The organism is Marinobacter sp. LM1, from assembly GCF_042763285.1.
Lineage (GTDB): Bacteria > Pseudomonadota > Gammaproteobacteria > Pseudomonadales > Oleiphilaceae > Marinobacter > Marinobacter nauticus.
In genome coordinates this window covers 517,347-748,032 of record NZ_CP114373.1, presented here as the reverse complement: position 1 = coordinate 748,032, position 230,686 = coordinate 517,347, and the positions used below count along the sequence as shown (strand labels likewise).

At 56.1% G+C, this 230,686-nt stretch carries 200 protein-coding genes, 9 tRNA genes, 3 rRNA genes and 13 pseudogenes (2 of these 225 only partly in view); 103 read left to right on the top strand and 122 right to left on the bottom strand.

The genetic code is table 11. The annotated features are described in order from the left end of the window. The 31 genes from tuf (OZ656_RS03440) to tyrS all read right to left on the bottom strand — a co-directional run. Positions 1-988, bottom strand: partial view of an elongation factor Tu gene (gene tuf / locus OZ656_RS03440; RefSeq protein WP_011784245.1) — the 5' portion only. The gene continues 209 nt to the left of window position 1, outside the view; 988 of the gene's 1,197 nt are visible here — the first part of the coding sequence; its start codon is at positions 986-988; its stop codon lies off the left edge, out of view. Positions 989-1,022: 34 nt separating this feature from the next. Then, complete coding sequence (gene fusA / locus OZ656_RS03435; RefSeq protein ID WP_023011585.1) at positions 1,023-3,128, bottom strand: elongation factor G; 2,106 nt, start codon at positions 3,126-3,128, stop codon at positions 1,023-1,025. A gap of 18 nt (positions 3,129-3,146) precedes the next feature. Then, the gene (rpsG, locus tag OZ656_RS03430) at positions 3,147-3,617 is read right to left on the bottom strand and encodes a 30S ribosomal protein S7 (protein ID WP_011784243.1); all 471 of its coding nucleotides are present in this window, start codon (positions 3,615-3,617) and stop codon (positions 3,147-3,149) included. Between the two features lie 115 nt (positions 3,618-3,732). Next, positions 3,733-4,107 carry a 30S ribosomal protein S12 gene (rpsL, locus tag OZ656_RS03425; protein ID WP_008174844.1) on the bottom strand — a complete coding sequence of 125 codons (375 nt, stop codon included), beginning with the start codon at positions 4,105-4,107 and terminating at the stop codon, positions 3,733-3,735. 167 nt (positions 4,108-4,274) lie between these two features. Continuing rightward, positions 4,275-8,489 (bottom strand): DNA-directed RNA polymerase subunit beta', encoded by a 4,215-nt coding sequence (rpoC, locus tag OZ656_RS03420; protein ID WP_011784242.1) that lies wholly within the window; start codon positions 8,487-8,489, stop codon positions 4,275-4,277. Between the two features lie 76 nt (positions 8,490-8,565). Further along, the gene (gene rpoB, locus OZ656_RS03415; RefSeq protein WP_011784241.1) at positions 8,566-12,642 is read right to left on the bottom strand and encodes a DNA-directed RNA polymerase subunit beta; all 4,077 of its coding nucleotides are present in this window, start codon (positions 12,640-12,642) and stop codon (positions 8,566-8,568) included. Positions 12,643-12,884: 242 nt separating this feature from the next. Next, on the bottom strand, positions 12,885-13,259 hold the full coding sequence (gene rplL, locus OZ656_RS03410; protein WP_011784240.1) for a 50S ribosomal protein L7/L12: 375 nt from the start codon (positions 13,257-13,259) through the stop codon (positions 12,885-12,887). Between the two features lie 40 nt (positions 13,260-13,299). After that, complete coding sequence (gene rplJ / locus OZ656_RS03405) at positions 13,300-13,830, bottom strand: 50S ribosomal protein L10 (RefSeq protein WP_014420483.1); 531 nt, start codon at positions 13,828-13,830, stop codon at positions 13,300-13,302. Between the two features lie 219 nt (positions 13,831-14,049). Next, on the bottom strand, positions 14,050-14,748 hold the full coding sequence (gene rplA, locus OZ656_RS03400; protein WP_014420482.1) for a 50S ribosomal protein L1: 699 nt from the start codon (positions 14,746-14,748) through the stop codon (positions 14,050-14,052). Position 14,749: 1 nt separating this feature from the next. Beyond that, a complete protein-coding gene (gene rplK / locus OZ656_RS03395; protein WP_014420481.1) occupies positions 14,750-15,181 on the bottom strand; it encodes a 50S ribosomal protein L11 in 432 nt (143 codons plus the stop codon). Between the two features lie 117 nt (positions 15,182-15,298). Beyond that, the gene (nusG, locus tag OZ656_RS03390; protein WP_011784236.1) at positions 15,299-15,832 is read right to left on the bottom strand and encodes a transcription termination/antitermination protein NusG; all 534 of its coding nucleotides are present in this window, start codon (positions 15,830-15,832) and stop codon (positions 15,299-15,301) included. Positions 15,833-15,844: 12 nt separating this feature from the next. After that, the gene (secE, locus tag OZ656_RS03385; protein WP_011784235.1) at positions 15,845-16,213 is read right to left on the bottom strand and encodes a preprotein translocase subunit SecE; all 369 of its coding nucleotides are present in this window, start codon (positions 16,211-16,213) and stop codon (positions 15,845-15,847) included. Between the two features lie 33 nt (positions 16,214-16,246). Beyond that, positions 16,247-16,322, bottom strand: a tRNA-Trp gene (locus OZ656_RS03380). A gap of 44 nt (positions 16,323-16,366) precedes the next feature. Then, positions 16,367-17,563, bottom strand: coding sequence for an elongation factor Tu (gene tuf, locus OZ656_RS03375; RefSeq protein WP_379944955.1), 1,197 nt, complete (start codon positions 17,561-17,563; stop codon positions 16,367-16,369). Between the two features lie 52 nt (positions 17,564-17,615). Continuing rightward, a tRNA-Thr gene (locus OZ656_RS03370) sits at positions 17,616-17,691 on the bottom strand. A gap of 13 nt (positions 17,692-17,704) precedes the next feature. Continuing rightward, positions 17,705-17,779 (bottom strand) — tRNA-Gly (locus OZ656_RS03365). Positions 17,780-17,789: 10 nt separating this feature from the next. Next, positions 17,790-17,873: transfer RNA gene (locus OZ656_RS03360), tRNA-Tyr, on the bottom strand. A 40-nt stretch (positions 17,874-17,913) separates the two neighbouring features. Beyond that, positions 17,914-17,989 (bottom strand) — tRNA-Thr (locus OZ656_RS03355). A gap of 31 nt (positions 17,990-18,020) precedes the next feature. After that, positions 18,021-18,665, bottom strand: a complete 645-nt coding sequence (locus OZ656_RS03350) for a hypothetical protein (RefSeq protein ID WP_379944954.1) — start codon at positions 18,663-18,665, stop codon at positions 18,021-18,023. Further along, complete coding sequence (locus OZ656_RS03345) at positions 18,665-19,393, bottom strand: type III pantothenate kinase (protein WP_379944953.1); 729 nt, start codon at positions 19,391-19,393, stop codon at positions 18,665-18,667. Before OZ656_RS03345 ends, OZ656_RS03350 begins: the two co-directional genes overlap by 1 nt. Further along, complete coding sequence (locus tag OZ656_RS03340) at positions 19,390-20,349, bottom strand: biotin--[acetyl-CoA-carboxylase] ligase (RefSeq protein ID WP_183580380.1); 960 nt, start codon at positions 20,347-20,349, stop codon at positions 19,390-19,392. Before OZ656_RS03340 ends, OZ656_RS03345 begins: the two co-directional genes overlap by 4 nt. A 104-nt stretch (positions 20,350-20,453) precedes the next feature. Then, positions 20,454-22,847, bottom strand: a complete 2,394-nt coding sequence (locus tag OZ656_RS03335; protein WP_278350391.1) for a DUF6160 family protein — start codon at positions 22,845-22,847, stop codon at positions 20,454-20,456. Between the two features lie 12 nt (positions 22,848-22,859). Continuing rightward, positions 22,860-23,417, bottom strand: a complete 558-nt coding sequence (locus OZ656_RS03330) for a hypothetical protein (RefSeq protein WP_286715935.1) — start codon at positions 23,415-23,417, stop codon at positions 22,860-22,862. After that, on the bottom strand, positions 23,414-24,373 hold the full coding sequence (locus OZ656_RS03325; protein WP_014420475.1) for a hypothetical protein: 960 nt from the start codon (positions 24,371-24,373) through the stop codon (positions 23,414-23,416). Before OZ656_RS03325 ends, OZ656_RS03330 begins: the two co-directional genes overlap by 4 nt. Positions 24,374-24,480: 107 nt before the next feature. Beyond that, complete coding sequence (locus OZ656_RS03320) at positions 24,481-25,683, bottom strand: DUF6160 family protein (RefSeq protein WP_226538183.1); 1,203 nt, start codon at positions 25,681-25,683, stop codon at positions 24,481-24,483. A 419-nt stretch (positions 25,684-26,102) separates the two neighbouring features. Further along, a 5S ribosomal RNA gene (gene rrf / locus OZ656_RS03315) occupies positions 26,103-26,217 on the bottom strand. A gap of 83 nt (positions 26,218-26,300) precedes the next feature. Next, positions 26,301-29,192, bottom strand: a 23S ribosomal RNA gene (locus OZ656_RS03310). Between the two features lie 311 nt (positions 29,193-29,503). Continuing rightward, positions 29,504-29,579: transfer RNA gene (locus tag OZ656_RS03305), tRNA-Ala, on the bottom strand. A 123-nt stretch (positions 29,580-29,702) separates the two neighbouring features. Then, positions 29,703-29,779: transfer RNA gene (locus OZ656_RS03300), tRNA-Ile, on the bottom strand. Between the two features lie 89 nt (positions 29,780-29,868). Then, positions 29,869-31,409 (bottom strand): 16S ribosomal RNA (locus tag OZ656_RS03295). Together the 16S, 23S and 5S rRNA genes with 2 tRNA genes alongside form the textbook arrangement of a ribosomal RNA operon. 477 nt (positions 31,410-31,886) lie before the next feature. After that, the gene (tyrS, locus tag OZ656_RS03290; protein ID WP_286714523.1) at positions 31,887-33,089 is read right to left on the bottom strand and encodes a tyrosine--tRNA ligase; all 1,203 of its coding nucleotides are present in this window, start codon (positions 33,087-33,089) and stop codon (positions 31,887-31,889) included. Positions 33,090-33,393: 304 nt separating this feature from the next. On the opposite strand from tyrS, the gene OZ656_RS03285 reads away from it, so the two are divergent. Together OZ656_RS03285 and OZ656_RS03280 are read left to right on the top strand one after the other, a co-directional pair. Beyond that, the gene (locus tag OZ656_RS03285; protein ID WP_286714524.1) at positions 33,394-34,773 is read left to right on the top strand and encodes an OapA family protein; all 1,380 of its coding nucleotides are present in this window, start codon (positions 33,394-33,396) and stop codon (positions 34,771-34,773) included. Between the two features lie 2 nt (positions 34,774-34,775). After that, positions 34,776-35,876: an anhydro-N-acetylmuramic acid kinase gene (locus tag OZ656_RS03280; protein WP_153740762.1), complete on the top strand. Its 1,101-nt coding sequence runs from the start codon at positions 34,776-34,778 to the stop codon at positions 35,874-35,876. A gap of 1 nt (position 35,877) precedes the next feature. Here OZ656_RS03280 and erpA read toward each other — a convergent pair whose 3' ends face one another. The 4 genes from erpA to argC form a co-directional block, all read right to left on the bottom strand. Continuing rightward, positions 35,878-36,210 (bottom strand): iron-sulfur cluster insertion protein ErpA, encoded by a 333-nt coding sequence (erpA, locus tag OZ656_RS03275; RefSeq protein ID WP_011784224.1) that lies wholly within the window; start codon positions 36,208-36,210, stop codon positions 35,878-35,880. Between the two features lie 83 nt (positions 36,211-36,293). Further along, positions 36,294-36,740, bottom strand: a complete 447-nt coding sequence (locus tag OZ656_RS03270; RefSeq protein ID WP_153740764.1) for a polymer-forming cytoskeletal protein — start codon at positions 36,738-36,740, stop codon at positions 36,294-36,296. Position 36,741: 1 nt separating this feature from the next. Beyond that, a complete protein-coding gene (locus OZ656_RS03265; RefSeq protein ID WP_286714525.1) occupies positions 36,742-37,482 on the bottom strand; it encodes a DUF6776 family protein in 741 nt (246 codons plus the stop codon). Positions 37,483-37,491: 9 nt separating this feature from the next. Then, positions 37,492-38,529, bottom strand: coding sequence for an N-acetyl-gamma-glutamyl-phosphate reductase (gene argC / locus OZ656_RS03260; protein WP_379944952.1), 1,038 nt, complete (start codon positions 38,527-38,529; stop codon positions 37,492-37,494). Between the two features lie 154 nt (positions 38,530-38,683). On the opposite strand from argC, the gene OZ656_RS03255 reads away from it, so the two are divergent. Genes OZ656_RS03255 through hemL form a run of 5 tightly spaced genes read left to right on the top strand, consistent with a single transcriptional unit; the run spans position 38,684 to position 43,637 of the window. After that, positions 38,684-40,459: a chloride channel protein gene (locus tag OZ656_RS03255; protein ID WP_379944951.1), complete on the top strand. Its 1,776-nt coding sequence runs from the start codon at positions 38,684-38,686 to the stop codon at positions 40,457-40,459. A 3-nt stretch (positions 40,460-40,462) separates the two neighbouring features. Next, a complete protein-coding gene (gene hemJ, locus OZ656_RS03250; protein ID WP_379944950.1) occupies positions 40,463-40,885 on the top strand; it encodes a protoporphyrinogen oxidase HemJ in 423 nt (140 codons plus the stop codon). Between the two features lie 41 nt (positions 40,886-40,926). Next, positions 40,927-41,688 (top strand): hydroxymethylpyrimidine/phosphomethylpyrimidine kinase, encoded by a 762-nt coding sequence (locus OZ656_RS03245; RefSeq protein ID WP_379944949.1) that lies wholly within the window; start codon positions 40,927-40,929, stop codon positions 41,686-41,688. Then, positions 41,676-42,344 carry a thiamine phosphate synthase gene (gene thiE / locus OZ656_RS03240; RefSeq protein WP_379944948.1) on the top strand — a complete coding sequence of 223 codons (669 nt, stop codon included), beginning with the start codon at positions 41,676-41,678 and terminating at the stop codon, positions 42,342-42,344. The genes OZ656_RS03245 and thiE overlap by 13 nt, the downstream gene beginning before the upstream one ends. Before the next feature lie 12 nt (positions 42,345-42,356). Next, positions 42,357-43,637, top strand: a complete 1,281-nt coding sequence (gene hemL / locus OZ656_RS03235) for a glutamate-1-semialdehyde 2,1-aminomutase (RefSeq protein WP_379944947.1) — start codon at positions 42,357-42,359, stop codon at positions 43,635-43,637. 47 nt (positions 43,638-43,684) lie between these two features. Here the strand turns inward: hemL and OZ656_RS03230 are convergent, their stop codons facing one another. From OZ656_RS03230 to OZ656_RS03210, 5 genes and pseudogenes are all read right to left on the bottom strand, one after another. After that, positions 43,685-44,956: a tetratricopeptide repeat protein gene (locus tag OZ656_RS03230; RefSeq protein WP_278350732.1), complete on the bottom strand. Its 1,272-nt coding sequence runs from the start codon at positions 44,954-44,956 to the stop codon at positions 43,685-43,687. A 114-nt stretch (positions 44,957-45,070) separates the two neighbouring features. Next, on the bottom strand, positions 45,071-45,466 hold the full coding sequence (locus tag OZ656_RS03225) for a hypothetical protein (protein ID WP_014420462.1): 396 nt from the start codon (positions 45,464-45,466) through the stop codon (positions 45,071-45,073). Further along, a complete protein-coding gene (locus OZ656_RS03220; RefSeq protein WP_379945198.1) occupies positions 45,463-46,011 on the bottom strand; it encodes an anti-sigma factor in 549 nt (182 codons plus the stop codon). Before OZ656_RS03220 ends, OZ656_RS03225 begins: the two co-directional genes overlap by 4 nt. A gap of 75 nt (positions 46,012-46,086) precedes the next feature. Next, positions 46,087-46,149: pseudogene (locus OZ656_RS03215) on the bottom strand (hypothetical protein); the annotation flags it as partial. A 10-nt stretch (positions 46,150-46,159) separates the two neighbouring features. Further along, a complete protein-coding gene (locus tag OZ656_RS03210; RefSeq protein WP_379945197.1) occupies positions 46,160-46,675 on the bottom strand; it encodes an RNA polymerase sigma factor in 516 nt (171 codons plus the stop codon). A gap of 268 nt (positions 46,676-46,943) precedes the next feature. On the opposite strand from OZ656_RS03210, the gene OZ656_RS03205 reads away from it, so the two are divergent. Then, positions 46,944-47,888, top strand: a complete 945-nt coding sequence (locus OZ656_RS03205; protein WP_278350733.1) for a DUF4382 domain-containing protein — start codon at positions 46,944-46,946, stop codon at positions 47,886-47,888. Between the two features lie 60 nt (positions 47,889-47,948). Here OZ656_RS03205 and OZ656_RS03200 read toward each other — a convergent pair whose 3' ends face one another. Both OZ656_RS03200 and mrcB read right to left on the bottom strand, forming a co-directional pair. Further along, positions 47,949-48,530 (bottom strand): tetratricopeptide repeat protein, encoded by a 582-nt coding sequence (locus tag OZ656_RS03200; RefSeq protein WP_014420459.1) that lies wholly within the window; start codon positions 48,528-48,530, stop codon positions 47,949-47,951. Continuing rightward, a complete protein-coding gene (gene mrcB, locus OZ656_RS03195; protein WP_113880569.1) occupies positions 48,527-50,845 on the bottom strand; it encodes a penicillin-binding protein 1B in 2,319 nt (772 codons plus the stop codon). The genes OZ656_RS03200 and mrcB overlap by 4 nt, the downstream gene beginning before the upstream one ends. A gap of 130 nt (positions 50,846-50,975) precedes the next feature. Here mrcB and OZ656_RS03190 point away from each other — a divergent pair, with 130 nt between their 5' ends. The 3 genes from OZ656_RS03190 to OZ656_RS03180 all read left to right on the top strand — a co-directional run bounded on the left by OZ656_RS03190 (position 50,976) and on the right by OZ656_RS03180 (position 53,372). Then, on the top strand, positions 50,976-52,556 hold the full coding sequence (locus OZ656_RS03190; protein WP_379944945.1) for an AAA family ATPase: 1,581 nt from the start codon (positions 50,976-50,978) through the stop codon (positions 52,554-52,556). A gap of 79 nt (positions 52,557-52,635) precedes the next feature. Further along, positions 52,636-53,004, top strand: a complete 369-nt coding sequence (locus tag OZ656_RS03185; RefSeq protein ID WP_011784207.1) for a pentapeptide repeat-containing protein — start codon at positions 52,636-52,638, stop codon at positions 53,002-53,004. Beyond that, positions 53,001-53,372 (top strand): Rieske 2Fe-2S domain-containing protein, encoded by a 372-nt coding sequence (locus OZ656_RS03180; protein WP_199453105.1) that lies wholly within the window; start codon positions 53,001-53,003, stop codon positions 53,370-53,372. The genes OZ656_RS03185 and OZ656_RS03180 overlap by 4 nt, the downstream gene beginning before the upstream one ends. Here OZ656_RS03180 and sfsA read toward each other — a convergent pair. Continuing rightward, on the bottom strand, positions 53,356-54,087 hold the full coding sequence (gene sfsA / locus OZ656_RS03175) for a DNA/RNA nuclease SfsA (protein WP_113880572.1): 732 nt from the start codon (positions 54,085-54,087) through the stop codon (positions 53,356-53,358). The two genes, OZ656_RS03180 and sfsA, sit on opposite strands and share 17 nt — an antisense overlap. 172 nt (positions 54,088-54,259) lie before the next feature. On the opposite strand from sfsA, the gene dksA reads away from it, so the two are divergent. The 11 genes from dksA to pgi all read left to right on the top strand — a co-directional run bounded on the left by dksA (position 54,260) and on the right by pgi (position 66,257). Further along, positions 54,260-54,700, top strand: a complete 441-nt coding sequence (dksA, locus tag OZ656_RS03170) for an RNA polymerase-binding protein DksA (RefSeq protein ID WP_011784204.1) — start codon at positions 54,260-54,262, stop codon at positions 54,698-54,700. A 47-nt stretch (positions 54,701-54,747) separates the two neighbouring features. Continuing rightward, positions 54,748-55,665, top strand: coding sequence for a tRNA glutamyl-Q(34) synthetase GluQRS (gluQRS, locus tag OZ656_RS03165; protein WP_379944944.1), 918 nt, complete (start codon positions 54,748-54,750; stop codon positions 55,663-55,665). Positions 55,666-55,669: 4 nt separating this feature from the next. Further along, positions 55,670-55,846 (top strand): hypothetical protein, encoded by a 177-nt coding sequence (locus OZ656_RS03160; protein WP_011784202.1) that lies wholly within the window; start codon positions 55,670-55,672, stop codon positions 55,844-55,846. Further along, on the top strand, positions 55,836-58,799 hold the full coding sequence (locus tag OZ656_RS03155) for an ATP-binding protein (protein WP_379944943.1): 2,964 nt from the start codon (positions 55,836-55,838) through the stop codon (positions 58,797-58,799). Before OZ656_RS03160 ends, OZ656_RS03155 begins: the two co-directional genes overlap by 11 nt. Before the next feature lie 7 nt (positions 58,800-58,806). After that, positions 58,807-60,201, top strand: coding sequence for a sigma-54 dependent transcriptional regulator (locus tag OZ656_RS03150; RefSeq protein WP_121208295.1), 1,395 nt, complete (start codon positions 58,807-58,809; stop codon positions 60,199-60,201). A gap of 328 nt (positions 60,202-60,529) precedes the next feature. Continuing rightward, positions 60,530-60,817: a hypothetical protein gene (locus OZ656_RS03145; RefSeq protein WP_141068050.1), complete on the top strand. Its 288-nt coding sequence runs from the start codon at positions 60,530-60,532 to the stop codon at positions 60,815-60,817. A gap of 93 nt (positions 60,818-60,910) precedes the next feature. Further along, a complete protein-coding gene (pcnB, locus tag OZ656_RS03140; protein ID WP_014420451.1) occupies positions 60,911-62,278 on the top strand; it encodes a polynucleotide adenylyltransferase PcnB in 1,368 nt (455 codons plus the stop codon). After that, on the top strand, positions 62,275-62,772 hold the full coding sequence (gene folK / locus OZ656_RS03135; RefSeq protein WP_278350740.1) for a 2-amino-4-hydroxy-6-hydroxymethyldihydropteridine diphosphokinase: 498 nt from the start codon (positions 62,275-62,277) through the stop codon (positions 62,770-62,772). Before pcnB ends, folK (OZ656_RS03135) begins: the two co-directional genes overlap by 4 nt. Positions 62,773-62,909: 137 nt before the next feature. Further along, positions 62,910-63,704, top strand: a complete 795-nt coding sequence (panB, locus tag OZ656_RS03130; protein WP_278350741.1) for a 3-methyl-2-oxobutanoate hydroxymethyltransferase — start codon at positions 62,910-62,912, stop codon at positions 63,702-63,704. Next, complete coding sequence (panC, locus tag OZ656_RS03125; RefSeq protein WP_278350742.1) at positions 63,701-64,549, top strand: pantoate--beta-alanine ligase; 849 nt, start codon at positions 63,701-63,703, stop codon at positions 64,547-64,549. The genes panB and panC overlap by 4 nt, the downstream gene beginning before the upstream one ends. A gap of 46 nt (positions 64,550-64,595) precedes the next feature. Next, positions 64,596-66,257, top strand: a complete 1,662-nt coding sequence (gene pgi / locus OZ656_RS03120) for a glucose-6-phosphate isomerase (protein ID WP_278350743.1) — start codon at positions 64,596-64,598, stop codon at positions 66,255-66,257. On the opposite strand, the gene folK (OZ656_RS03115) is transcribed toward pgi, so the two are convergent. Together folK (OZ656_RS03115) and folB are read right to left on the bottom strand one after the other, a co-directional pair. Next, positions 66,231-66,755, bottom strand: a complete 525-nt coding sequence (gene folK / locus OZ656_RS03115) for a 2-amino-4-hydroxy-6-hydroxymethyldihydropteridine diphosphokinase (protein WP_011784194.1) — start codon at positions 66,753-66,755, stop codon at positions 66,231-66,233. The two genes, pgi and folK (OZ656_RS03115), sit on opposite strands and share 27 nt — an antisense overlap. Beyond that, positions 66,752-67,123 carry a dihydroneopterin aldolase gene (gene folB / locus OZ656_RS03110; RefSeq protein ID WP_121208290.1) on the bottom strand — a complete coding sequence of 124 codons (372 nt, stop codon included), beginning with the start codon at positions 67,121-67,123 and terminating at the stop codon, positions 66,752-66,754. The genes folK (OZ656_RS03115) and folB overlap by 4 nt, the downstream gene beginning before the upstream one ends. A gap of 141 nt (positions 67,124-67,264) precedes the next feature. Here folB and plsY point away from each other — a divergent pair, with 141 nt between their 5' ends. Beyond that, a complete protein-coding gene (gene plsY, locus OZ656_RS03105; RefSeq protein ID WP_014420447.1) occupies positions 67,265-67,858 on the top strand; it encodes a glycerol-3-phosphate 1-O-acyltransferase PlsY in 594 nt (197 codons plus the stop codon). 12 nt (positions 67,859-67,870) lie between these two features. On the opposite strand, the gene tsaD is transcribed toward plsY, so the two are convergent. Continuing rightward, positions 67,871-68,926, bottom strand: a complete 1,056-nt coding sequence (tsaD, locus tag OZ656_RS03100; RefSeq protein WP_278350744.1) for a tRNA (adenosine(37)-N6)-threonylcarbamoyltransferase complex transferase subunit TsaD — start codon at positions 68,924-68,926, stop codon at positions 67,871-67,873. Between the two features lie 233 nt (positions 68,927-69,159). Between tsaD and rpsU the strand changes: the two genes are divergently transcribed. The 9 genes from rpsU (at position 69,160) to OZ656_RS03055 (ending at position 82,044) form a co-directional block, all read left to right on the top strand. Continuing rightward, positions 69,160-69,375 (top strand): 30S ribosomal protein S21, encoded by a 216-nt coding sequence (rpsU, locus tag OZ656_RS03095; RefSeq protein WP_007153483.1) that lies wholly within the window; start codon positions 69,160-69,162, stop codon positions 69,373-69,375. 154 nt (positions 69,376-69,529) lie between these two features. After that, on the top strand, positions 69,530-71,281 hold the full coding sequence (gene dnaG, locus OZ656_RS03090; protein WP_278350745.1) for a DNA primase: 1,752 nt from the start codon (positions 69,530-69,532) through the stop codon (positions 71,279-71,281). Positions 71,282-71,399: 118 nt separating this feature from the next. Continuing rightward, positions 71,400-73,247, top strand: a complete 1,848-nt coding sequence (gene rpoD, locus OZ656_RS03085; protein WP_379944940.1) for an RNA polymerase sigma factor RpoD — start codon at positions 71,400-71,402, stop codon at positions 73,245-73,247. Between the two features lie 60 nt (positions 73,248-73,307). After that, positions 73,308-73,384 (top strand) — tRNA-Ile (locus OZ656_RS03080). 210 nt (positions 73,385-73,594) lie between these two features. After that, a complete protein-coding gene (locus OZ656_RS03075; protein WP_153740778.1) occupies positions 73,595-74,149 on the top strand; it encodes a PEP-CTERM sorting domain-containing protein in 555 nt (184 codons plus the stop codon). Positions 74,150-74,448: 299 nt separating this feature from the next. Next, positions 74,449-75,786 (top strand): alkane uptake protein AupA, encoded by a 1,338-nt coding sequence (gene aupA, locus OZ656_RS03070; protein WP_278350748.1) that lies wholly within the window; start codon positions 74,449-74,451, stop codon positions 75,784-75,786. Between the two features lie 11 nt (positions 75,787-75,797). After that, positions 75,798-79,094, top strand: a complete 3,297-nt coding sequence (locus OZ656_RS03065) for an Ig-like domain-containing protein (protein WP_278350749.1) — start codon at positions 75,798-75,800, stop codon at positions 79,092-79,094. A 164-nt stretch (positions 79,095-79,258) separates the two neighbouring features. After that, positions 79,259-81,553, top strand: a complete 2,295-nt coding sequence (locus OZ656_RS03060) for a molybdopterin-dependent oxidoreductase (RefSeq protein ID WP_278350750.1) — start codon at positions 79,259-79,261, stop codon at positions 81,551-81,553. 32 nt (positions 81,554-81,585) lie between these two features. After that, entirely contained in the window at positions 81,586-82,044 is a 459-nt protein-coding gene (locus tag OZ656_RS03055) for a DUF2489 domain-containing protein (protein WP_011784175.1), read from the top strand. 276 nt (positions 82,045-82,320) lie between these two features. On the opposite strand, the gene OZ656_RS03050 is transcribed toward OZ656_RS03055, so the two are convergent. The 3 genes from OZ656_RS03050 to OZ656_RS03040 form a co-directional block, all read right to left on the bottom strand. Next, positions 82,321-83,691 (bottom strand): aminoacyl-tRNA deacylase and HDOD domain-containing protein, encoded by a 1,371-nt coding sequence (locus tag OZ656_RS03050; RefSeq protein ID WP_199453085.1) that lies wholly within the window; start codon positions 83,689-83,691, stop codon positions 82,321-82,323. 116 nt (positions 83,692-83,807) lie between these two features. Further along, positions 83,808-85,883 carry an ATP-dependent DNA helicase RecG gene (gene recG, locus OZ656_RS03045; RefSeq protein WP_199453083.1) on the bottom strand — a complete coding sequence of 692 codons (2,076 nt, stop codon included), beginning with the start codon at positions 85,881-85,883 and terminating at the stop codon, positions 83,808-83,810. Between the two features lie 7 nt (positions 85,884-85,890). After that, on the bottom strand, positions 85,891-86,850 hold the full coding sequence (locus OZ656_RS03040; RefSeq protein ID WP_011784172.1) for a hydrogen peroxide-inducible genes activator: 960 nt from the start codon (positions 86,848-86,850) through the stop codon (positions 85,891-85,893). A gap of 76 nt (positions 86,851-86,926) precedes the next feature. On the opposite strand from OZ656_RS03040, the gene OZ656_RS03035 reads away from it, so the two are divergent. Beyond that, entirely contained in the window at positions 86,927-87,793 is an 867-nt protein-coding gene (locus tag OZ656_RS03035) for an NAD-dependent epimerase/dehydratase family protein (protein WP_199453082.1), read from the top strand. 3 nt (positions 87,794-87,796) lie between these two features. Here the strand turns inward: OZ656_RS03035 and OZ656_RS03030 are convergent, their stop codons facing one another. From OZ656_RS03030 to gmk, 4 genes are all read right to left on the bottom strand, one after another. Then, positions 87,797-88,183 carry a RidA family protein gene (locus tag OZ656_RS03030; protein ID WP_011784170.1) on the bottom strand — a complete coding sequence of 129 codons (387 nt, stop codon included), beginning with the start codon at positions 88,181-88,183 and terminating at the stop codon, positions 87,797-87,799. A gap of 74 nt (positions 88,184-88,257) precedes the next feature. Continuing rightward, positions 88,258-90,456 carry a bifunctional (p)ppGpp synthetase/guanosine-3',5'-bis(diphosphate) 3'-pyrophosphohydrolase gene (locus tag OZ656_RS03025; protein ID WP_014420405.1) on the bottom strand — a complete coding sequence of 733 codons (2,199 nt, stop codon included), beginning with the start codon at positions 90,454-90,456 and terminating at the stop codon, positions 88,258-88,260. 121 nt (positions 90,457-90,577) lie between these two features. Next, positions 90,578-90,790: a DNA-directed RNA polymerase subunit omega gene (rpoZ, locus tag OZ656_RS03020; RefSeq protein WP_011784168.1), complete on the bottom strand. Its 213-nt coding sequence runs from the start codon at positions 90,788-90,790 to the stop codon at positions 90,578-90,580. An 88-nt stretch (positions 90,791-90,878) separates the two neighbouring features. Next, positions 90,879-91,511, bottom strand: a complete 633-nt coding sequence (gene gmk / locus OZ656_RS03015) for a guanylate kinase (protein ID WP_199453080.1) — start codon at positions 91,509-91,511, stop codon at positions 90,879-90,881. Positions 91,512-91,657: 146 nt separating this feature from the next. On the opposite strand from gmk, the gene OZ656_RS03010 reads away from it, so the two are divergent. Continuing rightward, on the top strand, positions 91,658-92,536 hold the full coding sequence (locus tag OZ656_RS03010; protein WP_199453078.1) for a universal stress protein: 879 nt from the start codon (positions 91,658-91,660) through the stop codon (positions 92,534-92,536). 44 nt (positions 92,537-92,580) lie between these two features. Here OZ656_RS03010 and OZ656_RS03005 read toward each other — a convergent pair whose 3' ends face one another. After that, on the bottom strand, positions 92,581-93,450 hold the full coding sequence (locus OZ656_RS03005) for a YicC/YloC family endoribonuclease (RefSeq protein WP_014420402.1): 870 nt from the start codon (positions 93,448-93,450) through the stop codon (positions 92,581-92,583). Positions 93,451-93,632: 182 nt separating this feature from the next. Here OZ656_RS03005 and rph point away from each other — a divergent pair, with 182 nt between their 5' ends. Further along, positions 93,633-94,349 (top strand): ribonuclease PH, encoded by a 717-nt coding sequence (gene rph / locus OZ656_RS03000; protein WP_278350751.1) that lies wholly within the window; start codon positions 93,633-93,635, stop codon positions 94,347-94,349. A 158-nt stretch (positions 94,350-94,507) separates the two neighbouring features. On the opposite strand, the gene OZ656_RS02995 is transcribed toward rph, so the two are convergent. Continuing rightward, positions 94,508-95,314, bottom strand: a complete 807-nt coding sequence (locus OZ656_RS02995) for an exodeoxyribonuclease III (RefSeq protein WP_226609999.1) — start codon at positions 95,312-95,314, stop codon at positions 94,508-94,510. An 81-nt stretch (positions 95,315-95,395) separates the two neighbouring features. On the opposite strand from OZ656_RS02995, the gene pyrE reads away from it, so the two are divergent. Both pyrE and OZ656_RS02985 read left to right on the top strand, forming a co-directional pair. Continuing rightward, entirely contained in the window at positions 95,396-96,034 is a 639-nt protein-coding gene (gene pyrE / locus OZ656_RS02990; RefSeq protein ID WP_011784091.1) for an orotate phosphoribosyltransferase, read from the top strand. A gap of 3 nt (positions 96,035-96,037) precedes the next feature. Next, positions 96,038-96,685 (top strand): DUF4124 domain-containing protein, encoded by a 648-nt coding sequence (locus tag OZ656_RS02985; RefSeq protein WP_023008361.1) that lies wholly within the window; start codon positions 96,038-96,040, stop codon positions 96,683-96,685. A gap of 65 nt (positions 96,686-96,750) precedes the next feature. Here OZ656_RS02985 and OZ656_RS02980 read toward each other — a convergent pair whose 3' ends face one another. Further along, entirely contained in the window at positions 96,751-97,170 is a 420-nt protein-coding gene (locus tag OZ656_RS02980) for a hypothetical protein (RefSeq protein ID WP_011784089.1), read from the bottom strand. A 263-nt stretch (positions 97,171-97,433) separates the two neighbouring features. Here OZ656_RS02980 and OZ656_RS02975 point away from each other — a divergent pair, with 263 nt between their 5' ends. Beyond that, positions 97,434-97,931 carry a fibronectin type III domain-containing protein gene (locus OZ656_RS02975; RefSeq protein WP_226538210.1) on the top strand — a complete coding sequence of 166 codons (498 nt, stop codon included), beginning with the start codon at positions 97,434-97,436 and terminating at the stop codon, positions 97,929-97,931. Between the two features lie 13 nt (positions 97,932-97,944). Here OZ656_RS02975 and OZ656_RS02970 read toward each other — a convergent pair whose 3' ends face one another. Next, positions 97,945-98,283, bottom strand: a complete 339-nt coding sequence (locus tag OZ656_RS02970; RefSeq protein ID WP_278350752.1) for a DUF2782 domain-containing protein — start codon at positions 98,281-98,283, stop codon at positions 97,945-97,947. A gap of 85 nt (positions 98,284-98,368) precedes the next feature. On the opposite strand from OZ656_RS02970, the gene polA reads away from it, so the two are divergent. Both polA and OZ656_RS02960 read left to right on the top strand, forming a co-directional pair. After that, positions 98,369-101,095, top strand: coding sequence for a DNA polymerase I (gene polA, locus OZ656_RS02965; protein ID WP_278350753.1), 2,727 nt, complete (start codon positions 98,369-98,371; stop codon positions 101,093-101,095). 199 nt (positions 101,096-101,294) lie between these two features. Beyond that, complete coding sequence (locus OZ656_RS02960; RefSeq protein ID WP_278350754.1) at positions 101,295-101,663, top strand: hypothetical protein; 369 nt, start codon at positions 101,295-101,297, stop codon at positions 101,661-101,663. Between the two features lie 37 nt (positions 101,664-101,700). On the opposite strand, the gene OZ656_RS02955 is transcribed toward OZ656_RS02960, so the two are convergent. The 3 genes from OZ656_RS02955 to OZ656_RS02945 all read right to left on the bottom strand — a co-directional run bounded on the left by OZ656_RS02955 (position 101,701) and on the right by OZ656_RS02945 (position 105,461). After that, positions 101,701-103,137: an OmpP1/FadL family transporter gene (locus OZ656_RS02955; protein WP_023011731.1), complete on the bottom strand. Its 1,437-nt coding sequence runs from the start codon at positions 103,135-103,137 to the stop codon at positions 101,701-101,703. Positions 103,138-103,283: 146 nt separating this feature from the next. Further along, on the bottom strand, positions 103,284-104,405 hold the full coding sequence (locus OZ656_RS02950) for a PilT/PilU family type 4a pilus ATPase (RefSeq protein ID WP_011784083.1): 1,122 nt from the start codon (positions 104,403-104,405) through the stop codon (positions 103,284-103,286). 21 nt (positions 104,406-104,426) lie between these two features. Continuing rightward, complete coding sequence (locus tag OZ656_RS02945; protein WP_011784082.1) at positions 104,427-105,461, bottom strand: type IV pilus twitching motility protein PilT; 1,035 nt, start codon at positions 105,459-105,461, stop codon at positions 104,427-104,429. Positions 105,462-105,513: 52 nt separating this feature from the next. On the opposite strand from OZ656_RS02945, the gene OZ656_RS02940 reads away from it, so the two are divergent. The 10 genes from OZ656_RS02940 (at position 105,514) to OZ656_RS02895 (ending at position 114,632) form a co-directional block, all read left to right on the top strand. Further along, positions 105,514-106,227, top strand: coding sequence for a YggS family pyridoxal phosphate-dependent enzyme (locus OZ656_RS02940; protein ID WP_278350755.1), 714 nt, complete (start codon positions 105,514-105,516; stop codon positions 106,225-106,227). A gap of 62 nt (positions 106,228-106,289) precedes the next feature. Then, the gene (gene proC / locus OZ656_RS02935; protein ID WP_113879490.1) at positions 106,290-107,123 is read left to right on the top strand and encodes a pyrroline-5-carboxylate reductase; all 834 of its coding nucleotides are present in this window, start codon (positions 106,290-106,292) and stop codon (positions 107,121-107,123) included. A 22-nt stretch (positions 107,124-107,145) separates the two neighbouring features. Then, the gene (locus tag OZ656_RS02930) at positions 107,146-107,730 is read left to right on the top strand and encodes a YggT family protein (protein WP_011784079.1); all 585 of its coding nucleotides are present in this window, start codon (positions 107,146-107,148) and stop codon (positions 107,728-107,730) included. A 261-nt stretch (positions 107,731-107,991) separates the two neighbouring features. Beyond that, the gene (locus OZ656_RS02925) at positions 107,992-109,956 is read left to right on the top strand and encodes a dynamin family protein (protein WP_278350756.1); all 1,965 of its coding nucleotides are present in this window, start codon (positions 107,992-107,994) and stop codon (positions 109,954-109,956) included. 171 nt (positions 109,957-110,127) lie between these two features. Further along, a complete protein-coding gene (locus OZ656_RS02920; RefSeq protein ID WP_121208266.1) occupies positions 110,128-111,276 on the top strand; it encodes a homoserine O-acetyltransferase in 1,149 nt (382 codons plus the stop codon). Then, positions 111,273-111,875 carry a methionine biosynthesis protein MetW gene (gene metW, locus OZ656_RS02915; RefSeq protein ID WP_011784076.1) on the top strand — a complete coding sequence of 201 codons (603 nt, stop codon included), beginning with the start codon at positions 111,273-111,275 and terminating at the stop codon, positions 111,873-111,875. The genes OZ656_RS02920 and metW overlap by 4 nt, the downstream gene beginning before the upstream one ends. Next, a complete protein-coding gene (locus OZ656_RS02910; RefSeq protein ID WP_011784075.1) occupies positions 111,872-112,324 on the top strand; it encodes a DUF4426 domain-containing protein in 453 nt (150 codons plus the stop codon). Before metW ends, OZ656_RS02910 begins: the two co-directional genes overlap by 4 nt. A 4-nt stretch (positions 112,325-112,328) precedes the next feature. Continuing rightward, the gene (gene rdgB, locus OZ656_RS02905; RefSeq protein ID WP_011784074.1) at positions 112,329-112,928 is read left to right on the top strand and encodes an RdgB/HAM1 family non-canonical purine NTP pyrophosphatase; all 600 of its coding nucleotides are present in this window, start codon (positions 112,329-112,331) and stop codon (positions 112,926-112,928) included. 4 nt (positions 112,929-112,932) lie between these two features. After that, the gene (hemW, locus tag OZ656_RS02900; RefSeq protein ID WP_278350757.1) at positions 112,933-114,081 is read left to right on the top strand and encodes a radical SAM family heme chaperone HemW; all 1,149 of its coding nucleotides are present in this window, start codon (positions 112,933-112,935) and stop codon (positions 114,079-114,081) included. Then, positions 114,081-114,632: a hypothetical protein gene (locus OZ656_RS02895; RefSeq protein ID WP_014420389.1), complete on the top strand. Its 552-nt coding sequence runs from the start codon at positions 114,081-114,083 to the stop codon at positions 114,630-114,632. Before hemW ends, OZ656_RS02895 begins: the two co-directional genes overlap by 1 nt. Before the next feature lie 2 nt (positions 114,633-114,634). Here OZ656_RS02895 and trmB read toward each other — a convergent pair whose 3' ends face one another. Both trmB and OZ656_RS02885 read right to left on the bottom strand, forming a co-directional pair. Further along, positions 114,635-115,351: a tRNA (guanosine(46)-N7)-methyltransferase TrmB gene (gene trmB / locus OZ656_RS02890; protein ID WP_014420388.1), complete on the bottom strand. Its 717-nt coding sequence runs from the start codon at positions 115,349-115,351 to the stop codon at positions 114,635-114,637. Positions 115,352-115,422: 71 nt separating this feature from the next. Continuing rightward, a pseudogene (locus OZ656_RS02885) lies at positions 115,423-116,106 on the bottom strand (ATP-binding protein); the annotation flags it as partial. A gap of 197 nt (positions 116,107-116,303) precedes the next feature. Between OZ656_RS02885 and OZ656_RS02880 the strand changes: the two are divergent. The 8 genes and pseudogenes from OZ656_RS02880 to OZ656_RS02845 all read left to right on the top strand — a co-directional run bounded on the left by OZ656_RS02880 (position 116,304) and on the right by OZ656_RS02845 (position 126,389). Then, positions 116,304-116,915, top strand: a complete 612-nt coding sequence (locus OZ656_RS02880) for a TnsA endonuclease N-terminal domain-containing protein (RefSeq protein WP_278350758.1) — start codon at positions 116,304-116,306, stop codon at positions 116,913-116,915. Then, positions 116,908-118,842 (top strand): Mu transposase C-terminal domain-containing protein, encoded by a 1,935-nt coding sequence (locus OZ656_RS02875; RefSeq protein WP_278350759.1) that lies wholly within the window; start codon positions 116,908-116,910, stop codon positions 118,840-118,842. Before OZ656_RS02880 ends, OZ656_RS02875 begins: the two co-directional genes overlap by 8 nt. Further along, on the top strand, positions 118,839-119,735 hold the full coding sequence (locus OZ656_RS02870) for a TniB family NTP-binding protein (RefSeq protein WP_094625215.1): 897 nt from the start codon (positions 118,839-118,841) through the stop codon (positions 119,733-119,735). The genes OZ656_RS02875 and OZ656_RS02870 overlap by 4 nt, the downstream gene beginning before the upstream one ends. Further along, positions 119,693-120,823: a TniQ family protein gene (locus OZ656_RS02865; RefSeq protein ID WP_278350760.1), complete on the top strand. Its 1,131-nt coding sequence runs from the start codon at positions 119,693-119,695 to the stop codon at positions 120,821-120,823. Before OZ656_RS02870 ends, OZ656_RS02865 begins: the two co-directional genes overlap by 43 nt. Before the next feature lie 587 nt (positions 120,824-121,410). After that, positions 121,411-122,265, top strand: coding sequence for a hypothetical protein (locus OZ656_RS02860; RefSeq protein ID WP_278350761.1), 855 nt, complete (start codon positions 121,411-121,413; stop codon positions 122,263-122,265). A 223-nt stretch (positions 122,266-122,488) separates the two neighbouring features. Further along, a complete protein-coding gene (locus OZ656_RS02855) occupies positions 122,489-125,503 on the top strand; it encodes a Tn3 family transposase (RefSeq protein WP_008169784.1) in 3,015 nt (1,004 codons plus the stop codon). 73 nt (positions 125,504-125,576) lie between these two features. After that, positions 125,577-125,888: pseudogene (locus OZ656_RS02850) on the top strand (transposase domain-containing protein); the annotation flags it as partial. 6 nt (positions 125,889-125,894) lie between these two features. Beyond that, positions 125,895-126,389, top strand: coding sequence for a zinc-binding dehydrogenase (locus OZ656_RS02845; RefSeq protein ID WP_379944936.1), 495 nt, complete (start codon positions 125,895-125,897; stop codon positions 126,387-126,389). Positions 126,390-126,582: 193 nt separating this feature from the next. On the opposite strand, the gene OZ656_RS02840 is transcribed toward OZ656_RS02845, so the two are convergent. The 6 genes and pseudogenes from OZ656_RS02840 to OZ656_RS02815 all read right to left on the bottom strand — a co-directional run. Then, entirely contained in the window at positions 126,583-127,890 is a 1,308-nt protein-coding gene (locus OZ656_RS02840) for a TRAP transporter large permease (RefSeq protein WP_379944935.1), read from the bottom strand. Between the two features lie 11 nt (positions 127,891-127,901). Continuing rightward, the gene (locus tag OZ656_RS02835; protein WP_379944934.1) at positions 127,902-128,438 is read right to left on the bottom strand and encodes a TRAP transporter small permease; all 537 of its coding nucleotides are present in this window, start codon (positions 128,436-128,438) and stop codon (positions 127,902-127,904) included. 39 nt (positions 128,439-128,477) lie between these two features. Beyond that, the gene (locus OZ656_RS02830; protein ID WP_379944933.1) at positions 128,478-129,596 is read right to left on the bottom strand and encodes a C4-dicarboxylate TRAP transporter substrate-binding protein; all 1,119 of its coding nucleotides are present in this window, start codon (positions 129,594-129,596) and stop codon (positions 128,478-128,480) included. Between the two features lie 99 nt (positions 129,597-129,695). Next, positions 129,696-131,315 carry a gamma-glutamyltransferase gene (gene ggt, locus OZ656_RS02825; protein WP_379944932.1) on the bottom strand — a complete coding sequence of 540 codons (1,620 nt, stop codon included), beginning with the start codon at positions 131,313-131,315 and terminating at the stop codon, positions 129,696-129,698. Positions 131,316-131,394: 79 nt separating this feature from the next. Continuing rightward, complete coding sequence (locus tag OZ656_RS02820) at positions 131,395-132,003, bottom strand: IclR family transcriptional regulator (protein WP_379945196.1); 609 nt, start codon at positions 132,001-132,003, stop codon at positions 131,395-131,397. 18 nt (positions 132,004-132,021) lie between these two features. Continuing rightward, positions 132,022-132,135, bottom strand: a pseudogene (locus OZ656_RS02815) (hypothetical protein); the annotation flags it as partial. A 418-nt stretch (positions 132,136-132,553) separates the two neighbouring features. Between OZ656_RS02815 and OZ656_RS02810 the strand changes: the two are divergent. From OZ656_RS02810 to OZ656_RS02790, 5 genes and pseudogenes are all read left to right on the top strand, one after another. Beyond that, positions 132,554-133,248 (top strand): annotated as a pseudogene (locus OZ656_RS02810) (IS3 family transposase); the annotation flags it as partial. A 660-nt stretch (positions 133,249-133,908) separates the two neighbouring features. Continuing rightward, the gene (gene ltrA, locus OZ656_RS02805) at positions 133,909-135,417 is read left to right on the top strand and encodes a group II intron reverse transcriptase/maturase (RefSeq protein WP_379944931.1); all 1,509 of its coding nucleotides are present in this window, start codon (positions 133,909-133,911) and stop codon (positions 135,415-135,417) included. After that, positions 135,341-136,666 carry an IS1182 family transposase gene (locus tag OZ656_RS02800; protein ID WP_053112091.1) on the top strand — a complete coding sequence of 442 codons (1,326 nt, stop codon included), beginning with the start codon at positions 135,341-135,343 and terminating at the stop codon, positions 136,664-136,666. Before ltrA ends, OZ656_RS02800 begins: the two co-directional genes overlap by 77 nt. Before the next feature lie 194 nt (positions 136,667-136,860). Then, a pseudogene (locus OZ656_RS02795) lies at positions 136,861-137,019 on the top strand (group II intron reverse transcriptase/maturase); the annotation flags it as partial. An 80-nt stretch (positions 137,020-137,099) separates the two neighbouring features. After that, positions 137,100-137,506, top strand: a pseudogene (locus OZ656_RS02790) (IS3 family transposase); the annotation flags it as partial. Between the two features lie 482 nt (positions 137,507-137,988). On the opposite strand, the gene OZ656_RS02785 reads toward OZ656_RS02790, so the two are convergent. Further along, positions 137,989-139,047 (bottom strand): toprim domain-containing protein, encoded by a 1,059-nt coding sequence (locus tag OZ656_RS02785; RefSeq protein WP_379944930.1) that lies wholly within the window; start codon positions 139,045-139,047, stop codon positions 137,989-137,991. Between the two features lie 116 nt (positions 139,048-139,163). Here OZ656_RS02785 and OZ656_RS02780 point away from each other — a divergent pair, with 116 nt between their 5' ends. Then, positions 139,164-142,178 (top strand): Tn3 family transposase, encoded by a 3,015-nt coding sequence (locus tag OZ656_RS02780; protein ID WP_008169784.1) that lies wholly within the window; start codon positions 139,164-139,166, stop codon positions 142,176-142,178. Positions 142,179-142,244: 66 nt separating this feature from the next. On the opposite strand, the gene OZ656_RS02775 is transcribed toward OZ656_RS02780, so the two are convergent. The 3 genes from OZ656_RS02775 to OZ656_RS02765 form a co-directional block, all read right to left on the bottom strand. Continuing rightward, positions 142,245-142,628 carry a hypothetical protein gene (locus OZ656_RS02775; protein WP_379944929.1) on the bottom strand — a complete coding sequence of 128 codons (384 nt, stop codon included), beginning with the start codon at positions 142,626-142,628 and terminating at the stop codon, positions 142,245-142,247. Between the two features lie 534 nt (positions 142,629-143,162). Then, positions 143,163-144,419, bottom strand: a complete 1,257-nt coding sequence (locus tag OZ656_RS02770; RefSeq protein ID WP_379944928.1) for a three-Cys-motif partner protein TcmP — start codon at positions 144,417-144,419, stop codon at positions 143,163-143,165. Positions 144,420-144,466: 47 nt separating this feature from the next. Then, the gene (locus OZ656_RS02765; protein WP_379944927.1) at positions 144,467-145,216 is read right to left on the bottom strand and encodes a DUF5131 family protein; all 750 of its coding nucleotides are present in this window, start codon (positions 145,214-145,216) and stop codon (positions 144,467-144,469) included. Positions 145,217-145,319: 103 nt separating this feature from the next. On the opposite strand from OZ656_RS02765, the gene OZ656_RS02760 reads away from it, so the two are divergent. Further along, entirely contained in the window at positions 145,320-145,640 is a 321-nt protein-coding gene (locus OZ656_RS02760; protein WP_379944926.1) for a hypothetical protein, read from the top strand. Positions 145,641-145,734: 94 nt separating this feature from the next. Continuing rightward, a complete protein-coding gene (locus tag OZ656_RS02755) occupies positions 145,735-146,817 on the top strand; it encodes an IS630 family transposase (RefSeq protein ID WP_379944925.1) in 1,083 nt (360 codons plus the stop codon). Between the two features lie 25 nt (positions 146,818-146,842). Here OZ656_RS02755 and OZ656_RS02750 read toward each other — a convergent pair whose 3' ends face one another. From OZ656_RS02750 to OZ656_RS02720, 7 genes are all read right to left on the bottom strand, one after another. Further along, entirely contained in the window at positions 146,843-147,943 is a 1,101-nt protein-coding gene (locus OZ656_RS02750; RefSeq protein ID WP_379944924.1) for a three-Cys-motif partner protein TcmP, read from the bottom strand. Positions 147,944-148,188: 245 nt separating this feature from the next. Next, positions 148,189-148,662: a nucleotidyltransferase family protein gene (locus OZ656_RS02745; protein ID WP_379944923.1), complete on the bottom strand. Its 474-nt coding sequence runs from the start codon at positions 148,660-148,662 to the stop codon at positions 148,189-148,191. After that, a complete protein-coding gene (locus tag OZ656_RS02740; RefSeq protein WP_379944922.1) occupies positions 148,659-148,898 on the bottom strand; it encodes a hypothetical protein in 240 nt (79 codons plus the stop codon). Before OZ656_RS02740 ends, OZ656_RS02745 begins: the two co-directional genes overlap by 4 nt. An 18-nt stretch (positions 148,899-148,916) precedes the next feature. Further along, complete coding sequence (locus tag OZ656_RS02735; protein WP_379944921.1) at positions 148,917-149,549, bottom strand: metallophosphatase domain-containing protein; 633 nt, start codon at positions 149,547-149,549, stop codon at positions 148,917-148,919. Continuing rightward, entirely contained in the window at positions 149,546-150,136 is a 591-nt protein-coding gene (locus tag OZ656_RS02730; RefSeq protein ID WP_379944920.1) for an exonuclease domain-containing protein, read from the bottom strand. The genes OZ656_RS02735 and OZ656_RS02730 overlap by 4 nt, the downstream gene beginning before the upstream one ends. Continuing rightward, positions 150,126-150,374, bottom strand: a complete 249-nt coding sequence (locus tag OZ656_RS02725) for a hypothetical protein (RefSeq protein WP_379944919.1) — start codon at positions 150,372-150,374, stop codon at positions 150,126-150,128. Before OZ656_RS02725 ends, OZ656_RS02730 begins: the two co-directional genes overlap by 11 nt. After that, complete coding sequence (locus OZ656_RS02720; RefSeq protein ID WP_379944918.1) at positions 150,371-151,081, bottom strand: metallophosphoesterase; 711 nt, start codon at positions 151,079-151,081, stop codon at positions 150,371-150,373. The genes OZ656_RS02725 and OZ656_RS02720 overlap by 4 nt, the downstream gene beginning before the upstream one ends. A gap of 337 nt (positions 151,082-151,418) precedes the next feature. Between OZ656_RS02720 and OZ656_RS02715 the strand changes: the two genes are divergently transcribed. From OZ656_RS02715 to OZ656_RS02700, 4 genes are all read left to right on the top strand, one after another. After that, complete coding sequence (locus tag OZ656_RS02715) at positions 151,419-151,709, top strand: hypothetical protein (protein WP_379944917.1); 291 nt, start codon at positions 151,419-151,421, stop codon at positions 151,707-151,709. A 323-nt stretch (positions 151,710-152,032) separates the two neighbouring features. Next, positions 152,033-153,496, top strand: coding sequence for a VPA1262 family N-terminal domain-containing protein (locus OZ656_RS02710; protein ID WP_379944916.1), 1,464 nt, complete (start codon positions 152,033-152,035; stop codon positions 153,494-153,496). Beyond that, the gene (locus tag OZ656_RS02705) at positions 153,493-154,113 is read left to right on the top strand and encodes a hypothetical protein (protein WP_278350212.1); all 621 of its coding nucleotides are present in this window, start codon (positions 153,493-153,495) and stop codon (positions 154,111-154,113) included. Before OZ656_RS02710 ends, OZ656_RS02705 begins: the two co-directional genes overlap by 4 nt. Then, positions 154,110-156,101, top strand: coding sequence for a hypothetical protein (locus OZ656_RS02700; protein WP_278350211.1), 1,992 nt, complete (start codon positions 154,110-154,112; stop codon positions 156,099-156,101). Before OZ656_RS02705 ends, OZ656_RS02700 begins: the two co-directional genes overlap by 4 nt. Before the next feature lie 451 nt (positions 156,102-156,552). Here the strand turns inward: OZ656_RS02700 and OZ656_RS02695 are convergent, their stop codons facing one another. Further along, positions 156,553-156,867, bottom strand: a complete 315-nt coding sequence (locus OZ656_RS02695; RefSeq protein WP_092033719.1) for an antitoxin Xre/MbcA/ParS toxin-binding domain-containing protein — start codon at positions 156,865-156,867, stop codon at positions 156,553-156,555. A gap of 143 nt (positions 156,868-157,010) precedes the next feature. Then, a pseudogene (locus tag OZ656_RS02690) lies at positions 157,011-157,217 on the bottom strand (IS256 family transposase); the annotation flags it as partial. Between the two features lie 155 nt (positions 157,218-157,372). Here OZ656_RS02690 and OZ656_RS02685 point away from each other — a divergent pair. From OZ656_RS02685 to OZ656_RS02640, 10 genes are all read left to right on the top strand, one after another. Then, positions 157,373-158,059 (top strand): hypothetical protein, encoded by a 687-nt coding sequence (locus OZ656_RS02685; RefSeq protein ID WP_278350210.1) that lies wholly within the window; start codon positions 157,373-157,375, stop codon positions 158,057-158,059. Positions 158,060-158,134: 75 nt separating this feature from the next. Next, positions 158,135-158,371, top strand: coding sequence for a hypothetical protein (locus OZ656_RS02680; protein ID WP_278350209.1), 237 nt, complete (start codon positions 158,135-158,137; stop codon positions 158,369-158,371). A 10-nt stretch (positions 158,372-158,381) separates the two neighbouring features. Further along, positions 158,382-158,942 (top strand): hypothetical protein, encoded by a 561-nt coding sequence (locus OZ656_RS02675; protein WP_278350208.1) that lies wholly within the window; start codon positions 158,382-158,384, stop codon positions 158,940-158,942. 51 nt (positions 158,943-158,993) lie between these two features. Continuing rightward, complete coding sequence (locus tag OZ656_RS02670) at positions 158,994-159,818, top strand: phage protease (RefSeq protein ID WP_278350207.1); 825 nt, start codon at positions 158,994-158,996, stop codon at positions 159,816-159,818. Between the two features lie 100 nt (positions 159,819-159,918). Further along, a complete protein-coding gene (locus tag OZ656_RS02665) occupies positions 159,919-160,614 on the top strand; it encodes a nucleoid-associated protein (protein ID WP_379944915.1) in 696 nt (231 codons plus the stop codon). A gap of 210 nt (positions 160,615-160,824) precedes the next feature. After that, positions 160,825-162,369 carry an IS21 family transposase gene (gene istA, locus OZ656_RS02660; protein ID WP_011784509.1) on the top strand — a complete coding sequence of 515 codons (1,545 nt, stop codon included), beginning with the start codon at positions 160,825-160,827 and terminating at the stop codon, positions 162,367-162,369. Positions 162,370-162,383: 14 nt separating this feature from the next. Continuing rightward, the gene (gene istB / locus OZ656_RS02655; protein WP_011784510.1) at positions 162,384-163,139 is read left to right on the top strand and encodes an IS21-like element helper ATPase IstB; all 756 of its coding nucleotides are present in this window, start codon (positions 162,384-162,386) and stop codon (positions 163,137-163,139) included. A gap of 39 nt (positions 163,140-163,178) precedes the next feature. Next, positions 163,179-163,607 carry a nucleoid-associated protein gene (locus OZ656_RS02650; protein WP_379944914.1) on the top strand — a complete coding sequence of 143 codons (429 nt, stop codon included), beginning with the start codon at positions 163,179-163,181 and terminating at the stop codon, positions 163,605-163,607. Next, positions 163,594-164,772 (top strand): hypothetical protein, encoded by a 1,179-nt coding sequence (locus tag OZ656_RS02645; protein ID WP_278350205.1) that lies wholly within the window; start codon positions 163,594-163,596, stop codon positions 164,770-164,772. Before OZ656_RS02650 ends, OZ656_RS02645 begins: the two co-directional genes overlap by 14 nt. Before the next feature lie 61 nt (positions 164,773-164,833). Further along, on the top strand, positions 164,834-165,439 hold the full coding sequence (locus tag OZ656_RS02640; protein WP_278350204.1) for a hypothetical protein: 606 nt from the start codon (positions 164,834-164,836) through the stop codon (positions 165,437-165,439). 13 nt (positions 165,440-165,452) lie between these two features. Here the strand turns inward: OZ656_RS02640 and OZ656_RS02635 are convergent. Beyond that, a tRNA-OTHER gene (locus OZ656_RS02635) sits at positions 165,453-165,536 on the bottom strand. Positions 165,537-165,738: 202 nt separating this feature from the next. Between OZ656_RS02635 and OZ656_RS02630 the strand changes: the two genes are divergently transcribed. The 3 genes from OZ656_RS02630 (at position 165,739) to OZ656_RS02620 (ending at position 167,490) form a co-directional block, all read left to right on the top strand. Continuing rightward, positions 165,739-166,086: an aldo/keto reductase gene (locus OZ656_RS02630; RefSeq protein WP_278350203.1), complete on the top strand. Its 348-nt coding sequence runs from the start codon at positions 165,739-165,741 to the stop codon at positions 166,084-166,086. Positions 166,087-166,159: 73 nt separating this feature from the next. Continuing rightward, a complete protein-coding gene (locus tag OZ656_RS02625) occupies positions 166,160-166,807 on the top strand; it encodes a 2'-5' RNA ligase family protein (protein ID WP_278350202.1) in 648 nt (215 codons plus the stop codon). A gap of 29 nt (positions 166,808-166,836) precedes the next feature. Continuing rightward, positions 166,837-167,490: a TetR/AcrR family transcriptional regulator gene (locus OZ656_RS02620; RefSeq protein ID WP_278350201.1), complete on the top strand. Its 654-nt coding sequence runs from the start codon at positions 166,837-166,839 to the stop codon at positions 167,488-167,490. A 29-nt stretch (positions 167,491-167,519) separates the two neighbouring features. Here the strand turns inward: OZ656_RS02620 and OZ656_RS02615 are convergent, their stop codons facing one another. The 7 genes and pseudogenes from OZ656_RS02615 to eat all read right to left on the bottom strand — a co-directional run. Beyond that, positions 167,520-168,107, bottom strand: coding sequence for a peroxidase-related enzyme (locus OZ656_RS02615; protein ID WP_217334786.1), 588 nt, complete (start codon positions 168,105-168,107; stop codon positions 167,520-167,522). Positions 168,108-168,245: 138 nt separating this feature from the next. Beyond that, positions 168,246-169,232, bottom strand: coding sequence for an MDR family oxidoreductase (locus OZ656_RS02610; RefSeq protein WP_278350200.1), 987 nt, complete (start codon positions 169,230-169,232; stop codon positions 168,246-168,248). A gap of 182 nt (positions 169,233-169,414) precedes the next feature. Continuing rightward, on the bottom strand, positions 169,415-170,215 hold the full coding sequence (eutC, locus tag OZ656_RS02605) for an ethanolamine ammonia-lyase subunit EutC (RefSeq protein WP_278350216.1): 801 nt from the start codon (positions 170,213-170,215) through the stop codon (positions 169,415-169,417). A 27-nt stretch (positions 170,216-170,242) separates the two neighbouring features. Continuing rightward, the gene (locus tag OZ656_RS02600; RefSeq protein WP_278350199.1) at positions 170,243-171,628 is read right to left on the bottom strand and encodes an ethanolamine ammonia-lyase subunit EutB; all 1,386 of its coding nucleotides are present in this window, start codon (positions 171,626-171,628) and stop codon (positions 170,243-170,245) included. A gap of 5 nt (positions 171,629-171,633) precedes the next feature. Further along, positions 171,634-172,968 (bottom strand): aspartate aminotransferase family protein, encoded by a 1,335-nt coding sequence (locus tag OZ656_RS02595; RefSeq protein WP_278350198.1) that lies wholly within the window; start codon positions 172,966-172,968, stop codon positions 171,634-171,636. A 17-nt stretch (positions 172,969-172,985) separates the two neighbouring features. Continuing rightward, a complete protein-coding gene (locus OZ656_RS02590) occupies positions 172,986-173,972 on the bottom strand; it encodes a phosphotransferase enzyme family protein (protein WP_278350197.1) in 987 nt (328 codons plus the stop codon). Between the two features lie 138 nt (positions 173,973-174,110). Next, positions 174,111-175,502: pseudogene (gene eat, locus OZ656_RS02585) on the bottom strand (ethanolamine permease); the annotation flags it as partial. A gap of 232 nt (positions 175,503-175,734) precedes the next feature. Here eat and OZ656_RS02580 point away from each other — a divergent pair. Further along, positions 175,735-176,679, top strand: coding sequence for a helix-turn-helix domain-containing protein (locus OZ656_RS02580; RefSeq protein ID WP_278350195.1), 945 nt, complete (start codon positions 175,735-175,737; stop codon positions 176,677-176,679). A 35-nt stretch (positions 176,680-176,714) separates the two neighbouring features. Here the strand turns inward: OZ656_RS02580 and OZ656_RS02575 are convergent, their stop codons facing one another. The 3 genes from OZ656_RS02575 to OZ656_RS02565 all read right to left on the bottom strand — a co-directional run bounded on the left by OZ656_RS02575 (position 176,715) and on the right by OZ656_RS02565 (position 180,992). Beyond that, on the bottom strand, positions 176,715-176,882 hold the full coding sequence (locus OZ656_RS02575) for a hypothetical protein (protein WP_278350194.1): 168 nt from the start codon (positions 176,880-176,882) through the stop codon (positions 176,715-176,717). An 87-nt stretch (positions 176,883-176,969) separates the two neighbouring features. Next, entirely contained in the window at positions 176,970-178,304 is a 1,335-nt protein-coding gene (locus OZ656_RS02570; RefSeq protein WP_278350193.1) for an ammonium transporter, read from the bottom strand. A gap of 366 nt (positions 178,305-178,670) precedes the next feature. After that, the gene (locus OZ656_RS02565) at positions 178,671-180,992 is read right to left on the bottom strand and encodes a DUF1989 domain-containing protein (RefSeq protein ID WP_278350192.1); all 2,322 of its coding nucleotides are present in this window, start codon (positions 180,990-180,992) and stop codon (positions 178,671-178,673) included. A 260-nt stretch (positions 180,993-181,252) separates the two neighbouring features. On the opposite strand from OZ656_RS02565, the gene OZ656_RS02560 reads away from it, so the two are divergent. From OZ656_RS02560 to OZ656_RS02540, 5 genes are all read left to right on the top strand, one after another. Next, positions 181,253-182,389 carry a sensor histidine kinase gene (locus OZ656_RS02560; protein ID WP_278350191.1) on the top strand — a complete coding sequence of 379 codons (1,137 nt, stop codon included), beginning with the start codon at positions 181,253-181,255 and terminating at the stop codon, positions 182,387-182,389. Further along, on the top strand, positions 182,386-183,084 hold the full coding sequence (locus OZ656_RS02555; RefSeq protein WP_091827161.1) for a response regulator transcription factor: 699 nt from the start codon (positions 182,386-182,388) through the stop codon (positions 183,082-183,084). Before OZ656_RS02560 ends, OZ656_RS02555 begins: the two co-directional genes overlap by 4 nt. Next, entirely contained in the window at positions 183,078-183,920 is an 843-nt protein-coding gene (locus OZ656_RS02550; RefSeq protein ID WP_278350190.1) for a PAS domain-containing protein, read from the top strand. Before OZ656_RS02555 ends, OZ656_RS02550 begins: the two co-directional genes overlap by 7 nt. A gap of 68 nt (positions 183,921-183,988) precedes the next feature. Beyond that, positions 183,989-185,362: an NAD(P)-binding domain-containing protein gene (locus OZ656_RS02545; protein WP_278350189.1), complete on the top strand. Its 1,374-nt coding sequence runs from the start codon at positions 183,989-183,991 to the stop codon at positions 185,360-185,362. 48 nt (positions 185,363-185,410) lie between these two features. Next, on the top strand, positions 185,411-185,767 hold the full coding sequence (locus tag OZ656_RS02540) for a cupin domain-containing protein (RefSeq protein ID WP_278350188.1): 357 nt from the start codon (positions 185,411-185,413) through the stop codon (positions 185,765-185,767). A 103-nt stretch (positions 185,768-185,870) separates the two neighbouring features. On the opposite strand, the gene OZ656_RS02535 is transcribed toward OZ656_RS02540, so the two are convergent. From OZ656_RS02535 to OZ656_RS02510, 6 genes are all read right to left on the bottom strand, one after another. Next, a complete protein-coding gene (locus tag OZ656_RS02535) occupies positions 185,871-186,125 on the bottom strand; it encodes a Txe/YoeB family addiction module toxin (protein ID WP_278350187.1) in 255 nt (84 codons plus the stop codon). Then, positions 186,122-186,373 carry a type II toxin-antitoxin system prevent-host-death family antitoxin gene (locus OZ656_RS02530; RefSeq protein ID WP_278350186.1) on the bottom strand — a complete coding sequence of 84 codons (252 nt, stop codon included), beginning with the start codon at positions 186,371-186,373 and terminating at the stop codon, positions 186,122-186,124. The genes OZ656_RS02535 and OZ656_RS02530 overlap by 4 nt, the downstream gene beginning before the upstream one ends. 388 nt (positions 186,374-186,761) lie before the next feature. Continuing rightward, positions 186,762-187,088 (bottom strand): multidrug efflux SMR transporter, encoded by a 327-nt coding sequence (locus OZ656_RS02525; RefSeq protein ID WP_278350185.1) that lies wholly within the window; start codon positions 187,086-187,088, stop codon positions 186,762-186,764. Between the two features lie 13 nt (positions 187,089-187,101). Further along, complete coding sequence (locus OZ656_RS02520; protein WP_091827684.1) at positions 187,102-188,121, bottom strand: DUF3445 domain-containing protein; 1,020 nt, start codon at positions 188,119-188,121, stop codon at positions 187,102-187,104. Positions 188,122-188,132: 11 nt separating this feature from the next. Then, complete coding sequence (locus tag OZ656_RS02515) at positions 188,133-189,083, bottom strand: PDR/VanB family oxidoreductase (protein ID WP_278350184.1); 951 nt, start codon at positions 189,081-189,083, stop codon at positions 188,133-188,135. Then, a complete protein-coding gene (locus OZ656_RS02510) occupies positions 189,083-189,628 on the bottom strand; it encodes a dimethylamine monooxygenase subunit DmmA family protein (RefSeq protein ID WP_278350183.1) in 546 nt (181 codons plus the stop codon). The genes OZ656_RS02515 and OZ656_RS02510 overlap by 1 nt, the downstream gene beginning before the upstream one ends. A 414-nt stretch (positions 189,629-190,042) precedes the next feature. Here OZ656_RS02510 and OZ656_RS02505 point away from each other — a divergent pair, with 414 nt between their 5' ends. Continuing rightward, a complete protein-coding gene (locus tag OZ656_RS02505) occupies positions 190,043-191,182 on the top strand; it encodes an aminomethyltransferase family protein (RefSeq protein WP_091827687.1) in 1,140 nt (379 codons plus the stop codon). A gap of 78 nt (positions 191,183-191,260) precedes the next feature. On the opposite strand, the gene OZ656_RS02500 is transcribed toward OZ656_RS02505, so the two are convergent. Together OZ656_RS02500 and OZ656_RS02495 are read right to left on the bottom strand one after the other, a co-directional pair. Continuing rightward, positions 191,261-191,491, bottom strand: coding sequence for a TetR/AcrR family transcriptional regulator C-terminal domain-containing protein (locus OZ656_RS02500; RefSeq protein WP_278350182.1), 231 nt, complete (start codon positions 191,489-191,491; stop codon positions 191,261-191,263). Beyond that, entirely contained in the window at positions 191,488-191,778 is a 291-nt protein-coding gene (locus OZ656_RS02495) for a TetR/AcrR family transcriptional regulator (RefSeq protein WP_278350215.1), read from the bottom strand. The genes OZ656_RS02500 and OZ656_RS02495 overlap by 4 nt, the downstream gene beginning before the upstream one ends. On the opposite strand from OZ656_RS02495, the gene OZ656_RS02490 reads away from it, so the two are divergent. Further along, positions 191,662-192,606 carry an efflux RND transporter permease subunit gene (locus tag OZ656_RS02490; protein ID WP_278350214.1) on the top strand — a complete coding sequence of 315 codons (945 nt, stop codon included), beginning with the start codon at positions 191,662-191,664 and terminating at the stop codon, positions 192,604-192,606. The genes OZ656_RS02495 and OZ656_RS02490 overlap by 117 nt on opposite strands. Before the next feature lie 65 nt (positions 192,607-192,671). Here OZ656_RS02490 and OZ656_RS02485 read toward each other — a convergent pair whose 3' ends face one another. From OZ656_RS02485 to purU, 11 genes are all read right to left on the bottom strand, one after another. Continuing rightward, positions 192,672-194,021: an ammonium transporter gene (locus tag OZ656_RS02485; protein WP_278350181.1), complete on the bottom strand. Its 1,350-nt coding sequence runs from the start codon at positions 194,019-194,021 to the stop codon at positions 192,672-192,674. Positions 194,022-194,319: 298 nt separating this feature from the next. Further along, the gene (gene folD / locus OZ656_RS02480; RefSeq protein WP_278350180.1) at positions 194,320-195,177 is read right to left on the bottom strand and encodes a bifunctional methylenetetrahydrofolate dehydrogenase/methenyltetrahydrofolate cyclohydrolase FolD; all 858 of its coding nucleotides are present in this window, start codon (positions 195,175-195,177) and stop codon (positions 194,320-194,322) included. Positions 195,178-195,291: 114 nt separating this feature from the next. Beyond that, positions 195,292-196,620 carry an FMN-binding glutamate synthase family protein gene (locus tag OZ656_RS02475; RefSeq protein ID WP_278350179.1) on the bottom strand — a complete coding sequence of 443 codons (1,329 nt, stop codon included), beginning with the start codon at positions 196,618-196,620 and terminating at the stop codon, positions 195,292-195,294. A 76-nt stretch (positions 196,621-196,696) separates the two neighbouring features. Further along, positions 196,697-197,380: a GXGXG domain-containing protein gene (locus OZ656_RS02470; RefSeq protein WP_278350178.1), complete on the bottom strand. Its 684-nt coding sequence runs from the start codon at positions 197,378-197,380 to the stop codon at positions 196,697-196,699. Between the two features lie 24 nt (positions 197,381-197,404). Beyond that, positions 197,405-198,304 (bottom strand): glutamine amidotransferase family protein, encoded by a 900-nt coding sequence (locus OZ656_RS02465; RefSeq protein ID WP_278350177.1) that lies wholly within the window; start codon positions 198,302-198,304, stop codon positions 197,405-197,407. Positions 198,305-198,331: 27 nt separating this feature from the next. Continuing rightward, positions 198,332-199,666, bottom strand: a complete 1,335-nt coding sequence (gene glnT / locus OZ656_RS02460) for a type III glutamate--ammonia ligase (RefSeq protein WP_278350176.1) — start codon at positions 199,664-199,666, stop codon at positions 198,332-198,334. Then, positions 199,663-200,148, bottom strand: coding sequence for a hypothetical protein (locus tag OZ656_RS02455; protein WP_278350175.1), 486 nt, complete (start codon positions 200,146-200,148; stop codon positions 199,663-199,665). Before OZ656_RS02455 ends, glnT begins: the two co-directional genes overlap by 4 nt. Further along, the gene (locus OZ656_RS02450; RefSeq protein WP_278350174.1) at positions 200,148-203,057 is read right to left on the bottom strand and encodes a 2Fe-2S iron-sulfur cluster-binding protein; all 2,910 of its coding nucleotides are present in this window, start codon (positions 203,055-203,057) and stop codon (positions 200,148-200,150) included. The genes OZ656_RS02455 and OZ656_RS02450 overlap by 1 nt, the downstream gene beginning before the upstream one ends. Further along, positions 203,041-203,307 carry a sarcosine oxidase subunit delta gene (locus tag OZ656_RS02445; RefSeq protein WP_278350173.1) on the bottom strand — a complete coding sequence of 89 codons (267 nt, stop codon included), beginning with the start codon at positions 203,305-203,307 and terminating at the stop codon, positions 203,041-203,043. The genes OZ656_RS02450 and OZ656_RS02445 overlap by 17 nt, the downstream gene beginning before the upstream one ends. A 10-nt stretch (positions 203,308-203,317) precedes the next feature. Continuing rightward, positions 203,318-204,559 (bottom strand): FAD-dependent oxidoreductase, encoded by a 1,242-nt coding sequence (locus OZ656_RS02440; RefSeq protein WP_278350172.1) that lies wholly within the window; start codon positions 204,557-204,559, stop codon positions 203,318-203,320. A 9-nt stretch (positions 204,560-204,568) separates the two neighbouring features. Beyond that, positions 204,569-205,441, bottom strand: coding sequence for a formyltetrahydrofolate deformylase (gene purU, locus OZ656_RS02435; RefSeq protein WP_278350171.1), 873 nt, complete (start codon positions 205,439-205,441; stop codon positions 204,569-204,571). A 249-nt stretch (positions 205,442-205,690) separates the two neighbouring features. Between purU and OZ656_RS02430 the strand changes: the two genes are divergently transcribed. Further along, positions 205,691-206,290, top strand: coding sequence for an XRE family transcriptional regulator (locus tag OZ656_RS02430; RefSeq protein WP_278350170.1), 600 nt, complete (start codon positions 205,691-205,693; stop codon positions 206,288-206,290). A 23-nt stretch (positions 206,291-206,313) separates the two neighbouring features. Here OZ656_RS02430 and OZ656_RS02425 read toward each other — a convergent pair. After that, positions 206,314-206,847 (bottom strand): annotated as a pseudogene (locus OZ656_RS02425) (slipin family protein); the annotation flags it as partial. 116 nt (positions 206,848-206,963) lie between these two features. Between OZ656_RS02425 and OZ656_RS02420 the strand changes: the two are divergent. The 6 genes from OZ656_RS02420 to OZ656_RS02395 all read left to right on the top strand — a co-directional run bounded on the left by OZ656_RS02420 (position 206,964) and on the right by OZ656_RS02395 (position 212,168). Further along, positions 206,964-207,194: a hypothetical protein gene (locus OZ656_RS02420; protein ID WP_278350169.1), complete on the top strand. Its 231-nt coding sequence runs from the start codon at positions 206,964-206,966 to the stop codon at positions 207,192-207,194. A gap of 33 nt (positions 207,195-207,227) precedes the next feature. Next, entirely contained in the window at positions 207,228-208,430 is a 1,203-nt protein-coding gene (locus OZ656_RS02415; RefSeq protein WP_278350168.1) for an IS21 family transposase, read from the top strand. Next, positions 208,427-209,182, top strand: a complete 756-nt coding sequence (gene istB, locus OZ656_RS02410) for an IS21-like element helper ATPase IstB (RefSeq protein WP_213480218.1) — start codon at positions 208,427-208,429, stop codon at positions 209,180-209,182. Before OZ656_RS02415 ends, istB (OZ656_RS02410) begins: the two co-directional genes overlap by 4 nt. Positions 209,183-209,290: 108 nt before the next feature. After that, positions 209,291-210,178: a tyrosine-type recombinase/integrase gene (locus tag OZ656_RS02405; RefSeq protein WP_278350167.1), complete on the top strand. Its 888-nt coding sequence runs from the start codon at positions 209,291-209,293 to the stop codon at positions 210,176-210,178. Beyond that, positions 210,175-211,146 (top strand): tyrosine-type recombinase/integrase, encoded by a 972-nt coding sequence (locus tag OZ656_RS02400; protein WP_278350166.1) that lies wholly within the window; start codon positions 210,175-210,177, stop codon positions 211,144-211,146. Before OZ656_RS02405 ends, OZ656_RS02400 begins: the two co-directional genes overlap by 4 nt. Beyond that, positions 211,143-212,168, top strand: a complete 1,026-nt coding sequence (locus OZ656_RS02395) for a tyrosine-type recombinase/integrase (protein WP_278350165.1) — start codon at positions 211,143-211,145, stop codon at positions 212,166-212,168. The genes OZ656_RS02400 and OZ656_RS02395 overlap by 4 nt, the downstream gene beginning before the upstream one ends. A gap of 88 nt (positions 212,169-212,256) precedes the next feature. Here OZ656_RS02395 and istB (OZ656_RS02390) read toward each other — a convergent pair. Beyond that, positions 212,257-212,757, bottom strand: a pseudogene (gene istB, locus OZ656_RS02390) (IS21-like element ISSpu5 family helper ATPase IstB); the annotation flags it as partial. Continuing rightward, positions 212,751-213,668 (bottom strand): annotated as a pseudogene (gene istA, locus OZ656_RS02385) (IS21-like element ISSpu5 family transposase); the annotation flags it as partial. The pseudogenes istB (OZ656_RS02390) and istA (OZ656_RS02385), both read right to left, overlap by 7 nt. A 141-nt stretch (positions 213,669-213,809) precedes the next feature. On the opposite strand from istA (OZ656_RS02385), the gene OZ656_RS02380 reads away from it, so the two are divergent. The 4 genes from OZ656_RS02380 to OZ656_RS02365 all read left to right on the top strand — a co-directional run bounded on the left by OZ656_RS02380 (position 213,810) and on the right by OZ656_RS02365 (position 218,658). Beyond that, on the top strand, positions 213,810-215,072 hold the full coding sequence (locus tag OZ656_RS02380; protein ID WP_278350164.1) for a tyrosine-type recombinase/integrase: 1,263 nt from the start codon (positions 213,810-213,812) through the stop codon (positions 215,070-215,072). A gap of 90 nt (positions 215,073-215,162) precedes the next feature. Continuing rightward, positions 215,163-216,488, top strand: coding sequence for an IS1182 family transposase (locus OZ656_RS02375; RefSeq protein ID WP_075196030.1), 1,326 nt, complete (start codon positions 215,163-215,165; stop codon positions 216,486-216,488). Positions 216,489-216,703: 215 nt separating this feature from the next. After that, complete coding sequence (locus OZ656_RS02370) at positions 216,704-217,645, top strand: tyrosine-type recombinase/integrase (protein WP_379944913.1); 942 nt, start codon at positions 216,704-216,706, stop codon at positions 217,643-217,645. Continuing rightward, positions 217,642-218,658, top strand: coding sequence for a tyrosine-type recombinase/integrase (locus OZ656_RS02365; RefSeq protein ID WP_058092803.1), 1,017 nt, complete (start codon positions 217,642-217,644; stop codon positions 218,656-218,658). The genes OZ656_RS02370 and OZ656_RS02365 overlap by 4 nt, the downstream gene beginning before the upstream one ends. A 111-nt stretch (positions 218,659-218,769) precedes the next feature. Here OZ656_RS02365 and istA (OZ656_RS02360) read toward each other — a convergent pair. From istA (OZ656_RS02360) to OZ656_RS02330, 7 genes and pseudogenes are all read right to left on the bottom strand, one after another. Further along, a pseudogene (gene istA, locus OZ656_RS02360) lies at positions 218,770-219,408 on the bottom strand (IS21-like element ISSpu5 family transposase); the annotation flags it as partial. Between the two features lie 425 nt (positions 219,409-219,833). Further along, positions 219,834-222,011: an AAA family ATPase gene (locus tag OZ656_RS02355; protein WP_278350496.1), complete on the bottom strand. Its 2,178-nt coding sequence runs from the start codon at positions 222,009-222,011 to the stop codon at positions 219,834-219,836. Further along, complete coding sequence (locus OZ656_RS02350) at positions 222,004-222,444, bottom strand: VPA1267 family protein (protein ID WP_278350495.1); 441 nt, start codon at positions 222,442-222,444, stop codon at positions 222,004-222,006. Before OZ656_RS02350 ends, OZ656_RS02355 begins: the two co-directional genes overlap by 8 nt. Next, positions 222,437-223,072 carry a gamma-mobile-trio protein GmtX gene (gene gmtX, locus OZ656_RS02345; protein WP_379944912.1) on the bottom strand — a complete coding sequence of 212 codons (636 nt, stop codon included), beginning with the start codon at positions 223,070-223,072 and terminating at the stop codon, positions 222,437-222,439. The genes OZ656_RS02350 and gmtX overlap by 8 nt, the downstream gene beginning before the upstream one ends. Beyond that, a complete protein-coding gene (locus OZ656_RS02340) occupies positions 223,065-226,535 on the bottom strand; it encodes a VPA1269 family protein (protein ID WP_278350089.1) in 3,471 nt (1,156 codons plus the stop codon). The genes gmtX and OZ656_RS02340 overlap by 8 nt, the downstream gene beginning before the upstream one ends. Beyond that, the gene (gene gmtY / locus OZ656_RS02335) at positions 226,525-227,904 is read right to left on the bottom strand and encodes a gamma-mobile-trio recombinase GmtY (RefSeq protein ID WP_379944911.1); all 1,380 of its coding nucleotides are present in this window, start codon (positions 227,902-227,904) and stop codon (positions 226,525-226,527) included. Before gmtY ends, OZ656_RS02340 begins: the two co-directional genes overlap by 11 nt. 104 nt (positions 227,905-228,008) lie before the next feature. Then, positions 228,009-228,608: an HNH endonuclease family protein gene (locus OZ656_RS02330; RefSeq protein WP_278350087.1), complete on the bottom strand. Its 600-nt coding sequence runs from the start codon at positions 228,606-228,608 to the stop codon at positions 228,009-228,011. Positions 228,609-228,863: 255 nt separating this feature from the next. Here OZ656_RS02330 and OZ656_RS02325 point away from each other — a divergent pair, with 255 nt between their 5' ends. Next, positions 228,864-229,454, top strand: coding sequence for a hypothetical protein (locus OZ656_RS02325; RefSeq protein WP_278350086.1), 591 nt, complete (start codon positions 228,864-228,866; stop codon positions 229,452-229,454). Positions 229,455-229,842: 388 nt separating this feature from the next. Here OZ656_RS02325 and OZ656_RS02320 read toward each other — a convergent pair whose 3' ends face one another. After that, positions 229,843-230,686, bottom strand: partial view of a hypothetical protein gene (locus tag OZ656_RS02320; protein WP_278350085.1) — the end only. It continues 986 nt past the right edge of the window; the window shows 844 of its 1,830 coding nt (coding positions 987-1,830); its start codon lies off the right edge, out of view; the stop codon is at positions 229,843-229,845.

Below are 230,686 nucleotides of genomic sequence, written 5' to 3'. Positions count from 1 at the left end.
CCTTGAAGAACGGAGTATGACGACCACCTTCTTCTTTGGACAGTACGTACACTTCACACTCGAACTTGGTGTGCGGCTTGATGGAGCCCGGTACACACAGAACCTGACCACGCTCAACGTCGTCACGCTTGGTACCACGCAGCAGAACACCAACGTTCTCGCCGGCACGACCTTCGTCCAGCAGCTTGCGGAACATCTCAACACCGGTACAGGTGGTCTTGGTGGTGTCGCGGATACCCACGATTTCCACTTCGTCACCAACCTTGATGATGCCACGCTCAACACGACCAGTTACTACGGTACCACGACCGGAGATGGAGAATACGTCCTCGATCGGCATCAGGAACGGCTGATCGATCGCACGCTCCGGCTCAGGGATGTAGTCGTCCAGGGCTTCTACCAGCTTCTTCACAGCGGTAGTACCCATTTCGTTGTCGTCTTTGCCTTCCAGCGCCATCAGGGCAGAACCGGTGATGATCGGAGTGTCGTCACCCGGGAAGTCGTACTGGCTCAGCAGGTCACGAACTTCCATCTCAACCAGCTCCAGCAGCTCCTCGTCGTCTACCATGTCGGCCTTGTTCAGGAACACGACAATGAAAGGAACGCCAACCTGACGGGACAGCAGGATGTGCTCACGAGTCTGCGGCATGGGGCCGTCAGCTGCGGAGCAAACCAGGATCGCGCCGTCCATCTGTGCCGCACCAGTGATCATGTTCTTCACATAGTCAGCGTGGCCCGGGCAGTCTACGTGGGCGTAGTGACGGGTCGGAGAATCGTACTCTACGTGAGAGGTCGCGATGGTAATACCACGCGCACGCTCTTCCGGTGCGTTATCGATCTGATCGAAAGCACGGCTCTCGCCAGTACCCCAAACTTCGTGACACACACGAGTCAGGGCGGCTGTCAGAGTGGTCTTACCATGGTCAACGTGACCGATGGTGCCCACGTTTACGTGCGGCTTGTTACGCTCAAACTTTGCTTTGGACACGGTTACACCTCTTCCTGTTTCTTAAGTCCTGGGATCAACCCTTTTTAATGATCGCTTCGGCAATGTTCGAAGGAGCTTCCGCATAGCGGGAGAACTCCATCGCATAAGACGCCCGGCCCTGTGTTGCAGAACGCAGGTCGGTGGCGTAACCGAACATCTCCGACAACGGAACTTCTGCACGGATGACCTTGCCCGCAGGGCTCTCATCCATACCCTGCACGAGGCCGCGACGACGGTTCAGGTCGCCAACAACGTCACCCATGTAGTCTTCAGGGGTAACAACCTCTACCTTCATGATCGGCTCAAGAAGGGCAGGATTTGCTTCGAGGGCGCCTTTCTTCATCGCCATGGAACCAGCGATCTTGAACGCCATTTCGTTGGAGTCGACGTCGTGGTAGGAACCATCGTACAGCGTCGCCTTGATACCCAGCAGCGGATAGCCGGCCAGACAGCCGTTCTGCATCTGCTCCTCGATACCCTGCTGAACCGCCGGAATGTATTCCTTGGGAACCACACCACCAACGATCTCGTTCACAAAGATAAAGTTTTCGCCATCTTCATCATCCAGAGGCAGCGGCTCCAACTTCACTTTTACGTGACCGTACTGGCCGCGACCACCAGACTGACGAACGAATTTACCTTCAACGTCAACCGGCTTACGGATGCACTCACGATAAGCCACCTGAGGCTTACCGATGTTGGCCTCAACCTTGAACTCGCGACGCATACGGTCAACGATGATGTCCAGGTGAAGCTCACCCATACCAGAGATGATGGTCTGACCGGACTCTTCGTCGGTGCGAACACGGAACGAAGGATCCTCCTGAGCCAGTTTGCCCAGCGCCACACCCATCTTCTCCTGGTCAGCTTTGGACTTCGGCTCAACAGCTACGGAGATAACCGGCTCAGGGAACTCCATGCGCTCCAGAACAATCTTGTTGTTCTCGTCACACAGGGTGTCACCGGTGGTCACGTTCTTCAGGCCAATGGCAGCGGCGATGTCGCCCGCCAGAACTTCCTTGATCTCTTCACGGTCGTTGGCGTGCATCTGAACCATACGGCCCACACGCTCTTTCTTGCCTTTAACCGAGTTGAACACAGCATTACCGGATTCCAGCTTACCGGAGTAAACCCGGAAGAAGGTCAGCGTGCCCACGAACGGGTCGGTGGCGATCTTGAACGCCAGAGCAGCGAACGGCGCATCGTCGTCAACCGGACGAGTCTCTTCTGTACCTTCGTCGTCAACCTCACCGCGGATGGCTTTAACCTCATCCGGAGCCGGCAGGAATTCGATAACGGCATCAAGTACCGCCTGCACACCCTTGTTCTTGAACGCGGAACCACAGGTCGCCAGAACGATTTCGTTGGCGATGGTACGATCGCGCAGACCCTTCTTGATCTCTTCGTAGGTCAGCTCTTCGCCTTCCAGATACTTATCCATATACTCTTCGTTGGCTTCGGCAGCAGCTTCAATCATCTGCTCGCGAGCCTTCTCGGCTTCCGCCTTCATGGATTCCGGAATGTCGCGAAGCTCGTAGGTCATGCCCTGGTCAGCTTCGTTCCAGTAGATGGCCTTCATGCGCAGCAGGTCAACGATGCCTTCGAAATCGTCTTCCGCGCCAATCGGCAGCTGGATGGGCACAGTGGTCGCGCCCAGACGGTTACGGATCTGCTCAACAACGCGCATAAAGTTAGCGCCGGCACGGTCCATCTTGTTGACGAACACCATGCGCGGAACTTCATACTTGTTGGCCTGACGCCATACAGTCTCAGACTGCGGCTCAACACCAGAGGAACCACAGAACACAACCACGGCACCATCGAGAACCCGCAGAGAACGCTCTACTTCGATAGTGAAGTCAACGTGCCCCGGTGTGTCGATAATGTTGATGCGGTGCTCGGGGTATTGCTTGTCCATACCCTGCCAGAAGGTTGTAACAGCGGCAGACGTGATGGTGATACCACGCTCCTGCTCCTGCTCCATCCAGTCTGTAGTGGAAGCGCCGTCATGGGTTTCACCCATTTTGTGACTACGACCGGTGTAGTAAAGAATACGCTCGGTTGTAGTGGTCTTGCCCGCATCCACGTGCGCACAGATACCAATGTTTCTGTAACGTTTGATAGGAGTCTTGCGTGCCACGATATAAACCTCGGCTTGTTAGAAACGGAAGTGAGAGAATGCTTTGTTGGCTTCTGCCATACGATGCACGTCTTCGCGCTTCTTCACCGCGGCACCTTTGCTGTCTGCCGCGTCAAGAATTTCGCCGGCCAGACGTTGCGCCATGGACTTCTCACCACGCTTCCGTGAGTATTCGACGAGCCAGCGCATAGCCAGCGCGTTCTGACGGGAAGGCCGTACTTCTACAGGCACCTGGTAAGTAGCACCACCCACGCGACGGGATTTTACTTCCACCATCGGCTGGATGTTCTCCAGGGCCTTTTCGAACATTTCGATCGGCTCTTCCTTGGATTTCTCGGCAACAATATCGAGCGCGCCATAAACAATGCGCTCTGCAACAGACTTCTTACCGCTTTCCATCACGTGGTTGATGAACTTGGCAAGACGTGCACTGCCGAATTTCGGATCGGGAATGATTTCCCGCTTAGCTGCAACTCTTCTTCTAGGCATCGATAAGCCCTTATATATCTAAAAGGTCTTCAGGAACCCCTGAGATAGCCATCTGCTACTCAGCCTTACTCTTACCGTTCTGACAAGCAACGATAAAAGACACCCGCTCGGGACATCAGGACTTGGGTCGTTTTGCACCGTACTTGGAGCGGCCCTGCTTACGGTTCTGTACACCCTGGGTGTCCAAAGTACCGCGAACAGTGTGATAGCGCACACCCGGAAGGTCTTTTACTCGACCGCCACGGATCAGCACAACACTGTGCTCCTGAAGGTTGTGACCTTCACCACCAATGTATGAGGAAACCTCGTAGCCGTTAGTCAGACGAACACGGCACACTTTACGCAGTGCTGAGTTCGGCTTCTTCGGCGTAGTGGTGTATACACGAGTGCACACACCACGGCGCTGAGGGCAAGCCTGGAGCGCGGGAACGTCGCTCTTGGCTACCTTGCGCTTACGAGGCTTACGCACCAACTGATTAATCGTTGCCATGTAAGCAAACTCCAAAAAAAACCATACCAATGAAACTTACCCCCAATGCAGGGGGTAAAATTTAAGGGACGCAAGTTTAAGCTTGCGCCCCGAGTCAGTCAAGATGACTGATCTCTTTTTAACCACCCTGAAGGTAGGTATCTACCCCGAGGGTGGCGCGCGTGAACTCAGCTTTCGCGGTTAAGTTCGGCGCTCAGAGCTTCTTCGACATCGGCCGCAGTCACGCCCTGCTCTTCCAGGTCACGCTTGCGACGGCGCTCGTTGTGATAGGCAAGACCCGTACCCGCCGGTATCAGACGTCCTACCACCACGTTTTCCTTCAGGCCGCGCAGGTAGTCCCGTTTGCCAGTCACCGCACCCTCGGTCAGAACCCGGGTGGTTTCCTGGAACGAGGCCGCAGAGATGAAGGACTCGGTCGCCAGCGATGCCTTGGTGATACCAAGCAGCAGACGCTCGAAGCGTGCAGGCTCTTTGTCTGCCGCATTCGCCTTCTCGTTCTCTTCCATCACCTGGGTAATTTCTACCTGGTCGCCCGACAGCAGCGTGGTATCACCCGGATCGGTGATTTCGACCTTGCGCAGCATCTGGCGAACGATAACCTCGATATGTTTATCGTTGATGACAACGCCCTGCAGACGGTAAACGTCCTGGATTTCGTTGGTGATGTACTTGGCCAGCTCGACCACACCCAGCAGACGCAGGATGTCGTGCGGGTTCGACGGACCATCCGAGATCACCTCACCCTTTTCAACGGTTTCACCTTCGAACACGTTGAGCTGGCGATGCTTCGGAATCAGAACCTCATAGGCATCGTCATCCTTCGGCGTGATCACCAGGCGCTTCTTGCCTTTGGTCTCTTTACCGAAGGAAACCACGCCACTGATCTCCGCGAGGATCGCGGACTCTTTCGGACGACGGGCCTCGAACAGGTCGGCAACCCGAGGCAGACCACCGGTGATGTCCCGGGTCTTCGAGCTTTCCTGCGGAATACGGGCGACCACATCACCCAGCTCGATCTTGGCGCCATTCGCCATGGTTACCAGAGCGTTAGCCGGCAGGAAGAAGATCGCGGTACCGCCCCCGGGCAGCTCCACTTCCTCTCCCGAGTCGTCGACCAGCTGAATGGCCGGACGAATGTCCTTACCCGCAGCCGGACGCTCTTTCGGGTCAATCACTTCCATGGTGGACAGACCGGTCAGCTCGTCAGCCTGGGTACGGACAGTAATGCCCTCTTCCATGTTGACGAACTTGGCGGTGCCCTTCGCTTCCGCGATGATCGGGTGCGTGTGCGGATCCCACTTGGCAACCACAACACCGGCTTCTACCTGATCACCGTTCTTCACAGACAGCACGGCACCGTACGGCAGCTTGTACCACTCGCGCTCACGACCCTGCTCGTCGGCAATGGCCAGCGCGGAGGAACGGGATACCACCACCAGCGAACCATCGGTCTTCTCGATCGACTTCAGGTTGTGCAGGCGTACCGTACCACCATGCTTCACCTGGATATTGTCTACCGCAGACGCCCGGCTCGCGGCACCACCAATGTGGAAGGTACGCATGGTCAGCTGGGTACCCGGCTCACCGATGGACTGGGCAGCGATAACACCTACCGCTTCGCCCACATTCACCTGGTGGCCACGGGCCAGATCACGGCCGTAACACTTGGAACAGATGCCGTGACGGGTCTCACAGGTAATCGCAGAGCGTACCCAGATTTCGTCTACACCCGCGCGCTCAACCATTTCGACGGTCTTCTCGTCGAGCAGTGTGCCCGCAGGAACAACGGCGTTGTCCTTGTCAGTCGGCGTAAACACATCGCGAGCCGTCACACGACCCAGAACCCGGTCGCCCAGCGGCACAACCACGTCGCCACCTTCGATGTGCGGCGTCATCAGCAGGCCTTCATCGGTACCACAGTCTTCCTCGGTCACAACCAGATCCTGAGACACGTCAACCAGACGGCGGGTCAGGTAACCGGAGTTCGCGGTCTTCAGTGCGGTATCCGCCAGACCTTTACGAGCACCGTGAGTCGAGATGAAGTACTGGAGTACGTTCAGACCTTCACGGAAGTTAGCCGTAATCGGCGTTTCGATGATGGAACCATCCGGCTTTGCCATCAGACCACGCATACCGGACAGCTGACGGATCTGGGCGGCGGAACCCCGCGCACCGGAATCGGCCATCATGTAGACGGAGTTGAAGGACTCCTGCATCAGGTCTTCACCGTCTTCGCCCTTCACTGGCTGGCCATCAGGGCCAATAACCTGCTCTTTGGACAGACGCTCCATCATTGCCTTGGACACTTTGTCGTTGGCACGGGACCAGATGTCGATCACCTTGTTGTACTTCTCACCCTGGGTCAGAAGACCGGATGCGTACTGGTTTTCGATGTCTTTTACTTCGTCGGAGGCCGCATCCACCAGCTCGTACTTCTCCGGCGGGATCTCGAAATCGTTAAAGCCGATCGAGATACCGGAACGGGTTGCGTAGTGGTAACCCATGTACATCAACTGGTCAGCGAAGATGACCGTGTCTTTCAGACCAGCATCCCGGTAACAGGTGTTGATCAGGTTGGAAATCGCCTTCTTCACCATCGGCTTGTTGACGATCTCGAACGGCAGGCCGTCCGGCACGATATCGTAAAGCAGAGCGCGACCAACGGTGGTATCGACAATGCGGAAGCTCTCGGTACGATTACCGTCTTCGTCAACCGCAACTTCCTTGACCCGGACCTTAACCTTCGCCTGCAGGTCAACCTGACCGGCACCGTAAGCGCGATGGGCTTCCTTGACGTCAGCAAAGACCATACCTTCACCCAGAGCGGCGTGGCGCTCACGGGTCATGTAGTACAGCCCCAGTACCACGTCCTGAGACGGTACGATGATGGGCTCGCCGTTGGCGGGCGACAACACGTTGTTGGTAGACATCATCAACGCGCGGGCTTCAAGCTGGGCTTCCAGAGTCAGCGGTACGTGTACCGCCATCTGGTCACCATCGAAGTCAGCGTTGTAGGCCGCACACACCAGCGGGTGCAGCTGAATGGCCTTACCTTCGATCAGAACCGGCTCGAACGCCTGGATGCCCAGACGGTGCAGGGTCGGCGCACGGTTCAGCAGGATCGGATGCTCACGGATGACCTCATCCAGGATATCCCAGACCACACCTTCCTCACGCTCGACCATCTTCTTGGCGGCCTTGATCGTGGTCGCCAGTCCGCGGTGCTCAAGCTTTGAGAAAATGAACGGTTTGAACAGCTCCAGAGCCATTTTCTTCGGCAGACCGCACTGATGCAGGCGCAGGTACGGACCTACCACGATCACCGAACGGCCGGAGTAGTCAACACGCTTACCCAGCAGGTTCTGACGGAAACGACCCTGCTTACCCTTGATCATGTCAGCCAGGGACTTCAGGGGGCGCTTGTTGGTGCCGGTGATGGCACGGCCACGACGGCCATTGTCCAGCAGGGCATCCACAGCTTCCTGCAGCATCCGCTTCTCGTTACGCACGATGATGTCCGGAGCATTCAGCTCCAAAAGGCGCTTGAGACGGTTGTTCCGGTTGATCACCCGACGGTACAGGTCGTTCAGGTCGGAAGTGGCAAAACGGCCACCATCCAGGGGAACCAAGGGGCGCAGGTCCGGCGGAAGAACCGGCAGCACGGTCATGACCATGTCGCCCGGCTTGTTACCGGAATACAGGAACGCTTCCAGAATTTTCAGGCGCTTGCTGAATTTCTTGATCTTGGTCTCGGAGTTGGTCTGCGGAATTTCTTCGCGCAGCGCGTCAACTTCGGCCTGCAGATCGATGTCTTCCAGCAATTGCTTGACGGCTTCCGCACCCATGCGGGCGTCGAACTCGTCACCAAACTCTTCCAGGGCTTCGTAATACTGCTCATCGTTCAGCAGCTGGCCCTTCTCCAGAGTGGTCATGCCCGGATCGATAACAATAAAGCTCTCGAAGTACAGAACCCGCTCGATATCACGCAGGGTCATGTCCAGCATCAGGCCGATGCGGGACGGCAGCGACTTCAGGAACCAGATATGGGCGACCGGGCTGGCCAGCTCAATATGGCCCATGCGCTCACGACGAACGCTCGCCAGAGCAACCTCGACACCACACTTTTCACAAATGACACCGCGGTGCTTGAGGCGCTTGTATTTTCCGCACAGACACTCGTAGTCCTTGATCGGGCCGAAGATCTTGGCACAGAAAAGACCGTCACGCTCCGGCTTGAAGGTACGGTAGTTAATGGTCTCAGGCTTTTTTACTTCGCCAAAAGACCAGGAACGAATCATGTCAGGCGACGCCAGGCCAATGCGGATGGCGTCGAATTCCTTGCTCTGATTCTGGCTCTTGAGAAGATTCAGCAAATCTTTCATCAGTTAAAGCTCCGGATGGCGTTAATCTCGGGCGGGCACACGGAGTGCCCGCTCACGCTGCCAAAAACAATTCGGCTCACTCGGATTCCAGCTCGATGTCGATACCCAACGAGCGGATTTCCTTGACAAGAACGTTGAAGGATTCGGGCATGCCCGGCTCCATGCGATGATCGCCATCAACAATGTTCTTGTACATCTTGGTCCGACCGTTTACGTCGTCAGACTTGACGGTGAGCATTTCCTGCAGGGTATAGGCGGCACCGTATGCCTCCAGAGCCCAGACTTCCATCTCACCGAAGCGCTGACCACCGAACTGAGCCTTACCACCCAGCGGCTGCTGGGTAACCAGGCTGTAAGAGCCGGTAGAACGAGCGTGCATCTTGTCGTCGATCAGGTGGTTCAGCTTGAGAATGTACATATAGCCAACAGTCACCGGACGATCAAACGCATCGCCGGTACGGCCGTCATAGAGCTTGGTCTGACCGGTGGTATCCAGGCCAGCCAACTCAAGCATTCTCTTCACCTCAGCTTCCTTGGCACCATCGAAGACCGGTGTTGCCATGGGAACGCCACCACGCAGGTTGTTGCACAGCTCGAAAATCTCTTTATCAGTCAGACTGTCAAGGTCAACCTTGAACACTTCGTCCGAGTGATTGTAGATCTCGTCCAGCAACTTGCGAAGCTCAGCCACCTTACGCTGCTCATCCAGCATGCGGCTGATCCGCTCACCCAGACCTTTCGCCGCAGCACCAAGATGAGTTTCAAGGACCTGACCAACGTTCATCCGCGACGGTACACCGAGCGGGTTCAGAACGATATCGACGGTATTGCCAAACTCGTCGTAGGGCATGTCTTCAATCGGCATAACCGCAGAGATAACACCCTTGTTACCGTGACGGCCAGCCATCTTGTCGCCCGGCTGAATACGACGCTTGATTGCCAGGTAAACCTTAACAATCTTGAGTACGCCAGGAGCCAGATCGTCGCCCTGCTGAAGCTTGCCCTTCTTGTCGTCAAAGCGAGCTTCGTGCTCTTTCTTGCGATCCTCGAGGCCCTGCTCGGATTTCTCCAGCAACTCGTTCAAAGCTTCGTCTTTCATGCGCAGCTTGAACCAGTCGGCTCGCGGCAGTTCCGCCAGGTAGGCTTCTTCCAGCTTCGCACCCTTTTTCAGGCCCGGACCACTGATCACTTCCTGACCTTTCAGAGCGGCCATCAGACGCTCGAACGTTGCACCTTCAACAATGCGGTACTCGTCTTTCAGGTCCTTACGGTACTTGTCCAGCTGCTCTTTCTCGATCGAAAGCGCACGGGCATCTTTCTCGATACCGTCACGGGTGAAGACCTGAACGTCAATGACCGTACCACGGGTACCGGTCGGCACACGCTGAGACGTGTCCTTAACGTCAGACGCTTTTTCACCAAAGATGGCACGCAGCAGCTTTTCTTCCGGGGTCAGCTGGGTTTCGCCTTTCGGCGTTACCTTACCAACCAGAATGTCGCCGGGGCCCACTTCAGCGCCGATGTAGACAATCCCAGACTCATCCAGCTTGGACAGTGCGCTTTCACCCACGTTCGGAATATCTGCGGTGATTTCTTCGCTGCCCAGCTTGGTATCACGAGCCACACAGGTCAGTTCCTGAATGTGGATGGTGGTCAGACGATCTTCCTGAACCACTTTCTCGGAGATGAGAATGGAGTCCTCAAAGTTGTAACCGTTCCAGGGCATGAACGCGATGCGCATGTTCTGACCCAGAGCCAGCTCACCCAGATCCACAGAAGGACCATCCGCCAACACATCGCCACGGGCAATCACGTCACCCTGACGCACGATAGAACGCTGGTTGATACAGGTGTTCTGGTTGGAGCGGGTGTACTTGGTGAGGTTATAGATATCCACACCTGCATCACCGGCTTCGGTTTCTTCGTTGTTGACGCGAACCACGATACGGGCCGCATCCACGCTTTCGATCACACCACCGCGACGCGCGGTTACACACACGCCAGAGTCCTGAGCCACCGTGCGCTCAACACCGGTACCCACCAAAGGCACCTGCGACTTCAGGGTCGGCACCGCCTGACGCTGCATGTTCGCACCCATCAGGGCCCGGTTGGCATCGTCGTGCTCCAGGAACGGGATCAGAGACGCCGCGACCGATACAACCTGGCGCGGAGATACGTCCATGAAGTTAACCGCTTCCGGAGGCGCTACAGTAAATTCGTTCTGGTGACGCACCGTAACCAGCTCGTCAGTCAGACGCTTGCCTTCATCGGTAGCGGCGCTGGCCTGGGCGATCACGTAGTTGCTCTCTTCAATCGCAGAGAGGTAAACCACCTCGTCGGTCACCACACCATCAACCACCTTCCGGTACGGACTCTCAAGGAAGCCGTAGGAATTGGACCGGGCGTAGGTTGCCAGCGAGTTGATCAGACCGATGTTCGGGCCTTCCGGAGTTTCGATCGGGCACACGCGGCCGTAGTGGGTCGGATGTACGTCACGGACTTCGAAGCCAGCGCGTTCACGGGTCAGACCACCTGGGCCCAACGCGGAAATACGACGCTTGTGGGTAACCTCGGACAACGGGTTGTTCTGATCCATGAACTGGGACAGCTGACTGGAGCCAAAGAACTCTTTCACAGCGGCCGCAACCGGCTTGGCGTTGATCAGGTCCTGCGGCATCAGGCCTTCGCTTTCGGCGAGACTCAGACGCTCACGAACCGCACGCTCAACACGCACCAGACCAACACGGAACTGGTTTTCGGCCATTTCACCCACGCAACGCACACGACGGTTGCCCAGGTTATCAATGTCATCCACCTGGCCCTGGCCGTTACGAATGGCAATCAGAGTCTTCAGTACGTCGATGATATCGTCGTGCGTCAGCGTACCTTCGCCGGTGCTTTCTTCCCGGCCCAGGCGACGATTCAGTTTCATCCGGCCAACGGCGGACAGATCGTAACGCTCTTCGGAGAAGAACAGGTTGTTAAACAGATTCTCCGCAGATTCCTTGGTAGGCGGTTCGCCCGGGCGCATCATGCGGTAGATTTCCACCAACGCTTCGAGCGGGGTGCGGGTCGGGTCGATACGCAGGGTATCCGACATGAACGGACCGCAATCCAGGTCGTTGGTGTACAGGGTTTCGATGTCTTTAACACCGGCATCGAGGATCTTGGTAACCACTTCCTCGGTCAGTTCGGTGTTGCATTCCACCAGCACTTCGCCGGTAGACTGATCGATCATGTCCTTGGCCAGGACACGACCGTAGAGATACTCGGTCGGTACTTCCAGCTCGGTGATACCGGCTTTTTCCAGCTGCTTGATGTGACGGGCAGTGATCCGGCGGCCTTCTTCAACAATCACGTTGCCGTCATTGTCTTTGATGTCGAAGGTTGCGATATCGCCACGCAGACGGCTTGGTACCAGCTCCAGCTTGCACACTTCCGCGCCCAGGCTGAACTTACTGGTTTCGAAGAACATCTCGAGCATTTGCTCGGAGGTGTAGCCCAGGCCACGCAACAGAATGGAGGCCGGCAGCTTACGACGGCGGTCGATACGAACGAACACGGCGTCCTTCGGATCGAACTCGAAGTCCAGCCAGGAGCCACGGTAAGGAATCACCCGGGCTGAGTACAACAGCTTGCCGGAGGAATGGGTCTTACCCTTGTCGTGATCGAAGAACACACCAGGTGAACGGTGGAGCTGGGAAACAATAACGCGCTCGGTACCGTTAACAACAAAGGTACCGTTCTCGGTCATCAGGGGCATTTCGCCCATGTAGACTTCTTGCTCTTTGATGTCCTTGATCGCCTTGTTGGACGATTCCTTATCATAAATGATCAGGCGGACCTTCACCCGTAGCGGCGCGGCGTAAGTTACGCCCCTGAGCTGACATTCCTTGACGTCAAAGACTGGCTCGCCGATTCGGTAGCTCACATACTCGAGCGCGGCGTTGCCAGAATAACTGACGATCGGGAATACGGATTTGAATGCTGCATGAAGACCAGTTTCCCGGCGGTCTTCAGGCGCAGTTTCCATTTGGAGGTAGTCCCGGAACGAATCCAGCTGAATAGACAGCAAATAGGGGACTTCCATCACGGAAGGCAATTTACTAAAGTCTTTGCGAATCCGCTTTTTCTCAGTGTAGGAGTAAGTCATCTGCATTCCCCAGCTTTAGACCTGATACCTGGTATCAAGAAGCAATCAAATGTTCTGCTTCGGGGCCGAGTTGCTCGGCTTATCGCGCCGTCTTGAACAAGACTCTGGCTGTAGGTTATAGATCTGACATCAACCTGCAATTGCACACCAGACTCTATAGCATATACAACAGAAAAAGGCCGGTGGCACGAAGCCACCAGCCCGTCCATGCTTAACGCACGGTGTCGATCAACAGCCGACTCTTACTTGAGCTCAACAGAAGCGCCTGCTTCCTCAAGCTTCTTCTTGGCTTCTTCAGCCTCGTCCTTGCTTGCGCCTTCCTTAACAGTAGAAGGTGCGCCGTCAACCATTTCCTTGGCTTCTTTCAGACCCAGGCCAGTCAGTTCACGAACGGCCTTGATAACGTTTACTTTCTTCTCGCCAGCGCCGGTCAGAACTACGTCGAACTCGGTCTTCTCTTCGGCGGCTTCGCCAGCAGCGGCAGCAGCCGGAGCGGCAGCAACAGCGGCAGCAGCAGAAACGTTAAACTTCTCTTCCATTGCTTCTACGAGCTCAACAACTTCCATTACGCTCATTTCAGCAATTGCATTCAAAATATCGTCTTTAGACAGAGCCATGACTTTCTCCCAAAAATGTAAAAAATGGTGTTCAACAGAATCAAGCAGCGTCTTGCTTCTGATCCCGGACTGCAGCTACAACACGTGTGATCCTGCCCGGAATATCGTTCAGGGTACGTGCAAGCTTGGTAACTGGTGCCTGTGTAACAATGGCCAGCTTGGTCAACGCTTCGTGCAGCGTCGGCAGCGTAGCCAGGCGATCAATCTGTTCTGCACCCATCAGCTCACCGCCGACAGCCAGACCCTTGATTTCGAACGCCTCTTTCTCTTTGGCAAAATCCTTCAGCAGGCGCGCAGCGGCACCCGGATCTTCCATTGAGAAAGCCAGAATGGTCGGACCAACCAGCGCCGGATCAATGCACTCGAACTCGGTACCACGAATCGCGATCTTTGCCAGGTTGTTACGAACAACCTTCAGACGCACGTTTTCGGCACGAGCCTTGGCACGCAGCGCCGTCATGTCACCAGAGGTGACACCACGGTAGTCAGCCAAAACCACAGACAGAGCAGTACCAGCAGTCTCGTTGACTTCAGCGACGATCGCTTTCTTGTCTTCGAGTCTAATTGCCACTGGTTTTCTCCTCGATTTCGCCGGCTTATGCCAGCAAACCCATCTATGTCCCTCGCGGGACGCCTAACGGTGTTTGGGTTCAGAGAGAACGTCGTCACACCGTCTGCGCAGGCGTTGCTTTAACCCTTGAGGCGCCCTTCAAGAGGGCGCTGCGGGGGCCTGCGGTCTTTGACAGCCTTGGCTTCCGCCCAGACTACAAAGTAACTACCGTTCAGAGCCTCAGATGCTCAGAGTGCCCTGATCGATAGTCAGGCCAGGACCCATCGTGGAAGAGATGGTGATCTTCTTCAGATACACACCCTTCGACGATGCAGGCTTGGCCTTTTTCAGATCTGCCACCAGAGCTTCAAGGTTTTCCTTGATGTTCTGGGCAGAGAATTCAACGTTACCCAGCGGAGCGTGGATAATGCCGTTTTTATCAGTACGGTAGCGAACCTGACCGGCTTTGGCGTTCTTGACCGCAGTCTCAACGTCTGCAGTTACAGTGCCCACCTTCGGGTTCGGCATCAGGCCGCGGGGACCAAGGATCTGGCCCAGCTGACCAACAACACGCATGGCATCCGGAGTGGCAATAACCACGTCGAAATCCATGTTGCCTTTTTTGACTTCGTCAGCCAGATCGTCCATACCGACCACGTCTGCACCGGCAGCAGTGGCTTTCTCGGCATTGGCACCCTGAGTGAACACAGCTACACGTACAGTCTTGCCAGTACCGTGCGGCAGAACAGTGCTGCTACGTACGACCTGGTCAGATTTACGCGCATCAACACCAAGGTTAACGGCCACGTCTACAGACTCTTTGAACTTGACGTTCTGGCCCAGCTCGGCCAACAGTGCTACCGCCTCATCAACGGTGTAGGCACGGGTAGAGTCTACTTTTTCACGAATCAGCTTCTGACGCTTGCTCAGCTTTGCCATCTTACAGACCCTCCACGTTCAGGCCCATGCTGCGGGCAGTTCCGGCAATGGTACGAACCGCTGCTTCCATGTCGGCAGCAGTCAGATCCGGCTCTTTGGTCTTGGCAATTTCTTCCAGCTGAGCACGGGTTACCGTACCCACTTTGTCCGTGTTCGGACGACCGGAACCGCTCTTGATGCCAGCCGCTTTTTTCAGCAGCACCGGCGCCGGCGGGGTCTTGGTAACAAAGGTAAAGCTGCGATCACTGTATACGGTGATGACAGTCGGAATCGGCAAGCCCGGCTCCATGCCTTGAGTCTTGGCATTGAAGGCCTTACAGAATTCCATGATGTTTACGCCGCGCTGACCCAGGGCCGGACCAACGGGGGGACTCGGGTTGGCCTGACCGGCAGCAACCTGAAGCTTGATATAGGCTTCAATTTTCTTTGCCATGATAGTTCTCCTGTGGGTTCTGACGCCTCTCGGCTCCCCGTTTATATAACTGCCTTCAGCAGACACAAAAAGCCCGCGTCGCCGTGGCGCGCGAGCTCTCAGGTTTTCAGGCTACGCTCAGTCTTTCTCGACCTGACCAAACTCCAGCTCTACCGGAGTTGAACGGCCAAAGATCAGGACCGCAACCTTAACTCGACTCTTCTCGTAGTCGACTTCCTCAACAACGCCATTGAAGTCTGCAAACGGACCTTCAACAACGCGTACAATCTCACCCGGCTCGAACAAGGTCTTTGGCTTGGGCTTGTCAGCACCGCTTTCTACACGACGCAGGATTGCCTCAGCCTCGCGTTCGGTAATGGGTGCCGGCTTGTCCTTGGTACCACCAATGAAACCGAGTACCCGAGGAGTATTCTTCACAAGATGCCATGAGGCATCATCCATTTCCATCTGGACCAATACGTACCCGGGATAGAACTTGCGCTCGCTCTTGCGCTTCTTGCCATCGCGCATTTCGACGACTTCCTCGGTCGGAACCAGGATCTCGCCAAACTTGTCTTCCATGCCTTCGAGCGCCACACGCTCCTTCAGAGTGCGCATTACGTGCTTTTCAAAGCCAGAATACGCATGAACGACGTACCAGCGTTTAGCCATTGCCCACTCCCGTTAGCCGATGAAGCCGGCGACCAGCCAGCTGATCAGCGAATCCATACCCCACAAGATCAGAGCCACAACCAGAACAAACACCACAACAATAATCGTGGTCTGAACCAGCTCAGGCCTGGTGGGCCAGACGACTTTCCGGATCTCTACGCGTGCTTCCTTCAACAGGGTGGCAAAACGACGGCCACGCTCGGTCTGCAGCGCAACAAATGCAGCAACAAGACCCAGCCCAACAAGAGCCAGAACCCGATACAGCACAGACTCGGCACTGAAATACTGATTACCAACCACACCAACGGCAATCAGAACAAAAACAACCAGCCATTTCAGAGCATCGAAACGGCTGGTCGACTGAACGGCTTTTGACTCCATAGGAATCAGCTTATGTATCCGGATGTTGAAAAATGGCAGGCCAGGAGGGAATCGAACCCCCAACCTGCGGTTTTGGAGACCGCTGCTCTGCCAATTGAGCTACTGGCCTGCACCGAAACAACTCAGCGCAACAACAAACGAGTAACCCGAAGGTTACTCGATGATCTTGGCGACCACGCCGGCACCAACGGTACGACCACCTTCGCGAATCGCGAAGCGCAGGCCATCTTCCATGGCGATCGGAGCGATCAGGGTGACGGTCATTTTCACGTTGTCACCCGGCATTACCATTTCTACGCCTTCCGGCAGTTCGCAAGAACCGGTCACGTCAGTGGTCCGGAAGTAGAACTGCGGACGGTAGCCCTTGAAGAACGGAGTATGACGACCACCTTCTTCTTTGGACAGTACGTACACTTCACACTCGAACTTGGTGTGCGGCTTGATGGAGCCCGGTACACACAGAACCTGACCACGCTCAACGTCGTCACGCTTGGTACCACGCAGCAGAACACCTACGTTCTCACCGGCACGACCTTCGTCCAGCAGCTTGCGGAACATCTCAACACCAGTACAGGTGGTCTTGGTGGTGTCGCGGATACCCACGATTTCCACTTCGTCACCTACCTTGATGATGCCACGCTCTACACGGCCGGTTACTACGGTACCACGACCGGAGATGGAGAATACGTCCTCGATCGGCATCAGGAACGGCTGATCGATCGCACGCTCCGGCTCAGGGATGTAGGCGTCCAGGGCTTCTACCAGCTTCTTGACAGCGGTAGTACCCATCTCGTTGTCGTCTTTGCCTTCCAGCGCCATCAGGGCAGAACCGGTGATGATCGGAGTGTCGTCACCCGGGAAGTCGTACTGGCTCAGCAGGTCACGAACTTCCATCTCAACCAGCTCCAGCAGCTCCTCGTCGTCTACCATGTCGGCCTTGTTCAGGAACACGACAATGAAAGGAACGCCAACCTGACGGGACAGCAGGATGTGCTCACGAGTCTGCGGCATGGGGCCGTCAGCTGCGGAGCAAACCAGGATCGCGCCGTCCATCTGTGCCGCACCAGTGATCATGTTCTTCACATAGTCAGCGTGGCCCGGGCAATCTACGTGGGCGTAGTGACGGGTCGGAGAATCGTACTCTACGTGAGAGGTCGCGATGGTAATACCACGCGCACGCTCTTCCGGTGCGTTATCGATCTGATCGAAAGCACGGCTCTCGCCAGTACCCCAAACTTCGTGACACACACGAGTCAGGGCGGCTGTCAGAGTGGTCTTACCATGGTCAACGTGACCGATGGTGCCCACGTTTACGTGCGGCTTGTTACGCTCAAACTTTGCTTTAGACATTTCGACCAATCTCCCTAATCAACCAGGATCGCAACGTTGACCGGATAAAAAATGGAGCTCATGACCGGAATTGAACCGGTGACCTCATCCTTACCAAGGATGTGCTCTACCGACTGAGCTACATGAGCATTGAAACCAAATTGGAGCGGGCAGCGGGAATCGAACCCGCGTCATCAGCTTGGAAGGCTGAGGTAATAGCCACTATACGATGCCCGCGAGCAATTAGTGGTGGAGGGGGCAGGATTCGAACCTGCGAAGCTTTCGCGTCAGATTTACAGTCTGATCCCTTTGGCCACTCGGGAACCCCTCCCGAACAAATCCGCAAAAGCGAACCTGCTTAAAACTTAAAGTGGAGCTGGCGGACGGAATCGAACCCCCGACCTGCTGATTACAAGTCAGCTGCTCTACCAACTGAGCTACGCCAGCTCACATTCGCCTGTTCAGCGAGGGCGGTATACTACGGATTTTTTTCCGGCCTTGCAACACCTTCACAAGCATTGCTTTCAACGAAATCGAACTCGTAACCGGTTTCCGCTTCAACCGCTTGAACCCATTCACTTTCTGCCATGGATTCAACCTCAAAAACGAGCGCGTATCCTAAACGATTTCGAGGGAACTTGGCCAGCACTACATTCAGATTTGCCTGTTTTTTTTCTGCCAGTACCGCTTGCGCGGCCTCGAGCGACTCAAACAGCCCCAGGGATATGGCGTTACGGTATTCTCCCCGGGAAACAATGTAGGATTCCACACCCTGAAGATAGAGCTCACGGAACTGGGCTCGCGCGGCTTCCGGCGGCTGCGGCGGGATCAATACCCAATGCAATGGCGGCAACTCCTGCTCAACCTCAACAATGCCGGCTTTATGTTTGAGACCGGCCGCCACATTCTCGGCGTCATCCCTCGCATCAAACATTCCGAGCGTTATCCGTAGACAACTCTCTTCCCGGGAGAGGCTCTCCATGGTCTCGGAAGCCACTTTCAGACTGGAGACACGTGGCAGGGTTCCAGATGAAACGCCGACATAACGGGATGGCTCGATCCAGGCCGGCACAAACCAAACGGCCAGATTGAGAGCTGCCAACAGAAACGCCAGCCACTTCATCACAGAACGCCCGCGCTGGCGATTCGCTCAAGACCGTCAAGCACCATACCCTCAACTACGTTTGCCTCAAGACCAAGGGCCTGCAAACGCCGGGCATCGCCACCGGTCAGATAGATCGCAGAGAGTCCAAAGGCTTTTGCATCGCGATGAATCCCCTGGACAAGGGCCTCGGTGAGCCAGGCCAGACCGTGGTTGACGCATTCGCCGGTCGATTGTCCCGGGCGGGTGTCGAGTTGCTCACTCTGCTCAAATCCAATTCGTGCCGCATCCACTTTCAGACTACGGCGCATCATCTGGAGCCCAGGAAGAATGTAGCCACCGAGGTGTCGCCCGCCGGCATTCACATAGTCCACGGTGACGGCGCTACCAGCATCGACAACGGCGAAAGAAGCCTTACACCTGACCCAGCCTGCCAGCATGGCATGCCATCGATCAGCCCCCATGCGCGACACATCCCCATAGGAATTGGACAGGCCATCGCGCGTCGACTCAGCCCAGCAATATTCAACAGGCACCTTGGACCGGGCAAGCAACAGTTCATGAAGTTGCGCGCGGGCGCTTTCCGAGGCCACCGTCGACACCAGAATTCTTTCGATGTCAGACCAGTAGCCTGAAAGTCCTGTCAGGGGCTCAGCATCTGCCATGACCGCTGCCCCTTCAAGAGGGCCGCCTGTTCCAGTCAGTCGCCATTTCAGGCGGGTATTACCAGCGTCAATCAACAGAATCATTCAGACACCCGCAAACTGATATCGCCCGCCCGCACCGGTATTTCGCCCTCTGCTGTTTTCAGGAGGTAGTTTCCGGTTTCGTCGATACCGCCTCCCAGGCCCTTTAATTCACCGTCACGGGTGACGAGGGGCAGGCCGCTAAAGATGTCACGGCGCTGCCAGCGCTCCCGGAATTGCCGGAAGCCACCAGCCTCAAATTCCGTCACTGCTGCCAGAATGTGAGTAATCATCCCGGCAGCGAGTTGGTTGCGGACCCAGGCCTGGTCTGGCCAACGCTTGTCCAGGCTCGTCCAGGGCTGATCAACGTCTTCAGCTTGAGTCATATGCACGTTGATACCGATTCCTGCGATCACCTGAACACAACCTTCCTGGAGTTCGCCCTGGATTTCTACCAGGATCCCACCAAATTTCTGGCCCTGGGCAAACAGGTCATTGGGCCACTTGAGCCCTACCTCACCGCCCCCTACCTGCTCAATGGCATTGGCGACGGCAACGCCCAGGGCCAGACTGAGGCCATCCAGGGCCGAGAACCCACCTTTTATCGACAACCCAAGGCTCAGGTAGAGGTTCTGGCCCTTGGGGCTGGCCCAGTTCCGACCTCTTCGACCACGGCCGGACGTCTGACAGTCAGATAACACCACCGGGAGTGGCGCCGACGTCAGTAGGCGCGCAACCTCGGCGTTTGTGGAATCCACTTCATCCAGAACAGTGAGCTGTATCCGCTCTCGAACCGAAGCATTGAGTTGACCAAGAATGATGTCACGGTCAAGCAGGTCCAGTGCGGACACCAGCTGGTAACCCTGCCCGCGAATGGTCCGTATGTCAGTTCCGTCGGCGATAGCCTTGCGGATATGCTTCCACACCGCCGTCCGGGAAACGCCCAGCTTCTGGGCCAGCGATTCACCGGAATGGATTTCACGATCACTGAGCAGGGACAGCAATGCATTGGATTTCATCAATGAGCTTCCAGACGGGGAATAAACAAGCCCGGATTAAACAACAGGAGGGGATTGAAAAGCAAAGGGGCAGCACTGGCCTTACCCCTTTACCGGTCGCGACGTTAGGGGATAGGTGTCGCGGTCAGGTTTGCGCGAATATTCACGTTCTGCAGCACGGCGCCGAACACGGCGGTCTGGGCGCCACCCACAGGATGAACCAGATCGATATTATTTATGGTCAGTTCCTTGAAACGGGTTTCCGCCTTGACCGCGAATCCCAGTGGACGGTTCAGGCGATCAGCCTCCGAAGGAGAGGACACATACCGATAACCCTGGGGGGCCGAGGCATCCATAATCTTTTCATCTCCACGGGCGCCATTCACCCCCAGCGAGTCCGCTCCATTTTCTTTCTTCACGACTCGGGTCTGGTAAACGTCAACGGATAGATCGGTTTGAATACCGTAGGTATTGTCGTCGACGCCATCACCATCGAAATCACCACCGTCACTCGTGTAAATATTGTCCAGAACCAGGCGAGTTCCGGAACCATTCACGGCCCGCCCCTGGCCATCGACGGTCCGATTGGTTTCCCACAACAGCGAATTCCGCTTCTCGCTGCTCTGAGCACGGGCGAGGATGTTCTTCATCTCGATCGTGACACCTTCCTCTCCCCGCATTTCCCACTCACCGCCCGATGCCGAACAGGCCGAGGCCGAAGCACCAGCGCCACCCACACAGACGTTGCCGGCACCACCAGGCTTGATCAACGTCGTGCTCCCCTGTTCAAAACGCTGGATCTTCAAACGCCCAAGGCTCTCTCCATCGACACCATTACCGATCCGGACATTGCCGATATCCATGGTGCTCCAGGACTCTTCCGTTGCCAGCGCCAATCCTTCATCGGTAACATCCAGAGTCATGTTACGAACATGACCATCATAGGTCATATCGGTCAGCCAGAGACCTTTCTGGGGCTGCTCACCGTTACCTTCGTCATAAGGAGCGGCAATCACTGCAGCACGACCGTCACGAATGTGAATATCCGAATTAATTGTCAGGCCCTCACCGGACGCGCCACCGGCTCCGAGCGTCATGTGACCGTCCAGCGTAAAATCGTAGGCGGGATAGATGCCGAGCGCCAACAACAATTCTGTGCCACCCTGCAATGGCGCATCATCACTGCCAACGCGCATCCCATTAATACGGTAACCGGCCTCAAGCCCCTCAAAGCCAATTCTCAAACCGTCATAGAATCGGGTTCCACCCTGAACACCGTCACGGGTAACGTTCACGGTGATATCGCCCTGCCCCCAGGACTGAAGGCCGCTGATAATCACCCTGTTGCCGTCCTCGGTATAGCTCAGATCAGAAAGCCTTAGGCTCCACTGGGCAGCCAGCCTCAGGCCCTGGGCACCGGCATCGACATGGCCTCCGCCCTGCAGGTAGAGCGCATTGGTGTAGTTGCGACCACCAAATACCTGGTCTTCCAACAGAAAGCTCAGGTTGAAGGCCCCAAAGCTCTTACCAGCACCGCCAATCTCAATGGCTCCGACCTCAAACTCGCCTTCCATTCGCCCAAGCGTTAAACCCACTGCCGGTCGGCCGCGCCAATCCTCACCCACATCCAGACGAAGGTCCTGAATTCGGTAGGAACCAGTGATGTCTCTCAGGGCGAGTGCATGGCCATCATCGTGATAGAGGAAAGACGCGCTATGTATGGTTGTCTCGTTATCAAACCGCAATCCCTCCCCTGCGCGGCCTCCTGCGGATATACCGGTCGTTGAGGACAGTTCGTACTGGCCAGAGAGACCGCCATAGCTGGGCAGCAGGTCACCGTTACCATTGGTGCTACGGCCATAAATCGCAGGATCGCTGGAATATCGAATAGCACCGACCTGCCAACTACCATTTACTCTTGGAGCCGTCAGTTCCAGGGTCTGGCCCACCCGCTCCAGAGTTACTCCCAAGGCCTCAACGGACATCGTAATATCGTCCAGAAACACCGAATTACCGTTGGTTCTATAGCCCAGACGGCCTCCCGTCATGGTGTACGCGGAATCAAATTCATAGCCGGTTCCACCTGCGGTCTGCTGGCGCAGGCTCAAGGTGCCTTGAAGGCTATGATCAAAGAAAATCCCGCCCATACTGACACCGGGCGCGCCGGCCAGCCGGATGTCCGAGAATTCGACCCGCCGGTCTTCTACCAGGTATTCGAGATTCAGCGCAGAATCACTGCCGATATCGATCCTGGTCCGATGAAATGCGCCCTGGCCCGGCACTTCCGAGGAACCCACCCGCATGCCTTCCAGATGGACGCCTTTGTTATCGTCGTAATAGGAAAGCTTGTCTGCGGTCATGGTCAGGTCAGTTTCGATGGTAATCCCGCTCTGGCCTCGTATCTCAGACAGCGCCCGGTCATCAAGGCTCTGGAGATCTGCAGCGGTTATCATCGAATAGCTGCCCAGGCCCAGGACGACCGTACTCAGGGGCAGGATTCCGGAAAGCTTACGAGTCATGATGCCTCCTGGCTAAGGGGTTCCATCCGGAAAAACCAGAAGGTTACCCTGCATGATCACGTCCCCCTGCATTTCCACCGCAAAGATGTCGGTTTGCTGAAAGCCGGGGTCAGTTGGTCGTGGCGTGCTACTGGAAGCGATTCTGAACTGTACGTCAGAAAACCGGACAACATTTGGCAAGCCCAGCTCAATCACATCACGGTCAAAGAGTGCACCATCCCCCCCAAAGCCGGAATCGATCGAACGCACCCTCAGGGTCAGACCCTCAAAGGCGAACATCCCTCGAATTTCATCCAGTACCATCCATCCGCCATCCTGCTTCAGCCGATAGGCAAAGCGAGCACCGCATTTCTTATCTGCCTCATCACACCGGCCAAAGTAATTGTTCTGAACCGGACCTCCCATTTCGTTGATGCTGATGTCGCCAGACAGATAGATCCCCCCCTGGCCGGAGACATCAGCCAGGGCGTCGTCCCCGAGCGGCGACATCTCGGAATACGCCAAGGCGGGAAGCAGGGCCGCAAAGAGCAGGCAAAACCGGGTAGCTGAACAACAAGTCAGACGGATCATGGCGCCAAGTCCTTGGTTCTGATTTCCAGGTGCTGAATGAGCATTCCTTCGATGCGGGCGGAGCCAAAATCCCGGTCACCAACACCAAAGTTGCCAATCCGGAGATTGCTCCGGTATTCCGGATTGGTGTAATAGGCTTCATAGAAGTCCCAGGTTGCGGTATCGCTGCCATCCCGAAGCCCGTTTGCGGCAATCTGCCCGGGTGCCGGCGCAGCGATAGCATCTACCTCCAGCACGAAATTGCCCGTACCGTCGACATCAAAAAACACTGGCTGGAGCTCGTTACCGATCGCCAGTTGAAGGACAAAATCGGACATGGTGATGCGGGAGCCACACTCGCTGCCATCCTGAGTACAGGCGTTGATGGTTAGCTCCGGAGAGTAGAAGTTCAGCTTGAACTGGCCGGCCATTTGCTGGCGCGCGTCATCACCCCAGAGACGCAGGTAGCTGCCGTCAATCACGGCACTTTTCGCATGTATATTCAGGTTGGCAGAGCGGTCGTTGCCCACCGCGACATTCATCTGCATTCCCATATCGGCTCGCTCGCCGATCCAGGATTCAGTTGCGGGGCGGCTTGAACAGGTACCGCTTCCGGCAGCCGCTGAGCCACCCAGGCAATCGTAACCCTCGGCCGCACTGAGCATCGCGGGCGCGGCGATTTCCAACACCGATTTATCTCTGACCCCGATCGTGTTGCCGTCCACCACGTCAATTCGCCAGGGATGCAGCAAACGCCCCAGGTTGACCGGGGTCAGATTCTGACCATAGGCGGAATCAGCGCCCGCGATGTACAAGTGATTCACGGTGATATCCACGTCCTGCCCGTCCGTGCTTTTGATGCCCGTGATTCGGAATATACGGGCCTGGTTGCCATTGGCATCCGGCGCGTCGGTTCCATGGGAGAAGGTAAAGTTATCGAGAACCAGGCCTATGCCGGCGCCATCGATCTCGGACATCTCGGACTCATTAAGAGTCACCATCTCAGCCTGGAGGGGCAAAGACCACAAGAGCGCTAACGACAACATTGAAGTGCAGGGGAAGTTGCAGAACCCGAATCCTCTCATCAGAACAGCCCCCGACCACGGTCTATGTACTCAGTCCGATAACGGTCCGTGCCGTACAACGCCTCATTCAGGTTTACCTCGGTGGCGCCATTGGGGATATTGAAGAATGCGCCGGACGTCGCCCGAATAAAGTCCTCTACCGTGATGTCGGTTTTCTTGACGTCCTTCAGCCAATCCAGATCTTTGGTCTGAAACGAAATAAACGCACCATCGGCGGGACCGGTAATTCGCCGCTCACCATTGACCTCCTCAACCTGGCCAATCGGGAAACTGTTGTAAATATCCAGATCAAAGCAGGAGTCTATGCCCAGCACCATGCAATCCTGGGCATAGACATAGATGTCACCAGCACCACAGCTGAAGAAGGAACAATCCGGCACCTCAATCTCCGAACTGGATCCCCAGCCAATCAGGTTCTTCAGCGACCAGCGGGTGAATCCGGCGGCACCTTCAAGAACGAACTTTTCCCCGTTCGGAATACCGATATACTCCGCACGAATGGGATCAAGCTCGCCAATGCGCGGATCACCTTCCTCGCCATAGACCAGCTGCGCCTTGGTGGCGAGTGGACTGCCGGATTCGAGCAAAGGGGTGAGCAGAACAATCAACTGATCGAAGAAATTGCCGGTGGAGTTAGCCTCCCGCAATCCTTCACCCCGATCGATGATGTCGACATTGACGTTACCCGTCAGCGTTTCGATCTTGCCGGAGAGAATGCCCATGGACTCGCCAAAGCCAAGGCGAACACCTACCACCTCATTGGTGGTTTCATCAAAGGCAAACTCGAAGAACGGGCTATCGATCATGAACGGAACAATCTCATTCTCGCCATAGGCTGAGCCATCGGGGCGATATTGTCGCGGAGAATCAGGGTTCTTGCTGTAGTAGGCCTGGTTATTGATGTACCCGAGCGCAAAATCGCGGATCAGTACATCGGAAGAACCCTGCTTCTCACCCGCTCGCTCATATCGCCCCATCTCGAGAACATCAACATTGGTCTGAATTTCGATATCCATACCGAGATTGACACGGGTATAGGAGGTATTTTCGTTGGGATCGGGATGGTACTGGCGGTCTATGGAGACAAAGGCCTGACCTGTCACCTCGGACAGCTCGGTATCAGAAATGGGCTGCAAATCTGCATGGGCAGCCGAAGACAGCACCATGGACAGCGCGAGGAATAGTCTTTTACGTGTACTCATAGCCATACCTGCCCGCCGTTTTTTGTTATTGACGGCAATGATCGAATGACTGATGAGTGTCTCTGAAGCTGGCTTTTTAGTCTTTTTTTCTGCCAGTCTTGAGGGAATGCTAACGCTATTTACCGAGCGTAACTGTGCGCCTGATCACAGGGTCATATCTGCTCGCTTTCCTGCAGGCAATAAAAAACCCCCGGCAGCGAAGCTGTCGGGGGTTTTAGGTATTAGGCGCCTGACGATGACCTACATTGCTCAGGCCTGTCGGCCTTCGGCCCTTTGGGCCCGCCGTCGCTGCGCTCCCGCGTCCTGCGCTTGCCGTTGGCAAGCTTGTCACATGGGGGCCTTTGTAGTGCAGAGGAGAGCCTCGATCCAAAATAAAAAAGCCCCGGCAGCAATTGCTGTCGGGGCTGTTTTATTTAGGAGCCTGACGATGACCTACTCTCACATGGGCAACGCCACACTACCATCGGCGCAGGTCTGTTTCACTTCTGAGTTCGGGATGGGATCAGGTGGTTCCAGACCGCTATGGTCGTCAGGCAAAACGGTTGATCACTGGGGGACGAGAAGGAACTGAGTGATGTTGATTTCGTTGCGTCATCCGCAATTGTCTTGGGTGTTATATAGTCAAGCCGCACGAGCAATTAGTATCGGTTAGCTCAACGCCTCGCAGCGCTTACACACCCGACCTATCAACGTCCTGGTCTTGAACGGCTCTTCAGGAGGCTCGAGGCCTCGGGGAGATCTCATCTTGGAAGGGGCTTCCCGCTTAGATGCTTTCAGCGGTTATCCTGTCCGAACATAGCTACCGGGCAATGCCACTGGCGTGACAACCCGAACACCAGAGGTTCGTCCACTCCGGTCCTCTCGTACTAGGAGCAGCTTTCCTCAAATCTCCAACGTCCACGGCAGATAGGGACCGAACTGTCTCACGACGTTCTAAACCCAGCTCGCGTACCACTTTAAATGGCGAACAGCCATACCCTTGGGACCGGCTTCAGCCCCAGGATGTGATGAGCCGACATCGAGGTGCCAAACACCGCCGTCGATGTGAACTCTTGGGCGGTATCAGCCTGTTATCCCCGGAGTACCTTTTATCCGTTGAGCGATGGCCCTTCCATACAGAACCACCGGATCACTATGACCTACTTTCGTACCTGCTCGACGTGTCTGTCTCGCAGTCAAGCGGGCTTGTGCCATTACACTAACCGCACGATGTCCGACCGTGCTTAGCCCACCTTTGTGCTCCTCCGTTACGCTTTGGGAGGAGACCGCCCCAGTCAAACTACCCACCACACAGTGTCCTCAACCCCGATAAGGGGCCAGAGTTAGAACCTCAAACATGCCAGGCTGGTATTTCAAGGTTGGCTCCACCGGAACTGGCGTCCCGGTTTCAAAGCCTCCCAGCTATCCTACACAAGCATGCTCAAAGTTCACTGTGAAGCTATAGTAAAGGTTCACGGGGTCTTTCCGTCTAGCCGCGGATACACCGCATCTTCACGGCGATTTCAATTTCACTGAGTCTCGGGTAGAGACAGCGCCCCCATCGTTACGCCATTCGTGCAGGTCGGAACTTACCCGACAAGGAATTTCGCTACCTTAGGACCGTTATAGTTACGGCCGCCGTTTACCGGGGCTTCGATCAAGAGCTTCGCACGAATGCTAACCCCATCAATTAACCTTCCGGCACCGGGCAGGCGTCACACCCTATACGTCCACTTTCGTGTTTGCAGAGTGCTGTGTTTTTAATAAACAGTCGCAGGGGCCTGGTATCTTCGACCGGCTTCCGCTCCACCCGCAGGGGCTTCACGTACACACCGGCGTGCCTTCTCCCGAAGTTACGGCACCATTTTGCCTAGTTCCTTTACCCGAGTTCTCTCAAGCGCCTTGGTATTCTCTACCTGACCACCTGTGTCGGTTTGGGGTACGGTCTCGAATAGCCTGAAGCTTAGAAGATTTTCCTGGAAGCAGGGCATCAATGACTTCGCGCCCTTGGGCACTCGTCGTCGCGTCTCGGGATTGTGGACCCGGATTTGCCTAAGTCCACTCCCTACATGCTTAAACCGGGGCAACCGTCGCCCGGCTCACCTAGCCTTCTCCGTCTCTCCATCGCAGCTATCCAAGGTACGGGAATATTAACCCGTTTCCCATCGACTACACCTTTCGGTCTCGCCTTAGGGGCCGACTCACCCTGCGCCGATTAGCGTTGCGCAGGAACCCTTGGTCTTCCGGCGTGCGGGTTTTTCACCCGCATTGTCGTTACTCATGTCAGCATTCGCACTTCTGATACCTCCAGCATGCTTCTCAACACACCTTCGCAGGCTTACAGAACGCTCCCCTACCCCGCATACAATGTATGCAGCCGCAGCTTCGGTGACCAGTTTGAGCCCCGTTACATCTTCCGCGCAGGCCGACTCGACTAGTGAGCTATTACGCTTTCTTTAAAGGGTGGCTGCTTCTAAGCCAACCTCCTAGCTGTCTGAGCCTTCCCACATCGTTTCCCACTTAACTGGTACTTGGGGACCTTAGCTGGCGGTCTGGGTTGTTTCCCTCTTCACGACGGACGTTAGCACCCGCCGTGTGTCTCCCGGATAGTACTCACAGGTATTCGGAGTTTGCATGGGGTTGGTAAGTCGAGATGACCCCCTAGCCCAAACAGTGCTCTACCCCCTGTGGTATTCGTCCGAGGCGCTACCTAAATAGCTTTCGGGGAGAACCAGCTATCTCCGGGCTTGATTAGCCTTTCACTCCGATCCACAAGTCATCCCCTGGCTTTTCAACGACAGTGGGTTCGGTCCTCCAGTGCCTGTTACGGCACCTTCAACCTGCTCATGGATAGATCGCCCGGTTTCGGGTCTATGCCCAGCGACTAATTCGCCCTATTCAGACTCGGTTTCCCTACGGCTCCCCTAAACGGTTAACCTCGCCACTGAACATAAGTCGCTGACCCATTATACAAAAGGTACGCCGTCACAGAACAAGTCTGCTCCGACTGCTTGTACGCATACGGTTTCAGGGTCTATTTCACTCCCCTCACAGGGGTTCTTTTCGCCTTTCCCTCACGGTACTGGTTCACTATCGGTCAGTCAGGAGTATTTAGCCTTGGAGGATGGTCCCCCCATGTTCAGTCAACGTTTCTCGTGCGCCGACCTACTCGATTTCACTGAACTCAGGTTTCGGATACGGGGCTATCACCCACTATGGCGGCACTTTCCAGAGCCTTCTCCTACCAGTTGTTCAGCTTAAGGGCTGGTCCCCGTTCGCTCGCCGCTACTTAGGGAATCTCGGTTGATTTCTTTTCCTCAGGGTACTTAGATGTTTCAGTTCCCCTGGTTCGCCTCTTACACCTATGGATTCAGTGTAAGATACCAACCCGAAGGTTGGTGGGTTTCCCCATTCAGAGATGTCCGGATCACAGCTCGTTTGCCAGCTCCCCGAACCTTATCGCAGGCTTCCACGTCTTTCATCGCCTCTGACTGCCAAGGCATCCACCGTATGCGCTTAGTTGCTTGACTATATAACCCCAAGACAACTGATCACGAATTCACACCCATCACCAGGCAAGCCTGATTCAGAGGTTTCTTCGAGACAGCCACTTGAAGCAATAGAACAACCACTTCAACGACAACACCGGATAACGCTTGAAATCGCTATCACTTTGAACATTTTCTCTCGGAGATAATGAGAGAAAAATATTCGTGTTCTATCTCGTCCAATTTGTTAAAGAGCAAATCTGACCCAGTGATCAGAAAAAAGGGCTTCGAACTTTCATCAAGTTGAAACACTTGTTTCTGCACACTGCTAACCGAAGTTAGTCAGTAAAGTTTGGTGGAGCCGAGGAGGATCGAACTCCTGACCTCCTGCGTGCAAGGCAGGCGCTCTCCCAGCTGAGCTACGGCCCCTTTTCGAAACCACTCACCGAGTTGACTCTCGCCTTACTCGGAAAATCGTTCAGATCTAGGCGCGTCAAGGCGAAGCATACAATCAGTATGTGAGCCTTGGCGCAACGACGAGCTGAGCGATTTTGGTGGGTCTGGGTGGACTTGAACCACCGACCTCACCCTTATCAGGGGTGCGCTCTAACCACCTGAGCTACAGACCCAAAACACGGGCCTGCAACGACCCATCTGCTCTCTTTATTAGCCAACCAAGTAATTCGTGTGGACTCTGACCGAAGCATTCGGCTTCGTTTAAGGAGGTGATCCAGCCGCAGGTTCCCCTACGGCTACCTTGTTACGACTTCACCCCAGTCATGAACCACACCGTGGTAATCGTCCTCCCGAAGGTTAGACTAACTACTTCTGGTGCAATCCACTCCCATGGTGTGACGGGCGGTGTGTACAAGGCCCGGGAACGTATTCACCGCGACATTCTGATTCGCGATTACTAGCGATTCCGACTTCACGGAGTCGAGTTGCAGACTCCGATCCGGACTACGACGCGTTTTAAGGGATTGGCTCACTCTCGCGAGTTGGCAGCCCTCTGTACGCGCCATTGTAGCACGTGTGTAGCCCTGGCCGTAAGGGCCATGATGACCTGACGTCATCCCCACCTTCCTCCGGTTTGTCACCGGCAGTCTCCCTGGAGTTCTCAGCATTACCTGCTAGCAACCAGGGATAGGGGTTGCGCTCGTTACGGGACTTAACCCAACATCTCACGACACGAGCTGACGACGGCCATGCAGCACCTGTCTCAGAGTTCCCGAAGGCACCAATCCATCTCTGGAAAGCTCTCTGGATGTCAAGGCCAGGTAAGGTTCTTCGCGTTGCGTCGAATTAAACCACATGCTCCACCGCTTGTGCGGGCCCCCGTCAATTCATTTGAGTTTTAACCTTGCGGCCGTACTCCCCAGGCGGTCAACTTAGTGCGTTAGCTGCGCCACTAAGACTTCAAGAGTCCCAACGGCTAGTTGACATCGTTTACGGCGTGGACTACCAGGGTATCTAATCCTGTTTGCTCCCCACGCTTTCGCACCTCAGTGTCAGTGTTGGTCCAGGTAGCCGCCTTCGCCACTGGTGTTCCTTCCTATATCTACGCATTTCACCGCTACACAGGAAATTCCACTACCCTCTACCACACTCTAGTCTGACAGTTCGAAATGCCGTTCCCAGGTTAAGCCCGGGGCTTTCACATCTCGCTTACCAAACCACCTACGCGCGCTTTACGCCCAGTAATTCCGATTAACGCTTGCACCCTCCGTATTACCGCGGCTGCTGGCACGGAGTTAGCCGGTGCTTCTTCTGTAGGTAACGTCAAGCCTCATGGGTATTAACCATAAGGTTTTCCTCCCTACTGAAAGTGCTTTACAACCCGAAAGCCTTCTTCACACACGCGGCATGGCTGGATCAGGGTTGCCCCCATTGTCCAATATTCCCCACTGCTGCCTCCCGTAGGAGTTCGGGCCGTGTCTCAGTCCCGATGTGGCTGATCATCCTCTCAGACCAGCTACGGATCGTCGCCTTGGTAGGCCTTTACCCCACCAACTAGCTAATCCGACTTAGGCTCATCCAATAGCGCAAGGTCCGAAGATCCCCTGCTTTCTCCCGTAGGACGTATGCGGTATTAATCCGGGTTTCCCCGGGCTATCCCCCACTACTGGGCAGATTCCTAAGCATTACTCACCCGTCCGCCGCTCGTCAGCGGGAAGCAAGCTTCCCCTGTTACCGCTCGACTTGCATGTGTTAAGCCTGCCGCCAGCGTTCAATCTGAGCCATGATCAAACTCTTCAGTTTAAATCATACAAGAACCCGAAAGTTCTTAATTCTTGCTCAAGACAAAACTCAATTTCGACGAGTCACTGTCCTGATATTTCGTGTCCGAAATACCTCGGCCAGCGCCCACACGAATTACTTGGTTAACTTTTTAAAGAGCGTTTGAGCTGTTGCTCAATCAAGGCCGCGCATTCTACATCGTTCCGCCGCCTTGTCAACCGTTTATTTTTCGCCGTTTTCGCTACCGAAAACCGCCGAAAAACTCTCCGGCTTACTGCCTGTTTCGAGGTGCGCATTCTACACTGAACCGCCTTCCTGTCAACCGCTTTCTGAAGTTTTTCTGAAACATTTTCTTCAGCGCTTTCAAGCAGTTATCGCTCGGGTTTCGGCTCTTTTCAGTGGCCTGCCCCTCAAGCGAGATGCGCATTCTACAGACCTCAGCCGAGGAGTCAACGGCCAATCTGAAAAAATTTCAGATTGGCCAAAACGCCACGATAATCACTCGACAATGACCACCCGGGCAATCTTCTTTTTACCCGCCTGGATGACGCACTCTTCCCCTGCTACGAACATGCGCTGACCTTCAAACTGCTGGCCATCCACATAAACCGCTCCACGCCCAAGCACGTCCCGCGCCGCAGCACCGTTCTTTACCAGACCCGCGAGACGCAAAACAGCAGGCATCGGAATCTCTCCCTGCCCTTCCAGCGAAACTTCCACGACCGGCACGTTGTCCGGAATCTCACCGAGAGCAACCCGATTACCCGCCGACTTGTGAGCCGTCTTTGCGGCCTCCTCATCATGGAAGCGAGTAATCAACTCTTCAGCGAGCACCTTCTTATAGTCCTGAGGGTTTTCGCCGCCGGCAACCGCGGCCTTGAATTGCTCGATCTCAGCCATCGGCCGAAAGCTGAGCAACTCGAAGTAGCGCCACAGCAAGTCATCAGGCATGGAAAGCAGCTTGGTATACATCTCCCCCGGGGAATCGCTGACCCCCACATAGTTACCGAGAGACTTCGACATCTTCTGGACGCCATCCAGACCTTCAAGAATGGGGACCGTCAGAATGGCCTGCGGTTTCTGACCGTAATGCTTCTGAAGAATCCGCCCCATCAGGAGATTAAATTTCTGATCAGTACCACCCAGCTCAATGTCAGCTTCCAGCGCCACCGAGTCGTAACCCTGCACCAGAGGATAGAGGAATTCATGAATGGCGATTGGCTGCTCGGAGCGATAGCGTTTGGTAAAATCATCGCGCTCAAGCATACGGGCAACCGTATATTGCCCGGCCAGGCGAATCATATCCGCCGCCGTCATCTTGCTCATCCACTCGGAGTTGAAGACAACCCGGGTTTTTTCCCGATCCAGAATCTTGAACACCTGCTCTTTATAGGTAATCGCATTTTCGCGCACCTGATCTTCAGTAAGCGGAGGCCGGGTAGCACTCTTTCCTGTGGGGTCACCGATCATTCCGGTAAAGTCACCAATCAGGAAAATAACTTCGTGCCCAAGATCCTGGAACTGGCGCAGTTTATTAATAAGAACCGTGTGGCCGAGGTGCAGATCTGGCGCGGTTGGGTCGAAGCCGGCCTTCACTCGCAGCGGCCGACCTTCTTTAAGCTTTGCAACCAGGTCTTCCTCTGGAATCAGCTCGTCAATGCCCCGTTTGATAATCGCCAGCGCTTCATCTATTGATGCCATGAACCCCTCACCCCGTCTGTGACAATAAAGCGGGTGCCGGTTACAGAGGTCTACAAAAGAAATCTGTGAGTTACCGGCACCCTTGGTACAGTAGAAATGCTCAGAAAACGACCAATCAGAGCATGAAAAGCCCGGGATTATAGCAGCGGCGGCGCAGTTTGTACGACCAGCACAGCCGCTGGACTGTAATGTTGGACACTGTCGCAATTCTGTTATATGCGGTACTCTGTTGGTCTATACTTGACCTGGCGCTTTAATAAGCCGGTACAAATTACTGGATTACCGATTAAAACGGGTGAGCCACGTGCTGAAAACATTCCCCAAAACACACATTACCCTGGCGGCAGCCGCCACGGTAATCGTCTCTGCTGCTGTCCTGATGAGCCCAAGCGCAGACGTTGAAGCCAAGCGGATGAGCTACACTGTCGACCTGGAACAGGGCCTGGTTTCCGGCGCCTCCTCACAGGAAGCCAGCACCCAAGCCCCCGCTCCGGAGGCTCAGACAACAAGCGAAACATCTGAAAGCCAGAGCCAACCAATGGCAGCTCAGGCAGACGTTGCACCCGAGCCTGATATTCATTGGCAGGAATTCACTATCAAATCTGGCGATACACTCTCCACGTTGTTCCGGAAAGCCGGATTCAATGACGGCCTGATGCTTTCGGTGATTCACGGTGACGGCGAGGCCGACAAGCTCCAACGCCTTTATGCCGGCGAGGATATCCGGTTCGGCGTGAATTCCGAGGGCGAACTGGTTGCGATTGAACTCCAACGCTCGTTGTTGGAGTCCCTTAAAATCGCGCGCACGGAAGACGGCTTTCTTGGTGAGACCGTCGTTCGCGAACCCGAAGCCAGACCGGCATTCGCCGCAGGCGTTATTGACGGGTCTTTATATCTCGCAGCCAGGGACGCCGGCCTGAATGATCGCCTGACCATGGAACTGGCCGGCATTTTCGGCTGGGACATCGACTTTGTATACGATGTCAGAAAAGGCGACAGCTTCGAAGTGGTTTACGAAGAGCTTTATATTGATGGCGAAAAGTTTGATACCGGCCGGATTCTCTCTGCCCGCTTTATCAACCGGGGAGAAGATAACCTTGCGCTGTTATATACCGATGCGAACGGAGAAAGTGACTACTATTCACCCGACGGCAAGAGCATGCGCAAGGCCTTCCTGAGAGTGCCGATCAACGCCCGGGTTTCCTCGCCCTTTAACCTGCAACGTCGCCATCCGGTTCTTGATGTGGTTCGTCCACACGAAGGTACCGATTATGCCGCACCTCCGGGCACCCCAATCAAGGCCGCCGGCAGCGGCCGGGTGAAGTTCGCCGGTTGGAAAGGCGGCTACGGCCGAACTGTAGTGCTGCAGCATGGCGACAACATTACAACACTCTATGCTCATATGAGCCGTCTGGGCAAAGGCATCAAGAATGGTACCCGGGTCAAGCAGGGCGAAACCATTGGCTATGTCGGTTCATCCGGCATGGTGACTGGCCCCCACCTGCATTACGAATTCCGGATCAACGGTGCGCCGAGAAACTCCAGAACGGTCAAACTCCCCGACGCCAAGCCGGTACCGGACAGCGAGATGGCCAGGTTCCAGAAGTTCACTGAACAGCGCCTGGCACAGTTCAACGTGTTCCGCGAAAGCAATCAGCAGCTGGCGCTGGCCTCGGATAACTGAGCATGGACTACTGGCTAGGCCTGATGTCAGGCACCAGCATGGACGCAGTTGATGCGGTGCTGGTGTCTTTCGACACGGACACCCTGGCCGTCCACGAAACCTTCTCTCTACCCTATACCGACGCGCTGCGCCAGCGATTACTGCTGGCAACGCGCAACCAGGCAGACCCCGATGAGCTGGGTGAACTGGACTCCCTGGTTGGCCAGCATTTTGCGGAAGCCGGTGCCCAACTGATTAAAAAGTCCGGCGTTGATCCTCAAAAGATCCGGGCCGCAGGCAGCCATGGCCAGACCATTCGCCACCAACCAACCGGAAACGCCCCCTTTTCCCTTCAGATTGGCAACGCCGCGTGGCTATCCGAACGCCTGGGAATCACCACAGTTGCCGATTTCCGAAGTCGGGACATCGCCGCCGGCGGACAGGGCGCTCCCCTGGTACCCGCTTTTCATCGCTGGCTCTTTGCCTCACCCACCCAGGATCGATGCATTCTGAATCTCGGTGGCATTGCCAATATCACCTGGCTGCCCGCCGGATCGAGAAAGCCGGTCGTCGGCTTCGATACCGGCCCGGCCAATGCCCTGCTGGACGCCTGGTGCCTGGACCAGACCGGTCGGCATTTTGATGAAGACGGCCACATGGCCAGTGAGGGTGCTACCCATTCCGAGCTGCTTGCCAGCATGCTGTCAGACGCCTACTTCAGCAAACCAGCCCCGAAAAGTACGGGCAAAGAGCGCTTCAATATCGACTGGGTGCGCACGCATCTTCAGCGTTTCGACGAGATCCCCGCCGAGGATGTGCAGAGAACCCTGCTGCAACTGACTGTGACAACCATTCTCCAGCAGTTACCACAGGAAAATGCAGACATGGCCGTTTACGCCTGTGGTGGCGGCACCTTCAATCGATTACTGATGAGAGAACTCAAGGTGGGGCTTGGCTCCGCCGCACTGCACACCACGGCGGATCTTGGTCTTGACCCTCAATGGGTGGAGCCGGTGGCGTTCGCCTGGCTGGCTCGACAGAGCATCCTTCAGTTGCCGGGTAACGTGCCCGAAGTCACCGGCGCTTCGGGCGAGAGAATACTGGGCGCAATTTATCCGCCCTGATTCAGATGGAAAATGAGCTGCCGCAACCGCAGGTCGAACTCGCATTGGGGTTCTGAACGACAAATTGTGAACCCTGCAGCCCTTCCTGATAGTCAATAGTCGCGCCCACCAGATACTGATAGCTCATTGAATCGACCAGTAGCTTGACGCCGTCCCGTTCGATGACGGTGTCATCCTCTTCCTGACTTTCATCAAATGAAAAGCCGTACTGGAATCCGGAGCAGCCGCCGCCTGTCACAAACACGCGCAACTTGAGATCGGGATTTTCTTCTTCCTCAATCAACTCACGCACCTTCGCGACGGCGTTGTCGGTGAAAAACAACGGCGTGGCCATCTGTTGCTGAACTACACTCAAAGTCTGCCTCCGGCATGGTATTGCTGTCGGGAAATTATGGTATTCCTGACTAAAACAATCAACTATTCGGACTTATCCTCATCTTCAGTTGAGACTGAACCGTCTGCCTGCCTATGTTCATGAGTCAGCAAGCCACTGGTCTCGTCCTTGCGAACCAGGTTACCGTTGACCGAGGCGCCCATCGCCATCTCAATCAGCTGGTAATAGACATTGCCGGTGACTACCGCTTTTTCTGCCAGCTCGAGGTGGGCAGAGGCATGCACATCACCCTTTACCTTGCCATTGATGATGATGTGGGGGGCCACCACGTCGCCAACGATTTCTCCCACCTCTGACAAACGTACCACCGCATCGGAGCCTTCTTCGGCCACAACCCGACCCTTGATGGTACCGTCCACGTGAAGGCCACCGGAGAAATGAACGTCGCCCTCAACGGTCGTCTTGCCGGAAATCAGGGTATCAAAATGGCCGGGGGAACGGCGGGGTTTCTGCTTTTTCTTGCCAAGCATCTCAGTTCTCCGTTAAATCTTTCCAATCAAAGGTTCGTTCAGCCTGGGATGCCTTGCGGCCCTCCGCCTGGGCGACGACCTGAATCTCATAGGGCTCAAAGCTCTCAGGAAGGCGCAGGCTGCCCTCCACATCCTGGAAGTAGCGGAACCGGAATTTCACGCCCAGATCATCAATCTCATCCGACAGATCCCTCAGCGCAATCACCTCTTTCTCGCCATCCAGACGACCGATAACATTCACGGCCACCAGGCCCGAAATATAGCTCTTGTTGTTGCCAACCTGAGTCAGCACCATTTTGAAATCGAAAGCGCCAGACTCCCGGGCCGGGTTCAGTGTAAAACTGTCCACCTGCAGACCCTTGCTGGTTTCCGAAGGCGCCATGATATTGCGGTAGAAGGTAAGGTCCGCCTCCAGCTCCGAGATGCGGGTCTCCAGGCCGACAATCGTGTTTCGCGCCTCCCGCAGTGCCTGCTCGTCGATGGCGCGCCCACGTTCGAGGTTCACCAAGCCCTGGCGTGCCTCCCGGTATTGCTCCCGCAGGTTCTCCACCTCCTCCACCAGTTGCTCAGCAGACGCTTCCGCCGAGCTGAAACGGAAACCGCCCTGGGCGAGCCCGGCGGCATATCCGGCCACAGCCGCAATGACGGTGAATGCCAGCAGAATCAGGCTGCGACGTAACCGGTAACCCGGCCGGTGGCGGATAACAACGTATTCATCCGCCGGTTTTCGAGGATCACTCACGGCCCGTCCTCACGGCAGCAGAGCCGGAGCGTTCAGGCCCATGGTTTCATCCAGACTGAACATGATATTCATATTCTGAACGGCCTGGCCGGCGGCGCCCTTCACCAGATTGTCGATCACCGATGACACAATCACGATGTTGCTGTCTTCCTGGCGGTGTAATGCCATCCGGCAATGATTGGCACCACGAACACTGCGAGTCTCCGGATGACTGCCGAACGGCATGACATCAACGAACGGCTCATTTTTATAACGCGCCTCATACAGTGCCTGAAGGCGGTCAAAATCCTGAGGATTATCGAGCTCGGCATAGAGCGTGGCTTCAATACCGCGAATCATCGGTATCAGATGCGGCACAAAGGTAACACCAACGCCTTTCCCTGCAGCGGCCATTAGGCCCTGGCGAATTTCCGGCAAATGCCGATGCCCGGAAGCGCCGTAGGCCTTGAAACTCTCGCCTATCTCACCGTGAAGCATGCCAATCTTGCCCTGCCGGCCGGCACCGCTGGCGCCAGACTTGGCATCGGCTATCAGCCTTGCGGGATTGACCAGGCCCTGTTCCAGCAACGGCAGGAATCCCAGCTGCACGGCTGTCGGATAACACCCTGGATTCGCAACCAACTGAGCGTCACGAATGGCTTCGCGGGCCACCTCGGGCAAGCCGTAAACCGCTTTTTCAGCCCAGTCGGCACTCTCGTGGGGCATGCCATACCAGTTTGCCCAAATATCAAGATCCTTCAGGCGGAAATCCGCCGACAGGTCGACTACGCGAACACCTGAGGCCATCAATTCCGGAACCATGCGCATGGCAACGCCGTGCGGCGTGGCAAAAAACACCAGATCACAGCTCGCCAGCACCGATGCGTCGGGCTCGGAGAATTCAAGCTCATAATGGCCTCGCAGGTTGGGATACATATCGGCCACGGGCATGCCCGCTTCCGATCGCGATGTGATGCAGATAACCTCTGCTTCCGGGTGGACAGCCAGAATTCTCAGCAGCTCTACACCCGTGTATCCGGTTCCGCCGACGATGCCTACTTTAATCACTCTTATCTCCAACGTGGTCTGGACAGAATTGGGAAGTCAGGGCACGTAGTCTAACATGATAAACCAAGGACTTATTGCAGCCTGCGGGCCCGCCGTTACAATGTTGTCAGAAATCTGCTGATGATCCCGACACTCCAACCGGAACACCCCGCCAATGCGTAGCATCAGGCAACAGATTACCGAGAATCTGATCCCCGTATTCCGGCGGAAGCTCTCCGGCGTTGATGCCTTACCGCAATTGGCGGTTCTTGGCCTGCTGTCCGGCATTGTGACCGGCGGCGTGATCCTGCTTTTCCGACTCGCTATTGAATGGCCACTGGAGCATTTCCTGCCGGGCCAGGGTTCAGAGAGTTTCGAAGAGCTGGATCTGCTCACCCGAGGTCTTCTGCCACTGGCCGGAGCTCTGGGGCTGGGGCTGCTGTTGCACAAACTCGCCCTGCACGATCGCAAAGTCGGCATCGTTCATATCATGGAGCGGCTGAACTACCATCAGGGCTACATCTCCTTCCGCAGTGCCATGGTTCAGTTTGTTTCCGGCGTTACCACGGTGATCACCGGGCAATCCGCCGGCCGGGAGGGACCCGCCGTACATCTGGGCGCGGCCTTCTCCAGCCTGCTCGGGCAATGGATGCGGCTGCCCAACAACAGCATTCGTACGCTGGTCGCCTGCGGTTGTGCCGCTGCCATTTCCGCCTCCTTCAACACCCCCATCTCCGGCGTGATTTTCGCCATGGAAGTGGTGATGATGGAATACACCATTGCCGGCTTCACTCCGATCATCCTGGCCGCGGTCAGCGCTGCCATCGTCACCCAGGCGGTTTATGGCACCGAACCGGCGTTCAGTGTCCCGGCTCTGACCATGAATTCACTGCTGGAGATCCCCTGGATTCTCGCCATTGCCGTTATAATCGGCATCGCAGCGGCCGGATTTATCCAACTGGTAGACAGTATGGGCCGTTACCATCACCGCCCGGTGTTGCTACGAATTGCCGTGGCCGGCCTGTTGATGGTGCCCTTCGCCCTGGTCATCCCGGAAACCATGGGCATCGGCTACGATACGGTGAGCGAAACCATTCACGGTGAACTCGGATTCTGGTTACTGATAGGCGCGGGCAGCGCCAAGCTGATCATCACCGGATTGTCCATTGGACTGGGTATGCCCAGCGGTGTTATCGGCCCCACCATCTTCATGGGCGCCACCCTGGGCGGCGCCATGGGCCTGATCGGCGCCCAGATGTTCCCGGACATTGCCTCATCGGTGGGGTTTTACGCCATGCTGGGTATGGGGGCGATGATGGGCGCCGTGCTGCAGGCGCCACTGGCGGCTTTGATGGCGCTGATGGAGCTCACCCGGAACCCGAACATCATACTGCCAGGCATGCTGATGATTACTACCGCCAGCCTGGTAACCAGCGAAGCCTTCGGCAAGAAATCGCTATTCCTGACCATCCTCAAGAGCCAGGGCCTGAGCTACCAGAATTCCCCCGTTATCCAGGCACTGAGGCGGGTTTCGGTTGGCGCCATCATGGAACGGAATATTCTTCGAACCGAGCGCGCGCTCACGCTTGAAGAAGCCAAGAAAGCCCTGAAATCGGAACCGAAATGGCTTCTGGTGGAAGGCAGCAATGGCCCCACCGCCCTGCTGCCAGCCGTCGATCTGGCCCGCTTTCTTGAGGACGCCGAGAAGCAGGCCGCCGAGGAAGGCACCGAATTACCGGAATCCATTGATTTGATGGAAATCCCCGCCAACCGGCGGGATGTGGCACCGGTACAGTACCAGGCAACGCTGGAAGAAGCCCTGCATCAATTCGACAGCACCCAGGCTGAGGCACTATACGTACAACGCCATGTGGCCCCCATGATTCAACGGGTTTATGGTGTTGTGCTGCAAACGGATATCGAAAGCTACTACCAATATCGACGGAGTTAACGAATGCTTTGGGTGAAAGCCTTCCACATTATTTCCCTGGTGTGCTGGTTCGCCGGCATTTTCTATCTGCCCAGACTGTTCGTGTATCATGCCGCCTGCGAGGATAAACCAGGCAAGGAGCGGTTCAAGGTGATGGAACGCAAGCTTTACCGTGGCATCACTACGCCTTCCATGGTCGCCACCGTTGTCTTTGGTGTCTGGATGCTCAGCTACAATTGGTCCGGCTATTTCAGCCAGGGGTGGCTGCATGCCAAGCTGACCCTGGTGGCTTTGCTGATCATCTACCACTTCTACTGTGGTCACCTTGTCAAAGTGTTCCGGGATGACCAGAACACCCGTAGCCACGTGTTCTACCGCTGGTTTAATGAGCTGCCGGTGTTTGTCCTGCTCGCTGTCGTGATTCTTGCTGTTGTTAAACCATTCTGAGGAGATCGGCCATCAAAAGCTTCACCCGCCCCCACGTACTGGTGCTCTCCGGGCTGGATCCGTCTGGTGGCGCCGGCATACAGGCAGACATACAGGCCATCACATCCATCGGCGCCCATCCGCTGCCCGTGCTCACCTGCCTGACTGTACAGGACACCCGCAACGTATATGGTGCCGAGCCCGTCAGCCCGGACCTGATCAAACAGCAACTGGAGTGCCTTGCCCAGGATACGCCCATTCACGCCATCAAAACCGGGGCGCTCGGAAATGCCGAAGTGGTGGAGGTACTGGTGGAGTTTGTACAGAAGCATTCGGGCGTGCCTTTGATCGTCGACCCGGTGATCAAGGCAGCTGGCGGTGGCGATCTGGCTGATGATGCGCTTGTCACAGCCATGAAAGACAAACTGTTTGCCAGGGCTGAAATGATTACGCCCAACGGCATTGAACTGGCTCAGCTCGGCGGCAGCGACGATCCGGCAGAGGCCGCCCGCAACCTTTTGCAGACGGGTTGTGAGTCCGTGCTTGCCACCGGCGGCCACGGCACCGGCATCCACATCATCAACACACTGTATAACCACGCCCCGAAGCCCATGGAATGGGAGGTGGAACGGGTTGGCAGCAATGAATATCACGGCACCGGCTGCACGCTGGCAGCGGCCATTGCCGCCGGCCGGGCCATGGGACTGTCACCAAGAGCCGCGATTTCCCAGGCGCAGAATTACGTGCATCGGGCGCTGTTGCATGCACTGACGGTTGGCCAGGGCCAGCGGGTTCCCGACCGGGGTATTCTGTGGGAACGGTAAAGTCTCAGCTTCGACCCGGTCTTTACGCCATCACCGATAACCGGCTGACGCCTGCCGACATCCTGATTGCTTCGGTAGAGGCGGCTCTGGCCGGAGGCGCGCGGCTGGTTCAGTATCGGGACAAGGGATCGACAGCCTCTGAACGGCTGGTTCAGGCCAGGAACCTCAACAGCCTGTGCCAGGGGTTCGACGTTCCGTTACTGATTAATGACGACCCGGAACTTGCCGTCAGAGTCGGCGCCGCTGGGGTTCATCTGGGTCAGGATGATTGCTCACTGGTCGACGCCAGGCGCTTGCTCGGGGAGCATGCCATTATCGGCATCACCTGCCATCACAGCCTGAATCTGGCCCAGACAGCCGTTGACGGCGGTGCGGATTACCTGGCCTTCGGCCGCTTTTACGATTCGGCTACCAAGCCAGGTGCGCCCCCGGCCTCGCCGGACGTTTTAACCGAGGCAAAAGCCCTTGGGTTACCCATTACAGCCATAGGCGGAATCACCGGCAACAATGCGGAGCCCCTGATCCGTGCCGGGGCAGACCTGGTTGCCGTAGTGGGCGGCCTGTTCGGCGGCCAACCCTCAGACATTGAAGCCCGGGCCAAGGCATTTAACCGTCTGTTCGCCCGGCATCATCCACTTTTTTCACTTTCCGAATAACAGGAGACAACCGTGAATCATTCCGAAACCCTCTTTGAACAGGCCCAGAAATACATTCCCGGCGGCGTGAACTCCCCGGTACGGGCATTCCGTGGTGTTGGCGGTACTCCGGTCTTTTTCAAACACGCCGAGGACGCCTATCTCTATGACGAGGATGACCGGCGGTACATCGATTTTATTGGTTCCTGGGGCCCGATGATCCTGGGCCATTCCGACCCCCGCATCAAAGCGGCGCTGCACGCACAGGTCGATCTGGGTGTGGGTTACGGGGCCCCGACCGCCATTGAAACCGAGATGGCGAAAAAGGTGTGCGAACTGGTGCCCTCCATCGAACTGGTGCGCATGGTCAACTCCGGCACCGAGGCCACCATGAGTGCCATCCGTCTGGCCCGCGGCTACACCGGCCGCGACAAGATCGTGAAATTCGAAGGTTGCTACCACGGCCACGTAGATTCCCTGCTGGTCAAAGCCGGTTCCGGCGCCCTGACCCTGGGTGTACCCAACTCACCGGGAATTCCGGCCAGCCTGGCGGAGCACACCCTGACCCTGACCTACAACGACATTGACGAGGTTCGTGAAACCTTCAGTCAGATGGGCGACCAGATTGCCGCCATTATCGTTGAGCCTGTGGCCGGCAACATGAACTGCATCCCGCCCGTGCCCGGCTTCCTGGAAGCGCTGCGGGAAGTGTGTGATGAGCACGGCACCGTGCTGATTTTCGATGAGGTAATGACCGGATTCCGGGTGTCGCTCGGCGGCGCCCAGGGGTTCTATGGGGTGAAGCCCGACCTGACGGCTCTGGGCAAGGTGATTGGCGGCGGCCTGCCCGTCGGTGCATTCGGCGGCAAACGCGAAATCATGGAGCATATCTCGCCGCTGGGCCCGGTTTATCAGGCCGGCACCCTGAGCGGTAACCCGCTGGCAATGACCGCCGGGCTGACCACGCTGAATGCCATTTCCGAGCCCGGGTTCCACGATCGCCTGACGGAAAAAACCAATCGGGTGAAGGATGGCTTCAAGGCGGCAGCGGATGAAGCCGGCATCCCACTGGCGGTTCAGTCCGCGGGTGCCATGTTCGGTTTCTTCTTTACTGCCGAACCATCCATCACGCGCTTTGACCAGGTGATGGCCTGTGACGTGGAACGCTTCAAGGCATTCTTCCAGGGCATGCTGAAGGAAGGCGTTTACCTGGCGCCCTCAGCATTCGAGGCAGGCTTTACTACCGCAGCGTTGTCAGATGAGGATATTGAATTCACTCTGGCAGCTGCGCGCAAGGTCATGAAAACGTTGTGAGGCACCATTGCCCCCGGGTATCGATCCGGGGGCGAACCTCCGCTGGGCTAGAATACGCCCTCAAGGGAGAGCAACAGCGTATGCCGACGATAATCGTATTCGTTGAGCTCACTCTGCTGATGACGGAAAAACCATTGCGGCCTTAATAACCAGCGCGCAGTGAGATCATACTCAGCCATCAGCCCTACTCCGGTCAGAACGTCTTCCCGCCTGCGCTCCACCAACATCCCCGACTCAACCCAGCGATGCGGCTTGCCATAGCGACTATGGCGAACCGATAGCTCACCCGCCAGGGCCAACCCCGGCGACAGCTGATAATTCGCTTCCAGAATGAGCTCGTGCCTTGTGGGCGATACGCTGACAAACCGTTCGGGTACGTCCAGATCTTCCCGGTTGTTCAGTTCCAGGCGGTACTCGCCTGCCAGGTCCAGATCACCCAACGGATAACCCAGCCCTGCATTCAACTGGTACCACCGGCCATCGTAGGCCTGGTAGCCGTCACCACCATCCACCTGCTCCAGGGCAAACGCCAAGTCACACCTCAGATCTTCGGCAGGTAAACACTCGGCAGACCGGGCCAGCAACTCAGCCCCCCAGCGGGTTTCCAGACTGTCTCCGTCAAGCCACGAACGCGACACCACGGGCCGAACCCCAACCGCCCAAGGCCCCCAGGAACGCATGACACCGAAGCGCGCCTGTAACAACTGCTGATCGTAATCGCCGTCCTCGACATAGTGTCGGGCAAACGCGATCAGGTCCATCGAGAGCCAACGATCGGCATCCATTGCATAATCAAAGGAACCGGCGGCAACAACTTCGCCAAGCGCACTTCCCCGATTACTGGCGGAGTCTTCGGGAGTTGCCGAGAGATTGCTGTCGTAACCTGCGCCGAGGGACAAATAGCCGTAGGCATCCACTCGGCGCTCGCCCTGAAGAAGTGCCAGGCCGTCGAGTTTTGCCAACTGCTGCTCGGCAAGACGCTGGACAGATTCCGGTGGTGATGCCGCAAGGCTTTCCTCAAACCATTTACGGGCTTCCCCTGGCCGATCATCAGCAAGGGCGACCAGGCCCAGGTTGTACGTGGCCAAGGCGCGATCGTCACCGTCCAGTAAACGGGAAAACCACTGCCGGGCCGCCGGATAATCCTCCAGCCGATAACAGACCACGCCCAGATTATAATGCAGTGAGGGAGACTGAACGCCCAGCTCTGCAGCCAACTGGAAACTTTCCCGGGCCTGACCAAGGTTGCCTTGCTGAAACTGGACCACGCCTTGGGCCAGAGCTTCGCTTGCCCCATCAGAGAAAGCGGATTGGGCCAACAGGGGCTGACCGAGAAGAAACAAAAAGATGAAGAGGAGACGCAAGAACAACCCCGGGTTCAGTCAATAAATAGAAAACCGTTGACGGAAACCGAGGTTACCACAAGCTTTGAGTTACGGCTTCGAGGATTGAGGCGGGAGTTCCGGCTTTTTGCCAGGATCAATATCGGGGCGCTTGTCGGAACCAGGCCGCTCCGGCCGATTTTCACGAACGTCGCGGGCACGCTCTGACATGGACTGACCAAAATCCCGCCCTTTTTCACGGGCCTGCTCGCGAATTTGCTGGCCCGGCGGCTCACCATCGCCACGTCCAAGCCCGGAGGAACGACGCTCCAGTGCCGGTAGCTCCGGCAACCGAATTTCACGGGCAACCGATTCCGTTACGTCCTCATTCTCACCAACCAGCCGCATGGTGACGTCAAGATCGTCCCGGCCAAACGCCGGCGCGGACATCAGGGCAAGTATAAGGCCAGCGGTTGCGAAGCCAAGGGATCCGTTATAACCACTCATGTTGCAGGCTCCTTAACATCCACAGGGGCATGCCGGCTCGCCCCCGGGTAATCGGGTATGGTGGCCCGAAAAACTTTCTGCCGGCCTTCAGCATCCAGCTCGGCAACAAGCTCGCCGTCCCCGGGGAACATAATCCGCAGGGGTAATGCCAGCACATTGTCACCCTGTTCCAGGCTCACCTGCCAGCGCACCTGATGCTGCCCGGGCAAGCCTGCGATTTCCACATGAGGCGGCAGATTCAAGGTAAGGGTAACGTCATCCAGGGGCTCTCCCGACGTGAATGCAAGGCGTACGGTTCTCTCCAACGGCGCGACAACGGGGGTGTCCACCACCTCCGCCACAGCGACAGCCTCATGACCAGCCTCATCAGGCTGCCACAATCCGAACTGCCCGATGAACAACCCCAATGCCAGTGCTACCGCCACCGCACCACCCCACGCCATGTGTACACGCCGGCCCGAACCGGAAGACAACTCCCCAAACACCCGCGATTCAAAATCCGGGGCCGGCGGAGGCACATCAAACTGCGCCGCCATCCGGGACATCAACACTTCTTCCCTATCACAACGACGCCGGCACCGCGGGCAACGTTGCAAATGCTCACGCACCACTCCTGCCTCATTCTCGGGGAGTGTCGCCCTGACATAATCAGGTAATTGTGATCGAATGCTTGGACAGGACATGGTCATCACCTCACTCCTCAACACGCCGGTTGTCGCTTTCCGGTTCCAAACGCTGTTGCAGGTGTTTTCTCAACGTGGCGCGGCTGCGATGTAATCGCGACTTCACGGTACCAACCGCAACACCCAGTACCTCGGCCACATCCTCCTGTCGCCAGCCGTCAACATCATGCAGAAGCAGCAAGGTTCTCTGATCTGGCGAAAGCCGGTCCATAGCCTCGTCCAGCATGAAGCCGAGGCGCGACTGATCGAAGACAAGTTCTGGCGTGGCATCATCAGATTCCAGCGCATCGAACCAATCCGCCTGGTGGTCCGCCTCCATGAGTTCACTGGCTGCCCGGTCGGCACGGCGCCCCCTGCGGCGAATCGAATCCACAAACTGACGATAAAGCACACGGTTCAGCCAGGGTCGAAGCTGTTCCACCGTCTCCAGTTCGGATAATCGGGGATACAGTTTGACGACCACATCCTGCACCAGATCCTCAGCGTCCTGACGGGTTCCGGTCAAACGGTAGGCAAACGCATACATCCCCTCGAGGTGGGGCTGAACCAACCGATGGAAACGTTTCTGTGCGGACGGGCGGAAAGGGAAAATTGCCAAAGACCAACTGCCTGATCGAAATTCTGGAAGAGGGCAGTCTATCTTACGCCCGCCCTGTGTGCACTCCAGGCGATAATGACGGATTTATGGCCGAATGTTAATGCAACAACCGGAACCTTTTTCAAACCCTCTGCGTTGGGTTCTGACTGGCACCCAACGACCAGGCCAGAACTGGACCAAAAAACCGGAGGGTTTTATGAAGCAACTGAGCAGAGTATTTGTCGTTTCTGCGCTAACCAGCGCACTGGTGGCATGCGGTGGTAGCGGCGGTTCCTCATCATCGGGTGAGACCGGCTCGGTCTCCGTTGGACTGACCGACGCCCCGACCATGGAGCTGTCCAGCGTCAACATCGCGTTCAATGCCATCCGGCTCAAGCCGGCCGACGGTGACTGGCTGGAATTCAGCCTCGATGAAACCGGTGTGGTTGACCTGCTCACACTGCAAGGCGGTGTAACCGAGCCACTGATCACCAACGAGGAAGTGCCGGCCGGGGTCTATAACGAAATCCGGCTGATTATCGACACCGACAACTCCTACGTGACCAAAGAAAGCGATGGCGACAGCCAGTTCACCCTTGCCGTTCCCTCAGGTGAGCAGAGCGGACTGAAGCTGAAAGGCGACTTCGTGGTGGCGGCTGATTCCAGCAACAACTTCACCATCGATTTCGATGTGCGGAAATCCATTGTAAATCCACCCGGAAATGCCCTGGCTGATTACATGCTCAAGCCTGTGCTTCGGCTGGTAAACAATCTTGAGGTCGGTGAAATAGAAGGCACGGTTGATTACACAAATATTGTGCAAACCCGAGGTACTGCCGATACAAATGGTGAATTAACCGACTGTAGCCCCAATTACGAAGGTGCCGTTTACGTATACGAAGGCGCTGATGTCGAACCGATTGACCTGAACGTCACTCGCGATGGCACCAACCCGTTGATGGTGGTTCCGGTCACCGCTCAGGAATCTGGATCTCTCTATGAGTGGACCGCAGCATTCCTGACCGAAGGCCAGTACACCATCGCCTACAGCTGCCAGCTGGACAACAACGAGACCGATGAAGCTCTGGAGTTTGATGGGCAACAGAACGTCTCCGTTGTTGCCGGTGAAACAACCGTGGCAGACCCCATACCACAGCCCTGATTTTGCTGTGGCGTTCAGAGGCCAGGGACGGTCTCTGAACATTCATTCCGTCAACCCGAGTTACAACGCAGCAGCCCTGGCCTCAGCCTGATCGGCCCCCGCCACGTTACCGCGAGCCCGGCGGATATCCGCCAGTAGCAACCAGCCTGAACGCTGCATGCGTTCATCGTTGCCCGCCAACGAGAGTCCCTTCAGAGTAAACTGCTCCGCCGCCCCCAGATTGTCCCCGGCAACGTAAGCCTCGGCCAACTTGAAATAGACTTCGGAAGATCTTGGCGCAATGCGCTGGGCACGTTCCAGTCGGGCGATGGCGCCGGCGGAATCACCCTGCCGAAGGCGCTGATCAGCATCACGCACCAACGTGAGCGCGGCGGCCGGCAACTGGTCACCGGATTCGCTGTAGCTGGGCGCCCGGGTGCTCGGCGAGTCCGGCTCAGTGACCGTCGGTTGCTCACTCTTGCGCCATACCTGTTCGTCCTGTTCATCAGGAATATTGGTGCGTGGTGGTTCCGGCGCCGAACGGCGGTCATCGCCCCCCACGGGCACATAGATGGAGCCGCCACCCGGCCCCGTGGCGCAACCACCGGCCAGGCCGACAAACAGGGCCAGACAGGCTGACCGTATAATCACTTGTTTATTCATTGAAACAATCCTTCAAACCAACCTCGAATTTGCCGGCCAAGACTGCCGTTGCAGCCTGTGTGCTGTTCCGGCTCGCTGCCGGCGATAAACGGAATCAGCCGGGCATTGTCGCAGTTTTCGCCGGTCAGCGCCTGTTCGCCCGGGTTCACCCAGTGATACTGAACGCCATCGGGCATCACCGGTGAGAAACCGTGCTGGGGAATCTGCGCCATGGTGGCAGACCAGACCGGCAAGGCGCCGGAAGCCCCGGTCAACGCGGTCGGGCCGTTATCATCACGGCCGACCCAGGCGACCGCCAGCAGGTCGCCGCTGAAACCGGCGAACCAGGAATCACGGCCATCGTCAGTAGTACCGGTCTTGCCCGCCAGTGTCAGGGAATCCGGTAACCGGTAGTAGGCTGACCGGCCCGTGCCTTCCTGCATCGTTTCCTGCATAACATACTGCACCAGATGCACCGCGGCAGGATCGGCCACCTGATCCACTTTCAGGCTATACCGGGACAAAGGCTCATTCGCGGCATCGGTGACTTCCCGAATGGTACGCAGGGGCGTATTGAAACCGGAGGTTGCCAGACCCTGATACAGCTGCGCGACATCCACCGGCGACAGGGAAATGGAACCCAGAAGCATCGACGGATAATCCGAAATAGGCGTGGTCACCCCAAAGGCCCTCAGCGTCTCCTGCACCGCCGGTATGCCCACATCCAGCCCTACACGCACGGCCGGCAGGTTGTACGAACGGGACAGAGCTTCATGCAAGGGCACCAGGCCACGCTCCTTGCCATCATAGTTCTGCGGCTGCCAGCGCCGACCATCGTCAAACTCGAGGGTGAAGGCCTTATCCTGAACCGGCGAAATCAAGGTGTAGCGCTCCGGCTGAGACAGCGCCGTCAGGTAGATAAAAGGCTTCACCAGCGAACCGATAGGCCTCCGGGCGTCAACTGCCCGGTTAAAACCGGCAAAGCGGGGGTCTTTGCCCCCCACCAGCGCCAACACCTCGCCGGTATCCTTGGCGGTGACAACCACCGCCGCTTCCAGCGCCTCGGCCACCTCACCCGACGCCAGGCGAGGCAAGGTATCGGTTGCCGCCTTCTCAGCGGCCTGCTGAACTTCCGGATTCAGGGTGGTGAATATTCTCAGGCCCTCGCTCTGCAGGTCTTCCTCCCGGTAGTCCCGCGCCAGGTGTCGGCGTACCAGGTCGATATAGGCCGGGTAGCGATTATCGGTATAGGACGGTTTTGCGCTGAGGCCGAGAGGCCTTGCACTCGCCTCCCTGGCCTCTTGCCCGGAAATAACCCCGGCCTCAGCCATCTCGTCCAGCACCAGGTTACGCCGCGCCCTGGCCCGTTCCGGGTGCCGGCGCGGATTGTAATAACTGGGGCCTTTGACCATGCCAATCAGCAGGGCAATCTGGTGGACATCAATATCCTTCAGCGACTCGCCGAAGAAAAACTGGCTGGCCAGGCCAACACCATGAATGCTGCGAGTGCCTGCCTGGCCCAGATAAACTTCATTCAGGTAGGTTTCGAGGATGTCGTCCTTGTCATAATGCAACTCCAGCAATACCGACATCAGGGCTTCGTTGCCCTTGCGCAGAAGGGTTTGCTCCCGGGTCAGGAAAAAGTTCTTCACCAGTTGCTGGGTCAGTGTACTGCCGCCCTGAACTATTCGACCGGCCTTGATGTTCGCCACCATCGCCCGCGCAATGGAGAGTGGCGCGATGCCGAAATGCTCGTAGAACTGTCGGTCCTCCACAGCCATCAGACCGGCAATCATGGACTCGGGCACCTCATCCAGCTCCACCAGAATCCGATCCTCCCGATGGGACGGGTATATTCCGCCAATCTGAGCCGGCTCCAGCCGAACAATCGGAGAGCTGTCACCCTCCATCACGGAAAACGAATCTACCCGATCACCACGAACCACCAGTGACAGACGCCGTCTGGGCTCCTTGCCATCCGGGAAAGAAAAACCCCGGGTGCTGATGACAAAACGGTCGCCATTTCGCTGCCAGGTTCCGGGCCGACGACCGTCGCCCGAGCGATAGCCTGCAAGCTCCAGTTCACGGACCAGCGCGGCGGCGCTGATACCGGCACCGTCGTAGAGTTCCAGGGGCCGGGCGTACACCCGGGAGGGTACTTCAAAGCGACGTCCTTCGAAGCGGGAGGTCACTACGGCATCGAGATAGACCATCCATCCCGCCAGCAGCACAAGACACAGGGCAGCTGCGCGAAACAGAAAGCGCCAGAGACCGGAGCGTTTGCGGCGAGGACTGGATTCGGTTTTTTTCTTGCGGGGAGGCGTTTTTTTACTCATGGCGGGATTATATCGAAGGGGGCACCGCTATCGGCAGGTCTGGTGTGTGTTATTTCTGTAATCTGCCCGTTATAGTGGAGCCCTCCAAAAAACGAAAAATCAACAACTTCAAGGATTCCAGGAGCACAACGTGAGCGCCAACGGCCCGGATACACTGATCAAGGCACTGCAGAACCCGGAACTCTACGATCATCCGGTCAATGAATTCCGCGTGATTGAGACCCATATCTCACAGGTTCTGCTTACCGGTGACTTTGCCTACAAGATCAAGAAACCCATGGATTTCGGGTTCCTGGATTTTTCCACCCTGGAACGCCGCAAACGCTTCTGCGAGGAAGAGCTGCGACTGAACAGTCGCCTGGCGGCCGAACTCTATCTGGAGGTGGTGCCTATTACCGGCACCCCGGAACAACCTCGGCTGGGCGGTGACGGCACCCCTTTCGAGTACGCCATTCGCATGCGCCAGTTCGATCAGAGCCAGCTGTTTGATGTGCGCCAGGAACGCGACGACCTGCCTGCAGAACTGCTCACCAATCTTGCCCGCCAGGTTGCAGACTTTCACAAAAGCCTGCCGCCGGTCGCCGACGATAAGCCACTGGGCACCCCGGAGGCGGTGTATGCCGCCATGCAGGAAAACTTCGACCAGATCCGCCCCATGCTGGATGATGCCGGGTTACTGGCGCAGCTGGACAACCTGGAAGACTGGACCCGCACCACCTTCGAACGCTGCCGGGACTTAATCGCCCACAGACGGGAAAACGGGCTGGTACGAGAGTGCCATGGCGACCTGCACCTGGCCAACATTACCGTGTTCAATGATCAGGTGACGGTGTTTGACTGCATCGAGTTCAACGAGCCGTTCCGCTGGATTGACGTGATGAATGATCTGGCTTTCCTGCTTATGGACCTGGAATCCCACCAGGAACCGGCGCTGGCGAACCGGGTGTTGAACACCTATCTGGAATACCGCGGTGATTTTGAAGGCCTGGCCTTGCTCCCCCTGTACAAGGCGTACCGCGCCATGGTGCGGGCCAAAATCGCCCTGTTCACCCTGGGCAACCCGAACCTGAGCGAGGCCGAGAAAACCGACCTGATGCAGCGTTACCGGAGCTACGCCCAACTGGCGGAGGATTACGGCGCCATACCGAATCATTACCTGCTGGCCACCACCGGCCTTTCCGCCAGCGGCAAGACCTGCGTCAGTGCCGCCATGGCGGAGGAACTCGGGCTGATTCGCCTGCGCTCTGACGTAGAGCGCAAACGCCTGCACGGCCTGGGGCCTCTGGACGACAGCAAGTCGGGCCTGGGTACCGATCTTTACAGCCCGGAAGCAACCGAAAAAACCTACGCGCACCTGGCGGAGCTGGCCGGAGAGCTGCTGGCTTCAGGGCTATCTGTCATTGTCGATGCGGCCTGTCTGAAAGAGAAGGAGCGGGCTCAATTTGCCGATGTGGCCGAAAATCAGGGGGTGCCCTTCGCTCTACTGCATTGCGAGGCGCCGGAAGCTCTGCGCCGGGAGTGGGTGCGCAAACGCAAAGGTGATGCCTCGGAGGCAACGGAAGAGTTGCTGGATGCTCAGCAAAGCTGGTTTGAGCCGCTGACCACTGAGGAGAAAACCCACACGGTGCACCTGCACACCGAGGATGAGCACGTTGCCGAGGCGGTTGCTGATCGCATCCGCCAGCATCTGGGCATGGCCGGCCCGGCCTGATCCGAGCTGCCCTGCCATTTTGGCAGGGCGCACTATACTGACACTAAAAACAAACCCTGCTGTCCGTGCGAGGTGCAAGATGGACGATATTCAGGAAAGCGATCTCCAGCATATAGACCACCCCCTGTACGACCTGCTCCGTAGCGAGGATATGGACGCCTTTAATGCCGAGAAAGCCAAACTGAGCGAGCTTCCGAGCTTCGCCCATGGCGATTTCCGCGGGCTGGACCTGCGCGGCATGGACGCAAAGGGCCTGGATTTCCGCCATGGCTACTTCCGCGGCGCCGACCTCCGCGGCATTGATTTCTCGAAATCGAGAATGGAAGGTGCCAGCATTGCCAGCGCCAAGATTTCCGGCTGCTATTTCCCGCACCGCCTGGAAGCCGATGAAATTGTGATGTCACTCAACCACGGCACCCGCATGCGTTACGCCATCCTGCCAAAATGAGTGCTCACTTAGCCAACTGGCAAACCGTCGCGCCGGCGAGCGAGCTTGTTCCCGGCCAGTTCCTGGAATTTCGCCTGAAAGAGAAAGCGAAAGAACCGGCCGGCATGCCCCTCACCGGTTTCGCCTTTCTGGATGGCACCACTCCCCGGGCCTACCTTAACGTTTGCCCTCATCTGGGTATTGAACTGAACTGGATGCCGGGCCGATTCATGGACAGCGACAATCTGTTTATCCAGTGCTCCACTCACGGCGCCCTGTTCAAGCCCGGTACTGGTGAATGCATTGCGGGCCCCTGCCAGGGCGATGCGCTCTCCGCCCTGGACATTCGCCTGCACGATGGTGAGGTGCAGGTCAGGGTTCCAGACTGACCGGCACCTCCTCAACCAGCTCCAGGCGCCCCGAAGGGTTGCCATCTTCACCGGCCAGTGCAGCCCGATAGGCGATCACCTCCACCCCTGCTTCGCAGGCTTCTCGAAGCAGCTGACCATAGCGGGCATCAATATGATCCGCAGGCCGGACCTGCTCGATCCCGGTGTGGTTCACCACAAAAAACAGCACCGCCCGATCACCCTCTTGCACCTGAGCCATCAGTTCCCGCAGGTGTTTCTGACCGCGCTCGGTGACGGCGTCCGGGAAATAACCTTCCCCTCCTTCCGCCAAAGTAACGTTTTTTACCTCCACCCAGGCATCGGGTTCGTGGTCATGGCCAGACAACAACAGGTCGATCCGGCTTTTTTCCGAACCGTAACGCACCTCTGCCCGGCATTGGGAATAGCCGGCCAGGCTCTGCACCACCCCGGCTTCGATAGCGGCGCGGGCCTGGGCGTTGGGGCGTGCCGTATTCACGCAGGCAAGCACCCCCGGCGCAGTCTCCACCAGCTCCCAGGTGTACTGGAGCTTACGCTTGGGATTGTCACTCCGGCTCAACCACACCCGGGCATTTTCCGGCTGGCACCCCAGCATGGAACCGGTGTTGGGGCAGTGGGCGGTTACCTCAGTGCCATCCGGCAATTGCACGTCCGCCAGGAAGCGTTTGTAGCGGCGAATCAGCCGCCCTTCTACCAAAGGTTCAGGAAACTTCATGTGCTCTCCGCAAAAAGTACGTGTCACAAGGCTGGCACCCCTGTGACTTATCTGCTATTTTCCGCAAATTCCCGTTTCAGGACGAATGCTATCCAGGGTAAAACCGCGCAGCCACACTGGCGCGGAGGGAAGCAAAGCGTTCTTGTGAAGTACAAACAAGAGGCCGGGTTCAATGGCAAACACTGCAGAACAACCACGCGAACGTTTTACCAACTTCACCCCTTATGAAATGAAGAAGGGTGAAGACTACATGAGTGCGGAAATGCTCCAGCACTTCAAAGATCTGCTGCTGCAATGGAAGCAGGAGCTGATGGAAGAAGTCGACCGCACCATGCACCACATGCAGGAAGACGCAGCAAACTACGCGGATCCCAGCGATCGCGCAACCCAGGAAGAAGAGTTCAGCCTGGAACTGCGCACCCGAGACCGCGAGCGGAAGCTGATCAAGAAAATCGACCAGACCATCGATCGCATCGACAAGGACGACTACGGTTTCTGCGACCAGTGTGGTGTGGAAATTGGCATTCGTCGTCTGGAGGCCCGCCCGACGGCCACTCTGTGCATCGATTGCAAGACCCTGGCTGAGATCCGCGAACGCCAGACCGGCATCTGACGCTTCCCCGGGCCGGCCGTGTTTGTGCTGCCGGCCCACCTACGCCTATGGCGACTTCACGTTACCGCGGGCGGTTTGCCCCGTCTCCCACCGGCCCACTGCACTTTGGCTCCCTGGTCACGGCTCTGGCCAGCTGGCTGGAAGCAAAGCTTGCCCGCGGTGATTGGCTGGTTCGCATTGAAGACCTTGACCCACTGAGAGAACCCCCGGAAGCCACCGGCCAGATACTGCACTCACTGGAATGCCACGGCCTTTTCCCCGACGAATCCGTCCGCTTCCAGTCCCGGCGACACGACGCCTACCAGAGTGCCATCGAAACCCTGCTGGCGCAGAACAAAGCCTATCGCTGCCGGTGCTCACGCAAACAACTCAGAGACAACCACGGCTACCATCCCAATCGGTGCCGGCGAGGTGACACCAGCCCCGGGGATGGCCCACACGCCGTTCGCTTTGCCCTCGAAGAGGAAGCAAGTCACTGGCAGGACGATCTGCTTGGCCCCCAGGTACAGATGGTGCACGCCGAACTGGACGATCCGGTCATTCTGCGCAAGGAAGGCTTCTACGCCTATCAGCTGGCAGTGGTTGTCGACGATATCGACCAGGGCATCAGCCATGTGGTTCGCGGCTCTGACCTGCTCGACATGACCGCTCAGCAACAACAGATCTTCCGGGCCCTGGGTGCCGAGCCACCCCATTGGCTGCACATTCCGGTAATCGTCAACGAACAAGGCCAGAAACTCAGCAAGCAGACCCACGCTCCGGCCCTGGATGACGATCACCCTGCCCGGAATCTGTTTCTGGCACTTCAGGCCCTGGGCCAGCAACCGGAGCCAACCCTGGCTCGCGCCACAGTTGAAGAGGTTCTCAGTTGGGCCGAGGCCCACTGGCAACGGAGCGCCATTCCCCTGACATCCGGGCAGGCCCGTGGTATAACCGGCGGGACACTTTCGCCTTCGGACCGATAACCCGATGTATATCTACCGCCTGGTATTTCTGCTGGTACTGGCTATCTACATTTTTTCGCCCAATATTCTGGACTGGTGGACATCGCCGGAGAATGCCTGGTACAGCCCCTTCGTGATCTGGGGCGGGCTGATTGCCATCGGTTTCTGGCTGGAATGGCGGCGGGATCCCAATGAGTTTTAGCGCCACCGGCCTGCTGCTGGCCAGCCTGCTTTATCTGATCGTTCTGTTCGGCATTGCCTGGGGCACCGAACGGGGCACGTTATTGCGTCGTTGGGTACGCCACCCACTGATCTATACCCTCAGCCTTGGCGTTTATGCCGGCATCTGGGCCGTTTACGGCGCCATTGGTATGGCAGCGGACTCCGGCTACGGCTTCCTGGCCTATTACCTGGGCATCAGCGGCGCTTTCCTGCTGGCACCGGTTCTGCTCAACCCGATCCTCCGCATAGGCCGCGCCTACCAGCTGACGTCGCTGGCCGATCTTTTTGCCTATCGTTACCGCAGCCAGTGGGCGGGCACCCTGGTCACCCTGTGTTCTGCTGCAGCCATTCTGGCCTTGCTGAGCATGCAGATTCAGGCAGTCTCGGTGTCGGCCAGCCTGCTCGCCCCGGATGCGCCGCCGAAAGTCATCAGCGTCATGTTCAGCCTGATTGTGGTGTTGTTCACCATGCTGTTCGGTGCCCGTCGCCATCAGGCCTCCGGCAACCATCAGGGGCTGGTACTGGCCATCGCCTTCGACTCTCTGGTGAAGGTGGTTGCCCTCCTGGTTTTAGGCGGCGTTATCCTGTTCTCGGTTTTCGGTGGTACCAACGGGCTTGAGGCCTGGTTGGCGGAAACTTCACATCCGGAAGCCACCATGACCATGGCAATTAATGACGGAAGCTGGCGGGCACTGCTGCTGATGTCGTTCGCCGCGGCCCTGGTGCTCCCCCACATGTACCACATGACTTTCAGTGAGAACCCGTCCCCCCGGGCCCTCGCAAAGGCCAGCTGGGGGCTGCCACTGTACCTGCTGCTGGTCGGCCTGCCGGTGCCGCTGATTGTCTGGGGTGGCCAGGCGCTGTCGGTTGACGCTCCGCCGGCCTTTTTCAGTATCGGCGTAGCCCAGGCCCTGGAGAGCCCCGTCCTGACCATGGCCATGTACATTGCCGGGCTTTCCGCCGCCAGCGGACTGATGATCGTCAGCACCCTGGCCCTGTCCGGCATGGTGCTGAACCACGTTGTCCTGCCACTCAAGACGCCCCGGGATCAAGGTGACATCTATCGCTGGCTGCAGTGGGTCAAGCGCTTGCTGATTGCCGTTATCCTGTTTCTGGCCCTGCTGTTCCATGAAACCATTGGCCAGCATCTGGACCTGTCCATTCTGGGCGCCATATCGCTCTCCGGCACACTGCAGCTGCTGCCGGGCGCGCTTGGCGTCATCTACTGGCCGGAAGGCAACCGCCGTGGCCTGATTGCCGGCCTGTTTACCGGCCTGTTCATCTGGTTGATCACCTTGGTGTTGCCTTTCTCGGTGGCGGCAGACATCCTGTCCTGGCTTGAGTTGCCGGTTACGCCCGGCTACGACAACTGGCACCTGTTCACCTTCGTCAGCCTGACCGCCAACATCAGTGTGTTCGCGCTGGTCTCAATTCTCAGCCCGGCGTCACCGGAGGAAACCAGTGCCGCTCAGGCGTGCTCGCTGGGCGCCCTGTCCCGGCCGCAGCGGCGGGAACTGCTGGCAGCATCCTCCAACGAATTCGTGCAGCAACTGGCCGAGCCACTGGGCATCCGGGTCGCCCGCCGGGAAGTGGAGCGGGCCCTGAACCAGCTCAAGCTACCCAATGTCGAGTTCCGGCCTTACCAGTTGCGGCGGTTGCGGGATCAGGTGGAAATCAATCTGTCAGGCCTTTTGGGGCCTTCGGTCGCCCGGGACATCGTCAAGCGCCATCTGGGCTTCAAACCGCTGACCCATGGAGGTACCGGGCAGGACATTCGCTACGTGGAGCGGGCTCTGGGCGATTACCAGAATCAGCTCACTGGCCTGGCCGGCGAACTGGACAACCTTCGCCGCCACTACCGGCAGACCCTGCAGAATCTGCCCATCCCCGCCTGTTCAGTGGGTGAAGATGGCGAGATTCTGATGTGGAACCATGCCATGGAAAGCCTCACCAACATTTCCGCTGAGGAAGTGGTCGGAGCCAAACTACTGGCCTTGCCGGAACACTGGCACGCGCTGCTGGACGACTTCAACCGGGGTGACGATCTGCACCGTTACAAACACCGGCTGGATCTTCGCGGCAAGCCACATTGGCTGAACCTGCACAAGGCAGCATTGAGCGGCCCGGATCACACTGAAGGCGGCTCGATCATTCTGGTGGAAGACCAGACCGAAACCCGCCTGCTGGAAGATGAACTGATGCACAGCGAGCGCCTCGCTTCGGTGGGTCGCCTCGCGGCCGGCGTCGCTCACGAAATCGGTAATCCCGTCACCGGCATCTCGTCTCTGGCCCAGAACCTGAAACTGGAAACCGATGATCCCTCCATTCTGGAAACCGCAGACCAGATCCAGCAGCAAACCCGACGCATATCCACCATCCTGCAGTCGCTGATGAACTTCGCACGTACCGGCAACCACGCCCACGCCAACCGTTATGAGCCGGTCAGCCTGCACCGCTGCATTGATGAATCCATCAACCTGCTGTCGCTCAGTGACAAGGGGCTTGGCATCAGTTTTCTGAACGAGTGCCCCACCAGCCTGCAGGTGCTGGGAGATGAACAACGGCTGGTGCAGGTATTCATCAACCTGCTGGCCAACGCCCGGGACGCCTCCCCAGACGGCGGTACCATCCGGGTTGCTGGAAAGGCCGACGGCTACTCCGCTATCATCGAGGTCATTGACGAAGGCTCCGGCATACCGGCAGACCAGCTGGATCATATTTTCGAACCGTTTTACACCACCAAGGCCCCCAACAAAGGAACCGGACTTGGCCTGTCACTGGTGTACAGCATCATTGAAGAGCACTATGGCAACATCCAGGTGGAAAGCCCGGCCAACCCGGAAACCGGCCTGGGCACCTGCGTAAGACTCCGCCTGCCTGCCTACGAGCCTGATACCGACAGCGGTTACAGCAGCCCGAACGAAAGGTCGTGAACACCCTATGCCCCGTATTCTGATTGTTGAAGACGAAGACATTATCCGCTCGGCGGTTCGCAAACTTCTCCAGCACGCCGGCTATGAGGTGGCAGATGCTGTCTCGGTGGAAGAAGCCGAGGGCCTCGACCCGGACAGCTTCGACCTGGTCATCACCGATCTGCGCCTGCCGGGCGCCGCCGGTACGGAAATGATCAACCGCGCCCCCAACACGCCGGTACTGATCATGACCAGTTATGCCAGTTTGCGGTCCGCAGTCGACTCCATGAAGATGGGCGCCGTGGATTACATTGCCAAACCCTTCGACCATGACGAAATGCTCGCGGCTGTAGAGAATATTCTGGCACGCAAGTCTTCGGCTTCCGATGAAATAACCGGCCCTGGTGATGCCGCCCGCACGAGCGGGCCCGACTCGGACCCATCCGAGATCATGTTTGGCCAGTGTGAGCCCATGCAGAAGGTGTTCACCCTGATTCGCAAAGTCGCCCCCACCGAGACCACAGTGCTTATCCAGGGCGAATCCGGTACCGGTAAAGAACTGGCGGCACGGGCTCTGCACCTGCTCAGCCCGCGAGCCAGCAAACCGCTCATCTCCGTAAACTGCGCGGCCATTCCCGAAAGCCTGATCGAATCGGAACTGTTTGGCCACGAGAAAGGCGCCTTTACCGGCGCCGTCTCGGCCCGCACCGGGCTGATTGAAGCGGCAGACGGCGGCAGTCTGTTCCTGGATGAAATCGGCGAACTTCCCGCCGAAGCCCAGGCCCGCCTGCTGCGAGTGTTGCAGGAAAGCGAAATTCGCAAAGTAGGTTCCACCCAGAGCCGGACCGTGGACGTGCGGATGATCGCCGCAACCCACCGAAACCTGAAAGCCATGACCAGAACCGGCGAGTTCCGGGAAGACCTTTACTACCGGCTGAACGTGATGCAGATTCGCATACCACCCCTGCGGGAACGCCGCGCCGACATTCTGGGCCTGGCCCGCCGGTTCCTGAAACGCCAGGCCAGCAAGCTTGGCCGTCCTGAGCTGTCCCTGAGCCCGGAGGCCATGCAGGCCCTGGAACGCTACCGCTGGCCCGGTAACGTCCGGGAACTGGAAAACGCCATCGAACGGGCCTCAATCCTGACCGATGGCGATGTCATTACCCCGGCGGTACTGGACCTGGACAGCGACTCCGCCGACGAATACATCCCGGAAACCCTGGTTGAGGGCAATAATGAACAAACCCCTGCACGGGATGTCGATTCGTCCAACGATCTGTCCCTGGAGGATTACTTCCAGCACTTTGTGCTCGAGAACCAGGACCGAATGAGCGAAACAGAGCTGGCGCAGAAGCTGGGTATCAGCCGGAAGTCACTCTGGGAGCGTCGGCAACGCCTGGGTATTCCTCGCAAGAAAGCCTGAGCCAAAGAAATGAACCGGGAATCAGTTGTTACCCCTTGTTCCTCACGGTAACACTTCCTGTTCAGATCATGAGATTCAGGTAACACTTTTACGAGATACGGGGTAACACTTACATACCTGATTTTCATAACCCACTGTTTGAAAAGGATTTTTAAAAACTGGCACGACCACTGCACTCTATTAAGCGCACAACAACAAAAACAAAAGTGACAACGCAGCGCCAAAACAAAAACAAATAGCTGCACGAGCGCCCGGCAACAAAAACAAGAACAGGGTGCAAGCGAACTGAGTGTTTTGGGTACTATGCTTTTTAGGGGTCCCACGACACGTGCGAGTTGTAGATGTAGAGAAGAATCGTCTTCCAGGCGACACTGCAGATACTCCCATAACCCGCACCGTGTTCCTGGCCGCTCTATGTATTCAAAGCTTTCCGTTTGCATTGCTTAAGGTCCTTATCTTGGGGACAACACAGTGGGGTAAAAGAATCAAAAAGAATCCCGGCAACAACAAAAACAATGCAGATCGTCAACGCTTTCAGGGCGGATTCGTGAAAACGGATCCGCCTTTTGATTTTCCGGACTGCCAAAAACAGCCTTCCCTCAACAGGCCTCCATGACCACTTTATTCACTGGCATTTCCGTCAAACATGTGCAATTCCTGCGCAAACCGTTAAAATCCCCGTTTTTGCGCTTCGCAAACACGGAATTCCATGCCTAAACGACTTGTTGAAAAACTACGCTCCTTCATTCCCGGCAACGGGAAGAAGAAAGCCCGCCACTACCAGCGGCAGGAGATCCCGCGGGATCAGCACAACGTCTCCCGCTCCATGATCAGTGAACCGGCCAAGAAAGTACTGCACCGTCTGAACAAGTCCGGCTACGAGGCCTATCTGGTGGGCGGTGGCGTTCGCGACATTCTCCTTGGCGGACAACCCAAAGACTTCGACATAGCCACCAACGCAACACCCGAAGAAGTTCACGACCTGTTCCGGAACTCCCGCCTGATTGGTCGCCGCTTTCGCATTGTGCACGTGGTGTTCGGGCGGGAAATCATCGAAGTAACCACCTTTCGTGGTAATGCCCGGGATACCGATGACGACCTGGCCGACGACGAGCACAAGACCAGTGAACATGGTCTGTTACTGCGGGATAATGTCTATGGCAATCAGGAAGAAGACGCACTGCGGCGCGACTTCACCATCAATGCGTTGTATTACTGCATCCGGGATTTCTCCATTATCGACTTTGCCAACGGCGTGCAGGATCTGAAAAACCGTCAGATCCGCCTGATTGGCGACCCGGAAACCCGCTATCGGGAAGATCCCGTGAGAATGCTGCGCGCCATTCGTTTTGCGGCCAAACTCGATTTCGAGATTGAACCGGAAACAGAGGCCCCCATTCGGGAGCTGGCCCCGCTCTTGGCGCACATCCCTCCGGCCCGGCTGTTCGATGAAGTCCTCAAACTGTTCTCCGCCGGCCACGGCGAGGCAACCTATCGCCTGCTTCAGGATTATGGGCTGCTGGCCCCACTGTTCCCGGAGACCGCCCGGGCACTGGATGCCGGCGAACCCGATGAACTGATACTGCAAGCCCTTCGCAACACCGATGCCCGGATTGCCCAGGGCAAATCAGTGACCCCGTATTTCCTGTTTGCGGCCATGCTCTGGCCGGCTCTGCAGGTGGAATGGCGCAGGCGCCAGGACAATGGCGATCCGGTTCAGCCCGCGCTGCACGGCGCCATCGGCAAGGTAATCGGGCGCCAGGTGCAGGCAACCGCAATACCGAAACGTTTCTCGGGCCCCATGAAAGAAATCTGGGAACTGCAGATGCGGCTACCCCGTCGCCAGGGCAAACGTGCGTTCGGTACCATGACCCATCCGCGCTTCCGGGCGGCCTACGATTTTCTGCTGGTGCGGGAAGCCGCGGGCGAAATTGAGCCGGGCCTCGGGCAATGGTGGACGGAATTCCAGCAGGCGGATGAGCGTGCGCAGGAAAAAATGCTTTCCGAGCTGGGCTCCGGTGGTCCGAAAAAGCGCCGTCGCAAGCGCAAACCTGCAAGAAAACCGCCCCAGCCATGACAGTCGATGCCTATATTGGGCTGGGCAGCAATCTGGAACAGCCTGCAGCCCAACTGGCAAGAGCCGTGTCGGAACTCGCGGGCTTACCCAAATCCACACTGGTCGCGCAATCTCCGTTCTATGCCAGCCGCCCCGTCGGCCCGCAGGATCAACCGGATTTTGTGAACGGTGCCGTTCATCTGCGTACCGATCTGTCTGCCCACGAACTGCTGGATTGCCTGCAAGCTATTGAACAGGCCCACGGCCGTGAGCGAGTGAGGCACTGGGGACCACGCACCCTGGATCTGGATCTGCTGCTGTTTGGTCAGACAACCCTCAACGACGCGCGCCTGACCGTTCCCCACGCGGAACTGGCCAACCGTGATTTCGTCCTGCAACCCCTGCTGGACCTGGCTCCGGACCTGGCACTGCCGGACGGCACCACCGTTGCGGAACTGCGCCGAGATTGCCCGGACAACCAGCTGCGCAAGCTGCCAGCCCAGGCGCGCCCCTGATCGCATCCGTTATGACCACCAGGCACGATAGACCATGCTACTCTTGTGTCTGATATACCCGGGATTTACATTAACGCTCTGAGTACCGGTCGACCCCGGTCCCAAACTGGCCCATCCACCCAAAAGGCAAGGATTTTATGGCAGTTACCATCAATACCCTGCGGGAATACAAGCAAAAAGGCGAAGCCTTCTCGGCACTGACCTCCTACGATGCAACCTTTGCCCAGGTTGTCAGCGAGGCTGGCGTTGATGTCATCCTGATTGGCGACTCTCTTGGTATGGTACTGCAAGGCCACGACAGTACGCTCCCGGTGACCATGGATCAGATGGTGTACCACACCAGCTGTGTCGCCCGCGGCAACAAAGGCGCCCTGATCATGGCCGATATGCCATTCATGTCTTACGGCACCGTTGCCGATGCCCTCGACAACGCCGCGGAGCTGATGCGCGCCGGCGCCCACATGGTCAAGCTGGAAGGCACCGACTGGATGAAGGACACCATCGAAGCCCTGAGCGAACGTGGTGTGCCTGTTTGTGCCCACCTGGGCCTGACGCCACAATTCGTCAACAAGTTCGGCGGCTACAAGGTACAGGGACGAGATGAAAAGGCCGCCGAAGCCATGATTGAGCATGCCTGTGAGCTGGAAGCCGCCGGTGCGGACATCATCCTGCTGGAGTGTGTACCGGCCCCGCTCGCTGCCCGTATCACCCAGGCGGTGAAGGCGCCGGTCATCGGCATCGGAGCAGGCTCGGATACCGATGGCCAGGTACTGGTACTGCACGACATGCTGGGCGTCACCACCGGCCGCAAGCCCCGTTTCGTGAAGAACTTCCTCGCCGAGACCGACTCCATCCCGGAAGCCATTGCGGCTTATGCCCAAGCCGTCAAAGCACGCACTTTCCCAGCCGAGGAGCATACGTTCAAGGCATGAGAACCGTACACTCACTCAAAGAACTGCGCACGATTCTGCGGGGCTATCGCCAGCAGGGTAAGACCATCGGCCTGGTACCCACCATGGGCAACCTGCACGAGGGCCATATCTCGCTGGTGCGCAAGGCGGCCGAGGCCTCCGACATCGTCGTTACCAGTATTTTCGTGAACCCGATGCAGTTCGGCGCCAATGAAGACCTGGACACCTACCCGAGAACCCTGGCGGCCGACCAGGATAAGCTGGCCGCAGCGGGCAACACTCTGGTCTTCGCCCCGGGCGTTGAAGAGATCTACCCGGAAGGGCTCGCCAATCAGACCAAGGTGGTGGTTCCCGAAGTCAGCGAGGGCCACTGTGGCGCCAGCCGGCCGGGCCACTTTGAAGGCGTGGCCACCGTGGTTACCATGTTGTTCAACATGGTCCAGCCCGACATTGCCGTGTTTGGCGAAAAGGATTTTCAGCAGTTGGCGGTGATACGCAAACTTGCCCGGGATCTGATGATTCCGGTGGAAGTGATTGGCGCGCCGACGGTGCGGGAAGACGATGGCCTGGCGAAGAGCTCCCGTAACGGCTATCTGTCCGAGCAGGAGCGGGGCATCGCTCCGGTGGTGTTCCGGACGCTCAGTCATACCGCCGACCAGTTGGCACAGGGGCGCACCGACTACAGCAACCTGGAGCAGGAGGCACGCGAGGCACTGTCTGAGGCCGGGCTGAGGCCGGACTACTTCAACATCGTCAACAGCCTGACCCTGAAACCCGCCAACGAGGCAGACCGTGAACTCACACTGCTGGTCGCAGCGTTTCTGGGAACCACCCGTTTGATCGACAACCTCTCGATCACGCGCTAAAACCTCACTATGGAGCTTTACCCCAGACAACGGAAGGGACCCTCTGATGCCTGAGAAACATCCTGCGCTCACCAGCCGAACCGAATGGCGAGCTCTCAACGACGCCAAAGCCCGGCTCGAACACCTGCTCATGCGTGATCTGTTTCAGCAGGATCCAGGTCGGGCCCAGCGCTACCTGGTAGAGGGCGCCGGCCTGTCGCTGGATTTCTCCCGCAACCGGCTGACCGACGAGGTGCTGGAAGCTCTGCTCAACCTGGCCCGGGCCTGTGGTCTGGAGGAACGTCGTAGGGCCCTGTTTGAGGGCGGCCTGGTGAACCTCACGGAACAACGGCCTGCCCTGCATACGGCCCTTCGTGAAGGTGAACAGGCCGAGGTATGGGTTAACGGCGACAACATCATTCCTGAAATCCATCGCACGCTCGGGAAAATGGAAGCGCTGGTTGACAGCATTCACAGTGGTGAACGCACCGGCCACTCCGGCGCCCGCTTTACCGACGTTGTCAGTATTGGCATCGGAGGTTCGTTTCTCGGGCCGAAGCTGGCCGTCGAGGCGCTACGCCCTTACTGGCAGGGCTCCATCAACTGTCACTTTGTCGCGAACATCGATGGCACCGACATTACCGAAACCCTCACCCGCCTGAACCCGGACACCACGCTGTTTCTGGTGCAGTCAAAATCCTTCCGCACCCAGGAAACCCTGGAGAACAGCCTGCTCGCCCGGCAATGGTTTCTCGATAATGGTGGCAACGAAGCCGCGGTCTCCCAGCATTTCATGGCAGTCACGGCCAACGTCGAAGAAGCGGCCCGGTTCGGCATCGAACCGGCCAACACCTTTCCCATGTGGGATTGGGTAGGTGGTCGTTATTCCCTCTGGTCCGCCATCGGCCTGCCGATTGCGTTAACGCTTGGCATGGCGGCATTCCGGGAGCTACTCGCCGGTGCACATGCCATGGACTCCCATTTCAGGGAAGCGCCCGAGCGGGAAAACCTGCCGGTAATCATGGCCATGCTCAGCGTGTGGTACAACAATTTCTGGGGCGCCGAGAGCCATGCGGTACTGCCCTATGACGAATACCTGAAATACCTGCCGGAGCACCTTCAGCAGCTGGATATGGAGAGTAACGGCAAGCGCGTAACCCAGAATGGCATCAGCGTGGATTACCCTACCGGGCCCGTGCTCTGGGGCGGCGTGGGAGCTAACGGCCAGCACGCATATCACCAACTGATTCATCAGGGTACCCGGCTGATTCCTGCCGACTTCATCATTCCCCTGAGGTCCCACAATCCGGTGGCCAGCCACCATGCTGCTCTGTTTGCCAATTGTCTGTCTCAGGCACGGGCCATGATGGCCGGAAAGACGGAAGCAGAGGCCGAACAGGAACTGCTGGCCGGCGGTCTTGATGGTGATGCCGCCCGCCAGCTGGCCCCACACAAGGCCATTCCCGGTAACCGGCCCTGCAACATCCTGCTGATGGAACGCCTGACTCCGCACACCCTGGGGGCACTGATTGCACTTTATGAACACCGCACCTTCGTGCAGAGCGTGATCTGGGATATTGATTGCTTTGATCAATGGGGCGTGGAGCTGGGCAAACAGATTGGCAACGAAATTCTTCCGAAACTGCTGGGCGAGAGTGAAGATGGCAGCGCTGGAGACAGCGCCACCGACAACCTGATCCGGTTATTCCGCGACCGCTCCGGAACTTGAGATCTGACGCCCCTGCCAGGTGAAATCGACGGGCCAGAGCTTCTGGTCCTTCTGGTAAGACTGCCAGAGGCTGCGATAGCTCTCTCCACACACAGGGTGCAATTCGTCCGGAGCAATATCGGCCAGCGGCCTCAGGACAAATGCGTTTTTTAGGATTTCAGCCCGGGGCAGTTCAACCCCATCAAGGGTGCCGGTCGCATCGCCCCAGGTGAGAATATCCAGATCCAGAGTCCTTGGACTGAACTTGGGCGCCGAAGCTTTGCGGCCGTTGTCTGCCTCGAGTTTTTTGAAGCGCCGGGAAAGCTCTCCTACCGACATATCGGTATCCACACCCACCACCAGGTTCAGAAAATCCGAGCCATCGAAGCCGACCGATTCGCTCTCGTAAACCGGAGAAATGGCCAGTTCTCCAAACCAACCGGCCAGAGCATCCAGCGCCGCGCTGACATGGCGATAGCGTTCAATATTACTGCCGATACTGATGTATACACGTTTCATGCCCGTGCCCCCCGCTCAATTCTCACGCCCACCGAGCGTGCGGCCGGCACAGCACCGGGCTTGCTCAACGTCAGCCTCAGCCAACGCACGCCAAACTCGCCCTGCAGCAAACGGGCAACTTCCTCTGCGGCCCGCTCCAGCAACTCCGGCTGCAGCGTTTGCAGGCACTGACTGACCCGCTCGCTAACGGCGGCGTAATCAAGCGCATCGGCAACATCGTCACTGGCGCCGGGCACCGAGTTATCCCACGCCAGTTCCAGATCCACCAGTAGCCGCTGTGTGACTTCACGTTCCCAATCGTACACCCCGATCACGGTTTCCACCGCCAGTCCTTCGATCAGGACTGTGTCCCATTTGCCATTTGCCAAACCGGTCTCCCGAGCCTTCCACTGATGGCTGATTGAATATTACACAGGCAGACGATACTGTGACGGACAACCAGCCTGCCTTGATGCGGGCGGCATTTTCTCACAGAACACAGGGCCCAGTCTCTGTACAGCGGTTACGCCATGGACGTCTTTAGCCAACCCGTTGCGATTGTCTTGCTTTGCGCCAGCGCTTATCTGGCGGGTTCCGTGCTGTTCGCGATACCAGTGTGCCGCCTCTGGAAACTGCCAGATCCTCGCGCCCTGGGTTCCGGCAACCCCGGAGCCACCAATGTGTACCGGGCAGGTGGCTGGCAACCCGCGCTGGCAACCCTGGTGCTGGATGCGTTCAAGGGCTGGTTGCCCGTCTGGCTCGGTCAAAGCCTTGGCATGTCCATTCTGGTGCAGGCCATGATTGCCCTGTGCGCGGTGACCGGGCACATGATCCCGGCATTCTATCGATTCAAAGGCGGCAAGGGTGTTGCCACGGCTCTCGGGGCAGGGTTGGCGCTGGCACCGCTCACCACCGCCATCATGGCGGGCTTGTGGCTGGGCGTGATGTGGCGCTGGCGCATTTCAGCCGTGGCCTCTCTGGTGGCTATCACCAGCGGCCCACTCATCAGCGCCCTGCTGGAACCGGAAACCCTGCCCCTGTTCGGACTGCTGACCCTGCTGATTGTGGTGCGTCACCGCAACAACCTGATTCGCCTGGCCCAGGGGCGGGAAACCGGGCTCTAAGTTCCCGCCCGGCTAGTCCACAAGGCCGTTGTGACGAGGTTCCGCCACCGGCGGCAGGGTATTCATCGGCCACCGGGGTACCGCCACAATCCGCTCGCCATCCTGCTGACCGGCCTTTAGCCGCTGCGCACCGGCATAGGCAATCATGGCACCGTTGTCGGTGCAGAACTCCGGACGAGCGTAGAACACTGAACCACGCAGCTTTTCTGCCATGGCTTCCAGTGACGCCCGCAACCGCTTGTTGGCGCTGACCCCGCCGGCAATGACCAGCCGCTTACACCCTGTTTGCTCCAGGGCTCTGCGACATTTGATGACCAGGGTATCAACTACCGCAGCTTCGAACGCCAGAGCAATGTCTGCTTTTACCTGCTCATCCAGCGTACCTTTATCTTTTGCGTCGTTCACGGTGTTCAGGGTGAAGGTTTTCAGGCCGCTGAAGGAAAAATCCAGGCCGGGACGATCGGTCATCGGGCGGGGAAAACGGTACTGCCCCTCTCGACCCTTTTCCGCAAGGGCAGCTACCCGGGGGCCACCCGGATAATCCAGCCCCAGCATTTTCGCAGTTTTATCGAACGCCTCGCCGGCGGCATCATCCACCGATTCACCCAGCATCTGGTACTCACCAATGCCATCCACCCGCACTAACTGGGTATGGCCACCGGACACCAGCAGCGCGACAAACGGGAACGCCGGCGGATTGTCCTCCAGCATGGGCGCCAGTAGGTGACCTTCCATATGATGCACGCCCAACACCGGAACCCCCAGTGCAAACCCCAATGCATGCGCCACCGAGCCGCCCACCATCAGGGCACCCACCAACCCCGGCCCGGCGGTATAGGCGATACCTTCGATATCAGAACGGGCTTTGCCGGCCTGAGCCAGCACCTCATCACACAATGGGAGCAGCTTGCGCACATGATCCCGGGAAGCCAGCTCCGGCACCACGCCGCCATAATCGGCGTGCATACCGATTTGACTGTAAAGGGCATGGGCCAGCAGCCCCTGCTGATCATCGAACAGGGCTACACCGGTCTCATCGCAGGAGGTTTCAATACCAAGAATCAGCATAATGGGCACTACATCCAAGGGGTGTCGGGTACGTTGGCGGCATTTTAGCAGAAACCCGAAAGCTTCCGGCAGTTTCGTTGAACAGTGATTGACCTTGGCCAGCCCAGCGGCTATCATTGCCGCCCTAAATTAGCACTGGTCGAGTTTTAGCCAATCTGACCAGGGATCGAGCCCGTACGGCACTGGCCGACGGAACAAATTGAAACCGAATCTATCAGGTAGGTGATTTTCGAATGCCAGCTGTTAAAGTGAAAGAGAATGAGCCGTTTGACGTAGCACTGCGTCGCTTCAAGCGTTCCTGCGAGAAGGCCGGTGTACTGTCTGAAGTACGTCGTCGTGAGCACTACGAGAAGCCGACCGCTGTTCGTAAGCGTAAAGCAGCTGCTGCCGTTAAGCGTCATCTCAAGAAGCTTCAGCGGGAACAGCGTAAGTTCGAGCGTCTGTACTGAGTTCAGGCGCGCATCGACTGCACAACTGATTGCCGGAACGGCGTTTCGCCCCACCCGGCAAGCTGAAAATGCCGCCGAGGCCTGGCTTCGGCGGCATTTTTGGCTATGGCGAAAATGCCTTCGCACCCGGTACCCCGGCTGAAGTGGAGCCATCATGAGCGGACTGATCCCTCAACGCTTTGTTGAAGACCTGCTGGATCGCATCGATCTGGCGGAACTGATCGGTTCGCGCATCACGCTGAAAAAAGCCGGAGCCAACTACAAGGCCTGCTGCCCATTTCACGACGAGAAGACGCCATCATTTAACGTTCGACCGGACAAGGGCTTCTATCACTGCTTTGGCTGTGGCGCCCATGGCGACGCCATCAGCTTTGTTCGCGAATTTGAGGGCCTGGGTTTTACCGAAGCGGTAGAAGAACTGGCCAAGCGTGCCGGGCTGGAAGTGCCGTACGACCGAGCGGCCAAACAGGAAATGCAACAGGCGCGAACACTGACCGATGCCCTGGAGTTTGCCAACCGGTTCTATCACTCAGCACTGACCAGTCAGCAAGGCGGTTATGCCCGGGACTACCTGAAGCAGCGGGGACTGGATGAAAACATTATCCAGCAGTATCAGATTGGGTTTGCACCGGGCACCGGCACGGCACTTTACGACGCCGCCCCGAAGGATCTTAAAGCACCACTGATTGAGACCCGCACGGTGTCGGACCAGTACGGCCGCCCCAGGGATCTGTTCCGCAACCGGGTTATGTTTCCCATCCGGAACACTCGAGGCAAAACCATCGCCTTCGGCGGGCGCACGCTGGGCGACGACAAGGCCAAGTACATTAACTCGCCGGAATCGGACGTTTTCCACAAGAGCCGGGAAATCTACGGCCTGTTCGAGGCCCGGCAAGCCATTCGACAACTGGACAAGTTGCTGGTGGTCGAAGGCTATATGGATGTGATTGCGCTGGCCCAGCACGGCATCCATTACGCGGTGGCGACTCTGGGGACGGCCACCAACCAGGACAGCCTGACCGCACTGCTTCGGCACGTTCGGCATATCGTGTTCTGTTTTGACGGCGACCAGGCAGGTTTTCGGGCAGCGGACAGGGCCATGGAGAACGCCCTGGAACTGATGGCAGACGGGCTCCACCTGCAGTTCCTCATGCTGCCAGAAGGCGAAGACCCGGACACACTGGTACGCAAAGAAGGGCCGGACGCATTTCAGAAGCGTATTGAGGGCGCCACACCCTTCTCACGCTATCTGTTTGATCGCCAGAGCCAGGGCCTTGATCTGCAGTTGCCCGAACACCGAGGCGAACTTCGGGCACGGGTTGAGCCCTTGCTGAACAAGATGCCCCGCAGCACGTTGCGGGACGCCATGTGGCACGAAATGCTGCGCCTTTGCGGCGGCCGCAACCAGTGGCAGAACCGCCAGCAGGGCCAGAATTACAAGGCACGGGGCTGGCGCAACGAAGGCCAGAACCGGCCGGCAGAAGAGCGGATAGACGTAAAGCTCAGCAAAGACAGCACCTTGTGCCTGGCCCTGCTGGAGGCGCCGGAACTGGCAACCGAAGTGAAAGCTCTGGCAGACAGCACCCGGCAGCTTGAACGCGCGGGGCGTTTTGCCCGCTGGTTACTGGAAGAAAAAATTCAGACCCGCAAGACACTTGTCGCGGGGCTGGCCACGAACAAACAGGCCAGGGACAGGTTTTACAACCTGTTTGATGAACTGGAGCATATACCGGCCCGGGAAAGCACACTGGCGGCTGCCAGAGAGCTGTTAAGCCCGAATGAAGAGGCCGCGCGCCAGCAGAGGCTGGCAACACTGCTCCGGAACCTGGCACAGCTTTCCCCGGAAGAACGGGAGGAGCTGCGAACGCTCAGCGCCGGTACGTTAAATCCGAAGGCTGAAAGCTGAGCACTTGAAACCTGTTGCCCTGATCACCATCTAACCATTCGGTGGCAGCGCAACCGAGCGACAGCTATAATGGCTGTTTAACTTTTTTCCTTTTTAAAAGCGAGTTCACAGGGTGTCTATGTCAGGCAATTCGCAGAAATCACGTTTGAAAGACCTCATCGCACGAGGCAAGGAACAAGGTTACCTGACTTACGCCGAGGTAAACGACCACCTGCCGGAAGACATCGCAGATCCGGATCAGGTTGAAGATATCATCCGGATGATCAACGACATGGGTATCCAGGTGTGCGAAGAAACGCCGGACGCTGATACCCTGCTGATGACCGAAGGCGATTCCACTGCCGACGAAGCCGCTGCCGCAGAGGCCGCCGCTGCCCTGGCCGCCGTAGAAACCGATGCCGGCCGCACCACCGACCCGGTGCGCATGTACATGCGCGAAATGGGTACCGTTGAACTGCTGACCCGCGAAGGCGAAATCGTCATCGCCAAGCGCATCGAAGAAGGCATCCGCGACGTAATGGCGGCCGTTGCGCACTTCCCGGGCACCGCCGGCACCGTCATCCAGGCCTACGAGCGCATCATCGAGAACGAAGGCCGCATCAGCGACATCGTAACCGGCTTCCTTGACCCGGACGACGCCGAGCCGTTCATGGGTGAAGAAACCGCCGAAGACACCTCTGCGGAGGAGTCTGACAGCGCGGACGATGACGACGATACCTCCAGCGATGACGACAACGACAACGGCCCGGATCCGGAAGAGACTCGCCTGCGCTTCGAACTGCTGAAAGAAAAGCTCGACGCAGCGGAAAAGGCCCTCGCCAAGCACGGCCGCAGCCACAAGAAAACCCAGGAAGCCCTGAACGAACTGGGCCAGGTTTTCGCTCCGTTCAAACTGGCCAACAAAGCGTTTGACGAACTGGTGAACGTGGTTCGCTCCACCAACGACCTGGTGCGTGAGAACGAGCGGGCGATCATGCAGATCTGTGTACGCGACTGCAAAATGCCCCGCAAAGACTTCATCAAGTGGTTCCCGGGCAACGAAATCAACCTTGAGTGGGCGAAAGAAATCGCCGCCACCAAGAAGCCATACGCCGCTGCCATCGGCGAGCGCATTGACGAAATCGTACGCCTGCAGAAACGCATCCAGAACGTGCAGACCGAAGTGGATCTGGACGTGGCCGACATCAAGGAAATCAACCGCCGGGTGTCTATCGGTGAGGCGAAAGCCCGCCGCGCCAAAAAGGAAATGGTTGAGGCCAACCTGCGTCTGGTTATTTCCATCGCCAAGAAATACACCAACCGCGGCCTGCAGTTCCTGGATCTGATCCAGGAAGGCAACATCGGCCTGATGAAGGCGGTGGACAAGTTCGAGTACCGTCGTGGCTACAAGTTCTCCACCTACGCTACCTGGTGGATTCGCCAGGCCATCACCCGCTCTATTGCGGACCAGGCCCGCACCATCCGGATTCCGGTGCACATGATCGAAACGATCAACAAGCTGAACCGTATTTCCCGCCAGATGCTGCAGGAAATGGGCCGCGAGCCCACACCGGAAGAGCTTGGCGAGCGCATGGAAATGCCGGAAGACAAAATCCGCAAGGTGCTGAAGATCGCCAAAGAGCCGATCTCCATGGAAACACCGATCGGTGATGATGAAGACAGCCATCTGGGCGATTTCATCGAAGATATCCAGGCTCTGTCGCCAGTGGATTCCGCCACCGCAGAAGGCCTGCGCGAAGCCACCCGCTCTGTACTGGCCGGCCTGACCGCTCGCGAATCCAAGGTGCTGCGCATGCGCTTCGGTATCGAGATGAACACAGACCACACTCTGGAAGAAGTCGGCAAACAGTTCGACGTCACCCGGGAGCGTATCCGTCAGATCGAAGCCAAGGCCCTGCGCAAACTGCGCCACCCTTCCCGCTCCGATCACCTGCGCGGCTTCATTGACGACCAGGGCAACGGTTAATCCGCAAGACAGTAGCGGGCGCCACCCCTCGTGGGTATAATGGCGCCCGTTTTCTTTTCCGGGCCTATAGCTCAGTTGGTTAGAGCAGGGGACTCATAATCCCTTGGTCGCTGGTTCGAGTCCAGCTGGGCCCACCATCTCCCAAACTCCTCCCCCAACCCGCACCCAACTCACTCCTGTCCAACTTATTTACACATACGCCTCCAACCTTCTCTTAAGCACTGCCCAAGCCTCTGTTCTAACGTCAAATAATCCTAATGGCACGCACTGTGCTGAAAGTCAGACGTAAGTACAGATCGCGGCTTCGCCGCACTGCGTTCAGGGCTTGCCCTGAGAGAAGGTGAAAAATGAAACAGATTACAAAGCAGATAACACACGTTATTGCGGCTCTGGCATTAACCTGGTCTGCTGGGGCTATGGCCCTGATCCTTGGCCCCGCAGACGCCGACAAAACTGTCGACGTAGGCCCCCCAAATCCAGCGCTTGACGCCGGTGACGTTGCAGCCCTTTTTGGAACGTCCGACCTCACTTTGCTTTACAAGTCCAACTACGAAGGCCCGGAAGAAGGCTCCTACCAATCCTTCTACTCCACCAGTTTCACCGGAGACCCTAACAACGCGGTGATCAGCTGGGATGGCCCGGACTACATTGTGTGCCCTGAGTGCTTTCTGGTTGTCAAAGACGGCAACGAGCCACAATACCTGTTCAACATCGGCAGCTGGAATGGCCAGGACGTACTGGATCTTCAGGGCTTTTATCCGAACAGAGGCGCCATTTCTCATGTAGCGATCTTTGGCAAGTCCGTTCCTGTACAGGTTCCTGAGCCAGGAACACTGGGCCTGCTGGGACTTGGCATTCTGGGCATGCTCACAATCAGAAGAAAGTTACAGAAACCCGCCTGAGTGTCGACATTCTTTACATGCCACTAAAGCTCCCCTCGGGGAGCTTTTTTTGTGCCCGTTCACAAAACCGCAAACATTAAGTAACAGAAATACACAGAAGCCCACCTTTTAAGCTCATGAGTTTTCAGCCGTTTTAGACAATTCTTGAGGTACGTGGTTCTACCGACACCCTGTCGTGTCAAAAATGCCAACGTCCCGATCAGACAAGCCTCATACACTAAAACCTGAACAAGCGTACCAGTCCTGAAAGGAATCCCTCGGGACTGAGCACAAAAACAATGAGTGAACGGAGTGTATACATGGTTCTTTCCCCCCGATTCTCAGTACGGGCGGTATCCCTTGCCGTTGCAGCAGTTTCCGCCTCCCTGTCCATGCCCACCAGTGCCAGTATGGGCAACCTGGGCACCAGTTATGGTGTAATGCCGGTCGATGTGGCCACCGCCCAGTCCCTTTCGATGTTCAATGAGCAGGTTTCTGCCACCTATTACAATCCGGCAGCGCTGACGAAAGATCCTCGTGGCGAGCTTACGGCGGGTATCCTTCATTCTGAACAGGAGCTGCGCTCCGATAATCCCAACGCCAGCGGGGACATTGTCTCCGACTCCCCGAGCCAACACGTTTTGATCGGCATGAAGACCAACCTTGGGTCACTCACCCGGTTCGGGCACCCCATCTATCTCGGGTTTATTGCGGGCGTGGAAAAGTACGGTAAGGAGATGCTGGCTTTCAGCTCTGAAACCAGCGAGAGCGGACAATTCCTCCAGTACGGGAAAGAACCTTTGTTCCTTAACATCGGTGGTGCAACTCCGATCTGGCGCGGTATTTCCGCAGGTGCTTCGGTTCGGGTAACCCTCGAAGCGACCGCTAATCTTGATGCTGTCTCGACGCTGGGCGGCGAAACCAGCCGTGAGCGCCTTGCGGTCAATGCCGAGCCTTCTCTGAAGACCATTCTGGGCACGAACATCGATCTGGGCAGCACATTTTGTCCTGAATCTGACTGTTTCCTGAACGGATGGGAAACGGCGCTGACCTACCGGACGAAGTCCTCGGCCTCAACCACGGTCGACTCCAACATCATCGTGACCCAGACCATCCCGGATCCCGGGCTCAGCCTGGCTGTGACGACCATCGACTCATTCCAGCCTGAAACAATCGCCATCGGTACCCAATACTCGGGTGACGGCTGGCGCATTGGCGGCAGTATCGAACAACAGAACTGGTCGGAACTGGAAGACGAATTCAGCAGCGACTCCATCAAGGATCAGGGTTCCGTGGCCTCCGGAAACCGCATCGGTTTCGACGACATCCTGATTCCTCGCCTCGGCGCCGAATATCAGTTGAACAAGAACTTCGCCGTTCGTGGCGGTATTGCCTACGAAGAGTCTCCCCTTAAAACCACCCGTAATCCGGAGCTCAACTACCTGGATACCGACAAACTGGTAGTTGGCCTTGGTATCAGTGCCACTTACGACCGCACCCGTCTGCTGGCCTACCCGGTGCGGCTCGACCTGGGCTACCAGTACCAGCAACTGCAGGAGCGCGACTTCACCCTCGTTGACTACGACGGTGACGAAACCAGTGTCACTGCCGATGGTGATATCCACGTATTCAGCGGCTCCATCACCCTGAAGTTCTGAGGAGGCTTGCCATGAAGTACAACAAGACCCTGGCACTGATTCCGGCCATTTTGCTGGCCGCCTGCGGCGGTGGCGACAAACAGACCATTGACGAAAAACCCAGACCCGGCTCGATGGTCTATTCCTTCCCGATGGATGGGCAGGCTGATATCAGCCCGAAAGCCGACATCGTGCTGCGCTTCTCTCATGCGATTACCGATGATGAAGCAACCCTGCAGAACAAGATCACCCTGCAGAGTAACGACCAGCCCCAGCCATTTACCGTGACCTTGATCGATAATGGCAAAAGTCTGAAGCTTGAGCCTGCCAACCCGCTTGCGACCGGCGAAGAATTCACCGTAACCTTCCAGGAACCGCTGGCCGCCGAGGGCGGCCGGCAAATCACTACTCCGAACGCTACTGGTGATGACGGCATCCAGTTCGCAACCCGTGGCGCCTATGCGGGTCTCGCGGGGCTGGCCAACACCGCAGACACTTTCGACATTGCCTGGCAAGTACCCGCCAGCGACAGCCCATTCCAGGCCATGAATTTTTCGACCTTCCGGTTTGCCATGACGCAACCGGTCCATCCTGAATGGCAATCACTCGGCGGCAGTATTCAGTTAAAGGACGCCAGCGGTGAAGAGGTTCCGGCGACGGTACTGGTTAAAGGCAACCGCATTACGGTTGACCCCTGCGTAACCCCCGAACTGTCGCAATGCGGCAGCAAGCAGGATATTCTCGACACCGGTGAAACCTACACCCTGCATTTGACCAACCTCGCTAGCCTGACCGACAGCAGTGAGGACAACCGCTTCACCGGGGAATTCACCTTTACCCCGAGAGACACGGGCCCAACGGTTGTATTGCAACAAACCGCCGTAGATTCCGGCAACGGTGAGCTGAGCTCTGTGCTCAACGGCCAGGCCCTCAATGCGGTAACGCTCAACTCAGTACTCCAGGGCGAAGCCGGCCCCTCTCAACAAACCGGGGACCTGTTTGCCGAGCTCGCATACGCCCCGGCGTTTGATGCTGACGAAGCACTGCCGCTGCGCATTCCCAAGGGCAGTGTGCTGAAAAGCACCAGCCTGAACGTACTCGTGGGTGGCAAGGTACAGGTTCTGGATGCCGCGACCGGCGAAGACCAGCAAACCGGCACCATCAAAGTGACCATGCTCTCGGATGCATCCGGCTACATGAGCCCGAACCAGTACACCGATGACATCAATGCCCCGCGGCATATCACCCTGTTTATGGACGTATCCATGAACACGGAGGCAGCACAGCCGAATGCCGCGCTGTCCCAGGATCTGATGGGGGTTGAACTGCGCGGTATTGCTCTGGTTCGGGACGGCGTTCTGACCATCGACGCCATCGGCATGGTGGAACCAAACCTGCTGGGCCAGGAATTCACCGATTCCACCATTGCCTTCCATCTGCAGGCCGCAACCGATGCCGACTCGGTTCTGGATGCCGAAAACCTGCGGGAACTGGATGCCACACCACCCAGCCTGGTGAGCTGGATGCCCGGCCCTGCGAACGCCGTTCCGGCAACCCGACAGTCCATGCAGCGCCCGGGTGACCCGATCATTCTGTTCTTTGATGAGCCGCTTGATCCGAAATCAATCGAAACTGGCATCACGGTGTCGGAAAACGGCACCGCGATTGACGTTCAGCATGCTATCGACGGCACCACGGTAACCCTGAACAAAGCCGGCGGTCTGGAGCATGGCAAAACCTATGATGTGAGCGTCAACGGCGTCTCCGATCTGGCCGGGAATGTCGTCGCCCTGGATACGCTGACCTTCTCACTGGATCCCATCGAAGGCAACAACGTTGAGGTTCGCCCGCCACTGGCACTTACTACCTATCCCGGTTTCCCCTGCGAAACCAATCACAGTGCACTGGACCTTGCCAATGGTGTGCTTGGCCAGTGCTATGACGTGAGGGGCGACGCCTATAACGGAGGACGGGCAGCGACCGTCGACATCATGCCGGTAAGTGAAATGCCGGCGGATCGGCCCATTACCGTGGTTTTCTCAAAATCGATGGATATCAACTCCTTTATTCTCGGCCAGACCTTCGCCGTTGAGAAAGTGACTCAGTCCGGTATCGGCGCGGGAACTGTGAGCGTTGTCGAGAGCGTGCCCGGACGGCTAGAGAAAAACACTCAGCGGGTGCGGTTCTTTCCGGATCAACCCTGGGAACCCGGTGCTCACTATCGTTATACCTTGGCATCCTCAGAGAGCTCTGGCGCCTGCTCGCCCGGGAGCTACAGCGCAATCTGCGACACCGATGGCCTGGCTCTGAAAACGGATCTGCTCGAGGGTCTGAACGACCCGGATGGTGGAAATGATCCACTGGTGATCTATTTTACGGCCACAGAAGCGGTCTCGACGGTATTCACACCGCTGAGGAACCTTCCCATTCGCGATACCAACTCGAACTTCCTGATTGACTGCAATCCCTATGACAGCAGCAAGGGTAACCGGGCATTTGAGAATACCGACGACTGCCTCGAGCCGTTTGCCCATGAAGGCAGTGATGCGGAGGGATGGGCTCCCTCTGCCAACGCAACCAAGCTGGCCGTTCGCAATCAAACAGCTCAAGCCAGCGCTCTTGCAGGTGGTAATGTACCGGCGCAGGTCGGTTGTGACGCCGGCGAAGGGGTCTCCTGCCCTCGCAGCAAGTTCATTTATCAGACCTACGCCCTTAACACCGAGGTAAAAGGCCCCGGTACCTATGATCCGGATCCAACCGTTGAGGGTGATGAGATCGAGGGCATTCTTGTGGATCTCTATCCAACACTGCTCGCAACCAGCTCCATCAGCGTTTTCACCAAGATCAAGCTGGCAGGCCTTATTCCACTGCAGGAAGAAACGGTGACAAACACCCAGGTTCTCAGGATGCGTTACGCGAAAGATGATCCTTCGTGCACTGGTAGCAACTGCGCACGCAACTCACTCATTCCCGGGGTGATCGCTGAAGGCGAAAATGGACAGCCAGTGTTCATCACCAAGGCGGACCTGCTGCTGGACGCTCCAGACATGGTCATTCCACTGGGCGGCACCCATGATCTCTATGGCCGGCCATTCACTCTCGACCTCAAAGGAGACATCACCTTCTTTGATGACGGGCGTATGCAAATCGAGCAACGTAATGTGAATTTTGTTGGCAATGCGGATGAGCTTCTGGTGACAGCCAACACGGCGGGAATCTCTCAGATCGGCCTGGTAACCATCAAGTTGCCGCTGGAGATTCCGGTTGGTGGCACCTACCTCAACTTCATCTCCAACCCGGTCAAAGACCTACCGGCTCAGTACGAATAAAACACAGGTTACTCAGGTCTACCCTCCTCAGGCCAGTCTCCGGACTGGCCTTTTTTGTTGGCCTTTCGGGGCCACAATCGCAATCGGTTTTTCATTCCGGGTCGTTTTCCTGATAATCTGGTTGCAATATGAAACCCAACAACAAGAATTCCGGGAGAGCCTGCATGGAAAACGGCGTCCACTACCGCACCTGTCACCTCTGCGAAGCCATGTGTGGCGTTGCCATTGAGGTCAACAACGGCAAAATCACCAGTATCAAGGGCGACGACCAGGACCCTCTGAGCCAGGGCCACATCTGTCCGAAAGCGGTCGCACTTCAGGATCTGCATGAAGACCGGGAGCGCCTGAAGAAGCCGATACGCAAAACTGCCCAGGGCTGGGAAAAGCTATCCTGGGAGGACGCCTTTGACCTGGTTGCCGAGAAGCTTCATGGAATTCGGAAAACCTACGGCCGAAACAGTATCGGGGTCTACCTGGGCAATCCCAATGTCCACAATCACGGCGCCCTGATGACCACCATGCCGTTTTTGCGGGCCATCGGCACCCAGAATCGCTTCTCTGCCACCTCCAACGACCAGCTACCGCACATGCTGGCCAGCCTGGAGATGTTTGGTCACCAGATTCTGTTTCCGATTCCGGACATCGACCATACCGATCTGTTTATCTGTATTGGCGGCAACCCGATGGCCTCAAACGGTAGTCTGATGACCGTACCGGACATCCGGGGCCGCCTGAAAGCACTGCGTCAACGGGGCGGGAAACTCGTGGTGATTGATCCCCGGCGCACTGAAACCGCCCGCCTGGCCGACGACTTCCATTTTATCCGGCCCGGCACCGATGCCTTCCTGCTGATGGCCATGGTACACACTCTGTTCGAAGAGAACCTAGTGGACCCTGGCGCGGCCGAGCGGCTGGTGAAAGACGTGGATCTTCTTCGCCTGGCCGCCCTGTCGTTCTCACCGGAAGCGGTAACCAGGCACACCGGCGTTGAGGCTGAGGCCATCCGGCAGCTGGCGCGACAGCTGGCCAAAACCCCACGGGCCGCCCTGTATACCCGAATGGGCACCAGCACTCAGGCGTTTGGCGGTACCACCACGTGGCTGGCGTACTGCCTGAATATCCTGACCGGCAAGCTGGATATACCCGGTGGCGTACTGTTTACCCAACCGGCGGTGGATCTGGTGGCACTCGGCGCCATGTCCGGGCAGCGCGGGCATTTCGGAAAGCGCCACAGCCGGGTTCGCGGTCTACCGGAATTTGCGGGAGAGTATCCGGCCAGCACCATGGCCGATGAAATGCTTACACCGGGCGAAGGTCAGGTCCGTGCCTTTGTGACCGTGGCCGGCAACCCTGTGCTATCAAGTCCTAACGGCCAGCGACTGGAGTCAGCCCTGGAGGGGCTGGATTTCATGGTGTCCGTGGATTACTACCTGAACGAAACCACCCGCCATGCCGATGTCATTCTGCCGCCCACGGCGGCCCTGGAGCGCAGTCACTATGATCTGATCTTCAGCCAGTTTGCCGTACGCAACGTAGCCAAGTACAGCGAAGCACTGTTTCCAGCAGCGGACGACGCCCGCCACGACTGGCAGATTCTGCTGGAGCTCGCACACCGTCTGGAGCAACAGCGCAAAGGCGGGCGCCTGCCCCTACGCTCGGAAATGGGCTGGAGGGCGTTCAAAAAACTGGGACCAGATCCGATTCTGGATCTGCTCTTGCGAACAGGCCCCTATGGTGCCGACGCCGGCCCGGTGCGCCCATTCGCCCAAACCGCCATCGAACTGGTGATGGACATTCTTCCGGAGCGTAACCCCCTCAAAGGCCTGGCCCGGCTGAGCCCACTCAACCGACGTTGGGATGAATTACCAAAAGGCCTATCACTTTCTGCTCTGAAAGCCGCACCGCATGGCATCGACCTCGGCCCCCTGCAACCGGCGTTACCGGAAAGGCTGTTCACCCGCGATGGTCTGATTCAGATGGCACCTCGCCGCTATCTCGCGGATGTGGAGCGCATGCAGGCTACCCTTGAATCTGCCCCCGCTGACGGCCTGCTGTTGATTGGCCGTCGCCATGTCCGCAGCAACAACTCGTGGATGCACAACAGCCAGCGTCTGGTCAAAGGCAAAGGCCGCTGCACCCTGCTTATCCACCCGGACGATGCCAGCAAACGAGCGTTGAACCCCGGAGATCATGCCGAGGTTTCGGTTCAGGGGCGAGACGTGGTGATCCCGGTGGAAATCACCGAAGACATTATGCCGGGTGTGGTGTCCATCCCCCACGGTTGGGGTCACCATCGATCAGGCACCGGCCAATCAGTGGCATCGTCCCACGCCGGGGTCAGCATCAACGATCTGTTGGATGATGCCCTGGTGGATCCGGTTTCGGGAACCTCGGTCTTGAACGGCCAGGCGGTTGATGTCAGAGTCTGGCAACCCGAACCTCAACAGAAACAGGCCTGATAGCGGCCTCTTGAACAAACAGGAGTGTAACCATGCCCAGAGGGCTGCAATTGGTCTTTATTGCCATCGGGCTGGTTATTATCGGTGTGTTACTGGTGTATATCTGGCGCCAATCTCGGCTGCTGTCCGAACAGCGGCTGCGCCAGAAGAAAACCGAGGAGTTTCAGGCCCGGCGCCGGGACGAAATGATTGAAAGTATCCGGATTATCGCCATGGCGGTAGAGGAAGACCAGGTTGAGTATTCCGAGGCCTGTCTGAGATTCAAGGGTCTGCTGGATTACCTGGCCCCGGAACTGCTGGAAAAACCACCCTTTCAGGTGTTCCAGACGGTGCACGACAAGATTCAGCACATGCCCACGCATCAGGCGAGGAAGAATACCGACTCTGCGACCATCCGGGAAATGGACAAAGAACGGTTTGCCGTGGAAAGGGAGCACTCCGATGAAATCCGTCAGGCTGCCACAGCAATCCGCCATCATCGCTTTGACTGACGCCCGTATTTTGTAACTTTTTGTTACCGATCGGACGCCCGCTTCAAAAATATGTCAAAGCAAATCAATAGCTTTTAGCCTCAAGGAAAGCTGACACCATGCTCATTTATGTAATCTGCATGCAGTCGCCTTTCCTTTTCCCGGAGCTTGTCTAAATTTAAAACAGGAGGCCGCTCCCACCACACTGGATCAGCCTCCCCGTTGTTTTCTCCTGACAAGTTTGGACGACTCTGCAACAAGCGGGTGAACTTGCCGGCCTCAATGGCCGGCCCTTTTTTATCCGCCCTGACTCATCATCCCGGCCATGGCCATAATGCTGTCTTTTCGGCGCACCAGCTCATCAAACTGTTCCTGAACCAGCTCCCTGTCCAGACCCAGCTCATCATAGACAGCCTGAGTTGCAGACTCACCCGCGCCCAAGGCAACACCCCGCTCGGTCAGCAACTGCCGCCCCAGCCACAAGAGACGGGCATATACATTGTGAGGCCCGTCATAGGCGGGATTCTTCTGGTAACGAATAGCCAGTGTCACTTCGTCCGGCATACCCCAGTTTTCCATCAACTGCGCCGCAATCTGCTCCCGGGTGATCCCCAGCAGGTAATGCTCGATGACACTGGAATCAATGTGCGGGCTCACCTCCAGCGAGCGGCAGACCAGCTTGAAATGCGGAGGGAACACCTGCGCCAGTACCAGATGCCCGAAGTTGTGGAGCAAACCGGCCAGATAGGCGAGACCAAACAGAGGTCGCTGCCCTCGAGGCATCATACTCGCGAGAATACCTGCAGACTGAGCCTGCCAGATGGCCTGCTGCCAGTAATCAACATAACCGTCCGGGTGATCCTGCGGGTGCTTCAGGGCACGCCCCAGTGCCAGGCCCATGGCCAGATTCATCACCAAATCAAAACCCAACACCCGGGATACTGCATCGTGGACGGAATGCACCCGCCCTGCAGCGGCGTAGAACGATGATGACGCCCAACTCACGACCTGGGCTGCCAGGCTCGGATCGCTCTCCACCACATCCACCAGGTCCCCCATTACCGCATTAGGGTTTACCCGCAGATGAATGATGCGCTGGGCAGTCTCAGGCAAGGGCGGCAGCTCCAGCGTATCCTCCAGTCGCTGCTGAATACGCAAGCCGGTGAACCTTTTGATGGCGGAATGCAGCTGGTCACGGTCGGCGGCGTGATTGTCAAGATTGACGGAGATATTTGCGATATCCACCGCAAAATCGTGTCGGGCGGCCTTTGCGGTCAACTGGCGGAAATCTTCGGCCGGCATCATCAGGCCCAGGTCCTGTTCCCCCAACTCCAGCGCAACCGCCTCGAGTTCGTCCACACGCCGGTCAACTACAGTCGGCCAACCGGTGAGTGATGGCAGCGCCGGCAACTCCTGAAGCCCGGCTTTCTGGCGGACCCGAACCTGCTCGCGCCGCTGCATCATTCTCAGATCCCGCCCCAGACGCTTGTTCAGGGCTTCCAGATCGAGCATATCGTTGCGACGGCAGATGGCCTGCAGATTACCTTGATCGTCACTGAGCAGTACCATTCGAAGCAAATGGCCGGTATCAATCTGGCTTACGCTCCGGAACGATACACCGGGGGCGTTATCACCAAGTGCCTGCTGTACCACAACAGGAAGTTCCATAGCATTCTCCGGACAAAGGTTATCAATCAGTTTTCATGCATTTTGCAGTCATTAACGCGACATTAACAGGCCAATATCGGCCACGAGCACAGGCGTTATGAAATTCATGACCAACACTATACGTCGCCATAACGAATTTTCTCACCCAGCCACCGTCTGATAAGTGCTGAGACTACCCGAGGCTCCCTCATCAGGCTCGGAGCCATGTCACGAATGGGTTCAATCCAACCCTTGTCGCGTTCAAAATCGGCCAGGCGAAACTGCATCAAGCCAGTCTGGCGAGTACCCAGCACTTCTCCAGGCCCCCGAATCTCAAGATCCTTTTCGGCGATAAAGAAGCCATCCTGACTGTCCCGCAGCGCCTGTAACCTGGCCTTGCCATTATTGGACAGGGGCGGGTGATACATCAGCACGCAGAAACTGGCTTGCTCACCGCGGCCAACCCGGCCCCGCAGCTGATGCAACTGCGCCAGCCCGAGCCGCTCCGGGTTCTCGATAATAATCAGAGAGGCATTGGGCACATCGACGCCGACCTCGATCACCGTGGTAGCTACCAGCAAGTCCAGTTCACCGTCTTTGAAACGCTCCATTACCGCGGCTTTTTCCTGGGCTTTCAGGCGGCCATGAACAAGGCCAATGGACAGGTCCGGCAACCTCTCAACCAACTCCTGGGCGGTCACTTCCGCCGCCTGGCACTGAAGCGCCTCGGATTCTTCAATCAGAGTGCATACCCAGTAGGCCTGCCGCCCTTCCCTGCAGGCCTGGCGTACCCGCTCAATGATGTCGTCCCGGCGGCTCTCCGGCAGCACAATCGTTTCAATGGGCTTACGCCCCGGCGGCAGCTCATCAATCACGGAGGTATCGAGGTCGGCATAGGCGCTCATGGCCAGGGTTCGCGGTATGGGCGTCGCCGTCATGATCAACTGGTGCGGCGCCAGCGTTCCTCCAACCCCTTTCTCTCTCAGGGCCAGCCGCTGATGCACGCCAAAACGGTGCTGTTCGTCGACAATCACCAGCGCCAGGCGCTGGAATACCACGTCATCCTGAAACAGGGCATGGGTACCAATGGCAATCTGAGCACGGCCCTCGGCGACCGCATTCAATGCTGAGTGCCGGGCCTTGCCTTTCACCTTCCCCGACAACCAGACCAGCTCCACATCCAATGGCTCCAGCCAATTACGGAAGTTCTGATAGTGCTGCTCCGCCAGAATTTCGGTAGGTGCCATCAAGGCTACCTGGGCGCCGGCTTCGATGGCTTGCAGGGCCGACAGAGCGGCGACCACGGTTTTTCCCGAGCCGACATCACCCTGAACCAGGCGAAGCATCGGCACCGGCTGGCTCAGATCCTGCCGGATATCGGCCATCACATGGCGCTGGGCACCGGTCAGACTAAACGGCAGTTGCTCCAGAAATCGCTCTGCCCGGTCTCCCGCTGGTAGCAGCGGCAAGGCCTCCCGGGCCTGTATCTGCTCCCGGACCTGCAACAGGCTAAGCTGATGCGCCAGCAACTCCTCCATCACCAGCCGCTGCTGAGCCGGGTGCTTTCCCTCTACCAGCAGATGCACCGGGGCGCCGGCCGGAGGCAAATGCACCAGGCGAACAGCCTCGGTTATGCCGGGCAACTGGTAGTCCGCCAGCAGTGCCGGGGGCAGCCAGTCCTTGATGGGGTAGCGATCCAGATAGCTCAGGGCCTGCTGACACAGCCCCCTGACCCGGGGCTGTTGAATGCCCTCGGTCAGCGGATACACCGGCGTGAGCGTCGCCTGTTCGGCCGACGGCATGGGAGGTGGATTGGTCTGGTACTCCGGATGGTAGAATTCGTAACCGGCCCGGCCCGGTCGCACTTCGCCGAAACAGCGTACTCGCGTGCCTTCAGCAAGCTGGTTTTTCTGGGCGGCATTGAAGTGAAAAAACCGCATCACCAGAAACCCGGTGTCATCCCGCAACGTCACCTGCAGGCTGCGCCGACGCCCCATCACCAGGTCGGCCTTCATGACCTCACCTTCCACAACGGCAATATCGCCGATACGCAGGCTGCCCATGGGCACTACGCGGGTGCGGTCTTCATAACGGTAGGGAAGATGGAACAGGAGATCCTGAATGGAGTGGATGCCCAGCCTGGCAAGTATTTCCGCCAGGGCGCTTCCTACGCCCTTGAGCTGGGTTACCGGGATGTCCTCCAGTGACGTCATACGGCCCTCAGGCGCTTTCAGCAACCGCCGGTGTGTCGGTTTTGGCTTTTTCAATCACCCGGCACTGGCTAGCCGCCAGTGACAGTACATCGATGGCTTTGGGCCGCGGGAAGGTTACACGCCAGGCCAGCGCCACGGTTCGGAAAGGCACCGGCGCCGCAAAAGGCCGCACCGCAAGGATATCTTCCTGGTATTTGATGGCAGTGGCGGCCGACAGCGGCAGTACCGTGATTCCCAGACCGGAGGCCACCATGTGCCGGATGGTTTCCAGCGAACTGCCCTCGGTCACCAGCTCCGGTCTGCCGTTATCCGCCCGTTTGGTGATGGCATCCACCAGGGGCGGACATGACTCCAGCACCTGATCCCGGAAACAGTGGCCGGGCCCGAGCAGCAACAATTGCTCTTTCGCCATCTCTTCGGCCGTCACCTGCTCTTTCTCTGTCAGCGGATGATCTGCTGGCAGCAGCACCACAAACGGCTCATCGTAAAGCGGCAGGGTTACTACTTCCGGCTCTTCAAACGGCAGGGCAATGATGATGGCATCCAACTCTGAGTGCCGCAGCTTCTGGCGCAGGCTGGCGGTGTAGTTCTCTTCTATGTACAGGGGCATGTCTGGCGCTGCTCTGCGCAGCTCCGGTAATAAATGCGGGAACAGGTAGGGTCCGATGGTGTAAATCGCGCCGACCTTCAATGGCGAATTGAGCTGATTCTTGCCGTCCTGCGCCATATCCTTGATCACGCCCACCTGGTCCAGAACCCGCTGGGCCTGCTCAATGATACGCTGGCCAACTTCGGTCACCCGAATACTGCTTTTGCTGCGCTCGAACAATGGGATACCGAGCTCATCCTCCAGCTTTTTAACCGCAACGCTAAGGGTCGGCTGGCTGACATGACAGCGCTCTGCGGCACGGCCAAAATGCCTTTCCCGGGCAAGTGTAACAACGTATCGTAACTCGGTGAGGGTCATGGTGAGCTCCGGTTGACGTACTCAGGTCGAAGTTTCACTTACTTTATCAGCCAAAGGATAAGGATTGAAATTGTCTATGGCAATGACTGATGACAAGCAAAAGGCACAAATTCTGGTGGCGGGCTGCGGCAAGCTCGGAGGTGACATTGCCACGGTTCTGCTGGGCGCCGGAGACGTATACGGGCTGCGCCGCAACCCGGATCGGGTTCCCCAGGGAGTGACCGGGATCGGGGCAGATCTGACCCACCCGGAATCCATGGCTGGCAAGCTTCCGGAACACCTGGACATCGTCGTCTATTGCCTGACGCCATCCAGCTACGACGAAGAGGGTTATCATCAAGCCTATGTCACTGGTCTCAAGAACCTGCTCAACGTCATCGGTGAGCAATCCCTCAAGCGGCTGATCTTCATCAGCAGCACCAGCGTCTTTGCGCAGAATGATGACAGCTGGGTCGATGAGAACAGCCCTGCCGATCCGGACCGGTTCACTGGTCAACAAATCCTCCAGGGCGAACGTACCGCCCTGAACAGCGGGCATCCAGCCACCGTTATTCGCTTCAGTGGCATTTATGGCCCCAGCCGTCAGCGTTTTCTTGAGGAAGTCCTGGAAGGCCGCATGAATCCCCAACCACCCGCACCTTTCAGCAATCGCATACACGAAGTGGATGCCGCCAACGCTGTGGCATGGCTTGCGCAAAAAGCCCTGAACGGTGAGGACCTGGAGCCACTGTACGTCGCCAGTGATTGCGAGCCGGTTCGGCTGGATGAGGTGGTTGATTGGGTGCGGACTCAGGTGCCGTGCAAAGCCCCGGTGGAAGGCGCCCGTAAAGGCGGGCGGGCCGGTAGCAAGCGCTGCAGTAATCGAAAACTGCTTCAGAGTGGCTTTGAATTCCGGTACCCCGACTATCGGGCGGGGTACCGGGAGATGATCAGCAAGCTCTGACGCTTAGCTGAGCACCATAACGGCTTCCATTTCCACCGGAACGCCTTTCGGCAGCGCGGCTACACCGACGGCGGCGCGTGCCGGATACGGCTCCTGGAAATAGGTGGCCATGATCTCGTTGACAGTGGCGAAGTTGGCCAGGTCCGTCATGTAGATATTCAGTTTGACGATGTCCTTCAGCTCGCCACCGGCCGCTTCACACACGGCTTTCAGGTTCTCGAACACCTGACGGGTCTTGGCGGCAAAGTCGCCCGCCACCACTTCCATGGTTTCCGGGTCCAGCGGAATCTGGCCAGACAGATACACGGTGTCCCCGGCTTTAACAGCCTGAGAGTAGGTACCAATCGCCTGAGGGGCGTTTTCGGTCTGGATAACAGATTTGTTGGTCATGACCTGCAATTTCCTCTTTTCCAAAACGCCAATCGTCACCTTTGGGCGTAGCCACTGTCAACCACGCAAAGGTCTCAGTGCCGAACCCGGCCGATATGGGTCACTGCACGAATATTCCGGACCCTGCGCATCACCCGCGCCAGATGCTTGCGGCCATTCACATGCACCACGAGGCTGACGATGCCGAAGCGCGCGTTCTGGTCTTCCACACTGATGCGCTCAATGTTTCCGTCTGCCATGGCAACGGCGTTCGCTACTTCGGCAATCACCCCGCGCTGGCGCTCCAGTTCAACCCGAAGCTCCACCGAGAATTCATCGGTAATGTCCTTGGCCCACTTCAGGTGGGTCAGCCGGGCACGGCCTTCATCGTCCTCCGGCAGGCGGGAACAGGTATCTGAATGAATCACCATACCGTTGCCGGAGTCCATCACACCAACCACCGGGTCCCCGGGAATGGGTTTGCAACAATTGGCAAAGCGCACCAAGAGCCCTTCGGTGCCGCGTATGGTGACGGCGCCCTGCTTGCTGTCCGGGGCATTTTCCAGGTTGGCCGGCGCGTCCATCACGTCATTGCCAGACACCAACTGACGGGCCACCAGATAGGCCATACGGTTACCCAGACCAATATCGCTGATCAGATCATCAAAGCTGTTGACCTGGTTGTGATTAACCACCGCCTGTTTCTGGGCATCGCTGATATCCGACAGTTTGGCACCAAAACCCTTGAGCGAACGTTTGAGCAGGGTGCGACCCAGCTCCATGGACTCGGTCCGCTTACGGGTTTTGAGCACATGCCGGATACTGCTTCGGGCTTTGCCGGTCACCACGAAGCTGAGCCAGGCAGGATTCGGGCGGGCGCCGGGCGCGGTGATGATTTCCACCGTCTGCCCGCTTTGCAGCGGTTGACTCAGAGATGCCAGATTGCGATTGATCCGACACGCCACAGAGGCATTGCCGATATCGGTATGGATTGCATAGGCGAAGTCCACCGGGGTGGCCCCGCTTGGCAGCTCCATGATCCGGCCCTTGGGCGTAAACACATAGATCTCGTCCGGGAACAGATCGACCTTGACGTGTTCAATGAACTCCATGGAATCATCCGCGCGTTCGCGCATTTCCATGAGCCCCTTCACCCACCGATCAACCCGGGATTGATTGATGGTGGTCACGCCGGAGGCTTCGTTTTTGTACATCCAGTGGGCAGCAATACCATTGTTGGCAATGTGCTCCATTTCCTCGGTCCGGATCTGGATCTCGATGTTCACGTGCATGCCGAACAAGGTGGTGTGAATGGACTGATAGCCATTCGACTTGGGCATGGCAATGTAATCCTTGAAACGCCCGGGCAGTGGCTTGTAGAGACTGTGTACGGCGCCAAGTATGCGATAACAGTTATCCTCGGTATCCGTAATGATCCTGAACGCATACACATCCATGATTTCATGGAAGGATTTCTGCTTGAACTTCATCTTGTTATAAATGGAGTTCAGGTGTTTCTCCCGCCCCAGAATGCGGCCCGGAAGCCCACGCTCCTCCAGCTTTTCCTGCAGCTTTCCCCGGATGTCTTCAATGATCTCCCGGTGGCTGCCACGAAGCTTCTCCACCGCCTTGGAAATGTACTTGGCGCGCATGGGATAGAGCGAGGAAAAGCCCAGATCTTCAAGCTCGGTACAGATGGAATGCATGCCCAGGCGATTGGCAATGGGCGCATAGATATCGAGGGTTTCAGTGGCGATACGCAGGCGCTTCTCGTACGGCATGGGGCCAAGGGTGCGCATGTTGTGCAGGCGATCCGCAAGCTTCACCAGAATCACCCGGATATCCTTGGCCATGGCCAGGGTCATCTTCTGGAAGTTTTCCGCCTGGGCCTCCGCCCGGGAGCGGAACTCAATCTGGGTCAGTTTGGAGACACCATCCACCAACTCGGCCACATCCTCTCCGAACTGTTCCGCCAGCGCATCTTTTGGAATGCCGGTATCTTCAATGACATCGTGAAGCATGGCTGCCATCAGGCTCTGATGGTCGAGCCGGAGGTCGGCAAGAATTCCGGCCACAGCCAGGGGGTGAGTAATATAACGGTCGCCGCTTTTACGCATCTGGCCTTCGTGGGCCTGCTCGGCGTAATAGTAAGCCCGTCGCACCTGATTGATGCGATTGGTATCGAGGTAGGAACTGAGCTCTCTGGCCAGTTCTTCTACCGTTGCCTCTGCTGCGACCACCGCGCCTCCATCGTTCTCAGTATACCGGGGACAAAAAAGCCCGAATGCGTGCATCCGGGCTTCCGTTGTCCTTCCTGGCAGGTTCTATAGTTACACTATAAAACTGCGGAGGCAGATTTCAATGCTTCTCAATTACCGGCACGTATTTTTACGCATCGCCGGCAACCGGACGAACTCAGTCGTCGTCTTCTTCCAGCAGAAGATCGCGGGTCACCTTGCCTTCTGCAATCTCACGCAGGGCAATAACGGTCGGCTTGTCATTCTCTTCCGCAACCATCGGCTCGGCACCCTTGGTGGCGATCTGGCGGGCGCGTTTGGTGGCCAGCATGACCAGCTGGAATCGGTTATCTACGTTTTCCAGACAATCTTCAACGGTAACTCGTGCCATTATCTTCCCCGAACAAAAAGAATCACTGATTTAGCAGACCGCGTAGTTTACTGGCCCCGGCTCAATTTGTATACAGTGAAAACCACCATCACCCGTGAGCGGACAAGTCCCGCAGCAACTCACCGTGGCGAACCTGCTGGGTGGCCATTTTCAGCCGCTCACTGCGGACAATGGCCAGCAGATCAGCTAATGCCACCGCAAAGTCATCGTTGACCACCAGGTAATCAAACTCGACCGCGTGCCGGCACTCTTCCTCCGCCTCCGACAGCCGCCGTTCGATGACTTCCGGCGCGTCAGTACCACGGCCAACAAGTCGCTGGCGCAGGATTTCAGCCGAGGGCGGCACAATGAAAATGCTCACACATTCCGGAATCAGCCGGCGCACCTGTTCCGCCCCCTGCCAGTCAATCTCCAGGATCACATCCTGCCCGGTAGCGAGAGTTTCCCGCACCCACACCTGGGAGGTGCCATAGTAGTTGCCGAAAACATCCGCATGCTCCAGGAAATCACCCCGGGCAATCATGGCCTCGAACTCATCCCGGCTGATGAAGTGATAGTTCACGCCATCCTGCTCTCCATCGCGCATCGGGCGAGTGGTGTGGGATACCGACACCCCCAACTGGGAATCCTGACGGAGTATTTCCGACACGAGGCTGGTCTTGCCCGCGCCGGAAGGAGCGGAAATCACAAACAGGGTACCCTGCCCACCGGCCTGCTTCATGGCTTGAAGACTCCTGAACAACAGTTTGCGGCCAACACGCATGGCCAGAAAGCGGCAAATTATACGGGGTTTGACTTATCTCCGCATCCCGGCCCGGGTTCAGCTGTTAGTATGACCGCAAACACCCACAGTAAACGGATACCGCCATGGAAAAACTCCTGATCATCATGGATCACCACCATAAAGACCAAACCGCCCTCGCCCGTGGCGTGGCACTGGCCCGGGCAACGGGCGCAGCGGTGGAGGTCGTGGCGTTTGTGCATGAATATCTGGATGCACTGCCGGGCGATCCGGAGGTACAACAACGGGCCCGACAGGCGCTCATGGAACATCGCCAGAAATGGCTGGAACAGATGCTGGCGCTGGCCGATTGCAATGATCTGAAGATCCATGCCCGAACGGTCTGGGAAAAGCACATTCACCTGTGGGTAATTGCCCAGTGCCAGAAAGAGAACGTTGGTGTCGTGGTAAAGACGGGCCATCGCTCAGAAACCTTCCTGTATACCCCAACCGACTGGCACCTGATTCGCGAGTGCCCGTCACCGGTGATGCTGGTGGCGGAGAACAAATGGAACAAGGCTCGGCCAATCCTGGCGGCGGTGGACCTGAGCTCCGACAAACCCGTGAAGAAAGCCCTGAACAATCGCATCATTGATCGCGCCTGGCATCTGGCGAAGGCTCTGGAAACAGAGCTGCACCTGGTGCACGCACTTCATACCTCGGTGGTTCTGGCCGACCTGGACATCATCGACCCTCTGGCCCACGCCAGAAAACGGGAAGCGGCCCTGAAACCGCAGATTGAACACCTGTGCAACACCTGGCACCTGATGCCGGAACAGGTCCACATCGAATCTGGCCCTGCTCAAAAGATCATTCCCAGTGTTGCCAACCGGATCAAGGCCGACATGGTCGTCGTCGGCACCACCGGTAAAACCGGCCTGGCCGCCCGTGTCATCGGCAACACGGCCGAAAAGGTGCTGACGCATTTGCGGACCGACCTGCTCGCCATCAAGCCGGCGGAGTAAACCGCACGAACGCCGGGGAGGCACCAACCACCCCGGCTTATACCTCACTCCAGATTCTGCACCTGTTCCCGCATCTGCTCGATCAACACCTTGAGATCCACCGCAATACGGGTAACCGCCGCATCGATGCTTTTGCTGCTGAGGGTGTTGGCTTCGCGGTTCAGCTCCTGCATCAGAAAATCCAGGCGCCGGCCGATAGCATCGTCGTTCTTCAAGGTGTCGGTAACCTCACTGATGTGGGCATCCAGCCGGTCCAGCTCCTCCGCCACATCACTTTTCTGGGCCAGCATGACCATTTCCTGGGCTACACGCTCCGGATCCAGCTCCACTTTCGCCTTCTCAAACCGGTCTTTCAGATTCCGCTCCTGGGCGGCCAGCAGTTGCGGCATTTTCTCACGCACCTCTGCCACCAGCTTACCCATGGTGGCCAGACGATCCTCGAACAACGGCCTCAGACGCTCGCCTTCCCGTTCGCGCACACTCGTCAACTCAGCCACGGTATCGGCAAACAGATCTGCCGCTGCCTCCTTCGCCGCGCTGTAGTCCTTTTCGGGCAAAGACATCACCCCCGGCCAGCGCAGAATATCGAGCGCATTGATGTGGGCCGGGTTATCCAGCATACGGTTGATATGATTGGCCGCCTCATTCACAGCCCGGGCCATCTCATCACTGATTTCAAAGCCCTGGACATCACTCTCGGCCGACTGCAGGCGCATGGAGATATCGACCTTGCCCCGCTTCAAGCCCTGCTTGCGCAATTCCTCCCGAAACCGGTTCTCAAGCTCACGAAAAGCCTCCGGCAATCGGAACGAAGGTTCCAGATAGCGGTGATTCACCGTACGAATCTCACAAGTAAGAGTACCCCAGTCACCCTGGGCGTCCTTGCGGGCAAAAGCAGTCATGCTGCGGATCATAGTGACTCCAGTGTTCGTCAAAGGAACATCGAGTTTAACAGGCAAACACCCGGAGCGGCGAACCCGACCAAAGGGGCACGCAGCCTCCCCCGCCGGGCGCTTGCTACGTGCTATACTCGTTGCCCTTTCAAAACGCCCGACCGGCACCAGCCGGACATTCATATTCAGAAACAGGACACACTATGCGACCAAGCGGCAGAACGCCTGAGCAACCCAGAGACGTCCGCATCACCCGGAACTACACGCGCCACGCCGAAGGCTCGGTATTGGTGGAATTCGGCGATACCAAGGTGATCTGTACTGCCTCTGTCGAGAACAAAGTACCACCGTTCCTGCGCGGCGAAGGCAAAGGCTGGATCACCGCCGAGTACGGCATGCTGCCCCGCTCCACCGGCAGCCGCATGGGCCGGGAAGCTGCCCGTGGAAAACAGGGTGGCCGCACCGTGGAAATCCAGCGCCTGATCGGCCGCAGCCTGCGCGCCGCAGTGGATCTCGAAGCGCTGGGCGAACACACCATCACCATCGACTGTGACGTGATCCAGGCCGACGGCGGCACCCGCACTGCTGCGATCACCGGTGGCTGCGTGGCCCTGGTAGACGCGCTGAATCACCTGGTAAAAGAGAAACGCCTGAAGAAATCACCTCTCAAACAGATGGTGGCTGCGGTCTCTGTCGGTGTCTACAAAGGCACCCCGGTGGCCGATCTGGACTACCCGGAAGACTCTGAAGCTGAAACTGACATGAACGTGATCATGACCGATCAGGGCGGTTTCATTGAAATTCAGGGTACTGCGGAAGGCGCATCGTTCGAGCAAACGGAGCTGGATGCCATGCTTGGCCTTGCAAGAAAAGCGATTAACCAGTTGTTTGAAATCCAGCAAGAAGCCCTGGAAGGCTAAATCAGAAGTCTGGGGCGGCGTTGCGGAAAGCCTCCCCCAGAATTTCGGAGGCCATGGATGGCCGGAGAGAAGCGCACATGGATGTGCTCGTAGCGGTTCTGGGGGAGGCTTTCCGCAACGGCGACCTCCCCCGGACACGCGACCGACTATCTCAAAGCTCAGAACCCGATTTCGATATCGTAATCCATGATCACAGGGGCATGATCAGAGAACCGGGTCTCGTCATCAATCCAGCCATCGCGAATGGTCTTGCGAATACCCGGCGTCAGCAGGTGATAATCCACCCGGATACCCGCTTTCTTACGGGAACCCTCAGTCTGCTCCGGCCACCAGGTGAACTGATTGCTCTGCTTGTTGATCTCGCGGAACGCATCAACACAGCCCATTTCATCAAACAAACGATCCAGCCATGCGCGCTCATGGGGCAGAAAACCTGAGAAATCAGTCTTATGATAAAGCGGGCTTGCGTCGGTTACATGGTGAGCGGTCTGCAGATTCGCGCATAGAATAAACTGACGACGTTTGCGCAGGGTTTTCTGCATATGGATGCCAAAGGCTTCCATGAACTCGTCTTTGTGATCGAGCACTGTCAGGTCGTCTTCACCGATCAGTTCTTCCTCGCGGCCGAGGGCGCAGGGCGCGAGCACGCAGGCAACGGAAACCTTGTCGAAGTCGGCCTGGATAAAGCGGCCTTCCCGGTCTGCCTGCTCATTGGCAAAGCCATACATAATGGCTTTCGGGAAATGACGGGTGTAGATGCCGACACCACCGTGCTCGTTCAGCTCACCATCGATGAAATAGGCCTCGTAGCCTTCCGGAATCAGGTTCCTGTCTTCAATTTCATAGGCGCGCATGCGGTGGTCCTGCACACAGACCACATCAGCGTCCTGTTCGGCAAGCCAGTCAAAAAAACCCTTTTCAACAGCCTGCTCAAGACCATTGACGCTGATTGATACTACCCGCATACGTGTTCCCTGATTCGGTTTGTGTGTATGATACCGTTTTTACGCTTTAATTAAAGATCAAACCCCGCCAGAAGCCTTGCCATGCATGACTATCAGCAAAAATTCATTGAGTTTGCCATCCAGCGGAATGTGCTGCGTTTTGGAGAATTCACACTCAAATCCGGGCGCACCAGCCCCTACTTCTTCAATGCCGGACTGTTCAACACCGGAAACGACCTGCTTGAACTAAGCAAGGCCTATGCCGCTGCGATAGCACGCAGCGGGCTGGATTATGACATCATTTTCGGGCCTGCCTATAAGGGCATTCCGTTGGCCACGGTAACCGCCATGGCACTTGCAACAGACGGTAACAGCAAACCTTTTGCCTTTAACCGCAAAGAAAAGAAAGATCATGGTGAAGGTGGCAATATTGTTGGCGCCCCACTACAAGGTAAAGTACTGATTGTTGACGACGTGATTACCGCAGGCACGGCCATCCGGGAATCTATCGACATCATCCGGGCCGCCGGAGCCGAGCCGGCCGGCGTGCTGATTGCCCTGGACCGACAGGAAAAGGGCAACGGTGAACTATCCGCCATCCAGGAAGTCGAGAAAGAGTTCGGCATCCCCGTTGTCAGCATCATTCGTCTTGAACAGGTACTGGACTACCTGAAGTCCAATCCGGAATTTGCCGGCCATGCGGAGAACGTGGCCAGCTACCGGGACCGCTACGGAGTCTGATGAATGCGTCACCATCTGACCGTTTCTCCTGTTGTTGCCGGCGTTGCGGCCTTCGGACTGCTGTTTGCGGCCGGCGCCCAGGCAACCATGTACCGTTACACGGATGAAAACGGACGGCTGGTTATCAGCAACACCATTCCCCAGGAAGCGACCAAACGTGGTTACGATATCCTGAGCAACAACGGCCGAGTGGTCGAAACCGTTGCCCCCGCCCCCACCGCGGAAGAAATCGCCGCCCGGGAAGCGGAGAAAGAGCGCCAGAAGCAACTGGAAATCCAGCAGGAGCAGGATCGTCTGCTCCTGAAACGCTTCAGCCATCCGGATCAGGCTGTGCGCGCCATGCATCGCAAGATCCGCGAACTGGAAGGCATTATCCAGCTGAAGCGCGGGAACATTTCAGTAATTTCCAGCCAGCTCGACAGCGAGCAGAGCCGCGCGGCGGATATGGAGCGCGCTGGCCGGGACATCCCGGAAACGACGCTGGAGAAAATCCGCAGGCTCGAAGCCCAGATTCGAGATATCGAGCGGGAGATTTCCGCTCAGCGGCAGGATATCGGCGAAATGAAAAAGGCCTACGAATCAGACATCAAGCGCCTGGAAGAAATCACCGGGGAGACACGAACACTCCCCCTGGAGCCGGAAGAAAACTAAGCTCCACTAATGACAAAGGGCGCTCAACCGAGCGCCCTTTGCGAATGACTCACCAACTCGCCGAATCAAGCAGTGGCGGCAGTGGTTTTCTTGGCCGCAGGCTTGCGGGCAGTGGTCTTGCGCGCAGCCGGCTTCTTGGCGGTTACGGACTTCTTGGCATCCTGAGCGGCTTCTGAAACATCATCGGCTGCTTCAGAAACGGCGTCCGCACCTTCGGCAGCTTCTTTTTCCAGCTTCGCAACCAGCTCAGCGGCGAAATTGCCAAAGCGGGAGTTCAGCGAACGCAGCTGCTCGAACAGGTTCTCGGAGTAGCCGTTGTAACGCTTGCGCAGGGTCTTTACGCTGTACTCGCGCGCTTCCGCCTCCAGCTTTTCTGCATAATCAAACGGCTTGGACGCCAGCTTCTTCTGCTGCTCTTCAGCCGCGTTGATGCCTTTCTCAACGATGTCTTGCAGCTGTTCCTGATAGGATTTCAGTTTACCCATGGTGGTTCTCCCTGTTTTCCGAGTCGTTTCGGCACCGCGTTTTGCAGAGCCTTTGGTAACTTTCACCTACCAAAGTACGGCCAAAAATTAGAATGTTCATACTAAACACAGATAGGGGTTTTTACCGATTATTCACTTGATCACAGAATACTCGCTGGCATAATCGCACACTGTTTTAACGAAGCCCGTCTCCCGGTTGTATTCAGGCTCCATACGAACGAATACCAGAGGGCGCGCCTGCAGCGCCCCGTATGCGAGTAGTTATGAAGAGAACGCTTTATCCCAGTCCGCTGTCACGAACCGCGGCCACACTCCTTTGCCTGTTTGCCATACTTCTGGCCGGCTGCCAGGAAGACACGCGAGCCAGTAAACTGGATTCAAAACGCGCTTCGGAGATGGCAGACAGCCGCCTGAAACAGGCGCAGGGCGACCTGCTTGCCACGCTCGGCCAAAGCCAGCCGGACGATCAGGAAACGCCACAGCCACCTGGCGCCGACATCCCGAAGACCCTGGTATGGAACCCACCGCTCACCCGTGAAGACGGCTCAGCACTGACACCTGGTCAGATTGCCGGTTACCGCATCTATTACCGACTGAAACATCAGGAGAGCTTCAGCGTCATTCCGCTGAACGATGGCAGCAAAACCCGATACACCCTGTCGGAGATGCAGCCCGGCGCCTACGAGTTCTCAATCACAACCATTGATGTGGATGGCCTGGAAAGCAGGCGATCAGACCCGGTTGAGGTCAACCTGATCTGACCGGAAGGACGGGTTACCAGCGGAAGATCACCCAACTGGGCACGAGCAGGTCGGACTCGGTATCCTGAACCCAGCCACCGCCGTCGGCCGGCACCAGGTAGTATTCCGGGCCAATGTCAGGCACCACTTTGATCTCCATCAGCTGGCCATTCACCCGATACTCATAAAACACTTCTTTCTCGCCGGGGCGAATAACAATCTCCGCACCACCCTCCGGCGGCTGGTAATCGGAAATAACCACAGGTTCCTGAGGGGTAACCACCGGGGTGGCATCCAGAGCCCCTTCATCCTGGGCCAGCAACGGCGCAGAGAAGCAGCCCCACAGCAGGGCGGAACAGGCGATTCGTTTCATTTTCGTGGTACCCTTTGGTTCATCTTTCTGGCTAGAGTTGCACAAGCCAATCCACGCTTCAATCAGAATCCGGACCTGTTTTGATATGACTGAACAAACCAACCCTCCCGTGGTTCTGGTGGACGGATCGTCTTACCTGTTCCGTGCCTACCATGCCCTGCCGCCACTGACCACCAGCAAGAATCACCCGACTGGCGCCATCAAAGGCGTAATCAGCATGTTGCGGCGGATTGAACAGGACTTTCCGGGCTCAAAAACCGTGGTGGTATTTGATGCCAAGGGCAAGACTTTCCGGCACGACATGTATGAGGAATACAAAGCCAATCGCCCCCCCATGCCGGATGATCTGGCGGTACAGATTGAGCCCATTCACGAGATTGTCAGGGCGATGGGCTTACCGCTGTTGATCGTGCCCGGCGTCGAGGCCGACGATGTCATCGGCACCCTGGCCCATGAAGCCACCAGCAAGGGCATCGATGTGGTCGTGTCTACCGGCGACAAGGACATGGCCCAACTGGTCAGCGACCACGTGACCCTCATCAACACCATGACCGAAACCGCCATGGACCGGGACGGGGTCGTTGAAAAGTTTGGTGTTACCCCGGAGCAGATCATCGATTACCTCGCCCTGGTGGGTGACAAAGTCGATAACATTCCCGGTGTAAACAAATGCGGCCCGAAAACCGCCGTCAAATGGCTGCAGAGCTACGACAACCTCGACAACCTCATTGAACATGCCGACGAAATCAAGGGCAAGATCGGCGAATACCTCAGGGAAGCAACCGACACCCTGCCCCTGAGCCGGGAGCTGGCCACCATCCGGACCGATGTGGAACTCGAATTCGGGCTGGAAGATCTTCAGGAACGCCAGCAGGACGACGCCAGTCTGTTGGAGCTCTTCAAAGAGTACGAATTCCGCACCTGGATCGCGGAACTGGAAAACGGCTCCTCATCAGACGACGGCTCCCAGAATAGCCAGCCACAGCCGAAACCTTCGGTGGAGAAGCAATATCAAGTCATTACCGAGCAGGCGGACCTGGACGAGTGGCTGAAAAAACTCAAAGATTCCGATCTGTTCGCCTTCGACACCGAAACCACCAGCCTCCGCTACATGGATGCCGAAATTGTCGGCGTGTCGTTTGCCGTCGAGCCGGGAAAGGCCGCTTACGTGCCACTGGGCCACGACTACATGGGCGCCCCGGAACAACTGGACCGTGACTCGGTACTGGAACAGCTGAAGCCGCTGCTCGAAGACCCGAAACACAAAAAGGTCGGGCAGAACCTCAAGTACGACAAAAATGTGCTGGCCAACCATGACATACAGCTGGAGGGCATCGCCGAGGACACCATGGTGGAGTCCTACGTGCTGAATTCGGTCGGCACCCGCCACGACATGGACAGCCTGGCCCGAACCTATCTTGATGAAGAAACCATCACCTACGAATCGATTGCTGGCAAAGGTGCCAAGCAACTGACCTTCAACCAGATCGATCTGGAAAGAGCGGGGCCCTACGCCGCCGAAGACGCTGACATCACTCTGCGCCTGCACCAGACTCTTGCCCCGAAGCTGAAAAACACCGGCAAACTGGAATCTGTCTACCGGGAAATCGACCTGCCGCTGGTCCCTGTGCTGTCCCGGATGGAACAGCGGGGCACTCTGATCAGTGCCAGCACGCTGCGCCAGCACAGCCAGGAACTTGCCGAGCGCATGGCTGAACTGGAGAAGGAAGCGCACGAGGTTGCCGGCGAAGCTTTCAACCTGGGCTCCACCAAACAATTGCAGGCCATCCTTTACGACAAACTTGGCCTGCGGGTCATCAAAAAGACACCCAAGGGCGCCCCGTCTACGGCCGAGCCGGTTCTGCAGGAGCTGGCCCACGAGCACGAACTGCCCCGGCTGATTGTCGAGCACCGCAGTTTAAGCAAGCTGAAGTCCACTTACACTGACACCCTTCCCGAGCTTATCCACCACCGCACCGGGCGAGTGCACACTTCCTATCATCAGGCAGTGACAGCGACAGGACGTTTGTCTTCATCGGAACCCAACCTGCAGAACATTCCGATTCGGACCCAGGAAGGCCGACGCATACGCCAGGCATTTATTGCCCCGAAAGGCTACAAGCTGCTGGCCGCCGACTACTCCCAGATTGAGCTTCGCATCATGGCCCACCTGTCTGGCGACAAAGGGTTACTGACTGCGTTCGAGCACGGCGAAGACATTCACAAGGCCACCGCAGCCGAAGTCTTCGGCGTGGCGGTGGATGAGGTAACCGGCGCCCAGCGCCGAAGTGCCAAGGCGATCAACTTCGGGCTGATCTACGGGATGTCGGCATTCGGACTCTCGCGCCAGCTGGAAGTGGACCGGAAAACCGCTCAGGAGTACATCGACCGGTATTTCGAGCGTTACCCCGGCGTACTCAAATACATGGACAACATCCGCAAACAGGCCCATGACGACGGCTACGTGGAAACGCTCTACGGCCGCCGCCTGTACCTGCCAGAGATCAACGCACGTAACAAGCAGCTGCAGCAGGCCGCCGAGCGCACCGCCATCAATGCGCCCATGCAGGGCACGGCCGCCGATATCATCAAGCGGGCCATGATCGAGGTAGACAACTGGCTACGCAGAGAACACGCGAACGATGCCTGCATGACCATGCAGGTCCACGACGAACTGATCATCGAAGTTCGCGAAGAGGCCGTAGACAAAGTCAAAGAAGGCCTGGTCAAGCGCATGTCCGCCGCCGCCAGCCTGGATGTGCCACTGCTGGTGGAAGCCGGTGTGGGTGACAACTGGGACCAGGCTCACTAAAAGCCCCGCAACTTCGGATAACGCCCTGTTTCTGAACAACATCCCGCTTCCGGGCACAGGAACAGGGCAGACTCTCCGCCCACACCCTCGCAGACACCAGCAAAGACGGCCATCGGCACTGAGGCACGAATTCTGCATTGTCCTCCGATGTCTCGGGGCCCTTCGCCCCATGCAGTGACACCAATGCGAGGTCCAAGCGATGAATTCCGCAACCAGCGAACGCAACTGGCTGTTCGACCCCAGTCTTCTGAAACTCGTGCATCAGTGCCGCCGGCTTATCCAGTCTGAATTCGGCGTAAAACTGCACCTTAACGAAGATGGCCTGGAGCAACACCTGGCCGAGTACGCCCGTAAAACCCGTTCAAAGCATCTGGTTCATACCTGGGAAGCGCTTAAACAGAGAGTACCGGAGCTGAATACCGCCAATATCGAAGAGGAAATTGCGCCACGGATGTACCGCGGACAACCCATAGCGGAGGAAGGTGCCAAAAAAGCTACAGAGGAACTGTCGGAACCTGACTGCCCCCGGCAGAAAAAGGTGATCTACCGGGGCCAGGTGGTGGGCTGATTCCGGAAGGAATCAGCCTCAGAGGGCTATTCGAGAATCAGAAGGCTTTGCTGACTTCGAATGCGGCGCTCCAGGCGCTGAGTTCATATTCAGCCTGGTAGTTTGCATTTGAGATCGGCTGGCCCGTCGGATCAGCGTGACTGTACTCACGATCATCAACCTTGGCGTCGTCGGCAAAGATCAGCGTGCCTACCGCCACATCAACCGTCCAGCCACTTTGCACGTCCTTCCACTGAGTACCCAAGGTGAGCCAATGGCGATCTTCAGAGGGAATACGAGCGGTAACATACTGGTCGACCGGTGATTCATCAAAGGCATAGCCAGCTTTGAGAGCCCACTCGGGCGTAGCCTGCCAAATACCACCCACGTTGAACTGCCACGTGTTCTTCCACTCTTCGGTGATGTGGGTGATGGGCATATCACCTACTCGACCAATCTCAGCCGAAACCTCACCCGATTGCCCCTCACGACTGTTGATGTCGAGTTCTTCGAATCGACTCCAACGGGCATAAGTAGCACCCGCCAAAAGGGTAACATTATCAGTCAATCGATGGCGCAAGCCCAGCGTGGCGCTTTCAGGAATCGCGAGAGGTACCGTAACGTTTTCGGTCAGGGTCTGCGGTGCCAAACCAAAGGGAGACTGAGCACTCGGAGCCGGATAGCCCTCAAGCTCAATTTCGCCTTCAAGCTCGAACTCGGTGCCTGTTTGAGCAGTCAAACCGATTTGAGTCTGCTCAGACAGCTCGTACAAAAAACCAACCCGGAAATTGATTGCAACATCATCGCCCTCAATATCCGCATACGGAGCTCCAAATGCTTGCTCATACTGCGTTGCAAGCCCGTTGGCTTGAGCTGGTGGCAACCCCCGTTGAACCAACCCACCTCGAATATCCTGGAACTTACTGAGTCGGCCCTCGGCGTACATGATGTTCAGCGTTGCCCCCATTGAAAGGCCTTTGCCGTTATTAATGGCAATAGAGGGCGTAAAGGCAATCGCCGTCAGCTCGGTCTTGTCGGCAAAGTAACGGCCCACAAAGTCATTGTCGTAGTCTGCCGCCAGACCGTATGGCGCATGGATGCCGAAGCCTACATCGATGGAATCGTTGATTTCGTGGGTCAGATAGAAATTCGGCAGAACCGCAGGATCAGCAATATCACCACCGCGGGATCCCTCTACGTCACCGCCGAGCTGGTTAACCGCTTTCGCACCACTTTTCGCCTCAGCATCAATATCCAACACCGCCGCACCAAACGAAATATTGGTGCCGGAAAGCTGGCTCATACCGGCCGGGTTGAACAGAACCGTGGTGGCATTCTCAGGGTTGGCGGCAGCGCCGGCATTGGCCACGCCCATCTGGCTGGCGCTCTGCTCGTTCAGGGAAAAACCGCCGGCCAGAACACTGGCTGGTGCTGCTACGGCTGCCAGCGTCGCCAAACGGATCGCTTTTACGAGTGCGTTGGTATTTTTGTGCATGGTGTCTCCTTTTTTAGAATCGCGCGGAGTATACGCAGCACATGGCAACTGCCTCAAATGCCAAAGCTACTGGTTCGCGCCGCTAACCAATTACAACTTTGGTATTAGATGCCGCCCCCGGTGAACGGGGGCGGAAGACGAGGACGTCAGTCGTCCTGAATGGTGAGTTTGTCGACGGAGGAAGACAGCTTGTCTGCACCCTGGGCGTCGGCACCCAGCTTGATCATCAGGCGCAGATCGTTGGCGGAATCTGCGTGCGCAAGGGCATCTTCGTAGGTGATGGAACCCTCGGCATACAGTTTGTACAGAGCCTGATCGAAGGTCTGCATGCCAGACTCGTTCGATTTTGCCATCAGCTCTTTGAGTTTGTGCACTTCGCCCTTGCGGATCAGGTCTGCCACCAGCGGGGTGTTGATCAATACCTCGATAACCGCCTTACGCCCCTTGCCGTCCGGCGTGGGAACCAGTTGCTGGGCGACGATGGCCTTCAGGTTCAGAGACAGATCCATCCAGATCTGGTTGTGCTGCTCCGGCGGAAAGAACTGGATAATCCGGTCCAGCGCCTGGTTAGCGTTGTTGGCGTGCAGGGTGGCCAGACACAGGTGGCCGGTTTCGGCGAACTGAACCGAGTATTCCATGGTCTGGCGTGTCCGCACCTCACCAATCAGAATGACATCCGGCGCCTGCCGCAGAGTGTTCTTCAGAGCCACCTCAAAGCTTTCGGTATCAATACCCACTTCCCGCTGGGTCACGATACAGCCCTGGTGTTGATGCACGAATTCGATCGGGTCTTCGATGGAGATGATATGGCCGCGACTGTTGCGGTTGCGATGGCCAAGCATGGCCGCCAGCGAGGTGGACTTACCGGTACCGGTTGCACCCACAAACATGATCAGGCCACGCTTGGTCATGGCCAGATCCTTGATGATCTCCGGCAGCGACAGATCGTCAATCTGGGGGATTTTCACCTCAATCCGGCGAAGCACCATGCCGCAAAGGTTGCGCTGGAAGAATGCCGACACCCGGAAGCGGCCAATGCCCCGGGCACTGATGGCAAAGTTGCATTCGTGGGTTTCTTCGAACTCGGCGCGCTGCTTGTCGTTCATGGCGCCGTAGACAAATTCCCGCGTCTGTTCTGGCGTCAGGGCATTCTTGGTAACGGGCAACACCTTACCGTTCACCTTCATGCTGGGGGGCACCCCTGCCGTGATAAACAGGTCTGAACCACCCTTTTCTACCATCAGCCGTAACAGTTTCTCGAATTCCATTTTTCTACCCAGTTTTCAGTATCAGAAGTTATCAGGCATCTTCGCCTTGGCCCGCGCAGCCTCGCGGGAGATCAGACCTTTCTGCAACAAGCGCTCCAGGCACTGGTCCAGCGTCTGCATACCCAGGGAACCACCGGTCTGGATGGCCGAGTACATCTGGGCAATCTTGTCTTCCCGGATCAGGTTCCGGATGGCGGCGGTGCCGATCATGATTTCGTGGGCGGCAATACGGCCGCCGCCCATTTTCTTCATCAGGGTCTGGGAGATAACCGCCTGCAGTGATTCCGACAGCATGGAGCGAACCATGGACTTTTCTTCCGCAGGGAATACATCCACTACCCGGTCGATGGTTTTCGCGGCGGAGGTGGTGTGCAGGGTGCCGAAGACCAGGTGGCCGGTTTCCGCAGCGGTCAGTGCCAGACGAATGGTTTCCAGGTCCCGGAGCTCACCTACCAGAATGATGTCCGGGTCTTCCCGCAGGGCCGAACGCAAGGCTTCGTTAAAGCCCAGGGTATCCCGATGCACTTCCCGCTGGTTCACCAGACACTTCTTGGATTCGTGCACGAATTCGATCGGGTCCTCGATGGTGAGGATGTGCTCGTAGCGGGTATCGTTGATGTAATCCATCATCGCCGCCAGGGTGGTGGACTTACCGGAACCGGTAGGCCCGGTTACCAGTACCAGACCACGAGGCACGGAAGAAATATCCTTGAAAACCTGGCCCATGCCCAGATCTTCCATGGTCAGAACTTTCGACGGGATGGTACGGAATACCGCGCCGGCGCCACGATTCTGGTTGAAGGCGTTAACCCGGAAGCGGGCCACGCCGGGAACTTCGAACGAGAAGTCGGTTTCCAGGAACTCTTCGTAGTCCTTACGCTGCTTGTCGTTCATGATGTCGTAGATCAACCCGTGCACTTCTTTGTGCTCCATGGGGGGCAGGTTGATCCGGCGTACATCGCCGTCGACACGAATCATTGGGGGCAAACCGGCAGACAGGTGCAAATCCGACGCACCCTGTTTGGCCGAAAAGGCAAGCAGTTCAGTAATATCCATAGGATTCCTCGGAGGGCTTTTTCTTTTAGTCCAGAAGCGGCAAACTCACATTATGAGCAGCATAGCAGACAACATCGGGAGCGTAACCCGACGCATACAAAAAGCAACATTGCAGGCTGGCCGGGAGCCCGGCAGCGTGCGCCTTCTGGCGGTGAGCAAGACCCGCCCGGCGGAGGATCTGAAGGCCGCTTTTGAGGCCGGCCAGGTCGCGTTTGGCGAGAACTACCTGCAGGAAGCCCTGGACAAAATGCAGGCGCTCTCCGGCATAGAGGGTATAGAGTGGCATTTCATTGGCCCGATCCAGTCCAACAAAACCCGCCAGATTGCCGAAGCCTTTGCCTGGGTTCACAGCGTGGATCGATTGAAGATCGCTCGCAGGCTCAGCGAACAACGGCCAGAGACCCTGCCGCCGCTCAACATCTGTCTGCAGGTGAACATCAACAATGAGGACAGCAAGTCCGGCTGCACGCTGGACGAGATTGATGAGCTGCTCGAGGCCATTGGCGAACTGCCCAATCTGCGCCTGCGGGGATTAATGGCAATTCCGGACCCGGACCAACCCGAGGCCGAGCTGCGGCTGAGCTTCCGGAAGCTGGCCTCCACCCTGACAAAGCTGCGGCAGGGGCATCCTGAAGCCGGCCCGCTGGACACCCTTTCCATGGGCATGTCAGATGATCTGGAAATGGCTATTGCCGAAGGTGCCACCTGGGTTCGTGTCGGTACGGCCCTGTTCGGCGCCCGCCCGGCCAAACACAGCCAGAGCTGAACGCTGCGGTTCCTGCTATCATCCGAACCAACGATTCAAACGATCAAGACCGGGAGTGAACCTTGAGCAGATCACCCACCATCTCTTTCATCGGCGCCGGCAACATGGCCAGCGCCATCATCGGCGGTATGCTGGATAGCGGATTTCAGGCCGGCGACATCTGGGTGAGCGCCCCGGATGACGGCCATCTTCAGTCGATCCGCAAGCGCTTCGGCGTCAGTGTTACCACCGACAACCGCTATTGCGCCCAGCAGGCGGACATTGTGGTGCTTGCGGTCAAACCCCAGGTGATGGGCGACGTTTGCCGGGACATTGCCCCGGTAGTTCAGAACACCCGCCCGCTGATGGTTTCCATTGCGGCCGGGCTGACGGCCGACACACTGGATACCTGGCTTGGTGGCGGGCTGCCTCTGGTTCGGGTGATGCCCAACACCCCGTCTCTGGTGGGCAAAGGGGCCGCCGGCCTGTTCGCCAACAGCCAGGTGAAAGACGATCAGAGAAATGCGGTTCAGAAAGTATTCGAGAGCATCGGCTCGGCGCTGTGGGTTGACGACGAAAACCTTCTGCACAGCGTAACCGCCCTTTCCGGCAGCGGCCCCGCTTATTTCTTCCTGATGCTGGAAGCACTTGAGTCCGCCGCGACCGAAGCCGGCATTGAGTCCGAAACGGCTCGCGCCCTCGCCATTCAGACCATGGCCGGAGCCGCCGAGATGGCCGCGCGCAGCGAGGATGACCCCGGCCAGCTCAAACGCAACGTGATGTCCCCCGGTGGCACCACTGAACGAGCCATCAACACCTTCGAGGAAGGCGGCCTGCGCGATCTGGTAAAAAAAGCCTACAGCGCCGCCTTCGAGCGCTCACGCGAGATGTCCAGAGAACTGGCCGATAAACAGTAACCGATAACGGAGACTCAGCTTCATGCTGGCAGATATTGTCATTACGATCCTGCTGATTGCGTCCACTTTCTATATGACCATCGTTTTGCTGCGGTTTCTGTTGCAGCTGGCGCGGGCGGATTTCTACAATCCCATTTCACAATTTGTGGTCAAGGCCACCAACCCGCCACTGCGTCCCCTGCGGCGTTTCATTCCGGGCTGGGGCGGCATTGACGGCGCATCCCTGGTATTGGCGGTTTTAATCCAGGCCATTACGTTCTTCCTCATTCTGGTCGCACTGAACGGCGGCATTCCCGCCATCAATCCGGTTACTCTGCTGGTTTGGGCCGTGCTGAACGTGCTCAGCCTGATCGTGAAGATCTACTTCTGGTCGGTCATTGCCGTGGTTGTGGTCAGCTGGATTGCCCCCCAGAGTGGCCACCCGGCCATTCAACTGGTGGCTCAGATCACCGAACCGGTGATGCGCCCCGTGCGCAATATCATGCCCTCCATGGGCGGCCTGGATCTTTCGCCAATCATCGTGTTCCTGATTCTGAACGTGATTACCGTGGTCATTGATCACATGAAAGTGGCGGCCGGGCTGGGCTCAATCGGGCTCGGAATGTAACACGCGTCTCGAATATACATTTCGTTACACAATACACTGATTTGTTACTATCGCCGGCTGACAATTCAACCTTATGAATTGTCAGCCTTTTTAATGAAAGATCCCGCCCCATTCCCTGAAATGCCGACTCGCGCACCCTCAAACATTAACAAAACAGGTTATTATTAAACGCATTTAATCTGGGCGAGCGATTGGCGACACGTGTTCACCATCACTGACTCACTCAGGACATACCCGGAAGTCGCGCAGAAGGATTATCCGATGAACCCGCAGGGAACTCTGTCGCAGCAGGTTGAGGCGTATCACAACTGGAAAAAGGAACTGATCCGGCAGATTGGCCGCTATCGGCTGTGGCTGCAGGATAACAACCTGTTTTCAGAAGACATCAGCACCCGTATTCGTCACGGACTGGAGCTGCTCATTGAGGATGAGCTGACCATCGCTTTTGTTGGTGAATACTCCCGTGGCAAGACGGAGCTGATCAACGCCCTGTTTTTCTCGGAATACGGCCAGCGCATGCTGCCATCCCAGGCCGGGCGCACCACCATGTGTCCGACCGAGCTGTTTTTTGATCGCAGCGCCAACCAGAACTATCTGCTTTTGCTCCCGATCGAAACCCGCACAGGCGATCTGTCTCTGCAACAGCTGCGCAAGAAGCCGGAACAGTGGATTCGGCATGAGCTCGACGAGCGCAATCCGGACGTCATGCGCGAAGTGCTGGCGGAAGTTGCCCGGATCAAGAGCGTGAGCCCGGAAGAGGCCCGGGAGCTGGGCTTCGACGAGGCCATGCTGGAACACGATCGCAATAATCCCGGTAATGTGCTGGTACCGGCCTGGCGTAATGCCCAGATCAGCATTCGCCACCCCCTGTTCGAGCGCGGCCTGCGCATTCTTGATACTCCGGGCCTGAACGCCCTTGGCTCGGAACCCGAACTGACCATCAGCATGCTGCCCCGGGCCCATGCCGTTATCTTTGTGCTCAGCGCGGATACTGGCGTCACAGCCAGTGACATGACGATCTGGAAAGAGCATATCGATACCGAGCACGCCGACCACCGGGCCGGCCGGTTTGCAGTTCTCAACAAGATCGACGTTCTATGGGACGACCTTCAGGGCGAGAAGCACACCCAGGAATCCATTGACCGTGTTCGCAACTACACCGCGGACCATCTGGGCATCCGCCAGCAGGACGTTATTCCTCTCTCTGCAAAACAGGGATTGCTGGCACGGGTTCGCAAAGACAACAGCCTGTTCGACCGCTCCAACATCGGTAAGCTGGAGCAGCTGATCATTCAGCGCATCCTGATGCATAAGGAGCAGCTGATTACCCAGAACCTGATCAACGACTTGCTGGGAATGCTACAGAACAGCCAGGCGGCCATGCAGTACCGCCTGGATGCCCTGGAAGAAGAACGCCAGGCCTGCGCCGGCGCCACCCTCGACAAAGCCGCACTGTCCCGGCTCGCGGAACGGGCCCAGAAGGATTATGACTTCTACTACAAGAAGCTGATCACTCTGCGTTCATCGCGCCGGCTGATGGAATCCCAGGGTGACATGCTCACCAAGCTGGTCAGCGAAGATCGCTTTGAGCAGCACGCCAGCCAGGTACGGAAAATGATGTCGAAAAGCTGGACCACGGCCGGCATGAACCGGGCCATGGAACACTTTTTCGAACTCCTGGAGAGCGACCTCACTAACCTGCTGAGCGAAGGGCGGCTCGCGGAGAAAATGGTAGGCGCCATCTATCGCAGATACAACGAAGACACCCGCGCCCGGCACCTGGAGCCCATTCCGCTACGGGCCGGCCGGCATGTGATTGCCATTCGCGAATTGCGCAAGAAAGCCCGACGTTTCCGCAATAACCCGAAGAATCTGCTGTCGGAACAGTCAACGGTGGTCCGCCGCTTCTTCAATGTGATGGTGAGCGAGGCCCGCACGCTGCATAGCCGGGTGCGCAAAGATGTAGAGCGCTGGCCACACGAAGCCCTGCTGCCAATCATGCAGTTCTCCATGGAACAGAAACAGCTGCTTGAGCACCAGATCCGCCGCCTGCGCGACATGGTTCGCACCGATCGGGACAGCCGGGCCGAACGCCAGCGTCTGGATCATGCCACGGCAGACCTCCGCAAGCAGCTGGAACTGGCCGACGCCATGATGCGCCAGATTCGCAAGCCGGCGCCCACGATGATCCAGCAAAAAGTCGTCAATATTTCCGGCGCCATGTAACCAGGCACTGGCGAGCCGCACTACTTTGGTGCGACTCGCCAGACAGGCACCCTAAACGCCGGTTGCAGCAACCTCCCCCCGCCTTTAAACTGCAGTGCTGGCGCCAGTTCCGGAGCCAACCAAGGCCTGTGGCCAGACACCAGTGGACCGAACCAGGAACTCATCACACCCATGCCTGATTCCCTGCCCTCGGATTCCGTGGGCCTTGTAAGCCCGAAGACCATCCACTTCGACAAGCCGTTGGAGCTGGCCTGCGGCCAGACGCTGGAAAGCTACGATCTGGTGGTGGAAACCTATGGCAAACTCAACGCCGATGCCAGCAATGCGGTACTGATCTGCCACGCACTCAGCGGCCATCACCATGCCGCTGGCTACCACTCGCTGGACGACCGCAAGCCGGGCTGGTGGGACAGCTGTATCGGCCCCGGCAAGCCCATTGATACCAATCGGTTTTTCGTGGTCAGCCTGAACAATCTCGGTGGCTGCCACGGCAGCACCGGCCCCAACTCCAACAACCCGGAAACCGGCAAACCCTATGGTCCGGATTTCCCGGTCGTTACCGTGGCTGACTGGGTCGCCAGCCAGGCCCGACTGGCGGATCATCTGGGCATTCAGCAATGGGCCGCTGTGGTTGGCGGCTCCCTCGGAGGCATGCAGGCCCTGCAGTGGAGCCTGGACTACCCGGACCGGCTAAGGCATTCCGTGGTCATCGCCTCGACTCCACGCCTGACCGCACAGAACATCGCCTTCAACGAAGTCGCACGGCAAGCCATCACTTCGGACCGGGAATTTTTCGAAGGCCGCTATTACGACGAGAATCTGGTGCCGAAGCGCGGCCTGATGCTGGCCCGGATGGTTGGCCACATCACCTATCTTTCAGACGCCTCCATGGGCGAAAAATTTGGCCGTGAACTGCGTGAGGAAGCCTACAAATTCGGATTCGACGCCGAGTTCCAGGTGGAAAGCTACCTGCGCTACCAGGGTGAGCGTTTTTCCGAAACCTTCGACGCCAACACCTATCTGTTGATGACCCGGGCGTTGGATTACTTCGATCCCGCCTACGACTTCGGCGGCGATCTGTCCAAGGCACTGGCGCCGGCACAATGTGAATACCTGGTACTGTCCTTCAGCACCGACTGGCGATTCTCGCCGGCGCGCTCCGAGGAAATGGTCAATGCCATGATTTCGGCCAGAAAGCGCGTAAGCTATGCCGAAATTGATGCACCCTGGGGCCACGATGCCTTCCTGATCCCGACCCCCAGATACACCGACATCTTTACTGCGTATATGGACCGGGTAGCTCGGGAGGTCGGCGCATGAGAGCAGATCTTGAAATTATTCAACAATGGGTGCGCCCGGGCCACCACATCCTCGACCTGGGTTGCGGCGACGGCACCCTGCTGGATTTCCTGCAACGGGAGCGCAATGCCACCGGATTTGGCCTTGAGATCAACCCGGACCACATCACCACCTGTATGGGCCGCGGCGTACGGGTGATCGAGCAGAACCTGGATACCCAGGGCCTCGACAACTTCGATGATGGCATGTTCGATATTGTCCTGATGACTCAGGCCCTGCAGGCGGTACGCCGCCCCGACAAAGTCATTGATGAAATGCTGAGGGTGGGTCGCGAAGGCATCGTCACCTTCCCCAACTTTGCCCACTGGCGACTGCGCTGGGGCCTGGCGCTGAGCGGCCGAATGCCCGAATCCGATGCACTGCCGTATAAATGGTATAACACCCCCAATATCCGCCTCTGCACTTTCAAGGATTTTGAAGCGCTGTGCCGGCAGAAAGGCATCAAGATCAAAAGCCGCCGGGTAGTGGACGGGCAGCATCAGAACAGCTGGCTGGCGCGGCTCTGGCCCAATCTGTTGGGGGAAATCGCCATATACCGCATCACACGGGAGAGCACATGATGAACCTTCTGACTGCAAGCAAGACACTGTTTCTGGCATTCGGGCTCATGCTGGTATCGATCACCAGCCAGGCCGGACAAAAGGATTTCGGAGAATATCAGGTGCACTGGAGCGTGCTCCCCAGCACCTTCCTGGCGCCGGAAGTGGCACAGGCCAACAATCTGCAACGCAGCCGGGGGATCGGCATCGTTAACATCTCGATCATGACCGAAGACGAGCACGGCCAGATCCAGCCCGTCAGTGGGCAGGTGGAAGGCCAGGTCTCCAACGATATCCAGCAGGTGAACTTTCTGGCGTTCCGGCGCATTCAGGAAGGTGATGCCGTGTACTTCATTGCCCAGTACCAGTATCAATCCGGAGATCTGATGACGTTCAACGTCACGGCGCGCCCCAGCGGCCACCAGGAAGACCTTCCGATCCGTTTTTCTCACACCCTGTTCAACGACTGACACCATGGCCCGCAAACTCGTCATCGCCAGCAACAACAAGGGCAAGATCGCCGAACTGACTGATCTGCTCGCGCCACTTGGCTTGCAGCCGGTCGCCCAGGGTGAGCTTGGGGTATCAGAGGCCGAAGAACCGGCCGTTACCTTCGTTGAGAATGCTATTATCAAAGCCCGCCATGCAGCGAGAGTCACTGGCCTGCCTGCGCTGGCCGACGACAGTGGCCTGGCCGTGGATGCCCTGGACGGCCGCCCGGGCGTTCGCTCCGCCCGCTTTGCCGGCGAAGAGGCAACCGACAATGATAATGTCGAGGCGTTGCTCGCAGCGTTGAAAGACACGCCAGAAGCAGAGCGCAGCGCTCAGTTTCACTGCGTTCTGGTTTATCTCCGCCATGCCGACGATCCCACGCCGATCATCTGCCATGGTCGCTGGCCAGGCCGCATTCTTGCCGAGCCGCGCGGGCAAGGCGGCTTCGGTTACGACCCGGTCTTTCTGGTACCGGAGCATGGATGCAGCGCTGCCGAGCTGACACGGGAGCAGAAAGGCAGGATCAGCCATCGGGGACGGGCTCTGGCCAGCCTTCTGGACCAACTCAGGGCGGAGCTTTAATACTGTGACCGCCACCCTGCCCGTGGCGGTCTGCCCGCCCCTGAGTCTGTACATTCACGTTCCCTGGTGCGTGCGCAAATGCCCGTACTGCGACTTCAACTCCCACGCTGTCAAGGGAGAGATTCCCGAACACGCCTACCTGAACGCCCTTCTGGAAGACCTCGGTCAGGATCTGAGCCTGGTACGGGAACGCCCCATTGAAACCGTATTCATCGGTGGCGGAACCCCGTCCCTGATGAGCGGCTCGTTCTACCACCGCCTGTTCGAGCGGCTCCGGAAACGGCTAACATTCAGCCCGGAGGCCGAAATCACCCTGGAGGCCAATCCCGGCACGCTGGAGACTGGTCGATTCGAGAGCTTCCGGGAGGCAGGCATCAATCGGCTGTCCATCGGTGTTCAAAGCTTTGATCCGGCGCAACTGAAAACCCTGGGCCGGATTCACGACAGCGCTTCGGCCCACAGCGCCATTGAAGCCGCCCGCAAGGCCGGTTTTGATAACTTCAATGTCGATTTGATGCATGGCCTGCCCGGCCAGACACCGACTCAGGCTCTGGATGATTTACAGGCAGCGTTGAGCTACCAGCCCCGGCACCTGTCCTGGTATCAGCTCACCATCGAGCCCAACACCGAGTTTTTCTCCCGACCACCCGCCCTGCCGGACGATGACCGGCTATGGGAAATATACCAGCGCGGGGGAGCCCTGCTGCGCCAGGCGGGCCTGGACGACTATGAAGTCTCCGCCTGGTGCCTGCCGGGCGCCCAGAGCCGGCATAACCTGAATTACTGGACCTTCGGTGATTATCTGGCCCTTGGGGCAGGCGGCCATGGCAAGGTGAGCCTTGCCGACGGGCGCATCCTGCGATACTGGAAGACCCGGCAACCCGACGCGTATCTCAACCGGATCGGCTCCCGCACCGCTGGCAGTGAAGCCATAGAGCCGGAAGACCGGCCCCTGGAATTCATGATGAATGCGTTGAGACTAAAAAGCGGCACCGACGAAAGACTGTACGGTGAGCGTACAGGTTTACCGCTGTCGTCCATTGCGGTAAAACTTGAACAGTTACGAAATGAAAACCTGATCGTCCCCGACCGTCTGCAGGCGACGGCAAAGGGGCAAAGATACCTGAACAGCCTGCTGGAGCACTTTCTCTGATGGACTCAGCCCAGCGCCCACCGCTTATTCCCATGCGCCCGATGAAGCTGCCCATGAAAGTTTCCCTGGTGGCTGCACTGGCACTGTGGCTGGTTCTGGTGGCGCTGAACCAGCCACTGCATACGGCCGCCGCGCCTCAGGGGATTGTCAGTTTACAGCTGGCCGGTACCGCCGAGCAGACTCACGCCATTCTGCGCAGCTGGCGGGACGGCAATCTCGCCATGGCACGGCTATCACTGTGGCTCGACTTTGTGTTCATCGTGGTCTACCTGGCCGCGCTGCTTCAATTAACCCGCCACTTCACGCGGGACAGACCGGGTATCCGGGAACGGATGGTCGCCCGCTGGGTGCGCGCCCTGTTTGTCATCGCAGGCATCAGCGATGTAGCGGAAAACATTGTTCTGCTCAATAACTTCAATCCGCCTTCAGATTCCCTGAGCCTGACCGCCACCATTCTGGCGCTGGTGAAATTCACCGGCCTGATACTTGGCATGGCGGGCCTGGTGGTCATCCGCGCTTCCCGCCGCAGGCCCCTGACTCACTCCCACTGAACTCAGTTGGTGCGATAAAACAACAAATCCCATACTCCGTGGCCAAGATTTTCGCCACGCTTCTCGAACTTGGTGATCGGGCGGTCATCAGGCTTGGGCGAATAACCACCCTGCTCCTGGGTATTGGCAAAGCCTTCTGACGCGCTCATCACTTCCAGCATGTGCTCAGCGTAGTTCTCCCAGTCAGTAGCCAGGTGCAGAATACCGCCCACCCGCAGCTTATGGCGGATGCGCTGAACAAATTCCGGCTGGATCAAGCGGCGCTTGTGATGCTTTTTCTTGTGCCAAGGGTCCGGGAAGAACACCATCACCCGGTCCAGGCAGGCATCCGGCAGACACAGGTCAATCACATCATTGGCATCAATGCTGTAAACCCGCACGTTCTCAAGACCACGCGATTCCACTTCTTTCAACAAAGCGCCGACGCCCGGCAGGTGTACTTCCACCCCGATAAAATCCTGCTCGGGTGCCGCTTCGGCCATATCGGCAAGGGATTTGCCCATCCCGAAACCGATCTCCAGGTTGAGCATGTTATCGCGGCCAAACACCTCACGGGGGTCGATCATGCCATTGTCACGGCTCAGTCCGTACTTGGCCCAGTTGCGATCGAAGGCCTTCTTCTGACCTTCGGTCATCCGCCCCTGGCGCAGTACAAAGCTGCGAACACCGCGGCGTGTGGTGACCGGATTCGTATCCTGAGTCTCGTTCTGGTCAGTCATTCTGTGTCCTCAAGCTTCAAAGCGGATCTCGTGGAATAAACCTGGCACACAGTTTACCAGAGTCAGTAGCTTCAGGCGGAGACAACCGACCCCTGGCCAGTCTGACGGTCGAGTTGGCGGTAACCCAGCGCCTCCATCAGGTGCGACTGGCTCAGGTGTTCAGCACCCTCCAGATCCGCCAGGGTGCGGGCCAGTCGTAATATTCGATGGAGCGCCCGGGCCGACAACCCCAGTCGCTCCATGGCCCGGGTCAACAACCGCTCACTGGCCGCATCCAGCCGGCAAGCCTGATCCAGCAACGCTCCCGAGAGGCCCGAGTTGAGCATCCCACGAGCCTTCTGCCGGGCCCTGGCAGCCAGAACCCTGGCCCTGACACTGGCGCTACTCTCACCGGACGCCCCGGAACCGAGCAAGACCTCTCCGGACTGCACTGGAACCTCCACATGCAGATCGAACCGATCCAGCAACGGCCCCGAGATCTTTGCCCGATAACGCATCACCTGTGCCGGCGTGCACTGGCACTCGATATTGGGGTGACCACTGTAACCACATGGGCATGGGTTCATGGCGGCCACGACCTGAAATCGCGCTGGGAAAGTGACCTGCCGCGCCGCCCGGCTGATGGAGATTTCGCCAGTTTCCATAGGTTCCCGCAGCACTTCCAGGACCCGCCGTTCAAACTCCGGCAGTTCATCCAGAAACAACACCCCCCGGTGCGCCAGAGAGATCTCACCCGGGCGAGGACTGCTGCCACTGTCATATACTGTAAAAAGTGAGACAGTGGCAACGAGGAATCATGACGTTAGCCTGCAAAAAACACATTTTAATGAGACAATATTTTTTGAATTGGTGAGACGAGGCCGAGATGAACGGAAATAGCCGAGACAGTCTTCAGGTCAGGGAATCTGTAAGGAAAATCGGGACTACACGTCGAAGCGTCTCAGGCACTTATATGTTCCGAGGCGAAACTCCCATCCAGTTCGAATCAACTCTGGAGCGCGACTTCCTGATAAGAAAGGCCTTTTCTCGAAGCGTGCTTAATGTGGTTTCCCAGCCAATCCGCATTCCATTCCAGACGAGGGATGGTCGCAACTTCCACTACACTCCCGATTTCCTTGTCTATTATCGCCTCGGATCACGTGACTATCTCGATTATCCACTCCCAATGCTGGTGGAGGTAAAGCCGGAGAGCGAGTGGCAGGCCCGGTGGCGAGACTGGCTGCCGAAATGGAAAGCTGCTTACCGATATGCACGAGAGCAAGGGTGGCTATTTAAGATTCATGATGAGTCCCGAATTCGGGATCAGGCTCTGCGAAATATCAAGTTTCTAGAGCGCTTCAGTCGCATGTCTTTCCCGGAAACCGAAACTGGCGACCTGATCCAAAACCTTAGCGAAATGGGTAGCGCCCCTGTCCATTATCTCCTGAGCAGACATTATCCCGGAATTTACCGCCCCCAAGGGTTGGCCCATATCTGGCACTTACTTTCGACCCACAAACTTGAGTGCGATATGAGCCGACTGCTTAACGACACAACAACTGTATGGGTGACTGCTGATGAGTGAAGAGCATAATTACGAGCCCTCTAATGAAGCCCTTGAACCGATTCGGCAGCGAATCAGCGTGAACGTCGGCAACTACCTTCAACATGGTGATGACGTATATAAAATCACTCAAGTGCTGGATTATGACTCTGCCATTGGGATTAATGTGGCGACAGGACGATCCTCACAGCTGCGCATTAAAGAGCTTCGCCCAGCCAACAACGCCGGCGAGGAAAGCGATCACACCTATCAGGATTTGGAGGAGATCGCAGACTCCGATTGGGCAGAGGCTGAAAAACGGTATTCGGCGATCAAGCCACTGGTGAACGAACTTAGCCCGGGGCGAGCGGTTGTCGCGGAGCGCGCACAAGAGGTTGGCGTTGGCACCGCGACTTTATATCGCTGGCTCAATCGCTTCAAAAGTATGGGAGTGGTGTCTGCGCTGATTCCCCAACAGCGAGGCTGGAAAGCCGGCAAGGGACGAATTTCTGGCTTGGCCGAGAGGGTTATTCAAGAAGTCGTCGACGAGGTATACCTGACACCCCAGCGCCCGACTGATCAGACCGTCGTATTAGAGGTCAAACGTCGATGCCATGAGCGGGGTCTGAAGGCTCCTAGTGCTACTGCGGTCCGTTCCAGACTCGCGAAAATCCCGGAGCGGATCAGAATGCGAAAGAGAGGGTACCGTGAAAAAGCCCGCAACCAATTTCAGGCGACTCCGGGTCGCTTCCCAAATGCGGACTACCCCTTGGCTTATGTTCAGATTGACCATACTCCCGTAGACATCATCTTGGTAGACGACGACCTACGGCTGCCGGCCGGCCGCCCCTGGATTACGGTCGCAATTGATGTGTTTAGTCGCATGGTCACCGGGTATTACCTTTCATATGATCCTCCCTCCACAACGTCTGTAGCGATGTGCATGGCGCACTCAATTTTGCCTAAAGACGATTGGTTAACCCTGCATGGAGTTAAAGCGGATTGGCCTGTTTACGGGATCCCATCAACGGTTCATGTCGATAACGGAGCCGATTTTCGCTCTGAGACGTTCCGGAAATCTTGCCAGATGTATGGCATCAACCTGGAATATCGCCCGGTAAGAGCGCCACGATATGGTGGTCACATTGAGCGGCTTCTTGGCAACTTCATGAAAAAGGTACATGAACTGCCAGGCACTACGTTTTCATCGGTTCCGGAAAGAGATGAATACGACTCAGAAAAGCATGCAACCATGACACGATCGGAGTTCGAGAAGTGGTTGGTAACTCTGATCACCCGCTACTACCATAATGACCGCCACAGCGGATTGGGCATCCCACCAATAAAACAATGGGAAATTGGCATCTTCGGGGACAAATTCACTCCAGGTATAGGTATCCCACCCCAGCCAGGAGACAAGACGACACTATTGCTAAACTTTCTACCCGCATTCCGGCGGACTGTGCAAAGCTTCGGGGTAACCGTTGAGGGGATGCATTACTACGACGAAGCGTTGCGGCCGTGGATAAACGCCAAGGACCCAGACAACTCAAAGAAAAAACGTCAGCTGGTTTTTCGCAGGGATCCTCGCGACATCAGTTACCTCTGGTTTTTTGATCCCGATCTAAAGCAGTATTTCAAAATACCCTTCGCGAACCTGTCTTTACCGCCAATGAGCGTGTGGGAACTGCGACAAGCAAAAGAAAAATTAAAAGCTGAGGGAAAAACATCGTACAACGAACACCTGGTACTGGAAGCGATTACAGATCTTCGGAATCAGGTAGACGACGCCAAGCACAGAACCAAAAAAGCTCGCCGGCAGGCGCAGCGCCGCAAAGAGCATGAACGAAAAATCAGTCCCGCTGAACCGATCCATTCCGAAGCACCCAAATCGGCTGTTAACGAATCCTGGGATGATGATCTTCTTGACGACTCAGCTGAAATTCGTGGCTTTGGAGATATTTCATGAGCGAACAACTCTATGATCATATCCACCCCGAATTCAGGCATATAGCCTGCCTGAGCATGGAGGAACGACTTGAGTTCCTCGACCAACCTCGGTGGATAGGTTATCAGGCAGCACAACAGATCCTGGACACCCTTCAAGGACTGATGAGGAAGCCAAAACAACCGCGAATGCCAAACCTGTTAATCGTGGGCGACTCGAATCAGGGAAAAACAACACTGATTCGGCGTTTTTACGAACTGTGTGGCACTCCCTACATCAATGACGAAGCAGATCCGATCAAACCGGTCATTGTTGCAGAAGCATCATCTAACGCCGATGAAAAACGACTCTACTGTTCGATACTGGAACGATTCCATGCCCCTTACCGTCCGACTGACCCCACGACAAAACTTCTGTATCAAGTCATTCACCTTCTCAGGGAATGCCGGGTAAGAATACTGGCCATTGATGAATTCCATTCACTACTGACCGGTTCCGCTATAAAGCAACGAGAGGTGATGAATGCGATCAAGATGCTCTGCAATGAGTTGGCTATACCTATCGTAGGCATCGGGACACGAGACGCGGTGAGAGTTCTCCATACCGACCCTCAGCATGCCAGCCGATTCGATGTTGTAGAGCTTCCACGCTGGGAGCTCAATAAACAGTTCCAAAGCTTGCTCGTAGACTTTGAGGCCGTTTTGCCTCTCAGAAATCCCTCCAAGCTTCACCAGCGAGAGCTCGCAAAGCTCCTATATTCAATTTCTGAAGGCAATCTTGGTAACCTGCGCCGGCTCGTCAATCAGTGTGCCGAAGACGCCATACGGAGTGGGCAGGAGCAGATCACAGAAGAGATCATCAGGAAGAATAAATGGCTGCAGCCTACACGTGGCATTCGGGAAGTCATGCTCTAAAGGCACAATGGCCCGTACCAACTCCGATTTTACCGGACGAGATTTTATCGTCCTGGCTGGTTCGCACGGCTCTTAGGCAGGGGTGCAGTCCAATGACCCTCGCTGCGACGATCTGGCCCGGGTGGAGAATGTGGACGATAGACACGGACCGTTCCCTGTCCTTTGATCGGCTCAGGATTCTTTCGATGCGTTCTGGTATTGATCCGGACGCGATCCGGGCCGCTACACTCCATCCGACAATTAGCAAAATTCAGCAGAACCCCTTAACTAACAAAGCCACTTGGCCCTGGGCGTTGACCATTGGCGCTCGTAACGTCAAACGTCGAAGTGGCTTACAGTATTGCCCTCTTTGCCTGGCCGAGGACGCCTCACCGTATTTTCGACTCAACTGGCGTTTTGCCTGGCACACTGGATGCCAACGACATCAATGCACGCTGCTAGATCGATGCTGGAACTGCCAGTCTCCAATCGAACCCCATCGTCTGACAGAGCTCGCACCTAATGCAACTACATGCCCAACTTGCGGTGAACTTCTTGCTGATGCGTTAACGGAAGGAATTGATCCCTACGCAGCTGCACTCCAACAAGCTACTGACCAGGCACTTGTGACAGGATTCTTTAGGCAACCAATTGCAGAAGGAACTGTCTTCGACTGGTTTCAACTGTTGAACTTTTTCGTGTCGCTGATTCGTCGGTCTGCCTGTACGAACACTGATACCCAGTCACACCTGTTTCAGCTCCTCGACATTGATGTACCGGATGGCTTCCCTCTCCATTCCGGCACCAATACAGAGTGGCTCCCCATAGCTTCCCGGCAAGCGCTCCTGAGAACCGTTTGGAGCTTCATCACCGTCAGTCAGGAGGACTTCAAGTCAAAACTGATCGAATCCGGCATATCGAAGCAAGGTCTTACAGAAGACATAGATTCCGTGCCGCCCGCTATTCAGGATCTTCTTCACCAACTGCCGGATGCGAAGCGTAAGCCGAGGAAAACGGCGACTACGCGCAAGCCTGGACCTCGACCTCGCAGAGAGGTGGAGCGGATGATGGCCCGACTCCAGCGTAAGCTGGAAATGAGGCAACGATGACTGCTCCCAAAAAACGACCGCGCCAAACCGAGTGTGACGAATGCGGGAAGCGTCCCGTCACAATTCATCGGATCTATCATGGTCATCGCTACTGCGGCACTTGCTACGCCCGGGTTTTCGTCAGATCTGACTGTCCAAAATGTCAAAATCCCGCACGCTTGCCTCGCACTCACCCAGAAGCTATTTGCCAGCCCTGCGAGAGAAACAAGCCATGTATTCGGTGCGGCAAAACTCGTTATCGAACTGGTCGGATTTCACAGTACGGGCCAGTCTGTAATGCGTGTTCAGTTTACTTTCGTGTCCAAGAGCCCTGTGAAGCCTGCGGCACTCTTTCCAGGCGATTGAGTCGGATTACCGGAGTACACGGAGGAAAACGTATTTGTCCTGCTTGCGCCGGTACCTTTCGCGGCACCTGTGCCGCTTGTCGACGCAATCGTCAGCTTTTTGAGGGGCCGGCCGAGCAGCAACTTTGCAGAAAATGCCTCACGCACGGCTATCTTGAGTGCCCTAGCTGCAAAAAAACGATGCCTGCAGGATATGGCAGTCGTTGTGAAGATTGCTATTGGCACGATGCCTTTCGGAAAAGGATGGAGATCAATTCTGCGCTTTTCCAGACCAAGCAGGTGACACAAGATTTTGGGAGCTTCGGGACGTGGATGAGCCTCAGATCAGGCTACAAATATGCTGCACTCCGATTAAATCGCTATGCCTGCTTCTTGCAGGAAATTGAGCGTCAATGGAGGTGCGTCCCGGAGGCAGACAGTCTGGTGCGCTCTTTTGGTCCTGAATACATGAGACGCCACCGACTTTTCACTCAGTGGCTTGGCGAAGTTCATTCGTTGACTGTCAGTACTGAAGCGTTTAGGCATGCAGCCGAGAGTCGGCAAATTCAAAACTTGATGGACCAACTACCCGCAAACTCCTCTTATCGTCAGCTCGCAGAGGACTACCTTCGTGTTCTAGAGCAACGTCATGCCGCAGGCAGAACCAGCCTCCGTTCTGTCAGGCTTGCGTTAACACCCGCGATCGCTCTGCTCAAAGCTGCCGGACATTCAATCCTGGGCCAAAGGCACCTTAATCGTTATCTAGAGGCCAAACCGGGGCAACGAGCGGCTATAGCTGGGTTCATCCACTATCTCCACAAAAAGCGTGGCTATGGCATGAATATGCCGCCTAAAGCATCTTTGCAAAAGCAACGCAGAAACATCGAGGAAAAGCTACTGGTCATCATGACAGAACTCCCTTCAGGCAAATCAACGCTCTCAGATTGGGTCCGCTTAGGACTGATGTATTTCCACAACGTTCCCGCCCAGAGTGCACGAAGGATGGCGGCAGCATCTACTGAAACTCATTCACGTCAGGGCATAACGGTTAATATAGGAGACAAAGCGTATTGGCTTCCAGCATATCCAATCACAATCAAGGAAACGCGCAAAGAATGACGAGTGACCCCTTGAACAAACTTCGGGGTATAACTCTGGCATGGAACTAATATTAGGAGACTCTATGGAGCCGGTGTACTCTGGGGTTCTAGGGATTTTCCGTCCAAAAACGACAAAGTGCTCTGGAAGCCCCGCCATCTATGGCCTCTAGAGGGGTATTACTTTTTCCATATCCCTATTTTGGCTCTGATTGGGTAAGATTTGGCCTTTTTAGGCTAAATCCATGGCATTCGATGAACGTGTTCAAATCTTGTCCGAGGCGGAACAAGAACAGTTTTATGGACCTCCCGCTTTCACCTCAGCAGACCAACGCTTCTTTTTCTCGCTGAACGATAAGGAACTGGCTATCGCTACAAGCCTACGTCACCGGGGTCAGCGCTACATGCTGGTTGTACTGCTGGGCTATTTCAAGGCCAAGCCGGCGGTGCTTCATCCCGGTTTCCACCAGATCAAGCAGGATCTCAAATACGTTTATCAAACCATTCTACCAGGGCCGGGCTGTAGACCCTTTAATCTCACGCCAAAAGAGAACGAACGGATTTACCAACGTATTTTCCAACTCTGCAACTACCAGCGCTGGAATGCCAAAGACCACGGAGCTGCGTTGAGCGCCTACTTATCCCAGCAAGCCAGAGCCTGGACGGCTCCAAGACACCTCTTCGATGCGGCCATTGAGTATTGTTCGAGACAGAAGATAGCGATCCCTGCCTACAGCACGCTGCAAAAGATCATCAGTCAAGTGGTGGGAGATGAACAGGAAGACATGGCCAACCGCCTTGAGCGTGCAATGTCACAAGATCTTAAGCATGCACTGGCGGATCTCGTAAACGGCGAAGGTGCACTACCGTTCCGGCAGTTGCGACAATCGGCTCGTAACTTCACTGGAACCGAACTTGAGAAAGAGCTGGTTGTCTATCGCAACATCCAGCATTGGATGTCAGAAGTGGACCTGCTCTTGAGCCTGCTTTCACTGTCGCAGAAAAATCAACAACACCTGGCGGAGAAAGTCGACTACTACGGCGCCAAACTGAAACGGCAAACCATAAGCAACCAACGGCTGTATTTGTTGTGCTATTTGCAAACGCGATGGCAACAAGCACTCGAACGTATTGCCGATGGTTTTGTGCATCATGTCAGGCAGACCAAACAGAAGGCAAAGGAGTACGCAAAAGAAGCGGTGTATCAGGATTGGCAAAAAGCGGCCAAAAATGTCAGCAAGGCGGCCGAAGTGCTCCATCTATTCATTGATGACGAAATTGATCTGCAACTACCGTTTGCAACAGTAAGACAAAAAGCACTGAACCTCCTGGCCAAAAAGGATCTGGAATCGGTATGTCTCTTCTTGAACGAGCAGCGGCGATCAGTCGATGAAGCCATGTGGCAATACTACGACGAGAAAGAAAGCCTGCGTAAAGGTTTACTGCGAGAGTTATTTCGATGTCTGCGCTTTGAAGGCAGCGATGGCACTCAGCACTTAGCGACTGCCTTGGCGAAAGCACAAGGCGAAATCGACACCCTGGCCCAATTGCAAACCGCCGATACCCGGTTTCTACCGAAAAAAGTACACGAATACCTGCTGGATCGTGACGGTAACATCCTGTTAGATCGTTATGAGTGGTTCCTCTATCAGCAGATTCCTGATCGCCTGAATGGCCAACTAACACTGCCTGAAGTCATTAAATACCGGGCGCTTGATGCTGATCTGATCGACGGGGAGCATTGGCGAAAACATAAATATACGCTGCTGCAACAGAGCCAGCTAACCGATTTGGCCAAAGAGCCTGAGAAACTGATAAAGCAGATGGCCACTGAATTGGATACCCGTTTATTCGAGGTCGGTGAATATCTTGAACAGGAAGACAACCGGAATATCATCTTGCGCAATCCGCAGGGTAAACACTTCTGGCGCTTACCTTCGGCCAGCAAACATCATCTGGTCAACAATCCCTTCTTCCAGCAAATCCCTACAACGGGTGTCGCGGATGTACTGCGCATGGTGGATCGTGACACCGGCTTCATAGACTGCTTCGCGCATGTGCTGGGTTCCCAATCCAGAAGCCGTTCCCATGAATATGATCTGTTGGCAATTCTGGTCGGCAATGCAACCAATCAAGGCATTTACGGTATGGCACAGATCTCTGATCGTACCTATGATCAGCTCAGCACCATCCAGGCAAACTACCTACGTTTGGAAACCTTGAATGATGCCAACGACAACATCAATAACGCGACCGCCAAGCTGCCCATCTTCAGGCACTACAACATCCAGGAGGATGTTTTACACGCAAGTGCCGACGGCCAAAAGTTCGGAGCCCGGCGCGAGACGTTCAAAACCCGTTACTCGTCGAAATACTTCGGTACACAAAAAGGCGTTTCTGCTATGAGCCTAATCGCCAATCATACGGCCATTAATGCCAGGGTAATTGGTGCCAACGAGCATGAATCTCACTACATCTTTGATTTGTTGATGAGCAATACGTCAGACATTATTCCGGATGTGCTCTCAACCGACACCCATGGTGTGAACCATGTGAATTTCGCGTTGCTCGATCTGTTCGGATACCAGTTTGCCCCGCGCTATGCCCAGGTCGGTAAAGTGATCAATGACATGTTTGATGTCAAGGAAGACAAAGACCATAGAATACAGCTACGCTTGAAAAAGCCCATTAACACGCATCGAATTGCGCAGCACTGGGATACCATCCAACGGATCGCAGTATCGCTTAAACAACGGAAAACAACACAAGCCACCTTGGTGAGAAAGCTCTCGGGATACAAGCACAATCACCCGTTGCTGGAAGCCCTGACTGAATACAACCGCCTGGTGAAAGCGAATTATCTACTGTGCTACATCGATGATGCCAGTTTAAGAAACTATGTTCAGCGCGCGCTGAATCGTGGAGAGGCCTATCACCAACTGCGTAGGGCAGTGAGCAGCGTAAATGGGGATCAGTTCCGGGGCAGTTCAGACGAAGAAATCCAGCTATGGAATGAGTGCGCTCGTCTAGTCACCAATGCCATCATCTATTTCAACTCCAGGATACTCAGTCAGCTGCTGACCAGCTTCGAATACCATGGAGACGCCCATAGAATAGGAATCGTCAAACAGGCCTCCCCTGTGGCTTGGCACAACATTAACCTCAAGGGGACTTACCATTTCGAATTGAGCGAAAAATTGCCAGAACTGGAGGAGCTTATGCGCTCAATCGAGGGATATTTACCTGTCAGGGAAAAGTAATACCCCTCTGGAGGCCACGGCCAGAGAGGCCTCCAGAGCACTTTGTCGTTTTTGGACGGAAAATCCCTAGAACCCCACTCTGGTCGGCTACTGCGAACGAGGCGATCTGCAGATCAGCAACGTACTGGCTGAAAACGCCATCCGCCCGTTCGCTCTGGGAAGAAAAGCCTGGCTGTTCGCGGACACCTCACGGGGCGCTCGCGCCAGTGCAACGAGCTATTCCCTGGTTGAAACCGCTAAGGCAAACAGCCTGGAGCCCTCGAAGTATATCCAGCATGTGCTGGATCGCATTGCCGAGGCAGATACACTGGAAAAGCTAGAAGCGCTGCTGCCGTGGAATGTGGACTTGGAGCAGGCTTCAAAAAAAGTATCGCAGATCGACTGAGAGCAAGTGGGTCGGTTTAACGGCGCTTACATTGATACTGTAGAGAGCAAGGCTGAGTTGGCCAAATCGTTTGGGGCAACGGATTTCGTCAAAGCAGGAGCAAATGTTAACGCCGAGATTCTAGCAATAACAGAAGGCCATGGAGCAGATTATGTGTTCGAAGCTGTTGGCAGCACAAAACTGCAAGAAGCTTGCGTTGAGCTAGTGCGACCTGGTGGGATGCTGATATTAGTCGGCCTGCCTGGCAATAATGAAACGATGGCGCTTCCGAGTGCATCTGTTATCCGAGATAAGAAGGTTATTACGGGATCGATTTTCGGTTCCGCTCAAACAGATCGTGATTTCAACTTATATGGCGATTTATTTCTAAAGGGAAAATTACCCATAGATCAGCTTGTTTCGAAAAAGTACTCGCTTGACCAAATCAATGAAGCTTGCGACGCAATGCTCACTGGAGAGGTTGGTCGTGGAGTGATCGTTTTCGACGACCAACTAAGCTGACACGAGCATGGGGGCAGAGCAATGATCAAGCCCCCTTCCTCTGGGTCTCAGCAGAGCATAACAATACCTACAAATAGTTGATTTACGGACATATTGTCCTAATAGCTGCGTTTAAGCAGCTGACCTGCCAGCTTTTGCTGACACCGATGCCGGCGGGGAGACGTGAAAAACACAATCGCCCCGCCAAGCCGTGCTACCCGACTAGGTTTGGTAGCCACAAGGTGAATTCTGGAACTAGAACTAAAAAAGCGAGCACAAAGAGATCCACTACTACGAACCAAGCCACTCCTTTAAAAATAGTAGTAAGATTCACTCTGTCTCCCAAAGCGCCCTTAATGATGTAAACATTAAGCCCGACCGGAGGTGTCAACAAACCTATCTCAAGAAGTTTAACCAGGATAATGCCAAACCAAATAAGGTCAAGGTTAGCCTCGTGCGCCATTGGCAGAATTATTGGCATGGTTAAAAGTAATATTCCAATACTGTCCAGAAAGCAACCTAACAATAAGAACAGCAAAGAAATTGCAAGGACTACCATCAGCGGCGAGGAACCAAATTGGACGAAGACATCAGCCAAGAAGGAAGGCACTCCTGATAGCGCCATAAACCTGGCCAATAATGCGGTCCCGATCACAACCATAAAAATGCTGGCCGTACTAATAAGTGCTTGGCGAATACCCTTTGAAAGTACCTGCCAGTTCAGTCTGCGTCTCAACCCCGCGATAATTATAGTCAGAGCAGCGCCAATCGCTCCAGCCTCGGTTGGCGTGAACGCCCCTAGAAAAATACCAAGTAAAACGCCCAAAATAATGACAGGCAGCGGCCAAGTCTCACGAATTGCCTCGACTATATCCGCTCTGGTGATCTGCTCTTCTATTTTCGGAGCCAAGGAAGGTTTGAGCATTACTCGCACAATGATCATAGCGCTGAATGCGACGGCTGTGAGGATGCCAGGAAGGACACCCGCCGCGAAGAGTTTTGCGACAGAGACTTCCGCCAAATATCCATATAGCACCATCAGAATTGATGGTGGTATTAACGCCCCCAGTGTTCCAGCCGCAGCGATAACCCCTGTTGCGAGTCCCGGGTCATAGCGATAGCGCAGCATCTCTGGAGTAGCAATTCGTGCGAAGGCAGACGACGTTGCGACAGACGAACCTGAAGCAGCTGCAAGAACTGCGCTGGCACCAACGCTTGAGACTGCGAGACCTCCAGGCAGCCAGCTGAGTAACAGCCGCATTGCGCGGAAAAGGCCAGTCGAAAGGCCGGATTCTGATGCGATGAAACCCATTAGCAAAAACATGGGGATGGCGGTGAGGTTCCAGTCCCCAACGAAGTTAAAGGGAATCGCCGTAATAATTCCCCACGCTGCACGAAAGTTCAGAAGAATGGCAATGCCGAGGAAGCTGACAAGACCCAGTGCTACACCTATCTGAACTCGTAGCAAAAGAAGCATCATACCAGCGCCGAGGCCAATGAAACCGATTGCGATATTGCTCACAGGAATTATCCTTATACTTGGCTGGGGCCGTCGTTGGACTCAGGTGGTCTTGCCTCGAAGTCTTTGTCAACAGCGGCGTTGAACGCGTGTCTAAGAGAAACGAGGAATATCCCGGCAAAACCTATCGGAAGAACGAACTTTGCCGGCCAGATGAGTACGTAGACATTCCCCATCATCATCTCCCCTTTTGCCATAGCCCTCATCGCATCGATCCAAGTCTGGTTAGCAAGTATCGCGAAGAACGCTGCGCTAACAAGGTATCCAAGAATTAGCGACGTGCGTTGCAGCCAGCTGGGCATGACTCGCCAAAGCAGGTCAACCTGGATGTTCTCGTGTTGCCACTCTACAAACGCGAGTGGCAAGAACACGACGAGCACCATATGATAAATGGAGACGATCTCGAGGTTGCCCGGAATGGGACTTCCCCAAAAACTGTCGGCCACGACATCCACGACCGTCTGTGTCATCATTAAAGTCAAGCTGACGCCCGCAATGAGCATAAGTGCTCTTGCGAGCATCAGTAACGCCCTGTCGACTATCTGTTTCATATTGCTTCTCTCCGAGATTCAGGCCCGCTAAAAGACAACTCAGAGTCCGTAGCTTGATACATCCAGTTTGTCGTAAACATTTGCCCGGAATATGTCTTTGATAGCATCAAGGTCATCCTTAGGTATATCTGCCAGTAGGCCTTCCCATTTTGAATAGGTGTCCTTGAAACGCTGGGCTAGGGCTGCAGGGTCTTCCACGCCAAGTCTTTTGCCTGTCTCGACTGTTAGTGCATCCATCTCATTCTTAACGAATTCAGAGAGACTTAGGGCAAGCTCTTCGGCTGGCTCGACAACAGACACTCCATGGTTAGGCGCTTCGGCCAACGCCTCCGCCGCGACTCTCATCTGGGCAAAAGTCGTTTCAACGACGCGTGATGGAATAGCCTGAATCATGACACGGCGGTGATCGTCACTTAGGTCTTGCCATGCGCTATCGGACATAGCATGCAACCAACCGGCAAAGTAAGGACCAAGCTCGAGAAGAGTTGTATGTTTTGCCACATCCCATAATGATCGGGCCTTCATATCATTCGCTGAATTCACAGCGCAATCCAACTGCCCCTTTTCAAGCCCGGAAAACATTTCGGAGGAAGGCACGTTAACAGGAACGGCACCCACACTCTGCGTCCAAGAGGCATGCATTGGACTCGGCATACGGATTTTTTTACCGCGAATATCATCGAGAGTTTTAACTTCAGCAGAACACATCAAGATGTACTGTGGTGTGGCGTAAGAGCCGAGAAATACGATGCCAAGACGATTAAACATCGCTTGCATATCCGAATCATTGAGATAGAAATCGGCTACCGCGAGCGTCGTGACCATGCTGTCGGGAAGGCTAATTGCCAGAGAGGCGACCGTATTGTCTTCCGGCAAGTCAGAAGGAGTATAGGTTCCTGCATGATATGTCATCTGCACGATTCCATCCTGAAGACCGGAGAGATGCGCGACCGGGGGCAGTAGCGCAGTCCCACTATAGACTTTTAAATTCAGGTCACCGCCACTGATTTCTCTCACGTCCTCAGCGAGTGCCATGTAACCGTCTGCATTCAGCGGGTGGGTGTCAGGAAACCAGACAGACGCCGTTATTTCCTCAGCGGCAACGGGGGCCGCTAAAGCGATAGCGGATGCAAAAAGCAGGGCTCTGTTGTTAGTCATTTTGTCTATCCCTATGTGATATCGGCTACTTGTCGCTCGTTGAGCATTTAAGCCACGTTGGTGTAAGAGTTTTATTGTTTTACTGTGAAGTTCAGAGATTCAGCATGTTAGCGACATGCCGTCCGTTCCTGGGTCAGCTCCGCCTTCGGGGCCATTCTTCGTCATCCGAATACCATGAACCCACGCCACGCCAAAACTCATGGGGCTGCGGATAATCTGATAGCCTTCCTTCTCCAATTCTGCCGTCACAAAGCGTGGGATGCGGTTCGTTACATCAATTGCATTGCTAGTGGCAGAAAAACGAGGCAGAGAAACAGCGTCAGACATCGAGTTACCAAACTCGAGAACATTCAGAATTGTCTGTAGAACACCCATGGATATTTGTGTCGCGCCCGGCGCGCCGACCACAATATAGGGGGATCCATCGCGGAAGATAATCGATGGACAGATCGAACTGAATCGCGCCTTGCCTGGAGCGATCGAGCCGGCAAGTCCCGGCCGCGGGTCGAACACGCCCATGCAGCCGTTGTAGAGAATACCGAGGCCGTCAGTCACTACCCCTGATGACATTCCGATGGAGTGGGTCATCGATACGCAATTTCCGTCGTGGTCGACGATCGAAACCTGGGTGGTGTCAGTACATTTCCCATCCGCTGAGAAACGCGGAACATCTGCTTTCTCTTTTGCCGCAATGCGTTCCGAGAGGGTTCGGGCATAATCTTTTGAAATCAGTTTTTCAACTGGCACATCAACAAACATTGGGTCGCCAATAAACCGATCCTTGTCGATGGTGGCGTACCTCATCGCTTCGCCAACAATCCGTATGTACTCTGGACTGTTATGCCCAAGAGCAGCCAAGTCGAAGTTCTCGAGAATGTTCAGCATTTCAAGGAGCATCGGTCCGCCACCCGGGGGGTGGTTTGTGGTCACTGTAAACCCTTTGTACGTCGAAGTGATCGGATCCAGAATGCGGGGCTCGTAGCTTGCGAGGTCTGCAGCTGTAATGAGTCCGCCATGTGCTTCCATGTCGGCGACGATTGATTCGGCGATCTCACCCGTATAGAAAGTGTCAGCGCCGTCTCTTGCGATGAGGCTCAAGGTCTGGGCGAGATCGGGGTTATAAACCATATCACCGACCTGCTTGGGCGAACCGTCTTCACGGCAATAGAGAGCTTTGCTTGCAGGTGTGTAGGCGATTCGATCTCGGTTTGAAACTCTGCCCATTTCGCTGGGCATCGACCACCATTGATGAACGTGTGGGCGCACCGCCCACCCTTCGCGCGCCCAGCGGATTGCTGGTTCAACGAGGTCAGCCCAAGGCAGTTTTCCATGGCGCTCATGAGCGACTGCATAGGCTTTCAAGGCTGCGGGAACGCAGATCGATTGGTAGCCAACATCGTTAACATTCCCCTTGAGGATGAAGCCATAGCCGTCACGTGCTTCACCTATAATCAGGTCTTCCCACATATCGGGCGTCGCAGCTTCCGGCGCAGGCGCATGAAAATCTATGTACTCATGGACGCCAGTATCGGCGCGATAGATCGCCATGCTTCCGAAACCCGTGATTCCGCACATCAGTGGGTCAACAACACCTTGGACAAACGCAGTAGCGATCGCGGCATCGACTGCATTACCGCCTGCGCGCAGTACTTCTATGCCAGCTTCAACTGCTTCAGGTTGTGGCGCGACCACCATCGCCTTGTTGTTCTTATCAGTCATTTAGGGACTCTCCGTTTAATCAATTTGCTTGAAGCCATTAGCTTTTTAAAACCAGTTTTAGTTGAATCGGGGAGCTTGTTCAGTATTGGGACGTAATTTCCACTAAGATTCGCCCCACTTCCTGGATTCTTTCAGGCGGATATTTCTGTGCTATGTCGCCGACACTGATCGCCCCGATAAGGTCTCCAGCTGAGTCGTAAACGGGGACGCCAACGGCTACGAAATACTGAAAAAGATCACCATTGCCCACGGTGTAGCGTTGTTCTCTGAACTCAGCAATTAACTCACGGAGTTTCTCGGGATTAGTTGTGGTGGAACTTGTTCGCTTTTCGAGGGGCCTGGAAAGATAGTCTTCGATGACCGCGTCGGAAGAGAAGGCGAGGAGCGCTAGAGGCGCTCCACCACAGTGCAGAGGAACCTCCATGCCAGCTTCGGCCGCAAGCACGCGAAGGCGGGATGAACCTTCGCGGCGGCTCATAACCAAAGCTTGGTTACCCTTCCGAACCATGTGTATGGCAGCGTCACCGGTCCGCTCAACGACCTCCCTCATGATCAAGTCGATTCGAGTGAAATGTGGATTGTTGACAACACCTTTCTGTACTTGATGCAGCGCCATCGGGCTTACGGTGTAGAGGCCACTTTTATTATTGCGCTCTACAAATCCACAGTGTTCCAAAGTTGCAGCCATTCGAAGAGTGACCGTCCGTGGATATCCCGTCGCTTGAACAAGACTTGCCAGATTGCACGGCTCCCCGGCCTCGCACAGTACTTTGAAAACTTCGAACGCCTTCTCGGCAGAGAGGCTTATGTCAGTTCGCATAACGTCGTCTCGTGAGTGTCCGTTTATCGGACTGTATGTCCTAATAATAGTTTTGCAAAGAACACCCATCATCGTCAAGCGAATTGTTTTGCGATTCGGCCGGGGCTGAACCTACGCACACAGCCATCGTGTACTCTGCTTGATATCTCACAACCTCTGTTCAGCGGTTCGGAGCAAGGAAAAGCTTCGTCAGCGGTGACAGACGGTGCACGTTCCGAGCAATGCATTCCTGTGTATCGATACAAGGGTAAGTTGTGCAAGGCGGGTGTTTTTTGGAATGGTAGGTGGCGTAAAGGCTGACTAAAAGGATAACAAGACCCAGATCAATGGCTTCCACCTTCCGGGCAGTGCTGTAGTGGTTCACTGATTCCGGACACCAACGTAGGTGGTAATATCGCCACCATAAACGAGGTGTCTGATGACCAGAAAGCGACGTTCTTTTTCTCCTGAGTTCAAACAGGAAGCGGCCAGCTTGGTGCTGGACCAAGGTTACACGATTCCCCAGGCGAGCGTGTCCTTGGGAATTGGTGAAAGCGCTATCCGGCGCTGGGTTAACCAACTGACCGAGGAGCGTGGCGGTGTCACCCCGAAGGGCAAGGCCTTAACCCCGGAGCAGCGCCGTATTCAGGAGCTGGAAGCCCGCTGCAAACGCCTTGAACAGGAGAAAGACATACTAAAAAAGACCACCGCTCTCTTGATGTCGGACGACATGAATCGTACGCGCTGATAGACCAGTTGAGTGAGCGAATGCCTGTTGAAATGGTCTGCAATGCGTTTGATATCAGCCGCTCCAGCTATTATGAGTACCGCCATCGGCGGAACCACGTTGATGTGGAGCGTATGGCCCTGAGGGCTCAGGTAAACCGCCTGTTTACCAAGAGCCGCAGTTCCGCCGGCAGCCGGACAATCAAAGGCTTGCTCAGCGAGGAAGGCGCTGTCGTCGGTCGCTTCAAGGTTCGACGCCTTATGAGCGAGCTGGGGCTGATCTGTAAGCAGCCAGGTCCTCACGCTTACAAGCAGGCCACCGTTGAACGGCCGGATATCCCGAACCACCTGGATCGTGAGTTTGCAGTAGAGCGGCCCGACCAGGTCTGGTGTGGCGACATCACTTACAGTGTGCCTGGAGTTCAGGGCGAGCATGGAAGCTCAAATGAACCACGAGTCTATCTGGAATATTGCCCCGACAATTCAGGAGGAAATAACGGATCAATCCCACCTACTGTGAAGGTGGTGAGCCTGAGCGGCAGTGACCTGCGGTATGCCCGCAGGGTGATGTAACCCGCTGACAACGGGGGTTGAGGCGAGGTCACTAAGCCAAGATGATCCCCCAAGGCTGAGTGTTGAAAGGCTGAAGAACATGAACCCATTCATCCGCCTCTGCGGGTTGAAATGTCACCACGGCTTACGTGACCTGATAAGCCGTACAGGAAGGTGAGGCAGTTTGATACGTAAGCGCTGCCGAGCGAAGAAGCCTGAATTAGTAGCTAGGGCTTCGGGACAGCAGTATCCATCACAGATCGGACTGCTGCTTCCTGTCGACTTGCGGCAAGCAAGGATAAAGAGTGCGATGGGCAGCCTCCTCAGCACGCTGGAGTCCAGATAGGTAAACCGGGGAAGGTCAATATCGGATGCCAAGGGGCATGACCCCGAAGCCGAATTGACTGGCGGAGCTCCCGTAGTAGTCCGCGATGGGGAAAGCCCATTACATGGCGAAGGGGAGCAGTTTAAATGTGTTTGCCTAGCAAACTACCTGACCAAACAAGGTGAAGACCTTTGATAATCAGCGAAATGCAACGCAAGCTAGCGACTTGGACAACGGCCGACCCCACCCGCCGGGTGGACCGGTTGTTGCGTCTGATAGCACAGCCTGACTGGCTCGCAGAGGCGGCTCGGTTCACCCTATCTTCCAAAGGGGCAAACACGCCCGGGATAGACGGGGAGATCAAGCTGACTGTGCAGGCTAGGCTACCGGCTATTCTCAAACAAATCAGGAGCGATTTACTCTCCGGTGTTTATAGCCCGTTACCGGCTCGAAGGGTTTATATCCCGAAGGCCAATGGCAAGCAACGGCCACTGGGTATCCCCACCCTGCGCGACCGCATCGTTCAACGGGCCATGTTAATGGCGATGGAGCCCGTGTGGGAAAGTGACTTCCATGCACTCTCCTATGGGTTCCGACCGGAACGAAGTGTTCACCACGCCATCCGCACAGTGAAATTGCAACTGACGGATAATAACGAAACGCGTGGACGCTGGGTCATCGAAGGGGATCTGTCCAGCTACTTCGATACCGTGCATTACCGGTTGCTGATGAAAGCTGTACGCCGCAGAATCAGGGACAGACGCTTCCTGAATCTTCTCTGGCGATTCATCAAAGCCGGCCACATTGATGCAGGCCTCTTCCGAGCGGCAAGCGAAGGCGTGCCTCAGGGCGGCGTTATATCACCGCTGCTGTCGAACATCATGTTGCATGAATTCGATCAGCACCTGAACTGGCGTTACCTTGGCAAGAAGGCCCGGAAAGATCGATGGTACTGGAACAACAGTATCCGGATTGGTCGAAGCTCTGCTATCCGAGAGAACCGGCAATGGAAGCCAGCTGTCGCCTACTGCCGCTATGCCGATGACTTCGTTGTTATCGTCAAGGGCGCCAAAGCTCAGGCAGAAGCGATCAGAGAAGAATGTCGGGAGATGCTGGAAGGAACTCTCAAGCTGACACTGAACATGGATAAAACCAAGATTACCCATGTAAACGACGGCTTCGTGTTCTTGGGCCATCGTATCATCCGCAAGCGAAGCCGCTATGGCGGCATGCGAGTGGTGACGACGATCCCCCGAGATAAAGCACGCAACTTTGCAGCATCCTTAACCGCCAAGCTGTCAGGCAATTATAGTGAAAGCAAAATCGACATGGTGGAATCCATCAACCGAAAGCTGAAAGGCTGGGCGGCGTTCTATCAGTTCGTCGACTATAAAGCGAAAGTCTTCAGCTATATCGATGGTGTCGTGTTCTGGAAACTGGCCCATTGGCTGGGCCGCAAATATCGCTCTCGGCTCAAACCACTGATGCGCCATTGGTTTAAGGCCCCAGCCTCGGGTCAAAGTAAGACTTGGGTGCTGTATGGCAAAACCAACCTAGGAGTCTGCGCGGCAGAAGCTACATTCTGGCACAATAGATCAAAATTCTTCAGCAACAGGATGACTGATGGGAACCACTTTCCGCCCGTATTCGCCTGGCCAGGAACTGCTTCTTCCCCCGAGCCTGAACGAGTGGCTGCCTGAGGGGCATCTGGCCTATTTTGTCAGTGATGTCGTCGAGGAGCTGGATTTAAGCGCGTTTTATGCCCGCTACGAAGGCAACGGCCGACGCAACTCGCCCTTCGATCCACGAATGATGCTGAAGGTTCTGATCTACGCCTACGCCACCGGCGTTTTCTCTTCACGCAAGATCGCCCGGAAGCTGGAAGAAGACGTGGCCTTCCGGGTTCTGGCGGCAGGCAACTTCCCCAGGCATCGCACGATCTGTGATTTCCGCAAACACCATTTGGTTGCCTTCAAGGCCGTGTTTATTCAGGTGGTCCGGATTGCCCGGGAAGCGGAGCTGATCACGCTGGGAACACTGGCGATTGATGGCACCAAGGTTCGGGCTAATGCCAGCAAGCACAAGGCCATGAGCTATGGCCGCATGGGCGAGGAAGACGATCGTTTATCGAAAGAGATCGATGCACTTTGTCGTCAGGCGCGTCAGACAGACCAGTCGGAAGACCGACAGTTCGGCCCGGATAACCGGGGTGATGAACTGCCTGAAGAGCTTCAGTACCGGCAGGCGCGGCTGGACAAGATTCGTGCCGCCAAAGAGAAATTGGAAGCAGACCAGAAAGAGCGGGACAAGGCCCGGGGTCGGTCCCCGGACGATGATCGGCGCTCACCTCGCGGGGGCCCGAACTTCAAGCGGGATTATGGGGTTCCGGATGACAAGGATCAGAGCAATTTTACCGATCCGCAAAGCCGGATTATGAAAACGGCGGACGGGTTCCAGCAATGCTACAACGGCCAGTTGGCCGTGGATGGTGAATTCCAGCTGATTGTCGCCAACCACCTGGGCAATAATCCCAGTGACAATGGCTGTCTGATACCACTGCTGGATCAGGCAAAAGACACTCTGGAAACCTATCCGGATCAGTGTCTGGCTGACGCGGGTTACCGTAAAGAAGAAGATCTACAGACCCTGGAAGACAAAAGCATCGACGGCTATGTCTCGCTGCGTCGGGAGGGCAAGAAGAGTTCAGAGATAGACGCGAGCCGTTATCCGGCCAGCGCCCGGATGGCCGGGAAGCTGGCCACGGCAACCGGGCGATCGGTTTACGCTCAGCGCAAGCATCTGGTTGAGGCGGTCAACGGCTGGATCAAGCATGTTCTGGGCTTCCGACAGTTCAGTCTGCGGGGCCTTCACGCCGTGCAGGGTGAATGGGATCTGGTCTGTCTGTCGCTTAATCTCAGGCGGATGAGTTCACTGATGAGGCTGAAATAGAGGGTCCGAGGGATCCTTGGGCGTACTGAGTGATCGGACTACGATAACGCATTCGCTGATAACCGTCTTGACTGACTGAATAGAGAGAATCGAGACTCTATTCGGCTGGATATTGTGGATACGTTCTCGGGCCGAACTGTGATTCGACGCGGCGGGGTCACTTGCTCAAAATACTTCTGCCGCGCAGACCCCTAGGGCTGTTCAGTGGAGCCATCTTGTACCAACTCGTCGGTCACGGGAAGAAGCGATTCCGGTGGCGTCTTCCGGAGGGTAATCCCTACCTGAGGACTGAACTTAGAAACACGTGGACCTCTCGCTTTCCTGAAGTCGCGATGGCATTTGCCAACGTTTAAATGGAGAGCCGGATGCGCTGAAAGGTGCACGTCCGGTTCGGAGAGGAGAGGCAGGGAGATAGTTCGACTACGCCCTGCATCTTACTCTACTCTGGAGCGGCCAGCGATGGAGCTATCTGGCTGTAGTACTGGATCTGTACGCTCGCCGGGTCGTTGGCTGGGCGATGTCATCGAGTCCGGATGCGAACCTGGTTGTAAAAGCTCTGGACCACGCCTGGGAGCAGCGTGGTCAACCGCAGAAAGTCATGTTCCACTCGGATCAAGGAAGCCAGTATGCCAGCCGAAAGTTACGTCAACGACTCTGGCGCTATCGAATGACACAAAGCATGAGCCGGCGTGGTAATTGCTGGGACACGCGGTCGCCGAAAGCTTTTTTGCGAGTTTGAAAAAGGAGCGTGTGCAGTGGCGAAGCTACCAGACGCGCATCGAGTCACAGCGGGACATTCTGGATTACGTTGTGATGTTTTATAACAGTCGACGGCTGCACTCTACGCTGGGTTATATCAGTCCGATGGGTTACGAAGCAGCCGCTGTTGAACTGAGGAAAGCTGCTTAACTGGGTTGTCACAAAGTGCTTGACCACTCCAAACAACCTCCAGATCGAATAAATTCAGTATTACAACTTGTGGGGGCTTCGCCCGGTGAAACCGTTGCTTGGATCGGGCTCTGATAAGGGACGAATAGCGGCTTTTAAAAACGTAGGAGTGCCGCCTGGCAATACTGTGTGAGACACGTCGACCACCGTATCCGTCGGCCGATTTTTGGGATCATTCGTCAGTGTGCATGAAACAAAGAGTTTAGGCATGGCAGGCAACCATGATTAACGATGTTGGCATCTCAGAAAGACTCAGAAGTGGCGCTGCTTGTCCCTGTTCGGATGCGGCCAGCATGGGCAGAGAATTGTTCGCGCCCTTACGAAGTATTAAATCTGCACACAAAGGAAATTCCCTTGTGTGCAGATTAGTTTGGTTAAGCTATTTTGCGTGTGACTTGGGAGTTCACCAGTGAACAGGACGTTCGGAAATCTGTCAGATCCCGTAGCAGCTGGTCAGCCCAATCTACACCTTTGGTATCCGATTCAAGAATCGGAGTGGGTGGCATAAGAGTAATCGCTTTTATACCCACTTCTGCTAAACGCTCCGTGAGTGTGTTTGCGGCAATCTCGCCTGCCAGGTTTCGGTCTTTGTCAGCAAAAATTAACACCGTATTCACACCGTCAGGCGGCATAAACGACGTTAACATTGATGTCGATATGGTGGGCCATACCGGTATTTGTGTTGCCTCAGTCACCGCCAATGCAGTTTCTAAGCCTTCTGCAACACCAATAACACAGTCTACACCAATGCGAGAGAAGCGAATGTGCCTTCCCTTACTTTGTTTGTTGACGGCGGGCGTTAGTTTTCTCGGGGCATTCTTGCGACCAAGAAAATCAACTTTCATACCACTTTTCGTTAAGAATGTTCGGTGTATGGACACCGGCATTCCGTCGTTGTTGCGTACCAGGGCGAGCAGTGCTCCGTAGCGCCCCAAAATTTTACCGTTTGCTCCAATGTAGTTCAGAGCAGGATGAAATCTCAGGTCACTGGCGGCCATCGCTGCCTTTTTTACCCGTCTTCGATCGAAATAGATTCGAGCCGGGTACGCTTGCAGGTCACTCAAAGGCAGTGATTCTTTCCACACCTGGTTGAGCCAGACCCGTAGGTTCGTTTCATCGATGATTTTGGGCGGCGGTGTTCTTACCGATCCAACATCGACCGTTTTGTTGGCCAGAAAAGCTTCTAGCTCGTCGTAGGTTTTGGTGAAAGACCACTCATTCACCCACATCAGCATGTCAATTCCTTCCGGAATAACACGCAAACTTTGTTTAACACCACCACCGGTAATGTTGGCATCCTGGAAGAGCCGAAACCCATCCAGACCACCATCGACCGGGCAAGAAACATTCGTTCCCAGCTTGTTGATAGCGTGCTCAAGTGCCGGTGCCAGTATCAAAAAAGCACTGAGGGGTTCTAGGGATTTTCCGTCCAAAAACGACAAAGTGCTCTGGAAGCCCCGCCATCTATGGCCTCTAGAGGGGTATTACTTTTTCCATATCCCTATTTTGGCTCTGATTGGGTAAGATTTGGCCTTTTTAGGCTAAATCCATGGCATTCGATGAACGTGTTCAAATCTTGTCCGAGGCGGAACAAGAACAGTTTTATGGACCTCCCGCTTTCACCTCAGCAGACCAACGCTTCTTTTTCTCGCTGAACGATAAGGAACTGGCTATCGCTACAAGCCTACGTCACCGGGGTCAGCGCTACATGCTGGTTGTACTGCTGGGCTATTTCAAGGCCAAGCCGGCGGTGCTTCATCCCGGTTTCCACCAGATCAAGCAGGATCTCAAATACGTTTATCAAACCATTCTACCAGGGCCGGGCTGTAGACCCTTTAATCTCACGCCAAAAGAGAACGAACGGATTTACCAACGTATTTTCCAACTCTGCAACTACCAGCGCTGGAATGCCAAAGACCACGGAGCTGCGTTGAGCGCCTACTTATCCCAGCAAGCCAGAGCCTGGACGGCTCCAAGACACCTCTTCGATGCGGCCATTGAGTATTGTTCGAGACAGAAGATAGCGATCCCTGCCTACAGCACGCTGCAAAAGATCATCAGTCAAGTGGTGGGAGATGAACAGGAAGACATGGCCAACCGCCTTGAGCGTGCAATGTCACAAGATCTTAAGCATGCACTGGCGGATCTCGTAAACGGCGAAGGTGCACTACCGTTCCGGCAGTTGCGACAATCGGCTCGTAACTTCACTGGAACCGAACTTGAGAAAGAGCTGGTTGTCTATCGCAACATCCAGCATTGGATGTCAGAAGTGGACCTGCTCTTGAGCCTGCTTTCACTGTCGCAGAAAAATCAACAACACCTGGCGGAGAAAGTCGACTACTACGGCGCCAAACTGAAACGGCAAACCATAAGCAACCAACGGCTGTATTTGTTGTGCTATTTGCAAACGCGATGGCAACAAGCACTCGAACGTATTGCCGATGGTTTTGTGCATCATGTCAGGCAGACCAAACAGAAGGCAAAGGAGTACGCAAAAGAAGCGGTGTATCAGGATTGGCAAAAAGCGGCCAAAAATGTCAGCAAGGCGGCCGAAGTGCTCCATCTATTCATTGATGACGAAATTGATCTGCAACTACCGTTTGCAACAGTAAGACAAAAAGCACTGAACCTCCTGGCCAAAAAGGATCTGGAATCGGTATGTCTCTTCTTGAACGAGCAGCGGCGATCAGTCGATGAAGCCATGTGGCAATACTACGACGAGAAAGAAAGCCTGCGTAAAGGTTTACTGCGAGAGTTATTTCGATGTCTGCGCTTTGAAGGCAGCGATGGCACTCAGCACTTAGCGACTGCCTTGGCGAAAGCACAAGGCGAAATCGACACCCTGGCCCAATTGCAAACCGCCGATACCCGGTTTCTACCGAAAAAAGTACACGAATACCTGCTGGATCGTGACGGTAACATCCTGTTAGATCGTTATGAGTGGTTCCTCTATCAGCAGATTCCTGATCGCCTGAATGGCCAACTAACACTGCCTGAAGTCATTAAATACCGGGCGCTTGATGCTGATCTGATCGACGGGGAGCATTGGCGAAAACATAAATATACGCTGCTGCAACAGAGCCAGCTAACCGATTTGGCCAAAGAGCCTGAGAAACTGATAAAGCAGATGGCCACTGAATTGGATACCCGTTTATTCGAGGTCGGTGAATATCTTGAACAGGAAGACAACCGGAATATCATCTTGCGCAATCCGCAGGGTAAACACTTCTGGCGCTTACCTTCGGCCAGCAAACATCATCTGGTCAACAATCCCTTCTTCCAGCAAATCCCTACAACGGGTGTCGCGGATGTACTGCGCATGGTGGATCGTGACACCGGCTTCATAGACTGCTTCGCGCATGTGCTGGGTTCCCAATCCAGAAGCCGTTCCCATGAATATGATCTGTTGGCAATTCTGGTCGGCAATGCAACCAATCAAGGCATTTACGGTATGGCACAGATCTCTGATCGTACCTATGATCAGCTCAGCACCATCCAGGCAAACTACCTACGTTTGGAAACCTTGAATGATGCCAACGACAACATCAATAACGCGACCGCCAAGCTGCCCATCTTCAGGCACTACAACATCCAGGAGGATGTTTTACACGCAAGTGCCGACGGCCAAAAGTTCGGAGCCCGGCGCGAGACGTTCAAAACCCGTTACTCGTCGAAATACTTCGGTACACAAAAAGGCGTTTCTGCTATGAGCCTAATCGCCAATCATACGGCCATTAATGCCAGGGTAATTGGTGCCAACGAGCATGAATCTCACTACATCTTTGATTTGTTGATGAGCAATACGTCAGACATTATTCCGGATGTGCTCTCAACCGACACCCATGGTGTGAACCATGTGAATTTCGCGTTGCTCGATCTGTTCGGATACCAGTTTGCCCCGCGCTATGCCCAGGTCGGTAAAGTGATCAATGACATGTTTGATGTCAAGGAAGACAAAGACCATAGAATACAGCTACGCTTGAAAAAGCCCATTAACACGCATCGAATTGCGCAGCACTGGGATACCATCCAACGGATCGCAGTATCGCTTAAACAACGGAAAACAACACAAGCCACCTTGGTGAGAAAGCTCTCGGGATACAAGCACAATCACCCGTTGCTGGAAGCCCTGACTGAATACAACCGCCTGGTGAAAGCGAATTATCTACTGTGCTACATCGATGATGCCAGTTTAAGAAACTATGTTCAGCGCGCGCTGAATCGTGGAGAGGCCTATCACCAACTGCGTAGGGCAGTGAGCAGCGTAAATGGGGATCAGTTCCGGGGCAGTTCAGACGAAGAAATCCAGCTATGGAATGAGTGCGCTCGTCTAGTCACCAATGCCATCATCTATTTCAACTCCAGGATACTCAGTCAGCTGCTGACCAGCTTCGAATACCATGGAGACGCCCATAGAATAGGAATCGTCAAACAGGCCTCCCCTGTGGCTTGGCACAACATTAACCTCAAGGGGACTTACCATTTCGAATTGAGCGAAAAATTGCCAGAACTGGAGGAGCTTATGCGCTCAATCGAGGGATATTTACCTGTCAGGGAAAAGTAATACCCCTCTGGAGGCCACGGCCAGAGAGGCCTCCAGAGCACTTTGTCGTTTTTGGACGGAAAATCCCTAGAACCCCAAGTTCGTCCACAGCCCGCCGGCGGTCAGATTGTGCGATCCAACGACCACCAGGCCTTCTTCCTTTCCTAGAAATTGGTAGATCTTTGAGTGAAACGTCTGACTTTTCTCTGAGTGAACAACATTCAACGAATCGGTATGAAGCAGCAGAGCAGTAAGAGCCTCATAGGATGTCCCCCCAAGGTCAACACCGACATAGACATTTACTATACCGCCTCGCTCTCTAAAACTTTCGAGTGAATCTTTTATCCTGAGGACGCCACTGTTCTTTGCGAATGCGACTACGATGTTAAGAGTATGGTAATCTGGCACCTTAAGTAACTCAATCAGACGGCTCCCAAGCTGCCCGGTTAAGGGCTGGTTCATCAGCTCCATTCAGCATCCCTATAAATGTAGATAGTCAATAAAAGCCAAGCCCCGAATCGAGCCTGGAACCTGATGACAGAGCGCTGTTCACCATGAGCGGAGATTACCGACCTCAAAGCCGGCCTGCAACAACTAGAAGAATTCTCAATTAACCAACCATTCACCAGAAACAGATAGCAATAGAGAAACAATAGTATAGGCTATTGATAAAGATAGATTTTCCGGCTTTTTTCAGCCAAAAAAGAGCGCAGCTGGAGATTTACCCAACACCTAAAGAAGAGTAGTCATTTGTGCATACCTAGAGGAGCGCATAAACTTAGAGCTTTGAGCATGCCACACCCTAAAAATCTAGAATCCAAAAGTCCTGAACAAAGGTCGAGAGCAAAATAAATTGTCTTCACACACAATAATCAGCATCAAGCCAAGGCCACAGCTCAACCCCCGTCTCCCTCTTCAGGCCAACCAAATAATCGGTGCCCAAATTTCCACCTTCACCTCAGTTTTTAATTAAATATAAATCACACTTCTTAGCCTACAAAACCCTCACAAAAGAAAATAAAGCTGATTTGTTACCAAAAGCTGATCTTCGAACGATATAGAAGAGGGCGACCTCCTCACATTCCCATTATCCGTTAAAATTTTAAGAACCTTAGACTGCTGCAATCCGAAAAGCGCACTTTTATACTGACTTAAGGTAGCAGGTGAGTTATTGCATGTTTTAAATATCAGATCTTGAACCGTAAACGATTCAGAACTTGATAGGAATTGGGGAACTTCCTCTGTCAATGCGTTTAATACACGCTTATCTGCGTCATCATCAAAAATAAAATCAAACATATTTTGATCTTTGATGGCTTCAAACGTCGGGTCATAACCGAGCATCATATTAAGCCCTTCCGCCCCATGATGCTCAAAAGCATTTTTGCTTCCCCAGTGCGTTAATAGCATTTCGTTTCGCGCTGTGGGATGCGATGACAGATGAATCAGCCAATATGCACGATTGCTTTTTCGAGAAACAATAAAGAATGGCGTATAAAATGATGCGCCACACTGGCTTTGGATTTCTTTATAAAGCAACTGCTCAATCAACAAACGGCTTTGTTTAATCTCTATGGCATCCTGCAAATCGGGATGTTTTAGAATCCCACCCAAATCTAAGCGCTTTAAGGTCTTGGTAACACCCGACTTATTGGACATATAGTTTATAAGGCTATCTGTAGAAAATGTAAGAATCACTTCCGTACCTGCTGGAAATGTTTCAAATAGCCTTCTCAAAACAGACGGAGGTACATCTTTATAACCATACTGATCGAGAATAAAAATATTTCGTGGCTTCCTACTCCTGCTCTTAATATCACTGCATATTTTTGGCAGAAGCTTCAAGAAGTCGCCATGAAGGACATGAACCTTCTCAACTGGCAACTCCGACTCAGACAGGGCGAATCTCAGCTGCTCTATTGCACGTTTGTCAATCTCAACGAAATAATAGGTTGCATCCAAAACGAACGGTTTTCGCCTGCCATTCGCATTAACCTCAGCCTCGGCGCTCTGGAGAGTGCGCATGAGAAGCAGTGGTGAACCAGGAATTATTTCAGAACTGACCGGGGAGCGATAACGACCGCCACCAGCGAAGCCGTCGATAACGTTTATTTTAAAATTATCAATTATGGGGTTCTTTGTAAAAACAGAAATGTATCTGCGAAGGTAATCACAAATAATTTCGTGCTTTACCGAACTATGATCATCCAGAACAGGAGGAGCAGAAAGATCAGACCAGTCGTAACCATTTTTTTTCGGCATCCAGCCACCCTTGTATTATGCCTCATCATCCAAAGGCACGCTTATCGCTATAAGTTTATTGCTGCAATCCGAGGCATTTCGTCCCAAACCTTTCCCTGGAACTCTCGACCATTTGCCTTCTTGTTGCGTTTTTTGCCATCAGAGCCCCACGTCCCCCACTGCTTGAAGAAAAAGGCTACACTCTGCGCCTCGCACTGCTGCTGTATATGGTCAACCCACTCAGCTTTCAAAGGCCTCGCATAACGCCCTGACTCTCCACCAACAATGACCCAGTGAATACCTCCAAGATCTACCGCCCCAATGTCCTCTAGAAGCGGCTCAACCGACAAAAACCTAACGGCAGCATCGATATTCCTAAGATAATCGATTCTTGGGACGCCATACTTAACATCTTCTACTGAGACACCCAGCCAAGCATTCTGCGGTGCTCTGCAGGAGTTAAAGTAATCAGCCATTCGCTCTGCGCGCTTCGTCAAGATCTGGTACGTATGCTGCGGGGTTTGCGCGATCACATCAAATACTTTATCAAGAAACGCGTCTGGCACAGTTTCATGGAAAAGATCACTCATTGAATTAACGAAGTACTTCGTTGGTTTTTTTCGGCGCAAAGGCTGCTCCAGGCGGTCGGGCAAAAGAGAGAGCTCAAAACCATTTTCATAACCGGGTGTTCCCATAGCTTTCAGCCGCTTCGCCATCTCTTCCGCATAACAGTGCTTGCAGCCTGGCGACACTTTCGTGCAGCCCGTCATTGGATTCCAAGTGTGCTCCGTCCATTCAATGGTGCTTCTATTGCTCATTATCGCCTCCCTATAAGGGCATACTGTACAGAAAAACAGATCGCATCTACATCCTTTGTATATTATTGTAATCGCTTATTCATATAATTACGAATATCTGAATATGCTTAACCCTGAAAGGCTAGCCTCATCCCTTCAAAGCCACATGCATGAAAATCAGCTGACCCAAGCTCAGGTCGCGAAAAACCTGAATGTGAGCCAAGCCCTTATCAGTCGAATATTAAACTGTGACTGGACTAGACGAACTGCCAAAATTCAAAGGGTTAGCCGGCTCGTTGGTCTCAATGCTGAAATTGATCCGCGACAGAATGCAGAATTGATGGGAGCCTTGTCCGAGGTTTGGAATGGCGAAGAGGAAGACGCCAAGGCCTTAGCTAAATGTATTCGCGCAATCGGAGAGGCGAGAAAAAAACCTACACCCTGACACCTCACTCGGCAGCTAGTGTTCCGTCTGGTTAATTCCTAAGCGGAAGTGCGCTATAATTCGAGCTATTATTTACGAGCTCGGAGACTCTGTTTTGGCCCGGAAACCAGCACCCTTTAATCTTACGGTAAACGATCAACTCGAGCTGGAAAGCTGGTTGCGAACAAGCACGCTGAGTCAGAATCTTGTTCTGCGAGCACGAATCGTTTTGGCCCTGAATTCCGGTGAATCACCCAAAGTCGTTGCGGAGCAACTGGGAACCACGACGGCCACGGTATTCAAGTGGCGTAATCGTTACACCGAACAGGGTCTGAGCGGTCTTCGGGATGCACCAAGACCTGGACAACCCAGAAAGCTGGACCAGAAAAAGGTTAAAGCTATTCTTGATGACACGGTCAAAAAGCTGCCCAAGGGATCTACCCACTGGAGCGTCCGGTTGATGGCCGAATATGCCGGTGTTAGCCGCTGGCAAGTGCATCAGATCTGGAAAGCGGCTGACCTGAAACCACACCGGCTGAAAACCTTCAAAATAAGCAACGATCCAGACTTTGCTGAGAAGGTTTTCGATGTCGTTGGCCTGTACCTGAATCCGCCGGATAACGCGCTGGTGCTGTCGGTTGACGAAAAAACGCAGATCCAGGCACTGGATCGCACTCAACCAAAGCTGCAACTGAAACCCGGCCAGATCGAGCGCCGTACCCACGATTACAAGAGGCACGGGACGACCAGCTTATACGCGGCCCTGAATATCCTGAACGGCGAAGTGATTGGGCGCATTACACAACGCCACCGCGCCAAAGAGTTTCTCGATTTTCTGCGACAAATTGATCGAGAAACACCGAAAGAGCAGGACCTTCATCTGATTCTGGACAACAGCTCGACTCACAAAACACCAGAAGTGAAGGCCTGGCTGGAAAAGCATCCCCGGTTCAAGCTTCACTTCACACCAACCAGCGCCTCTTGGCTGAATGCCGTGGAGGGCTGGTTTGGTCAACTGGAACGCCGCGCTTTGTACCGTGGCATTTTTACCAGTGTCGGCGAACTTAAGAAGGCGATTCGTCGCTTTATCCAAACTCATAATGAGAAACTGGCAAAGCCGTTCCGCTGGCACAAGAGTGCAGAATCGATTATGACTTCAGTGACGCGAGCAAAGCTGAGTGTTATTGATAATAAATAAACGGATTACCCAGACGGGACACTAGCTAGGGCAAAATCATCAGCCGTATATCATTCCGATAGGTGAAGCGCCTCGATCGCTTCGGTAAATCATCGTCATGAATTACAAGCTTGCCTCTTTGTTCCAAGGGTTTAAGAGCATTCTTTTTGAACTGTGATGAATGATATACGGTGTTGTCAGAGCCGACGAACTCCGCAATCTGTGCTGGAGTAACCCAACTGCCAGCAAACCGTGCCGAAATCGAATCAATCAAAGATTCATAATCCACACAAGTAACATCGAGCTCTTGTCCACCACCACTGCGGAATACAAAGTCTCCTGACGGTGCCACATCCCAGATAGCAGCCTTCATCTTATCGGCTCCTTTCCACGACTGTGTGGCAAAAAATATACTGTAAACGTGCCGATTTCCCTTGAGCAGCTCGAAGTGTACGGCATTGGTCGCCCGAGATTCCTTTAATTTACGCTTGTATAGATCATAGAGAAACTTCTTTCGTTCGGATCTATCTGCTATCAACTGAACATCCATCCATTCGTTACCGCCAAAAAGTTCCGTGAGGTGAGGGGCAAACTCTTTGGAATGAAGGAAACGATTTATGAATTCATACATAACTGACACATAAACTTCTGCTCTACGGTTTCTCAAGATCCTATGAATGACTGACATCGGCGTGTCGGATACTCCAAACGGGTCTATCATTGCAAAGCAGGGTGCCAAGTTTTTATTCTGTACCTCTACATAAGAAAGCAGATCATCCATTGCCTCATCGAATGAAGCATCGGCATACCGAACCTGGAATTTATCTGGGAGCGATGGAAACTTTTCAGCAACAACCTTTTTTAAATTCTCCAGTCTTTTTTTGTTGGATTCCACGAAATAAAAAACAATTTCTTGGTCTCTCACAGCATGATGCCTGTGAGAAATTGCAGCCTCTAATGCAATAATAGGTGATCCCAAATACCCATTCTTATATTCACCAGGACCAGCAAAACCATCTATTATCAGAAGGCGCCCATGCCATTTAGAAAGAATTGGCAGCCAAGCATTGAGGTATTTCTTAAAAACCAGGTGTTTCCCTAAAGAATGTTCTTCCAACTCCCAGACGATCTCTTTATTTTTCGGCACTTCTGTTATCTCCTTTTACCGAAAAGTTCAGCCCTCAAGGCCAGCATTAAAGACACCCCATCTTGGCGGTGATAACAAGCCTACAATCCCGCCTTAGAGTTTGGCCACTACCATAACACTCATAAATCGGATCCACCTTTCCTTTGACATAGGTCAACCGCATCATCAAGGACACTGGGGACTGAGGAAACTGAAATAACGTATCGAAGGAGGCAGCCTAAATAGCGTGGCACGCTATATTCCGATTAGAGGGTAATTATCTTCCCCTCTGTCGCAATGTTGATAAGCAACGCAGGATTATCGTAAGTGGCAGGATCAGCCCACTGGCTTTCCCAGATCGGCAACGCCTGAACCAGAACGCCCGTATCCACGAGATTGTCGAAAGCGATACCGGCTATCGCCAGCTTTGTTTCTACAAAATCGCCGACTGGATCTTCCAGAATCACCGCAACATCAGCATCGCTCTCTTTGTGGTAATCACCTCTGGCACGGCTTCCAAACAGGATTAATTGTTTGACGGTGTAGTGCTTGGTTACCCGTCGTCCGAACTGGATGACCGCCTGCTCGATAGCCACGATGTTGTCCATGACCAGCTGCTCCAACCCGACCTCCGGACTAGAATCCCAGTCGTGAACAGTCTCAGGAATAGGTGCATCCGGATCACACTGATCAATCAGGTCCTGGAGCTGGTGACGCTTTGGCTTTTGATGTTTGCTCATGGTCGAAAAGCCCCTCGACGCCCATAAATCACCGCTGCTGATACGATTTTTTGCTCACCAGAGAATTTGTCTGCAGACTGATACTCGCCATCCCACTCCTGAGCCTGCCGATATCGCACTGCTTGCCGTTGACGAATCTCTACGATGTCATCAAACCCCGTCTCGTAGCCCTCAACCAAAACCGGTGTTTCCGGTGGCAGGGTTTTCAGCCTTTCGATCAATTCCTCGGCAGTCATAGTTCGCCCCCTGTGGACTCAAAGATCCAGAACAATCGGTGGATTGATGGGTTCATACCGCTCAGTACAGGTGCTGGCATTGATTAGCTGAGTGTCGGCAAGCCGATATTCCCCGTAGCCTTCGTGTATGTGGCCGAATATGTGGGCCTTCAGGGAAAGTTCATGGATCCGGTTGAGCAGGTGGCTGCAACCTACGTTCTGACATCGAAATCCGAGCGTCGCCAAATCGCCTATGCCTTTGGGCGGCCCATGCGTAACCAAAACGTTGGCATTGTCGGGGATTGCCTCCCATTTCTGAAACAGCGGCTCTCCCCGATCCAGCATGAACGCCCAGTCCATGAACGTGGGTGTCCAGGGCGAGCCCCAGAATCGGAACCCTTCAATTTCAACGCCACTATCTTCCAGATAAATAGCTGCAGTCAGCATTGCTCTGGCTGCTTGCGAGGTTTCCTGAAACGCCCAGTCATGATTGCCGGCAATTACGATTTTATGGCGATGAGGCAGAGTGCCGAACCAATCGTTCAGATCCGCAACATTTTCCAGCGTGCCTTGACCTAAACTGTCACCGGCATGTATGAGGACATCGCCATCTGGGATATTCGGGATTTGCCAATGCAGGCTGTGAGTGTCCGATAGGCAGACGAGTCTCATGTTCTTAATTCCGGCTCCAGGGCCCAGTCCATGAAGGGCAGCAAGCGCACCATGTTTCGGGCATCGTCCACGCCCCGGTGATGATGCCCCACAAAGTTCAGTTCGTGATAGGCCAGTGCATGGGCTAGTCCATTTTTGCGTTTCTGCCCCGTTGTCCGGCGCCAGACGCGCTTAAGGTTCAGGTGCGGGTACGTCATAAACGCCGGTGTGCGTCCGTGTTTTTCACTGTCGGCCAACACGTGTAGACGGTCGTAGTTACCCCAGCTGCACCAGATAAAATCGTCAGGCGGTGAGCCCAGCCACGCATCCAGGGCCTGCACAGCCTCGGGGAAGCGGGGTGCCTGATCCACCATCGGTTGGGTGATGCTAGTCAACGAGGTACAGAAATCGCTGAGTATCCGGTTCCAGGTGGGCTGGACTAGAAACGATCGAATGTCCAACAGCTCCCCCTGCCGGTTGGCCAGAGCACAGCCGAACTCTATGATTTCCATGTTTTTGAGACTCTGCGGCTCGCCATCGGATCGCATGCGATCGGCCCAGCAGGTTGCTTCCAGATCGACCACAAGAACCGGCGACTCATTCGTCACGGTGGTTTTCTCCCGACTCCGCCCGCGATGCATCGCCAAGAGTGGGCTCCGTTGCCCCCGAGTACTCTGAGTCGGTTTCCCAGCATCCATCAAACGGCCTCTCGTAATGCTTCACCGAACCTTTCAGCCGTTCCAGTGGCTCCAGTTCCTCGGGTAGTGGCGTTGCCAGCTCGTCGGCATGTGCAGTATGGGCATTCAGGTTTTTCAGGAGCTCTTGTTCCTTCAATGGTTTGTTCATGGTGTGGTCACCTCAAATCGTCCAAATTTGGACGATGATCGTGTGAAAATCTCTTCTATGGGTGCCAAGGTAAACTCGCCAGTGGCCTCAAAAGTATCGATCCAGATCTGATTGCCGTGAGTCACAATCGTCGAGGTACCGATGTGACCGGAAACCACAGCGGAGACGCCCCCAATGATCTGTTCTGGCCCCTGCGCTCGATCCCAGGGCCAAGTGCAATTGATGGCGAGTTTCTCCGAATAGACTGCATCCTGAAGTTGGCGCCAATCATCAAAAGGGCTTTGAGCGTGAACTAGCCCGACTGTGTGTTGACCGCAGGGAACTGTCATCGACAGCGGAAATTCCCGAGCGCAGCGTTCAGCCAACCGCCGGTAGGCAGCAAAGGACAAATCGTCCGCCCAGGCGCCCCCGATCAAACGATGTTTTACCCGATATGCCTCGTGCTCGGAACGAGCCAAAAACATCAATTCATGGTTGCCCAGGACGCTGAAGACCCCTTCGGTTGAAAGTGCCCAGTTCAGCGTCGCCTCGGAGTCGGGGCCCCGATCGACCAGATCACCCAGCAGGAACAATCGATCCATGCCATAACGGAACCCCGCCTGCTTCAGTTGCTCCTGGAGCAGTAACAGGTGGCCATGCACATCGCCACAGATCCAGTCGATACCAACGGGACTGGGAGCAATGGTCTGGTGGGTGACGAGTTTCATGGGGCTTAACCGTAACTACAATATGTAGTATCTAGGCATACAATTGGACACTTTATGAAGGCTACCTGCACTTGTCATGCTAGCAATGAATCCTTGATCCGGCTACTGGTAAGAGGACAGCTTCTAATCTGGATCGGTAGGGAATTGGTCATGCTGCGCATCACCCGGGTTGAGGACCAACCGTTCTATTTATTGCCGCACCGCACTAGCGGTCCGACAAAGGGTAAAGTACGCCGTAATCAGCTGCCGTTTTACCGAGCCTACGCCACCGGTCTGCCGGACACCATAGAGGCGTTGGCCTTTACTTCGGATCTCCAGGGCCGAGGGGCCAGTGGCCGTGGGCGGCGTCTCCGGCGTTGTTGGTAACCCCCACCAAAATCAGCAGCGCACCGAAGCGGACTTCTTGGCGGCGGTTGAGAAGGTGGCCGCCTGGCAGCCAGACTTGTCACTACTTCACCAAGGGCCTACGGATGAAAAACGAGCGCACCGTGGTGACCCGGACGTTGCAATATCACTGGTGACCGATTACGAGAGCCTGACGGTGTTTGGTCACACCCGCTGGCACTGGCCCTGGTTGATGACGCTGGGTGCCAGTCAGGTGATGAACGTGGGGGGCGACTGGTTGTAATGCAAGCTAACCGATAATCTCAATTTTGACTTAACTCCCTTTTAGATATGGACAAATCTGGGAAAATCACTTGGCAATTTATCTTCTCTCGGTTTCGTCAGACGCCACTAGCATATCGTTACTTGTTTACCCTACGCTCCGTCAGAGCCCATAAATTGCGCGAAGCAGTGTTAATTTGAAAGGAGCATCCAGTGATAAACACAGATCTCTATACAGGTGCCGTAATCCGGCTAGCTACTCTTCAATCGCAGCGAGATCAACCCGGGCGTCTGCTCTTTGCGTCTGTATCTCTTTTACCATGTGGAAGACCACTGCCTCCCCCTATGAAGGGGAAAGGGATAGACCAACACTCTCTTAATGGTACCGGCGAGACTGTTTTTTTTCGTCGTGTGCTGTTGGGCGTCCAAGAAGCCATTGACTGGTATCGAGCTCTCGGCACTAGCGACGATAGAACCCCGATTCCCCTCCAACCAGAAGATCGTATTAGCAAATACGACGGGATTAAGATCGATGTTTCGAAGCTTATTGATAATCCAGCCTGGCCTTCCCTCGGCTTGCCGATAGGCGAAGGTTTTTTTGCACACCCTTCCGGACGCAGTCATCCCGCACCCTTCATTGGCAATACACCTGCCCGCGTCCACCGCCGTTTTGGCAGCCAGGATGGCTTCGACTCAATGCTTGCTGACCATAAAGCCGTGGCCTTTGTCGCAAGACGATTACATATTGACCTACGACTTTATAGGGAATACTTGGGAAGCGCTGTCTTGATAGCTTCAGACCCTGTGCTTAAACAGGTTGATTGCTTCATGATTCCAGCTTCTGAGAATGAGGGCGAGAGAATTTTTTATCGTTTCGTCCCTCGTGCAGGGCAGTCTCTTTCTGGTCTGCAACTCACCACTTTCGATGAACAAACACATCTTCTTACAGACTTTAATACTCGGGATATCCCACCAAACGGCATACTGGATATCGACAAGGGTGACTGTATAGGAACATATGGCTATGTAGTGACTCATGAACAGCATGGGGTGTTGGCCTATAGCCCCCCGGCTCCATTTCTGCGCCAAGTAGGCATCAATGTAAATCCCACATCTAGAGGCAAAAAGGTACGTGTTCCAATTGGCGAAGCAGCCGATTCCCCAAGCATGGAATACCAAGCGGCACAACCGTCGCAACCCTCGTCCCCCCGCTTAGTCGGTGATCCGCCTCGCATACAAGACGCCAACTACCGTGTCTCTATTGCAGCCTCAAGCCGCAAAAAACTTGCAAGTGCCAAGCAATACGGCCAACGTTGGTTTCCAGACGGCTCTCGCGAAGAGGCTATGCGCTTTGTTCAAAGCGAGCTTAGGAGGGCTAGCTCCAGAGTGATCATTGCGGATCCCTACCTTGCTGGATTGCAATTGGGGCAATATCTGTATGCCGTCAATCCGGCAACAACCTCTGTAACTTTGCTAACCTCAAGACTCGCATTCAAATCGAAGGAGCAGATCCCCTCAAAGGCCGATGATTTCAGCTTTCAGCTCGGCCAGCTGAATGACAAGGCAGGTGTTACAGCCGAGACATATGTGCTTCCATCGTCCATCCTACATGATCGCTTTTTGGTAATAGATGATGACGTCTGGTTTCTTGGCAATTCCCTGAACACCTTAGGCGACAAGGCATCCTTGATAGTCAAACTTCCCAATCCGAACGAGGTGATTGACCAACTTAAGGACATGCTAAACCACGCAATACCATTTGATGAATATAAGAAGCAGCGGGCCAAGTCGAAGGATGCGAAATCATGAAAGGGTTTGGCCCAGATATCCCAATTGCCCCCAAAGCAGAACGCCCATTTCCCGCCAAAGAAATTATCTGGGGTAGCCAGCAGGGTGGACAACCTTACTTCCCGACACCCACTGATGCCTATGAGCGAAGATATTCTACCGATCCCGTTCCATTGCAAAAATTTGGCAAAGCAGTGGCAACTGCTCAAGAAAGGGTCTGGATTGTGGACGAATATCTTTTGATGCCCGACGGGGGAGATCCCGTAAGACGGATCGAAAAAATTCTTGAGTGGTTACCGCTATCGTTTGCTGCGAGCGATGTCCGACTGCTGACTAAACATCATCAAGAAATCACCGAAGATGACCTGGAAAGATTCCAACAACATGCCCAGGAAATCAATAATTATGCGACAAGGCGAAAGAAGGAATGCAGTATCGAAGTTAGAACGCACCTCACGCGAGATTGCGACTTTATTCACGACCGGTTCGCTATTATTGATGACGAACTCTGGCATTTTGGTGCAACAGTGGGCGGATTTCACTCCAGAGTCAGTGCTGCCAGTCGAGGCTGGAGAGCAGCCGATCACGGCGCCATAAAATTCTTTGAAGAAATCTGGAAGGCGGGAGCAGGTAAATGAACCAGCAATGGCCCAAAGAGAAGCATGCTGAGAATCAGGAAGACTATACTGATCCAGCGTTTAAGACGGCACAAGATTTCCTCGACCTACTGGATCTAGTCCCTGACGTCCTGCCCGAGGCTTTTAATGACGTTGTGAGCTGGATAGTGGCGCAGGGTGGCGATCTCTCCGAATTGGAAAAACATTCAGTCTCAGTTGACGATCAGTTTGCAACGACAATTCAGGACAGCCATACCATGTGGATGACGGTCGCTTGTGCTGCGTCGCTTGCTCAGGCTCCGACGTTGACAACCTGGGCGAAGGTCAGGGAATTCACATACCACTCGTTTCAGCTTGAGCATTGGTTAAGTGAAGCGATGATGGCATATACCAAAGTATTTCCTTCGTCATCGCGTGCTTATGCCAAGCTGGCCAACGACGTTTTTTCTGCGCTAGACAACTTCTCACTACCATCTATGTCGGACCGCATTAACGACGAGCGAGTTGGTGCCTGGGCTAGTTGGAACGAACGAACAGACAAACTTGAAGAACTCTGGTGGGGCTTGCGCGGCTGGCACGGTTTCATGAATTACAAGGAAGAGCTTTCGCTATTCCAAGTATTCTACAAGTTGGAGCCAGACGAGTACATTCGCACGATATCAAAATCATCCAACCCTTATTTGGTCAGTGCACTGCTATTCGTGGCAGGAATAGGCGCATTCTCTCCACGGTTTTCAGAATGGAAGCGAATTGTTGCCTCGGCGCCTACTGCCTTTGAGGATGATGGCAAGTGGAATGGCTCTGTCCTAATTCCGTTGCTTCTCGTTGAGGCTCGCGACCAACTATTACATACTTGCCCTCTCTCCAGCCAAGATGCCAAGGCTAGTGAGATTGAAGAGATCAAGCTAGATATAGCCAATATTGCGGACCTCATCACCAGCATCCTTGACAAAAGGCGGGATGCCTCAGGATTGTTCTCCCGCTGGGCACCTTGGCTCATGCGGCAAATCTTAGGTCAGACCACTAAAGACATCTCGGATGTGACGTCCACTGCATTTGCTGATGACGCCCTGTTAGAGGCAATTAGCACTAAACTGCATGATCGCCCACTGCCGCAAAAAACTCCTGATGGTACGCCTCTATGGGAGGCTTGGTGCTATCGTTGCGCACTGGCTTCTTTTGCCCATAACGGACATATTGAAGTCCCCGGCTGGCAAAGCTTCGCGGATGAATGGAATCTTTCACACGACGACTGGCCCGGGGAAAAAGGAAACCTATTGCGCAACCATGCCAGCTACATTTCCAGCACAAATACGGATATCCCGGGCATTGCCGCCAGCTTACTGGCCTTCCCAATTACCAAATCTGCTTCCCCGCTCGAGGCGTGGATCGATCTTTGGGAAAAAGCCTTCACTTTGCGAGAAATTGTTGAATTTGGCGACCCAGACGTAGGCGAAGGCGAATACAGATCTCGCTCTGAAGCCGGACGCTTATTACTTTTGCTCTTCAACATTGGTCTGGCAATCTTTGATCAACTTGCAGCCGACAGTTCTGATATAAATTCGCCTGAAGCTAGGTCTCTTGCAAAGCTGTTTCAAACCTTAACTTCCGCAAATAGCGAAATGCGAGAAATCGATAGCACGTTAAATCACGATAAATGGCTCGTAATTGCCCAACACTTGGTGGTCAGGAGAGTCATTTGGGAACCGTCCTCTACACACGAACATTCATCAACGGGTGTTCAGATCTTTAGAGTCGATGATAGCCCCACCACCGCTGACGTTATTTCCAGCGCAAGTGGTGACGTGATGGAAACTGTCGCTATTTTGCAGTCCCTCCTGCTCAATACCTCGAGCTCAAGATTAAAAGCTGAACTCGATTCGGCATCCATAGACTTGCCCGGCATCCTGTACTCAATCAGGAGCCTCAATAAATACCATTCGCGCAAATATCCTATTGATGAAGTCCAGCTGAAGAAGCTTGAGGCGCTAACAAGTGAGGTGTGCTAACTGATGAACTGGCATTCATCTACATCGATTAAGAAAATCCTGCACCCAGCGAGATTCGAAGGTGGTGAATGACAGCGCATACTTTTTGGCGGTACGAACAAAGCGACTTACATAACCACACTGGCCGGTGGGAGGCAGCCATTCATCGGGCCCTTGCGCGCCCTGCAGCACTATAACTATAAAAACTATCCCAATCGAGTGAGTGAGTGCGTGAATGCTCATTTTCTATATTAGTACCTGTACTAAACATGAATACTAAAACTCTCGTTGGGACTACCTACCAAGATTGAGGACAAAGCCCGCTCGCCGCAAGAGGCGATAAAAAAGATCTTATGCTCACCCAGTGGTCGCAAATCGAACATTACGACGGGATATTTGACAAGATTTCCTGCACAGAGCTCTATCATTTCGCATATTCGTGTTTTGAGTAGACATAAATCCTAGGGTAGGCTCAACTGAAATCACCATGCTCAATTTTTTGAAGCACCGACGCTATCCGGCAACAACCGTCAGGGGTACCCAGCAGGTCGCAAGGTCTTTCATCTTCAAGCCCTGGAATCGGGCGCTGGATCCACTCCAGTGCTTGTTCCCGAGATTCCAAGATTCGTATCGACTGATGAACAACGTCGACTGAGTGCCGCGTGATGACCAGTTCCAATCCAATCGGCACCATCCGTTCCCACTCTCGAAGCGTGTCTGGAATCGGGGCGTCTGGGTCACACTGGGACACGAGATCACCCAAGTTGTAGGATTTTCTTTCCGTCATCCAGATCCCTCCGACTTGGCATCAAAAGTCCATTCTCCACAGAACAATCCACAAAAGGAAGGCGTCTTACGTTGCTCATATCGCGGCCTGTGGGCACTAGCGAGAGACTAGTAAGCTAAGAGTCTCCACATCAACATAAATTGGCTGCGCTTGGGTAAATGACCGTTTCGGACTACCGCCTTGCGACCATCGGGTGTCAATACATCGGCATACTGATCCAGTAGCCCCTGAAGCTCAGACTCGACAGCCCGCGCAATCAGGTCACGGGCACCCTGTCGGATCAGATCGTGCAAGGGATCGTTCGTGGTCGCCTCTGGTTGTGAAAGAGCATGCAGGTTAGACTTGGACATGGCGTATCCATCCTCTGTTGGTTGTGATCTTGGTGGTGATCAACCAACAGGATACGCCATCCTTTCAGCCTGCTTCCATACACCAGAAATCACCATAACTCGTCTCGCCCTGCTGACCCTGTAAAACATGGGTTAGTTAAACACAGGAGACCGGCGTGATCACTTTCACCGTTGCTGACCTTATACACGAACCCGCAGTGAGCGTTTTACAGGACAACTCGCTGTGGTCTGTCTTTATGGCACAAGTCGTCGATGTGGCGGAATGGGAACTCAAAGAACGCCCGGAGTCTGCACGCCTGGTACGACCAATAAGCTTTTGCCTGGCGCAAGAGTTTGGCCCAGCGCACTACAGCGTGGGGCGTATCGCAAGCACCGCCAAATTCGTGAATGAAAAGCGGGTCTATGACCTGTGGCAGAGCTCACCTGAAGCCGCCCGGCAGGCGGCTGCTCAAATGCACATTCGCAGCCGTGAAATCGCGCCGATCCTGGAGAATCAACAGCTCTGCCAAGAGGGCTCGAACGCTGTGTTCAAGTGGCGCTGCCATACGGCTGAATTTTTGGACTTCATCGAGCAATCCCTGTGTGGAATCGTCGAATCTGAGCGTGAGCGCTGGATCATTAAAAAGGCCATGGTACGTGGCCTTTCATCAACTGCAGGGTGCGGAGGCGGCGTTTACATTGCCTCCTGCAACAATTTGAGAGCGCGCCTGGTGGGGTTGTTGGTAGGTGAGCACTTGAAGACGAGTACAGCGCGAAACACGGCACGCCACTTTGGCATCTCCATCCAGCATGTATATCGCTTGGCGGATGAGGCGAAAGCACGTGAAAAGGAGGTGACCTGAATAAAGACTGATCAGCCACCCAATCACAAACCGATTCAATGACCACCGTATCCGGTGGCGTAAGGAGAGACCGCCATGAGTAATCAAGTAACCCCTGAAGAGCGTCAAGTTGCTTTTAAATACGGCTTAACCGAAGCCCAATATGTAAAAAAACGTGAAGAGTATGCCGCCAAGCAGGGCAGCACTGTGGAAGCTCTTTCGCAAACCAGTAGCGAAGATATTCATGTCATGAACGCACTGGCAAAACCCGCCGATGAGTACCAAAAACACAAACTCACCGGCCTGGCCGAAAAAGTCATTCTGGGCGTCTGAGGAGACTGGTATGAATATCCTGAACGCAACCCGCATCTATGTGGATGCCAAAGCCACTTTGGATGCGGCTATGGCTGAACACCGAAATATGGAAATGAACCTTATTCCTCGTGCAAAAGCCGATTTGTTGGCCGCTCAGTCACAGGCGAGCATAGCGGCTCATGCCTTGAAAAACGCGGTTACCGCCGAAGAGATTCAGGCTGCCCGGCAGACCCTGGCACTAGCTGAACAGGCAGTTAGTAGCCAGTCCCAACTGAAAGAGAACCTTGAGCGCCGCGCCAAGGAATTTCCGGTACAAAAAAACCGTATGGAGTCAGTCGTTTCCAGTGCGGCGCGCGAGGTTTGGGTGCTGAAGCGTGCTGAACTGATGGCACAGTTTGAGATCCCCGCTGCCGAATTCGAGCTATTGGAAAAGCTGGTCGCAGCTACTGACGGTGAGAAGGATGGTTGGGGCAACAAGGTCATGGGCGATCCGATCAATGAGAAGTATGGCCGCCTGCTGGACCACGAGCGTAGCAAGCTGTTGCGTGACCAGATGCTGACCGAGCTGATTGGCCAGCTGCCTGCTTGAATCAAATAAGCGGACTTGCTGAGCAGGTCCGCTCCCTACGGACCACCTGCCATGACCCAATCGACTCTCACCGACATAATGGTTGCCCTGCGTAGCAACCCCGAACACAAAGACTCAGGCCTGACCGTCGTCACTATGGAGACTGCCCATATCCAGAACGGCTGGCACCGGCTGCTACCGGCAGGCTTCTTCAATGCCGTCGATGGCCGCCCCTTCGACACGCCAACACGCAAATGGTATCTGGATGGCAATATTGCCCAAGGCCTCATTGCCAAGGTGAAAGCCGCGCAGAACGAGTTGGTCATTGACTACGAGCACCAGACGTTGCTGGCGGAGCAAAATGGCCAGCCAGCACCGGCAGCAGGCTGGTTCAAGGACGTGGAGTGGCGCGAAGGTTCCGGCCTGTGGATCAAGGCGCGTTGGACGCCACGTGCCCTCGAACATCTCAGCAATGGCGAATACCGTTTTCTGTCCGCGGTCTTTCCCTATGACAAGATCACCGGCCAACCTACGTCCCTCCATAGCGCAGCATTGGTCAACCGCCCTGGCCTGGATGGCGTGACAGCGATCGGAGCCCTGAGCGCCAACCTTACCCGTCCAGAAGCTTTGATGCCGACCGCACGGCACACCTTCTACAAGCCTTCAGTTGCTGCCCTGTCATCCCAAGAGGTTGCCGCCTGCAACGCGCTCTATATCCCGGCTGGTTCATACCTGGAGAAGCGTGAGCGCTACTGTGCCGAGCGTGGAACCACTTGGGCCCAGCTGTCAGCGCTGACACCAGAAGATCACAAAGTCATCAGCCTGTTCGGCCATGACGTCGATAGCTTCCACCAGACCAAGCTCCAGTGTCTTGCTGAAGCTGTTTTGCTGTCCTGAAAACCATGGGTGTCAATCTCTCCACCGGTAGGGATTGACCCAGCCACCCATAGCAGGTCAAATTCGAAAAGTAATGGAACTTTTTGACCAAGGACGTGCTATGGAAATCACCGAAGCCATCATCCACCGCATTGACAAAGAGAGCGGTTCAGAGACGGTTCAAATAGACCTCCGAGAAGATCTATTGCCAGTCGAAGCCACGTTGAGCCAGCTGGTTACCGAGGTGCTGGGGATTTACAATCGTGTCTCGAATGGCTATGGCACCTTTGATGCCAATCAGGTTTTATACCCCTTCTCTGCACAGCTGCAGAGCTACTATCAGGGCCAGGCTGACTTCATACAACTATCGAGTATTGCGCTTGACTTGATAGCTTCCAAAATGAGCGGGCAGCTTTTCGCGACGGGAGGTTATGTGCTGCTGGTGCGCTACTCCAATATGGACCGCGACTGGCTCTTGATTGGCATGCTGAAGATGAGAGAAAGCACTGGGGTTGATCAGGACACCAAAGAGCTATTGCGACTCCTGTCGCTGGATGTCGATCACCTTCATGAAGCCGCCAGAATTGATATTGCCAAGTGGCAGGGAAATGAGCACCCGTACCTGTCGTTCGTCAAGAAGCGATCTGGCAAGGAGGATGTAACAAAGTACTTCCGCGAGGCTTTAGGCTGTACGGATTATACCGACTCCAAACAGAACACCGTGTTGCTGCTTGAAGCACTACAAGCCTATACCAACACCAAAATGGATCCTGAGAATGGGGATGAGGCTTGGCCTGCATATTCCGGCCCATCGTGACCGCCCATTCCGTTTGAACGTGACCGCCTGTTCCGGATGATCGTGACCGCTCATTCCGTTTTATCGTGACCGATTTCGGGTAGTTTTCCGGAATCGCCGGTCACGATGCCGGAATCATCGGTCACGTTCCTCCGGAATCCCTTCCAACACGCTGGAATTCTTCAACTTTATCCGGCATACCCCTTCCTTTTTCATCACGAGGAAGGGCGGATGCCGGCAGCGAGGATTTCCATGCGACAAATCATCGAGGTCTTGCGCCTCAAGTACGAAGCGGGCCTGAGCCATGAGCGCATTGCCCGCGCCTGTGGCCTCTCCAAGGGCGTAGTCGGTAAATACGTCAGCCTGGCCACCGCTCAGGGCATCACCTGGCCGTTGCCAGAAGGCACGGACGAAGCTCGGCTGGAAGCCCAGCTGTTCCCGGCCAAGACGCCGCCTGCACGCTTTGCCGAGCCCGACTACTTTCAGGTCCATCAGGAGCTGAAGACCAAAGGCGTCACCCTGCAACTGCTCTGGGCTGAGTACGTGGAACGTCACGGCGACAAGGCCCGCCGGTACAGCCAGTTCTGCCATCACTACCGGCTCTGGCAAGGCCGTCAGCGGCGCAGCATGCGCCAGGTCCACCGGGCCGGTGAGAAGATCTTTATCGACTACTGCGGCCCCACGGTTCCGGTGGTGGATCGCAGCACTGGTGAGATGCGCAAGGCTCAGGTCTTTGTCGCTGTGCTGGGCGCCTCCAGCTACACCTTCGCCGAGGCCACGTGGAGCCAGTCTCTACCGGACTGGATCGCCTCCCACCAGCGGATGCTGGCGTTCTACGGTGGCGTGCCGGAACTGCTGGTTCCGGACAACCTCAAGGCAGCAGTCACCAAGGCGGACCGATACACGCCTCAGATCAACGAGACCTACGCGGAACTGGCGGCCCATTACCAGACGGCGGTACTGCCGGCACGTCCCTACAAGCCCAAGGACAAGGCGAAGGCCGAAGCCGCTGTGCTGCTGGTTGAACGCTGGATCCTGGCCCGGTTACGACACCGGACGTTCTTCTCACTGGCCGAACTGAACTCGGCGATTGCAGACCTGCTACCAGCACTGAACCAGCGCCCGTTCCAGGGGCGCTCCGAGAGCCGCCAGAGTCTGTTCGAGGCACTGGACCGACCCGCACTCAGGCCACTGCCTGCCACGCCCTATGTCTATGCTGAGTGGCGCAAGGCACGACCGGGTATCGACTACCACATCGAGATCGACAAACGCCTGTACAGCGTGCCTCACGCCCTGGTGGGGGTGAAGCTGGATGTTCGGGTGACCGATACGTCCGTTGAGGTCATGCACAAAGGCCAGCGGGTGGCTCTGCACCCACGGCATGGCAAAAGCCGCTTCGTGACCCTGACCGAGCACATGCCCAAGTCCCACCAGGCCCATCAGAACTGGTCTCCCGGGCGGTTCCTGAACTGGGCCACGGACATCGGGCCGGCCACACTCGACGTGGTACAGCGACAGCTTAAGGATCGCCCTCATCCAGAGCATGGTTACCGAGCATGCCTGGGTCTGCTGAACCTCAGTCGCCGCTACAGCCGTGACCGCCTGGAGCAGGCTTGTAGCCGAGCACTGGCCATCAACTCGGCCAGCTATCAGAGCATCAGCTCAATCCTGAAGCAGGGGCTGGATCAACTGCCTCTTCCCCTGACCGAGGAAGATCCGGAGCTGGCCGATCTGCCCTTACACACCAACGTTCGCGGCCCCCGCTACTACCACTGATCCCGGAGAAACTGATGTTGACTCAAAACACCCTCGATACCCTGCGACAGCTCAAGCTGACAGGCATGTGCGATGCCTTGGAACAACAGCGGGCTCAGCCCGACACCCACGACCTGGCGTTCGAGGAGCGCTTGGCCCTGCTGGTAGATCGCGAAGTGCTGCACCGTGAAAACCGGCGATTGGAGCGGCTGCTCAAGGCCGCCCGTCTGCGTGTGCCGGCCTGTATTGAAGACATCGACTACCACCACCCGAGAGGGCTGGAGCGTTCTCGCATGGCCGGACTGGCCAGCTGTGACTGGATCCGCCAATCCCTGAACCTGTGCATTACCGGTCCCACCGGGTGCGGTAAGACCTGGCTGGCGTGTGCCCTGGGCAATCAGGCCTGCCGGCAAGGCCTCTCAGTTCGCTACCTACGGGTACCGCGCCTGTTCGAACAGCTGCGCATCGCCCATGGCGATGGCAGCTATGCCCGACTGATGAACCAGTTGCTAAAAACCGACCTGCTGATCCTGGATGACTGGGGGATGCAGAAGGTGACAGCGCAACAACGGCAAGATCTGATGGAGGTGATCGAAGACCGACATGGGAGAGGCTCAACGCTCATCGCCAGTCAGCTACCCACGGAACACTGGCACGACTATATCGGTTCCGCCACGCTCGCCGACGCCATCTTGGACCGGCTCCTGCACGGCGCTCACCGGCTTAATCTGAAGGGGGAATCACTGCGAAAAGCGAAAACACAAAAGACGGAATCGGTTGACCCATCGTGACCGCTCAGAGTACAAAACCGACTCCAGCGTGATGGCCGTGTGCAAATCGGTCACGATGCCCGGAATGACCGGTCACGTTCGCCGGAATACGCATGGCCCAGGGATAAGGCACGGGAGGCCCGGCAGAAGACTTTTGAATACTGTCAGGAGAAAACGCGAAACCACGAGGAGATCAACCTGGAAGCATTATCGGGCATCATCAATGACCGAGCGCCGGATGAGTTCCGCAGCTTTGTCCGGGACAATGGTTACCAGCTCAATGATGAGTTTGCCCCACACCCCGGCACCTATAAGAAGTTGCAGCGTATTACAGGCAAGGCCAGTGGTAATATCCGAGTCGGTTTTGATGTTGACGACCTGGTGCAGAGGCGCATTTGCCTGGATGGCTCTAACTTGATCATACAGAGCGCCAGTCCGGCCCTTGTAGAGCAAATTGAACAGGCTCTGGCAGACGATGATTCCGAATGAGAGTTTAAGGCTAACCGCAGAGCTTTACCGTGAGCTGCAGGGCTGTACCGTCGATGACAGGTGCTTCTATGGCCAGCTGCCGGAGGGAAAAGATTTCGGGGCAGTTGTGGCTGATCTTGACCGCTTGGAACTGTTAGAGAGCAGCAACCCTCAAACTCGCCAGCTTGATGTCAGAATGCCGCGTAAGTCGAGTGCGTTTTTTGCGGTTGACCTGGCAGGGCTCATCAACGCGCACTCACTGGAGTGTCCACGGCGCTTTTATATCGCCTCTCTGGATTACTATCACGAGCGAGATACTGAGGCTGCCACTGCTGCTCCTGACTCTATTGCGGGCTACCTTGACACGCTCGATCTGATTACAGTGCTGAGAGGCTTGGCCGAGCATGAATATGTCGCATCAGACGGTCAGTTGAACTTGGTCTACCTGAAGGATCGCAAAGTCACCCTGGCGCTGGATTATGACGCCGACATCCTGAAACGGCTCGAAGGCTTGCCTGACTTTAAACAGCACTTCATCGACTCCAAACAGCACCATGAGCAGAAGCATACGATTATCAAAACGGCGCTGATTGAAGTGCTGGAAACGAAACACAACAGCTCCACATATCGGCTGACTGACCTCCTGGAACAGTTTGACCTGTTCGTTCAGAAGGTCACCCAAGGGTATGAGCTGTATGTCTCTGAGTTCTCGTTCAAGAAGGTCCGTCACGAGGTCGAAAAGGAGAAGCTGGAATTCATCTTCAAGCTGAACAAGGTGTTTTCTGACATTCAAAACCAGCTACTGGCCGTGCCGCTTGCCTTGGTTCTGGTTGGAAGTCAGATGGAGCTGAGCAGCACATTATCAACCAAAAACCTCTTTATCATGGCGGGCATGCTGGCCTTCACTATCTTCATGGATCTGCTTATCAGAAACCAGATGAACACCCTGGATGCCATTGATGACGAGGTGGAGCACCAGTGGAATAAGATTACGCATGAACACAAGGCAATTGCCAATCGGTTCAGTGATATCTATGGCAAGATCGAAGTCCGCTTGAAACACCAGAGGCGCTTGGTTCGTATAGTGGACGCCATCGTCTCTCTGTCGTTTGCAGGCTCAGTGGTCTTATGGAGCTCCACAGGCACGTTCTTTGAGCCCATGGCAGCCCTCATTGGTCTGCGCTGATCTGGCAGCACTTAAATATGGACATGTGAGCTATTGCCCACAAGATATCAGGGAGCTTTCCATGAAAAACGCGGGTGCGATCCTCGTTCTTTTTATCGCCTTCTACCTTATAGGCGAGTTTGGGCTTTTCGGAATAATTATTGTTGCAACTGCTGCCTTTATCGGCTGGTACACCACTGCTCAGCCTAAAAAGCACAAGCGACGATCTAAGCCCTACAAAGCCCAAACACCACAGGAAGATGTGGCCCCTTCAGCGCCTAAAGCGCGAAGCAGTGTTGAGGTGGGAACCGCTGACGATATCGAGCGAGCGTGGGCAAGAGGTGATTATGAGAAGGCACGTAGGTGGCTGCAGAAAATTGCTTATAGCATGGTGAATAAAGGTGTGACTGACCGACAGCGCCAAGAGTTTAAACAGCTGGTGAAAGAGTTTGCGGTTCAAGACCCCCTTTATTACGAGCTTCTTTCAATTATTCGCCCTGCCGTCAATCATCAGCCTGGGGTACTTCAAAGCCAGCTGACCAAAGATATCGATGGCTACAGCACTGAGCACATCCGGTATGTGCTGTATTACGCACATGAACTTGGTGATATCCACCGAGTAAAGCATGGGCGGACCTACAAGCTGTATCTGCCTGGTGAGACACTGGAAGGTGAGGTGGCTGGATAGCCTGTTCAGAAGGTGCGCCGTGGCAGGAGTCGAACCTGCATCAATCCTACCGGTGCCAGGCCGGAGTGACCGCATTACCGTTATGCGTACACAGCGCTATATCGAGTGTAGGGGAAGCGGATTGAGGTGTAAATTCGTGCAACTGGCCTGACGCCTAGCGCAAAAATCCAAAATCAATTTATCGTGCAGCAGAGCCGCAAATATCGTGCGGCGCTACAGATAGTGCCGGCAACCACCGGCGTAGTAACATCGGCCTCAAAACACCCCTGAACGACACGAACGACACTGGAGAGTTGCTGATGAGTGTAAACCCCTCCCCGACCCTGACGCTGGCCAATGGCGTTGAGATGCCCCAGCTTGGGCTGGGCACCTGGCCGATGAACGATGCCGAAGCCGCCAGTGCCGTCACCACTGCACTGGAACTGGGCTACCGCCTGATCGACACCGCCGAGAACTATGACAATGAGCGCGGTGTGGGTGAGGGTATTCGCAAGGCTTCTGTACCGCGTGATCAGGTGTTCGTGACCACCAAGTTCAACCGCGAGAGGCACGGCTTTGAGGGCGCCAAAGACGCCTGCGAAGCGAGCCTGAAACGGCTCGGTCGTGACGATCCGGAGATGCTGGATGCGGATAGGTTCGGGCATTGAGCGTTCAATTCGGGCCAGTGTCGGTGACCTCTGACCGGAAAGCAGGCGTTGTTGGCACCGAGCGTTTTGCCAAATGAGCGGCACGGACACCCACACCCTGGCCACCGAGCTGCGTGACTTCCCGGAATGGCATGGCGGCATCCGCCACTATGCCGTCTGGGCCCTGCCGGTGGACTGCCCTCTCTGGCTGCAGCGGATCGCCGATCTGCAGCGACAGCTTGCGCCGCTGCTGCACTCCGATTATGCACGCCAGCCGCATATCACTCTGTTTGCCTGCGGGCTGGTGGACCAGCGGCACTTTCACCCGCAGCAGGCACGGCAACAGGCTCAGGCACTGCATTCGCTTCAGATGCCTGCTCTGCAATTGGAGGCGACCGGGTTATCCACCTTCACTACGGCCCCCTGGCTGGGCATTGCGGCTGTGGATAACCATCTCAGCCAAATCCGTCAGACGCTGGCGCAGATCTCGCCCGAAGACTCCCCGGCACCGGCGTACCGGCCTCACATTACCCTGGGCTTTTATCAACAGGCCTGGCTACTGAAAGATATCCACAATCAACTGGCGTTGCTGGAAGCTCATTTGCCGCCGCTGCCACCCTTGAAGGTTAATCGGCTGGAATTGTGTTTTTATAGTACCCACGACATTCAGGGGAGACTGACCGTGCAGGACTCAATTGCACTGTCAGCCAAAACTAGACACCCGGTCTATTACTGCCGATAATCCGCTCACAACTGTAAACGCGAGTGATTATGCCCAGCGATAGCCCACCTCTCACCGATAAACCCACACGCCGCCGTGGCCGTCCGCCCAAGGACCTCGCCCGCCCCTACACGGAAACCCGCCGCGAGCTGATTCAGGCCGGGCTGGCACTGCTGACCGAGAAGGGCTACTCCTCCGTGGGCATTGATCAGATTCTGCGCTCGGTCAATGTGCCCAAGGGCTCCTTCTATCACTACTTCAAGAGCAAGGAAGCCTTCGGCCTGGTGCTGATCGAGGCCTATGCCGACTATTTCGCCCGCAAGCTGGATCGTTTTCTGCTCAACGCCGACTATCCGCCGCTGCAACGACTGCAGAATTTTATTGATGATGCCGCACAGGGGATGAGTCGCTACGCCTTTCGCCGTGGCTGTCTGGTGGGCAATCTGGGGCAGGAGATGAGTCTGCTGCCGGAGTCCTTCCGTCAGCAGCTGAAAGGGGTGTTCGAAGACTGGCAGGCGCGCACCGTACGTTGCCTGCGCGAAGCTCAGGTCGCCGGTGATATCAGCACCGAACTGGACTGCGACCGACTGGCGGCCTGGTTCTGGATCGGCTGGGAGGGCGCCGTGCTCAGGGCCAAGTTGGAAGCATCAGCACAGCCGCTGGAGATTTTTGCGGAAGGGTTTTTCCTGCGGCTGCAGCCATGAACGACAAGGGGCACCCCTGATCGGCTGACTCAGCGCGGCTGACGACCAAGACTGTAGAACTCGTCATTCGGTCGCATGCTGGTCACGTTCGCCATGCGGTTGGAGAGGCCGAAGAAGGCAGCAATGGCCGCGATATCCCAGATATCCTCCTCATCAAAGCCATGCTCCTGCAGCAGCGCCATATCCTCGTCTCCCACCGCATAGGCCTGCATCGACACCTTGACAGCAAAATCGAGCATCGCCTTCTGGCGCGGGGTGATATCAGCCTTGCGATAGTTGACCGCCACCTGGTCGGCGATCAGCGGGTTCTTGGCTCGGATGCGCAGGATGGCACCGTGGGCCACCACGCAGTACTGACACTGGTTGAGGTTGCTGGTGGCTACCACGATCATCTCACGCTCGGCAATGCTCAGGTTGCCCGGTTTTTCCATCAAGGCATCATGGTAGGCAAAGAAGGCGCGAAACTCCTCCGGCCGATGCGCCAGCACCAGAAACACATTGGGCACAAAACCGGCCTTTTCCTGCACCGCCAGAATGCGATCACGGATATCCTCCGGCATATCGGCCAGCTCAGGCACCGGAAAACGGCTGATGGCATGCTGCGTTACTTCACTCATTTCGACTCTCCTGATTGTCGAGACTCAATAGTCGGGACTTAATTGTCGGGGGCTCACTTATCGGGGCTTAATTGTCAGGGCTCACTTATAGGGACTTAATTGTCAGGACTTAATAGTCGGGAATCGCATCCCTGATAATTATTCGCCGGATACCGGCACCACGATGCGGCCACGGATCTGACCCTGCATCATCAACCGGGCCTGATCGATCACCTGTTCAAAGGGCACTTCGGTGATCAGGTTTTCCAGTTTATTGATATCAAGATCGGCTGCCAGACGACGCCAGGCTTCAAGACGTTCTGCCTTGGGTGCCATCACGCTGTCCACACCGACCAATGTCACACCGCGCAAAATGAACGGTGCCACCGTAGCGGGGAAGTTCATGCCTGCCGCCAGTCCACAGGCCGCCACCACACCGCGGTATTGCATCGCCGCACAGACGTTGGCCAACACCTGACCACCGGCCACGTCGATGGCACCGGCCCACTGTTCTTTCGCCAGTGGACGGCCCTTTTCGCTGTACTCGGCACGGTCAACAATGCGGGAGGCGCCCAGCATCTTGAGGAAATCCGCTTCTTCCGGGCGCCCGGTCATGGCGGCGACTTCATAGCCCAGCTTGGCCAGAACCGCCACGGCCACACTGCCCACACCACCGGCGGCACCGGTTACCAGTATCGGACCATCGGAGGGTTTCACGCCCTGCTTTTCCAGCGCCAGCACACAGAGCATGGCGGTGTAACCAGCGGTGCCCAGTCCCATTGCCTGCCTCAGGCTGAACGGCGCCTGCAGCGGCACCAGCCAGTCACCCGGCACACGGGCCTTCTCAGCCAGACCGCCCCAGTGTTTCTCGCCCATTCCCCAGCCGTTCAGCACCACCTGATCACCGGGCTTGAACTGCGGATTGTCTGAGCTTTCCACGTCCCCGGCAAAGTCGATCCCCGGCACCATCGGGTAACTTTTGGCGATGGGCGCACTGCCGGTCAATGCCAGTGCGTCCTTGTAGTTCATGGTGGAATACGCGACACGGATGGTCACGTCTCCCTCGGGCAGCTGTGACTCATCCAGATCCTTGAATGCCACGGTCTGCTGATCATCCACCTTGTCGAGTACGATAGCCTTGAACATGAGTCCTCCTGCTGAGAGACGGGCGCCGGGAACCGGTTCAATGAATTTATTAGACGACTGTCTAATTAATGCCGTAAAAGCACGCATCTGTCCAGCAGTTTAGTCTAAAGCCGTGCTTTTTTTCCGACCTCGAGCTGCACAGGCACCACCTGTCCACCCGCACCGGTGCCTTCTCTCGCGGCCTACTCCAGCAGAAAATTGCGCCGGCCGTCCCCTTCCAATGCTTCGGCAACACCGGATTCGTCCTTCAGCTCGACACCGGAGAGTTTTCGTTTGAGTGATTCCCTGACCAGCCAAAGCAGACGTTCCGCCGCATCCTCCGGCGAGATGCCGGCCGGGCGGATATTGGAGATACAGTTACGGGCAGCATCCGTCATCCCGACACGCGGTTGATAGGTGTAGTATATGCCCAGACTGTCCGGCGAGCTGAGTCCCGGGCGTTCGCCTACCAGCAAAATGACCACACGACTGTCCAGCAACTCGCCCACTTCGTCACCCACGGCGACGCGCCCCTGTTGCACGATGCACACCTGAGTGCGACTCAATCCTGCAGCGGCCAAGCGCCGGTCAATCTCGGCCGCGACCCGTGCCGCATGACGCTGTACCGCCGTAGACGAAAGACCATCGGCGATCACGATGGTCGCGTCGCTGGCGGGTTGCTGTTCGCTCAGCTGTTTCAGCAAGGCCGCCGAGTCGGCATCCAGCCGTCGTCCCTTGTCCGGCCGTTGCAGGTAGGTTGCGCGATCCTCCGCCTGACTGTGCAGCAACAGGCTCTGCAGCCCGGCCTCCGTCAAGTCAGACTGAAGCTGCCTCACATCCAGCGGTATATGCACGGCATCCCGTGCGCGGGCATGGGCCTGCTGGAACGCCAGCTGAGGCGCCGTCGGCTGGCTGATGCCGCTGCGACCCAGCCCGATGCGGGCATCGGTATGGCGGCGCAGGCTGGCCCAGCTGTTGGACGTTACGATCTGATGTTTATCCACAGGATTCTTTTCCACAATCAGGCCTCCTTACAACCGGTCCTGAAGATGGGCAAAGGGCGGCGGCAGCGTCGAACCGCTGGCCAGCCGATTGTCCTTACCGAAAATGCCCATCTTCTCCAGCCAGGCGGCAAACTCAGGTGCCGGCGGCTTGTTCAGTACCTCACGCACGTAGAGGGCGTCGTGAAACGAGGTGGTCTGGTAGTTGAGCATGATGTCGTCAGAGCCGGGTATGCCCATGATGAAGTTGATACCGGCCACGCCCAGCTGGGTCAGCAGCATGTCCATGTCATCCTGATCCGCTTCGGCGTGGTTGGTGTAGCAGATATCACAGCCCATCGGCAGGCCCAGCAGCTTGCCGCAGAAGTGGTCCTCCAGCCCGGCACGGATGATCTGCTTGCCGTCGTACAGGTACTCGGGGCCGATAAAGCCGACCACGGTATTCACCAGCAACGGATCGAAACGGCGCGCCACGGCATAGGCGCGGGTCTCGCAGGTTTGTTGATCGACGCCGTGATGTGCGTTGGCCGACAGCGCGCTGCCCTGACCGGTCTCGAAGTACATGACGTTCTGGCCCACCGTACCACGCCCCAGCTCCAGCGCCGCCTTGTGCGCCTCGTCCAGAATCGACAGGTTGATGCCGAAACTGTCGTTGGCCGCCTGAGTACCGGCGATCGACTGGAACACCAGATCCACCGGCGCGCCCCGATTGATCGCCTCCAGATGGGTGGTGACATGGGTCAGCACGCAGGACTGGGTCGGAATTTCGTAGCGCTGGATCACGTCGTCGAGCAAGTGCATCAGCCGGGTCACTGCATGGTAGTTGTCGGTGGCCGGGTTGATGCCGATCACCGCATCGCCATTGGCATAGAGCAGGCCATCCAGCACGCTGGCGGCAACGCCAGCCGGGTCATCGGTGGGGTGGTTGGGCTGCAGCCGCGTGGACATTCTGCCGCTCAGACCGATGGTGTTGCGAAAGCGGGTGACCACTTCGGTTTTCTGCGCTACCAGAATCAGGTCCTGTATTCGCATGATCTTGGACACGGCGGCCACCATCTCCGGCGTCAGCCCCGGCGCAAGTGCGCTCAGGCTCTCGCGGCTGGCATGATCGGACAACAGCCAGTCACGGAAGTCGCCCACCGTCAGATGCGCCACCGGCGTGAAGGCGGCAGCATCATGCGTATCGAGAATCAGCCGGGTGACTTCGTCCTGTTCATAGGGGATCAGCGCCTCGTGCAGGAACTGTTTCAGCGGCACTTCGGCCAGACAGCGCTGCGCCGCCACCCGCTCGGTGGCGTTCTCCGCCGCGATGCCCGCCAGACAATCACCGGAGCGCAGCGGCGTCGCCTTTGCCATCAGGGTTTTCAGGTCCGGGAAACAGTATCGAGTCTGGCCAATATCGACGTGATAGTTCATGCGATTTACCCCGCCGTTGCCCTGATCGACTGTTCAAGCCGATCCAGAAACAGGTCCGCTTCAGCCCGTGCAATACAGAGCGGCGGACGGATTTTCAGCGTGCTGCCGGTCTTGCCTGCGGCACCGATCAACACACCTTTACGCTTGAGGGCATTGATGACCGCCGTGATCCGGGCCGCATCCGGCGCGCCATCCCGGGCCGGGTTGCACAGGTCAAGGCCGATGAACAGACCCGCACCCCGCACCGCAGCCACCTCCTCAAAGGTAGACTGCAGCCCCTCAAGCTGCTGCTTCAGGTAATCACCCTGCTGACGGGCATTGGCGATCAGTGCTTCCTCTGCCAGTACATCCAGCACCGCCATACCGGCAGCCACCGCAACGGTCGAGCCGCCGAAAGTATTGAAGTAGCCCACATCCTCATTGAGGGCAGCCAACAGCTCTTCCCGCGCTGCCAGCCCGGCCATCGGGAAGCCGTTCCCCATCGGTTTGCCCATGGTGACCACGTCAGGTGTCACCTGGTGACGGGCAAAGCCCCACATGCCTGTGCCGGTGCGACCGAAACCGGGCTGTACTTCGTCCGCAATCAACAGCGCGCCCTGAGCCTGCAGCCATTCAACTGCCGGCTTGAGGAAACCCGCCGGGGCGGCGTAGACACCATCACTGGAGAAGATCGAATCCACCAGCAGCGCTGCACAGCCGTACCCCAGCGCATCCAGACGCGCCACACCGGCGCGCACCTGATCGGCAAACCAGGCGGAAGGGTCGGCCTGCTCAGGCATCTGCGAAATCGGGATGACATGTACATGCTCAGGCAGCGAGCCTTTTTTGAAGGATGAGGGCGACACCTCGGTCACGGCTGAGGTGTTGCCGTGGTAGGCCGCCTCGGTAACGATGATGCCCTGATGCCCGGTCCACTGACGTGCCAGACGCAGGGCCATATCATTGCTTTCACTGCCGGTACACATCATCACCAGACGGTTCAAAGGCGGTGGCAGCGTGGCCAGCAGGCGCTCTGCATACCGGTGTAGGCCTTCATGCAGATAACGGGTGTGTACATTCAGCGTGCCCATCTGCTCGGCCACCGCCTGCACCACTCTTGGGTGACAATGCCCGACAGAGGGTACATTGTTGTACACATCCAGATAGCGCTGCCCCTGATCGTCAAACAGCCAGACCCCTTCGCCCCGCACAATGTGCAAGGGTTCCTCATAGAACAGCATTGAGGTGGGGCCAACGGTTTCCAGACGCTTGCGCACCAGCGCCCCGATTCGCTCATCGGCCTGCTGAAGACGGTCGAAATTGAACGCATTCTGATCCAGAATTCCACGGATATCGCTCACGGTAATGTCTCCTCGCTTCAGCCATTATTCTGTAGATACTGTCGGGCCAGCTGGGCTGTCCCTTCGATGTAACCATCAATCAAGCCCTGTGCCGCTTCGCTGTCGGCATGCGAGGCCAGCCAAGCACTGAGCATGATGCGCCGAATCATGACGAAGGTGTCCAGCATCGCTTCATCCGCCGTGGAAAATTCGGCGACCGAGCGATAACCCTGTACCCAGGCCTTGCGCAGCTGCGGGATGATCGGGTCCAGCTCGTAGAAGCTAATCGCGGCAGCAAAGTCATAGGCATACCAGCAGAAGCCGCTGTCATCGAAGTCAATGATCGACAGTCGGTCTCCGTCCACCAGCAGGTTGGCCAGACGCAGATCCGCATGCACCAGCCCATAGCGATCAGCGCTCTGCCCATAGTCCATAATCGCCTGCTCAATGTGCCCGATCGCTTGATTAATCAAGGCTTCATCACCCGACGTCAGCCCCGGGGCATCACGCCAGTCGCCCCACAGGCCGTCAGGGGCAATCATGGTGTCCAGATTCCAGCGCTTGCGCACGAACCAATCCGGCGGCTGCCAGTCTCGGCTGTGCTGATGTAGTCTGGCCGTCACCGCCCCCAGCTTCTCGAACCAGTGGGGTAGACTCTGCCCGACATCGGGCTCGGCCCCCTTCACATGCTCAAAGCCCACGGCAAAAAAGTCGCTCCCTTCGGCATTCAGGCTGATAACCGGGCTGCCGTTCTGGGTCTCCAGCGGCGATGGCGTATGGATCCGCCCCGAGGCACGCAGGTCATTAATCCATGCCAGTTCGGATTCAATTTCCTCACGCACATGATAATCAGGCCGATGCACACGGATGATTATTTTCCGATCCGTGTGACGATCACGGGAAATAAAAGTGGCATTTTCAGACGTCGTCAGTAAATCGATATGAGCATCAGCCGGCATCTGCCAATATTCAAGACACTGCCCCAGTTCTAACCTGAGAGTATTCACCAGAGTATCGGTATACATCTGATTATCTCCATCCTGTAAAAACATTTACTGCCAGAAAACCCGCACCCAAAGGTGCGGGCCAGATATTCAGGCGCGAGAAGTATCAGCCTGCAGCGGCAACTCAGCTTCAGGCAGGTGAACACCGTCCATTTCATCAAGATCGTGTTCCGCATCGAGAATCAGTGCCAGCTCCTCATCGGCAGAGTTGGCGACCAAATGACGTCGGCCGTAGGCGAAGAAGTAGACGGCACCGATGACGAACAGCACCAGGGTGTAGTTGAAGGCGCGCGGATCAAAGGCGTAGACACCGGTCATCGCCACCAGCGACAGCACCAGCGCAATGGATGAGGTGAAGATGCCGCCTGGGGTCCTGTAGGGGCGCTTCAGCTCGGGACGGCGCAGACGCAGCAGGATATGGCTCAGGGCCATCAGTGCGTAGGAAATGGTCGCCCCCACCACTGCCATGCCCAGAATCAGGTCACCCTCGCCGGTCAGTGAGACCAGAAAACCGAAGATGCCCGGCACGACCAGCGCCCAGGCCGGCGCCTTGCGCTTGCTGGTCAGGGAAAGCGCCTTGGGCAGGTAGCCGGCACGAGAGAGGGCGAACACCAGACGGCTGTAGCCGTAGATCACCGAGAAGAAGGAGGCGATCAGACCGGTCAGGCCCAAAACGTTGATCGCAGTCGCCAGGCCACTGCTGCCGGTTGCCTTGAGCGCATCCACCAGCGGTACACTGCTGCTGCCGATCACATCAGCGCCGGCGGCACCCGCCAGCAGGAACATGACCAACGCCGCGGTGAACAGCAATACAATCATGGCGCCGATGATGCCCTTGGGCATGTCACTAGCAGGGTCGCGCGCTTCTTCCGCTGCCAGAGGCACCCCTTCCACAGCAAGGAACAGCCACATGGCAAACGGCAGTGCGGCCCAAACGCCATACCAGCCGAACGGAAGTATTTCACTGGCACCGGCCGCATCGGTCGGCGCGATATTGAACAGGTTGGCCGTCTCAAAATCACCGATCAAGGCAATCGCCGTGGCCAGAATAGCCACCACCGCCAATCCGCTGATTACCATCATGGTTTTCAGCGCCTCACCGACACCGGCCAGATGGATGCCGATGAAAATGGCGTAAAACAGCGCGTAAACCCAGGGACCGTTGATCCCCAGCAACTCCTCAACGGCAGCGCCGATGAAGATCACGATCGCCGCCGGTGCCAGTGCGTACTCAATCAATACCGCCAGCCCCGTGAGGTAACCCCCGGTAGTGCCCATGGTCTGGCGGGCAAAGCTGTAGCCGCCGCCAGCCGCCGGAATCGCCGCCGACATCTCGGCCAGCGAGAGCACCAGTGCAAAGTACATGGTCGCCATCAGTGCGGCCGCGATGGCAAATCCACCCCAGCCCGCTTCAGCAAGGCCAAAGTTCCAACCGGCAAAGTCGCCGGATATAACGTAGGACACCCCAAGACCTGCCAGCAGGACCCAGCCCGCTGTCCCCTTCTTAAGCTGGCGCTTGGCCAGATAGTCCTGATCGATTGTATTAGCCATGAGCATTCCCCTGATCAATAACTATTCAAATTGTCGATGCCCATTCCCTTTCGCTGCCTCCCAACGAAAGGGAATGGATATTGCTAGCACTTTCAGCGTAACGAGAGCGTGCAAGCGCCAGTTATCAAAAATTGGCAAATGTGCATGGGCAGGAGTGAATACGATGGTGCGGACTTGGCAGAATCAAAATACGGCGTCCATACTGGATCGAAAAAATAATAAAGAGGCCAAGGTGCACCAAAATAAACAAAAAGCACCACAGAGGTGCATATCTGTTTCAGATGACATTAATGAGCAGGCCTTTCATCTGACCGACTGGAGTCAGGAATATAACCAGTACAGCAGCGGGCGTTTTCAGGGCCGTGTCGAAGAGTGTCAGTTTGACGGTATCCAGCTGATCAACGAGTACACCAATCAGGCATTACATCAGCACTGCATGGTCTGGCCTGATGCCTTCTGGCTCGGCATTCCGACCAATCGTGAACACTTTCGCATCAACGGCCAGTCCGTCGAGCAGGAAGATCTGCTCTGGCGTCACGGCAGTACCCCCTTCGAACTGGTGACTCCGGCAGACTGCAACATCTTCAGTATTGTGGTTCAGCAAGAAGAACTGTTCGGCCTGGCCGCGCGCCAGGGCATCGCTACCCAGTCCAGTGTCTCCGGTGGCAACCCGCGTCTGCGCGGCAGCCGACATCAGGTCGAGGAGCTGTCGCTGCTGGTCACACGGATACTGGCAGCAGCCGACGAGGGTATGGATACCGAAATCCACAAGGACCTGTTGATACAGCAACTGCTGAACCTGCTGGACACGGCAGAAGTTAACGAGCGGGTCATCCCCAGTTACCAGCATCGCAAGGCGGTCGTGGATCGAGTACGGGAGTATGTGGATGCACGGGGCGATCTGCCGGTCACCATGACGGCTCTGTGTGACCTGGCCTGTGTCAGTCGGCGTACCTTGCAGTACAGTTTTGAAAGCATTCTGGGTATCAGCCCGGTGCAGTTCCTGCGTGCCACCCGCCTCAACCGGGTACGTCGCAAATTGTTGTCTGCCGAAGGCACCTCAATCTCCGATGCAGCCGCCAGTCAGGGCTTTTACCATCTGAGCCAGTTCGCTACCGACTACAGACGCCTTTTCGGCGAGCGCCCTTCAGAAACCCTCAGACGTATCGCCCACTGAAAGCCAAGGGAGGCCGAAGCCTCCCTCTTTACGGTTTACAGGTGTTTGTCGAACGCCGCTTTCTCGTGCTTCATGATGCTTGCGTTCAGAAACAGATAGAGCCCTACGGCAGCGGCCAGACTGATGGCAATGCCAGTTGGGCTGTCAGCGAACGTGAAGTAGGCGGATACGTTTTCCCAGCTGGTGATTGGACTTGAAAACATGATGTGCTCCTCGGTGCCATTTGCACCCTTGTTGACTCATCTTTCGTTCATGGGGCGCTGCCAAGACAGCGCCATTTCAGTGAAAGCTCAGACCAGTTTTTCCTGACCCGGCTCCAGTGTGTTCTCGATGATCGCCTGTGCCGGCAGTGACTCCGGGTAGGGTTTGGCCGGGATTTCGACCAGGTCCAGACCGAGCACTTCGACCTGAGGGGGTACACGCAGGGCATTCAGTTTCTTCAGCACGTATGAGATGCCCCAGCCCGGAATGAAGCCGGTCAGTGCCATCACGATGCCACCAATCAGCTGCCCGGTTAGAGTAATATCAGGCAGGTCACCCACATTCGGGTAAGAAGAGGCAAACACACCGACCATCACGACACCGTAAAGGCCACAGAAACCGTGTACTGCCACCGCACCCACAGCATCGTCTACGCCCATTTTTTCTACCATGCGACCCACCAGCGGCATCAACGCACCGCCACTGGCAGCGATGACAAAGGCCAGACCCGGGTAATACAGATCCAGACCCGCGGCAACGGTGATGATCCCTGCCAAGCCACCGGACATGGTCCAGAACGGCTCACGCGATGTCAGGTAGGCACCAATGACACCACCGGCAAAGCCCATCAAGGTGTTGAAGCCGAACGCGGACAGGTTGGTCGGGTTGCCATAGATCGTGGTCCAGCCGGTATCACCACTATTAAAGATGATGCAGCCACCCAGGAAGCCAAAGAAACCGACGATGATCATCATCAGGCCGATCAGTGACATCGGCAGGCTGTGTGGCGGGATATACATCGCGACACCGTTCTGGAACTTGCCAACGCGCGCACCCAGGTTCATCAGCACACCCAGCGCGAAGAAGCCGGCAACCCCATGTACCACACCAGACGCACCCACATCGTGGTAGCCCAGCTTGGTCAGCAGCCAGCCATCCGGGTGCCAACCCCAGGCACCAGCCAGAATCCAGACAGCGGAACCAAGAATGGCCGCCAGGATCAGGAAGGCGCTCAGACGGATACGTTCGATCACGGCACCAGACAGGATCGAGCCGGTGGTAGCACCAAACAGCGCGAAGGCGGCGAAGAAGATGCCGGTACCCATATCCTTAACGTCAGGCCCCATGCTCACACTCCAGGGCAGCGCCGCAGAAGCATCGATCGGAATCAGGCCGTTCGGGAAGGCATTGTAGATCCACCAACCGAAGAAGTAGAAGGTTGGAATGATGACCGAAAGGGTCAGAATGTTTTTCATCCCTGAAGTCAGGGCATTCTTGACGCGGGAAGCGCCAATTTCATAGGCGAGGAATCCGGCATGGATCATGAACATGATGGCAGTAGACCACCAGTAGAACACTTCCACATTCATCGCTTGGTGCATTTCGAAAGTCGCCTTGAGCGACTCCACGGTTTCCACAGTCATAGGCTTGTCCTCGTTTATGCGGAAAGGGACCGCTTTTTGTTTGCTGCACCGCAGCATATAAGCCGGGGCATCCTTACTCTTCAGTGATTTTTTTTCCTGATAAGAAAAAGCAATCCATGTGCCAAAAGTATCCACAACCCATAAAATATAGAAACAATATTTATAAGATATTGTTTTATAACGGCTTAAAAACAATTAACTCTTGATTGAAAAATTATTTTCTCGGATAAAACACCCTGTGGATAATTACCGTGCTTTATACGAGGGCTTTTTCGCACTTGCGTGCACCCGTATTGTTCATTTAGTAGCCAAGCACAAAAAAAGCGCCCACAAAGGACGCTTTCATGAAAGGTATTTTCAGGGGTATCAGCTTCTCACTTTGATCCGCTCCGGATCATGGAAAGGCAGTGCCTGAACCTGAGCCGGCAACCGCTTCTGCAGTCCATCCAGCTGCCCCACTTCCAGTCGGGTACCCGGTTCTGACCAGGCGGGCTGAACACGACAGAGTGCAATCATTTTGCCCAGCAAGGGCGAGGCCGTTGCGCTGGTTATCTGACCAACCGGCATGCGCCCGTCGTACACCAGATCACCGTGGTGAACAGGCTCATTGCCATCCAGCACCAGCCCCACCAGCTTCTGTCTGCTCTCAGGCGACTGCCGCTGCAGCGCCGCTCGCCCGCTGAAATCTTCTTCCTTGGTTTTCATCGGCACGGTGAAGCCGATGCCGGCCTCGTAGGGGTTGGTCTGGTTGCAGAATTCGTGCTCCGCAAAGATCAAGCCCGCCTCGATTCGCAGCATGTCCAACGCGGCAAACCCCAGTGGCGCCAGACCATGGGGCTGGCCAGCCTGCCAAATCACATCCCATACCGCTGCGCCGTCATCAGGATGACACCACACTTCAAACCCTAACTCACCGGTGTAGCCGGTTCGCGAAACCATCAGCGGTATGCCTTCCGGCCCGCCCAAACGGCCAATGGTGAAGTGGAACCACTTCAATTCGCTCACCGGTGTCCGGTTTTCCGGCTGCCAAACCAGCTCCGACAGCAGCGCTCGGCTGTTGGGACCCTGCACAGCCAGGTTGTGCAGCTGGTCAGTCGACTCACGAATACTGACCCGATCACCGCGCTGTGCTGCCAACTCTCGCAGCCAGGTGCCAGACCAGGGATCGCCACATACCCAGCGGAAGGCCTGCTCCCCCATGCGGAACAATGTGCCATCATCGACCATGCCGCCGGTCTCGAAACAGGCGGCCGAGTAGACAATTTCACCCACCGCAAGCCGGCGCACATTACGGGTCAGGGCATACTGCAACAGCGCTTCGGCATCGGGGCCAACCACTTCGAACTTGCGCAACGGCGACAGATCCATGACAGCGACGGACTCACGACAGGCCAGATATTCGGCACGCGCGCCCCAACCTTCAAATTCAGTCGGCACCCAATAGCCGCGGTATTCATCAAAGTGCTTGGTGAGTTTCGAAGTACGGCTGTGAAACGCGGTCTGTTTGGTCATGCGCGGCAACTCCTCAGGCGCCACGCGATGGGCAATGGCGCGCTCGAACTGGTTTTCCGCGCCATAGACGCGGACATGGATATCGGTGGGTATCCAGCCATTGGCCGGATCAATGTCATCAGGGCAGGCTGAAGACGCGCATATCAGGTCCCGATTCGCGCGCAGCAGGACGTAGTCACCGGGACGCGACCAGGGCTCATCCATGCCAACCGTGCCGCAGGGCTCGATCAGCGTGTTGAAGAAAAAATTAATGGCGGGCCAGCCAGCGCGGGGCGCCACGCCATATTCCCTCAATGCACGGTTGAAATTGTCCGTACAGCTGACATGACCGAAGTAGCCACTGTCCTCGTAATACTTGGGCGTGCAGGCCAGCAGGAAGCTGTCGTGACGACCGACCGTGTCCTGTACCAGCTCCAGCATCGGCTGCAGGCGGTTGTCGGCAAATCGTGAGTACAGCCCCGGCTGGGGCAAGGCGTGTCCCGCCAGGGTCCGTGTCGCCACCGCATCCAGCGTAATCTCTTCGCCTCTTTCCAGCGCCTCGGCATCGAAGGCGATGAAGTCGGAGCATTGCTTGCCCGCCACATCAATAATCTGAATCCACTCACCCGCCTTGACGCGGTATACACGTGCGCTGCTGTGTGGGACATGCACCTCCTGCACCGGCTCACTCAGCGGATCGGGCAGCTCAGTCATCTCGCCCGGCAAACGCCAGAAGGCAACATTCAACTCTGTCGCAGTCGTTTGCTCCTGCGGCATCATGTCAGCCCCCGGCGCAGCCAGCACCAGATGGATGGCCCCTGTACGCTCCGTGGCTTCAATCATGCACGGCAACTGCTCCGCATCCAGATGAAGCCCGCGTTGCAGATGGGATTCCTTAACGCCCCATGCCAGCAATCTTTGCCGCAGCCTGTCACCCGAAGGGCGCGACTGTTGCAGCTGCGCCTGCACCTCAGGCATACCGGAAGTGGCCTGTCCCAACTCCAGACGCTCACGCGCCGAGCCGGGGCCGTCATCAAGCATGAACAGCTCACAGCACTGCCCTTCGTCCGTGCAGTCAATCTGCAACCGCTCGCCCGGCAACAGTTTCACTCGCATTGCCTGTTGCGCCACAATGCGTTTGCGGCTCGTAGCCGGCGGCTCACCCGTGATCAAATGATCATGAAATTGCGTGTTCATACCTTCACCCCTGGCCACTCACATTCACATGGCCTGCGCCACCATTCGGTGCACAGGCCGGCGCCATGCCCTGTTGTGTGGCTCTTTTCCTACCTGAACAACGGCGCCGGCCACATCAACCATGGGTAAAAATTCTTTACCTGTAGTGATTTTCGGGCAATTCATCAAAGGAGCTACCTCTGTAGGGGTAGACCTGAATATGCTGGCATGATCCGTGCATTTTCACTCACGTTTAGACCCAATTCGAACAGGAGGATGGCGTGACGGTCAGTTTTTCACGCTGGTTCGGACGCGTTCAGGCAGGCGGAAAGGCTGAACAGCCGCGGTATTATCCACAACGCGAACTGTTGCACCGGGTAAGCCTGACCCTTGTTCGCTGTCCGAATCTGGAAGACACCTTGCCCGACCTGCTGAGTCAGGTGCTGCTGGACGCCGGCTGCTCAAGCCCCGTGTGGCTTGCGTGGCGCGTCACTGCCGATGTGCACTGGTCCCTCAATGGAACCGGGCCTCAACCTTCCCCGCTTGAAACCGCCCGACTGAAATATCAGCTGGACCTCGCCACTCGCGGCAACCGATTCCAGCTGCAGCCCGAAGACACCCTTGCCAGGCACGAAATAACGGGGCTGCGCATCCCCGACAGCGAAGGCGGCCTGCAGCTTTGGCTGTTGGCTCCCATCTCTCTTGCCACATCAGGCGAAGACCGACGACAGTTGCTGCGTGATCTTGGTCAGGCGGTGCATGCCGGGCTCGACATCAGACTGGAACACGAACGGCAACTGACCGCCCTGCGGCAGGAAGTACAACAGAACCTGGCCGCCAGCTTGCACGACTCCGTCGCCCAGCAGTTGTGTTATCTATGCCTTCAAACCGGCCGTCTTGAACAGCAGGCCACTCAGCTGTCAGCGGATCAGCTGCAGGAACGTCTGTCCGACATCCGGTGTCAGACCCGTCAGGCCTACCGACAAACACGCGAATTGATCAGCAGCGCCCGCATCCGCTTGCAGCACAGCCTTCATCAGGAGCTTCTGTGTGCCGTTACCGATTTCGAGCGCAACTCCAGTCTGCTGTTCGAGCTTGATAACTGCCTCACCGGATACCCTTTGCCCGAACCGGTTGCCGTGGAATTGCTGCTGATCATCCGTGAGGCGTTGAGCAATGTGGTCCGGCACGCTCACGCCCAGAAAGTCAGGATTCAACTGCTGCCACATGGCAAGAACGGATTCCATGTTCATATTCAGGACGATGGTCAGGGACTGCCGGCACAACGCAACGCCGACAGTTTCGGTCTGGGCATCATGGAGGAACGCGCGCGTCGCATCGGCGCTCGGTTCCGTCTTGAGTCCACCCCCGGCAACGGGACCTGCATCGAACTGATCGCCGAGGAACTATGCCCATGACAGACGTTAACGTAATGCTGGTGGATGATCACCCGCTGTTTCGACGGGGGGTTGCCGAGCTGCTGCAGGACAGCGGCCATTTCCGTGTGACGGCCCAATTCAGCCACCCCGATCAAGTGCTGGAGGCGGTGAACGACTCCGTACCGGATCTGGTGCTGCTGGATCTTCACATGCCTGGCCAGAGCGGCCTTGAATTGCTGCAGGCAATCAAGGAGCGCCACAGCGGCGTCAAGGTTGTGATGCTGACGGCGTCCGATGACCCGACACATTTGATGGATGCCCTGCGTCTGGGGGCCGAAGGCTACCTGCTCAAGGATACGGAGCCTGGCCTGATACTGGAGCGGCTGGAATCGATCCTTAACGGGCAGCTGGGGCTTGATGACGAGATGATGCTGTTATTGCGCGAGGGTTTGCGTCGACAGGACAGTCTGCAGGATACCGGACGTTCGCTCCCAACCAGCGCTTCCCCAGCGGACGAGCACTGGTATGCAACCCTGACCGAGCGAGAGCGTGAAACCCTGGTCTGGATATCACGCGGCCTCAGCAACAAGTTGATCGCCCGCGAGATGGGCATCAGTGACAGCACCGTCAAGGTGTATGTCAAAAGTCTGCTGCGCAAACTGCACCTGCATTCCCGACTCGAACTTGCCGCATGGGTGCACACTAATCCACTGCCGGATAACATCCTATGCTGAGCCAAATGCTGGATCTTATTCGCCCATCGGGCCGATCTGCACAGGCGAGCGGATACGAGCCTGAGTACGTATTGAACAACCTTGAAACAGCCATTTTGGTCATCGATGCCAATGGCCGCATTCTGCAGGCCAATCGATGCTGGAAGGAACTGAGCCGTGGCAACCTCAGCATGCTCTTTCACGAGTACCTGCACCCGGGCGACCGTGCTCAGTGGCAACAAGCATTGATCCGGCTGGAGCGTTCGGTCTGCCTGCGACTGCTGACCACCGAACAGCGCACAAGCCGCTGGTTTGAGCTGAAACTCTCGGCCCTGAACCCGGAGACGGGCTGGCCGCTCACCATAACCTTGCTGGACATCAGCGAGCGCATGGACGAGTCACGCCAGCGGGAAGCGCACTGGCGCAGCCTGCATCAATTGCTGCAGCACCTGCCCGCGATGCTCTACCGAGGACGCAACAATCGTCACTGGACCATGGAGTATGTCAGCGCAGGCTGTCGTGAACTTACGGGGTACAGCCCGGAGGTACTGACCAACCAGCCTTGCCTCAACTACGGCGACCTGATCCATCCGGATGACTCCGGCCCTGTCTGGGAGCAGGTTCAGGAAGCCCTCAGCCGATGTAGCGAGTTTGAGCTGCACTATCGGCTGCAACATGCGGAGGGTCACCTCGTCCCGGTCAGCGAAAAAGGCTGTGGGCTGTATGCCGACAACGGCTCAATACTGGGGGTTGAGGGCATCGTCATAGCCTTCGCTACCCCCCCCGGACTACCCCAGAATTTAACCCGGCGGGGGTACCTTCAACGGGGAATTTTTCCCGACGGTTCACGCGGGTAATTTGGTTATCAAGGGTCACGCTGATGTGGCCGCTCTGATCCCGACAACAGGATTCTGTGGAGATAACCATGAAGAAACGCGTAGCCATTATTGGCGCAGGCCCGAGCGGTCTGGCCCAACTGCGAGCCTTCCAGTCAGCCGAAGCCAAGGGTGCCGACATCCCCGAACTGGTCTGTTTCGAGAAGCAGTCCGACTGGGGCGGCATGTGGAACTACACCTGGCGTACCGGCCTGGACGAAAACGGCGAGCCGGTCCACGGCAGCATGTACCGTTACCTCTGGTCCAACGGTCCCAAGGAATGCCTGGAATTTGCCGACTACACCTTCGAGGAGCATTTCGGACGTCAGATCGCCTCCTATCCGCCGCGCGAAGTGCTTTGGGACTACATAAAAGGCCGTGTCGAAAAGGCCGATGTACGCCAATACATCCGCTTCAACACCCCGGTGCGCAACGTTAGCTATGACGACAGCACCAAACTGTTCACGGTCGCTGTCCATGACCACAACACCGACACCACCTACAGCGAGACCTTCGACTACGTGGTCTGTGCCAGTGGGCACTTCTCCACGCCGAAGATGCCGGAGTACGAAGGTTTCTCCACCTTCGGTGGCCGCGTCCTGCATGCGCACGACTTCCGTGATGCATTGGAATTCAAGGACAAGGATATTCTCATCGTCGGCGCCAGCTACTCGGCCGAAGATATCGGCTCTCAGTGCTACAAATACGGTGCACGCTCCATCACCAGCTGCTACCGCACAGCGCCCATGGGCTTCAAATGGCCCGCCAACTGGGACGAAAAACCGGCGCTGACCCACGTCGACGTGGATACTGCCTACTTTAAGGATGGCAGCAGCAAAAAGATCGACGCCATCATCCTTTGCACCGGCTACCTGCACCACTTCCCCTTCCTTGCCGACGACCTGCGCCTCAAAACCGACAACCGCCTCTGGCCGCTGAATCTCTACAAGGGCGTAGTCTGGGAGGACAACCCGCAGTTCTTCTACGTGGGCATGCAGGACCAGTGGTACTCCTTCAATATGTTCGATGCCCAGGCCTGGTTTGTGCGTGACATTATCCTTGGCCGCATTCCGCTGCCCGCCAAAGAGGACATGACTGCCGACAGTCTGGCATGGCGCGAGCGGGAACTGGCACTGGAAACCGCTCAGGAGATGTACGAGTACCAGGGTGCCTACATCCTCCACCTGATCGAACAGACCGACTACCCCACGTTCGACATTGATGGCGTCAACCGCACCTTCCTCGAATGGAAGCAGCACAAGAAGGACAACATCATGACCTTCCGTGACCACTCCTATCGCTCGCTGATGACCGGCACCATGGCGCCCCCGCACCATACCCTCTGGCTGGATGCACTGGACGACTCGATGGAAGCCTACCTGGCCGACGCTCCGTTGCAGGAAACCTCGCGCAAGGCCAGCTGATTATCCACCCGGTGCTGGCCTGGCCGGCACCGTACAGAGGACTCTGACATGAGCAACACCCCCGTTACCCGTTTGCCCAACCGCCAGGCCAAGTCGATCACAGACCCCTTGCCGGGCTGGACCGCCGTGGCCGGCGACCCCAGCATGACCACCTGGATCGAATACACCGCCGATGACGGCAGCATGATCAGCGGCTGGTGGGAAGCCACCCCCGGCACCTGGCATGCGAAATATGAGAGCTGGGAATTCATTCACCTGATAGAAGGCGCGGCAATCATCACACCGGACGGCGGCGAGCCCGTGGAAGTCGGCCCCGGCGACGCCTTCGTCATCGAAAAGGATTTCGTCGGTACCTGGGAAATTACCGCCCCGATTGTGAAACACTTTGCGATCAAGCTGAAGTAAACACTCACCTGTTAAAGCCCGACCGCCCGGCAGCAGGACCACACACCTCTGCCGGGCAACCTTTCCCGGAAAATGCGCCCGTAAAGCAGCGAAAACTATTAAATCAGTAGTGATACCGTAGCTGGGCGATGAGCAAAGCATCATCCGTGACTTTGTAAACCATTCGGTGCTCTTCGTTGATTCGTCGAGACCAGTAACCAGTGAGGCCGTGTTTGAGCGGCTCCGGTTTGCCGACACCTTCAAACGGTTCTCGTTGGGTCGCTTTGATCAGCTTATTGATTCGGTTGAGTATCTTTTTGTCGGTTTTCTGCCAGTACAGATAGTCCTCCCAGGCGTGATCGGAGAAGAGTAGTTTCATTCAAGAAGTTCCTTTTCCTGGCCACCACCTTGTTCCAACTCTGTAACGGATTCCAGCAAACGTCGGGCGTTCTTGGGTGCGCGCAGGAGATATGCAGTTTCTTGCAGCGCTTCGTAGTCCTCAAGGGAAATCATGACTACGGACTGCGACTTGTTCCGGGTGATAATCACCGGTGAATGGTCTTCACAGACCTGCTCCATGGTTTTTGCCAGATTGGTTCTGGCGGCTGTATAGCTAATGGCATCCACAAGGCTACTCCTGTACAGGATATTGGTCATGTTCAGAATAGTGTACATAGAAGGATTTGACAATCTGGAAAAGGTGACAGACCCCTATCCCAAAATATGTCTCACAGCGGGGCACTGGCTTTTTGATTAACCGATACAACAATCAGCATCCTGATCTAAAAATAGTGGGGTATGAGGTTTCGTTAGTACCCTGGCTGGTATCGGTCCTTTTTAAGAAGGCACTTGGGCTGGACAACCTCGAAATCCACAAGAAGAGTTGTTTGTTGGCGGATCTGTCTGTCGCTGATGCGTTTGTGTGTGTTTTTCGTACTGATTGATGATTTCTACAAATCCCCGATCGATCGCTATCGACTGTAGGGACGTGTAAGCCGTTAAATCAAGCGGGCGGTTAGACCGCCCCCTCGCCAAACAGTTTGAGCCCCACCACACCGGCGATGATCATGCCGATACAGCCCATCCGGATCAGGTCGCCCGGTTCCTGCATGAACAGGATACCGACAACCGCCAGTGCCGACGCGCCGATCCCTGACCAGACCGCATAGGCTGTTCCCACTGGAATGGTGCGCATCGCCAGTGACAACAGCCCCAGGCTGACCACAATCAATGCAGCCGTAATCAGCGAGGGCCAAAGCCGGGTGAAGCCGTCACTGTATTTGAGGCCGATCGCCCAGAGGCATTCCAGCACCCCGGCGATCAGCAGATAGATCCAGCCCATTCAACGCTCCGTTTCAGTTGGCGGGATCGAAGCGCGACAGCCATTCGACGGCCAGGTCGTGATACCGCCCCAGTCCCTTGTATTCGATCAGCTCCGGCGGCAGGGTCTTGAGCACACGGTGCATGCGGCGCGCCCAGTCCGGGTTGGTCACCAGATCGTCAAAGCTGATCAGGAAAGTACGAATGCTGAACATCAGTGCATTGCTGCGTGGCATGCGATCCAGCACCTGCAGTTCCACTCGAAGGTGTACTTTCTCACCCACGTTATCAGCAGTAACGCTGGCCCGGTCGGTGCCCCAGTTCGGATAGGTTTCCGGCGAGGTATCCATGCGTGCGTTGACAGTCAGGGTCCAGTTCAGGCGACGCACTGGACGCCCGACCGGAATGGCGGTCAGATACTTCAGGGCACGATCAAACACGCCCATTTCGTGGGCCAGCGGGACCGGGCCGTGCCACTCGGAAAAGCTCATGCCGGCATCGAACGCCAGCGACCAGTCGGCTGGGCAGGTCACGATGCCCGCATCCAGGAACAGGTCACCATCACGCTGGTCCAACAGTGCGAAGTCGCCCTGTACCTGACGGCCCATGTACTCCATCGGTGGCAACGGCAAGGTGCTGCTGTCACCAAAGGTGAAGCTATCCTTGATATTGAGCAGCCGGTTTTCCCAGGTCCACTGGTCACCATCAACCTGCAGGCTGAAATGTTCGGGGTAATCCGCTGCCAGTGATGTCATGCATCGCTCGATCATATCCCAGCACGCGAGATCCATATGCGGCATCGCCAGACAGCGTTTGGGATTTTCTTCCAGCACGGTGGCACGCTCGGCCATCTCCGACAGATAGTGTTCGTCGATATCCAGCAGAAACTCAAACACTGACCCTTCCGGCCCCGGCGTCACGTGGGGCTCAATGTTGACCGAGTAGCGATACTCGTCCTCTGGAAACGGGAACGGAAAACGTGCAACGGCACCGGGGCTGTTGCTGTAGGTAAAGTCATCACGAAAGGTTTGTACGGGTTTGGGTGACATGCGCATAGCTGTCGCTCCTATAGGTCCAAAGTCAGGTGTTTGCCGGCGGCACGGGAGACACAGGGCATAATGCAGCTGCCGCTGGAGCGCTCGTCGTTGGACAGGAAGTCATCTCGATGTTCAACATCGCCCTCAAGAACAGCCGTGCGACATTGGCCACAGACGCCTGCACGGCACAGATTGGGAACCTTGACGCCTTCACGCTCCAGCGCTTCAAGCAGGCTTTCATCGGCCGCTACGTCCACCGTTTTTCCGCTGTGGGTCAGCTGCGCCTTGAACGGCTCGCCCGGCTCGGGTGCGGCAAAGGCTTCGAAATGGATCAGGCTGTCTGGCCAGCCCAAAGCGGCTGCCGTGCTGCGAACACCATCAATCAACGATTCAGGGCCACAGATATAGACATGGGTCCCCGGCCCCTGACCGCTCAACACGGCAGTCAGGTCACATTTATTACCCTGCACAGAGTCATAGCGATGGAGAGCCGATCCAAGTTGCTGCTGCAGTTGATCCAGATAGGCGCCGGTTTGACTACTTCGATACAGATAGTGCAACTCGAACTCAGCACCCTTCCGTTTGAGTTCCGGGATATACGACATGAAGGGGGTGATGCCAACGCCACCGGCAATCAGCAGGTGTTTGCGGGCAGTCATCACGGGAGCAAAGAGGTTGGCCGGTGGTGTGATCGCCAGCTGGTCCCCTACGTTCACCTGTCCATGCATGAAAGAAGAACCGCCACGGGAGGCATCCTGCAACCGCACGGCGATGCTGTAACGCCGCGGTGTGGCAGGGTCGCCACACAGCGAATAGGCATTACGGATCTCGCGGGATGCTCCCGGCATGATCACCTGAACATGACTGCCGGGCGAGAATGCCGGCAGCCGGCCTTCAATCGCTTCCAGTTTGAACTCTCGAATCATCGGTGCCACCTGCTCGATGGCCATCACACGCACCGGTATGCTGTCGATACTCATTACTGCAACACCTCCTGTTCCGGCTGTTCATCAGGATCTTCAGCATTGATCTGCACCCCTACGTAGGCACCATGCAGACGGGCAAAATGATCTCGTACCAACAACAAACGACCACACCCTGTGCAGGTGTGAGGACTGGCTGTCACCCCTTCCATAAGGGTGTAGCAATGGGTACAGAATAACCGGCGGGCAGAACTGATCGGAGGCGCCAATTGAATCTGCTCATCGACCAGCCCGGCCGACAACGCTTGATTGCGTATGTCCCACAGAAAGCCTTCACTTCCGGCCACGTACAGCCGGGTGGTCACCGGCGCATCATTCAGAATGTGTTGCAGGTAGCCCGACAGGGAATCCGCCAGCGTGCCCGGGGCATTGCCCGGTTCCGCCACCAGCCATTGTGCACCTGATTCAGCACACTGACGGTACAGCGGTTCCAGCAGGTGCTCTGCGTCTGACTCACTGACAAACAACTGTAGTCCTGCTGTCGCGACCAGCTCGGGTGGCGTATAGGTCGGACGACTCTTGATGGATGGATCGATCTGCATCACTACTCCTTTTGGGTTACCCAAAATTTATTAGTGGTGTAATTTATTTCTCCTTAGGAAAAGCAATTTTTCTGCCAAAATATGAAACCAGATAAATTTCAATACCTTAGGATTATCAATCCAAAACATCTCCTCTATAAGGGCACAGCAACAGTGCATTTCCGTATCCGGATGACTCAGCACAGGGCAGATGATCATTACGGTGCAAAAGTACCCCGGTTGACCCAAAACGGGTCGCACTTCAGCTACCCATACCCAAATATTGGCCAAGGCCCGAGCCAGTTTTGATTGGGATTATTTTTTCACTCTATAAATCATGACGTTGAGTCTTAATGGCCCGGAACTTGCTTTCCTATCAGGAATAATAGTTCCTCTTCGGGAATTAATTATGATCTGTTACCAATGGAGAGAAAAATGGCTAATTCATGGCGTATCGCCGCACTGGCTGAAAGACATCGTGCCCTGGGCTCAAACCTTGAAGACTGGAACGGCCTGCCTACGGCATGGACCTACAGCAAAAGCGGTTACACTCTGGCCGATGAGCACGAAGCAATCCGTACCAAGGCAGGCTTGATGGATGTATCAGGCTTGAAGAAGGTGCACTACGTGGGTCCACATGCCGAGAGCCTGCTGGAGTGGGCCACCACGCGTGACATCTCCAAGCTGTATCCGGGCAAGGCGGTCTACGCGACCATGCTGAATGAAGCCGGCAAGTTTATTGATGACTGTGTTATATACCGCATGGGCCCCAACGCTTTCATGGTTGTACATGGCACCGGCGCCGGCTATGAACGCCTGACTCAGGCGGCACTGGGCAAACAGGTTGCCGTGCTGTTTGATGACGATATGCACGATCTTTCGCTGCAAGGCCCCACTGCAGTGGATTTCCTCGCTGAGCATATCCCCGGAATCCGGGATTTGGCCTACTTCCACCACACACACGCACGCCTGTTCGGTTGCCCGATCACCATTTCACGCACCGGTTATACCGGCGAGCGCGGTTACGAGATCTTCTGTAAGGCGGCCGACGCCACTACCATTTGGGACGGCATTCTGGAGCACGGCAAAGCGTTCGGCATTATTCCCTGCTCTTTCACCGCGCTCGACTGGCTGCGTACCGAAAGTTACCTGCTGTTCTATCCGTTCGATAACTCCGAGATGTACCCGTTCGAAAACGAACCGGCCGGCGATACGCTTTGGGAGCTGGGTCTGGACTTCACAGTGTCCAAGGACAAGACAGAGTTCTGCGGTGCTTACGAGCACTTCCGCCTGCAGGGCAAAGAGCGATTCAAGATTTTCGGTGTTTTGCTGGAAGGAAAAGAGGCCGCTTCCGAGGGTGATGAACTCTGGGCCGATGGCAAAAAGGTGGGGGTTATCACCTGCGCCATGTATTCACGCCTGACCGACAGATCAATGGCAATCGCTCGTCTTGAAGTGCCCTACGCCGAGCAGGGCACCCCGCTTCAGGTCAAAGGTAGCCTTGAGGTATCGGCCATCGCCCATACCCTGCCATTTGATGATCCCGAGAAAATAAAGCGCACTGCAAAGGGCTGATCAGGCCTGACACACCGAGGGGGGCCTGTTTCCATAAACAGCCCTTTTCGGTTGGATCATCACACGTAGCTGCAGCGGTCACTGCCCCTCAGTATAGCCATAGCCGCGCAGAAACAGGTCAACACAACTCACAATGTAACGATCAATCTCTTCATCACTCAGCTGAGGAGTAATACCCAGCTCGGAGCGTAGCTTGGCCTCCCCCATCACCATCATCAGGAACTGAATGGCGGCATGGCGTGGCTGCTCCATGACAACCCGGCCCAACTCGGCTTCACGCCCCAGCATCTCGGTGAACCCCTGAATCATGACCTGAGGCCCGGCGGCAAAAAAAGTGCTGCCGCTTGCGGTTGAGTATCGACTTGGGCCACACAGGTTCGGTGCACGCAGCGCGCTTCTTCAGACAGTATTAACTGAATGAAGTGACGATCGATGTCGAGCAACCGCTCCCGCAAAGAGCCATCTTCACGCACCAGCAGATCAACCAGGTTATAGCGATCGCACTTGCACCGAATGGCAGCCGTAAAAAGATCATCCTTACAGCCAAAGTGACTGTACACCGTCTGCTTGGACACGCCTGCCTGCTGCGCCACCATTTCCATGCTGGTATCGGTAAAACCATGCTGCACATCAGCACCCCGACCGCGGGGAACATCCCGCTCAGTGCACTGGCGTCGATCAGCCTGCAGCCGAGTCTGGGCGCCATTCCTCGCCGCAATGGAGAGCGCGTGAACGTTATCGAGGGGTATCTCAGTTTTGGCGTTCTGCCCGGTAACGTCCTGCAGACATACAAACAGGCACTGGATGAGGCCGGGTTCCAGCTCCCCGCAGGCTATCGGCTGGAGATCGGCGGTGAAGCGTCCGAGCGTGACCGTGCGGTCGGCAACCTGATGGCCAATGTGGGCATCATTATTGTGCTGCTGATCGCGGTGGTGGTGCTCTCATTCAACTCCTTCCGTATCAGCGGCCTGATCTTTGCGACGGCACTTCAGGCGGCTGGGCTGGGGTTGCTGACCGTTTGGCTGTTCGGCTACCCGTTCGGCTTTACCGTCATCATCGCCCTGTTGGGCTTAATGGGGCTGGCCATCAACGCGGCCATCGTCATTCTGGCCGAACTCAAGGCTGACCCGGACGCGGCCAGGGGGGATGTTCACGCCATCACCCAGGCGGTTCAGAGCTGTACCCGCCACATCAGTTCAACCACCATCACCACCATCGGAGGCTTTATGCCGCTGATTCTGGCGGGTGGGGGGTTCTGGCCTCCCTTCGCGGTTGCCATCGCCGGAGGCTCCCTGCTGACAACCCTGCTCTCGTTCTATTTTGTACCGGCCTGCTTCCTCCTGATGGCCCGTCACCGTCCTTTCGACAACCGATCCACGCATGCAGACGACCTGCTGCTGATGGGTGATAGTCGGCAAGCCTGATTCAACAGGGTTTGCCGAGCCCAAAAAAAGGCCCCGAAGGGCCTTTTGGTTCTGGAGGAGACTGTTTATTTGGTAGAGGCGGCACTCTGCTTAAATGCCATCGCGCCTTGACCCTGTGATTCCATGTCGGCCTTGCCCGGTCCGTTGCCCAGACCCATGGAGGAGTGTGCCGGTCCAAATTCCGGATATGCCTGCATGCCGCATTCGTGCACATCCATGCCTTCCAGCTCTTCTTCTTCACTGACGCGCAGCCCCATGATCGCCTTGATCACCAGCAGTACCACCATGCTGGCCGCAAACATCCAGGCGAAGGTCGCCACGGTACCGATCAGCTGTCCGGTGAAGGTCGCATCATCGTTGCTGAGCAGTACGGCGAAGATGCCCCAGATACCGGCCGAACCGTGAACGGAGATGGCGCCGACCGGGTCATCCAGCTTGAGCTTGTCCAGTGCGAGAACCGACGCCACCACAACCAGGCCGCCTACGGCACCGATCAGGCTTGCGAGACCGGCAGAGGGCTGCAGCGGTTCAGCGGTGATGGCAACGAGACCGGCCAGTGCACCGTTGATGGTCATGGTCAGGTCAGTCTTGCCAAACAGGAAGCGGGCAAACAGGGCGGCCACAACCATGCCGGCCGCGGCTGCCGCGTTGGTGTTGACGAAGATCTTGGCCACCGCGTTGGCTTCTTCCACATTGGCGATCTTCAGCTCGGAGCCGCCGTTGAAACCGAACCAGCCCATCCACAGGATGAACATGCCCAGTGTTGCCATCGGCAGGTTGGCACCCGGGATCGCACGTACTTCACCGTTCTTGCCATACTTGCCCTTGCGTGGACCCACTAGGATGACCGCTGCCAGTGCCGCTGCGGCACCTGCCATGTGTACGACGACAGAGCCAGCGAAGTCCTGGAAGCCCAGCTGATCCAGGAAGCCGCCACCCCATTTCCAGTAGCCTTCAACCGGATAGATCACCGCCACCATGAACACGGCGAAGATCAGGAAGGGCCACAGCTTCATGCGCTCTGCCACGGCACCGGACACAATCGACATGGTCGCGGCCGCAAACACGGCCTGGAAAATGAAGTCGGCCATGCTGGAGTAATAGGGCGCATCATCGCCACCGGCAATGACAGACTCGGTGCTGTTGTCAGCGCCCAGCAGGAAGTCGATGCCCGGAATCACCGAGCTGATCGGATTGGCTGGGTACATGACGTTGTAGCCCACAGCCAGATAAACAATACAGGCCACGCCATACAGCAGCGCGTTCTTGTTGAGGATTTCCACCGTATTCTTGGCACGTACCAGACCGGCTTCGAGCATGGCAAAACCGGCCGCCATCCACATCACCAGTGCGGTACACATCAAGAAATAGAAGGTGTCGAGGGCATAGCCCAGTTCCAGCACCATACTTTCCATTAGCACTCTCCTAAGGTCTCTTGTTCGGTATCCGGTTGGGCCAAGGGGCACCGACCGGTCTTTACCAAAAGGATATTTAGTTTCCTGATATGAATAAGCAAAAGCCGAGCCATGTTTGCAACATGCTGATTTGGAAGAGCTAAAGACCCTGTTGGTTATCATGTTTAAAGAGGCAGGAACCAAAATCGTGCAGCCTGAAGTGCGCGGGGCCCATCACGGTGCAAAGGGCCCATAAACGCAAAAGCCGCGCAGTGTTGTAAACAGCTGCACGGCTTGTCATGAAACACGTCAGGTGGGGTCAGATCGCTTCCGTCGCCTCACAGGCTTCCAGCGTGTTCTGCAGCAGACAGGCAATGGTCATGGGACCCACGCCACCGGGTACCGGTGTGATGGCAGACGCCTTTTCAGATGCACTGGCGAATTCAACGTCCCCGACCAGACGGCCATCGTCCAGACGGTTGATGCCCACATCGATCACCACGGCACCGGGCTTGAGCCACTCGCCCTTGATGAACTCGGGAATGCCCACGCCGGCTATCACGATATCGGCCGTGGCCAGTTCACCGGGGAGGTCTTGGGTTTTGGAGTGACAGACCGTGACGGTGGCTCGGGCCATCAAAAGCTCCAGCGCCACCGGGCGGCCCACGATGTTGGAGGCTCCCACCACAACGGCCTTTTTCCCTTCCGGGTTGATGCCATAGGCCGCCAGCAGACGCATGCAGCCATAGGGTGTGCAGGGGCGAAGGGTTGGAGCCTTGCCCGCCAGACGCCCCAGATTATAGGGGTGGAATCCATCCACATCCTTGGAGGGGTGAATACGCTCAATGACCGCCTGCACGTCGATCTGCCTCGGCAGTGGCAGCTGTACCAGAATACCGTGGATCTGATCATCGGCGTTCAGAGTATCAATCAACTCAAGCAGCTGTGCCTGCGTTGTATCCATCGGCAGGCTGTGATTGCGTGACAGAAAGCCCACTTCTTCGCAGGCTCTGACTTTGCTGCGCACATAGACCTGTGACGCCGGGTCCTGCCCGACCAGTACCACGGCAAGTCCGGGCCGAGGCTTGTTGGCGGATACACGCTCGGCAACCTTGCCTGCAATCTCCATCCGTAATCCGGCCGCTACGGCTTTGCCATCGATCAGTTGAGTGTCCAAGATCGTCTCCTGAATCAGGGTTTTTAAAAGGGCGATACCCCCGCTACCCTATCATCAGGTGCAGGGCTTACTGTGGCCTGCGGACTCGCTTGCGAGTCAGCAGGCCATGGGTGCTCAGAATCCCTGACCGGGAATCCAGCTGGTGCCCGCCAGCGGCACACGGGCCATGGCGGCGGATTCAACGGTCAGAGCGACCAGATCTTCCGGTTCCAGGTTACGCAGATCGTTTTTGCCGCAGGCACGGGCCAACGTCTGAGCCTCCAGTGTCAGGACGCGCAGGTAGTTGGCCAGACGACGCCCACCTTCGACCGGATCCAGTCGCTGCATCAGGTTCGGGTCCTGCGTGGAAATGCCCGCCGGGTCCTTGCCTTCCTGGTAGTCATCGTAGAAGCCGGCCGCAGAGCCGATCTTCTCGTACTCTGCACTCCATTTCGGGTCGTTGCAGCCCAGTGCCACCAGAGCAGCCGTGCCGATGGCAACCGCATCCGCCCCCAGCGCCATGCACTTGGCCACGTCGGCACCGTTACGGATACCACCGGATACGATCAACTGCACCTTGCGATGCATGCCCATCTCCTGCAGTGCCTGTACCGCCTGCGGAATGGCCGCCATTGTGGGGATGCCGACATGTTCGATGAACACGTCCTGAGTCGCGGCGGTACCGCCCTGCATGCCGTCCACAACAATCACGTCAGCACCGGCCTTAACCGCCAGCTTCACGTCATAATAGGTACGGGTTGCACCGACCTTGATGTAAATCGGCACCTGCCAGTCGGTGATTTCACGCAGTTCCTGAATTTTGATCGCCAGATCGTCCGGGCCAGTCCAGTCCGGGTGACGGCAAGCCGAGCGCTGGTCGATGCCCTTGGGCAGGTTACGCATCTGGGCAACACGGTCGGTAATTTTCTGACCCAGCAGCATGCCGCCACCGCCGGGTTTGGCACCCTGGCCCAACACCACCTCGATGGCGTCCGCCTTGCGCAGGTCATCCGGGTTCATGCCGTAGCGAGACGGCAAGTACTGATAGACCAGCTTGCTGGACTGGCCGCGCTCTTCCGGGGTCATACCGCCATCACCGGTGGTGGTTGAAGTGCCCACGATGGAAGCACCGCGCCCCAGCGCCTCTTTGGCGTTGGCTGACAGGGCACCGAAGCTCATGCCGGCAATGGTCACCGGGGTTTCAATCACGATCGGCTTCTTGGCAAAGCGGGTGCCCAGGGTCACCTGGGTATTGCACTTCTCGCGATAGCCTTCCAGCGGGTAGCGCGACATGGACGCACCCAAAAACAGCAGATCATCAAAGTGTGGCAGCTTGCGCTTGGCGCCAAAGCCGCGAATGTCATAGATACCGGTGTCCGCCGCGCGACGGATCTCGGCCATGGTGGTACGGTCAAAGGTCGCGGACTCACGCAGGCCCGGATTGACGTTGATATCGTTGCTCATAATCAAGTCCTCAAAAATCGGATTCAACGGCTGCCCGTCTCGGATATTGGGGGCAGCCATGATGGCCTGTTGATCATCAATACGCGGACGCGTTGTCCACCTTGAAGTTATACAGCTGGCGGGCAGACCCGTAGCGCTTGAAGCTGGACGGGTCTTCGTCCACTCCGGCACGGTTGAGCAGATCCGTCAGCTCTTCGATATGCTCGGAACGCATCTCTTTCTCGACGCAATCGGCACCCAGGGACTTCACTTCGCCCTTGACGTAGATGTGCACCTCGTAGAGGGAATCCCCCAGCGCTTCACCAGCATCTCCGCAGACGACCAGCGAGCCGGATTGCCCCATGAAGCAGCTCATGTGGCCAACGCTGCCCTTGACGACGATATCGACGCCTTTCATGGAGATGCCGCAGCGGGCACCGGCGTTGCCTTCGATTACCAGCAGTCCGCCCTGTGCCGTGGCACCTGCCGCCTGAGAGGCATCGCCTTTCACACGGACGGTGCCGGACATCATGTTTTCCGCCACGCCCTGGCCGGCATTGCCGTGAATGACCACATGCGCCTTCTTGTTCATGCCGGCACAGAAGTAGCCCGCATGGCCACGAATATCCACGGACAGGTTCTGATCTATGCCGCAGGCAATGTTGTGCTGGCCCTTGGGATTCAGTACTTCAAATTCACGCTCCAGGCACTCCTGTGCCTGATCATGCAGCGCCTGATTCAATTCACGGATGCTGGATTCAGCCAGATCAATCGTTTTCATATTCAATACTCCTCAAACAGGCGCTTAGCTGCGTTCCCAAACATAGAAAGTGGCCGGCTCCGGCTCCCATACTCTGGCATTCTCGATGCCCGGCAGGGTGGTCAGGGCCTGATACTCGGATGCCATGGCAACGTAGTCATCGGTTTCAGCCAATACGGCTGGCTTGCAGGCAATCGGGTCACGCATGACCGCAAAACCGTTGCGCGTGCCGATGGTGAAGGTGAAGAAACCGTCCAGATCTTCCAGCGCATGCTCCAGCGCCTCTTTCAGGCTGTCACCTTCCTGCAGCCGCCAGGTCAGGTAGCCGGCGGCCACTTCGGAGTCATTCTGCGTTTCAAAGGCGATGCCTTCGCGCTTGAGGTTTTCACGCAGGCGGTTGTGGTTGGACAGCGAGCCGTTGTGCACAAGGCACAGGTCCATACCGGTTGAGAACGGGTGGCTGCCCTCCATGGTGACCGCGGATTCAGTCGCCATACGGGTATGGCCGATGATGTGACTGCCTTTCATGCCTTCCAGGTTAAAGGTCTCGGCGATCTTCTCCGGCAGGCCCACTTCCTTCAGGATCTCGATCGACTGACCAACGCTCAGAATCAGTACATCCGCTGCTTCTTCAGACAGCCACTCGCGCAGTGTCGCTTCCTCGGCATGCACCTTGAACACCGCCACGCTGGCGTTCTGGAACCAGCTCAGTTCCAGCTGGAGTTCGGTTTTCAGACGGGTGGCAAGTGCCTCCCAGTCATAGTCTGCATCCGGGTGACGCAGGGTCAGCTTGACCCAGCCTTCGCCCACTTCATCACCGTAGATGGCGAAGCCTGCGCTGTCCGGGCCGCGATCGGTCATTGCGATCAGCATCGGCTTGAACAATTCACCGATCCGGCTCTCCAACTCAGGATTTTTAAGATAAAGCCCGACAATTCCACACATAATCACATTCCTCGTAACAAATCCGGATCAGAAAAATTCGGCGTAATGACTGACTTCCCAGTCCGATACATGACGGCTGTATTCAACCCACTCGGTCCGCTTGACCTTGAGGAACTCGGACACGATCTCCTGTCCCAACGCGTCGGTAAAAACGGTATCCGCTTCCAGCGCGTCCAGTGCCTCGTTCAGGTTCTGTGGCAGGATCTCGACGCCTTTCTCCTTGATCTGATCAAGCGTCAGGCTGTACAGGTTAAGGTTCATCGGCTCACCCGGGTCCAGCTCGCGCTCGATGCCATCCATGCCTGCGGCGATGATCGCCGCGGTGACCAGATAGGGGTTACAGCCGGAGTCCGGCAGACGGAACTCAAGGCGGCCATAGGGAATACGCACCATGGCGGAGCGGTTGTTGTCGCCATAGCAGATGTAGGCCGGTGCCCAGGTGGCACCGGAGGCGTTGCCGCCCACCACCAGACGCTTGTAGGAGTTCACCGTCGGTGCCGCGAAGGCACAGAGTGCCGGCGCGTGTGCCAGCAGGCCCGCCGTGAAGTGATAGGCCATTTTGGACAGCCCCATGCCGTTCATATCGTCCGGGTCGTGGAACAGGTTGCGGCCATCCTTGTCGGTGATCGACAGGTGGAAGTGCATGCCGTTGCCGGTACGCTCGGACGAAGGCTTGGGCATGAAGGAGCAGACCATGTCCAGCTCGTTGGCGATCTCACCGGCGGCCATGCGCACGAAGGTGAAGCGGTCGGCAGAGGTCAGCGCATCGCTGTAGGTGTAGTTGATCTCGAACTGGCCGTTGGCGTCTTCGTGATCGATCTGATAGACATCGAAATCGACCTGTTGCAGCGACTCGACCAGCTTTTCCAGAAACTCGCGGGAGCGGGACAGACCCTTGTAGTCGTAGCAGGGCTTGTCCAGCACGTCACTGGCATCAACCGGATTGAGCGCGCCCTTTTCGTCGCGGGTAAACAGGGAGAACTCAGGCTCCACACCGGTATTCAGCGTCCAGCCCCTGTTAGCCAGGCGCGCCAGCTGCTGTTTCAGCACCACACGGCTGCAGTAGGGGTGGGGTGCATTGCTCACATAGCCGTCACAGGCAATGCGGGCATAACCGGGCTGCCAGGGCACCACACTGAAGGTATTGATGTCGCCTCGCGCCAAGAAGTCGGGTCCGTGCGGCTCCATACCCAGACCCCATACCGCAAATCCGGCGAAGCCCGCACCCTTTTCCACCACGTCCATCAGACAGTTGGCCGGGACCGACTTGGTTTTGGCCACACCGTGAATATCAACAAACTGCGCCAGCACATACTTGATATCGTTCTGGCTGATAATGCGTTCGATCTCTGCGGGCATCATGATGCACCTCCTGTCGTTTTTCGGGTTGCGCTGAGGTCATCGAGGACCGCGCTGAAAATATCGGTGAGATAGTGGCTGAATCCCGGATCGATCCCGATCAGCAGGCTCCCGCTCTCAATTTCGTGATACAGCCAGCTGTTGATGCCGGCGACTGACGCCATCAGCCAGTCACCGGGCTGGAGCTGATGGAAGTCGTACTGACACAGATGCGTCATCAGCTCGACCCAGTCCCCATCCCTGAGCTCAAACACACAGTCGTGACGACGGAAGCACCACTCGCCCTGAGGGGCCTGATGCCCGACATTGAGCATCGCCATGTATTCATCACGGCCGGTACGTGACACCAAAGCACCCGGGCGCTCTTGTGCTGTCATCACGGCATCGGGTATCGGCAGACCGGCGCTTGCCAGTGCAGCCGCACTGTCGGGGCCCGTCAGCAGGTAACAGGCCAGCTCACGCTGTTCCATTTGCAGTGTGTTCATCAGGCCACCTCCGTCAGATCAACGGTCTGACGCGCACCTTCGGCGTCATAGAAGGGAGTTGCACAGGACTCCAGGGATACCAGCGCGCCACTGTCGACCCGCACCTGGAAAGGCTTGTCGGTTGCTGCCAGCGGCATATCCACCATGGCCAGACCGATATGCCGACCGAGTGCCGGGCTGTAGGCAATACTGGTGATGCGACCGACGATATCGCCGTTCTCGATCAGCAGATGACATTCCCTGGGCAGCTCGCCGCTGTACCCCTTGGGCAACATGAAGCCCCTCAGATTGCGGTTGCAGCGATCCTTCAGCAGAGCCAGTGACGGCTTGCCGGTAAACCAGGGTTTGGTCTTGAGCGGTACAGCCCAGGGCATGTTGGCCTCGAACGGGTTTGTCAGGCCATCGGTGTCCTGACCGACGATGATGTGACCCTTTTCCAGTCGCAAAACACGCTGTGCTTCGACGCCGAAGGGGCGAATGCCGTACTCCAGACCTTTTGCCATCAGGGTCTTCCACAGCTGTTCGGCGGCATCAACCGGCAGATGGATCTCGTAACCCAGCTCACCCACAAAGCCGACGCGAATCAGCCGTACCGGCACGCCACAGAGGGTGCCCTCCTGCAGACCCAGGTAGGGGAAGTTCTCTTCACTCAGGTTGATATCGGTCAGCGGCGCCAGCAGTGTGCGCGCATGAGGACCGGCCAGGTTCATCGCTGCCAGCGTGCCGGTACGGTTGACCAGACGTACATCCAGCCCCCACTCGACAATATGGCGCGACAGAGTACGGAAGGTGGCATCGGCATGACTGGTGGTGGCCGTGACGTAGAAGCGATCTTCGGCAATGCGTCCCACAATGCCGTCATCCACGATAACGCCGCTGTCATCCACCATCAGGGCATAACGGGTCATGCCCAGTTTGATGTTGGACATGCGCATGGTGTAGGTGCCATCCAGTAGCTTGCCGGCATCCGGCCCCATCACCTCGATCTTGCCCAGAGTGGACACATCGATCAGGCCCAGCGCCGTGCGCACCGCCTGCACTTCGCGCAGAATCGCCTGAGCACGTTCCTCGGGGCGGCCATAGAACTCGGGACGCATCCAGACACCCGCTTCCATCATCTGAGCGCCATTGTCCAAATGCCACTGGTGCAGCGCCGTCAGGCGTTCCGGACGGAAGCGACGACCGGCCAGTGCCTGTACCGGCACCGGGTGGAACATGGGACGGGCCGTGGTCGAGCCGGTCTGGTCGATGCTGCGACCGGTCACGGCGGCCAGCACACGAATGCCGTTCATGTTGGCGTGCTTGCCCTGACTCGGCCCCATGCCAACGGTGGAGAAGCGCTTCATCAACTCAATGTTGTCAAAGCCTTCCTTCGCGGCGTTGATCAGGTCCTTCAGCTGCAGGTCTTCATCGAAGTCGACAAAGTTCTTGCCCTTGGGATGTTCAACAATCGGCCAGGGATGGGAATGCGCCTCGCTGTCACGGTGGGCCGCCAGTGCAGCCGGCACCGCCTTGCCCTGCAGAAAGGCGGCGGCCTCTGTACCGGCACGTTCACCATCTGCCAGGCGCTGCTGCAGCGTAAACGCGCCATTCAGGCGACCGCAGGCAAAGATCCCGTTCGGCAGCTCCTGTGGCAGGAGCTGCTCCAGGGTCGAATCGTAGGCCAAGCGTCCGCCGGCCTGATACAGCAACTGTGCCGCCGGGGCCCAGCCCACACTCATCAGCAGCAGGTCCACATCAAATTCACGGGCATGTGAACCGTCACAGGCCTTGCCATCAAAAGGCGCCGCCACGACACGCTTGAGCTGTCCCTTGCCCTGCGCTTCGTAAACCACGTGGCGTTCCAGTACCGGTACTTGCAGGGCTTTCAGTTCCTCAGCCCAGGCACCGCGGTCGGCCGGCTTGCCCATGTCGATCACGGCCGATACGGTGATGCCGGCATTGACCAGATCCAGCGCCGCACGATAGCCCTCATTGTTGGCCGTCAGTACCACCGCACGCTGACCGGGTTTGACGGCATAGCGTGCGATCAGTCGCTGGGCGCCTGACGCCATCATCACACCCGGCAAATCGTTATTGCGGAAAACCGCCGGCTGCTCCATGACGCCGGTCGCGTTCACGACGGCACGAGCACGCATCTTGATGATGCCGTCAGGACCTGACAGGGGCACGTAGTGATCGGTGTACCAGCCGCAGGCAAGATGACCGGGCAGCACACGAATGTTGGCATGCGCCTGCACTGCCTGCTTGAGTCGCTGACGTACCGGGGCGGCTTCTGCATCATGGACCAACTGATAGTCCAGACTGCCGCCGATCTGCGGATTCTCGTCGGCCAACACCACGTCCAGCCCCTGCTCGGCGGCGGTCAGAGCCGCCTGCATGCCGGAGGCACCCGCGCCAATGACCAGCAAGTCGCAGAAACCGTAGGTCTTGGCCTTGCGGCGTACTCCCCAGCCGGTATCGATACGTCCAAGGCCCGCTTTTTCACGGATCAGCCGCTCCCACATGGGGAAAAGCTTCTTCGGCTTGTGGAACGCCTTGTAGTAGAAACCCACGGGCAAAAAGCGGGACAGCTTTTCGATGATCTGATCCCTGTCTTTTTCGAGGCTGCCGTTCACGTTGCAGGCACTGAGTACCATGCCCGCTTCCAGCGCGGTCACATCACCCCGGATGTTGGGCTCTTCACTGCTCTGGAACAGCGCGTTCACATCATGGTTGGCCAGCGTGACGGCACCGCGTGGACGGTGATACTTGAAGCTGCGTCCCAGCAGCGTCTGGCCGGCCGCAAGCAGGGCCGAGGTAATGCTGTCACCGCGGTAGCCGGTGTAGTGGCGGCCTTCAAACTCGAAACCGCAGGATTCCGAGCGGTCGATCCACTCCAGCGGTTGCTGATCAAGCCGGGATGTCATAGCGCACCTCCTCCAGGTCGATAAACCGCAGCACTTCATCCTTCAGGGTGTCGCGCTCCATCACGTACCAGCGCCCGGTCGGACGGTGATACCACCACTCACGCAGCAGGCCCGGTGCACCATTGCGGTTGAATACATACTCGGCCCAGGTGGTTTCATCAGCGTCCATCGGGGGCTTTCGAACCTCGCCGACATAGTCGAATTCGCTGATCGGCCGGCGGCCAATAACGGGACAATCAAATACTTTCATCGCCCTCTCCTCAGTGCCCGACCGATGCAGCGCCCTTCTCACCGACCAGATCAAAATCGGTGAAACGGGACAGTCGGAAGGGTTCAATCAGTTCGTGGTTGCGGTCGTTGGCCAGGGTCCAGGCCATGGTCTTGCCGCTGACCGGCGTAGCCTTGAAGCCCCAGGTTCCCCAACCGGCGTCCAGATAGAAGCCGTCGATGGGGGTTTTGCCCATGATCGGCGCAAAATCAGGGGTGATATCACTCATGCCGGCCCATTGGCGCATCACTTTCATGCGGCTCATGAACGGGAACAGGTCGATCATTTTGTCGGTCAGCCCCTCGACAAAGTCGAAGCTGGAACGGGTTGAGTGCAGGACGGACGGATCCACCGATGCACCCATCACCATCTCGCCGCGAGATGACTGGCTGACATACACATGCAGGCTGCCGGACACGACGATAGTGTCCATGAACGGCTTGACCGGTTCGGAGACACAGGCCTGCAGCGGATAGATTTCGATCGGTGTCTGAAGACCCAGCATGGAGGTGATGCGCGGCGTTGAACCCGCCACCATGGACACCACCTTGTTGCAGCTGACAAAGCCACGATCGGTTTCAACACCGGTCACCCGGTCGCCCTGGGTACGAATGGCGTTAACGCGGGTTTTCTGATGAATCTCCACGCCACGGTTGTAGGCACCGCGTGCATATCCCCAGGCGACCGCGTCATGACGAGCGACCGCCCCGGGTGCGTGATAAAGCGCCCCCATAACCGCGCTGTGACCGGCACAGTCCAGATCCATGTAGGGCACTTCTTTCGCGATGAAGTCCCGGTCCACTACCTCGGAATCGATGCCGTGATGCTTGTTGACCTCGGCGCGCCAGCGCATGGTGCGCAGGGCACTGTCGGTATGCGCCAGGGTGAAGTGACCACGGGTGGAATAGAAAATGTTGAGGTCGAAGTCATCGGCCAGATCTTCAAACAGCTTCAGACTGGTGTCGTAGAACTTGACCCCCTCCGGAGTAAGGTAGTTGGAGCGCACGATGGTCGTGTTGCGGCCGGTATTGCCGCCACCGATATACCCCTGTTCCAGCACCGCCACGTTGGTAATGCCGTGCTCCTTGGCCAGGTAATAGGCACAGGCCATGCCGTGCCCACCACCACCAATGATTACCACATCGTAGTGCGGCTTGAGTGGCCGTGACTCGGGAAAAAAGCGGGGCTCATTGTGCGAGGACGTTAAGCCATGTTTGAGTAGGCGCCAGGGCATGGGATTCTCCTAGGCAAAAACAACGGTTTTGTTGCCGTGTACCAGAACACGGTCTTCGATGTGGTAGCGCAGACCACGTGACAGCACCGCTTTCTCGACATCCTTGCCCAGACGCACCATGTCGGCGGTGGTATTGTGGTGAGTCACGCGATGAACGTCCTGTTCGATGATCGGACCGGCATCCAGCTCCGAGGTCACGTAATGACAGGTGGCGCCGATCTGCTTCACGCCACGTTCGGCCGCCTGATGGTAGGGACGCGCGCCGATAAAGGAGGGCAGGAAGCTGTGGTGAATGTTGATGATGCGTCCCGGGTAGAGCTCGCACAGCTCTTCGGGGATGATCTGCATGTACTTGGCCAGCACGATCACATCGGCTTCGGCAGCGGCGATCTGCTCGCGCACCGCCTGGAAGTGAGGCTCCTTGTTGCTCATGTCGACCGGGACATGCACGAAGGGAATGCCGTGCCACTCCACATAGGAACGCAGAACATCATGGTTGGAAATGACGCAGGGGATATCGATATTCATCTCCCCGGAGCGCCAGCGGTACAGCAAGTCAGACAAAGCGTGGGCTTCTTTTGATACCATGAGCACAACACGCTTGCGCTCCGCCGAGTCGGTGATCTGCCAGTGCATGCCGAATTCATCGCCAAGTGGCGCGAATTTCGCTTTCAGTTCGTCAAGCTCGAACGGAAGTGAGTCTGCCAGTACTTCATAACGCATGAAGAACTGACAGTTTTCGGTGTCGGCAAACTGATGTGCCTCGCTGATCCAGCCATTGTGCGAAGCGAAGAACTGAGTAACGGCGGCCACAATACCCACCCTGTCGGGGCAGGAGACGGTTAAGCGATATTTGCGTGCATGTTGGGTTTCGATAGCCATAACCTTGGTCCATATTTCTCATAAGGAAAATTTATTTCACCAAGATAAAAGCAATCGCTTTGCCAACTTTGCATTTTGTGTAAAAAAATTATTCGAATCGGGTGAAATGGCCCTAAAATCAATGGATGAGAAACTATATTTCCTGAAAGGAATATTTGCCCGTTAGCAGGCGTGTGCCAATCCAGTGTGTTTTTGCCCCGCAAACACGCACCAAAGGTGCTCATACTGCCCAAAAATGGAGCATGGAGTATGAAAGAAAAAGAAGAAGACAACCCAAGACTTCGCCTGGAGCAATACATTGCCATGCGGGTGAAAAGCAAGCGTACCGAACAGGGTCTGAAGATCATTGACGTCGCCCGCATCGCCGGACTCAGTCAGGGCATGGTGAGCAAGATCGAGAATGCACAGGTGTCTACCAGCCTGGATACCCTGAGCCGCCTGTGTGACGCCATCGGTCTGCCAATATCACAGCTGTTTACGGACTATGACCGTCCCGAGGGAACGGCACAGCTGACCAAGGCAGGAGAAGGGATGGAGGTGGTGCGCCGCGGGACCGAGAAAGGCCATACTTACCAGCTGCTCAGCTACCACCGCGGCAAGAAGAAAAGCTACGAGCCGTTTCTAATCACCATGGATGATGCCAGTGAGGTGTTCCCGACCTTTTCTCACCCCGGTCAGGAGTTCATCTACCTGCTGCAGGGCCAGATCCGCTACCGGCACGGCAACCATCTGTATGACATGGGGCCCGGGGATGCTCTCTCATTTGACGCGGAGATTCCCCACGGGCCTGAAGAGTTGCTGGAGGTTCCGATCCAGCTGCTGTCGATCATTCATTATGATGACCAGTAGATGTGAACCTGCCATTCATCGGGTCACACCTTGCCGTTGCCTTGACCGGCCATTTCCTTCAGATTGTTGAACAGATCCACCGGCAAGGGGAACACAATGGTATGGCTGTGCTGGCCGGCGATCTCGGTCAGCGTTTGCATATAGCGCAGCTGGATCGCCTGCGGCTGCTGCGCGAGGGTCTGTGCTGCCTTGAGCAGCTGTTCCGAGGCTTCCTGCTCGCCCAGCGCATGGATCACCTTGGCACGGCGTGAACGTTCCGCCTCGGCCTGACGGGCGATGGCGCGGATCATGCTCTCGTCCAGATCCACATGCTTGATCTCCACGTTGGCGACCTTGATGCCCCAGGCATCGGTCTGCTTGTCGAGAATCTTCTGGATATCGCTGTTGAGCTGATCGCGTTCCGACAGCATCTCATCCAGCTCATGCTGCCCCAAAACCGATCTCAATGTGGTCTGCGACAGCTGACTGGTGGCCTCAAGGTAGTTTTCCACATGGATCACTGCCCGCTCGGGATCAACCACGCGGAAGTAGATCACCTGTTCGGCGACAATTAGGATGACCGGTTAACGACAATTATCTTGGCCGGTTGGGTGTAACAATTGGCCCCTTGTTTTCCATGGTGGAGCAAAGGGTGCCAGGCCAACACATAACCAACCGACAAGAGGAGCTGTACATGCAGCACCGACAAAATGGCGCAAGCCAGGAAGTGGCAGCCGCCAAGGCGGATATCTCCGTTCGATCCGGGCGACGCATCGAAACATCAACACAAAACCCCCGCGTTAACACCGAGCGGCAGTGGCGCACACGGGAAGATCCCCTGGAGGCCGTTTGGGAGACAGAGCTGCTCCCTCTGCTAAAAGCCAAGCCGGATTTGACCGGAACAACCCTGCTGGATTATTTGTAAGAGCAGTATCCTGAGCACTACGACCAGACCATTTTGCGCACACTGCAACGCCGGGTGAAGCAATGGCGAGCACTGCATGGGCCGGAGCGTGAGGTCATTTTTCGCCAGCAGGCCGTTGTGGCACAGCAGGGGTTCTCTGATTTCACGCACCCGGATAACCCGATTACGATTCAGTTCAAGGCCTTTCCACACCTGCTCTATCAGTTTCGACTGGCCTACAGTGGCTGGCGCTCGGTCACCGTGGTTCAGGGCGGTGAGAGTTATGCAGCTCTGGCGACGGGGTTGCAGCGAGCCCTTCAGCAGGCTGGTGGCAGCCCTGTTGAGCACCGCACGGATAGTTTAAGTGCGGCACGCAATAACCGTCAGAACGTTTGGACAGAGGCTTACAGTGAGCTGTGCCAGCATTACCGCATGACCCCCACCCGGAATAATCTGGGGCAGTCTCATGAGAACGGTGTGGTGGAGTGCGCCAACGGCTCGCTCAAGAAGAGGCTGGCACAACAGCTGTTACTGCGCGGCCACAGTGACTTCGAGAGTATCGAGCAGTACCAGGCGTTTATCGATTGTGCGGCTGACAAACTCAATCGGCGCAACCGGACCCGTGTCCTTGAAGAGCAGGCTGCCTTGCAGCCTCTGCCGGAGTTTACGGCGGCGGAGTATCAGACCCTCCATCTCAAGGTGACGCGCAGCTCAACGATCGAAGTCCGCCGCGTTGTCTACACCGTGCCATCGCGACTGATTGGTGAGTCGGTGCAAATCCGCCTGCACCACGACAAGCTGGTACTGTTCGTTGGGCAGCAGCCGGCACTGACCTTACCTCGCGTGTATCCGAAGGCCGGCGATAACCGCGTCCGCAGCGTCAATTACCGGCACGTGATCTGCTCGCTATCCTCCAAGCCACAGGCCTTCCGTTACTCTCAGCTGCGTGATGACCTGCTCCCGGACGACAACTACCGCGAACTCTGGCAACTCGCGGATGAGCATCTTGAACCCCGTGAAGCCTGCAAGTGGATCGTGACCGCCCTTCGACTGGCCTTCGAATACGATGATGAACAGTCGCTGGGGGAAGACCTGTTGATAGAAGCCCGGGCCGGCCGGTTCGCGTCAATTACCGAGATCCAGTCACGCTACCTTCGCGGCAATCCCGATCTCGAATTCTCAGCTTCAAGTCAACACACCCTGGTCAGTTATGACGACTTGCTGTCTTCGATCCGCAGCCAAGAGGCGTCGATATGACCGACTCCGTCGCCTTGCTGCTTAAAGAACTGCGTCTGCCGGCCTTCCACCGTCACTATCAATCGCTCTGGGAAACGGCCATTGAAAAGAACTGGTCACACACGGATTACCTAGCAGCCTTATGTGAATACGAGCTCTCGGACCGCTACCAGCGTCGAACTCAGAAGTGGCTGCGAGAGGCAAAGCTTGCGGCCAACAAAACCTTCTCGGCGCTGGATCAGAGCGGCTTTAGCCGCCCCTGCAACGCCGCACTGGCCAAGCTGCAACAAGACAGTGACTGGGCACACCATGCCGACAATGTGCTGTTGATCGGCCCCAGCGGCACCGGCAAAACCCACATCGCCAATGCCCTGGGCCATCAACTCACCGAACAGGGCGTGCGCTGCAAACTGTTCCCAGCGATAGCGCTGGTTCAGCACTTACAACAGGCCAAGCGCGATCTCGACTTGATGACCGCCATGACACGCCTGGATAAATACCGGGTCATCATCATCGATGACATCGGCTACGTAAAAAAGACGGATGCGGAAACCCAGGTGCTGTTCGAGTTCATCGCCCACCGCTATGAGAGTGGCAGCTTGATTGTCACCGCCAACCAGCCATTCAGCGAGTGGGATCAGATCTTCCCGGACAGCATGATGACCGTAGCGGCCGTAGACCGACTCATACACCACGCGACGATTATCGAATTAGAGGGGGAAAGCTACCGACGACAGCAACAGCTTAAGCAGGCTGGAAAGAGTAAAAAGTAAGACCACCCAACCGGCCATCATAGTTGTCGCGGACCGGACAAGATAGTTGACGCCAGACAGGCCAAGGGACAACTGGTCAAGCCGACGCCAACGGGACGCTTCGAGGCATTGCTTGATCTCTACACGCGGCGACTGCGCGACCTCTACGGATTTCGTCCGAACACCATCAGCCAACATGTGGTGACGGTTTCCGCTTTCCTGGAGCAAGCTCTGCCCGCCGATGCTCCGCTGGCCAGCCTGACCCGTGAGGCAGTCGAGGCCTTTGTCACGACCGTCGGTAATCGCGTCACACGACAGACGCTGCAGCATGTGGTGGCCCGGCTGCGGGCCTTTCTCCGTTTCTGTCATGAACAGGGTGAACTCGCGCAGCGGCTGGATCGGATTGATACACCCCGCGTTTATCGGGGCGAGTTGCCGCCCCGTGCACTCCAGTGGAAGCTGGTCTTGGCACTGTTGCGATCGATTGATCGCTCCGATCCCGCCGGATGCCGGGATCATGCCATGCTCTATCTGATGGCTTACTATGGCTTACGCCCTTCGGAGGTTGCGGCACTGAACCTGGATTCGATTGATTGGGTCGCACAGACTCTCCAGGTAGAACAGCGCAAGACACATTCGACGCTGGTCCTGCCACTGTCCTGCCAGGCTTTGCGGGTCCTGAGGCATTATTTGTGTTACGGGCGCTCCGGCAGCCGCCACCGCCACTTGTTCTTACGTCATCGCTCACCGGCCGGGGCGATCAGCCGTTGTGCCGTGGGGGATGTCTACGAGAAGCGCAGCCGCCAGAGCGGACTGCCGTTGGCCGGCACTTCCGCGTACAGCCTCCGCCACGCTTTCGCCATGCGCCTCCTCGAACGCGGCATCGGCATCAAGGCCATTGGTGACCTTTTGGGTCATCGCTCGCTGGAAAGCACCTGCGTTTACCTGCGTCTGCAGGTGGATGCTTTACGAGACGTAGCCTTGCCACTCCCCCAGGAAGTCCGGAGGTCGCTATGAACTTGTCGGTACAGCAACTTATGGAGCGCTATGTGCAGAGTCAGCGCGCTCTTGGTCGGCGCTATGCAGGAGAGGAGCGGGTTCTACTTTCCGTGCGGCACTATCTTGAGGCACAGGGCCTCACTGATTTGGATCAGACCGGATTTGACGATTGGTGTCGAACGTTCGCGCACTTAACCCCTTCGGTCATTCGACACCGGCAGTTGGTCGTGCGGCGATGGTGCCTGTACCGACGCCGCTATGAACAGGAATGCTTTGTACCCAGTCCCGAGCACTTTGCCAGAACCGCCCCGCATCGTCCGCCGTTTATCCTTGAACCCACTGACGTGGCACGCCTGCTTGTTGCGGCACGACACACCCCGGCGACGATAAGGTCACCGCTACGGCCAGCGGTCTTGCGTCTGGCGATCGTGCTGCTCTATACAGCAGGATTGCGTCGCGGTGAGTTGTTGCGACTTACCCTGGCCGACGTCGATGCCAAGGCCGGCGTCCTCCGCGTGCGAGAATCAAAGTTCCATAAATCGCGCCTGGTTCCGCTCTCGGCGGACGCCCAGCGCGAACTGCGGCAATATCTCAAACAACGACGGGCCATTCCATTGGACACCGGCCCGGACACGCCGTTGCTCTGTCATTACTCGGGCCGGAACGGCAGCCTGCGCGGCTATACCGGTACGGGACTGGGTAACGGTCTACGTACCCTGCTGCGGGAGGCCGAGGTCCAGAATGCGGACGGCAAGTACCCGCGGATCCATGATTTTCGTCACAGTTTTGCCGTCCAGGCCATGCTGCGCTGGTACCAGCAGGGCGCCGACGTGCAAGCCAATTTGCCGAAGTTGGCGATGTATCTCGGACACGTTTCAATCATCTCGACCGCCTATTACCTGCAGTGGGTCCCGGCGCTTGCGCAAGCCGCCAGCCAGCGGTTCGAAGCCAAGTTTGGCACATTGATTCAGGGAGATAAGCTATGAAACCCCAAGGCCCAAGCGAACTCGGCTTGTCACTGTCCCGTTTCTTTCGGGAGTACTTACCCTCCTCGCGCGGCATGAGCCAACATACACTGCGTGCCTATCGCGACACCATTGTGCTGTTTTTGCGTTTTCTTTGTACCCAAGGTGGTAGGCGGATTGAAGAGCTGACCCTCGACGTCTTCACGTCCGAGCAGGTGAGCGGCTTTTTGATGTTTCTGGAACAGGAGCGGCATAACAGTATCGCCACACGCAACGCCCGGTTGGCAGCGCTGCATACATTGGCTCGATTCCTGGCTTGTGACCACCCGCAGCATCTTGCGGAATTTCAACGTATCCTGGGACTGCCCTTCAAGCGAGGAGCACGACAAGCACCCGTCGACTATCTGGAGCCTGCGGAGGTCAAGGCGATCCTGGATCAAATCGACCGATCCACTGCACTCGGACAGCGCGATTACGCACTCTTTGCGCTGATGTTCAATACGGGGGCACGAGTACAGGAAATTTTGGATCTTCGACGCTGCGATCTGCGAACCGAACCGCCGTGCCAAGTCCGGCTCCACGGCAAAGGCGGCAAAATCAGGGTCTGCCCGATTTGGCCCCAGACAGCCCAACTGCTGGTCGGTTTGCAGCGGCACTCACCGGTGCCAGACGATCCCAACGCGGTCGTGTTTGTGAATCGGCAGGGAGGCAAACTGACTCGGTTTGGTGTGCGCTATTTACTGGACAAGTACGTTCACGCCAGTACTGCCGTGATCGACAGCCTCAGGGGTAAGCGGCTGCATCCGCACTCGATCCGCCATACCACGGCCATCGCTCTTCTGCATGCCGGTGTCGACTTCGCCACTCTCAGTCAGTGGCTGGGGCATACCAACCTGAACACAACCATGGTTTACGCCCGCGTGGATCTGGACTTGAAGCGCCAAGCCTTGGCACAGGTATTCCCGGAGGTTTTGCCGACGCCTTCCATCGGCCATCTGGCAATCCCGTCGGGAGATCTGGTGGATTGGTTGAAGCGGTTGTGAAATATATTATGTGAAGTCCCGGGCAGTGTGTTTGGCATCAGCCGGAGCACTGCCCGGTCTTCTCCACATAAAGAACGACTACACATAAATCCAGGATCAGCACGTCGACCTTGGCCAGGCTGGTCAGGAGCTTTGAGTATTGGCCATCGCCCTTGGCGATGGTCAGCTCTCGTAGCAGCCGGGTCAGGCGGACGTACTGGGCGGTGTAACCCTCCCGGCAGGCCTTGTGTGCCAGAGCACAGGCCAACCAGGTTTTCCCGACGCCAGTCGGGCCGGTGATGAGCGCGTTCAGGTGTTCCTTCACCCACTGGCAGCTGGCCAGACTCTGGACAAGCCCTTTATCCAGGCCCCGTGAGTTCCGGTAATCAATGTCTTCGAGGATGGCGGCGTGTCGCAGCTTGGCCCGGCGCAGGCGGCTGCTCATGCGTCGGTTGTCCCGTTCCGTCATTTCCCGGTCGACCAGCAGGCCAAGGCGCTCCTCGAAGCTCAGGTCGGTAATGTCGGGGGTGGCCGATTGATCCGCCAGGGCGGCGGCCATGCCGGTCAGTTTGAGGGCGTGGAGCTTATCCAGCGTGGGATGTTTCAGCATGTCAGGTTGTAGTAGGCGGGGCCACGGATGTTGTCGTGTGTGTCGGGTAAGGCCAGTTCTTGTTGCTCTTCCAGGGGCTGCTCATCCAGGCGATGCTTGAGGATGGATTCGATGCTCTTGTATCGGCAGCTGCCCAGCATCAGGGCGCGTTGGCAGGCACGTTCTAATCGTGCCTCGCCGTAGCTCTGGCCCAGCCGGAGAATGCCCAGACAGGACCGATAGGCCTGTTGCGGATGCTTTCTTGCCCCCAGCGCGGTACGGATAAGCTTTTCAGTTGCCGGTCCAGTCTTGGCTGCCCAGGCGGTCAGTCGCTCTGGGGTCCACTCGCCGGCTTGGCGATGGGACTCCGGCATGTGAGCGGCGATGGTGCTATGCCGACCCTTCTGATCCGAACGCCGGTGGCTGGCGATCCGGTTGCCCCGGTGGAAGCATTCGATGGTGTTGTGGGTGATCCGGACCTCCACCTCTTTCTTGATCAGGGTGTAGGGCACCGAGTAGTAGTGCCCATCGATGGCCACGTGGTAGTCGATGTGTACCCGGGCTTTTTTCCACTCGGCGTAGACATACGGCTCGGCGGGTAGCGGTTGTAGAACCGGCTGGTCCAGCTGTTTGAAGTGATCAAGCCGGCACCCGGGCAACTTGCGGAAGGGGCGGCTATTGAGCTTCTCCAACAGCTCACGGATGGTGGCGTTGAGCTGCCCCAGGGAGAAGTGCTGACGATGGCGCAGGGCCGCCAGGATCCAGCGCTCAACGATCAATACGCCACCTTCCACCTTGGCCTTGTCACGGGGCTTGCGAACCCGTGTAGGGACAACGGCCACGCCATAATGGCCAGCCATATCCTGATAGGTCGGATTGAGGTCCGGCTCGTAGCGATGGGCCTTGCTGACGCCGGAACGGAGGTTATCCGGATTATGTTCCCAATCCCATTATGTTCCGTTCACCCTGGAAGCCCTTGAATCCATAGGGAGGATCCCGTGTAAAAGGACACATAACGACAGATGCCGTTTGGGCGCATGATTTCCTTTCCTACATCCAGAAAGGAGATTGTCATGTTAGAACATTACTTCGTTAAGCCCGGTACCATCGATGCGATCCGCGCTTCCTGGATCGCGGAACCGATTGAGCAGTACGTTGCGTGGTTAGCCGGGCACGGATACAGGCCCAGGGTAATCTTGCGGCGAGTCCCACTCCTGAGGCAGTTTGGCGAGTTTGCTCGCGATCATGGTGCCACGCAGTGGAGCGAGCTTCCGACTCATGTCGAGCCTTATGTAAAGCACTGGGTAAAGGTTCACGCCAAGAACGCATACCAGGCAAAGCGATGGGTGGCTAATGATGCTCGTACACCGATCGAGCAATTGCTGTCCCTGATGTTGCCCGATTTCCGCGGAACAGGTCGGAGACGGACCAGCCAAGATCCCTTCCTGGTTCAGGCACCGGGGTTCTTTGTTTATCTGCGTGAAGAACGGGGCCTGCGCGAGCTGTCTCTCCGGCACTATGGCCATTATCTGCATAACCTGGAAGCCTACCTGGCGCGAATCAACCTGCTGCATTTGTCCGAGCTCACTCCAGCCATACTCAGTGCGTTTGTGGTGGAGAGCGGTCGCCGATTGAGCCCGCATTCTATGACGGGGCTGTGCAGCTCCTTGCGAGTCTTCCTGCGCTACCTGTACCGCGAGCAGCTGATCAATCGCGATCTCGGCGCTACCGTAGAGTCCCCGCGTCGGTATCAGCTGGCCGATCTCCCGCGTTCGATCTCCTGGGACGACGTCCGGCGCATGCTAGATGTTGTTGATCGGCGCAGTGCTCTGGGCAAGCGCGACTATGCCATTCTACTTTTGCTCGTCACGTATGGACTGCGCGGCCATGAGGTGGCCGGATTGACACTGGAGCATATTGACTGGAAGAGAGAACGCCTGTTGGTGCCGCAGCGCAAGGCGGGACACACCACTGCGTACCCTCTCTCTTCAGTAGTAGGCGAAGCTATTCTCGACTACTTAAAAAATGCACGCCCACACGTCGAGGAGCGAAGGCTGTTTTTCCGGGTTCTGGCGCCCGTCCGACCTGTGACGGCGGTTACTGTGTCCAGCCGCGCGACGCACTACCTGCGCAAAGCGGGTATTAATGTCCGTCGCCCAGGTTCGCACACCTTGCGCCACACTTGCGTACAGCGATTGGTCGATGCCGAGTTCAACTTCAAGGTCATCGGCGATTACGTTGGTCATGCGTCGCCAAGTTCCACCCGCATCTATACCAAGGTGGACGTGGAAACCCTGCGCATGGTGGCGCTGGGCCACGAGGAGGTGCTGCCATGACCGCCTCCTTCCACAGCGTACTAGGAGTCTGCGCGGCAGAAGCTACATTCTGGCACAATAGATCAAAATTCTTCAGCAACAGGATGACTGATGGGAACCACTTTCCGCCCGTATTCGCCTGGCCAGGAACTGCTTCTTCCCCCGAGCCTGAACGAGTGGCTGCCTGAGGGGCATCTGGCCTATTTTGTCAGTGATGTCGTCGAGGAGTTGGATTTAAGTGCGTTTTATGCCCGCTACGAGGGCAACGGCCGACGCAACTCGCCCTTCGATCCACGAATGATGCTGAAGATTTTGATCTACGCCTACGCCACCGGCGTTTTCTCTTCACGCAAGATCGCCCGGAAGCTGGAAGAAGACGTGGCCTTCCGGGTTCTGGCGGCAGGCAACTTCCCCAGGCATCGCACGATCTGTGATTTCCGCAAACACCATTTGGTTGCCTTCAAGGCCGTGTTTATTCAGGTGGTCCGGATTGCCCGGGAAGCGGAGCTGATCACGCTGGGAACACTGGCGATTGATGGCACCAAGGTTCGGGCTAATGCCAGCAAGCATAAGGCCATGAGCTATGGCCGCATGGGCGAGGAAGGCGATCGTTTATCGAAAGAGATCGATGCACTTTGTCGTCAGGCACGTCAGACAGACCAGTCGGAAGACCGACAGTTCGGCCCGGATAACCGGGGTGATGAACTGCCTGAAGAGCTTCAGTACCGGCAGGCGCGGCTGGAAAAGATTCGTGCTGCCAAAGAGAAATTGGAAGCAGACCAGAAAGAGCGGGACAAGGCTCGGGGTCGGTCCCCGGACGATGATCGGCGCTCACCTCGCGGGGGCCCGAACTTCAAGCGGGATTACGGGGTTCCGGATGACAAGGATCAGAGCAATTTTACCGATCCGCAAAGCCGGATTATGAAAACGGCGGACGGGTTCCAGCAATGCTACAACGGCCAGTTGGCCGTGGATGGTGAATTCCAGCTGATTGTCGCCAACCACCTGGGCAATAATCCCAGTGACAATGGCTGTCTGATACCACTGCTGGATCAGGCAAAAGACACTCTGGAAACCTATCCGGATCAGTGTCTGGCTGACGCGGGTTACCGTAAAGAAGAAGATCTACAGACCCTGGAAGACAAAAGCATCGACGGCTATGTCTCGCTGCGTCGGGAGGGCAAGAAGAGTTCAGAGATAGACGCGAGCCGTTATCCGGCCAGCGCCCGGATGGCCGGGAAGCTGGCCACGGCAACCGGGCGATCGGTTTACGCTCAGCGCAAGCATCTGGTTGAGGCGGTCAACGGCTGGATCAAGCATGTTCTGGGCTTCCGACAGTTCAGTCTGCGGGGCCTTCACGCCGTGCAGGGTGAATGGGATCTGGTCTGTCTGTCGCTTAATCTCAGGCGGATGAGTTCACTGATGAGGCTGAAATAGAGGGTCCGAGGGATCCTTGGGCGTACTGAGTGATCGGACTACGATAACGCATTCGCTGATAACCGTCTTGACTGACTGAATAGAGAGAATCGAGACTCTATTCGGCTGGATATTGTGGATACGTTCTCGGGCCGAACTGTGATTCGACGCGGCGGGGTCACTTGCTCAAAATACTTCTGCCGCGCAGACTCCTAGGCAAGGATTTTTCGGCTTACTTGAGTTACAAGCGCGCGCTGGGCCGAAAATTTGATACTGAAGAGCTCGCCTTGCAATTATTCGATCGCTTTTTGGTCGAGGAACGGGTGAGTGATGCGGCGTTAGTGCAACCGGCGTTGATTGAGGCCTTTCTCGCTTCGCGGCCACGCACTCGCCCACGCAGCTATAACCACCTCTTGGGGGTGCTCCGCTGCTTTTTTGCCTGGCAGGTGGCCCAGGAGCGGCTAGCGCATTCTCCGGTTCGTGCTCACCCTCAGCCGGTGACTTCCCAGCTTAAACCCTTCCTGTTCGAACCGGCTCAGGTGGAAGACATCCTGACGTTGGCGTCACAGCTTCCGGACAATTCCCGGGCACCCTGTCGTGGCATGGTCTACCGAACAATCTTCTCGCTGATGTACGGTTTGGGCCTGCGTGTCGGCGAGATTGTGCATCTTCGGTATCGCGACGTCGATTGCCAGCGCAGCCTTCTGGTGATCGACAAGAGCAAGTTTGGCAAGACGCGTTTGGTCCCCTTTGGCCCGCGCATGGCGCAACAGATCGCTGTCTATCTGCAGTTTGGCGTTGATCGGTATGGGTCATGGCAGCCGGATGATCCGGTATTTTCTTTCAGCTTTTTCCCAGAGCGCAAGCCAATGCGTATTGAGACGGTCAGTCAGACATTTCACCACTTGATACTGAAGATGGATCCGTACGTGCCACCTGGCGTACGCCAACCTCATCTGCACTGCCTGCGCCATTCCTTCGCGGTCGCAACTCTGCTCCGCTGGTATCGCACCGGCGTGGATCCCAATCAACGGCTCTTTCATCTATCAACCTTCATGGGCCATGCCGACCCGGCATCGACTGCCTGGTATCTGACCATCACCGAAGCACTGCTCCGGGAGGCGAGCCAACGGTTCGAGCGATTCGCCGATCCCCGCAGAGAGGAGGAGCTATCATGACGGATCAATTGGGGCGTCTCGTCTTTGCCTTCGTAGAAGATCACCTTAAATGCCAACGGGGGCTGCGCCCGGCCAGTATCCGAAGTTATAAGGAGAGCCTGCGCCTGTTCTTGCAATTCGCTGCAAAGGATAAGCATTGCCGGATCACCCGCTTGGAACTGGCTGATCTCACTGGCGAGCGAGTGCGCCATTTTTTGCAACACCTTGAACAGGAACGTGGTAATGGGGTTAGAACCCGAAACCAGCGCCTGGCGGCGCTGCATACCTTCTTCGAGTATCTTGCCGGCCGTGAGCCCTGCGTGCTCGGGGAAGCACAGCAAATTGCTTCCATTCCCGTCAAACGCTGGCAACCGGGCGAGACTCTGTATCTCGAACGCGACGAGATTAATGCTCTGTTCGCTGCCTTGCCCACCGACCACCCTCAGGCTCTGCGCGACCAAGCCTTGCTTCGCTTCCTTTATAACACCGGAGCACGCGTACAGGAGGTAGCGGATCTGCGCGCAACGCACCTGGAACTCGGTTCTGAGCCCCGAGTACGGCTGCATGGTAAAGGTGACAAATGGCGTACCTGTCCTTTGTGGACGCGAACAGCGGGTCTGATGCAGGACTTACTGGAGCAAAATCGGCAACGACGCCACTCCAATGACGCTGTCTTCCTAGCCCGCAACAGTGCGCCGCTGACCAGATTTGGTATCTACAAGATCGTGCGGCGTCATACCGTCAAGGTGGTGAAGAAAAGCGCAGATGGCACAGTGCGGCACATCTCACCCCATGTCTTACGCCACACGACGGCCGTGCATTTGCTTGAAGCAGGTGTCGAGGTCAACGTCATCCGCGCCTGGCTTGGACACGTCAGTTTGGAGACCACCAACCGATACGCCGAGATCACCCTCCGAATGAAAGTGGACGCGCTGCGCACCTGTGAGCCTATTTGGGATTCTCCGGCGGAGTCCCACCGAAAGCCAGTATGGCGATCCAATTCCGAGCTGCTGCAATGGCTGGAATCCCTGTGATCGTTATGTGCCCCAGTGCAAGGGGGCCTCCCTATGGTTTCAAGGTCTTCTAAAGTGAACGGAACATAATGGGATTGGGAACATAATCCGGATTATGTGTCCCGGCACATAATCCGGAACCACCAGTTCCGGCACGCCGCCCAGGAACTCGAAGGCTCGGATGTGGGAGCCGATCCAGTCCGGCAGGGTCTGGCTCCAGGTGGCCTCGGCGTAGGTGTAATTGGACGCACCCATCACCGCCACAAAGACTTGCGCCTCATGGATCTCACCGGTGGTGCGGTCAATGACGGGCACCGTGTGCCCAGCATAGTCCACGAACAGCTTTTCACCGGCTCGGTGGTCCTGACGCATCACCAGATCCAGCTTGCCCTGCCAGGCCCGGTAGTGCTCGCAGAACCAGCTGTACTGGTAGCCATCCGGATTGGCTTCCCGGTACTCCTGCCAGAGCAGGAACAGGGTGACGTTCTTGCCCCGGAGCTCATCGTGGATCCGCTGCCAGTCTGGAATGCCTCGGACCTGTGCCGGTAGATCCGGTGGTGGCGGGAACAGCCGTTGCTCCAGCTGGGCTTCACTCAGATCCTCTGGCAGCGGCCAGCCAAGCTCCGCCTCAGCAGCACGCCGCAGATACTCGCTCACAGTGGGGCGACTGATGCCGCAGGCTGCGGCAACCTGCCGGTTACTCAGCCCTCGCTCCCACTTGAGGCGAAGGACTTCTTTGATTTTACGCATGGATAACCTCTTCGCTGGCATCTGACCCTCTCCGGATGAAAAGGAGCAGAGTACCGTTAGTTATCCCGCGCCGGACGTTTTGATGGGGAAATAAGGCAGCCTGCCAAGGTGGCAGCTTTGCCGTGGAATCAGTGGCAGCTTTCGCGTGGAATGGGTGGCAGGCTTCGTCTGGAATCAGTGGCAACCTTGGTCTGGAATACGCAGGGCGTAAAGCCTGGAATTGGGGGTGCGGCGAATGTTCGCTCTTGTTTAGAAACAAACGTTTTGGATCGCTTCAAGTGCTTTCATGAACACAATTTGATGAACAGGAACAGGGCTCTGCCTTCTCGCCGCAAGCGGCGATTCACCAGAGGTATTTAAGGACCAGGGATGATCCGCTAAGCTGGAAATGCGGCACAGCCTGAGGCCCCATTGGCCGCGACCGGCGATGAGGGGGTAGTGCTCTGTCAGACAACCCCCGAATCCCTTTTCCTCTCTGTCAGTAGTTCTCTCAAAAAACTCGCTCGCCGATTCGCATGGCTTTCCGCTTTTGTTATTACCTCGAAATCGCTAACTTGCCCAACAATATGGATTTCTGCCTCGGCGCGGGTAATCGCGGTGTAAAGCCATGCTCGGTCGGAAATGCGGCCCTTCTGTACTACCACGATAATTCTTGGGAACTGGCTACCCTGAGCCTTGTGGAGCGTGATCGCATAGCCAAGTTCCATGCAGTCGAACACATCCTCGGTGATGTCTATCTCCTCTCCGGTATCCAGAGTTACGACACCAAATGTCTCCTGGTCGCCTTGAAAAGCGCGGTCTGCTGAGGATAGGACACCAAGAGATCCGTTCTGGATGCCGACAGTATAGTTGTTCCTAGTGAATAGGATCGGGTCGCCTACCCTCAGATCAATAAAGAAATCATCCCCATGCAGCTTGAACTCCAGCCTCTGGCCGCCTGGATTGATTAGCCGTTGACATTCCAGGTTTAACTCGCCAACCAGGGCCTTCGTTGCACCGATAATCTGGGTATTGTGAGCGGATTCGGCATACAGGGTCTTGCACTTATCGACTACACGCTCCGGAGGCGTCTCGTGGAACGTGATTGCACCAAATGATAACGATGGAGGAACATCGCCTCGGTTGATGGTGGCAGAGTATTCAGGGATACCCGTTGAGCCTTCCTGACGCTTCACGATATTCAGCTCAACATTGGCAATTGCGCCAGATTCGATTATGTCTGAGAGGACTTTGCCACAGCCTATGGGCGGCAGTTGGTTTGGGTCGCCCGTCAGAATAATACGTACCGACGGATCAAGGTGCGTGACGATCCGGTACATGGTCGGCAGGTCGATCATGCTGCTTTCGTCGATAACCAAGAGGTGCTTGGGCTGAACCAGAGAGGGTGAGATCGGCTCCTCCCGCAACATGCGAGCAATCGTCATGGTGAAAAAACCGATGCTTTCGTGCAGTCGCATGGCAGCCCGCCCAGACAACGCCACGGCGTGTATTTCATAGCCCAGTGCGGCGTAAGCCTTTAATACGGTCCGAAGCACCGTGGTTTTTCCAGTACCGGCACCGCCCGTAATGCAGGACACACCGTTGGTGAGACTGGATTCAACCGCCTCCAGTTGATGCTCAGTAAGATCGTAAGGCAACTCCCGGGCGGCTTCGGTCAGTGCTTTGAAAACGGATTCATCTTCGTCCGTGATGGTTGCCAGTGTTTTGAGCCGCTTGGCGACCACCGATTCCATTATTATCTGTGCAGTCGGGTGATAGGTGCCGGTCTGTGGCCTGAGAATGAACTGGCCATTGAAATAGCCATTGGAAAAGACCTCAGCAACCAGGTCTTTTTCGCCCAGAAGCTTTATGACCTCGGGCCTTAACACCTGATGCGTTGCGTATGTGTGTCCCTTTTCGACCCGCTTGCGCATGGCGCTTTCCAGGGCCGCCGCGAGCCTTACTGGAGCCGATTTCTCGAAGCCCAGTTGCTCGGCAATAACATCGATGTCTCCGAACGACATCCCAAAGCCTAAGAGTGCGTATGGATTGTTTTTGAGAACGTCGACGGTGCGCTCATCGTGGTACTTGAGAATACGCTGCTGGACGCGCAGCGGAATTCCAAAAGAAGCGAGCCAGTTGGCGTGCGCGAGATTTCGGTACTTGCCGTAACCGTTGTAGAGTGCAGTGATTGATGAGTCGCTCAGAACCGCTTTGAGGCGTTCTCTATGGTCCGCTGTGTCTGACCGCAGTATCGAGTGCAGGCCACTGCCAAAGGCGTCCCAGAGGGCCCGTGCTTTGGCTTCACCAATACCGGTGAACTCCCGCTCTGAGGCAATGAAGCGGATCAACGCTTCGCCCGTCTCGGGTAGTGTGCATTCCATTTCATCGGGGGCGTCATACAGGTGCTGCTGAAGCTCATAATCGCCTGCCAGAACAGTCTCTAGGGCCCGTTTACCCCGCACCCGCCATTGCTGGCCAACGGACGGCTGGATCGGCAGTGACTGGTTTTCGCATCGGATGCTGACAATGTATTTGCCTGAGTTGATTTTGTAACTGTCTGCTTTGAGGGGTACGCCCGTGAAGATCGTGTACTTCGAGCCAGTGTGTTGGCAGCTGGTCACGCGGAAATAGTCTTCATGCATCGGGCGCTACCCCGAACTCGGTGAGGACTTCGGACAGCTCACCGTAACGCTTTAGCTTCGCTTCGAGGGTGGCTACGCGAGCCTTCAGCTCAATGTTTTCCTGCTCCAGGACCGAAAGCCGCTTAGACTCCATGGCTCGCTTATTAACGCTGGCATCGTAGGGCTTTGGCGCAGACCGTTGTTGCTGTGCAGTTTCAGTCAGTGGCGGTAATACGCCTCTTTCACGGAGGACCGTTTCAAGATTATCCAAGGCCGATTTTATCGCCGGATTCTGGCGCAAGGCGCTCTTTCCGATACCGATAGCGCTGGCAACTTCGCCACGGTTTAACTGGCCGCGAAAGACGATCTGCTTGAAATCGTTATCGGTTTGCGTAGCGGCCCAACGCTGAAAGGCAACAAGATTTTCCCGAGCTTTTTCTTGTCCGTTAGCCATTCTCGATACTCAACACTTTTTCAAGGGCATTCACAAAACCGTTTCTGAGGACAACCTTGCCGTTTTGGTCCTCGATGCCGCCGCGCTCCGTTTTCGTCCAGCCCTTCACTTTCAGGGACTCCTCCGAAATGGCGTCTTTCAATGCATCAATCTCGTGACTCAACAGGCTCGGTAACCTCGATTCAGATTCCTCTTTAGCACCCGCTCGGTAGTCAATTTCCAATTTCTTGATCGATGCAAACCTTTTATTTTCGGCCCTCAATTTACGGACCTTCGAAATCAGATCGAGTATGAGGAAGCGGTGAGTTTTGTTGCTTACCTCATCAACCCAATCGTACTCGCCCGCGGTCGTGGTTCGTGCTTTGGCCGCTTTCTTTTTCTGGTCTCCAAGCGCCTGCCAGGCCTCAATGACCGCTCTATAATGTTCCCCGGTTTTGTTTCGGATGGTCTGTTCGCTAGGAGCGCCACGACTGGCTCCTAGCTTCGCAATCGTTGAGATTCTGAAATCAACCGCGCCTGAATCGTGATGCTCCTTGCAAACGGCGTGAAGGGCTTCCAGGGACTTCCTGGAACGAGAATTTTTCAGCTGGCCCAGAATGGCCTCGTAGACTTCGTTCGGTTCACTCATTGCAGCTCTCGATTCCTAGCGGGAATTTCAAAGACCCGTTCATGGCTGACTCGATCTCTTGGCGCAAATCACCCAGCTGTAGTGGTTCGGCGAGATCTTCCAAGGTGATTTGACCATTTATCAACTGGTCAGCGACGTGCCAGTTATTCTGCGTCACCTGCATAATAAGTTGGACAACCTGATTGGCAGCTTTGAGCTGCTGATCCTCTGTTAGTCGAAATATCGCTGGAGCGATTCCATTGGTGTCCGCCAATTTGTCGAGCATTTGACTGAGCAGGGGGCGTGCCCTGGAGGCACTGGCGCTCTCGTAGATTTCAGCGTTGGCGCAGACCTCAGCCAGCAACCGGAACTCGCTGCTTTGCTCCTCCAAGTGCATCCCCATTTCCACATAATTGTCACTGACGATCAGTTGGTGTTGGTCTGTCTCGGAATTGTTCAGCAGTTCGGTAGACTGAGAAATCAGGCGGTATAGGTGCTGTAGATCCGTGAGAAGCATGTCGAGCTTTTTGGCCTTCTCCTCATACGCCGAAGTGATCTTTTTCAGCGTTCGCTCTTTACCAAAAACCTGTCCCGAAGACTCGGCATCGTACCGCTCGTCATCGAGCGTCTGCCTTTTTTCTTCGAGTTCGTGGTATTCATTGCGGGTGACATTGATTTCCAGAATGATTTCGTTGGCAATAGCCGACAACCCGCCCAGAAACGCCGGGCCGGTAATGAAGAAGCGGCACTGGGGACAATTTCGAGTCCCAAGGTAGCCACTGGGCACCGGCGCGTACTGTGCTTCAACCTTCCGCTCAACCAGCGCCATGCCACCTTCGTCACACTTGTTGCCGCTCATGGGGCAGATTCCGATACTCATGAACTGGAAGGCTCCAGAGGGCCAATCAGGTGTCAGACACTGATCCATGATGCTTCTGTCTGTGGCGATTAATTCCGGGCGAGCCTCTTCGATTTTTTTCTGAAGGATGAGGTCTTCGTATCGATGGTGGCTCTCCTCAAGCGCCCGTTTTTCAGCCGCCGCCATTTCCATCTTCATTTTGCTGGCTCCTACCCTTGTGTAGTAAATCGTCATCACCAGCGATGAATGACCAACCAGCTTCGAAATCACGGCTATGGACGCTCTGCCGTCGACAATGTAGGCAGTGATAAGGCTGACTCGGAGAGCATGAGGGGTAAACTGGCTCTTGTAATCCACGCTGTTCTTTTTTTCGATTTTCTCAGCGAGGTCCGCGCCTGGCCTCTGACTATGGAACAACAGAGCAGGCAGAGTTCGTGTAAACGTGGTTGTCGGAAATATAGGCGACACCTTCTCATTACAGGTAATTGACGCCGGATCGCGAAAAAGGAACGCTTGTTTACCACGCCGTTTGAGGATGTCTTTGTGGGTCTTCTGCCGCAGCTTGATTTGCGTCCACGGTGTGAGTTCTTCGATAGGATTGTATTTGGACTGCCACTCCCGAAGCTGGATAATCCAACACGCTAGGTCTTCCGGCATGAAAGGAACTTCGTAGCCGCCCAATTTCTTTCCGGTTTTGTTCGTCGTGATGTAGGCGCTCAACTCACCGTCATTGCCCCCTTTCTGAATAAAGCCCTGATTCCGCTTTCGGGTCGCAAGCTGGCTTGAGTTTTTGATCCAGTGGACCTTCCCATCACGCCATACCGGAACGAATTCATCTCCCTCTCCGCTGTCGAGCCAACAGATTTGCTGTCCCCGCAACGGAATGGATAGCAACGTGTAGTTTGCGACAATTTTTACGGGCGACCATAACTCGTACACCTCTTCAAAATAGCGCTTGCGACCTCGCTTCCGGTCTTTTTTGACCACTCGATAAACGCAGTTTGGGTCGTTCTCATCAATTAACTGTGGATCAACCTCGAACCAGCAGTCTTCGAGGAAGGGATGCAATTGATAGAGATTGCGAAACGACGTTGCCTCTAGCGGAATCAGATGCTGCTTTGCTCGTACAATGGCATCCATGGGCAATGGAGGCTTGTCTGATTCACTGCGCCTGTAACTGGGTAACTGGTCTAGCAAACCCTTGAAAACGGTTCTCAGAGGATTGCGGTAGCCGGGCAGAACTATCAACTCACCGTTATCGTCCTCGTCAGAGCAATAAGTCTCCAAAATCCACTCGAAAAAAGCGGAACAAGCGTTATGCCGTGATTTTTTTACAGTATCTGCGGTGGCATTTATGAAGTTTTCGTACGCTCGCTCATTAAACGGGATATCCCTTGACAGCATGGCTCCCGGATCGTCAACCAAGCCCAACTTGTCCACGTAAAATCTAAGTAATGCTCTCAAATGTGAGTATTTGTTGGATTGGCCTGTACCAGCCTCTACATAACACTGAATGGCTTTCCAAAACTCGGGGTATTTGCTGGTCAGTTCTCGATTAATGGCATTTTCGTTGCCCAGGAAGTGAGGCCAACTTATCCAATCTTCGGCATAAAATTGGTTTGGGGTCGATACCAGCTTCGGGTCTTTTTCGTAGCCTCTGAAGTATTCCACCCCTGATTTAAACCCCAAGCGTTGAGCGGCTTCGGACGCCTCCGCGACAGTGGCGTACCTCTTCACGGGGCGCTCAATGCCAAGGTAGCTGTACCAATCATCCCAATCTTCGGCATAGAAGTCGTTGGGAGATACTGTCAGCTTCGGGTCTTTTTTGTAGCCCTTCTGGTATTCCCTAATTGATTTGAATCCCAGGCGCTGAGCGGCTTCGGACGCCTCGGCGAGCGTCGCGTACTTGCCGTCGGGGCGTTCAGTGCCAAGGAAGCTGTACCAGTTACTCCAATCTTCGGCATAGAATTGATCGGGAGAAGCTGGCAGCTTCGGGTCTTTTTGGTAGTCCTCATAGTATTCCGCCTGTGTTTTTAGCCCCAAGCGTTGAGCGGCTTCGGACGCCTCGGCGACAGTGGCGTACTTCTCACTGGGGCGTTCAGTGCCAAGGAAGCTATACCAATCATCCCAATCTTCGGCATAGAAAACTGCGGGTTGTGATGGCAGCTTCGGGTCTTGTTGGTAGTCCTCAAAGTATTCCGTCTGTGTTTTGAACCCCAGGCGCTGAGCGGCTTCGGACGCCTCGGCGAGCGTCGCGTACTTTTCTATGGGGCGCTCAGTGCCAAGGAAGCTATACCAATCACCCCAATCTTCGGCATAGTGTTTGTCGGGAGCTGCTGGCAGCTTCGGGTCTTTTTTGTAGCCCTTGTTGTATTCATCTCTTATTTTGAAGCCCAATCGCTGAGCGGCTTCGGACGCCTCGGCGAGCGTCGCGTACTTTTCTATGGGGCGCTCAGTGCCAAGGAAGCTATACCAATCACCCCAATCTCCGGCATAGAATTGGTCGGGATTTGCTGGCAGCTTCGGATCGTTTCGGTAGCTCTTCTTGTATTCCGGCTGCGTTTTGAATCCCAAGCGCTGAGCGGCTTCTGAGGCTTCGGCGAGCGTGGCGTACTTAGTTGTCATGAGTGAGTCCTTTCTTGATTGGAGAAATTAAGCCGTGCTCGGGCGACAATCTGCTCAAATGCGCCCGCATCTGCTTATCAGTGAGTTCGGTGTAGACCTGCTGACTTTCTATCGATTTATGGTGTAGGGCGTTTTTAATGATCAGAGAATCAGCGTTTGCATCAGCCAGAGCTTGCCCATACGAGTGTCGGTGGGCGTGTGCGGTCGTGCCCGCTTCTTTTGAAAAAGGTAAACCAATTCTTTCAACGGCTCTTTTAAGCGATTGGTTATAGCCTTTGATTGAGTGCGGAGCGCCCGATTGCGTCGTGAATGCAAACGGATGTTTACCGTCATCGGGGTATCGCTGGTAGGTCAGGTAAAGCCGCCAAAGGTCGTTAAAGGTTTCACCAGCACTCCTTGGAAACCACCAAACCTGAAGAAAGTGGCGACTTTCATTGTCCTCTTTGGGCGCTTTCCAACCTGCATGCAGCGTATGGGATTTCGAATATTCAAATCGCGGTTGCATCCCATACTTGTTGAGCAACTCTTCGCGCCTGCTGGGGCCGTTTGGACGGGGCCGCCCTTTATCGGGATGAAAAATTTTGACCAGTGCGGTTCCGTCCTCCCACGGCACGACATCTTCTACCCAAAGGTGAAAGCACTCGCTGAGCCTTAGTCCGCCGTAATGCATCAGCATGGTAATGAGCACATTCTTCAGGTCCAGGCGCTCATGAACTACGTCGCTCGTTTCAAAGCCATATCGAGTGAAGCCATTCCACAAGAGGTCGTCAATCCGTCCAGAAGGAAAGCTTTTCTTACCCTCATTGCCGTTAGAACGCGACACCTTCCTGGGCATGACCTTCCGGAAATAAGAAGGGTCTGGTTTGTTGGCCCAAAGGTGGGAAAGAAAAGCCCGCCGTTTCTTCTGGTAGAAGGCTGCGAGGCCCATCCACTCCTCGTAACGAGTAGGTTTCACCGTTGGGTTTATTTGAAGCTTTTTCTCTTCGTACTGCTCGGAGAGCCAGTCTGTGTATTGTGTTATGAGGCTGATTAGAAAGGCCGCGTCCTTATCGTCGCGTGGTTTCCACCGCAGCCAACTCGGATCGCTACCGTCCTCGCCAATCGTTCCGGTGTAGAGGCTGTTTGAAAATTCTCGAAACAGTTGGTGAGGAGTTCCAAAGCAGTCTTTATTCTGATTCGTGTAATCGATGAGGAGTCGAACCGCAAAAGCGCTCCTGTCTTTCCAGCTCCGCGATTTGTATCGATGAGCGATCAAATAATCCAAATAACTTTTCAGCAAACCATCTTGGGTGACGATCACCGGAAGACTTATCTTCGTCCCCGTGTTGTCTACTTTGATATTTGCCTCTATGCAGACGCTGTTCAGCACGCAATTTCCAATCAGTAAAATGGTATGTTCGTAATTCCACTATATATGCGTTCATGCTCAAAAAAAACCAGATTTCGATTTCTGGCCTAGGTTTTTGATGCTTTTTAGGATATTTTTTCTATTCCACTAATGCTGCGATTGAGACCGAGTTCGACGGGCCACAGGTGGGTTAAATCATTGGCAAACCGCTCACGCTTCTCGTCGCTCCACTGCGAAGCGCCGTGCTCCCAGGCCCAGGCCAGCGGAACCACATGATCAACGTCGATATCTGAGGCGTTTTGAATGACCTTGCCGGTAAAGGGACTGATCCAACGACCTCGTGTGACCCGGCAGCGATCGGCACTGGCAAACTGAACCGGTTGGACCGTCGAGGTTTCAATCAGCGCCTCGGCACGGGCATCCTGACAGTCGCCATCAGTATCGTCCCAACCGTGGCCAAAGGCGCTTCGTTGATAGTCAGCCTTACCGCCTGTCTCGGTGCGATCTGAGCTATGGCTATCAAGGCTGATGCCGCTAGGCAGTCGGCCACCGGAATCAAGGCAGTCTTGCAGTGAGTCGAAGCCGGTGTAGGATTGGGTGCGATCGTACCAGGCGCTCTGGGGCGGGTGGCAAAGGCCACTGTTGGATTTTTTGATCAGTTCCGCAGTCAGGGGCGTACTGGTCAGTAGTAAAATAACGGCAAGAGCGCCGATCCTCAGTCGCATGGCGTTTGGATTCCTTTCAAGTCGACAAGTAAGCGTCAGCACAGGCGTTGAGCGCCGAACGGGACACAGAATACTGGGTCCGTTCGGATCGTCCAAATTTGGACGCTTGAGACGCTTTTTTCTATTAACAACAACGGAGACCAATACTCACTTATGGCCATCCATTTTTATGCGAAGGGCCGGCTTTCATCGGGTTTTTATGGCTGGCACGTGACAGCGACACTCAGAGGAAAGCGCTATCAAAAATACCTCAGCTTGAGACCGCCAAAACCGACGATTCCCGCCAAGGTCTGGTATCGCTACCAGGAAACCCGGGCACGCTATTACGATGCTCGGTGGTCTGCCCGCGCTGCGGCTTTGCAGTACATTGATGCCTTGAAAACAAACCATCCAAACACGCGCCCGGGGCGTGGCGTTGGGTTTCGTGGCATCACGATGGGGATCACCACCGGTGACCGGGTGGATCAGGAGCACTGTTATTTCTCGGTAAACGAGCCGGGGCGGCCAGTGCGCTTCTACATCACCGGGGATTGCACCTTATCCCAAGCCTGGCAGCAGGCAGTTGACCACTGGGGGCAGGTGTTCGGTATTCGTCCCAAAGACATTAAACGCAAACTCAACAATCCCGTCAGCCCCGGAGCATTCAAAGCCCTTCGAAGTCAGCTCAACGATCATGAGGGTTGCAACATTTCCGTTGAGGCTCTGCACCATGTGTATGCCGAACAGCGAGCCGAGCTCGAGCGACAAAAAGCACGGGAGCAAACGAAGGGCGAAGTGACCGAGGATGATCTGTTGGGGTGGTACGCCAGCCTGAAGCAGGAAATCTCGGAGTATCAGAATCGGTGAATTAAGACGGAGCGGCGGGGGAGGCGAAGGATGCCAAGCCTCTCCCTGACCGTCACACCACTGAGCAGGTGTCGCATGTGCCTGACATCCAATGTCGGACTTGATCGAGAGAACTGGATTCTCTCGACCCAACTTTACGCTAGCATATAAATTGTCTATGGTACAGCTAGCGTATTGAATAACAGCGACTACTCTGCCGTTCAGCCCATGACTGCCGACCGGAACTAACATCTCTTCTGATGGCTATTCTCTATTAATCCCGAGATTGTTTAAATGCCAATTGAAATTCTGAAACTCGATCAGAAAATTCGCCCCTTTCATTTTTACCAAGTGCTTCTCCACATCTTGCCAATCGGGAAATTGGGAAACTGGCTCTTCCTTCGTGAATTCACAAAGTCAAACCCATCTTTCGTAAAGCATTCTTGGCTGCAGCTTCTTGGACGACCTTCTTATTTTTCGACTTCTTATGCGAAAACCACTCAACATCTTCAGGATACCCAGCTATAACATCCTTTTTTTCTTTACCCTTTCTATCGTCACCCTTATATCGAACATCTGAGAGTAATCGCGCCAGAACATCTTCAAACTCACTTCTCTTCCTCACAGAAAAGCATAAACCACTCATGCTTATCTCCCCATATCCTCCGCTATCACATCTTTTTCTAACCAAACGGCGTTCAATCTCAACCACATATATCGGATCATCAAGCGTAGTTATTTTTACAACTAACGCACCGCGAGTTCGAGAGGATCCGGAGTAAAGGTAGGGCCAGCCTCGGACTCCGGCAGGGACGTCATCAGAGTAATCAAACGGCTCCAAAGCTATCAACTCTGGCTCCTTATCACCACAAAATCCTTTACGAAAAGTAAACCATTCGACCTTTAATATTTTGTGTGGGAATTCACTCCTCAGGTAGCAGAAGGCATCCCACATATCTCTTAGCATCCCCTTTGATTGGAGCTTCAGTGGTGCCTCAAAAAACACCTCCCCCACGCCTTTATCATTTCCGAACCGATCATCGCTCGAATACCGGTCCGCAAAGCTCTCACCATGTTGAAAAACATTATTACCAGCGCCTGAGCTATGATTAACTTTTTCCTGGCCTATAGGTGAAACATCAACATCTGGGTGAGCCAGCTCAACAAATTCTGGATCCTCAACCGCCTTCCTCGGTCCTGATCGGTCAGGATTCTGGCGGCTCGTTACAGGAAGTTTTCCGGAGGGCAGGTCA

What these genes read in the sequence shown, in the direction of transcription:
- rpsG (WP_011784243.1), bottom strand. Translation starts at nt 3,617, where the DNA reads ATGCCTAGAAGAAGAGTTGCAGCTAAGCGGGAAATCATTCCCGATCCG.
- rpsL (WP_008174844.1), bottom strand. Translation starts at nt 4,107, where the DNA reads ATGGCAACGATTAATCAGTTGGTGCGTAAGCCTCGTAAGCGCAAGGTA.
- rpoC (WP_011784242.1), bottom strand. Translation starts at nt 8,489, where the DNA reads ATGAAAGATTTGCTGAATCTTCTCAAGAGCCAGAATCAGAGCAAGGAA.
- rpoB (WP_011784241.1), bottom strand. Translation starts at nt 12,642, where the DNA reads ATGACTTACTCCTACACTGAGAAAAAGCGGATTCGCAAAGACTTTAGT.
- rplL (WP_011784240.1), bottom strand. Translation starts at nt 13,259, where the DNA reads ATGGCTCTGTCTAAAGACGATATTTTGAATGCAATTGCTGAAATGAGC.
- rplA (WP_014420482.1), bottom strand. Translation starts at nt 14,748, where the DNA reads ATGGCAAAGCTGAGCAAGCGTCAGAAGCTGATTCGTGAAAAAGTAGAC.
- rplK (WP_014420481.1), bottom strand. Translation starts at nt 15,181, where the DNA reads ATGGCAAAGAAAATTGAAGCCTATATCAAGCTTCAGGTTGCTGCCGGT.
- nusG (WP_011784236.1), bottom strand. Translation starts at nt 15,832, where the DNA reads ATGGCTAAACGCTGGTACGTCGTTCATGCGTATTCTGGCTTTGAAAAG.
- secE (WP_011784235.1), bottom strand. Translation starts at nt 16,213, where the DNA reads ATGGAGTCAAAAGCCGTTCAGTCGACCAGCCGTTTCGATGCTCTGAAA.
- tuf (WP_379944955.1), bottom strand. Translation starts at nt 17,563, where the DNA reads ATGTCTAAAGCAAAGTTTGAGCGTAACAAGCCGCACGTAAACGTGGGC.
- OZ656_RS03350 (WP_379944954.1), bottom strand. Translation starts at nt 18,665, where the DNA reads ATGAAGTGGCTGGCGTTTCTGTTGGCAGCTCTCAATCTGGCCGTTTGG.
- OZ656_RS03345 (WP_379944953.1), bottom strand. Translation starts at nt 19,393, where the DNA reads ATGATTCTGTTGATTGACGCTGGTAATACCCGCCTGAAATGGCGACTG.
- OZ656_RS03340 (WP_183580380.1), bottom strand. Translation starts at nt 20,349, where the DNA reads ATGAAATCCAATGCATTGCTGTCCCTGCTCAGTGATCGTGAAATCCAT.
- OZ656_RS03335 (WP_278350391.1), bottom strand. Translation starts at nt 22,847, where the DNA reads ATGACTCGTAAGCTTTCCGGAATCCTGCCCCTGAGTACGGTCGTCCTG.
- OZ656_RS03330 (WP_286715935.1), bottom strand. Translation starts at nt 23,417, where the DNA reads ATGATCCGTCTGACTTGTTGTTCAGCTACCCGGTTTTGCCTGCTCTTT.
- OZ656_RS03325 (WP_014420475.1), bottom strand. Translation starts at nt 24,373, where the DNA reads ATGTCCGAGATCGATGGCGCCGGCATAGGCCTGGTTCTCGATAACTTT.
- OZ656_RS03320 (WP_226538183.1), bottom strand. Translation starts at nt 25,683, where the DNA reads ATGAGTACACGTAAAAGACTATTCCTCGCGCTGTCCATGGTGCTGTCT.
- tyrS (WP_286714523.1), bottom strand. Translation starts at nt 33,089, where the DNA reads ATGGCATCAATAGATGAAGCGCTGGCGATTATCAAACGGGGCATTGAC.
- OZ656_RS03280 (WP_153740762.1), top strand. Translation starts at nt 34,776, where the DNA reads ATGGACTACTGGCTAGGCCTGATGTCAGGCACCAGCATGGACGCAGTT.
- erpA (WP_011784224.1), bottom strand. Translation starts at nt 36,210, where the DNA reads ATGGCCACGCCGTTGTTTTTCACCGACAACGCCGTCGCGAAGGTGCGT.
- OZ656_RS03270 (WP_153740764.1), bottom strand. Translation starts at nt 36,740, where the DNA reads ATGCTTGGCAAGAAAAAGCAGAAACCCCGCCGTTCCCCCGGCCATTTT.
- OZ656_RS03255 (WP_379944951.1), top strand. Translation starts at nt 38,684, where the DNA reads ATGCGTAGCATCAGGCAACAGATTACCGAGAATCTGATCCCCGTATTC.
- hemJ (WP_379944950.1), top strand. Translation starts at nt 40,463, where the DNA reads ATGCTTTGGGTGAAAGCCTTCCACATTATTTCCCTGGTGTGCTGGTTC.
- OZ656_RS03225 (WP_014420462.1), bottom strand. Translation starts at nt 45,466, where the DNA reads ATGAGTGGTTATAACGGATCCCTTGGCTTCGCAACCGCTGGCCTTATA.
- OZ656_RS03220 (WP_379945198.1), bottom strand. Translation starts at nt 46,011, where the DNA reads ATGTCCCGGATGGCGGCGCAGTTTGATGTGCCTCCGCCGGCCCCGGAT.
- OZ656_RS03210 (WP_379945197.1), bottom strand. Translation starts at nt 46,675, where the DNA reads ATGTATGCGTTTGCCTACCGTTTGACCGGAACCCGTCAGGACGCTGAG.
- OZ656_RS03205 (WP_278350733.1), top strand. Translation starts at nt 46,944, where the DNA reads ATGAAGCAACTGAGCAGAGTATTTGTCGTTTCTGCGCTAACCAGCGCA.
- OZ656_RS03200 (WP_014420459.1), bottom strand. Translation starts at nt 48,530, where the DNA reads ATGAATAAACAAGTGATTATACGGTCAGCCTGTCTGGCCCTGTTTGTC.
- mrcB (WP_113880569.1), bottom strand. Translation starts at nt 50,845, where the DNA reads ATGAGTAAAAAAACGCCTCCCCGCAAGAAAAAAACCGAATCCAGTCCT.
- OZ656_RS03185 (WP_011784207.1), top strand. Translation starts at nt 52,636, where the DNA reads ATGGACGATATTCAGGAAAGCGATCTCCAGCATATAGACCACCCCCTG.
- OZ656_RS03180 (WP_199453105.1), top strand. Translation starts at nt 53,001, where the DNA reads ATGAGTGCTCACTTAGCCAACTGGCAAACCGTCGCGCCGGCGAGCGAG.
- sfsA (WP_113880572.1), bottom strand. Translation starts at nt 54,087, where the DNA reads ATGAAGTTTCCTGAACCTTTGGTAGAAGGGCGGCTGATTCGCCGCTAC.
- dksA (WP_011784204.1), top strand. Translation starts at nt 54,260, where the DNA reads ATGGCAAACACTGCAGAACAACCACGCGAACGTTTTACCAACTTCACC.
- gluQRS (WP_379944944.1), top strand. Translation starts at nt 54,748, where the DNA reads ATGGCGACTTCACGTTACCGCGGGCGGTTTGCCCCGTCTCCCACCGGC.
- OZ656_RS03160 (WP_011784202.1), top strand. Translation starts at nt 55,670, where the DNA reads ATGTATATCTACCGCCTGGTATTTCTGCTGGTACTGGCTATCTACATT.
- OZ656_RS03155 (WP_379944943.1), top strand. Translation starts at nt 55,836, where the DNA reads ATGAGTTTTAGCGCCACCGGCCTGCTGCTGGCCAGCCTGCTTTATCTG.
- OZ656_RS03150 (WP_121208295.1), top strand. Translation starts at nt 58,807, where the DNA reads ATGCCCCGTATTCTGATTGTTGAAGACGAAGACATTATCCGCTCGGCG.
- pcnB (WP_014420451.1), top strand. Translation starts at nt 60,911, where the DNA reads ATGCCTAAACGACTTGTTGAAAAACTACGCTCCTTCATTCCCGGCAAC.
- folK (WP_278350740.1), top strand. Translation starts at nt 62,275, where the DNA reads ATGACAGTCGATGCCTATATTGGGCTGGGCAGCAATCTGGAACAGCCT.
- panB (WP_278350741.1), top strand. Translation starts at nt 62,910, where the DNA reads ATGGCAGTTACCATCAATACCCTGCGGGAATACAAGCAAAAAGGCGAA.
- panC (WP_278350742.1), top strand. Translation starts at nt 63,701, where the DNA reads ATGAGAACCGTACACTCACTCAAAGAACTGCGCACGATTCTGCGGGGC.
- pgi (WP_278350743.1), top strand. Translation starts at nt 64,596, where the DNA reads ATGCCTGAGAAACATCCTGCGCTCACCAGCCGAACCGAATGGCGAGCT.
- folK (WP_011784194.1), bottom strand. Translation starts at nt 66,755, where the DNA reads ATGAAACGTGTATACATCAGTATCGGCAGTAATATTGAACGCTATCGC.
- plsY (WP_014420447.1), top strand. Translation starts at nt 67,265, where the DNA reads ATGGACGTCTTTAGCCAACCCGTTGCGATTGTCTTGCTTTGCGCCAGC.
- tsaD (WP_278350744.1), bottom strand. Translation starts at nt 68,926, where the DNA reads ATGCTGATTCTTGGTATTGAAACCTCCTGCGATGAGACCGGTGTAGCC.
- rpsU (WP_007153483.1), top strand. Translation starts at nt 69,160, where the DNA reads ATGCCAGCTGTTAAAGTGAAAGAGAATGAGCCGTTTGACGTAGCACTG.
- dnaG (WP_278350745.1), top strand. Translation starts at nt 69,530, where the DNA reads ATGAGCGGACTGATCCCTCAACGCTTTGTTGAAGACCTGCTGGATCGC.
- rpoD (WP_379944940.1), top strand. Translation starts at nt 71,400, where the DNA reads ATGTCAGGCAATTCGCAGAAATCACGTTTGAAAGACCTCATCGCACGA.
- OZ656_RS03075 (WP_153740778.1), top strand. Translation starts at nt 73,595, where the DNA reads ATGAAACAGATTACAAAGCAGATAACACACGTTATTGCGGCTCTGGCA.
- aupA (WP_278350748.1), top strand. Translation starts at nt 74,449, where the DNA reads ATGGTTCTTTCCCCCCGATTCTCAGTACGGGCGGTATCCCTTGCCGTT.
- OZ656_RS03065 (WP_278350749.1), top strand. Translation starts at nt 75,798, where the DNA reads ATGAAGTACAACAAGACCCTGGCACTGATTCCGGCCATTTTGCTGGCC.
- OZ656_RS03060 (WP_278350750.1), top strand. Translation starts at nt 79,259, where the DNA reads ATGGAAAACGGCGTCCACTACCGCACCTGTCACCTCTGCGAAGCCATG.
- OZ656_RS03055 (WP_011784175.1), top strand. Translation starts at nt 81,586, where the DNA reads ATGCCCAGAGGGCTGCAATTGGTCTTTATTGCCATCGGGCTGGTTATT.
- OZ656_RS03050 (WP_199453085.1), bottom strand. Translation starts at nt 83,691, where the DNA reads ATGGAACTTCCTGTTGTGGTACAGCAGGCACTTGGTGATAACGCCCCC.
- recG (WP_199453083.1), bottom strand. Translation starts at nt 85,883, where the DNA reads ATGACGTCACTGGAGGACATCCCGGTAACCCAGCTCAAGGGCGTAGGA.
- OZ656_RS03040 (WP_011784172.1), bottom strand. Translation starts at nt 86,850, where the DNA reads ATGACCCTCACCGAGTTACGATACGTTGTTACACTTGCCCGGGAAAGG.
- OZ656_RS03035 (WP_199453082.1), top strand. Translation starts at nt 86,927, where the DNA reads ATGGCAATGACTGATGACAAGCAAAAGGCACAAATTCTGGTGGCGGGC.
- OZ656_RS03030 (WP_011784170.1), bottom strand. Translation starts at nt 88,183, where the DNA reads ATGACCAACAAATCTGTTATCCAGACCGAAAACGCCCCTCAGGCGATT.
- OZ656_RS03025 (WP_014420405.1), bottom strand. Translation starts at nt 90,456, where the DNA reads ATGCACGCATTCGGGCTTTTTTGTCCCCGGTATACTGAGAACGATGGA.
- rpoZ (WP_011784168.1), bottom strand. Translation starts at nt 90,790, where the DNA reads ATGGCACGAGTTACCGTTGAAGATTGTCTGGAAAACGTAGATAACCGA.
- gmk (WP_199453080.1), bottom strand. Translation starts at nt 91,511, where the DNA reads ATGAAGCAGGCCGGTGGGCAGGGTACCCTGTTTGTGATTTCCGCTCCT.
- OZ656_RS03010 (WP_199453078.1), top strand. Translation starts at nt 91,658, where the DNA reads ATGGAAAAACTCCTGATCATCATGGATCACCACCATAAAGACCAAACC.
- OZ656_RS03005 (WP_014420402.1), bottom strand. Translation starts at nt 93,450, where the DNA reads ATGATCCGCAGCATGACTGCTTTTGCCCGCAAGGACGCCCAGGGTGAC.
- rph (WP_278350751.1), top strand. Translation starts at nt 93,633, where the DNA reads ATGCGACCAAGCGGCAGAACGCCTGAGCAACCCAGAGACGTCCGCATC.
- OZ656_RS02995 (WP_226609999.1), bottom strand. Translation starts at nt 95,314, where the DNA reads ATGCGGGTAGTATCAATCAGCGTCAATGGTCTTGAGCAGGCTGTTGAA.
- pyrE (WP_011784091.1), top strand. Translation starts at nt 95,396, where the DNA reads ATGCATGACTATCAGCAAAAATTCATTGAGTTTGCCATCCAGCGGAAT.
- OZ656_RS02985 (WP_023008361.1), top strand. Translation starts at nt 96,038, where the DNA reads ATGCGTCACCATCTGACCGTTTCTCCTGTTGTTGCCGGCGTTGCGGCC.
- OZ656_RS02980 (WP_011784089.1), bottom strand. Translation starts at nt 97,170, where the DNA reads ATGGGTAAACTGAAATCCTATCAGGAACAGCTGCAAGACATCGTTGAG.
- OZ656_RS02975 (WP_226538210.1), top strand. Translation starts at nt 97,434, where the DNA reads ATGAAGAGAACGCTTTATCCCAGTCCGCTGTCACGAACCGCGGCCACA.
- OZ656_RS02970 (WP_278350752.1), bottom strand. Translation starts at nt 98,283, where the DNA reads ATGAAACGAATCGCCTGTTCCGCCCTGCTGTGGGGCTGCTTCTCTGCG.
- polA (WP_278350753.1), top strand. Translation starts at nt 98,369, where the DNA reads ATGACTGAACAAACCAACCCTCCCGTGGTTCTGGTGGACGGATCGTCT.
- OZ656_RS02960 (WP_278350754.1), top strand. Translation starts at nt 101,295, where the DNA reads ATGAATTCCGCAACCAGCGAACGCAACTGGCTGTTCGACCCCAGTCTT.
- OZ656_RS02955 (WP_023011731.1), bottom strand. Translation starts at nt 103,137, where the DNA reads ATGCACAAAAATACCAACGCACTCGTAAAAGCGATCCGTTTGGCGACG.
- OZ656_RS02950 (WP_011784083.1), bottom strand. Translation starts at nt 104,405, where the DNA reads ATGGAATTCGAGAAACTGTTACGGCTGATGGTAGAAAAGGGTGGTTCA.
- OZ656_RS02945 (WP_011784082.1), bottom strand. Translation starts at nt 105,461, where the DNA reads ATGGATATTACTGAACTGCTTGCCTTTTCGGCCAAACAGGGTGCGTCG.
- OZ656_RS02940 (WP_278350755.1), top strand. Translation starts at nt 105,514, where the DNA reads ATGAGCAGCATAGCAGACAACATCGGGAGCGTAACCCGACGCATACAA.
- OZ656_RS02930 (WP_011784079.1), top strand. Translation starts at nt 107,146, where the DNA reads ATGCTGGCAGATATTGTCATTACGATCCTGCTGATTGCGTCCACTTTC.
- OZ656_RS02925 (WP_278350756.1), top strand. Translation starts at nt 107,992, where the DNA reads ATGAACCCGCAGGGAACTCTGTCGCAGCAGGTTGAGGCGTATCACAAC.
- OZ656_RS02920 (WP_121208266.1), top strand. Translation starts at nt 110,128, where the DNA reads ATGCCTGATTCCCTGCCCTCGGATTCCGTGGGCCTTGTAAGCCCGAAG.
- metW (WP_011784076.1), top strand. Translation starts at nt 111,273, where the DNA reads ATGAGAGCAGATCTTGAAATTATTCAACAATGGGTGCGCCCGGGCCAC.
- OZ656_RS02910 (WP_011784075.1), top strand. Translation starts at nt 111,872, where the DNA reads ATGATGAACCTTCTGACTGCAAGCAAGACACTGTTTCTGGCATTCGGG.
- rdgB (WP_011784074.1), top strand. Translation starts at nt 112,329, where the DNA reads ATGGCCCGCAAACTCGTCATCGCCAGCAACAACAAGGGCAAGATCGCC.
- OZ656_RS02895 (WP_014420389.1), top strand. Translation starts at nt 114,081, where the DNA reads ATGGACTCAGCCCAGCGCCCACCGCTTATTCCCATGCGCCCGATGAAG.
- trmB (WP_014420388.1), bottom strand. Translation starts at nt 115,351, where the DNA reads ATGACTGACCAGAACGAGACTCAGGATACGAATCCGGTCACCACACGC.
- OZ656_RS02880 (WP_278350758.1), top strand. Translation starts at nt 116,304, where the DNA reads ATGTTCCGAGGCGAAACTCCCATCCAGTTCGAATCAACTCTGGAGCGC.
- OZ656_RS02875 (WP_278350759.1), top strand. Translation starts at nt 116,908, where the DNA reads ATGAGTGAAGAGCATAATTACGAGCCCTCTAATGAAGCCCTTGAACCG.
- OZ656_RS02870 (WP_094625215.1), top strand. Translation starts at nt 118,839, where the DNA reads ATGAGCGAACAACTCTATGATCATATCCACCCCGAATTCAGGCATATA.
- OZ656_RS02865 (WP_278350760.1), top strand. Translation starts at nt 119,693, where the DNA reads ATGGCTGCAGCCTACACGTGGCATTCGGGAAGTCATGCTCTAAAGGCA.
- OZ656_RS02860 (WP_278350761.1), top strand. Translation starts at nt 121,411, where the DNA reads ATGGAGATCAATTCTGCGCTTTTCCAGACCAAGCAGGTGACACAAGAT.
- OZ656_RS02855 (WP_008169784.1), top strand. Translation starts at nt 122,489, where the DNA reads ATGGCATTCGATGAACGTGTTCAAATCTTGTCCGAGGCGGAACAAGAA.
- OZ656_RS02835 (WP_379944934.1), bottom strand. Translation starts at nt 128,438, where the DNA reads ATGAAACAGATAGTCGACAGGGCGTTACTGATGCTCGCAAGAGCACTT.
- OZ656_RS02830 (WP_379944933.1), bottom strand. Translation starts at nt 129,596, where the DNA reads ATGACTAACAACAGAGCCCTGCTTTTTGCATCCGCTATCGCTTTAGCG.
- ggt (WP_379944932.1), bottom strand. Translation starts at nt 131,315, where the DNA reads ATGACTGATAAGAACAACAAGGCGATGGTGGTCGCGCCACAACCTGAA.
- OZ656_RS02820 (WP_379945196.1), bottom strand. Translation starts at nt 132,003, where the DNA reads ATGGCTGCAACTTTGGAACACTGTGGATTTGTAGAGCGCAATAATAAA.
- OZ656_RS02800 (WP_053112091.1), top strand. Translation starts at nt 135,341, where the DNA reads ATGGGAACCACTTTCCGCCCGTATTCGCCTGGCCAGGAACTGCTTCTT.
- OZ656_RS02780 (WP_008169784.1), top strand. Translation starts at nt 139,164, where the DNA reads ATGGCATTCGATGAACGTGTTCAAATCTTGTCCGAGGCGGAACAAGAA.
- OZ656_RS02775 (WP_379944929.1), bottom strand. Translation starts at nt 142,628, where the DNA reads ATGGAGCTGATGAACCAGCCCTTAACCGGGCAGCTTGGGAGCCGTCTG.
- OZ656_RS02770 (WP_379944928.1), bottom strand. Translation starts at nt 144,419, where the DNA reads ATGCCGAAAAAAAATGGTTACGACTGGTCTGATCTTTCTGCTCCTCCT.
- OZ656_RS02765 (WP_379944927.1), bottom strand. Translation starts at nt 145,216, where the DNA reads ATGAGCAATAGAAGCACCATTGAATGGACGGAGCACACTTGGAATCCA.
- OZ656_RS02760 (WP_379944926.1), top strand. Translation starts at nt 145,320, where the DNA reads ATGCTTAACCCTGAAAGGCTAGCCTCATCCCTTCAAAGCCACATGCAT.
- OZ656_RS02745 (WP_379944923.1), bottom strand. Translation starts at nt 148,662, where the DNA reads ATGAGCAAACATCAAAAGCCAAAGCGTCACCAGCTCCAGGACCTGATT.
- OZ656_RS02740 (WP_379944922.1), bottom strand. Translation starts at nt 148,898, where the DNA reads ATGACTGCCGAGGAATTGATCGAAAGGCTGAAAACCCTGCCACCGGAA.
- OZ656_RS02735 (WP_379944921.1), bottom strand. Translation starts at nt 149,549, where the DNA reads ATGAGACTCGTCTGCCTATCGGACACTCACAGCCTGCATTGGCAAATC.
- OZ656_RS02725 (WP_379944919.1), bottom strand. Translation starts at nt 150,374, where the DNA reads ATGAACAAACCATTGAAGGAACAAGAGCTCCTGAAAAACCTGAATGCC.
- OZ656_RS02720 (WP_379944918.1), bottom strand. Translation starts at nt 151,081, where the DNA reads ATGAAACTCGTCACCCACCAGACCATTGCTCCCAGTCCCGTTGGTATC.
- OZ656_RS02710 (WP_379944916.1), top strand. Translation starts at nt 152,033, where the DNA reads ATGAAGGGGAAAGGGATAGACCAACACTCTCTTAATGGTACCGGCGAG.
- OZ656_RS02705 (WP_278350212.1), top strand. Translation starts at nt 153,493, where the DNA reads ATGAAAGGGTTTGGCCCAGATATCCCAATTGCCCCCAAAGCAGAACGC.
- OZ656_RS02700 (WP_278350211.1), top strand. Translation starts at nt 154,110, where the DNA reads ATGAACCAGCAATGGCCCAAAGAGAAGCATGCTGAGAATCAGGAAGAC.
- OZ656_RS02695 (WP_092033719.1), bottom strand. Translation starts at nt 156,867, where the DNA reads ATGACGGAAAGAAAATCCTACAACTTGGGTGATCTCGTGTCCCAGTGT.
- OZ656_RS02680 (WP_278350209.1), top strand. Translation starts at nt 158,135, where the DNA reads ATGAGTAATCAAGTAACCCCTGAAGAGCGTCAAGTTGCTTTTAAATAC.
- OZ656_RS02675 (WP_278350208.1), top strand. Translation starts at nt 158,382, where the DNA reads ATGAATATCCTGAACGCAACCCGCATCTATGTGGATGCCAAAGCCACT.
- OZ656_RS02670 (WP_278350207.1), top strand. Translation starts at nt 158,994, where the DNA reads ATGACCCAATCGACTCTCACCGACATAATGGTTGCCCTGCGTAGCAAC.
- OZ656_RS02665 (WP_379944915.1), top strand. Translation starts at nt 159,919, where the DNA reads ATGGAAATCACCGAAGCCATCATCCACCGCATTGACAAAGAGAGCGGT.
- istA (WP_011784509.1), top strand. Translation starts at nt 160,825, where the DNA reads ATGCCGGCAGCGAGGATTTCCATGCGACAAATCATCGAGGTCTTGCGC.
- istB (WP_011784510.1), top strand. Translation starts at nt 162,384, where the DNA reads ATGTTGACTCAAAACACCCTCGATACCCTGCGACAGCTCAAGCTGACA.
- OZ656_RS02645 (WP_278350205.1), top strand. Translation starts at nt 163,594, where the DNA reads ATGATTCCGAATGAGAGTTTAAGGCTAACCGCAGAGCTTTACCGTGAG.
- OZ656_RS02640 (WP_278350204.1), top strand. Translation starts at nt 164,834, where the DNA reads ATGAAAAACGCGGGTGCGATCCTCGTTCTTTTTATCGCCTTCTACCTT.
- OZ656_RS02630 (WP_278350203.1), top strand. Translation starts at nt 165,739, where the DNA reads ATGAGTGTAAACCCCTCCCCGACCCTGACGCTGGCCAATGGCGTTGAG.
- OZ656_RS02625 (WP_278350202.1), top strand. Translation starts at nt 166,160, where the DNA reads ATGAGCGGCACGGACACCCACACCCTGGCCACCGAGCTGCGTGACTTC.
- OZ656_RS02620 (WP_278350201.1), top strand. Translation starts at nt 166,837, where the DNA reads ATGCCCAGCGATAGCCCACCTCTCACCGATAAACCCACACGCCGCCGT.
- OZ656_RS02615 (WP_217334786.1), bottom strand. Translation starts at nt 168,107, where the DNA reads ATGAGTGAAGTAACGCAGCATGCCATCAGCCGTTTTCCGGTGCCTGAG.
- OZ656_RS02610 (WP_278350200.1), bottom strand. Translation starts at nt 169,232, where the DNA reads ATGTTCAAGGCTATCGTACTCGACAAGGTGGATGATCAGCAGACCGTG.
- OZ656_RS02600 (WP_278350199.1), bottom strand. Translation starts at nt 171,628, where the DNA reads ATGAACTATCACGTCGATATTGGCCAGACTCGATACTGTTTCCCGGAC.
- OZ656_RS02590 (WP_278350197.1), bottom strand. Translation starts at nt 173,972, where the DNA reads ATGTATACCGATACTCTGGTGAATACTCTCAGGTTAGAACTGGGGCAG.
- OZ656_RS02575 (WP_278350194.1), bottom strand. Translation starts at nt 176,882, where the DNA reads ATGTTTTCAAGTCCAATCACCAGCTGGGAAAACGTATCCGCCTACTTC.
- OZ656_RS02570 (WP_278350193.1), bottom strand. Translation starts at nt 178,304, where the DNA reads ATGACTGTGGAAACCGTGGAGTCGCTCAAGGCGACTTTCGAAATGCAC.
- OZ656_RS02565 (WP_278350192.1), bottom strand. Translation starts at nt 180,992, where the DNA reads ATGAACACGCAATTTCATGATCATTTGATCACGGGTGAGCCGCCGGCT.
- OZ656_RS02555 (WP_091827161.1), top strand. Translation starts at nt 182,386, where the DNA reads ATGACAGACGTTAACGTAATGCTGGTGGATGATCACCCGCTGTTTCGA.
- OZ656_RS02550 (WP_278350190.1), top strand. Translation starts at nt 183,078, where the DNA reads ATGCTGAGCCAAATGCTGGATCTTATTCGCCCATCGGGCCGATCTGCA.
- OZ656_RS02545 (WP_278350189.1), top strand. Translation starts at nt 183,989, where the DNA reads ATGAAGAAACGCGTAGCCATTATTGGCGCAGGCCCGAGCGGTCTGGCC.
- OZ656_RS02540 (WP_278350188.1), top strand. Translation starts at nt 185,411, where the DNA reads ATGAGCAACACCCCCGTTACCCGTTTGCCCAACCGCCAGGCCAAGTCG.
- OZ656_RS02535 (WP_278350187.1), bottom strand. Translation starts at nt 186,125, where the DNA reads ATGAAACTACTCTTCTCCGATCACGCCTGGGAGGACTATCTGTACTGG.
- OZ656_RS02525 (WP_278350185.1), bottom strand. Translation starts at nt 187,088, where the DNA reads ATGGGCTGGATCTATCTGCTGATCGCCGGGGTGCTGGAATGCCTCTGG.
- OZ656_RS02520 (WP_091827684.1), bottom strand. Translation starts at nt 188,121, where the DNA reads ATGCGCATGTCACCCAAACCCGTACAAACCTTTCGTGATGACTTTACC.
- OZ656_RS02515 (WP_278350184.1), bottom strand. Translation starts at nt 189,083, where the DNA reads ATGAGTATCGACAGCATACCGGTGCGTGTGATGGCCATCGAGCAGGTG.
- OZ656_RS02510 (WP_278350183.1), bottom strand. Translation starts at nt 189,628, where the DNA reads ATGCAGATCGATCCATCCATCAAGAGTCGTCCGACCTATACGCCACCC.
- OZ656_RS02505 (WP_091827687.1), top strand. Translation starts at nt 190,043, where the DNA reads ATGGCTAATTCATGGCGTATCGCCGCACTGGCTGAAAGACATCGTGCC.
- OZ656_RS02500 (WP_278350182.1), bottom strand. Translation starts at nt 191,491, where the DNA reads ATGATTCAGGGGTTCACCGAGATGCTGGGGCGTGAAGCCGAGTTGGGC.
- OZ656_RS02495 (WP_278350215.1), bottom strand. Translation starts at nt 191,778, where the DNA reads ATGGTGGCGCAGCAGGCAGGCGTGTCCAAGCAGACGGTGTACAGTCAC.
- OZ656_RS02485 (WP_278350181.1), bottom strand. Translation starts at nt 194,021, where the DNA reads ATGGAAAGTATGGTGCTGGAACTGGGCTATGCCCTCGACACCTTCTAT.
- OZ656_RS02475 (WP_278350179.1), bottom strand. Translation starts at nt 196,620, where the DNA reads ATGAGCAACGATATCAACGTCAATCCGGGCCTGCGTGAGTCCGCGACC.
- OZ656_RS02470 (WP_278350178.1), bottom strand. Translation starts at nt 197,380, where the DNA reads ATGAAAACGATTGATCTGGCTGAATCCAGCATCCGTGAATTGAATCAG.
- OZ656_RS02465 (WP_278350177.1), bottom strand. Translation starts at nt 198,304, where the DNA reads ATGTGTGGAATTGTCGGGCTTTATCTTAAAAATCCTGAGTTGGAGAGC.
- glnT (WP_278350176.1), bottom strand. Translation starts at nt 199,666, where the DNA reads ATGATGCCCGCAGAGATCGAACGCATTATCAGCCAGAACGATATCAAG.
- OZ656_RS02455 (WP_278350175.1), bottom strand. Translation starts at nt 200,148, where the DNA reads ATGAACACACTGCAAATGGAACAGCGTGAGCTGGCCTGTTACCTGCTG.
- OZ656_RS02450 (WP_278350174.1), bottom strand. Translation starts at nt 203,057, where the DNA reads ATGACATCCCGGCTTGATCAGCAACCGCTGGAGTGGATCGACCGCTCG.
- OZ656_RS02445 (WP_278350173.1), bottom strand. Translation starts at nt 203,307, where the DNA reads ATGAAAGTATTTGATTGTCCCGTTATTGGCCGCCGGCCGATCAGCGAA.
- OZ656_RS02440 (WP_278350172.1), bottom strand. Translation starts at nt 204,559, where the DNA reads ATGCCCTGGCGCCTACTCAAACATGGCTTAACGTCCTCGCACAATGAG.
- purU (WP_278350171.1), bottom strand. Translation starts at nt 205,441, where the DNA reads ATGGCTATCGAAACCCAACATGCACGCAAATATCGCTTAACCGTCTCC.
- OZ656_RS02430 (WP_278350170.1), top strand. Translation starts at nt 205,691, where the DNA reads ATGAAAGAAAAAGAAGAAGACAACCCAAGACTTCGCCTGGAGCAATAC.
- OZ656_RS02420 (WP_278350169.1), top strand. Translation starts at nt 206,964, where the DNA reads ATGCAGCACCGACAAAATGGCGCAAGCCAGGAAGTGGCAGCCGCCAAG.
- istB (WP_213480218.1), top strand. Translation starts at nt 208,427, where the DNA reads ATGACCGACTCCGTCGCCTTGCTGCTTAAAGAACTGCGTCTGCCGGCC.
- OZ656_RS02400 (WP_278350166.1), top strand. Translation starts at nt 210,175, where the DNA reads ATGAACTTGTCGGTACAGCAACTTATGGAGCGCTATGTGCAGAGTCAG.
- OZ656_RS02395 (WP_278350165.1), top strand. Translation starts at nt 211,143, where the DNA reads ATGAAACCCCAAGGCCCAAGCGAACTCGGCTTGTCACTGTCCCGTTTC.
- OZ656_RS02380 (WP_278350164.1), top strand. Translation starts at nt 213,810, where the DNA reads ATGTTAGAACATTACTTCGTTAAGCCCGGTACCATCGATGCGATCCGC.
- OZ656_RS02375 (WP_075196030.1), top strand. Translation starts at nt 215,163, where the DNA reads ATGGGAACCACTTTCCGCCCGTATTCGCCTGGCCAGGAACTGCTTCTT.
- OZ656_RS02365 (WP_058092803.1), top strand. Translation starts at nt 217,642, where the DNA reads ATGACGGATCAATTGGGGCGTCTCGTCTTTGCCTTCGTAGAAGATCAC.
- OZ656_RS02355 (WP_278350496.1), bottom strand. Translation starts at nt 222,011, where the DNA reads ATGCATGAAGACTATTTCCGCGTGACCAGCTGCCAACACACTGGCTCG.
- OZ656_RS02350 (WP_278350495.1), bottom strand. Translation starts at nt 222,444, where the DNA reads ATGGCTAACGGACAAGAAAAAGCTCGGGAAAATCTTGTTGCCTTTCAG.
- gmtX (WP_379944912.1), bottom strand. Translation starts at nt 223,072, where the DNA reads ATGAGTGAACCGAACGAAGTCTACGAGGCCATTCTGGGCCAGCTGAAA.
- OZ656_RS02340 (WP_278350089.1), bottom strand. Translation starts at nt 226,535, where the DNA reads ATGACAACTAAGTACGCCACGCTCGCCGAAGCCTCAGAAGCCGCTCAG.
- OZ656_RS02330 (WP_278350087.1), bottom strand. Translation starts at nt 228,608, where the DNA reads ATGCGACTGAGGATCGGCGCTCTTGCCGTTATTTTACTACTGACCAGT.